Source organism: Cedecea sp. FDAARGOS_727, from assembly GCF_012273235.1.
Classification (GTDB): Bacteria; Pseudomonadota; Gammaproteobacteria; order Enterobacterales; family Enterobacteriaceae; genus Cedecea; species Cedecea davisae.
This window is the reverse complement of sequence record NZ_CP050966.1, coordinates 2414219-2644904: the sequence shown is the minus strand read 5'-3', so window position 1 is coordinate 2644904 and position 230686 is coordinate 2414219. Positions and strand designations below refer to the sequence as shown.

At 54.4% G+C, this 230686-nt stretch carries 219 protein-coding genes, 2 tRNA genes, 1 other RNA gene, 3 pseudogenes and 1 riboswitch (2 of these 226 cut by a window edge); of the genes and pseudogenes, 89 read left to right on the top strand and 136 right to left on the bottom strand.

Annotated features, from left to right (window positions below):
• The 9 genes from recC to rppH form a co-directional block, all read right to left on the bottom strand.
• A protein-coding gene (gene recC / locus FOC35_RS12650) for an exodeoxyribonuclease V subunit gamma (protein ID WP_172569068.1) crosses the window boundary here: on the bottom strand, positions 1-249 show its beginning. 3123 nt of this gene lie to the left of the window's left edge; 249 of the gene's 3372 nt are visible here — the first part of the coding sequence; its start codon is at positions 247-249; its stop codon lies beyond the left edge, outside the window.
• A gap of 7 nt (positions 250-256) precedes the next feature.
• A complete protein-coding gene (locus FOC35_RS12645) occupies positions 257-598 on the bottom strand; it encodes a prepilin-type N-terminal cleavage/methylation domain-containing protein (RefSeq protein WP_172569067.1) in 342 nt (113 codons plus the stop codon).
• Positions 580-1014 carry a DUF2509 family protein gene (locus FOC35_RS12640; RefSeq protein WP_172569066.1) on the bottom strand — a complete coding sequence of 145 codons (435 nt, stop codon included), beginning with the start codon at positions 1012-1014 and terminating at the stop codon, positions 580-582. The genes FOC35_RS12645 and FOC35_RS12640 overlap by 19 nt, the downstream gene beginning before the upstream one ends.
• On the bottom strand, positions 1011-1571 hold the full coding sequence (locus tag FOC35_RS12635) for a prepilin peptidase-dependent protein (RefSeq protein ID WP_016538046.1): 561 nt from the start codon (positions 1569-1571) through the stop codon (positions 1011-1013). Before FOC35_RS12635 ends, FOC35_RS12640 begins: the two co-directional genes overlap by 4 nt.
• Entirely contained in the window at positions 1565-2035 is a 471-nt protein-coding gene (locus FOC35_RS12630; RefSeq protein WP_172569065.1) for a prepilin peptidase-dependent protein, read from the bottom strand. The genes FOC35_RS12635 and FOC35_RS12630 overlap by 7 nt, the downstream gene beginning before the upstream one ends.
• Before the next feature lie 185 nt (positions 2036-2220).
• Positions 2221-3015, bottom strand: coding sequence for a thymidylate synthase (thyA, locus tag FOC35_RS12625; protein WP_016538048.1), 795 nt, complete (start codon positions 3013-3015; stop codon positions 2221-2223).
• Between the two features lie 6 nt (positions 3016-3021).
• Positions 3022-3894 carry a prolipoprotein diacylglyceryl transferase gene (lgt, locus tag FOC35_RS12620; RefSeq protein ID WP_016538049.1) on the bottom strand — a complete coding sequence of 291 codons (873 nt, stop codon included), beginning with the start codon at positions 3892-3894 and terminating at the stop codon, positions 3022-3024.
• A 173-nt stretch (positions 3895-4067) separates the two neighbouring features.
• Positions 4068-6314 (bottom strand): phosphoenolpyruvate--protein phosphotransferase, encoded by a 2247-nt coding sequence (gene ptsP, locus FOC35_RS12615; protein ID WP_172569064.1) that lies wholly within the window; start codon positions 6312-6314, stop codon positions 4068-4070.
• A gap of 12 nt (positions 6315-6326) precedes the next feature.
• On the bottom strand, positions 6327-6857 hold the full coding sequence (gene rppH, locus FOC35_RS12610; RefSeq protein ID WP_016538051.1) for an RNA pyrophosphohydrolase: 531 nt from the start codon (positions 6855-6857) through the stop codon (positions 6327-6329).
• A 686-nt stretch (positions 6858-7543) separates the two neighbouring features.
• Between rppH and mutH the strand changes: the two genes are divergently transcribed.
• The 3 genes from mutH (at position 7544) to FOC35_RS12590 (ending at position 9790) form a co-directional block, all read left to right on the top strand.
• Positions 7544-8230, top strand: coding sequence for a DNA mismatch repair endonuclease MutH (mutH, locus tag FOC35_RS12600; protein WP_172569063.1), 687 nt, complete (start codon positions 7544-7546; stop codon positions 8228-8230).
• A 154-nt stretch (positions 8231-8384) separates the two neighbouring features.
• Complete coding sequence (locus tag FOC35_RS12595) at positions 8385-8603, top strand: YgdI/YgdR family lipoprotein (protein WP_008458470.1); 219 nt, start codon at positions 8385-8387, stop codon at positions 8601-8603.
• Positions 8604-8746: 143 nt separating this feature from the next.
• Positions 8747-9790, top strand: a complete 1044-nt coding sequence (locus FOC35_RS12590) for an NADP(H)-dependent aldo-keto reductase (RefSeq protein ID WP_172569062.1) — start codon at positions 8747-8749, stop codon at positions 9788-9790.
• Positions 9791-9830: 40 nt separating this feature from the next.
• On the opposite strand, the gene lplT is transcribed toward FOC35_RS12590, so the two are convergent.
• A complete protein-coding gene (gene lplT / locus FOC35_RS12585; protein ID WP_172569061.1) occupies positions 9831-11030 on the bottom strand; it encodes a lysophospholipid transporter LplT in 1200 nt (399 codons plus the stop codon).
• Positions 11023-13182: a bifunctional acyl-ACP--phospholipid O-acyltransferase/long-chain-fatty-acid--ACP ligase gene (gene aas, locus FOC35_RS12580; RefSeq protein WP_172569060.1), complete on the bottom strand. Its 2160-nt coding sequence runs from the start codon at positions 13180-13182 to the stop codon at positions 11023-11025. Before aas ends, lplT begins: the two co-directional genes overlap by 8 nt.
• A gap of 660 nt (positions 13183-13842) precedes the next feature.
• On the opposite strand from aas, the gene galR reads away from it, so the two are divergent.
• On the top strand, positions 13843-14850 hold the full coding sequence (gene galR / locus FOC35_RS12575; protein ID WP_016538057.1) for an HTH-type transcriptional regulator GalR: 1008 nt from the start codon (positions 13843-13845) through the stop codon (positions 14848-14850).
• On the opposite strand, the gene FOC35_RS12570 is transcribed toward galR, so the two are convergent.
• A complete protein-coding gene (locus tag FOC35_RS12570) occupies positions 14833-15300 on the bottom strand; it encodes a GNAT family N-acetyltransferase (protein WP_172569059.1) in 468 nt (155 codons plus the stop codon). The genes galR and FOC35_RS12570 overlap by 18 nt on opposite strands.
• A 150-nt stretch (positions 15301-15450) precedes the next feature.
• Between FOC35_RS12570 and FOC35_RS12565 the strand changes: the two genes are divergently transcribed.
• On the top strand, positions 15451-16482 hold the full coding sequence (locus tag FOC35_RS12565) for a LacI family DNA-binding transcriptional regulator (RefSeq protein ID WP_016538059.1): 1032 nt from the start codon (positions 15451-15453) through the stop codon (positions 16480-16482).
• Here FOC35_RS12565 and lysA read toward each other — a convergent pair.
• Complete coding sequence (gene lysA / locus FOC35_RS12560; RefSeq protein ID WP_016538060.1) at positions 16474-17736, bottom strand: diaminopimelate decarboxylase; 1263 nt, start codon at positions 17734-17736, stop codon at positions 16474-16476. The genes FOC35_RS12565 and lysA overlap by 9 nt on opposite strands.
• Before the next feature lie 132 nt (positions 17737-17868).
• Between lysA and FOC35_RS12555 the strand changes: the two genes are divergently transcribed.
• Positions 17869-18792 carry a LysR family transcriptional regulator gene (locus FOC35_RS12555; protein WP_016538061.1) on the top strand — a complete coding sequence of 308 codons (924 nt, stop codon included), beginning with the start codon at positions 17869-17871 and terminating at the stop codon, positions 18790-18792.
• Positions 18793-18796: 4 nt separating this feature from the next.
• On the opposite strand, the gene FOC35_RS12550 is transcribed toward FOC35_RS12555, so the two are convergent.
• From FOC35_RS12550 to FOC35_RS12535, 4 genes are all read right to left on the bottom strand, one after another.
• On the bottom strand, positions 18797-19960 hold the full coding sequence (locus FOC35_RS12550) for an MFS transporter (protein WP_172569058.1): 1164 nt from the start codon (positions 19958-19960) through the stop codon (positions 18797-18799).
• Positions 19961-20169: 209 nt separating this feature from the next.
• Positions 20170-20862: an aspartate/glutamate racemase gene (locus FOC35_RS12545; protein ID WP_172569057.1), complete on the bottom strand. Its 693-nt coding sequence runs from the start codon at positions 20860-20862 to the stop codon at positions 20170-20172.
• Between the two features lie 85 nt (positions 20863-20947).
• Positions 20948-21175 carry a hypothetical protein gene (locus FOC35_RS12540; RefSeq protein ID WP_216845763.1) on the bottom strand — a complete coding sequence of 76 codons (228 nt, stop codon included), beginning with the start codon at positions 21173-21175 and terminating at the stop codon, positions 20948-20950.
• A 24-nt stretch (positions 21176-21199) separates the two neighbouring features.
• Complete coding sequence (locus FOC35_RS12535; protein ID WP_172570362.1) at positions 21200-22309, bottom strand: multidrug effflux MFS transporter; 1110 nt, start codon at positions 22307-22309, stop codon at positions 21200-21202.
• 111 nt (positions 22310-22420) lie between these two features.
• On the opposite strand from FOC35_RS12535, the gene FOC35_RS12530 reads away from it, so the two are divergent.
• On the top strand, positions 22421-23179 hold the full coding sequence (locus FOC35_RS12530) for a helix-turn-helix domain-containing protein (RefSeq protein WP_016538068.1): 759 nt from the start codon (positions 22421-22423) through the stop codon (positions 23177-23179).
• A gap of 21 nt (positions 23180-23200) precedes the next feature.
• On the opposite strand, the gene FOC35_RS12525 is transcribed toward FOC35_RS12530, so the two are convergent.
• Positions 23201-23824: a TetR/AcrR family transcriptional regulator gene (locus tag FOC35_RS12525; protein WP_172569056.1), complete on the bottom strand. Its 624-nt coding sequence runs from the start codon at positions 23822-23824 to the stop codon at positions 23201-23203.
• A 66-nt stretch (positions 23825-23890) separates the two neighbouring features.
• On the opposite strand from FOC35_RS12525, the gene FOC35_RS12520 reads away from it, so the two are divergent.
• Complete coding sequence (locus FOC35_RS12520; RefSeq protein WP_172569055.1) at positions 23891-25087, top strand: TCR/Tet family MFS transporter; 1197 nt, start codon at positions 23891-23893, stop codon at positions 25085-25087.
• On the opposite strand, the gene FOC35_RS12515 is transcribed toward FOC35_RS12520, so the two are convergent.
• From FOC35_RS12515 to FOC35_RS12500, 4 genes are all read right to left on the bottom strand, one after another.
• A complete protein-coding gene (locus tag FOC35_RS12515) occupies positions 25088-25771 on the bottom strand; it encodes an NAD-dependent epimerase/dehydratase family protein (RefSeq protein WP_172569054.1) in 684 nt (227 codons plus the stop codon).
• A gap of 25 nt (positions 25772-25796) precedes the next feature.
• The gene (locus tag FOC35_RS12510; protein WP_016538072.1) at positions 25797-26366 is read right to left on the bottom strand and encodes a TetR/AcrR family transcriptional regulator; all 570 of its coding nucleotides are present in this window, start codon (positions 26364-26366) and stop codon (positions 25797-25799) included.
• A 104-nt stretch (positions 26367-26470) separates the two neighbouring features.
• Positions 26471-27322: an SDR family NAD(P)-dependent oxidoreductase gene (locus tag FOC35_RS12505; RefSeq protein WP_254065285.1), complete on the bottom strand. Its 852-nt coding sequence runs from the start codon at positions 27320-27322 to the stop codon at positions 26471-26473.
• Positions 27323-27687: 365 nt separating this feature from the next.
• On the bottom strand, positions 27688-28854 hold the full coding sequence (locus FOC35_RS12500) for a methyl-accepting chemotaxis protein (protein ID WP_016538074.1): 1167 nt from the start codon (positions 28852-28854) through the stop codon (positions 27688-27690).
• A 277-nt stretch (positions 28855-29131) separates the two neighbouring features.
• Between FOC35_RS12500 and FOC35_RS12495 the strand changes: the two genes are divergently transcribed.
• Genes FOC35_RS12495 through FOC35_RS12485 form a run of 3 tightly spaced genes read left to right on the top strand, consistent with a single transcriptional unit; the run spans position 29132 to position 32275 of the window.
• Entirely contained in the window at positions 29132-29689 is a 558-nt protein-coding gene (locus FOC35_RS12495; RefSeq protein WP_172569053.1) for a helix-turn-helix domain-containing protein, read from the top strand.
• On the top strand, positions 29673-30716 hold the full coding sequence (locus FOC35_RS12490; RefSeq protein WP_172569052.1) for an HlyD family secretion protein: 1044 nt from the start codon (positions 29673-29675) through the stop codon (positions 30714-30716). The genes FOC35_RS12495 and FOC35_RS12490 overlap by 17 nt, the downstream gene beginning before the upstream one ends.
• The gene (locus FOC35_RS12485) at positions 30713-32275 is read left to right on the top strand and encodes a DHA2 family efflux MFS transporter permease subunit (protein WP_172569051.1); all 1563 of its coding nucleotides are present in this window, start codon (positions 30713-30715) and stop codon (positions 32273-32275) included. The genes FOC35_RS12490 and FOC35_RS12485 overlap by 4 nt, the downstream gene beginning before the upstream one ends.
• Positions 32276-32312: 37 nt before the next feature.
• Here FOC35_RS12485 and FOC35_RS12480 read toward each other — a convergent pair whose 3' ends face one another.
• A complete protein-coding gene (locus tag FOC35_RS12480) occupies positions 32313-33206 on the bottom strand; it encodes a LysR substrate-binding domain-containing protein (RefSeq protein ID WP_172569050.1) in 894 nt (297 codons plus the stop codon).
• A 130-nt stretch (positions 33207-33336) separates the two neighbouring features.
• Here FOC35_RS12480 and FOC35_RS12475 point away from each other — a divergent pair, with 130 nt between their 5' ends.
• Positions 33337-34698, top strand: a complete 1362-nt coding sequence (locus FOC35_RS12475) for an MFS transporter (protein WP_172569049.1) — start codon at positions 33337-33339, stop codon at positions 34696-34698.
• A gap of 98 nt (positions 34699-34796) precedes the next feature.
• Positions 34797-36065 (top strand): chloride channel protein, encoded by a 1269-nt coding sequence (locus FOC35_RS12470; protein WP_172569048.1) that lies wholly within the window; start codon positions 34797-34799, stop codon positions 36063-36065.
• A 138-nt stretch (positions 36066-36203) separates the two neighbouring features.
• Here FOC35_RS12470 and FOC35_RS12465 read toward each other — a convergent pair whose 3' ends face one another.
• Positions 36204-37730, bottom strand: coding sequence for a peptide MFS transporter (locus tag FOC35_RS12465; RefSeq protein ID WP_172569047.1), 1527 nt, complete (start codon positions 37728-37730; stop codon positions 36204-36206).
• A gap of 636 nt (positions 37731-38366) precedes the next feature.
• Between FOC35_RS12465 and FOC35_RS12460 the strand changes: the two genes are divergently transcribed.
• The 6 genes from FOC35_RS12460 to FOC35_RS22945 are packed head-to-tail and all read left to right on the top strand — an operon-like array spanning position 38367 to position 44457.
• A complete protein-coding gene (locus tag FOC35_RS12460) occupies positions 38367-39299 on the top strand; it encodes a WYL domain-containing protein (protein ID WP_172569046.1) in 933 nt (310 codons plus the stop codon).
• Positions 39300-39310: 11 nt separating this feature from the next.
• The gene (locus FOC35_RS12455; RefSeq protein WP_172569045.1) at positions 39311-40144 is read left to right on the top strand and encodes a GTPase; all 834 of its coding nucleotides are present in this window, start codon (positions 39311-39313) and stop codon (positions 40142-40144) included.
• A gap of 11 nt (positions 40145-40155) precedes the next feature.
• On the top strand, positions 40156-40692 hold the full coding sequence (locus FOC35_RS12450) for a hypothetical protein (RefSeq protein WP_172569044.1): 537 nt from the start codon (positions 40156-40158) through the stop codon (positions 40690-40692).
• Between the two features lie 18 nt (positions 40693-40710).
• Positions 40711-42543 carry a dynamin family protein gene (locus FOC35_RS12445; RefSeq protein ID WP_172569043.1) on the top strand — a complete coding sequence of 611 codons (1833 nt, stop codon included), beginning with the start codon at positions 40711-40713 and terminating at the stop codon, positions 42541-42543.
• Between the two features lies 1 nt (position 42544).
• A complete protein-coding gene (locus FOC35_RS12440; RefSeq protein ID WP_172569042.1) occupies positions 42545-44197 on the top strand; it encodes a dynamin family protein in 1653 nt (550 codons plus the stop codon).
• A complete protein-coding gene (locus tag FOC35_RS22945; RefSeq protein ID WP_371810690.1) occupies positions 44194-44457 on the top strand; it encodes a YkgJ family cysteine cluster protein in 264 nt (87 codons plus the stop codon). Before FOC35_RS12440 ends, FOC35_RS22945 begins: the two co-directional genes overlap by 4 nt.
• Before the next feature lie 80 nt (positions 44458-44537).
• Here FOC35_RS22945 and FOC35_RS12435 read toward each other — a convergent pair.
• From FOC35_RS12435 to xerD, 7 genes are all read right to left on the bottom strand, one after another.
• A tRNA-Gly gene (locus FOC35_RS12435) sits at positions 44538-44611 on the bottom strand.
• 87 nt (positions 44612-44698) lie between these two features.
• Complete coding sequence (gene actS / locus FOC35_RS12430) at positions 44699-45451, bottom strand: amidase activator ActS (protein WP_256380157.1); 753 nt, start codon at positions 45449-45451, stop codon at positions 44699-44701.
• Positions 45452-45518: 67 nt separating this feature from the next.
• Positions 45519-47036: a lysine--tRNA ligase gene (gene lysS / locus FOC35_RS12425; protein ID WP_172569041.1), complete on the bottom strand. Its 1518-nt coding sequence runs from the start codon at positions 47034-47036 to the stop codon at positions 45519-45521.
• Between the two features lie 9 nt (positions 47037-47045).
• Positions 47046-48144, bottom strand: a protein-coding gene (prfB, locus tag FOC35_RS12420; RefSeq protein WP_115586332.1) for a peptide chain release factor 2 whose coding sequence is annotated in 2 segments (ribosomal slippage) — positions 47046-48068 and positions 48070-48144 — 1098 coding nt in all. Because the reading frame shifts where the segments join, the coding sequence is not laid out codon by codon here.
• 139 nt (positions 48145-48283) lie between these two features.
• The gene (recJ, locus tag FOC35_RS12415; RefSeq protein WP_172569040.1) at positions 48284-50017 is read right to left on the bottom strand and encodes a single-stranded-DNA-specific exonuclease RecJ; all 1734 of its coding nucleotides are present in this window, start codon (positions 50015-50017) and stop codon (positions 48284-48286) included.
• A gap of 6 nt (positions 50018-50023) precedes the next feature.
• A complete protein-coding gene (gene dsbC, locus FOC35_RS12410) occupies positions 50024-50740 on the bottom strand; it encodes a bifunctional protein-disulfide isomerase/oxidoreductase DsbC (RefSeq protein ID WP_016538093.1) in 717 nt (238 codons plus the stop codon).
• 28 nt (positions 50741-50768) lie between these two features.
• Positions 50769-51665, bottom strand: a complete 897-nt coding sequence (gene xerD, locus FOC35_RS12405; protein WP_039898799.1) for a site-specific tyrosine recombinase XerD — start codon at positions 51663-51665, stop codon at positions 50769-50771.
• 102 nt (positions 51666-51767) lie between these two features.
• Here xerD and fldB point away from each other — a divergent pair, with 102 nt between their 5' ends.
• A complete protein-coding gene (gene fldB, locus FOC35_RS12400) occupies positions 51768-52289 on the top strand; it encodes a flavodoxin FldB (protein ID WP_016538095.1) in 522 nt (173 codons plus the stop codon).
• Between the two features lie 12 nt (positions 52290-52301).
• Here fldB and FOC35_RS12395 read toward each other — a convergent pair whose 3' ends face one another.
• Positions 52302-52724, bottom strand: coding sequence for a protein YgfX (locus tag FOC35_RS12395; protein ID WP_172569039.1), 423 nt, complete (start codon positions 52722-52724; stop codon positions 52302-52304).
• Positions 52705-52971, bottom strand: coding sequence for an FAD assembly factor SdhE (sdhE, locus tag FOC35_RS12390; RefSeq protein ID WP_016538097.1), 267 nt, complete (start codon positions 52969-52971; stop codon positions 52705-52707). Before sdhE ends, FOC35_RS12395 begins: the two co-directional genes overlap by 20 nt.
• A gap of 246 nt (positions 52972-53217) precedes the next feature.
• On the opposite strand from sdhE, the gene ygfZ reads away from it, so the two are divergent.
• Complete coding sequence (ygfZ, locus tag FOC35_RS12385) at positions 53218-54204, top strand: tRNA-modifying protein YgfZ (protein ID WP_172569038.1); 987 nt, start codon at positions 53218-53220, stop codon at positions 54202-54204.
• A 37-nt stretch (positions 54205-54241) separates the two neighbouring features.
• Here ygfZ and FOC35_RS12380 read toward each other — a convergent pair whose 3' ends face one another.
• Positions 54242-54895 carry a hemolysin III family protein gene (locus tag FOC35_RS12380; RefSeq protein WP_172569037.1) on the bottom strand — a complete coding sequence of 218 codons (654 nt, stop codon included), beginning with the start codon at positions 54893-54895 and terminating at the stop codon, positions 54242-54244.
• A gap of 179 nt (positions 54896-55074) precedes the next feature.
• Between FOC35_RS12380 and FOC35_RS12375 the strand changes: the two genes are divergently transcribed.
• The 3 genes from FOC35_RS12375 (at position 55075) to FOC35_RS12365 (ending at position 58038) form a co-directional block, all read left to right on the top strand.
• A complete protein-coding gene (locus FOC35_RS12375; RefSeq protein WP_172570359.1) occupies positions 55075-55668 on the top strand; it encodes an HD family hydrolase in 594 nt (197 codons plus the stop codon).
• Between the two features lie 42 nt (positions 55669-55710).
• Positions 55711-56439, top strand: coding sequence for a MurR/RpiR family transcriptional regulator (locus tag FOC35_RS12370; protein WP_172569036.1), 729 nt, complete (start codon positions 55711-55713; stop codon positions 56437-56439).
• A 165-nt stretch (positions 56440-56604) separates the two neighbouring features.
• Positions 56605-58038 (top strand): 6-phospho-beta-glucosidase, encoded by a 1434-nt coding sequence (locus tag FOC35_RS12365; RefSeq protein WP_172569035.1) that lies wholly within the window; start codon positions 56605-56607, stop codon positions 58036-58038.
• 29 nt (positions 58039-58067) lie between these two features.
• Here FOC35_RS12365 and FOC35_RS12360 read toward each other — a convergent pair whose 3' ends face one another.
• Together FOC35_RS12360 and FOC35_RS12355 are read right to left on the bottom strand one after the other, a co-directional pair.
• Positions 58068-59534, bottom strand: a complete 1467-nt coding sequence (locus FOC35_RS12360; RefSeq protein WP_172569034.1) for an ATP-binding protein — start codon at positions 59532-59534, stop codon at positions 58068-58070.
• Positions 59535-59537: 3 nt separating this feature from the next.
• Entirely contained in the window at positions 59538-60251 is a 714-nt protein-coding gene (locus tag FOC35_RS12355) for a response regulator transcription factor (protein ID WP_172569033.1), read from the bottom strand.
• Positions 60252-60396: 145 nt separating this feature from the next.
• Here FOC35_RS12355 and FOC35_RS12350 point away from each other — a divergent pair, with 145 nt between their 5' ends.
• The 3 genes from FOC35_RS12350 to FOC35_RS12340 are packed head-to-tail and all read left to right on the top strand — an operon-like array spanning position 60397 to position 62091.
• The gene (locus FOC35_RS12350) at positions 60397-61008 is read left to right on the top strand and encodes a cytochrome b/b6 domain-containing protein (RefSeq protein WP_172569032.1); all 612 of its coding nucleotides are present in this window, start codon (positions 60397-60399) and stop codon (positions 61006-61008) included.
• 10 nt (positions 61009-61018) lie between these two features.
• The gene (locus FOC35_RS12345; protein WP_172569031.1) at positions 61019-61780 is read left to right on the top strand and encodes a molybdopterin-dependent oxidoreductase; all 762 of its coding nucleotides are present in this window, start codon (positions 61019-61021) and stop codon (positions 61778-61780) included.
• Positions 61781-61818: 38 nt separating this feature from the next.
• Positions 61819-62091 carry a pentapeptide MXKDX repeat protein gene (locus FOC35_RS12340; protein WP_172569030.1) on the top strand — a complete coding sequence of 91 codons (273 nt, stop codon included), beginning with the start codon at positions 61819-61821 and terminating at the stop codon, positions 62089-62091.
• Between the two features lie 42 nt (positions 62092-62133).
• Here FOC35_RS12340 and FOC35_RS12335 read toward each other — a convergent pair whose 3' ends face one another.
• The 8 genes from FOC35_RS12335 to FOC35_RS12300 all read right to left on the bottom strand — a co-directional run bounded on the left by FOC35_RS12335 (position 62134) and on the right by FOC35_RS12300 (position 72124).
• The gene (locus tag FOC35_RS12335; RefSeq protein ID WP_172569029.1) at positions 62134-62877 is read right to left on the bottom strand and encodes an SDR family oxidoreductase; all 744 of its coding nucleotides are present in this window, start codon (positions 62875-62877) and stop codon (positions 62134-62136) included.
• A gap of 58 nt (positions 62878-62935) precedes the next feature.
• The gene (gcvP, locus tag FOC35_RS12330; protein WP_172569028.1) at positions 62936-65809 is read right to left on the bottom strand and encodes an aminomethyl-transferring glycine dehydrogenase; all 2874 of its coding nucleotides are present in this window, start codon (positions 65807-65809) and stop codon (positions 62936-62938) included.
• A gap of 55 nt (positions 65810-65864) precedes the next feature.
• Positions 65865-66254: a glycine cleavage system protein GcvH gene (gene gcvH / locus FOC35_RS12325; protein WP_016538111.1), complete on the bottom strand. Its 390-nt coding sequence runs from the start codon at positions 66252-66254 to the stop codon at positions 65865-65867.
• 29 nt (positions 66255-66283) lie between these two features.
• A complete protein-coding gene (gcvT, locus tag FOC35_RS12320; protein ID WP_172569027.1) occupies positions 66284-67381 on the bottom strand; it encodes a glycine cleavage system aminomethyltransferase GcvT in 1098 nt (365 codons plus the stop codon).
• A gap of 437 nt (positions 67382-67818) precedes the next feature.
• Positions 67819-69018, bottom strand: a complete 1200-nt coding sequence (gene ubiI, locus FOC35_RS12315; protein WP_172569026.1) for an FAD-dependent 2-octaprenylphenol hydroxylase — start codon at positions 69016-69018, stop codon at positions 67819-67821.
• A gap of 12 nt (positions 69019-69030) precedes the next feature.
• Entirely contained in the window at positions 69031-70209 is a 1179-nt protein-coding gene (gene ubiH / locus FOC35_RS12310; RefSeq protein ID WP_172569025.1) for a 2-octaprenyl-6-methoxyphenyl hydroxylase, read from the bottom strand.
• The gene (gene pepP, locus FOC35_RS12305) at positions 70206-71522 is read right to left on the bottom strand and encodes a Xaa-Pro aminopeptidase (RefSeq protein WP_016538115.1); all 1317 of its coding nucleotides are present in this window, start codon (positions 71520-71522) and stop codon (positions 70206-70208) included. Before pepP ends, ubiH begins: the two co-directional genes overlap by 4 nt.
• 23 nt (positions 71523-71545) lie before the next feature.
• Positions 71546-72124 carry a YecA family protein gene (locus tag FOC35_RS12300; RefSeq protein ID WP_172569024.1) on the bottom strand — a complete coding sequence of 193 codons (579 nt, stop codon included), beginning with the start codon at positions 72122-72124 and terminating at the stop codon, positions 71546-71548.
• A gap of 168 nt (positions 72125-72292) precedes the next feature.
• Here FOC35_RS12300 and zapA point away from each other — a divergent pair, with 168 nt between their 5' ends.
• The 3 genes from zapA to FOC35_RS12285 all read left to right on the top strand — a co-directional run bounded on the left by zapA (position 72293) and on the right by FOC35_RS12285 (position 73464).
• Entirely contained in the window at positions 72293-72622 is a 330-nt protein-coding gene (gene zapA, locus FOC35_RS12295) for a cell division protein ZapA (RefSeq protein ID WP_008461599.1), read from the top strand.
• Positions 72623-72663: 41 nt separating this feature from the next.
• Positions 72664-72847, top strand: a non-coding RNA gene (gene ssrS, locus FOC35_RS12290) — 6S RNA.
• A 20-nt stretch (positions 72848-72867) separates the two neighbouring features.
• The gene (locus FOC35_RS12285) at positions 72868-73464 is read left to right on the top strand and encodes a 5-formyltetrahydrofolate cyclo-ligase (protein ID WP_172569023.1); all 597 of its coding nucleotides are present in this window, start codon (positions 72868-72870) and stop codon (positions 73462-73464) included.
• Positions 73465-73503: 39 nt separating this feature from the next.
• On the opposite strand, the gene serA is transcribed toward FOC35_RS12285, so the two are convergent.
• Both serA and rpiA read right to left on the bottom strand, forming a co-directional pair.
• Positions 73504-74742 carry a phosphoglycerate dehydrogenase gene (serA, locus tag FOC35_RS12280; RefSeq protein ID WP_016538119.1) on the bottom strand — a complete coding sequence of 413 codons (1239 nt, stop codon included), beginning with the start codon at positions 74740-74742 and terminating at the stop codon, positions 73504-73506.
• 303 nt (positions 74743-75045) lie between these two features.
• A complete protein-coding gene (gene rpiA / locus FOC35_RS12275; protein ID WP_172569022.1) occupies positions 75046-75705 on the bottom strand; it encodes a ribose-5-phosphate isomerase RpiA in 660 nt (219 codons plus the stop codon).
• A 188-nt stretch (positions 75706-75893) separates the two neighbouring features.
• Here rpiA and argP point away from each other — a divergent pair, with 188 nt between their 5' ends.
• Positions 75894-76793 carry a DNA-binding transcriptional regulator ArgP gene (argP, locus tag FOC35_RS12270; protein WP_016538121.1) on the top strand — a complete coding sequence of 300 codons (900 nt, stop codon included), beginning with the start codon at positions 75894-75896 and terminating at the stop codon, positions 76791-76793.
• A 34-nt stretch (positions 76794-76827) separates the two neighbouring features.
• Here the strand turns inward: argP and FOC35_RS12265 are convergent, their stop codons facing one another.
• The 12 genes from FOC35_RS12265 to tkt form a co-directional block, all read right to left on the bottom strand.
• Complete coding sequence (locus FOC35_RS12265) at positions 76828-77559, bottom strand: oxidative stress defense protein (protein ID WP_039898806.1); 732 nt, start codon at positions 77557-77559, stop codon at positions 76828-76830.
• A gap of 110 nt (positions 77560-77669) precedes the next feature.
• A complete protein-coding gene (argO, locus tag FOC35_RS12260) occupies positions 77670-78305 on the bottom strand; it encodes an arginine exporter ArgO (RefSeq protein WP_039898807.1) in 636 nt (211 codons plus the stop codon).
• A gap of 142 nt (positions 78306-78447) precedes the next feature.
• Positions 78448-79308: a small-conductance mechanosensitive channel MscS gene (gene mscS, locus FOC35_RS12255; RefSeq protein WP_016538124.1), complete on the bottom strand. Its 861-nt coding sequence runs from the start codon at positions 79306-79308 to the stop codon at positions 78448-78450.
• A gap of 170 nt (positions 79309-79478) precedes the next feature.
• Complete coding sequence (gene pflB / locus FOC35_RS12250; protein WP_016538125.1) at positions 79479-81773, bottom strand: formate C-acetyltransferase; 2295 nt, start codon at positions 81771-81773, stop codon at positions 79479-79481.
• Positions 81774-81802: 29 nt separating this feature from the next.
• Entirely contained in the window at positions 81803-83011 is a 1209-nt protein-coding gene (gene tdcD / locus FOC35_RS12245; RefSeq protein ID WP_172569021.1) for a propionate kinase, read from the bottom strand.
• A gap of 36 nt (positions 83012-83047) precedes the next feature.
• Entirely contained in the window at positions 83048-84379 is a 1332-nt protein-coding gene (gene tdcC / locus FOC35_RS12240; RefSeq protein WP_016538127.1) for a threonine/serine transporter TdcC, read from the bottom strand.
• A 15-nt stretch (positions 84380-84394) separates the two neighbouring features.
• On the bottom strand, positions 84395-85393 hold the full coding sequence (gene tdcB / locus FOC35_RS12235; protein ID WP_016538128.1) for a bifunctional threonine ammonia-lyase/L-serine ammonia-lyase TdcB: 999 nt from the start codon (positions 85391-85393) through the stop codon (positions 84395-84397).
• A 109-nt stretch (positions 85394-85502) separates the two neighbouring features.
• Positions 85503-86441, bottom strand: coding sequence for a transcriptional regulator TdcA (gene tdcA / locus FOC35_RS12230; RefSeq protein WP_172569020.1), 939 nt, complete (start codon positions 86439-86441; stop codon positions 85503-85505).
• Positions 86442-86845: 404 nt separating this feature from the next.
• Positions 86846-87925 carry a class II fructose-bisphosphate aldolase gene (gene fbaA, locus FOC35_RS12225; protein WP_172569019.1) on the bottom strand — a complete coding sequence of 360 codons (1080 nt, stop codon included), beginning with the start codon at positions 87923-87925 and terminating at the stop codon, positions 86846-86848.
• Between the two features lie 97 nt (positions 87926-88022).
• Positions 88023-89186, bottom strand: a complete 1164-nt coding sequence (gene pgk / locus FOC35_RS12220) for a phosphoglycerate kinase (protein ID WP_016538131.1) — start codon at positions 89184-89186, stop codon at positions 88023-88025.
• Positions 89187-89207: 21 nt separating this feature from the next.
• A complete protein-coding gene (gene epd, locus FOC35_RS12215) occupies positions 89208-90254 on the bottom strand; it encodes an erythrose-4-phosphate dehydrogenase (protein WP_172569018.1) in 1047 nt (348 codons plus the stop codon).
• Between the two features lie 327 nt (positions 90255-90581).
• Positions 90582-92573 carry a transketolase gene (gene tkt / locus FOC35_RS12210; protein ID WP_016538133.1) on the bottom strand — a complete coding sequence of 664 codons (1992 nt, stop codon included), beginning with the start codon at positions 92571-92573 and terminating at the stop codon, positions 90582-90584.
• A 268-nt stretch (positions 92574-92841) separates the two neighbouring features.
• On the opposite strand from tkt, the gene FOC35_RS12205 reads away from it, so the two are divergent.
• Entirely contained in the window at positions 92842-93600 is a 759-nt protein-coding gene (locus FOC35_RS12205; RefSeq protein WP_172569017.1) for a M48 family metallopeptidase, read from the top strand.
• Between the two features lie 124 nt (positions 93601-93724).
• Here the strand turns inward: FOC35_RS12205 and FOC35_RS12200 are convergent, their stop codons facing one another.
• The 14 genes from FOC35_RS12200 to FOC35_RS12135 form a co-directional block, all read right to left on the bottom strand.
• Positions 93725-95365, bottom strand: coding sequence for a thiamine pyrophosphate-binding protein (locus FOC35_RS12200; RefSeq protein WP_172569016.1), 1641 nt, complete (start codon positions 95363-95365; stop codon positions 93725-93727).
• A gap of 14 nt (positions 95366-95379) precedes the next feature.
• The gene (locus FOC35_RS12195) at positions 95380-96849 is read right to left on the bottom strand and encodes an aldehyde dehydrogenase (RefSeq protein WP_172569015.1); all 1470 of its coding nucleotides are present in this window, start codon (positions 96847-96849) and stop codon (positions 95380-95382) included.
• 9 nt (positions 96850-96858) lie between these two features.
• Positions 96859-97629, bottom strand: coding sequence for an aspartate dehydrogenase (locus FOC35_RS12190; protein WP_172569014.1), 771 nt, complete (start codon positions 97627-97629; stop codon positions 96859-96861).
• 9 nt (positions 97630-97638) lie between these two features.
• Positions 97639-98433, bottom strand: a complete 795-nt coding sequence (locus FOC35_RS12185; RefSeq protein WP_172569013.1) for an SDR family oxidoreductase — start codon at positions 98431-98433, stop codon at positions 97639-97641.
• Positions 98417-99187, bottom strand: a complete 771-nt coding sequence (locus FOC35_RS12180; protein WP_172569012.1) for an alpha/beta fold hydrolase — start codon at positions 99185-99187, stop codon at positions 98417-98419. The genes FOC35_RS12185 and FOC35_RS12180 overlap by 17 nt, the downstream gene beginning before the upstream one ends.
• Before the next feature lie 9 nt (positions 99188-99196).
• Entirely contained in the window at positions 99197-99727 is a 531-nt protein-coding gene (locus FOC35_RS12175) for a cupin domain-containing protein (RefSeq protein ID WP_172569011.1), read from the bottom strand.
• Between the two features lie 10 nt (positions 99728-99737).
• Positions 99738-100994, bottom strand: a complete 1257-nt coding sequence (locus FOC35_RS12170; protein WP_172569010.1) for an MFS transporter — start codon at positions 100992-100994, stop codon at positions 99738-99740.
• Between the two features lie 25 nt (positions 100995-101019).
• Entirely contained in the window at positions 101020-102207 is a 1188-nt protein-coding gene (locus tag FOC35_RS12165; protein ID WP_172569009.1) for an NAD(P)/FAD-dependent oxidoreductase, read from the bottom strand.
• On the bottom strand, positions 102204-103130 hold the full coding sequence (locus tag FOC35_RS12160) for a VOC family protein (protein WP_172569008.1): 927 nt from the start codon (positions 103128-103130) through the stop codon (positions 102204-102206). The genes FOC35_RS12165 and FOC35_RS12160 overlap by 4 nt, the downstream gene beginning before the upstream one ends.
• Positions 103131-103208: 78 nt before the next feature.
• The gene (locus FOC35_RS12155) at positions 103209-103997 is read right to left on the bottom strand and encodes an IclR family transcriptional regulator (RefSeq protein WP_016538144.1); all 789 of its coding nucleotides are present in this window, start codon (positions 103995-103997) and stop codon (positions 103209-103211) included.
• 14 nt (positions 103998-104011) lie between these two features.
• Positions 104012-104761 (bottom strand): SDR family oxidoreductase, encoded by a 750-nt coding sequence (locus FOC35_RS12150; protein WP_172569007.1) that lies wholly within the window; start codon positions 104759-104761, stop codon positions 104012-104014.
• On the bottom strand, positions 104761-105783 hold the full coding sequence (locus FOC35_RS12145; protein WP_172569006.1) for an aromatic ring-hydroxylating dioxygenase subunit alpha: 1023 nt from the start codon (positions 105781-105783) through the stop codon (positions 104761-104763). Before FOC35_RS12145 ends, FOC35_RS12150 begins: the two co-directional genes overlap by 1 nt.
• Positions 105784-105793: 10 nt before the next feature.
• A complete protein-coding gene (locus FOC35_RS12140; RefSeq protein ID WP_016538147.1) occupies positions 105794-106102 on the bottom strand; it encodes a recombinase-like helix-turn-helix domain-containing protein in 309 nt (102 codons plus the stop codon).
• Entirely contained in the window at positions 106099-106422 is a 324-nt protein-coding gene (locus FOC35_RS12135; RefSeq protein ID WP_039898812.1) for a non-heme iron oxygenase ferredoxin subunit, read from the bottom strand. Before FOC35_RS12135 ends, FOC35_RS12140 begins: the two co-directional genes overlap by 4 nt.
• 412 nt (positions 106423-106834) lie before the next feature.
• On the opposite strand from FOC35_RS12135, the gene FOC35_RS12130 reads away from it, so the two are divergent.
• Positions 106835-108046, top strand: a complete 1212-nt coding sequence (locus tag FOC35_RS12130; protein WP_172570358.1) for an MFS transporter — start codon at positions 106835-106837, stop codon at positions 108044-108046.
• Between the two features lie 3 nt (positions 108047-108049).
• Here FOC35_RS12130 and speB read toward each other — a convergent pair whose 3' ends face one another.
• Positions 108050-108970 carry an agmatinase gene (gene speB, locus FOC35_RS12125; RefSeq protein WP_016538151.1) on the bottom strand — a complete coding sequence of 307 codons (921 nt, stop codon included), beginning with the start codon at positions 108968-108970 and terminating at the stop codon, positions 108050-108052.
• A gap of 323 nt (positions 108971-109293) precedes the next feature.
• Between speB and FOC35_RS12120 the strand changes: the two genes are divergently transcribed.
• Complete coding sequence (locus FOC35_RS12120) at positions 109294-109659, top strand: helix-turn-helix transcriptional regulator (protein ID WP_016538152.1); 366 nt, start codon at positions 109294-109296, stop codon at positions 109657-109659.
• 2 nt (positions 109660-109661) lie between these two features.
• The gene (locus FOC35_RS12115) at positions 109662-110963 is read left to right on the top strand and encodes a type II toxin-antitoxin system HipA family toxin (RefSeq protein WP_172569005.1); all 1302 of its coding nucleotides are present in this window, start codon (positions 109662-109664) and stop codon (positions 110961-110963) included.
• 39 nt (positions 110964-111002) lie between these two features.
• Here the strand turns inward: FOC35_RS12115 and speA are convergent, their stop codons facing one another.
• Both speA and yqgB read right to left on the bottom strand, forming a co-directional pair.
• Positions 111003-112979: a biosynthetic arginine decarboxylase gene (gene speA, locus FOC35_RS12110; RefSeq protein WP_172569004.1), complete on the bottom strand. Its 1977-nt coding sequence runs from the start codon at positions 112977-112979 to the stop codon at positions 111003-111005.
• Complete coding sequence (yqgB, locus tag FOC35_RS12105; RefSeq protein WP_371810689.1) at positions 112972-113112, bottom strand: acid stress response protein YqgB; 141 nt, start codon at positions 113110-113112, stop codon at positions 112972-112974. Before yqgB ends, speA begins: the two co-directional genes overlap by 8 nt.
• A 692-nt stretch (positions 113113-113804) precedes the next feature.
• Here yqgB and metK point away from each other — a divergent pair.
• The 8 genes from metK (at position 113805) to ruvX (ending at position 121054) form a co-directional block, all read left to right on the top strand.
• Positions 113805-114959, top strand: coding sequence for a methionine adenosyltransferase (gene metK, locus FOC35_RS12100; RefSeq protein WP_016538156.1), 1155 nt, complete (start codon positions 113805-113807; stop codon positions 114957-114959).
• A 393-nt stretch (positions 114960-115352) separates the two neighbouring features.
• Entirely contained in the window at positions 115353-116747 is a 1395-nt protein-coding gene (locus FOC35_RS12095; protein WP_016538157.1) for a sugar porter family MFS transporter, read from the top strand.
• Positions 116748-116817: 70 nt separating this feature from the next.
• Positions 116818-117333: a SprT family zinc-dependent metalloprotease gene (locus FOC35_RS12090; protein ID WP_071704115.1), complete on the top strand. Its 516-nt coding sequence runs from the start codon at positions 116818-116820 to the stop codon at positions 117331-117333.
• Between the two features lie 92 nt (positions 117334-117425).
• Positions 117426-118133, top strand: a complete 708-nt coding sequence (endA, locus tag FOC35_RS12085; protein WP_016538159.1) for a deoxyribonuclease I — start codon at positions 117426-117428, stop codon at positions 118131-118133.
• A 98-nt stretch (positions 118134-118231) separates the two neighbouring features.
• On the top strand, positions 118232-118963 hold the full coding sequence (rsmE, locus tag FOC35_RS12080; RefSeq protein ID WP_172569003.1) for a 16S rRNA (uracil(1498)-N(3))-methyltransferase: 732 nt from the start codon (positions 118232-118234) through the stop codon (positions 118961-118963).
• A 12-nt stretch (positions 118964-118975) separates the two neighbouring features.
• Positions 118976-119923 carry a glutathione synthase gene (gene gshB / locus FOC35_RS12075; protein WP_172569002.1) on the top strand — a complete coding sequence of 316 codons (948 nt, stop codon included), beginning with the start codon at positions 118976-118978 and terminating at the stop codon, positions 119921-119923.
• A gap of 148 nt (positions 119924-120071) precedes the next feature.
• Positions 120072-120635 carry a YqgE/AlgH family protein gene (locus FOC35_RS12070; RefSeq protein ID WP_172569001.1) on the top strand — a complete coding sequence of 188 codons (564 nt, stop codon included), beginning with the start codon at positions 120072-120074 and terminating at the stop codon, positions 120633-120635.
• Positions 120635-121054 (top strand): Holliday junction resolvase RuvX, encoded by a 420-nt coding sequence (gene ruvX, locus FOC35_RS12065; protein ID WP_016538164.1) that lies wholly within the window; start codon positions 120635-120637, stop codon positions 121052-121054. The genes FOC35_RS12070 and ruvX overlap by 1 nt, the downstream gene beginning before the upstream one ends.
• Positions 121055-121059: 5 nt before the next feature.
• Here ruvX and FOC35_RS12060 read toward each other — a convergent pair whose 3' ends face one another.
• The 3 genes and pseudogenes from FOC35_RS12060 to FOC35_RS12050 all read right to left on the bottom strand — a co-directional run bounded on the left by FOC35_RS12060 (position 121060) and on the right by FOC35_RS12050 (position 122809).
• Positions 121060-121515 carry a type II toxin-antitoxin system HicB family antitoxin gene (locus FOC35_RS12060; RefSeq protein ID WP_172570357.1) on the bottom strand — a complete coding sequence of 152 codons (456 nt, stop codon included), beginning with the start codon at positions 121513-121515 and terminating at the stop codon, positions 121060-121062.
• 28 nt (positions 121516-121543) lie between these two features.
• A pseudogene (locus tag FOC35_RS12055) lies at positions 121544-121723 on the bottom strand (type II toxin-antitoxin system HicA family toxin); the annotation flags it as partial.
• A 60-nt stretch (positions 121724-121783) separates the two neighbouring features.
• The gene (locus FOC35_RS12050) at positions 121784-122809 is read right to left on the bottom strand and encodes a type IV pilus twitching motility protein PilT (protein WP_172568999.1); all 1026 of its coding nucleotides are present in this window, start codon (positions 122807-122809) and stop codon (positions 121784-121786) included.
• Positions 122810-122826: 17 nt separating this feature from the next.
• Here FOC35_RS12050 and FOC35_RS12045 point away from each other — a divergent pair, with 17 nt between their 5' ends.
• From FOC35_RS12045 to hemW, 5 genes are read left to right on the top strand one after another with little or no spacing between them, the layout of a single operon-like run.
• Complete coding sequence (locus FOC35_RS12045) at positions 122827-123531, top strand: YggS family pyridoxal phosphate-dependent enzyme (protein ID WP_172568998.1); 705 nt, start codon at positions 122827-122829, stop codon at positions 123529-123531.
• Positions 123532-123555: 24 nt separating this feature from the next.
• The gene (locus tag FOC35_RS12040; protein ID WP_016538169.1) at positions 123556-124110 is read left to right on the top strand and encodes a YggT family protein; all 555 of its coding nucleotides are present in this window, start codon (positions 123556-123558) and stop codon (positions 124108-124110) included.
• The gene (yggU, locus tag FOC35_RS12035; RefSeq protein ID WP_039898816.1) at positions 124107-124406 is read left to right on the top strand and encodes a DUF167 family protein YggU; all 300 of its coding nucleotides are present in this window, start codon (positions 124107-124109) and stop codon (positions 124404-124406) included. The genes FOC35_RS12040 and yggU overlap by 4 nt, the downstream gene beginning before the upstream one ends.
• A 14-nt stretch (positions 124407-124420) precedes the next feature.
• The gene (locus FOC35_RS12030; RefSeq protein WP_172568997.1) at positions 124421-125014 is read left to right on the top strand and encodes an XTP/dITP diphosphatase; all 594 of its coding nucleotides are present in this window, start codon (positions 124421-124423) and stop codon (positions 125012-125014) included.
• Positions 125007-126143, top strand: coding sequence for a radical SAM family heme chaperone HemW (gene hemW / locus FOC35_RS12025; RefSeq protein WP_016538172.1), 1137 nt, complete (start codon positions 125007-125009; stop codon positions 126141-126143). Before FOC35_RS12030 ends, hemW begins: the two co-directional genes overlap by 8 nt.
• A 47-nt stretch (positions 126144-126190) precedes the next feature.
• Here the strand turns inward: hemW and ansB are convergent, their stop codons facing one another.
• From ansB to trmB, 4 genes are all read right to left on the bottom strand, one after another.
• A complete protein-coding gene (ansB, locus tag FOC35_RS12020) occupies positions 126191-127237 on the bottom strand; it encodes an L-asparaginase 2 (RefSeq protein ID WP_172568996.1) in 1047 nt (348 codons plus the stop codon).
• Positions 127238-127576: 339 nt separating this feature from the next.
• The gene (locus tag FOC35_RS12015) at positions 127577-128293 is read right to left on the bottom strand and encodes a DUF2884 domain-containing protein (RefSeq protein ID WP_172568995.1); all 717 of its coding nucleotides are present in this window, start codon (positions 128291-128293) and stop codon (positions 127577-127579) included.
• 69 nt (positions 128294-128362) lie between these two features.
• Complete coding sequence (locus tag FOC35_RS12010; protein ID WP_016538175.1) at positions 128363-128689, bottom strand: YggL family protein; 327 nt, start codon at positions 128687-128689, stop codon at positions 128363-128365.
• Entirely contained in the window at positions 128689-129408 is a 720-nt protein-coding gene (gene trmB, locus FOC35_RS12005) for a tRNA (guanosine(46)-N7)-methyltransferase TrmB (RefSeq protein ID WP_172568994.1), read from the bottom strand. The genes FOC35_RS12010 and trmB overlap by 1 nt, the downstream gene beginning before the upstream one ends.
• A 149-nt stretch (positions 129409-129557) precedes the next feature.
• Here trmB and mutY point away from each other — a divergent pair, with 149 nt between their 5' ends.
• From mutY to mltC, 3 genes are read left to right on the top strand one after another with little or no spacing between them, the layout of a single operon-like run.
• Entirely contained in the window at positions 129558-130646 is a 1089-nt protein-coding gene (mutY, locus tag FOC35_RS12000) for an A/G-specific adenine glycosylase (RefSeq protein WP_172568993.1), read from the top strand.
• Positions 130647-130648: 2 nt separating this feature from the next.
• On the top strand, positions 130649-130924 hold the full coding sequence (locus tag FOC35_RS11995) for an oxidative damage protection protein (RefSeq protein WP_016538178.1): 276 nt from the start codon (positions 130649-130651) through the stop codon (positions 130922-130924).
• Positions 130925-130967: 43 nt separating this feature from the next.
• Positions 130968-132047, top strand: coding sequence for a membrane-bound lytic murein transglycosylase MltC (gene mltC, locus FOC35_RS11990; protein ID WP_115586331.1), 1080 nt, complete (start codon positions 130968-130970; stop codon positions 132045-132047).
• A gap of 116 nt (positions 132048-132163) precedes the next feature.
• Here the strand turns inward: mltC and FOC35_RS11985 are convergent, their stop codons facing one another.
• Positions 132164-134299, bottom strand: coding sequence for an ornithine decarboxylase (locus FOC35_RS11985; protein WP_172568992.1), 2136 nt, complete (start codon positions 134297-134299; stop codon positions 132164-132166).
• A gap of 433 nt (positions 134300-134732) precedes the next feature.
• Here FOC35_RS11985 and FOC35_RS11980 point away from each other — a divergent pair.
• Positions 134733-134808, top strand: a tRNA-Phe gene (locus FOC35_RS11980).
• A gap of 347 nt (positions 134809-135155) precedes the next feature.
• Here the strand turns inward: FOC35_RS11980 and FOC35_RS11975 are convergent.
• The gene (locus FOC35_RS11975; protein ID WP_172568991.1) at positions 135156-137582 is read right to left on the bottom strand and encodes a glucose/quinate/shikimate family membrane-bound PQQ-dependent dehydrogenase; all 2427 of its coding nucleotides are present in this window, start codon (positions 137580-137582) and stop codon (positions 135156-135158) included.
• Between the two features lie 225 nt (positions 137583-137807).
• Entirely contained in the window at positions 137808-139673 is a 1866-nt protein-coding gene (gene gss, locus FOC35_RS11970; protein WP_172568990.1) for a bifunctional glutathionylspermidine amidase/synthase, read from the bottom strand.
• Between the two features lie 484 nt (positions 139674-140157).
• On the opposite strand from gss, the gene FOC35_RS11965 reads away from it, so the two are divergent.
• On the top strand, positions 140158-140883 hold the full coding sequence (locus FOC35_RS11965; RefSeq protein ID WP_172570356.1) for a serine protease: 726 nt from the start codon (positions 140158-140160) through the stop codon (positions 140881-140883).
• An 84-nt stretch (positions 140884-140967) separates the two neighbouring features.
• Here FOC35_RS11965 and iolB read toward each other — a convergent pair whose 3' ends face one another.
• The 10 genes and pseudogenes from iolB to FOC35_RS11915 form a co-directional block, all read right to left on the bottom strand.
• Positions 140968-141786, bottom strand: a complete 819-nt coding sequence (iolB, locus tag FOC35_RS11960; protein WP_172568989.1) for a 5-deoxy-glucuronate isomerase — start codon at positions 141784-141786, stop codon at positions 140968-140970.
• A 9-nt stretch (positions 141787-141795) separates the two neighbouring features.
• Positions 141796-142686 (bottom strand): myo-inosose-2 dehydratase, encoded by an 891-nt coding sequence (iolE, locus tag FOC35_RS11955; protein ID WP_172568988.1) that lies wholly within the window; start codon positions 142684-142686, stop codon positions 141796-141798.
• Positions 142687-142696: 10 nt separating this feature from the next.
• Positions 142697-144610 carry a 5-dehydro-2-deoxygluconokinase gene (iolC, locus tag FOC35_RS11950; protein WP_172568987.1) on the bottom strand — a complete coding sequence of 638 codons (1914 nt, stop codon included), beginning with the start codon at positions 144608-144610 and terminating at the stop codon, positions 142697-142699.
• Between the two features lie 9 nt (positions 144611-144619).
• A complete protein-coding gene (locus tag FOC35_RS11945; RefSeq protein ID WP_016538194.1) occupies positions 144620-145753 on the bottom strand; it encodes a Gfo/Idh/MocA family protein in 1134 nt (377 codons plus the stop codon).
• 14 nt (positions 145754-145767) lie between these two features.
• Entirely contained in the window at positions 145768-146796 is a 1029-nt protein-coding gene (locus FOC35_RS11940; RefSeq protein WP_172568986.1) for an ABC transporter permease, read from the bottom strand.
• An 11-nt stretch (positions 146797-146807) separates the two neighbouring features.
• Positions 146808-148355, bottom strand: a pseudogene (locus FOC35_RS11935) (sugar ABC transporter ATP-binding protein).
• 47 nt (positions 148356-148402) lie between these two features.
• Complete coding sequence (locus tag FOC35_RS11930) at positions 148403-149332, bottom strand: sugar ABC transporter substrate-binding protein (protein ID WP_172568985.1); 930 nt, start codon at positions 149330-149332, stop codon at positions 148403-148405.
• A 35-nt stretch (positions 149333-149367) separates the two neighbouring features.
• The gene (gene iolG, locus FOC35_RS11925; protein ID WP_172568984.1) at positions 149368-150354 is read right to left on the bottom strand and encodes an inositol 2-dehydrogenase; all 987 of its coding nucleotides are present in this window, start codon (positions 150352-150354) and stop codon (positions 149368-149370) included.
• 317 nt (positions 150355-150671) lie between these two features.
• Positions 150672-152600, bottom strand: coding sequence for a 3D-(3,5/4)-trihydroxycyclohexane-1,2-dione acylhydrolase (decyclizing) (iolD, locus tag FOC35_RS11920; protein WP_172568983.1), 1929 nt, complete (start codon positions 152598-152600; stop codon positions 150672-150674).
• 11 nt (positions 152601-152611) lie between these two features.
• Positions 152612-154117, bottom strand: a complete 1506-nt coding sequence (locus FOC35_RS11915; RefSeq protein ID WP_172568982.1) for a CoA-acylating methylmalonate-semialdehyde dehydrogenase — start codon at positions 154115-154117, stop codon at positions 152612-152614.
• A gap of 248 nt (positions 154118-154365) precedes the next feature.
• Between FOC35_RS11915 and FOC35_RS11910 the strand changes: the two genes are divergently transcribed.
• Positions 154366-155217: a MurR/RpiR family transcriptional regulator gene (locus FOC35_RS11910; protein WP_039899431.1), complete on the top strand. Its 852-nt coding sequence runs from the start codon at positions 154366-154368 to the stop codon at positions 155215-155217.
• A gap of 127 nt (positions 155218-155344) precedes the next feature.
• Here FOC35_RS11910 and FOC35_RS11905 read toward each other — a convergent pair whose 3' ends face one another.
• The gene (locus tag FOC35_RS11905; protein ID WP_016538203.1) at positions 155345-155842 is read right to left on the bottom strand and encodes a TIGR00645 family protein; all 498 of its coding nucleotides are present in this window, start codon (positions 155840-155842) and stop codon (positions 155345-155347) included.
• Positions 155843-155944: 102 nt separating this feature from the next.
• Entirely contained in the window at positions 155945-156448 is a 504-nt protein-coding gene (locus tag FOC35_RS11900; protein WP_172568981.1) for an ESA_00282 family adhesion-associated protein, read from the bottom strand.
• Between the two features lie 94 nt (positions 156449-156542).
• Between FOC35_RS11900 and FOC35_RS11895 the strand changes: the two genes are divergently transcribed.
• Positions 156543-156944, top strand: coding sequence for a hypothetical protein (locus tag FOC35_RS11895; RefSeq protein ID WP_039898822.1), 402 nt, complete (start codon positions 156543-156545; stop codon positions 156942-156944).
• 4 nt (positions 156945-156948) lie between these two features.
• Complete coding sequence (locus FOC35_RS11890; protein ID WP_016538206.1) at positions 156949-157332, top strand: hypothetical protein; 384 nt, start codon at positions 156949-156951, stop codon at positions 157330-157332.
• A gap of 39 nt (positions 157333-157371) precedes the next feature.
• Here FOC35_RS11890 and exbD read toward each other — a convergent pair whose 3' ends face one another.
• Entirely contained in the window at positions 157372-157797 is a 426-nt protein-coding gene (gene exbD / locus FOC35_RS11885; RefSeq protein ID WP_016538207.1) for a TonB system transport protein ExbD, read from the bottom strand.
• Between the two features lie 6 nt (positions 157798-157803).
• The gene (gene exbB / locus FOC35_RS11880; protein ID WP_039898824.1) at positions 157804-158538 is read right to left on the bottom strand and encodes a tol-pal system-associated acyl-CoA thioesterase; all 735 of its coding nucleotides are present in this window, start codon (positions 158536-158538) and stop codon (positions 157804-157806) included.
• A gap of 256 nt (positions 158539-158794) precedes the next feature.
• Between exbB and metC (FOC35_RS11875) the strand changes: the two genes are divergently transcribed.
• On the top strand, positions 158795-159982 hold the full coding sequence (gene metC, locus FOC35_RS11875; RefSeq protein ID WP_172568980.1) for a cystathionine beta-lyase: 1188 nt from the start codon (positions 158795-158797) through the stop codon (positions 159980-159982).
• Positions 159983-160157: 175 nt separating this feature from the next.
• Complete coding sequence (gene yghB, locus FOC35_RS11870) at positions 160158-160817, top strand: DedA family general envelope maintenance protein YghB (protein ID WP_016538210.1); 660 nt, start codon at positions 160158-160160, stop codon at positions 160815-160817.
• A 51-nt stretch (positions 160818-160868) separates the two neighbouring features.
• On the opposite strand, the gene FOC35_RS11865 is transcribed toward yghB, so the two are convergent.
• On the bottom strand, positions 160869-161756 hold the full coding sequence (locus FOC35_RS11865) for an AraC family transcriptional regulator (protein ID WP_172568979.1): 888 nt from the start codon (positions 161754-161756) through the stop codon (positions 160869-160871).
• A gap of 187 nt (positions 161757-161943) precedes the next feature.
• Here FOC35_RS11865 and yqhD point away from each other — a divergent pair, with 187 nt between their 5' ends.
• From yqhD to phnE (FOC35_RS11835), 6 genes are all read left to right on the top strand, one after another.
• Positions 161944-163107, top strand: coding sequence for an alcohol dehydrogenase (gene yqhD / locus FOC35_RS11860; protein ID WP_172568978.1), 1164 nt, complete (start codon positions 161944-161946; stop codon positions 163105-163107).
• A gap of 103 nt (positions 163108-163210) precedes the next feature.
• Positions 163211-164047 carry a 2,5-didehydrogluconate reductase DkgA gene (gene dkgA, locus FOC35_RS11855; RefSeq protein ID WP_172568977.1) on the top strand — a complete coding sequence of 279 codons (837 nt, stop codon included), beginning with the start codon at positions 163211-163213 and terminating at the stop codon, positions 164045-164047.
• A 231-nt stretch (positions 164048-164278) separates the two neighbouring features.
• Positions 164279-165121 (top strand): phosphonate ABC transporter ATP-binding protein, encoded by an 843-nt coding sequence (gene phnC / locus FOC35_RS11850; RefSeq protein ID WP_172568976.1) that lies wholly within the window; start codon positions 164279-164281, stop codon positions 165119-165121.
• Positions 165122-165156: 35 nt separating this feature from the next.
• On the top strand, positions 165157-166098 hold the full coding sequence (gene phnD / locus FOC35_RS11845; protein ID WP_039898827.1) for a phosphonate ABC transporter substrate-binding protein: 942 nt from the start codon (positions 165157-165159) through the stop codon (positions 166096-166098).
• A gap of 101 nt (positions 166099-166199) precedes the next feature.
• Positions 166200-167069: a phosphonate ABC transporter, permease protein PhnE gene (gene phnE, locus FOC35_RS11840; protein WP_016538216.1), complete on the top strand. Its 870-nt coding sequence runs from the start codon at positions 166200-166202 to the stop codon at positions 167067-167069.
• The gene (gene phnE / locus FOC35_RS11835) at positions 167066-167947 is read left to right on the top strand and encodes a phosphonate ABC transporter, permease protein PhnE (RefSeq protein ID WP_016538217.1); all 882 of its coding nucleotides are present in this window, start codon (positions 167066-167068) and stop codon (positions 167945-167947) included. The genes phnE (FOC35_RS11840) and phnE (FOC35_RS11835) overlap by 4 nt, the downstream gene beginning before the upstream one ends.
• Positions 167948-167987: 40 nt before the next feature.
• Here the strand turns inward: phnE (FOC35_RS11835) and FOC35_RS11830 are convergent, their stop codons facing one another.
• From FOC35_RS11830 to FOC35_RS11805, 6 genes are all read right to left on the bottom strand, one after another.
• Complete coding sequence (locus tag FOC35_RS11830) at positions 167988-168650, bottom strand: HAD family phosphatase (RefSeq protein WP_039898828.1); 663 nt, start codon at positions 168648-168650, stop codon at positions 167988-167990.
• A 117-nt stretch (positions 168651-168767) separates the two neighbouring features.
• The gene (locus FOC35_RS11825) at positions 168768-170936 is read right to left on the bottom strand and encodes a YgiQ family radical SAM protein (protein ID WP_172568975.1); all 2169 of its coding nucleotides are present in this window, start codon (positions 170934-170936) and stop codon (positions 168768-168770) included.
• A 163-nt stretch (positions 170937-171099) separates the two neighbouring features.
• The gene (ftsP, locus tag FOC35_RS11820; RefSeq protein WP_016538220.1) at positions 171100-172512 is read right to left on the bottom strand and encodes a cell division protein FtsP; all 1413 of its coding nucleotides are present in this window, start codon (positions 172510-172512) and stop codon (positions 171100-171102) included.
• 62 nt (positions 172513-172574) lie between these two features.
• The gene (locus FOC35_RS11815) at positions 172575-173330 is read right to left on the bottom strand and encodes a 1-acylglycerol-3-phosphate O-acyltransferase (RefSeq protein WP_016538221.1); all 756 of its coding nucleotides are present in this window, start codon (positions 173328-173330) and stop codon (positions 172575-172577) included.
• A 90-nt stretch (positions 173331-173420) separates the two neighbouring features.
• Complete coding sequence (gene parC / locus FOC35_RS11810) at positions 173421-175691, bottom strand: DNA topoisomerase IV subunit A (RefSeq protein WP_016538222.1); 2271 nt, start codon at positions 175689-175691, stop codon at positions 173421-173423.
• Between the two features lie 147 nt (positions 175692-175838).
• Positions 175839-176243: a YgiW/YdeI family stress tolerance OB fold protein gene (locus FOC35_RS11805; protein ID WP_016538223.1), complete on the bottom strand. Its 405-nt coding sequence runs from the start codon at positions 176241-176243 to the stop codon at positions 175839-175841.
• A 191-nt stretch (positions 176244-176434) separates the two neighbouring features.
• On the opposite strand from FOC35_RS11805, the gene qseB reads away from it, so the two are divergent.
• The 4 genes from qseB (at position 176435) to FOC35_RS11785 (ending at position 179499) form a co-directional block, all read left to right on the top strand.
• Positions 176435-177097, top strand: coding sequence for a quorum sensing response regulator transcription factor QseB (qseB, locus tag FOC35_RS11800; RefSeq protein WP_172568974.1), 663 nt, complete (start codon positions 176435-176437; stop codon positions 177095-177097).
• A complete protein-coding gene (gene qseC / locus FOC35_RS11795) occupies positions 177091-178452 on the top strand; it encodes a quorum sensing histidine kinase QseC (RefSeq protein WP_172568973.1) in 1362 nt (453 codons plus the stop codon). The genes qseB and qseC overlap by 7 nt, the downstream gene beginning before the upstream one ends.
• Positions 178453-178569: 117 nt before the next feature.
• Complete coding sequence (locus FOC35_RS11790) at positions 178570-179151, top strand: NAD(P)H-dependent oxidoreductase (protein WP_016538226.1); 582 nt, start codon at positions 178570-178572, stop codon at positions 179149-179151.
• 30 nt (positions 179152-179181) lie between these two features.
• Positions 179182-179499 (top strand): putative quinol monooxygenase, encoded by a 318-nt coding sequence (locus tag FOC35_RS11785; protein ID WP_016538227.1) that lies wholly within the window; start codon positions 179182-179184, stop codon positions 179497-179499.
• A gap of 66 nt (positions 179500-179565) precedes the next feature.
• On the opposite strand, the gene parE is transcribed toward FOC35_RS11785, so the two are convergent.
• From parE to nudF, 5 genes are all read right to left on the bottom strand, one after another.
• A complete protein-coding gene (gene parE, locus FOC35_RS11780; RefSeq protein ID WP_016538228.1) occupies positions 179566-181458 on the bottom strand; it encodes a DNA topoisomerase IV subunit B in 1893 nt (630 codons plus the stop codon).
• A gap of 45 nt (positions 181459-181503) precedes the next feature.
• Positions 181504-182079 (bottom strand): esterase YqiA, encoded by a 576-nt coding sequence (yqiA, locus tag FOC35_RS11775; RefSeq protein ID WP_016538229.1) that lies wholly within the window; start codon positions 182077-182079, stop codon positions 181504-181506.
• On the bottom strand, positions 182079-182906 hold the full coding sequence (cpdA, locus tag FOC35_RS11770) for a 3',5'-cyclic-AMP phosphodiesterase (RefSeq protein WP_172568972.1): 828 nt from the start codon (positions 182904-182906) through the stop codon (positions 182079-182081). The genes yqiA and cpdA overlap by 1 nt, the downstream gene beginning before the upstream one ends.
• Positions 182907-182990: 84 nt before the next feature.
• Positions 182991-183416, bottom strand: a complete 426-nt coding sequence (locus FOC35_RS11765; RefSeq protein WP_016538231.1) for a DUF1249 family protein — start codon at positions 183414-183416, stop codon at positions 182991-182993.
• 2 nt (positions 183417-183418) lie between these two features.
• Positions 183419-184051 carry an ADP-ribose diphosphatase gene (gene nudF, locus FOC35_RS11760; protein ID WP_016538232.1) on the bottom strand — a complete coding sequence of 211 codons (633 nt, stop codon included), beginning with the start codon at positions 184049-184051 and terminating at the stop codon, positions 183419-183421.
• Between the two features lie 211 nt (positions 184052-184262).
• On the opposite strand from nudF, the gene tolC reads away from it, so the two are divergent.
• The 3 genes from tolC (at position 184263) to FOC35_RS11745 (ending at position 187754) form a co-directional block, all read left to right on the top strand.
• On the top strand, positions 184263-185744 hold the full coding sequence (gene tolC / locus FOC35_RS11755; RefSeq protein ID WP_039898832.1) for an outer membrane channel protein TolC: 1482 nt from the start codon (positions 184263-184265) through the stop codon (positions 185742-185744).
• 169 nt (positions 185745-185913) lie between these two features.
• Positions 185914-186588, top strand: a complete 675-nt coding sequence (locus FOC35_RS11750; RefSeq protein ID WP_016538234.1) for a DUF1190 family protein — start codon at positions 185914-185916, stop codon at positions 186586-186588.
• A 5-nt stretch (positions 186589-186593) separates the two neighbouring features.
• Positions 186594-187754 carry a glutathionylspermidine synthase family protein gene (locus FOC35_RS11745; protein WP_016538235.1) on the top strand — a complete coding sequence of 387 codons (1161 nt, stop codon included), beginning with the start codon at positions 186594-186596 and terminating at the stop codon, positions 187752-187754.
• Positions 187755-187801: 47 nt separating this feature from the next.
• Here the strand turns inward: FOC35_RS11745 and ygiD are convergent, their stop codons facing one another.
• Both ygiD and ribB read right to left on the bottom strand, forming a co-directional pair.
• Positions 187802-188590 (bottom strand): 4,5-DOPA dioxygenase extradiol, encoded by a 789-nt coding sequence (ygiD, locus tag FOC35_RS11740; RefSeq protein WP_172568971.1) that lies wholly within the window; start codon positions 188588-188590, stop codon positions 187802-187804.
• 173 nt (positions 188591-188763) lie between these two features.
• Positions 188764-189417 (bottom strand): 3,4-dihydroxy-2-butanone-4-phosphate synthase, encoded by a 654-nt coding sequence (ribB, locus tag FOC35_RS11735; RefSeq protein WP_016538237.1) that lies wholly within the window; start codon positions 189415-189417, stop codon positions 188764-188766.
• Positions 189418-189511: 94 nt separating this feature from the next.
• A riboswitch (FMN riboswitch) is annotated at positions 189512-189660 on the bottom strand.
• 123 nt (positions 189661-189783) lie between these two features.
• On the opposite strand from ribB, the gene FOC35_RS11730 reads away from it, so the two are divergent.
• Entirely contained in the window at positions 189784-190044 is a 261-nt protein-coding gene (locus FOC35_RS11730) for an accessory factor UbiK family protein (RefSeq protein ID WP_039898836.1), read from the top strand.
• An 84-nt stretch (positions 190045-190128) separates the two neighbouring features.
• Here FOC35_RS11730 and tsr read toward each other — a convergent pair whose 3' ends face one another.
• The gene (gene tsr / locus FOC35_RS11725) at positions 190129-191796 is read right to left on the bottom strand and encodes a methyl-accepting chemotaxis protein (protein ID WP_172568970.1); all 1668 of its coding nucleotides are present in this window, start codon (positions 191794-191796) and stop codon (positions 190129-190131) included.
• Between the two features lie 214 nt (positions 191797-192010).
• On the opposite strand from tsr, the gene fimW reads away from it, so the two are divergent.
• The 4 genes from fimW (at position 192011) to fimZ (ending at position 195518) form a co-directional block, all read left to right on the top strand.
• A complete protein-coding gene (gene fimW, locus FOC35_RS11720; protein WP_016538241.1) occupies positions 192011-192613 on the top strand; it encodes a fimbria biosynthesis transcriptional regulator FimW in 603 nt (200 codons plus the stop codon).
• 253 nt (positions 192614-192866) lie between these two features.
• On the top strand, positions 192867-193574 hold the full coding sequence (locus tag FOC35_RS11715; RefSeq protein ID WP_172568969.1) for an EAL domain-containing protein: 708 nt from the start codon (positions 192867-192869) through the stop codon (positions 193572-193574).
• A gap of 155 nt (positions 193575-193729) precedes the next feature.
• Positions 193730-194311 carry a DNA-binding response regulator gene (locus FOC35_RS11710; RefSeq protein ID WP_254065283.1) on the top strand — a complete coding sequence of 194 codons (582 nt, stop codon included), beginning with the start codon at positions 193730-193732 and terminating at the stop codon, positions 194309-194311.
• A gap of 574 nt (positions 194312-194885) precedes the next feature.
• Positions 194886-195518, top strand: coding sequence for a fimbria biosynthesis transcriptional regulator FimZ (gene fimZ / locus FOC35_RS11705; RefSeq protein ID WP_039899435.1), 633 nt, complete (start codon positions 194886-194888; stop codon positions 195516-195518).
• Between the two features lie 77 nt (positions 195519-195595).
• Here the strand turns inward: fimZ and sfmF are convergent, their stop codons facing one another.
• The 6 genes from sfmF to fimA form a co-directional block, all read right to left on the bottom strand.
• On the bottom strand, positions 195596-196108 hold the full coding sequence (sfmF, locus tag FOC35_RS11700) for a fimbria assembly protein (RefSeq protein WP_371810766.1): 513 nt from the start codon (positions 196106-196108) through the stop codon (positions 195596-195598).
• 19 nt (positions 196109-196127) lie between these two features.
• Positions 196128-197132, bottom strand: coding sequence for a type 1 fimbria D-mannose specific adhesin FimH (gene fimH / locus FOC35_RS11695; RefSeq protein ID WP_172568967.1), 1005 nt, complete (start codon positions 197130-197132; stop codon positions 196128-196130).
• Between the two features lie 27 nt (positions 197133-197159).
• Positions 197160-199757, bottom strand: coding sequence for a fimbrial biogenesis usher protein (locus tag FOC35_RS11690; RefSeq protein WP_172568966.1), 2598 nt, complete (start codon positions 199755-199757; stop codon positions 197160-197162).
• 29 nt (positions 199758-199786) lie between these two features.
• Positions 199787-200482, bottom strand: coding sequence for a type 1 fimbria chaperone FimC (fimC, locus tag FOC35_RS11685; protein ID WP_115586328.1), 696 nt, complete (start codon positions 200480-200482; stop codon positions 199787-199789).
• A 45-nt stretch (positions 200483-200527) separates the two neighbouring features.
• Positions 200528-201073 (bottom strand): type 1 fimbrial protein subunit FimI, encoded by a 546-nt coding sequence (fimI, locus tag FOC35_RS11680; protein WP_039898837.1) that lies wholly within the window; start codon positions 201071-201073, stop codon positions 200528-200530.
• A 78-nt stretch (positions 201074-201151) separates the two neighbouring features.
• A complete protein-coding gene (gene fimA / locus FOC35_RS11675; RefSeq protein ID WP_016538252.1) occupies positions 201152-201706 on the bottom strand; it encodes a type 1 fimbrial major subunit FimA in 555 nt (184 codons plus the stop codon).
• 586 nt (positions 201707-202292) lie between these two features.
• Between fimA and nepI the strand changes: the two genes are divergently transcribed.
• Positions 202293-203474 carry a purine ribonucleoside efflux pump NepI gene (nepI, locus tag FOC35_RS11670; protein WP_016538253.1) on the top strand — a complete coding sequence of 394 codons (1182 nt, stop codon included), beginning with the start codon at positions 202293-202295 and terminating at the stop codon, positions 203472-203474.
• A 48-nt stretch (positions 203475-203522) separates the two neighbouring features.
• On the opposite strand, the gene FOC35_RS11665 is transcribed toward nepI, so the two are convergent.
• From FOC35_RS11665 to FOC35_RS11620, 10 genes are all read right to left on the bottom strand, one after another.
• Positions 203523-203930, bottom strand: coding sequence for a type II toxin-antitoxin system HicB family antitoxin (locus FOC35_RS11665; protein ID WP_172568965.1), 408 nt, complete (start codon positions 203928-203930; stop codon positions 203523-203525).
• A 46-nt stretch (positions 203931-203976) separates the two neighbouring features.
• The gene (locus FOC35_RS11660) at positions 203977-204159 is read right to left on the bottom strand and encodes a type II toxin-antitoxin system HicA family toxin (RefSeq protein WP_172568964.1); all 183 of its coding nucleotides are present in this window, start codon (positions 204157-204159) and stop codon (positions 203977-203979) included.
• Positions 204160-204239: 80 nt separating this feature from the next.
• Positions 204240-205088 carry a taurine dioxygenase gene (tauD, locus tag FOC35_RS11655; RefSeq protein WP_172568963.1) on the bottom strand — a complete coding sequence of 283 codons (849 nt, stop codon included), beginning with the start codon at positions 205086-205088 and terminating at the stop codon, positions 204240-204242.
• Positions 205085-205912: a taurine ABC transporter permease TauC gene (gene tauC / locus FOC35_RS11650; protein ID WP_016538257.1), complete on the bottom strand. Its 828-nt coding sequence runs from the start codon at positions 205910-205912 to the stop codon at positions 205085-205087. Before tauC ends, tauD begins: the two co-directional genes overlap by 4 nt.
• Entirely contained in the window at positions 205909-206676 is a 768-nt protein-coding gene (tauB, locus tag FOC35_RS11645) for a taurine ABC transporter ATP-binding subunit (RefSeq protein ID WP_016538258.1), read from the bottom strand. The genes tauC and tauB overlap by 4 nt, the downstream gene beginning before the upstream one ends.
• Before the next feature lie 19 nt (positions 206677-206695).
• The gene (gene tauA / locus FOC35_RS11640) at positions 206696-207670 is read right to left on the bottom strand and encodes a taurine ABC transporter substrate-binding protein (RefSeq protein ID WP_172568962.1); all 975 of its coding nucleotides are present in this window, start codon (positions 207668-207670) and stop codon (positions 206696-206698) included.
• 283 nt (positions 207671-207953) lie between these two features.
• Complete coding sequence (gene murP / locus FOC35_RS11635) at positions 207954-209405, bottom strand: PTS N-acetylmuramic acid transporter subunit IIBC (protein ID WP_172568961.1); 1452 nt, start codon at positions 209403-209405, stop codon at positions 207954-207956.
• A 2-nt stretch (positions 209406-209407) separates the two neighbouring features.
• Positions 209408-210316 (bottom strand): N-acetylmuramic acid 6-phosphate etherase, encoded by a 909-nt coding sequence (gene murQ, locus FOC35_RS11630; protein ID WP_172568960.1) that lies wholly within the window; start codon positions 210314-210316, stop codon positions 209408-209410.
• Positions 210317-210469: 153 nt separating this feature from the next.
• The gene (gene metC / locus FOC35_RS11625) at positions 210470-211660 is read right to left on the bottom strand and encodes a cystathionine beta-lyase (RefSeq protein ID WP_172568959.1); all 1191 of its coding nucleotides are present in this window, start codon (positions 211658-211660) and stop codon (positions 210470-210472) included.
• A gap of 43 nt (positions 211661-211703) precedes the next feature.
• The gene (locus FOC35_RS11620; RefSeq protein WP_172568958.1) at positions 211704-212948 is read right to left on the bottom strand and encodes a dicarboxylate/amino acid:cation symporter; all 1245 of its coding nucleotides are present in this window, start codon (positions 212946-212948) and stop codon (positions 211704-211706) included.
• 226 nt (positions 212949-213174) lie between these two features.
• On the opposite strand from FOC35_RS11620, the gene FOC35_RS11615 reads away from it, so the two are divergent.
• A complete protein-coding gene (locus FOC35_RS11615; protein WP_016538264.1) occupies positions 213175-214098 on the top strand; it encodes a LysR family transcriptional regulator in 924 nt (307 codons plus the stop codon).
• A 40-nt stretch (positions 214099-214138) separates the two neighbouring features.
• Here the strand turns inward: FOC35_RS11615 and FOC35_RS11610 are convergent.
• The 3 genes and pseudogenes from FOC35_RS11610 to FOC35_RS11600 all read right to left on the bottom strand — a co-directional run.
• Positions 214139-214569, bottom strand: a pseudogene (locus FOC35_RS11610) (cell filamentation protein Fic); the annotation flags it as partial.
• A gap of 79 nt (positions 214570-214648) precedes the next feature.
• Complete coding sequence (locus FOC35_RS11605; RefSeq protein ID WP_172568957.1) at positions 214649-215833, bottom strand: anthrax toxin-like adenylyl cyclase domain-containing protein; 1185 nt, start codon at positions 215831-215833, stop codon at positions 214649-214651.
• Positions 215834-215940: 107 nt separating this feature from the next.
• A complete protein-coding gene (locus FOC35_RS11600; protein ID WP_172568956.1) occupies positions 215941-216273 on the bottom strand; it encodes a YegP family protein in 333 nt (110 codons plus the stop codon).
• Positions 216274-216491: 218 nt separating this feature from the next.
• Between FOC35_RS11600 and FOC35_RS11595 the strand changes: the two genes are divergently transcribed.
• The 7 genes from FOC35_RS11595 (at position 216492) to FOC35_RS11565 (ending at position 222007) form a co-directional block, all read left to right on the top strand.
• The gene (locus FOC35_RS11595; RefSeq protein WP_371810688.1) at positions 216492-217202 is read left to right on the top strand and encodes a Crp/Fnr family transcriptional regulator; all 711 of its coding nucleotides are present in this window, start codon (positions 216492-216494) and stop codon (positions 217200-217202) included.
• A 59-nt stretch (positions 217203-217261) separates the two neighbouring features.
• The gene (locus FOC35_RS11590) at positions 217262-218008 is read left to right on the top strand and encodes a nucleoside phosphorylase (RefSeq protein ID WP_172568955.1); all 747 of its coding nucleotides are present in this window, start codon (positions 217262-217264) and stop codon (positions 218006-218008) included.
• Positions 218009-218010: 2 nt separating this feature from the next.
• Positions 218011-218727, top strand: a complete 717-nt coding sequence (gene pnuC / locus FOC35_RS11585; RefSeq protein WP_172568954.1) for a nicotinamide riboside transporter PnuC — start codon at positions 218011-218013, stop codon at positions 218725-218727.
• A 465-nt stretch (positions 218728-219192) separates the two neighbouring features.
• The gene (gene sodC / locus FOC35_RS11580) at positions 219193-219720 is read left to right on the top strand and encodes a superoxide dismutase family protein (RefSeq protein ID WP_216845762.1); all 528 of its coding nucleotides are present in this window, start codon (positions 219193-219195) and stop codon (positions 219718-219720) included.
• A complete protein-coding gene (locus FOC35_RS11575) occupies positions 219717-220241 on the top strand; it encodes a DUF3455 domain-containing protein (RefSeq protein WP_172568953.1) in 525 nt (174 codons plus the stop codon). Before sodC ends, FOC35_RS11575 begins: the two co-directional genes overlap by 4 nt.
• A 203-nt stretch (positions 220242-220444) precedes the next feature.
• Positions 220445-220702, top strand: coding sequence for a helix-turn-helix domain-containing protein (locus FOC35_RS11570; RefSeq protein ID WP_172568952.1), 258 nt, complete (start codon positions 220445-220447; stop codon positions 220700-220702).
• Between the two features lie 3 nt (positions 220703-220705).
• Positions 220706-222007, top strand: a complete 1302-nt coding sequence (locus tag FOC35_RS11565; protein WP_172568951.1) for a type II toxin-antitoxin system HipA family toxin — start codon at positions 220706-220708, stop codon at positions 222005-222007.
• Between the two features lie 31 nt (positions 222008-222038).
• Here FOC35_RS11565 and FOC35_RS11560 read toward each other — a convergent pair whose 3' ends face one another.
• Positions 222039-222470 carry a hypothetical protein gene (locus FOC35_RS11560; protein WP_172568950.1) on the bottom strand — a complete coding sequence of 144 codons (432 nt, stop codon included), beginning with the start codon at positions 222468-222470 and terminating at the stop codon, positions 222039-222041.
• Between the two features lie 123 nt (positions 222471-222593).
• Between FOC35_RS11560 and FOC35_RS11555 the strand changes: the two genes are divergently transcribed.
• The 4 genes from FOC35_RS11555 to FOC35_RS11540 all read left to right on the top strand — a co-directional run bounded on the left by FOC35_RS11555 (position 222594) and on the right by FOC35_RS11540 (position 228744).
• A protein-coding gene (locus FOC35_RS11555; protein ID WP_172568949.1) for an IS3 family transposase occupies positions 222594-223741 on the top strand; the annotation gives its coding sequence in 2 pieces (ribosomal slippage) (positions 222594-222831 and positions 222831-223741; 1149 coding nt in all).
• Between the two features lie 420 nt (positions 223742-224161).
• Positions 224162-224818, top strand: a complete 657-nt coding sequence (locus FOC35_RS11550; RefSeq protein WP_172568948.1) for an inovirus Gp2 family protein — start codon at positions 224162-224164, stop codon at positions 224816-224818.
• Between the two features lie 570 nt (positions 224819-225388).
• On the top strand, positions 225389-227584 hold the full coding sequence (locus FOC35_RS11545; protein ID WP_106441120.1) for a Piwi domain-containing protein: 2196 nt from the start codon (positions 225389-225391) through the stop codon (positions 227582-227584).
• Positions 227572-228744 carry a hypothetical protein gene (locus FOC35_RS11540; RefSeq protein ID WP_254065282.1) on the top strand — a complete coding sequence of 391 codons (1173 nt, stop codon included), beginning with the start codon at positions 227572-227574 and terminating at the stop codon, positions 228742-228744. The genes FOC35_RS11545 and FOC35_RS11540 overlap by 13 nt, the downstream gene beginning before the upstream one ends.
• A gap of 141 nt (positions 228745-228885) precedes the next feature.
• Here FOC35_RS11540 and FOC35_RS11535 read toward each other — a convergent pair whose 3' ends face one another.
• Together FOC35_RS11535 and FOC35_RS11530 are read right to left on the bottom strand one after the other, a co-directional pair.
• Complete coding sequence (locus FOC35_RS11535) at positions 228886-229788, bottom strand: hypothetical protein (protein WP_172568947.1); 903 nt, start codon at positions 229786-229788, stop codon at positions 228886-228888.
• Between the two features lie 84 nt (positions 229789-229872).
• Positions 229873-230686: the 3' portion of a type I restriction endonuclease subunit R gene (locus tag FOC35_RS11530; RefSeq protein ID WP_172568946.1), read on the bottom strand. 2159 nt of this gene lie beyond the right edge of the window; the window shows 814 of its 2973 coding nt (coding positions 2160-2973); the start codon falls outside the window, past its right edge; it ends in the stop codon at positions 229873-229875.

Below are 230686 nucleotides of genomic sequence, written 5' to 3'. Positions count from 1 at the left end.
TTCTTCAGGGATGCCCGGCAACACGCGCACAAACATATCCCAGATGAAGCTGGCGGGGAGCGGAAACTCAATATTTGCCGCAATGCCAAACTTTTGCGCCAGCGTCATTTGCAGCCACTGCGCCATCCCGGTGCTTTGCACCAGCACAACTTCCGGCTCAAAAGGGTCCGGCAGCGGCTGGCGCTCAACAATAAACTCCATGATAGCTTCCAGCACATCAAGGCGGTTGGAATGGTAGACACGCAACATGAAATCGCTACTCCTGACGTTGTTCTGGCCGCGGGCAATCCAGTCTGGAAAGCTCTGCGGTTCTGCCCTGTGGGCCTGTTACTGTAACGCCGATGCTGACACATCCCAACGAAGATGTCTGCTGCTGCCTCACTTTCCAGGGCATCTGCAGCGGTGGTGCCTCCGGCTCGATTTGCTCGCGGGCCAGCCTCCACATCTGCCTGACCTGCCACTGGCTGATAAACCCCTGCTGCAATACCCGGTGATAGCCCAGCAGCGCCGTCACTACAATGGCAAAAAGCGCCAGCGCGCACAAAACTTCCGGCAGGCTGAACCCCCTTTCACGATGCGCTAGCGCGGCAGGTCGCATAAGTCTTTATCCATCAGCGGGCAAAAATCCAGCCAGCCGTGTGCCGAAGCCACCAGCTTACCTTCTTGCAACATGCCCCACCGCCATAGCGTGAGGGGTAAAGCCTGGCTGCTTCCGGCACCTGCCGCTGCAAGCAGGGCCTCACCCTTTTCCGTTTGATAGAGGCACGCACGCCAGGCATGACTTTGCTCGCTCAGGCACTGCCAGGTGCTCTGCTGCGGCCAGTTTTGCCTTTCTCCCCATGCCAGCGCTGACCTTGCGGCAGTATCATTTTTAATAAACTGAACCTCACCGGCAATCTCAAAACGCTGCGCCCTGAGCTGGCGCGATAAGCCATCAAGCATCAGGGATCCCAAAGCAAACAACATCAGTACCATTAACAGAGAGCTGCTCCCCTGCTCTTGCCGATAATTCATAAATTCTCTCCGCTAACGATATAGTTTATTTCACTGATTCGGCTACGGTTACCCAGGCTGGCGGCCAGCCTGAGGCTTAGCAAAGGCTTCGCCTCTTTACGGTTCTGCCGGGTTACGGAAAAATGCTGCAAACTCATCAGTTCCGGGTCAGACATTTTCTCCCACCCATTTCCCTCGCAGCTCTTCGCCCCCTTCTGGGTTTCCAGGCTCTCGTTACGCAACCGGTACCCGGTTAGTTCGCTCTGGCCTTCCGGGGAAACATCCCATTTCCCATTACCGTTGGCGTCCCATTGCACCAGCACACAGCTCCCGCCGTTGAGTATTCTCAAACCTTCCCCCTGGCAAACTCCCCGGCAATAGCCCGCACGCCGCAGGTTTTTACCAACGCTAAATGCCAGTTGCCACATTGCCTCCTGCTTCGCGACATATTGATACTCACGCATGATTTCCATCTGTAAAACGGGAAACAATCGGGATGCACCAAGTAACACCACGCTACTCAGTGCCATAGCAATCAGCGTTTCCAGCAACGTAAAACCCCGCTGAGCGCTTAACATAGCTTGCTCTCTGCAACCTCACACAGGCGGGTTCGCCCCCAAACCGATAAGGTCACTTTCCATTTTCCCGCCGGGCTCTTCAGCACAATATGGCCCGGCCATGCGGTATTACGCACCCCATAAAAGCCCAGGCCACCGCTGATATCTTCAACAGAGATACCTTTAAATTCAGGCGAAAATTGCAGCCGTGCGTCCCCCTCAGCCCGGCCCGCCAAATGCTGACTGCTCGTCAGGATCCAGTTTTCGCCATTCTGCTCCAGCTTTAAAAGATGAGTTCGGTTATGCCAATTTGCGTCATTACGTAAGTGGGCAAGAAAATGCCGCAGCTGCTGCGCGGTTTGCCACAGGCGCTGGCGCTGTTGCCACTGCTGCCAGCCGTGAAAGCCTCCGGCGCTCAGTACGGCAATGATTGCCATCACCACCATCATTTCAACCAGGCTAAAACCACTTTGAGTTCTGTTCATGGGAGTGAGTTTGGCGGCGGGGGATAAATCTACCAGTGGAAAAACACGAGGCTACGACAGGCCTCGGAAAATATTTGCGCGGTTGCACAAACGTTCACAGCAGCTGGAGTGCTCCTCGAAGAATAGAAACCAGGATAAAAAAAACCGGCGCACAAGGGCACCGGTTCTGTCACGCTTTCAGCCTGTTATATGGCCACTGGGGCTTTAATTGCAGGATGCGGATCGTAGCCTTCGATTTCGAAGTCTTCAAACCGATAGTCAAACAGAGACTCTGGTTTGCGCTTGATAATGAGCTTAGGCAGAGCGCGCGGCTCGCGCGTCAGCTGTAGGCGAGTCTGCTCAAGGTGGTTGCTGTACAGGTGAGTGTCCCCCCCGGTCCAGACAAAATCACCCACTTCCAGATTGCACTGCTGGGCCATCATATGCACCAGCAGCGCATAGCTGGCGATGTTAAACGGCAGCCCAAGGAAGATATCGCAGGAGCGTTGATAAAGCTGGCAGGAGAGCTTGCCGTCGGCAACGTAGAACTGGAAGAAAGCATGGCAAGGCGCAAGAGCCATCTTATCCAGCTCGCCCACGTTCCAGGCCGAAACAATAATACGGCGTGAATCAGGGTCGTTTTTCAGCTGGTTTAGCACCGTAGTCAGCTGATCGATATAGCGGCCATCAGGCGCGGCCCATGAACGCCACTGCTTGCCATACACCGGACCAAGATCGCCGTTTTCATCAGCCCACTCGTCCCAGATGGTGACTTTGTTCTCTTTCAGATAAGCGATATTGGTATCGCCGTTCAGGAACCACAGAAGCTCATGAATGATAGAACGCAGGTGACATTTTTTAGTGGTAACCAGTGGGAAGCCTTCCTGCAGGTTAAAGCGCATTTGATGCCCAAAAATCGACAGCGTGCCGGTTCCGGTACGGTCATCTTTTGGCGTGCCCTCTTCGAGCACTTTTTTCATCAAATCAAGATACTGTTTCATGTCACCTCACGAAAGTTGCTGCTGCGGACGGCGGTAAGCCCAAACCATCATAATAACACCGGCAACAATCATCGGAATCGACAGGATCTGCCCCATGCTGATGTACTGCACCCAGGTACCGGTAAACTGAGCATCCGGCTGGCGGAAGAACTCAACGATGATGCGAAACGCGCCATACCCAATCAGGAACAGGCCAGATACCGACCCCATAGGGCGCGGCTTGCGAATATAGAGGTTCAGAATGATGAACAGCACAATACCTTCCAGCGCCAGCTCATACAGCTGTGACGGATGGCGCGGCAGCACGCCGTAAGTGTTGAACAGAGACTGCCATTCCGGGTGGGTTGCCAGCAGGCCGACATCCTCGCTGCGGGAACCTGGGAACAGCATTGCGAAGCGGAAGTTTGGATCGACACGCCCCCACAGTTCGCCGTTGATAAAGTTACCGAGACGACCGGCACCGAGTCCGAAGGGAATCAGCGGAGCAATAAAGTCTGAGACCTGGAAGAAGGTGCGCTTAGTGCGGCGTGCAAACCAAATCATTACGCAGATAACGCCGATCAGGCCGCCGTGGAAGGACATTCCTCCGTCCCAGACCTTGAAAAGATACAGCGGATCGGCAAGGAACACCGGTAGGTTGTAGAAAAACACATAGCCAAGACGGCCGCCAAGGAACACGCCGAGGAAACCAGCATACAGCAGGTTTTCTACTTCATTTTTAGTCCAGCCGCTGCCAGGACGGCTGGCGCGACGCCCGGCCAGCCACATGGCGAACACGAACCCGACCAGGTACATAAGTCCGTACCAGTGCAGGGAAACCGGCCCGATGGAGAAAAGCACCGGGTCAAATTCAGGGAAATGCAGATAGCCACTATTCATCTGTCACCACAAGCCATTGTTACCCCACCAAAAAAGAGAGGTGGGTTGCAAATACGCACCGCTATCGATGCGCTCCGAAAGCAGCGGATCATAGCACAAACGACCGGACTGATTGATTATGGAAGTTGTAAAAGATGTGTAATGTCCCGGTTGCGGCGGGACATTGATATGACTTAGCGACCACCGCGGATCAAGCCGCCCATTCCGCGTCGCTCCATAAACGCCGCCACCTGGTGGCGCACCTCGGTAGCCATTTGCGCCTCCAGGCTGCGCTGTGCCAGGTGCTGCGCTTCTTCCAGTTGGATGTGGCGTAGCAGATACTTAATGCGGGCAACGGAGCGGCCGTTCATCGACAGGTGGCGATAGCCCATGCCAACCAGAAGCGCGACGCACATCGGGTCTCCGGCCATTTCACCGCACAGACAGAGGTCGATATTGTAGCGTTCCGCCTCGCTGGCAATCAGGCTCAGGGTTCTTAACATGGCCGGGTGCAGGCTGTCGTAAAGGCTCGCCACGCGGGTGTTATTTCGATCCACCGCCAGCAGATACTGAGTAAGATCGTTGGTTCCTACGGAAATAAAATCGATGCGCCCTGCCAGGTGCCCCAGCATAAACACCATCGAAGGTACCTCAACCATTACGCCAAGCCGAAGTTGTGGAAGCGGGTAGCCCAGCTCTTCTTCGACTTCGCGTCCGGCACGATCGATCAATCTACGTGCATCGTCTATTTCATCGATGCTGGTGATCATCGGCAGCAGGATGCTGAGATTGCCGGTAGCGGCGTTAGCGCGCAGCATCGCACGGACCTGGATCAGGAAGATCTCCGGCTGATCGAGCGTAATGCGGATCCCACGCCAGCCGAGGCAGGGGTTTTCTTCACTTATCGGCATATACGGCAGCTGCTTATCGGCGCCAACATCCAGCGTACGCAGGGTGACGGGCTTGTCGTTAAACATTTGCAGCATGCCCTGATACTGCGCAACCTGCTCCTCTTCAGACGGGAAGCCGCTTTGCAGCATAAACGGAATTTCTGTGCGGTAGAGGCCAATGCCGTCGACACGGCTGCCAAGCTGCTCTTCATGCTCCGGGCTGAGGCCCGCGTTAAGCATAACCTGAACGCGCTCTCCGCTTTTCAGCGCAGCGGGCTGGTCAACATCGTCTTCCGCCAGGCGGCTAAGCTCGTTTTCTTCGCTGACCAGGCGCTGGTATTCCTGCAACAGCACCTGCTCGGGGTCAACCAGCAGCTCGCCGCGGTAACCGTCGACCACCAGCATGCGGCGATGCAGCACCGAAGGCTGAATGTCCGCCCCCATAACCGTTGGGATGCCGAGCGCACGAACCATAATAGCGGCGTGGGAGTTTGCCGCACCATCACGAACCACCACGCCCGCAAGGCGGTTCTGCGGCAGTTCCGCAAGCGTGGTAGCGGAAAGCTCATCGGCAACCAGCACGAAGCGCTCGGGCCAGGTATTCGGGCTTTGAATTGTGTCATCGAGGTGGAACAGCAGACGCTGCCCGAGGGCTTTCAGGTCGCCTGCCCGCTCTTTCAGATAGCTATCAGAGAGGCTGGCAAATTGTTCGGCAAATTTTTCGACAACCGTTTTAACCGCCCATTCCGCCACCGAGCCTTTATCAACTTCGGCAAACAGTTCGCGACGCAGTCGGGCATCGGTCAGCAGGTGCGAGTAGAGATCAAAGATTGCCGCCGTCTCTTTCTGAGCACCGGCGGCAAAGCGCTTGCTGTAGCGCCGGAATTCACCGGAGGCTTCTTCCAGCGCGGCGGTAAGACGCTCACGCTCCAGCGCGGTATCCAGCGTTGAAGCCTCAAAGACCTGCTCCATCAGCGGCAGCGTCGTATCCATCCAGCCTTCGGCAATGGCTACGCCCGGCGAAGCAGGCAGCGCGCGAATGCGGGTCTGGCGATATTGGCCGAACAGAGCAGTTAACTGAGATTGAGATAAAATAGCGGCCATTTGCGTGGCCAGCGTAACAAGGAAAGACTCTTCGCTTTCATCATACTGCCGGTGCTCACGCTGCTGCACTACCAGCACGCCAAGCAACTGACGCCGCTGGATGATAGGCACCCCAAGGAAGGCCCGGAAGCGCTCCTCTTTTACCGCAGGAACGTATTTAAAGCTGGGGTGTTTTTGCGCATCGGCAAGGTTAATAGGTTCCGCAAGCCGCCCGACAAGGCCGACGATGCCTTCATCGAAGGCAAGCGTAACCGTGCGGCCGCGTGGTTTTTTTAACCCACGCGTTGCCATTAAATAAAAGCAGCGGCGCTCATGATCGGCGAGATAAACCGAGCAAACCTCGGTATCCATCGCAAGGCAGATGTCGGTAACCAGAATATCCAGCGCCTCATTGAGGCGCGGGGCGCTGGCAACCTTTTCGACTATTTCTCGCAGACGGGTGAGCATTTTTCGCGTGACTTAACCTCTTTTACGTCGCCAGGCCGGCGAGTTATTACGTGGTGGCGTAACTTCCTGCAGCGGCATAACCACGCTGGCAAACTCTTTCATTACGCGGCGATAAACATCACGCTTAAATGAAACAACCTGGCGAACCGGGTACCAGTAGCTTACCCAGCGCCAGCCGTCGAACTCCGGCGTGCTGCTGGTTTGCATATTGATCTCGGTGTCGCTGCCCAGCAACTGCAAAAGAAACCATTTTTGTTTCTGGCCGATACAAACCGGCTTTGTGTCCCAACGCACCAAACGTTTAGGTAATTTGTAACGCAACCAGTTTCGGGTCGAGGCAAGAATGCGAACATCTTTTCTCTGTAAACCGACTTCTTCGAAAAGCTCCCGGTACATTGCCTGTTCAGCTGACTCGCCAGGATTGATGCCCCCCTGAGGAAATTGCCAGGAATGTTGACCGAAACGCCGGGCCCACATTACCTGTCCCTGCCGATTACATATTACGATCCCAACGTTGGGGCGGTAGCCATCATCATCGATCACCGGACTACCTCAAAACAAACTTAGATTACAGCGATTGTTTCATACAAGTGTCAGGCGGTAAACCACTCTATTGGCGGCGTTTGCGTGGAATAACATTTGAATAACTCACAAAAGAGTGCCGGGTTATAAACAGGGACGGTGAAAACCCTCGGCTTTATTCACTTTTTCTGTGGATATAACTGTGAAGAACTACCGAATTACATCGGGACAACTTGGGACAAGTAAAAACAGGAGCAATCTGATAATTTTAAAAACACATTATATATCATAACGATAACAGAGAAAAAATGACATAAAAGCTTCATAATGTGACGATCATCACATACAAGGATCGTCGACTGATGAAAGATCGAGCAATGTCGTTTTTATCCACAGATTATGCAAACAAGTTAGTCACAAATCGCCGATAAATTGTATTTTCCCGCCTCGTCAAGGCTGTAAATGGAACCAGTAGTGACGCTTATTCCCAGTTATCCCATTTTTCTGTGGATAACATGGTGTAAGATCCTGTTCATTGTCAGTGACCAGAATTGGAAAAGCTTTTTTCCCCGCTTCACTGTGCAGCCAAAGTCTAAAAAAAACCATTATAAATCATTAGATTGTTATTCTTATCCTCAGACGGTTAAACTAACCGTTCGCTGTGAGTAAATAGCGTTCATTTTTTAACCACAAAACATCAACGAGTTATGCAACCAATACGACCTTTAACCTCGCCCCCAAAAAGTGAAACAGACCTGCTCCGGCAGGCGAGTCTGGTCGCGGGTTATACTCTGGGTGAACTGGCCGCGCTGGCCGGGCTGAAGGCCCCTGAAAACCTGAAGCGCGATAAAGGCTGGATTGGAATTTTGCTGGAACAATGGCTGGGTGCCAGCGCCGGAAGCAAGCCTGAACAAGACTTTGCAGCACTCGGTATTGAGCTAAAAACCATTCCTGTAGATAGTCAAGGTCGCCCGCTGGAAACCACCTTTGTCTGCGTAGCTCCGCTGACCGGCAATAGCGGTGTCGTGTGGGAAACCAGCCATGTTCGCCACAAGCTGAAACGTGTGCTGTGGATCCCGGTCGAAGGCGATAGACAGATCCCGCTTGCCGAGCGCCACGTTGGCTCACCGCTGCTCTGGAGTCCTTCAGAGGAAGAAGAACGGCAGCTCCAGCTTGACTGGGAAGAGCTGATGGATTTGATAGTGCTGGGGCAGGTTGAGCGCATTACCGCTCGCCACGGAGAGGTACTTCAACTCCGCCCTAAAGCGGCTAACAGCAAGGCTTTGACGGAGGCAATAGGCGCCGACGGTTCGCCGATACTCACCTTACCCCGCGGTTTTTATCTAAAGAAAAACTTCACCGCAGCGCTTCTGGCGCGCCACTTTTCGCTCTAATGCCAGCGGCATAACGAATCCATGTTTCTGTCAGCGCAGGCAGGGGAATGTTACATTAACTTTCCCCCATTAAGAATTTGCCTCTTTTATTCCCCCATTCATCAGGTTATTACTAAGCTTATTAACTGGATCCTTCCTGACGAGGAAAATAATGATGACTAAATGGGCAGTAGCAATTTCCGCCATTGGCCTTGCCTTCGCCGTTTCAGGCTGCAGCAGTGACTACGTAATGGCAACCAAAGATGGACGAATGATTTTGACCGAAGGAAAACCTAAGGTCGATGAAGATACCGGGCTGGTAAGCTATCGCGATCAGCAGGGCAACGAAATGCAGATCAACCGTAACGACGTTTCCCAAATTATCGAACGCTAATTTATCAGGGTCAGCCCGCCGGCTGGCCTGACGACTTTTCTTTTCTCCCCTCTTTCGCTTTCCCTCCGCCTCTGCCATGTTTATAGGCCTTTTTGTCGGGTAGCTAAGCCTGACGTAGTCAAAAGAACACCAGGAATCCAGCTATGCATTATCACCGTATTCCCCACAGTTCACTTGAAATCAGCACGCTGGGCTTGGGAACCATGACCTTTGGTGAGCAAAGCAGCGAAGCCGACGCCCACCAGCAGCTCGACTACGCCGTAAGCCAGGGCGTAAACCTGATTGACGTCGCAGAAATGTATCCGGTACCGCCGCGCCCGGAAACTCAGGGGTTAACAGAAAGCTACGTGGGTAGCTGGCTGAAGGCTCGCGGTAACCGTGAGAAGCTGGTTATTGCCTCTAAGGTAACCGGCCCAACGCGTAATAATGATGCAGGTATCCGTCCAAATCAGATCCTCGACCGTAAAAACATTCGTGAAGCGCTGGATGCCAGCCTGAAGCGCCTGCAAACCGACTACCTCGATCTGTATCAGGTACACTGGCCGCAGCGCCCAACCAATACCTTCGGCAAGCTAGGCTACACCTGGAGCGACACGACTTCGCTGCCGGTAACGCTGCTGGAAACCCTTGAAGCGCTGACGGAATGCCAGCGTGCCGGGAAAATTCGCTATATTGGCGTCTCGAATGAAACGGCCTGGGGGGTAATGCGCTATTTGCAGCTTGCCGAAAAACACGACCTGCCGCGTATCGTTACCATTCAGAATCCGTATAGCCTGCTGAACCGCAGCTTCGAGGTTGGTTTATCTGAAGTGAGCCAGCACGAAGGTGTCGAGCTGCTTGCGTACTCCTGCCTTGCGTTTGGCGTGCTCTCGGGCAAATACCTTAACGGCGCACAACCGGCCGGAGCGCGTAATACTTTATTCAGCCGTTTTACCCGCTACAGCGGCGAACAGTCACAAAAAGCCGTTGCCGCCTACGTCGAAATCGCCAAACGTCATAACCTGGACCCGTCGCAAATGGCACTGGCCTTTGTCCGCCGCCAGCCGTTCGTTGCCAGCACCTTGCTGGGTGCCACAACGATGGAGCAGCTAAAAACCAACCTTGAAAGCCTGAACCTGACCTTAAGCGAAGAGGTTATTGAGGAAATTGAGGCGGTGCACCGCGTTTATACCTACCCGGCACCGTAAAGGAATGGTGGCCCCCGGGATAACCCAGGGGGCCATTTTTTTAACTTTTCTGCTTAATCTGCCACAGCCACAGGGCGCTAATCGCCAGCGCAAACACCACGCCGAAGCCGATACCTACGCCGACGATTGGTGCCCCGGTTTTCACCGCCAGCGAGAACAAGCCAAGCATCAGCAGCATTGCCGTGTTCTCTCCAAGATTCTGAACCGCGATGGCATTTCCCGCGCCGACGGTGTGCTTGCCGCGATCCTGCAGCAGCGCATTAAGAGGCACGACAAAGAACCCGCCAAGAATACCGATCAGCATAAGCAGGGCATAAGACGGCAGCAGAGCGTGCTGGAAGGCAAAAATAGCGACTCCGACGCCAATCAATATCCCGGCAGGCATACAGCGGGCGACCGTTTCAAGAGTAACCAGTTTAGCCGCTGCGCCCGCGCCGATAACAATCCCAACCGCAACCATCGCATTAAGATAAGTTGGCGTGGCGTTATCAGCGATCCCCAGCGCGATGGGAACCCACAGCACCAGCAGGAAGCGTAGCGTAACGCCAGCTCCCCAGAACAGGCTGGTACCAACCAGCGAGAATCGAGTTTCACCGCTGCGCCACAGAACGCGGCAGGCGGCAAAGAAGCTTTGCGTCATCGGCCTGAAACGCCATGACTGTCCGGGCCGTGCCGGAGCCAGTTTGGGAATAAACAGGTTTGCGATAACCGCCGCAGCGTAAACCAGAGCACAGACAATAAGCGCCGCAAGCAGGCTCCAGTCCGCCAGCACGCCGCCGGCAACCGAGCCCAGTAAGATGGCAGCAATAGTCGATGATTCCATCAGCCCATTCGCTTTGACCAGACGGTCACCGGTTGTCAGCTCGCCAAGAATACCGTACTTAGCCGGTGAATATGCCGCGGCACCAACGCCCACCAGCATATAACCAACAAACGGATTAAGCCCAAAAGCAATCACCAACGCGCCAATCAGCTTCAGGCTGTTAGCCATCATCATGACGCGCCCTTTGGCAAAGCTGTCGGCAACCTGGCCCACAAACGGGGCAAAGAGAATATAGGCACCAACGAAGACCATTTGCAGCACCGGCTGGCTCCAGTCGGGATAAAATTGCTGCTTGAGCACCGCGAGGGTGGCAAACAGCAGGGCATTATCACCAAACGCAGATAAAAACTGCGCCGCGGTCACCGCCAGCATGCCGCGTGACCATAGCGAACCGCTGCCGTTAGCCTGTTCAGACATGGGCTTTCTCCGCTTCGTCTATTTGTGCCTTGAGGGTAACAAAATCTGGTTTACCACTGCCGAGCACCGGCAGCTGTTTGAGATAGCGAATATCGCGCGGTACAGCCAGCTCCGGCACGCCGTGCTCGCGCGCATAACGTAACAGTTTTTCGCGGTTCAGTTCGCTGTCGGTGGTGAACAAGACCAGCGCCTCGCCTTTCGCCGCATCATGTTTAATTACCGTGGCATGTAGCTTGTCCGGGGAGATAGAGATGGCCACCTGCTCAACCATTTCCAGCGACACCATTTCTCCGGCAATCTTGGCAAAGCGTTTTGCTCGCCCCTGGATCACGCAGAAACCCTGCTCATCAAAAGTCACTATATCGCCGGTGTCATACCAGCCTTTTTCCATCTCGCCCGCGGCGTTTTCTGCCTCCGGTAGCTCAAGAACGCCGGGATTTTCAACGCGCAGGTAGCCGTTCATGATGTTCGGGCCTTTGAGTTGCAGCCTGCCGCCCTGTTCAATGCCCGGCACCGCCAGCAGACGGGCGTCCATTGCAGGTAAAACCCGCCCGACGGTTCCCGGTTTTGCCGCCATTGGGACGTTTATGGAAACCACAGGAGCGCACTCGGTCACGCCATAACCTTCGAGGATGCGCAGGCCGAATTTGTCCTGCCACAGCTGCCTGGTGCTTTCCTGGAGTTTTTCAGCCCCGGCCACCACGTAGCGCAGGCGGAAGAAATCATAAGGATTGGCAAAGCGGCCATAATTCCCAAGGAAAGTGGAAGTGCCGAATACTACGGTGCAGTTGCGGTCGTAAATAAGTTCCGGCACGACCCGGTAGTGCAGCGGGCTTGGGTAGAGGAAGACTTCCGCGCCGGTCAGCAGCGGCGTCAGCAGGCCAACCGTCAGGCCGAAAGAGTGGAACAGCGGCAGCGCGGACATAAAGCGGTCGTCCGCGGTAAAGTCGGCGATAGTGCGAATTTGCTCGACGTTGGCCAGCAGACTTTTATGGCTGTGAACAACACCCTTCGGGTTACCTTCAGAGCCGGAGGTAAACAGCACCATAGCGGCATCTTCCGGCTGCTGTTTCACTTGGGCGAGCTGCGGAGCAAGTAAGTGGGCAAAAATCCACAGTTTGTCCTTGGCCGTGACCGTAGATTTTAAATCCTCAAGATAGACCCAGCGCACCTGAGTAAGCTGCTCAGGCAGATGCAGCAGTTTGCCCTTCTCCAGGAACTGGCGCGAGGTAAACACGGTTTTGATTTGAGCGGCGGTAATCGCGCTGGTCAGCCCTTTGACGCCAGCCGTGTAGTTCATCATCGCCGGGACTCGCCCGCGGGACGACGCACCAAAAATAACCGCCGCGCTGATGGCTGCGTTCGGCAGCATCAGGCCGATGGCTTCACCCTGCTCGCTGTATTTATCAAGAATACGGCCAACAAACAGCGTTTTGGTCAACAAAGAGCGATAAGTATCAGGCTTGAAATTAATATCTTCGATGCAGTTTTTACGTGAACCGTAGCGATCTTTCGCCGCCAGCAGCGCCTCAAACAGCGTCTCACGCGGGCGCACCGCCATACGCGCCTCCATCATAATCTGATGCAGCATTTCCCCGGCCATTTTACGCCGGTCACGAGCGCGGGGCGCTTCCGGCATCGGAATCGAGGTCGGCGGTAACAGATGCAGGCTAATGCGCGGGAACAGTCGCTGTTTTACCAGGCCCTTCAACCGGCTGAAGAAGGTCAGCTCGGCGCCATCAATGCGCAGAGGCACTATAGTGGCATTGGCCTTCGCCGCCACAAACCCAGCCCCGTCGTAGATTTTCATCAGCGAGCCGGTAACGCTAATGCGCCCTTCCGGGAAGATGACCACCGGCCGCCCCTGCTCTACCAGCCGTACCAGATGTTTAATCGACATCGGCTTGGTCGGGTCCAGCGGAACAAAATCAATCAGCGGTTTGAGCCAGCGCATATACCATTGCTGGCTTATTGACGAATAGACCGCAAATACCGGTCGAACCGGCAAGAATAGTGCCACCAGAATCCCATCGAGAAACGACACATGGTTCGGAACAATAAGCACGCGTTGCAGGGCCAGGGCTTTAGTATCCCCGGACAGGGTGACACGGAACAGAATTCGGAATAGCGCACGGAAAAAAACAAAAAGCATAGCAATTCTCTTTGTCGTGGGTCGGCAAGAGTTAAGTGTAGAGACGCAGAGTACACCAGTTGCGGGAAGTGCGGGAAGTGGCTCAAAAAAAAGCAAAAAAAAACCTGCGCATCTGCGCAGGTTGGTGCAAAAGAATTGTACTCAGCAGAGTACCAGGAATTCTCACCAATCAATACCTCTGGGATCTGAATTGTCTCGCGCCACCGATGAGGAAACCAGCGGCAAAAAGCAAGGGAATGAACCCAAGTGCAACCAGGTGTTTAAATTCTCAGTTCTTGTTACAGGCGGCGGGATTCAGGCAAAAAAAAACCTGCGCATCCGCGCAGGTTGGTGTAATTCATAGGATCAGCATTAGTCGCTGACTTCACCTATCAATACCTCTGGGATGACAAATGTAGCAGCGGCACATTCACTTCCGCCATGTGGAAATCGCAACAGCAGACTGCAAAATGTAAGCAAAGATTTGGTCAGAAACGTTTAAAAATCCGTGACATGCCAGGCCAGGCTACGGAAACAGCAAGGCCGTGTAACGGTTACACCGCTTCGCGTTGATTTTGCTTAACTTTGCGAAGTATGCAGCAGATGCCGCCTTGCAGTGGCAAGGGTTTTCCGCAACACTAAACGCTGTGTAAACGATTACCCCTTACAGGAAGGTTATTGATGGCGACAATTAAGGATGTGGCTCGGCTTGCTGGTGTGTCTGTCGCCACGGTATCCCGCGTGATTAACAACTCCCCTAAAGCCAGCGAGGCATCCAGGCTGGCGGTTAACAGCGCGATGGAATCGTTAAACTACCATCCCAACGCAAACGCCCGGGCGCTTGCCCAGCAAACCACGGAAACCATGGGCCTGGTCGTGGGTGACGTCTCTGACCCGTTCTTCGGCGCGATGGTTAAGGCCGTCGAGCAGGTTGCCTACCGCACCGGGAATTTCCTGCTTATCGGCAACGGCTACCACAGCGAGCAAAAAGAACGCCAGGCGATTGAACAGCTGATTCGCCACCGCTGTGCGGCTCTGGTGGTACATGCAAAAAAACTGCCTGATGACGAACTGGCCGGCTTAATGAAGCAGATCCCGGGCATGGTATTAATCAACCGAACCCTACCGGGTTTCGAACAGCGCTGTGTAGCGCTTGATGACCGCTACGGTGCCTGGCTTGCCACCCGCCATCTGATTCAACAGGGCCATACTAAAATCGGCTATCTCTGTTCAAACCACCAGATTTCTGACGCAGACGACAGGTTACAGGGCTATTACGATGCGCTTCGTGAGCACGATATCCCACTCAACGAGCGTCTGGTGACCTTCGGCGAGCCGGACGAAAGCGGCGGCGAACAGGCGCTGACCGAGCTTCTGGGCCGAGGCAAAAACTTTACCGCCGTGGCCTGCTACAACGACTCAATGGCCGCGGGCGCAATGGGCGTGCTGAGCGACAACGGAATTGACGTTCCCGGCGAAATTTCCCTGATTGGCTTCGATGATATTCTGATTTCGCGCTACGTTCGTCCGCGTTTGACCACCGTTCGCTACCCGATAGTCACCATGGCAACTCAGGCAGCAGAGCTGGCGCTGGCGCTGGCGGATAACCTGGCCGCGCCGGAAATTACCAACATGTTTAGCCCTACCCTGGTACGTCGCCATTCGGTCGTCTCACCGGGAGAGAGATAACGGTAGCTTAAGCTGATAAAGATGAACCGGCCGGGCAGGGTAATCCAGCCCGTCGCCAATATACTGCCAGCCAAAGCGCTCATAATAGGCCTTACAGGCAGAATAGAGATACAAAGACTCAAAACCAAGGCTGCTGGCATACTCTACAACATGGCGCTGGAGCCGCTCACCCAGTCCCCGCCCACGCTGCTCTTCATCTACATATAACGCAGCCAGCCACGGCCAGAGATCCTGACGGCTAATCAGATCGCAACGCCACAGGCCAACGGAACCTAAAAGCTTCTCCTCCTCCAGCGCGACAAAGGTCAGAGGCATTTCACCTTCACGCTGGCTGCTGGCGACAATAGAAGAAAAAAAGTCGTGGCTGTCTTCGCTACCGAACGGCTGCCACAGCCAGTCGGTAACCTGTTCAGCGTGCTGAGGGGCCTGGTATAACGGAACGATTTTCACAACGACATCCTCTTAAAAATTCTCATCAAATTTAGAAAGCGTGATCTGGTACGACAATTTGCACGGCGAAACGGCAACGCCGATTGCGCATCAGGCACCTGTGATAAACTGCTGCCCAATCGCGACAGCGTCCAGATCGGGAAGGAAACAATGGTAACAATGTTAGATGTCTCGTTACGCGCAGGGGTTTCCAAAGCGACGGTATCTCGCGTGTTAAACGGCACCGGACAGGTTAAAGCAAGTACCCGCGAACAGGTATTTAAGGCTATGGAAGAGCTGGGCTATAAGCCTAACTTTCTGGCGCGCTCGCTGGCAAACCGCAGCAGTAACAGCATCGGGCTGGTAGTCTCCACTTTTGACGGTTTTTACTTCGGCCGCCTGCTCCAGCAGGCCTCGCGCCGCACCGAATTTTACGGTAAACAGCTAATAGTCACCGACGGCCACGACACGCCTGAGAAAGAGCTGGACGCCGTGCAAATGCTGGCGGACCGGCACTGCGACGCCATCGTGCTGTATACCCGCTTTATGAGCGAGCGGGCGCTTATGTCGCTGATGAACGCCATTCAGGTTCCGCTGGTAGTCATCAACCGGGACGTGACCCTGGCGCGGGAGCGCTGCGTCTTCTTCGAGCAGCAGGATGCCGCGTTTCAGGCGACCGAATACCTCATCCAGCAGGGGCATCGGGAAATAGCCTGCATTACAGTACCTATTTCCACGCCGACAGGCAAAGCACGGCTTATGGGCTACCGTAAAGCGCTGCAAAAACATGGCATTGCGTGGGATGAAGGGCGGGTGAAATACGGCGACTCCAGCATGACTGAGGGGCACCACCTTTGTCAGGAGCTGCTGGCAAGCGGCGTCACCTTTAGCGCTCTGTTTTCCTGCAACGACGATATGGCGCTGGGTGCATCCAAGGCCCTGCACCAGGCGGGGATCCGCATTCCGCAGGATATTTCGCTATTTGGTTTCGACGATGCGCCAAGCGCGCAGTGGCTGGAACCTGCGCTCTCCTCGGTCTATTTGCCTATTGATAACATGATAATTACCGCTATCGATCAGGCCATTAAGCTGGCGAGCGGAGAGCCGCTGGAGCCGATCCCGCCGTTTGTCGGGACCCTGGTATTACGGGATTCCGTGGCTCCCGGCCCCTGGTTTGAGGCCGGAAGAAAGGTGTCAAAGTAGTTCGAGGGCCAGCAGTTCCTGAATAGTCTGGCGGCGGCGAATCAGGCGTGCGCTGCCGTTATCAAACAGCACTTCCGGCAGCAGCGGGCGACTATTGTAGTTTGACGACATAGAAGCCCCGTAAGCGCCGGTGTCGTGCAGCACCAGATAGTCCCCGGTTTTCACCGGCGGCAGCAGGCGAGTTTCAACCTTGCCGCCTTCCTGCTGGGTAAATACATCACCGGACTCGCACAGCGGCCCGGCCACCACGGTCTCCAGCGGCGGCAGCGAAGCCAGCTCGCGGCCATCCCCCGCAATGGCAGAAATATGGTGATAGCTGCCGTACATTGAAGGGCGCATCAGATCGTTAAAACCGGCATCGATCAGCACGAAGTGGCGAGAACCCATATCCTTCACCGCCCTTACCTGAGCGACCAGCACGCCGGCCTCTGCCACCAGGAAACGCCCTGGTTCAATTTCCAGTTTCACCGGGTGACCCAGGTGAGCGGCAATCTTCTCGCGCGCGGCGTTCCACAGCCCGTAATAGTGGTCGGTATTAATAGTCTCTTCCCCCTCACGGTAAGGAATAGACAGGCCGCCACCGGCGGAAATCGCCTCCAGATCCTGACCGAAGTCGATAACCTGCTGTACCATCGCACCGCACACCTGCTCCAGGTGAGCGTAATCCACGCCCGAGCCAATGTGCATATGAATGCCAACCAGATGGATGCCATAGCGCTGCATAGCCTCCAGCGCCTGCGGCATATCACTCAGCCAGATACCGTGCTTGCTGTTCTCGCCGCCGGTATTGGTTTTTTGACTATGCCCGTGACCAAAGCCCGGGTTAATACGCAGCCAGACGCGGTGCCCCGGAGAGACTTCACCCAACTGGTGAAGCATATCCACCGAGCCAATGTTAACCGGAATTTTCTGCTCAGCCACCAGCGCCAGCGTGGCGTTATCAATAACGTCTGCCGTGAATACGATATCGTCCGGATTTTCCAGCGGCTTGTACCCCGCCGCCAGAGCACGCTCAATCTCACCCTGCGACACAGAATCCACCTTCACGCCCTGCTCGCGCATCAGCTTCAGAATATGAATATTCGAGCACGCCTTCTGGGCGAAACGAATCACATCGAACTGGCGCAGCTGGGCAATCTGCTGGCGGATGATGTCGGCATCATAAACCCAAACCGGGCAGCCGAATTCGGCTGGTAAAGTCAGCAGATTTTGCGCGTTTAGCGCGGTGGTGGTGTCGGTAAGCGAGCGTGGCATGGCGAACTCCGGGTAAAAATCATTTTGATTATTACGCCATACTCCAGAAAGGATAAAAAATATCGTTTTCTCTCTAGTCTATTCAAATATGATATGGATGCAGACAAACATTCAACGTAACGGTGAACAGACATGCCAGCCATCAACCTGCGCCAGATAGAGATTTTTCACGCCGTGATGACCACCGGCAACCTCACCGAGGCCGCCGGGTTGCTGCATACCTCGCAGCCAACCGTCAGCCGGGAGCTGGCGCGCTTTGAAAAGTTGATTGGGCTACAGCTGTTTGAACGCAGCCGGGGCCGCCTCTACCCTACGGTTCAGGGGCTGCGGCTATTTGAGGAGGTTCAGCGTTCATGGTACGGGCTGGACAGGATAGTCAGCGCGGCGGAAAGCCTGCGCGAGTTTCGCCAGGGCGAGCTGTCCATCGCCTGCCTGCCGGTCTTCTCGCAGTCCTTCCTGCCGCGACTTTTGCAGCCGTTCCTTGCCCGCTACCCGGATCTTAGCCTGAACATTGTTCCGCAGGAGTCGCCGCTGCTCGAAGAGTGGCTCTCCGCCCAGCGTCACGATCTCGGGCTGACGGAAAACATCTCCACGCCCGCAGGCACCGAACGCCAGACGCTGCTGACGCTAAATGAAGTCTGCGTCCTGCCTGCCGGACACGGGCTCGCGGGAAAGCCAGAGCTTACGCCTCAGGATTTTGCGGGGGAAAATTACATCAGCCTGTCACGCACCGACAGCTACCGGCAGCTGCTGGACTCGCTATTTCAGGAACATGACGTTAAACGAAGAATGGTCGTTGAAACCCACAGCGCGGCTTCCGTATGCGCAATGGTTCAGGCGGGGGCAGGCGTTTCTATCGTCAACCCGCTTACCGCGCTGGATTATCACGGGCGAGGAGTGGTTGTGCGCCGGTTTAGCGTAGCGGTGCCTTTTACCGTCAGCCTGATTCGGCCGCTGCACCGCCCTGCCTCTGCGCTGGTGAGCGCGTTCAGCGAGCATCTGCAGAGCAGTATGCATCTGTACAGTGACCCGCTGAACGCCCTGCTAAACACGTAATAGACTATTCGGTAACCGGCTGCGGATGCCCGGTGCCGCCGCTAAAATTAATCAGGCAGATAACCAGCCCGATAACCGCCAGCGCAGCTGCGGCAACCGGCACCGCCGTCAGGCCGTAACCACGCTCAATTACCGTGCCGCCAACCCATGCCCCCAGCGCATTACCGACGTTAAAGGCCGCGATATTTAGCGTCGAGACAAGGTTTGGCGCCTCTTTCCCGTGCAGCACAACGTTGATTTGCAGCGCGGGAACCAGAGAGAAAGCCGCCATCGCCCACAGGAACAGCGTAATCTCAGCCAGCCAGGCACCGTGGCTGGTCCAGCGGAACAGCAGAGAGAACACGGCAATCAGGCTAAAGCTCAGGATAAGGCTAACCGACACGCGCCAGTCCGCCAGCCTTCCGCCAAGAATGTTGCCCACCGTCAGGCCAGCGCCAATCAGGAACAGCGTCCAGCTAACGCCCTCAGGCGTAATGCCGGTGATTTGCAGCAGCAGAGGCGCAACGTAGCTAAACAGGGCGAACATCGCGGCGGCAAAAAATACCGTCATGGACAGAGAGAGCCACAGCTTGCCGTTGCCCAGCGCTTTGATTTCACTTTTCAAATCGGCCGGAGCTTCGTCTTTCTGCGACGGCAGGCTGACGATAAGCGCGATAAACGCAATCACGCCGATAACCGCCACGCCCCAGAAGGTTGCCCGCCAACCGTAAAGCTGGCCGAACCATGTGCCAATCGGCACGCCCAGCACGTTTGCCAGCGTCAGGCCAGTGAACATCAGTGCAACCGCAGAAGCCTTGCGCCCGGCGGGAACCAGGCCTGCCGCCACAACAGCACCAATACCGAAGAAGGCGCCGTGACACAAAGCGGTAATGACCCGCGCCAGCATCAGGAACTGATAATTAAGCGCGATGGCACACAGCAAATTCCCGATGATAAAAATCACCATCAGCAAAACCAGCGACATCTTGCGCGGCAGGCGAGCGGTAAGCAGCGCCATAATCGGCGCCCCGATGGCGACGCCCAGCGCGTAGCCGCTGATTAGCCATCCGGCAGAAGGAATCGATATATGAAGATCTCCCGCCACTTCGGGCAACAGCCCCATGATCACGAACTCCGTCGTGCCGATGGCGAACGCACTCATCGCCAGCGCCAGCAAGGAAACAGGCATTGTATTACTCCCGGTAGCAAAATGATGGACGGCTGGCCGCGCCCGGCGGCCGCCTGAAAATGAGGATTTCAGAGGTGCAGCTTTTTAAAATAGTGTGCGCTGCATAACAAATTTATAACACAGAAGTCGCCGGGCATGACCCGGCGTGGCGTGAGGGTAAAGTCGTTGCCTTGCTTAATACATTGATAGATAAAATAAAGCCATCAAACTTAGGCGCACATAAAGCGAACTGCATCGGCAGCGTGAATGGCGGCGGTATCAAACACCGGCAGCGGGCAGTCCTGCTGACCGAGCAGCAGCCCAATCTCGGTGCAGCCAAAAATAACGCCCTCTGCCCCCTGCGCCTGAAGCTCGCCAATCACCTGCTGGTAGTAGCTTTTTGACTCCGGGTTGATAACGCCGAGGCACAGTTCGTCAAAGATAATCTGGTTGATGCGCTGGCGCTGAGCCTCATTCGGGATAATCGAACGAATGGCGAACTGCTCTTCCAGGCGACCGCGATAAAAATCCTGCTCCATGGTGTAGCGCGTACCCAGCAGCGCAACCCGGCTCGCGCCCTGAGCGGCAATCGCACGCCCGGTCGCATCGGCTATATGCAGGAAAGGCAGCGAGCAGCGGGCTTCTATTTGCCCGGCGACTTTATGCATCGTGTTGGTACAAAGAACGATGCCCTCGGCTCCCGCTTTTTGCAGTCCCAGCGCGGCATCCGCCAGCATCTCGCCGGCTTTATCCCACTCGCCTGCGGACTGGCAGGCCTCTATTTCATGAAAATCCACGCTGCGCAGCACGATTTTGGCCGAATGCAGGCCGCCGAGCCGCTGTTTGATCCCTTCATTAATTAAGCGGTAATAAGGGATCGTCGATTCCCAGCTCATTCCGCCCAGTAATCCAATGGTTTTCATCGTCGCCCCTTTTTTCGTTTAACCTCCGGTTATACCCCGGTTCCGGGCAATAAAAAAGCCTCCGGATGGAGAGCAGTAAGAGTCGTTAACCAACGGCCACGACGCCTGGTAACGCCTCTATCCCCCGTACAACTTGCCTCTCCTCACCCCAGGAGCGCTCAATCTCGGCCTGTAGCCAGTCGCGAAAATAACCCACCCTCGGCAAGTCTCTTTTGCCCTGCGGGATCTCCAGCCAGTAGCCGTTGCCGCTTTGCAGTTCCAGTTCAGCCAGGGGCACCAGCAGCCCGTCGCGCAGTTCATTGCGGATCATCATTCGATCCAGTACGGAGAGGGTTTGTTATTTCCGCAGATAGCCACGCCCGATAACGCAGATCCCCACAGCGCTGAGCACCAGCGTGACGCCGAGTTGTTGATAGCAGCCCGAAACCAGCAGCCCAATGCCAATCAGCAAATAGTAGGCGAAGCCAAATAGCGCCCCGGCTGTTCCACGGCAGTCTCCGTACTCGCTTAGCGCGGTGCCTAGCACCACCGGAATAGCCATTGAAAACGCCACCATCACCATAAACATCGGCGCAAGAAACCAAATACTGTGCTCCAGGAAATAAACGCCCGCACTTCCCGCAAGACCGCAGATACTGGCCGCCAGCAGCAGCATTCTGGCCGCGATCCCATGCTTTATCAGCCGATGATTTAGCCGCGCTCCAGCAAGAGAACCCAACGCCAGCACTACGCCCGTCAGCCCGAATGTGGCCGGCTTCAGGCCAAACTGCTGGAACAAAAACGGCGCCTGGCTGTAGTAGCTGAACAGCCCAATATTAAAGAACGCCACCAGCCCGGTTGCCCTCCAGATTTTGATATCCCGCAGCATGCGGCCTGAAACCTGCCCCAAAGCCGGACATTGATGCTGTTCAGGCCGGGTTTCGTCCAGCCGCCATGCGCACCAGAGCAGCAAAGCAGCGGCCAGCCCGGCGAGCGAGTAAAACACGGCCTGATATCCGCCAAAAGAGACAATCAGCCCGCCAAGCCACATACCAAGCGCCGGGCTTACCGCCAGCGCGATGCCCATAAACGAGAAGATCCGCGCCAGATCCGGGCCGCTGTAGCGGTCGCGCAGCACGGTTTGGGTCACCACGGAGCCGGTTGCCGCCCCAAAAGCGGCCAGCATTCGGGCCGCAAGTAGCAGTGAAAAATGCGAGGTCAATAATGCGGCCACCGCACCAGCCGCGTAGCAAAGCAGCCCCAGTAGCAGCGCCGGTTTACGTCCGAGTAAATCACTGACTCGCCCCCAGAACAGCACGCCTGCGGCAAAGCCAACAAAATAGAGCGAGAGCGTCCAGGCTGCGTCCTGAGCGGTTACGGAAAAGTGCCGGGCGATATCGGTTAAAGCCGGGCTATAAAGGGTTTCCACAATTTGTGGAAACATCAGCAGCGCGGTCAACAGCGCCATTCCGGGATGTGTTTTCACCCTCAGTCCTCCTGAAAAAGAGGCGCTATTGTAGGCAAACCCGAAATGGAACATTATAAACATCCGGACATTTTATAGCGGAAATCGGACATTATGAGCTGGCTGAACGCCGACGCCGAATTTAACCCTGACGAGCTGAATCAAAGCGTCATTGGCGTACAAGCCGAGCTGGGTAACCATGACTCCGGCCTGCACCGGCACCGTATGGGCCAGTTGCTGTTCACCCGTGAAGGCTGCGTAAAGCTGACGATACATGAAGGCCAGGTGCTGTCTTTGCTGCCGCCCGGTAAAGTTGCCTGGCTTCCCGGCGGCGTGAGCCACCGCGCTGAAATGAAAAATAGCGTGGCCTACCGCTCCATCTGGTTTGACCCGGAGCGCTACCCCACGCTTCCCGCCGCAGCAATCGTGCTCAACGCTACGCCGCTGCTTCACGAACTGCTGGAGAGAATGTCAGCCAGCCCCTGGGAAACAAACTGGGAGCAGGGAGCCGCTCAGCACATGGCAGCACTTTGTGTCGCCGAGCTCGAGGCCGCCCGAGAAGAGCCGATGACCCTTCGCTTCGTGCAGGATAAACGGCTGCGCCATCTCAGCGGCGATGAGCTGCCACCGCAGTTGCACGAACTTGCCGCCGTGACTGGCGCAAGCGAGCGAACCATCGGCCGTATTTTTCGCCGCGAAACCGGCCTGTCTTATCAACAATGGCGCCAGCAGTGGCGGCTGATGAAAGCGGTTGAAATGTTGGCAAGCGGGGAGCGGATATCCGCCGTAGCCGGAGCGCTGGGCTTCTCAAGCGACAGCGCCTTTATCTACTTCTACCGCAGCCTGACCGGGCAAACGCCGGGCATGCTGTGATACAAAGCCACTGCCAACAACTTAGCCATACGCAGTGCCGCTCATTGCCGCCAGCACGCCCGCAGAGCCTCTATCAATCAAGTTCAGAAATACGCTCGCCGCAGCGGCATTATCCTGGTTTTTACTGAAGTGGCGATGAGCCTGGATAAGCGCTGCGCTCCACGTAGCCAGCAGCAGAGAGGCTGCAAGCTGGGTCTCTGGATTCTGGAAATCTCCCCCAGCCAGCTCGCACGCAAGCGCCTGAGTGAATTCATCGCGGATTGCTCTGGCACGCGCCTTCAGCGCTTCGCTATTTTCGATGGTGGAAACAAACCCCTGGCCCGCCACCGAGAAAGCAACCAGCGGGCTGCCCTGCTCCACCAGTTGATGGGCAAAACGGCGCAATGCTTCAACCGGGCCAATGCCCGTATCCCGCAGGCTAAGCGCGCTACGCAGCATCTCCAGCCCCTCTTCTTCGCGGTCAAAAAACATGTCTTCTTTACGCGGAAAATGGTTAAACACCGTCATACGCCCCACGCCGGCCTCGGCGGCAATTTCATCAATCGTCACCTGCTCAAAACCCTTTTCCAGAAACAGCCGGGTGGCAACGTTAGAGATTCTTTGCCGGGTGGCCAGGCGATTAAGCGTTCGACGATCGGATGACATTGACAGAATCCTTGCTGATGGATAATTATATACCGAGTATATATTGGTACTCAGTACAGGTAAACCATGAACAAAGCCCTTGTGGTTATTTTCTCTGCCATCTGCCTTGATGCCGTTGGTATCGGTCTGGTGTTTCCTATCCTTCCCAGGCTGCTGGAACAGGTCACGCAGAGTCAGGACATTGCCCACTGGATAGGCATCATGACCGCGCTTTATGCGCTGATGCAGTTTGTCTTTGCCCCTTTGCTGGGTGCATTAAGCGACAATTATGGTCGCCGCCCGGTGCTGCTGATTTCGCTGGCAGGTGCGGCCATTAACTATCTGATTATGGCCTTTGCCCCTCAGCTGTGGATGCTGCTGCTCGGCCGCGCCATAGCCGGGTTAACCAGCGCCAACGTTTCGGTCGCGATGGCGTATATCACCGATGTTACCCCGGAGGATAAACGCGCTCGCCGTTTCGGGCTGTTTAACGCTATGTTTGGCGCGGGCTTTATTATCGGCCCGGTGCTGGGTGGGCTGCTTGGGGATTACTGGGTACGCCTGCCGTTTATCGCCGCCGCCGTCCTCAACGGCTGCAATCTGCTGATGGCGCTATTTATGCTGCCGGAATCACGCCAGCCGGAACGCCAGCCTTTCAGGCTGGCCACGCTCAACCCGCTGCTGCCGCTGCGTAAAATTTTCGCCATGAAGGGGCTTATCCCGATTGCGCTGGTATTTTTCATTTTAAGCGCCACCGGCGAGGTCTACGGCACCTGCTGGGCGCTATGGGGATTTGATACTTTCGGCTGGAACGGCCTGTGGATTGGGCTTTCGCTGGGGGCTTACGGCATTTGCCAGACGCTGACCCAGGCGCTACTTCCCGGCCCGGTAACCCGGGTGCTGGGCGAGCGGGGTGCGGTGCTGTTCGGGATTGCCAGCTCCTGCGCGGCGCTGGCGATGCTGGCTTTTACTCAGCAAGGCTGGCTGGTGTTTTTGATTATGCCGCTGTTTGCCCTCGGCGGAGTAGGCACCCCGGCGCTACAGGCTTTAGCTACCCGCAAGGTAGATTCCGGCAGCCAGGGGCAACTACAGGGCATTCTCGCGTCGTCGGTTAGCCTGGCGTCGATAATTGCTCCGCTGGGCTTTTCCAGCTTCTACTTTGTGGTGCAAAAGCAGTGGCCCGGCGCTATCTGGTTATCAGTGATTGCGGTGTACGCCGTCGCGGTGCCGCTGGTGCTGCTCGGCACCAGAAGCAGGCAGGGGGAGCAGCCGCAGCGCCTGTAGTCAGGTCGCGCTGTGTTTGTCGGCGCAGGTCACGATATCCGGCTTGCTCATAATGACTTTATCGGTCCCGTAGCGCGTAATGTTCAGCATCGCGTTGCCGATGTCGATAATGGATAAAAAGCGCTTGCCGGTAACCGCGCTGATAAGGCGCATTATCGGTGCGATGACGGTATATAACAGCCGATAAGCCGGAGTGCGGGACTGGACATCCGGCGTCGGCAGAATGAACGCCGGGCGGAAAATGGCGACATTGCCGGGAAACAACGCCTGTAGCTTATTTTCCACTTCGCCGCGCACCCGAGCCCACATCTGTGAACTCTTGCCGCTGGCGTCAGCCCCCGCGCCGGATACATAAATAAACTTCATCTGCGGGCTGCTGGCCTTGAGCTGTTCCGCAACGCGCAGCGTCATATCGTAAGTGACCCGGCGATAAACCTCTTCGCTGACGCCGGATGAGCTGATCCCGGCGCAGAAGAAGCAGCCGTCAACGTCGCTGAACAGCGGGTCTGATGCATCAAAGGTCAGCAGATCTTTATTTACGATATGGCGCACACGCGGGTCAGCAACGCCTTCAGGCTCGTTCCTGACCAGCAAAATAATCTCGCTAACGTCTTTCGCCGCCAGGCTTGCCCGCAGCACGCCCTGCCCGACCATGCCGCCAGAACCAACAATCACAATTTTCATCAGCAGTACCTGTTAAAAAGTAGAGTCAGGCAGAAATAGCACGCCACATCATTCCAAAGCCCAGTTCCAGCAGCGCTTCTTTATCCGCTGGGTGTTTTGCAATTTGCTCGCTGGTAGCATCGGAAATATTCTGGATAACGGCGTAGATAAACGCTTTGCTGTCGGTGACGAACAGCGACTGCTTAATTGCGTTATCAAACATTTTATCCGCCTGGTTTAGCGCCTCCGGCGTGCTGGCGATGGTTTCCGGCGTTAGCAGCTCTGACACCGTCAACAACCTTAATACCCGCTTCCCTTCAGGATTTCTCAGCGACCATTCGGTGTAGCCCCGCCAGATATGCAATATCTGAGTGCGAAATTCGGCATCCTTCGGGTAACCGGCGACCAGCAGGTCGGACATATCCTGCTTCAGCATCAAATACACTTCATTAAGCAGCTGCTCTTTGGTCGGAAAGTAGGTAAACAGCGTTCCTACCGCCACACCGGCACGTTTAGCAATGCTGGCCGTCGTGGCCGATAAACCACTTTCGGCAACCGTCTGCACCGCCGCTTCAAGAAGTGCCGCATGTTTTTGCGGGCTTAGTGGTCTTGCCATTATTACGCCTCCGGGGCCGGTAAATTCAGTGAGCACAGTGTAATAGATTTAGCCGCCTGGATTTTAGCTTTGCTTTCCTCCCGCCGTTTGCGGGAGGAACGGTGTTACTCGGGAATAAACCCGGTTTTGCCTTCAATAGCGACGGAGACGGAAATCTCCTGCTGCGACTCCAGAGATTGCAGGCTTTTTTGGTAGCTGCCTTTAAGGATCTGGAAGGCGTCCGCGCCCAGAACGGTACGCAATTCCGGTTCCGGCTGCTGGCTCAGGGTATAGATGGCGTTCGCCATTTTAACCGGGTCACCTGAATTACTATCCTCACCGTGCTCGGCAATCCAGCGGCGTAGTTGACCCACGGTGCCGTCTTTGTAGGCCGCGGTTTCTTCGGTCCAGCGCACGTTGGCCTGGAAGTTGGTTTTAATCGAGCCAGGTTCGATGATTTGCACCTTGATATTAAATTCAGCAACTTCCTGAGCAACTGTCTCAGCAAAACCTTCAAGACCATATTTAGCCGCGTGATAAAACGCACCGCCGGGGAAAGCAACGCGCCCGCCCATGCTGGAAACGTAAATCAGGCGTCCCTGTTTCTTAGCCCGCAGAGCCGGAAGGAAAGCACGCGTAATGTGTACCGGGGAGAGCAGGTTTAAAGCAAATTGATGCTCGATTTCCTGCTCGCTAAACTCTTCCATTGCGCCAATAATCGCGCCGCCCGCGTTGTTCACAATAATGTCGCTGTCGGCGTGCTTTTTAGCGATTTCCGGCAAGCTGGCAAAATCCGTTACGTCCAGCTTCTCAACAATAAGCTGCGAGGAGAATTGCTGGCTCAGCTCTGCCAGAGCTGCCGGATTACGTACGGCGGCAACTACAGTGTGCCCGGCTTCCAGTACGCGACGGGTCAGCGCCAGGCCAAGGCCGCCGGAAGCACCGGTGATAAACCACTTTTCAGTTTTAGACGTCATCTTTTTCCCCTTAGTTATCAGGCGCTGCACGCTGCCGGTAAGGCTTTTGTGCGGTGTATTAGGGTCAACCAATAATTGACTGACCACTCACTCAATTATAAGATTGACGATTTTATTTGCAATATATGACGGTGAAATTTATTCGCCCGGCAGTCGGAGGGGCGATTTAAAATGAGTTTTATCAGCCCGATGCAGACAGAATTTTTTCTGATGGGCAAGGGAAAAACCAGGGGGGAGCGTTCGATAAAGCAGCATATTGCGCCAGGAAGCGTTTGTAGCGCGATCTGGCCACACTCAAGCAGCAGATAAAACAATAAAGCCCGAAGCGTTGAGACTCAGGGCTTTATTGTATCCGACACGGCATTTTAGAATGTTTGCCAGTGCCCCTCTTCTTCTCTTTTTGGCACCCTGCGCGGCACGGGCCGCGCCGATTGTACAACTTTAGCTTCATCATTATCGCCGAGGCGTAATGTGCTGGTTCTTTTTTCCAGCTCAAATACCTGTTTATTCAGCACTTCGGAAGAACCGGCCAGTTCTTCAACCACCGCAACATTTGTCTGGGTGGCTTTTTCCAGTTCGGACAGCGCGCTGGTAATTTGCTGAATCCCTTTTTCCTGCTCGTTTGTTGAGATAAATATATGCCCCATTAGCGCATCAATATTTTCCGACCCGGAAACAATATCCTTCATATTTTTTTCCGCTTCGGACACCAGACTTGCGCCCTGTAATACGTTTTGGTTAGTAATATCAATCAGTGATTTAATATTCTTGGCGGACTCAGAGCTTTTATGCGCCAGGTTTCTTACTTCGCCCGCTACCACCGCAAAACCTTTTCCGTGCTCGCCGGCACGCGCCGCTTCAACTGCGGCATTCAGCGCCAGGATATTGGTCTGGAAGGCAATGCTGTCGATGATGGTAATGATTTCCGTCATCTTATTGGCACAGTCGGTAATCGAGGTCATATTGCTGGTCAGCTTCTGCATCAGGTCGCTGCCGTGGTTAGCCGAACGGTGTGCTCCGCTGGTGATACCGCTGAGCTGGCGGGTGCTTTCAGCATTATTTTTGGTACCCGCCGAAATCTGCTCCATGCTGGCAGCGGTCTGGATAAGCATCGCCGACTGCTGCTCGGTTTTCACCGACAGCGTTGCGCTTTGGTGCGCCAGATTTTCAGATAATGTATTGGCAGACTGCGAAGATTTACGAATATCCATTACCAGGGTAGTAATTTCGGCGGAAAGCGTATTTATGCCGGGAATTAAGCGCCCGGCGCAATTATTACCAAACTCAGGAATATGCACCGACAAGTTCCCGGAGTTTATCTCATCTATGCTTCTTTTAACGTTATTAATCGGCCGTACAAGATATATCGTCATATACGTCCAGAGAGAGGTCAGCAATATTGCCCAGGCAATATTTAACATTATCAGAACATAAAGATTCGCGGATAAACTGAACGCCAATAAATCGATGACTAAAAACGATATCGCTAAAAAGAAGAAAATAACGCTGCGAACGCTGGCATTCTTAAGCATAAGTAGTCCTGTGACTTGCACGGGGGGGTATATTATTTATTACCTGGATTGATAGAAAAGCCATCGCCCAAAAAAGATTGAAGTTATATGCTTCCGTAAGTCAACTTAAAGAATTTTTAATCCGCACTTTTGGATTAAGAACGCCGCCTTTATCAATATATCCAAAGCCTCTCCACCTGCGCAAGAGCACGTACACAAGCCGACTGATTAGTGACTTGCATTTTGATAGTTACCGTGTCAATTTGAGGGCAAATGACATTCGCCCTCAGGCCAGACCATGAAAAATGAACCGCTGTGCAACGCTCCCTGCCCCATCGCCCGCAGCCTCGGCCGCATCGGTGATAGCTGGAGCATCATGATCCTGCGTGATGCCTTCGCCGGATTTACCCGCTTTGATGAGTTTCAGAAGAGCAGCAACGTCGCGCCAAACATTCTGTCGCGCCGCCTGAAGGAGTTAGTAGACGACGGGCTGCTGGAAAAAGTCTGCTACAGCAGCACGCCGCCTCGCTATGAATACCACCTGACTCAAAGCGGCCGCGACTTCCGCATAGTCCTGCTGGCGCTGGCCGAATGGGGCAGCCGCCACTTCTCACCGGAAGGCCGCCAGATGCAGCTGGTAGAAAATGAAACTCAGCGTCCGGTAGAGCCGGTAATGGTCGATAAGCAAACCGGGGATGCTATCGTTCCGGGCAAGTACACCATGGTTCCCGGCCCTGCCGCTTCGCCGATGATGAAATACCGCCACGAATACCTGCTGCGCAAGCGCGCGGGCGAAGTCGGGCAGAAATTCCAACCTGAACCTTACAGAGACGCCAACAATGAATCCGGCCAGTAAGAAAAAAATGCTCACGCTGGCCGTACTCGGCGCGGCGATTCTGGCGGCGGCAGGTTATGGTGCCCACTGGTGGCACGCCGGGCGCTATATGCAGTCTACCGACGATGCCTACGTTGGCGGCGATATCAGCGCCATATCCACCAAGGTTTCTGGCTACATTCAGCAGCTAGCCGTGCAGGACAATATGGCGGTGAAAAAAGGCGATCTGCTGATTCGTATTGACGATCGTGATTATCAGGCCGCGCTGGCAAAAGCCCGTGGCGAGGTTGCGGCCCAACAGGCAGCGCTGGCGGATATCGCAGCAACAAGGCAGCTACAGCAGGCCACAATTATGGGTTCTTCTGCTTCGCTTGCAGCAGCAACAGCGGCAACGGAGAAATCGGCAAACGATAACCGCCGCTACGGCGCGCTGGAGGCGACGAGCGCTATTTCAGCCCAGACACGCGACAATGCCTCTGCCGATTACCGCCGCGCCAAAGCAGAACAAAGCAAGGCTCTGGCGGATAAATCTGTAGCCGAACGCCAACTGGCGGTGCTCGACGCTCGCGAAAAACAAACCCAGGCCGCGCTGGAGCAGGCACAGGCTAATCTGGCGCTGGCAAAACTTAATCTCAGCTACACCGAGATCCGTGCCCCGTTTGATGGCGTAATCGGAAATCGCCGCGCCTGGTCAGGATCGTTTGTCAGCAGCGGCACGCAATTACTTTCGCTGGTCCCCTCCGGGGGGCTGTGGATTGACGCTAACTTTAAGGAAAACCAGTTGGCGCACATGCGCGCCGGGCAGCCGGTAACCGTGGTTGCGGACGTGCTGCCAGACCACACTTTTAAAGGCCATATCGCAAGCCTTGCACCGGCTACCGGCTCGCGCTTTAGCATTCTTCCGGCTGAAAACGCCACCGGCAACTTCACCAAAATCGTTCAACGCGTGCCGGTTCGTATAGCTCTGGAAGGCGATGGGGCGAAACTTGACGTGCTGCGTCCGGGGCTGTCGGTCATTGTCACCGTCGATCAAAAGAGCACCCGATGAGTACCGCCCAGGCCGTTCCGCTGCCTCAGGGCATATCAATGCCAATGGCGAAAAAGATCTTCGCCTTCGCCAGTATGTGCGTGGGGATGTTTATTGCGCTTATCGACATCCAGATTGTCTCCGCTTCGCTACGGGACATCGGCGGCGGCCTGTCAGCAGGCGACGATGAAACCGTCTGGGTGCAAACCAGCTACCTGATCGCCGAGATCATTATTATTCCGCTTTCGGGCTGGCTGGCGCGGGTGATGTCGACTCGCTGGCTGTTTGCCGCTTCGGCCGCGGGCTTTACCCTGATGAGCCTGCTGTGCGGCTGGGCGTGGAATATCCAAAGCATGATAGCCTTCCGCGCATTACAAGGGCTGGCCGGCGGCTCAATGATCCCGCTGGTTTTTACCACCGCCTTCGCTTTCTTCCAGGGAAAGCAGCGGGTGATCGCCGCCGCAACCATTGGCGGTCTTGCCTCGCTGGCTCCGACGCTGGGGCCGACGGTCGGCGGCTGGATCACTGAAAATTTTAACTGGCACTGGTTGTTCTTTATTAACGTTGTGCCCGGCATTTATATCGCCATCGCCGTGCCGCTACTGGTAAAGGTGGACTCGCCAAATCCCTCCATTCTGCGGGGGGCGGATTATTTCAGCATTCTGCTGCTGGCCGCCTCGCTGGGCTGCCTGGAATATACTCTTGAAGAAGGCCCGCGCTGGGGCTGGTTTGACGATGCAACGCTGACCACCACCGGCTGGATAGCGCTGCTGTGCGGCATCGTCTTTATTGTTCGCACCCTGCGCCACCCGCAGCCGGTTATGGATCTGCGCGCCCTGCAGGACAGAACTTTCAGCCTCGGCTGTTACTTCTCGTTTATGGCCGGGGTCGGCATTTTTGCCACCATTTACTTAACCCCTCTGTATCTCGGCACGGTGCGCGGTTTTAGCGCCCTTGAGATTGGCCTGGCGGTCTTCTCCACCGGTTTGTTCCAGGTGATGTCTATCCCCTTCTACTCGTGGCTGGCTAACCGGATCGATCTACGCTGGCTGCTGATGGCCGGGTTGGTGGGCTTTGCTTTCTCAATGTACAGCTTCGTGCCGATCACCCATGACTGGGGGGCCGATCAGTTGCTGCTGCCGCAGGCTTTTCGCGGCCTGGCCCAGCAGTTTGCCGTCGCGCCAACCGTAACCTTAACGCTCGGTAGCCTGCCTCCGGCCCGCCTGAAGCTGGCATCCGGCCTGTTTAATTTAATGCGTAACCTGGGCGGCGCTATCGGCATCGCCCTGTGCGGAACGGTACTTAACGACAGAACAAACCTGCATTACAGCCGCCTGGCGGATCATTTAAATAACGCCAACTTGGCGATGAGTGATTTTGTTCAGCGTGGTACGGCAAACCTGGTCACCCAGGGGATATCGCCGGATGCCGCCGCCACGGGGGCGCTGAAGAATCTCTCATCGCTGGCGCTACGCGAGGCACGAACCCAGGCATTCTCGGATGCTTTTTATCTGATAATGATAGGTTTTTTAATTGCCGCGCTGCTGGTTCCATTGATGAAAAAGCCGCAGGCACAGTGATATCCCGGAGAGGCGTTAAACGCCGGGTGGGATATCTTTACCCGGCAGTTTCAAACGCCTGCTGTAGCCATGCTTTGAACTCCTGCACATCCCGCCTGCCCGCTTTTTCAGGGCTGGTCACAAAGTAATAATTCGCACCGGGCAGCGCGCCCGGCAGGGCGATATGCAGCAACCCCTGCTCCAGCGCCCGGCGAATCAACAACTCGCTGGCAAGCAATACGCCCTGCCCGGCAATGGCGGCCTGGATGGCGTGCGTTTCATCATCAAAACGGATCCCCGACTGCACGGCTAAATCCGCCGGGCCGAAGACCTCCTTCCAGTGCTGCCAGCTTGGTTCGGGGCTGGGCACATGACGATTCTCAATATGAAACAGCGTAAGCCCGGCCAAATCCTTCGGGCTGTGGAGCTTAAGCTGAGGGCTGGCTACCAGCACAAATTTATCCTGATGCAACAGCGTACTTTCAAGCGCGCTGTCCGCCTGCATGCTGTAGCGGATCGCGCAGTCTGCCATCGTCCCGCGCAGGTCGGCCAGCTCAACACTGCTGTGGAAACGCAGCTCCAGCTCAGGGTGCTCGCGATGCAGAGAAGGCAGGCGCGGCACCAGCCAGTTGGTGAGAAAATTAGAGGTGGTGCTGAGCGTCAGCGCCCCCGGCAGAGCCATGTGATCGATAGCCTCCACCGCCTCGCGCAGCGTAGTAAATATATGCCCGGAAGCGCGAAACAAGATCTCCCCGGCACCGGTTAAAGCCACGCCGCGCGCGGAACGGACAAACAACCGCTGATTAAGCGATTCTTCCAGCGCGCGAATTTGGTGGCTGATGGCGGTTGGCGTTACGCCAATTTCCCCGGCCGCGGCTTTAAAGCTGGCGTGGCGGGCAACGGCGTCAAAAGCCCGAATAGCGGAGAGCGGCGGCAATCGGCGTAATTTCATGAATGAATTTAACTCATCTTTTGCTGAAAAATATGATTTTGATTGCCCTACCAAACCGGGCGTAGCCTGTTGCTGACGGCAATAATCCAATGAGGATTATTCATCCTATACAGATTAACAGGAACCTCCGATGACTCAAATCAATGCGATGACAGCGCCCGCCTCCACGCGCTATATCGCTTTGCTGGCTCCCGGCATTGCTCAGGCGCTGATCGCGCTGGACTACGCGATTGTGTACGTGGCGCTGCCTACCCTCGCCCATGAATTGAATCTTTCGCTCAGCGAGATGCAGTGGGTCGTCTCCCTCTATGGTTTGACGTTTGCTGCACTGCTGTTATTGGGCGGAAGCCTGTGCGACAGGCTCGGGGCGCGCCGTATTTTCAGCATTGGCATGGCGCTTTTTTTGCTTTCATCCGTCCTGGGTGGCCTGGCACAAAGCGGCGGGATGCTGCTGATTGCCCGCTGCGGGCAAGGGATCGCCGCCGCAATATTGCAACCGGCGGTCCTCGCGCTGATGGCGCAGCGTTTCCACGGCGAGGCTCATCGCCGCGCGCTGGCTATCTGGAGTTCGGTTGGCGCGCTGGGCCTGGTGGCAGGCGTGATGCTGGGCGGCATACTGGCCGCGCTGGACTGGAGAACTATCTTCTTTATTAACGTTCCGCCGGGCTTAATTGCGCTGTGGCTGGTGCGCCGGGACTATTTGCCGCAGAGCCAGAACGGAGAAACGCACCGCACCGGGATCGGCGCTCTGGTGGGCTGCGCGGCTGCGGGGGCGCTGGTTTGGGCGATGACGCGTTATGCCGAAACCGGCGCAGTTGACTACTCAGCCAATCGCCTTGCCGTTGCCATGCTGCTGCTTTTTGTTTTGCATGAGCGTTATGCTCCCCGCCCGCTGCTTGCCCGCTCGCTAAGGGCATTACCGGGCCTGCAAAGCGGCCGGCTCAGCAGCGCCTGTTATATGGCAAGCGTCGGCAGTCAGTTTTACGCCATGACGCTACTTTGGCAGCAAACGCTTCACCTGGATCCCGTCACCACCGGGCTGATGTTCACACCTCTGGCGCTGCTGATTGTCGCGGGCAACGCGCTGTATACCCGCCTTAGTGCCAGTTATTCCAACGCGCTTGTGCTGGGTATCGGCTTTGCCTGCTCTGCTCTGGGATTGTGGTTGCTGTCTATCTCGCTGAACGATCCGCTTTCCGTAATCTTTATTGTGGGGATTGCCCTGAGCGGCCTGGGCCACGGTTTAATTTTCCCGGCGATGTTTGCCGTAGGGCTGACGGCGGTTCCGCTCCAGCAGCAGGGACGCGCCAGCGCGCTGATGGTAACCAGCCAGTATATGGCGGGCGCGATGATGCTGGCCGCGATCTCCGTTATTCTTGGCACCGGCCCGACTATGACCGACTGGGCGGCGGTGTTCCGCGTTTTGTGCGGCGCGGCGCTGGTCGGCATGTTGATTGCCTTGTGCACAGGCGAGCGGCAGGCAGCGAAATAAGCTCTGAATGACGCCGGCTGGATGAATGCTACATTTATACTAAATGTTTAATTCTTATCCCTTATCATCCAGCTTTCCCCGCGTTAAGGAATCCGATAATGACTCAGCAAACTGAACAGGCTGGCGGCAAAAACTATCTCGCTCGCCTGGCTGCCGTGCTGCTGACGGGCGTGCTGGCCGGTATCGCGGGGATGTTACTGGCGCTGCTCCTGCATGCTGTTCAGCATCTGGCCTTCGGCTACAGCCTGGATCGGCTCATCAGCAGCGAAACTTTCCTTGAGGGCGTCACAGGCTCGCAGAATCTGCGGCGGCTGGCGGCCATTATTGGCGGTGGGGCGGTTGCCGGTTTTGGCTGGTGGCTGCTGGCGCGATACGGTAAAAAACGCGTTTCGATTACCGCCGCGGTCGCCTCTCCTTCCACGCCCATGCCCACTGGCACAACGACCATTCACGCCTTGCTGCAAATTATTACCGTAGCGCTCGGCTCCCCGCTCGGGCGCGAGGTCGCTCCGCGAGAAATGGGCGCCCTGGCGGCAGGAATTGTGGCACGCAAATTTGGCCTGTATGAAAACGAGGCCAGGACGCTCATTGCCTGCGGTGCCGGGGCCGGGCTGGCGGCGGTTTATAACGTTCCGCTGGCGGGCGCGCTGTTTACGCTGGAAGTTCTGCTGCTTTCATTTAGCTGGGAAAAAGCGCTGGCGGCGGTTATTACCTCCGCGGTGGCGGCATGGGTTGCCACACTCGGTTTAGGCGACGAATCTCAATATCATTTCACTTCGTTTGCGCTCCCTCATTCCTTTATGGGCTGGGCAATTATCGCAGGTCCGCTGCTTGGCGTGGCCGCCTGGCTGTTCCGCAAGGCGACCACGGGCGTGCGGACCCGGGTCAAAACCAACTGGCAGATGCCGGCGTTTTGCCTGCTGGCATTTTCCCTGCTGGCGGCGTTAAGCCTCTGGTTCCCTCAGCTACCGGGGAATGGCAAGGGGCCGATGCAGCTGGCTATCAGCAACGGCCTTGGCTTTTACGCCGCGGCAATTCTGCTGGCCCTGAAACTGGTGGTCATTCTTGCCGTACTCCGCGCGGGTGCAGAAGGCGGGCTGCTGACGCCAGGATTAACGGTTGGCGCCCTGCTGAGTTTGCTGCTGGCTATTTTCTGGCAGATGCTGTTCCCCGGCGGGGACATCGGCAGCTTTGCGCTGGTTGGCGGCGCGGCGTTCCTCGCGGCATCAATGCAGATGCCGATAACCGCCGTAGCGCTGGTCATGGAGTTCACCCATATGGACCACAGTTATTTTGCGCCAGCGCTGCTATGCGCCGCCGGAGCATTTATTACCTGCCGAATTCTTGATAAGAAGTATCTGTACTGAGAGCACGCGAGCGCTGCTGCTTGTAAACAATGCGCTTGTCTTCGTCAAAAAGAAGCATAAACAGATAGCGGCGGATAGTGCGGAGTGAAAGAAGCCCGGTATCCCACAAAGGCTACCGGGCGAGAGGCTTAAAAACCGTTATTTCACTTCATTCGCATCAGCATTTCTCAGCATATTTCTCACCGGAATAATCAACGCGGCCAGCACAACGGCGCAGATAACCAGAGCCATAGAAACATGGGAGAACAGATCCGGCATTGAGCTTAGCTGTTCTTTATTAATGTGCCCACCCATGATACCGGCAGCAAGGTTGCCCAACGCGCTGGCGCAGAACCACAAGCCCATCACCTGACCACGCATTTTCTGCGGTGCCAACAGGGTCATGGTTGCCAGACCAATTGGGCTGAGGCAAAGCTCACCGAGCGTTAGCAACAGGATACTCCCCACCAGCCAGAACGGCGAAACGCCGCTTTGCGTAGCCAGCACCTGGTTTGCAGCCGCCATCATCACGGCAAATCCCGCAGCGGCAAACAAAATGCCGATGACAAACTTCGTCATGCTACTCGGGTTCATATTGCGCTTAGCCAGAGAAGGCCAGAACCAGCTGAACACAGGCGCTAACAGGATGATAAACAGGGCGTTGATAGACTGGAACCAGATAGTAGGGATTTCAAACGCCCCCATCTGGCGGTCGGTATAGTCGCGCGCAAAGATGTTAAAAGAGGTTGGCTTCTGCTCAAACGCCGACCAGAAGAATGCCGCCGCTATCAGCAGAATAAGGCAGGCCAGCAGGCGGGAACGCTCGCTGCTGGTCAAGCCCGCAAAGAAGAACATAAACAGGAAATAGATGCCCACGCAGGTTGAGATGATATAAGCGGAGCTTTTGGCGATAACCGTCGGGTTAAACGGAATAGTACCGTTAGAAATCAATACCACCAGCCCGGCAAGCAGCACCATCGCCAGCGTGACCCATTTACCCACGTTTTTGCGCTGAACGGTCGGGTGATTCCAGGTCGAATCCAGGCCAACCTCTTTGTCATAACGGCGCATCTGTGGAATAGCGTAGAAACGGAAAATGAACAGAGCGACCAGCATGCCCAGGCCACCAAGGCCGAAGCCCATATGCCAGCCATATTTTTCGTGCAGCGGGCCGATAATTAACGGGGCGATAAACGATCCCATATTAATGCCCATATAAAACAGCGAGAAACCGCCGTCGCGGCGGGTATCTTCTTTTTTGTACAGCGTACCGACCATCACCGTGATACAGGTTTTGAATAACCCGGTTCCCAGAACGATCAGCAGCAGGCCAATAAAGAAGAAGGTGTTGGTCAGGAATGCCGACATGGCGATAGACAAGTGACCAAGCGCAATGATCAAAGAGCCATACCAGACCGCACGACGCTGGCCCAGCCAGTTATCGGCTAACCATCCACCCGGCAGAGAAGTTATGTACACGCCCCCGGCGAAGATCCCGACAATGGCGGATGCCTGGTCGATTGGCAGCCCCATCCCCCCCTGTAAGAGCGCGGCGCTCATAAACAGGATCAGCAGCGGGCGAACGCCGTAGAAGGAGAATCGCTCCCACATTTCTGTGAGGAATAGCGAACTTAGCGGGTACGGATGCCCGAAAAAGGTTTTTGTTTTAGTCGCAGAATGGTTCATCTGTGAACTCCCATTGGTTATCTTTTGTGAGGCGGTGTTGATCAAAGCGCCGAAATCAGCACTCAGGTATCGTTTTTATCAAAATGCTAACAATTAGCGGCGAGCGACACTTTAGCGTAGTTCATTAGGAAATCACTCAGTAACGAAGCGGATTCATTGCCAATTACCCACTTTTTAGATGAAAAGTCGATTTAAATCGCATTTTTCACGATAAATGATGACAAAAGAAGGGTTGTATATTGACAATCAAGTAGTTCATTATTTTTAAAATAATCATTAAAAACAATGCATTAATAACAATTATCTTTACTTTACCCTCTGCCACAATAAAACCTATAAATAGTCCGCCTTTAACCTAATGGGCAGCAGCAATGCAGCGTCTACTCCTCGCACGCTTTTTCTCCCTGGCAACTATTGAAATACTCGTCTGGATTGTTCCGCTGACACCACCTGTCAAACCTCTGAAGTAGCATTAGCCCTATGCGGCCTATCAAAATTGATAGTGTTTTAGATTTTAGTTTTCACCGTTTATGCCGTTAATGACTACTCAAAGAGTCACTTAAGACAAATCAGGCAGCAGGAATTTTCTCCCGCTGCGGTGGTTAGCTTTTCAATACCGCGTGCTCCTGGACAAAAATGAAAAACGACACCAGCAAGAAACACGACCTGCTTATTAACCGGCTATGCGAAACCTTCGGCGCGCTTTATCAAGGCAATGCCATCGACAAAAACTGGCTGTGTGCCCAATTTGGCGTAACGGAACGAACGGCTTACCGCGATCTGGCACGGCTTGCACCCGTTTTGGATGAAATATCAAACGGGCGTTACAAACTGAGCGAGCATCTGCTCCCCTCGCTGCACGCCGGGCATCTCGCCGAGTTCGCTAATTTTGCCGGGGTAGCGCACCTGTTCCCGCATAACGACGGGCAGTCTCTGCGTAAGCGTATGAAGAAGGTAGAGAACATAACAATTCAGGGAGCGAGCAGCAGGGAGAATCGCCCATTCAGCGACCTGATAGACAAGCTGGATAAAGCAATTTCTGGCCGCCTGGAGACGCATTATGCCTACCGCGGTAAAAATAGAGCCGTACAGCCCTACCGCCTGATTAATCAATATGGCTTGTGGTATTTGGCCGCCGTAGAAGATGGCCATCTCAAGGCCTTTGAACTCGCACGAATTGAAGGCTTTAGCCTGTCTGATAAGCACTTCGCGTTAGATGAGGAAGTGATTGAGGAGCTAAACGCCACCACCGGTATTCGTTTTGGGAAACGTATTGAGGCCACGCTTTGGGTTTCTGCTCATGCCGCGGCCTATGTCACCCGACGGGCGCTTTTCCCCGCACAGCGCATCTTACAAACCCACAAAGACGGCAGCCTGACGCTAACAACCGCTATCAGCGACAAACACACCCTGTTCCGCTGGCTGCGCTACTGGCTGCCGGACATTCACATTCTGGCACCCGCTGTACTGAAAGAGGATTTTAATAAGGACTTTCAGTCCCGGGTAGCCACAGCGCACATACATAAAGATGCTGAGACATCTCATTTAACAAATCTATTAACTGAATGAGGGACCACTTAATGGCTGATTCAAACGAGCCTCTGCACGAAAAATTATTGCAGCAGGCAGAGACTTTATTGAGGCAGGAGATCGCCGTTGGCAAACCTGTCGTTGCCGCATGGGGATTAATGAATGCCGGAAAAAGCTTTCTGCTGAATATGTTAACCAACCATATTCAAACCGAATGTTTTCGTACCAACGATATTCGTGAAACCGCTGAGCTAAAAGAGTTTGAAACCAACGAGTTTATCTTTCTCGACACGCCCGGTCTCGATGCGAATACCGGTGATGATTTGATAGCTCAGCAGGGTGCGGCAAAAGCGGACATTGTATTATTTGTTCACCAACCACAGGGTGAGCTTGAAAAAATCGAAATCGACTTTTTGCATAAGCTTAAAGAGTCTTTCGGACAGTACGCCGAAGAGAATATTGTTTTAGTGCTCAGTAAATCTGACGTTGAAAGCGAAGAAAAGATTGAGGCCATTAAAAAAAGAATGCTTGAACAGTGCAGGGATGACCTGGGTTTCAACCCCCGCTGCTATGCCATTTCTGGTTCGCGCTTTCATGCTGGTATGACGCTAAAGAAAGATGGCCTGGTGCGCGCCAGCCACCTTAACGATCTGGTAGAAAAACTCAATCAACTAAGGCGCGATTCCGGTGCGGTGAAACGCGAGCGCCATGGGATAGCCATTGATGAGCTTATTGAGGCCTTAAAGCAGGCCGAACTAGCGCTACGCGAGAAGCATCTGCTAACGACAACGGAAGTACGAGAAGGCTTCCGGCCTTTTGATAAAGCAATGAATGATTTCCAGGTATGGATGAAACGTAACCTGAAACAATTTCCAGCCATATAAGGAGAAATAAAATGGCATTACCCTGGTTAATTGGCGCAGCAGTGTTGGGCGTTGGCGCATGGATAGCCTCCTCATCCAGTGACAACAGTAATTCAGGCGGAAACGGTGACGACGAAGAGCGCCGCCGCCGTGAACAGGCAGAGCGCGAACGCCATGAGCGAGAGAAACAAGAAGAGCGTCAGTCGATTAAAGCGGCTTTAAAAGAAGAAGGTAAACGGCGGAGCGTTGATTTCCAGATAACGCTGCAAGGCTGGGTTAACGTGCACTATCGTTCTACTCCGCCGTTCAAGGCCTCTATTTTGCAGACGGGTAAACAGTACAAACGCGTTGTGGCACAAAACTTCTCAGACAGCGGCGGCCTCTCTTTATTAACCGATAGCACCCGCAAAAATCTCAATCAATTTGAAGCGTGCTATGACGTTGAGCTCACTAAGTCAGAAGCACTCAATGACGCCATCAATGAGACTTTGGGCTACCAGAAACAGTTGCAGAGATTACTCGACTCTCGCAAAAAGCTTGAGCAGAAGCGCCAGGAATTAAGTCGCTAAAACGGACGGGAACAAGACATGAACCAGGAAATGTTGCGCGAGGATCTGCTCGCTTCTTTTCAAGAGCTACAACGGCAATTTGATTCCTCTCTGGAGGAAGCCAAAGAGCTGGATAATCAATTCACTCAACGCTACAAGCAGTTTCACTCCAACCTGTCCGGTCTTCTGGCTGACTCGCGAGCACAAGTGCCGAAAAACAGTCCGCTAAATCAAACCCTAACGACTTTCATCTCCGGGCTGGCGGCGCAGGATGCAGATTGGAAAGCTCGACTGGAAAATCAGAACAAGGGGCTGAGTTTCCGCAAGAACTTTGAAGACTCCCTGCTGGTGTATGTCTATGGAAAAGTTAAATCAGGAAAGAGCTCGCTCGGCAACTATATGGCATGGGGCCATACTGACCCGACAAGGGAACAGCATCAGTGCGGCGGAGCAAAACTTCAATATAGATCTTATGAAAATTCCAACGCCGAAAATGGCGACGGCGAGAATGAAGCAGAAAAGCAGGGAAAATTCCGCGTGGATGCCACGGAAGCAACCAGCTCTATACAGAGCTTTCGCCTGCCAGGCCTGACGTGGGTAGACTCTCCGGGACTGCACTCGGTTAGAATGCAAAACGGCGAGCTGGCAAAAGAGCATGCCGACCATGCAGATTTGATTCTGTATACCATGAAATCAGATGCCCCGGGGCGGGCCAGCGATCTTAAAGAAATTGTAGAGTTAAGCGGTAAAGAGAAAAATCTTATGCTGCTACTCACCGGCAGCGACAAAAAAATACTCGACTGGGACGACGAGGCCGATGAGGAAATTGAGCGCGTGGTGATGAAACCACAGCAGGATCGTCAGTTGCAGCGTGACTATGTCAGAAAAGAGCTTCAGGAAGCCAATATTGATGTTAAAAATGTGGCAATCCTGTCCGTCTCAGCGCGTTATGCGGAACTCAATGCAGATAATCCAGCCGCTATAAAGGACAGCGGTATGGGCCAACTGTTTACCACCTTACACCAGATTTCACAGCAGCATGGCGTGCGCATGAAACGTGCGGTGCCAATGACAAATTTCAAAAATTTCCTTTCCTTATGCATTACAGAAGTGGCTCAGTATCACGAACTGACAGGCAAATTCACGAAGGACCTGCACAGCATCCGTCAGAGCCTCAGTAAAAAGACGATACCGGAAATACGCGAAGCCCAATTCACGATGCAGGCAGTCATCCAGACTAAATTCGACGAGCTGTCTGCCAGCCGTGATTACGAAGATAATATTAATGCATCGTTGAAAGCGGCTAAAACGCAGTGGGATAAACAGCTGAATATGCTTATCAGTCAAGCGCTGGAAAATATTCTTGCTGATGTGATGGCTAATTTTAAATCCACCGTAGCCGCCACATGGAATTCGTCCTCGTTATCCCTGCCTCATTTTTCGATAGAAAAAACTATTCAGCAGATCCCTGACGGCTATACCAAAGGGACACGAAACCGTAACAGTGGTCTGGGCGGGCTAATAGGTGCGGGAGTCGGCTTTTTGATCGGCGGCCCCGCAGGTGCAGCGGCAGGTTCAATTATTGGTTCAGGGATCGGGGCAGCCGCTGGCGATGGCTCCCGGCAGAATACCCGTGACATCGAAATTGCAGTAGGGGATAACCTCAACGAGGTGCGCACCAGGACGTTGAGTACTTACAACGAGGCCATAGATAAAATCATTAGTGACGAGGTTCAGACACAATTTGAGAGCCTGTTAATCGATCTGGAAAATGCCTGCGCCACGATAAGAGACGAAATTGGAAATTTTGAAAAGGTATTGGGCGAGCTCAGAAAAAACGCGGAACATAAATTAATCAGCCAGGTGGATTAACATGATGGATATATCAGCAGCAGAACTCTTTAAAACCTATGACCTTGCGGCAGCACTAGTTGGCAAACATCCTGAATTAGCATCCGACTTTAAAGCAGTTCAACGCCAGTTCGATGATAAACGTAACCAGTCTGATGCCAGCATTATGGTTTATGGTGTTTACAACGCCGGGAAAAGTACGTTAATCAACGCACTTATCGGCCAGCAAGTCGCGGCCACCGGAGATATCCCTCTCACCAACAGCATTAATGCCTACAGCTGGAATAACGTTACGATCCTCGATACGCCTGGGGTGGATGCCCCGAAGGCTCATGAGAAAGTGACCCGTGAGCAATTGCTTAAAGCCGATGCAGTTATTTTTGTCGCTAACCCATCAGGCGCGGCAGAAGAAGAGAAAACCCTGCAAGCTCTGGTCGATATTTTACAGGCAAAAAAGAAGCTTTTTCTGGTGCTTAATGAAAAAGACAAAACGGATGTAGATACCTTTACTCGCCTTAAAAATGATATACGTATCCGCCTGCAAGACCTGGCGGAAGCGAAGGGAATGCAGGATGTTCTGGGTGACATTCCCATTATGCTTGTTAACGCAGAAACGGCACTGCGAGCCAAGCAAGAAAATAAAGAAAAGCTCCTGCAATTAAGCGGATTCCCTGCATTAGAGGCGGGGCTGACATCTTTTATTAACAGCATCGATAGCCAGCACATTTATGCTCGCCTGAGCGGAGAACTCAGTAAATTCCTCGACCATGTTCTGCTGACGCTGGAAAGGAATACCACCAGCGAAACCGTTCGCAGCTATGACTCTCTTCTTAAGAAAATCATCGAGCAACAACAAGCATGTCGTAAAAATGTTTTTGATGAGATTAAGCGTCAGGGCAAAGTTATGTATCAGGGATGCAAATCGGCACTTCACCAGGACTCCGGGCACGCACAGCCTAAAATCGAGGCTCTGTTTATTCAAGCAAGCGAGCAAATCGAAGCAGTACAAAAATACGAAATGGGTTACCTAATCCAACGCTTTGAGGATGACGTAGACTCCCTCGAGGCGGCTATCTTACGCCAGTCGAAAACCAGTGCCCCTGGAGCCCTCCCGCAGGCACCGGTTGACCAGAGCAGTGATACAAATACCGATAGCCCGGAAAAAAGCGACCTTAATATCGAAACGATCAATCAGGCCATCGGCTCGCTCAGCTCACTCGCGAAACCAGAGCATGTTGTTTCCACTTTGAAACTTGTGAAAGACTGGCTGCCATCCGTAATGAAAGGTATTGGGCCAAAAACCATGGAAAAATGGGGTGCGGCAGTAGTCGGAAAATGGATCCCTTACGTGGGGCCTGCAATTACCGTTATTAGCTCGTTATGGGATATTTTTGCCGAAGACGGTGAAAGCAAAAAAGCCCGTGAACAAAGCGAGCAGCATCGCCGTGAATGGGAACGCTTCCAGCAAGAAGTCGAGGATTTTGCCTCTACCACCGCGGCGCAATTCGAAGCCAACGCAGGCAAGCTACTTAGTGAAACACTGGACCCCTGGTTTAAAGCGCTTCTGGACAAGGTAAAGGCATCCAGGAACCTGGCGGCTCAGCAGGATGAAGCAATCAGCGAAACCGTATTCGAAGTACAGCAACTCGCCTCGCAACTCCGTTCCTTTTCATGAGTGAAATGGCCTTAACCCCCTTCCCGTGTAACGCCTGCGGCAAATGCTGTCGCAGGGTCAATGCCAGCCCCGAAACCGCGTTCCTCGATCGCGGGGACGGGACTTGCCATAACTTTCTCGAAGAAGCACATCTATGCGCGATATACGAATCTCGCCCGCTAGTTTGTCGGGTGGAGGATTACTACCGCGCGCGGCTTCAGAATGTTATTTCGTGGGAAGAATTCGTCCGCATTAATATCGCCATTTGCGAAAAACTTTAATTTGCTATTGCTAAGGTGATATTGGGTAAAGATAGAAAAGAGGTTCAGGACTGATTTTTTTGGCAAGCAGAAAGAGGAACTGGAGCGGGCGAAGGGAATCGAACCCTCGTATAGAGCTTGGGAAGCTCTCGTTCTACCATTGAACTACGCCCGCTTTAAGGTGCGTTAGGCATTATAGACTTTCAGTCCGCGCTGGCAAGAGCCTTTGCATCCAGGTGATGGTTTTTCAAGCACTTTTTCATTAACAAGAAGGTTTGAGGTAGCGCTGAGGGTCGATTGCGGTAGCGCGATAGCGAATCTGGAAATGCAGGCGAACCGAGTCTGCGCCGCTATTTCCCATAGTGGCAATCTTCTGCCCGGCCTTAACTTTCTCTCCGGTATTTACCAGCATCGTGTCGTTATGGGCGTAGGCGGTAATGTACTCTTCGCTGTGCTTAATCATCACCAGGTTACCGTAACCGCGCAGCTGGTTGCCAACGTAGACCACCGTCCCGGCCGCTGAAGCGTAAATTGGCTGCCCGCGTGAACCCGAGATATCGATGCCTTTATTGCCGCCGTCGCTGTTTGAGAAAGGCTCAACAATGTTGCCTTTTGTCGGCCATAACCAGCAGCGGGAACCCACCGGAGGCGGAGCAACTTTCGCTATAGTGCCGTTGCCCGAGCTACGAGACGTAGAGGTATTTTTTGCGGTAGCGGTATTTCTAGGCCGCGCAGCCGATGCAGAACCTTTGACTCGCACCCGCTGCCCCACCTGTAAAGTGTAAGGCGCAGAAATATTATTAAGCCGTGCCAGCTCACCCACGCTGCTGCCGGTCATCCGGGAGATTCTGGATAACGTGTCGCCGCGTTTTACGGTGTAGACGGAACCGCTGAAGGTGCCTTCGTTGCGGGAGGTTTTGGCTGATTTCTGCGAGGAGCACGCCGTCAGCAGGAAGCTCATCAGTAAAATGAGGGCCGTAGCCTGCCAGCGTTTGAAGAAGCTTTCCTTACTCAAATCAATCCTCGGGAACGTCGGGTTAATCAAAGAAGAGATCCCTCCCCGACGGGGAGGGACAGAGGCGTTACTTAACCGGGCGCAGAGCCGGGAACAGGATAACGTCGCGGATGGTGTGGCTGTTGGTGAACAGCATAACCATACGGTCGATACCAATGCCCAGGCCCGCAGTCGGCGGCAGGCCGTGCTCCAGAGCGGTAACGTAGTCTTCGTCGAAGAACATTGCTTCGTCATCGCCCGCGTCTTTCGCCGCAACCTGGTCAGCAAAGCGCTGAGCCTGGTCTTCCGCATCGTTCAGCTCGGAGAAGCCGTTGCCGATTTCACGGCCGCCGATGAAGAATTCAAAGCGGTCGGTGATTTCAGGATTCTGGTCGTTACGACGTGCCAGCGGAGAGACTTCTGCCGGGTATTCGGTAATGAAGGTCGGCTGAATCAGATGGCTTTCAGCCACTTCTTCGAAGATCTCGGTCACTACGCGGCCCAGGCCCCAGCTCTTCTCGATTTTTATACCGATAGACTGGGCAATGGCCACCGCTTTATCCATATCGTCGAGGTCGGCGATGTTGGTTTCAGGACGGTGTTTTTTGATAGCTTCGCGCATGGTGAGCTTTTCAAACGGCTTGCCGAAGTCGAAGATCTCTTCACCGTATTTCACTTCGGTGGTGCCCAGAACGTCCTGTGCCAGGGTGCGGAACAGGGACTCGGTCAGCTCAATCAGATCTTTATAATCCGCATACGCCATGTAGAGTTCCATCATGGTGAACTCTGGGTTATGGCGCGGAGAGATCCCTTCGTTACGGAAGTTACGGTTGATCTCGAATACGCGATCGAAACCGCCAACCACCAGACGCTTCAGATACAGTTCCGGCGCAATACGCAGGTACATATCGATATCCAGCGCATTGTGGTGGGTGATGAACGGGCGAGCGGACGCGCCGCCAGGGATCACCTGCATCATCGGGGTTTCAACTTCCATAAAGTCACGGCCAACCATGAACTTACGGATACCGGCCATGATTTGAGAACGGACTTTAAAGGTGTTACGGGATTCATCGTTAGAGATGAGATCCAGATAACGCTGGCGGTAGCGGGTTTCCTGATCCGCCAGGCCGTGGAATTTATCCGGCAGCGGGCGCAGAGCTTTAGTCAGCAGGCGCAGTTCGGTACAGTGGATGGACAGCTCGCCGGTTTTGGTTTTGAACAGCTTACCGCGCGCGCCCAGGATATCCCCGAGATCCCACTTCTTAAACTGCTCGTTATAGATACCTTCCGGCAGGTCATCGCGGGAGACGTACAGCTGAATGCGGCCGCCAACGTCCTGCAGGGTCACGAAGGAAGCTTTCCCCATGATACGGCGGGTCATCATACGGCCAGCAACGGTGACCTCAATGCCCAACGCTTCCAGCTCTTCGTTCTCTTTCGCGTCGAAGTCTGCGTGCAGTTGGTCTGAGGTGCTGTCACGACGGAAATCGTTCGGGAAGGCAATGCCCTGCTCGCGCAGAGCAGCCAGCTTCTCGCGGCGCGCTTTCAGTTCATTATTAAGATCGGCTGCCGCGTCTACGCCCTGTGCTTGTTGTTCAGACATGTTGGTTCCTCATAACCCTGCTTTCAAACTTGCTTCGATAAATTTGTCCAGATCGCCGTCCAGTACCGCCTGCGTGTTGCGGGTTTCAACCCCGGTACGCAAATCTTTGATACGAGAGTCGTCGAGGACGTAAGAACGAATCTGGCTGCCCCAGCCGATATCCGATTTGTTGTCTTCCAGCGCCTGCTTCTCAGCATTCTTTTTCTGCATTTCCAGCTCGTACAGCTTCGCCTTCATCTGCTTCATGGCCTGATCTTTGTTCTTATGCTGCGAACGGTCGTTCTGGCACTGGGTCACGGTTCCGGTTGGAATGTGGGTAATACGCACCGCAGATTCCGTACGGTTAACGTGCTGACCACCCGCGCCGGACGCGCGATATACGTCGATGCGTAAGTCCGCCGGGTTGATTTCGATATCAATATCATCGTCCACTTCCGGGTAAACAAACGCGGAGCTGAACGAGGTATGACGGCGGCCACCGGAGTCAAACGGACTCTTACGCACCAGGCGGTGAACGCCGGTTTCGGTACGCAGCCAGCCAAAGGCATAATCGCCCTGAATACGGATAGTTACGGATTTAATCCCCGCAACGTCGCCTTCGGACTCTTCGATAATTTCGGTTTTAAAACCACGCGCTTCTGCCCAGCGCAGGTACATACGCTCCAGCATGCTAGCCCAGTCTTGCGCTTCCGTACCGCCGGAACCCGCCTGAATGTCGATGTAGCAGTCGGCGCTGTCGTACTGGCCAGAGAACATGCGGCGGAACTCAAGCTGAGCCAATTTGGCGTCCAGCTGATCCAGCTCGGCAACGGCCTCGTTAAAGGTCTCTTCGTCGTCGGCTTCTATAGCCAGTTCCAGCAAACCGGAAACATCTTCCAGCCCCTGAGCCATCTGGTCCAGCGTGTCGACAATCGCTTCCAGCGCGGAACGTTCTTTACCCAGCGCCTGTGCGCGTTCAGGTTCGTTCCAGACATCGGGCTGTTCCAGCTCGGCGTTTACTTCTTCGAGGCGCTCTTTCTTGGCATCATAGTCAAAGATACCCCCTAAGAACGTCGCTGCGCTCTGTGAGGTCCTGGATGCGGCTTTTTACCGGGTTAATTTCAAACATGCTTAATTTCTTATGTTGATTTCAGAAGATGAAATGCGGTCGTAAACCGGAAAGTTTACCGGATTTACGCCACATTTTGTAGCCTTGTCCCGGGCATATAGCCAAGTAATTAAAGTTGCAGCGGCGTTCACAACGCAGGCTATATCGGCCAGAGATTTTCGATAAGCAGCTGCACGCTTCGGTTACCGCGAAACTCATTAACATCCAGCTTGTAAGCCAGCTCAACTTCGCGCACGCCGGGGTCCGGCCAGCGGCTGGTATCAATGTTAAAAGCAATGCCGTCCAGCAATGGCCCGCCGCCAAGCGGCTCAACCATAACCTTCAAGTGGCGCTCGCCCACCAGCCTCTGCTGGAGGATGCGGAATTTACCGTCAAACAGCGGCTCCGGGAACATTTGCCCCCACGGACCGGCATCTCTCAGCATCTCAGCAACTTCCAGCGTCATCTCCTGAGCGGAAAGCGGGCCATCAGACCAGATTTCGCCTTGTAACAGCGCCGGGTCCAGCCACTCACCAACCAGAGCGCCAAAGCGCTGACGGAACTCGTCAAAACGCGCCTCTTCCAGCGACAACCCTGCCGCCATTGCGTGACCGCCGAACTTCAGCATCATGCCCGGGTAGAGCGTGTCAAGGCGTTCCAGCGCGTCTCGCATATGCAGGCCCTGTACCGAACGCCCCGAACCTTTCAGGGTGCCATCTCCGGCGGGAGCAAACGCAATTACCGGGCGATGAAAACGCTCTTTGATGCGGGAGGCCAGAATGCCGACCACGCCCTGATGCCACTCGGGATGGTACATCGCCAGGCCGTAAGGCAGCTCTTCGCTGCTGCGCTCCAGCTGTTCGCACAGGGTCAGGGCTTCGACCTGCATACCCTGCTCAATCTCTTTACGGGTCTGGTTCAGAGCATCGAGTTCGTTAGCCAGCATGCGCGCTTCACCGAGATTATCGCTCAGCAGCAGCGCCACGCCGACGGACATATCGTCCAGCCGCCCAGCGGCATTAAGACGCGGGCCAAGCGCAAATCCGAGGTCGCTGGCAGCGATTTTATGCGGTTCACGGTTAGCCACTTCAAGCAGCGCCCGAATACCGGGGCGGCATTTACCGGCGCGAATGCGGCTCAGCCCCTGCCAGGTAAGAATACGGTTATTGGCATCCAACGGGACGACGTCCGCTACGGTGCCGAGCGCAACCAAATCCAGCAGTTCCGCCAGGTTTGGAATGGCAAGCCCACGCTGTTCAAACCAGCCGTTGTCCCGCAGGTGGGTGCGCAGCGCAAGCATCAGATAAAACGCTACGCCAACGCCAGCCAGAGACTTAGACGGGAACTCACAGTCGTCCAGGTTCGGGTTGATAATGGCTTCAGCCGCAGGCAGGGTTTCTCCCGGCAGGTGGTGATCGGTCACCAGCACGGGAATACCCAACTGGTGCGCCCGCTCTACGCCAGAGTGGGAAGAGATGCCGTTATCTACGGTCAGAATCATCTGCGCGCCGCGAGCGTGGGCCTGATCGACAACCTCCGGGCTAAGCCCATAGCCGTCTTCAAAACGGTTCGGCACAAGGTAGGCAATGTTCTCGCCCCCCATGCTGCGCAGCGCCAGCACGCTAAGCGCTGTGCTGGTCGCCCCATCGGCATCGAAATCACCAACAACCATGATACGCAGGCCTTCACGCAGTGCGCCGTAGAGTAAGGCAACCGCCTGCTCCATCCCGCTAAGCTGCTGCCACGGCAGCATGCCTTTTACGCCGCGCTCCAGATCCTGTTCACCGCGGATGCCGCGGCTGGCATACAGCCGCTGTAACAAAGGCGGCAGAGAAGCCGGAAGCGCCACCGAGCTATCCACGGCCCGGCGGCGAAGTTGCGTTTGCTGTTTCACCCGCGATTAACCACCCGTCTTCATCAGCTGTTTGTGGGCATCCAGCATCTGCTTCATCTCTTTCGGTCCCTGGTAACCAGGGATCATGGTGCCGTTGCTCAGCACAATGGCTGGCGTACCCTGAACGCCGAACTGCACGCCGAGGTTGTAGTGATTGGCAAGGTTGATGTCGCAGCTTGCCGGAGCGACGTTCCCACCTTTCATGGCCGCATCAAATGCTTTATTACGGTCTTTAGCGCACCAGATAGACTTCATATCGCTTTCAGCCTGGCTTTGCAGCCCCTGGCGCGGGAAGGCCAGATAGCGCACGGTTATTCCCAGCGCGTTGTAGTCGCTAATCTCTTCATGCAGCTTGTGGCAATAACCGCAGGTGATGTCGGTAAACACCGTAATGACGTGCTGCTCCTTCGGCGCCTTATAGATAATCATCTCTTTTTCCAGCGCGTTCAGTTTGCCCGTTAGCAGCTGGTTAGTAACGTTGATCGGCTGTGCGCCGCTGACATCATAAAGTGGCCCCTGGATGACATGTTTGCCGTCTTCGGTGACGTAAAGCACGCCGCTGTCGGTCAGTACGGTCTTCATTCCTGCAACCGGAGCAGACTGAATGTCAGCCCCCTGAACGCCCAGCTTCGCCAGCGATTGTTTAATTGCGGCGTCATCCGCGTGGGCAAAACCGGAAATGGAAGCGGCCAGCAGCGGAAGCAGCCAAAAACCTTTTTTCATGATGATTCCTTTATCTATCTTGTGGCACTCACGCCCGAGGGTGGTGCTGTTGATGCAGCTGGCGTAAACGCGCCGTCGCTACATGAGTATAAATCTGTGTGGTGGACAAATCGCTATGGCCCAACAGCATCTGTACGACACGGAGATCCGCGCCATGGTTCAGCAGATGCGTGGCAAAAGCATGACGCAAAACGTGCGGCGAAAGCTTTTCGCTGTCGATACCAGCCAGTACCGCATAGTGTTTAATGCGGTGCCAGAAAGTCTGGCGCGTCATCTGTTGGGCCCGGTTACTGGGAAACAGCACGTCCAGCGACTGGCCGTTTAGCAACTCCGGGCGGCCATACTTCAGATATTGCTCAATCCAGTAAACCGCCTCTTCGCCAAGAGGAACCAGCCGCTCTTTATTGCCTTTGCCGATAACCCGCACTACGCCCTGACGCAGGCTGATATCGCTCATCGTCAGCCCAACAAGTTCAGACACGCGCAACCCGGTTGCGTATAGCACTTCAAGCATCGCTTTATCGCGCATTTCAATCGGCTGGTCGGTACAAGGGGCCTGTAAGAGGCGTTCGACCTGCGCTTCGCTTAAATCCTTTGGCAAACGCTGCGGCAACTTGGGCGATGAGAGCAACGCGCTGGGGTCATCGTCACGCATCTTTTCGCGGTACAGATATTGGAACATCCGCCGCATCGCGCTCAGCAGCCGCGCGGAGCTGGTGGCTTTATAACCGCCCTCGAGGCGCTCGGCAAGCAGCGCCTGCAGGTCCGCAGCCTGAGCGGTTAAAAAACTCAGTTGCTGATGTTGAAGCCATTCGGCCACCATGGTGAGGTCGCGGCGATAAGAACTGAGCGTATTTTCAGCCAGATTTCTCTCCAGCCATAACGCGTCCAGAAATTGTTCAATACGGGCCAGGTCCTGCTCCACTCTCGGCTCCCACTTTGGCGAATTGTGTCCATTATGCATGATGGCGAACGGGATCTGGTACACTTGGCCATCTGCACGTTATTAAAATGAGTTGTTATTGCTATGAACATTGGTCTTTTTTACGGCTCCAGCACCTGCTACACCGAGATGGCTGCCGAAAAAATTCGCGACATCATTGGCCCGGAGCTGGTCACGCTGCATAACCTGAAAGACGATGCCCCCGCAAAAATGGAACAGTACGACGTGCTGATCCTTGGCATCCCGACCTGGGATTTCGGCGAACTGCAGGAAGACTGGGAAGCCGTTTGGCCGCAGCTGGATGACCTGAATCTGGAAGGCAAACTCGTCGCGCTGTACGGTATGGGCGACCAGCTTGGCTACGGTGAATGGTTCCTGGATGCGCTCGGCATGCTGCACGATAAGCTAGCTCCGCGCGGCGCTCAGTTTATTGGCTACTGGCCGACCGAAGGCTACGAGTTCACCAGCCCTAAGCCGGTCATCGCCGACGGCCAGCTGTTTGTAGGCCTGGCGCTGGATGAAACCAATCAGTACGACTTGAGCGACGAACGCATTCAAAACTGGTGCGAGCAGATCCTCGGTGAAATGGCGGAACGCTTTGCCTGAATCGGCCAGGCCTCAGGCCTGACCGTTCCCGCTCGCCTGTTGTTGCAACAGCAGGCGGCGTAAATCGCGCCATTCCCCAACATCCATACTGTCTGACGCCAGCCACAAATGCTGGCAGCGATGCTTCGCCGGGCGACGCAGCCTCAGCATAATACCGCTCGCGGTAACCCACGGGTTGCCGACAATTTCCCAATCATACCCCTGCCAGCGTAGACGGAAATCCGTCAGCAGTTTGACCTCTCCCTGCCGGGCGTGAATGCGGCGCTGGCTGCGTACGCTGTCAAAAACCACCAGCGACAGCAGCAGCATCCAGACAAGCGTGTAGCTCATCGGCCACGGCATCAGCAGCACAAACAGCGCCACCAGGCCGTGAGCCAGTAATGAGAGCCACTGCGCTCGCCAGGAGACACGGAGATCAGATTGCCACAGGACCACGTTCTTTATTCCGAGTCTGGATCAGGGCTACCATACGCTGAAGTTCCGCATCATCCGGCTTACCATGGTTCATCAACCAGTTAAACAAGTCCGGATCGTCACTTTCCAGCAGACGCACAAACAGCTGCTTGTCGCTGTCGCTCAACGTTTCATATTCGTGTTCAAAGAACGGCATAATCGAAATATCCAGCTCGCGCATTCCGCGGCGGCATGCCCAGTGAATTCGGGCTTTATTATTGATATCCATGTGCACTTTCCTGCTTAGCCATCAAGTTGGGTACCGGATTAGTGTAACGTGTTTTCGTCAGCGGGATTACCGGAATGTTTTGTTGTGCGCACTTTCCCGGCACAAATTGATGCAATAAGCCGGTTTGCACGGCAGCCTTCGGGGAAGCTCGCAAACGCACAAATGGCGTCATTAAACTGCTTGCATTGCCCTGTGTCTCTTTTACCATTGAGAGATTAAACCGTTGGATAACCCGGGATCTCTGTTATGGCTTTTAATCCGTTTCCTCCGCGCCAGCCCAGCGCCGCAGCTCGCCTTCCGCTGACGCTGATGACGCTTGATGACTGGGCTGTCGCCACCGCCGTTGGCGCAGACGCTGAAAAATACCTTCAGGGCCAGGTCACCGCCGATGTCGCAAAACTGGACGCCAGCCAGCATGTGCTGTGCGCCCATTGTGATGCAAAAGGGAAAATGTGGAGCAACCTGCGCCTGTTCCATCGCGGCGAGGGCTTTGCTTTTATTGAACGCCGCAGCCTGCGTGATGCCCAACTGGCCGAGCTAAAAAAATATGCCGTGTTTTCAAAGGTCACCATCAGCGCTGATGATGCCAGCGTGCTGCTTGGCCTGGCCGGTTTCCAGGCGCGCGCGGCGCTGGCAACCGTGTTCGACACGCTGCCTGATGAAGAAACCCCGGTTGTGCAGCAGGGAGCGAGCACTTTGCTGTGGCTAAACCTGCCAGCGGAGCGCTTCCTGATTGTGACCGATGAAGAAGGTGCCGCGAACCTGACCGGGAAACTACGCGGCCAGGCGGAGCTAAACGACAGCCAGCAGTGGCTGGCGCTGGATATTGAAGGCGGCCTGCCGGTTATTGATAGCGCCAACAGCGCTCAGTTCATTCCCCAGGCCACCAATATCCAGGCGCTGGGCGGCATCAGCTTTAAAAAAGGCTGTTACACCGGGCAGGAAATGGTCGCCCGTGCAAAATTCCGCGGGGCAAACAAACGTGCGCTCTGGTATCTGGCGGGTCACGCAGGCCGCGTGCCGGAAGCCGGAGAAGACCTTGAGCTGCAAATGGGCGAAAACTGGCGTCGCACCGGCAGCGTGCTGGCAGCCAGCCCGCTGGACGACGGCCGTATTCTGGTGCAGGCGGTGATGAATAACGATCTGGAACCGGATAGCGTGCTGCGCGTGCGCGACGATGCAAGCGGCAAGCTCGCACTCGAGCCGCTGCCCTATTCTCTGGAAGAGAATTAATTCAAAACGAAGCGCCCCTTTAGCGGGGCGCCGTTATTTAGCGAATGTAGAGATAGATTGCGAGGAAGTGGCAGACGCTGCCGCCGAGCACAAAGCCGTGCCAGATAGCATGGTTGTACGGAATACGTTTGCAGACGTAGAAAATCACCCCGAGAGAATAGACTATCCCGCCAATTGCCAGCAGGGTCACGCTACCCGGTGCCAGCTTGATAACCATCTGGTAGATAACTACCAGCGACAGCCAGCCCATTAATAAATAGGTCACCAGCGACAGCACTTTAAAACGATGCGCTATGGTGAGCTTAAACAGAATACCGGCCAGCGCCAGGCTCCAGATAACAATCATCAGCCCTTTTGATAGCGGCGAATTCAGCCCTACCAGCAAAAATGGCGTATAGGTTCCTGCTATCAACAGATAGATAGCGCAGTGGTCGAATTTTTTAAGCCAGCGCTTGGCCCGCTCGTGCGGGATGGCGTGGTACAGCGTGGAGGCCAGAAACAGCAGGATCATGCTGCCGCCGTAGAGGCTGTAGCTGGTGATTGCCGTTGCGCTGGCGTTGGCGTCCACCGCCTGAACCAGCAGCAGTACCAGACCAACAATGCCGAACACCAGCCCGATACCGTGACTGATGCTGTTGGCTACTTCCTCAGCCAGAGAATATCCATGTGCGATAACTGGTTTGTGAGCCATCTGGCTCCTCCCGGATATTAAGAATAATAACGCAGCATCACTAGCCTAACTGAGAATGATTCCAGTGAACACCTGTAAGCTAAAATAAATATGTGAGCACCGGCTACCGCCGTGATTCGTCAGCCGGAGTGATTTCTTTTACACTTCAGCGACGGTTAAAAACACAGGGAAAAAACATGATGCAGCAGGCATTTGGCGAAATGAGCGCGGTTATCCACTTCCTGGTGGAGATAGACAAACTCAAGCAGGTCCAGCGCCGTACGCGGATTATTGGTCATGAACGGCACGAAAACTCCGCCGAGCACAGCTGGCACTTTGCGGTTGCCGCCATGAGCCTGGCACCTTACGCAGCGGCAGAAGTTAATATCCAGCGCGTGATTCAGATGGCGCTGCTGCACGACATCGTCGAGATAGACGTGGGCGACGTGCTGGTCTATGACCTGGCCGCCCGCGAAGCCATAGCGGAGAAAGAAGCCGCCGCCGCACGCCGCCTGTTTGGTTTATTGCCCGCCCCTCAGGGGCCACAATTTCTTGCACTTTGGGAAGAGTACGAAGCGGGCACAAGCCCGGATGCACGCTTTGCCAGCGCGCTGGATCGTATTTTGCCTATCCTGCTGAATCTGCATAACGAAGGCCAAAGCTGGCGCGAGAACAATATTTCGCTGCAACAGGTATTAACCCGAAACACACAGGTGGGAGAAAGCTGGCCGGAATTATGGCAACATATCGAGCGCCATTTATATCAGGCGCAGGAAAAAGGCTGGCTGCTTTAGCCCGGGCCGTTGGCAAGAAACACATTTGCAGGAAGAGAGAGTATGTTTACCCACGCGGCAATTGCCAGGCTGAACGGCCTGGAAATGTTAGTGTATAACTTTGTCATTAAAAACAAAGACAAAGTGATGTACATGACTATCCGTGAGCTGGCGGACGCCGCGGGCGTTTCCACCACCACCGTGCTGCGTTTTTGCCGCAAGCTTAATTGTGAAGGATATTCTGAATTCCGCGTCCGTTTTAAATTATTCCTGGAGCAAAGCGAATCGCAACCTGCTAATTTAGGCAGCAGCGAAATTATTAGCTTTTTCAAAAGCACCAACAATGAAGAGTTTGATAATCTTATCGACCATGCGGTAGATATAATTTGTGCTTCAGAGCGTATTATATTTGTCGGCGCCGGTACTTCTGGCGCATTAGCTAAATATGGCGCACGCTTTTTCTCTAACGTCGGTAAATTCAGTAACCACATCGACGATCCTTATTTCCCGGTAACTAATGATATGGCACGCAACGCGCTGGCGATTGTACTCTCGGTTTCCGGCGAAACCGAAGAGATCCTCCGCTTCGCCAGCCAGTTCAGCCTGCATCACTGCAAAGTGATGTCGATAACCAGCCACGAAAACTCCTCGCTGGCGAAACTTGCCGACTTTAATATCTCCTGGCATATTTCGCCGGTGCGCATCGCAGGCGTGTACGATATCACCACACAAATCCCCGTAATTTATATTCTCGAAACAATTGGCCGCCGACTGGCGAAAAGAATGTTGTAAAAAAACATCCTGTTTTTTATTTGTGACAAATCACAATTTCCGCTATTTGTTATATCGTGACAATCATTTTTCATTTGTTAGACTCGACGTCAGAGATTATTAACTCGGCGTCGAAATGTGTGCTGTCGCACATTATTTTCAGCGCTAACGGTGAGATGAAATATTATGAAACAACTGAAGTTACCGAAGGACTTTTTATGGGGCGGCGCGGTTGCCGCGCACCAGGTTGAAGGCGGCTGGAACCAGGGCGGTAAAGGCCCGAGCATCTGTGATGTACTGACCGGCGGCGCGCACGGCGTGGCGCGAGAAATAACCCAACAGGTTGAGCCGGGTAAATATTACCCTAACCATGAAGCCATTGATTTCTATGGCCGCTACAAAGAAGACATCAAGCTGTTCGCCGAGATGGGCTTCAAGTGCTTCCGCACCTCCATCGCCTGGACGCGCATTTTCCCAAACGGTGACGAGCAGCAGCCTAATGAAGAAGGCCTGAAGTTCTACGACGAGATGTTTGATGAACTGCTGAAGTACAACATCGAGCCGGTTATTACCCTTTCCCATTTTGAAATGCCGCACCATCTGGTTACCGAATACGGCGGCTGGACAAACCGTAAAGTCGTTGATTTCTTTGTTCGCTTCGCCGAAGTCGTGTTCGAGCGCTATAAGAGCAAAGTGAAATACTGGATGACCTTCAACGAGATCAACAACCAGCGCAACTGGCGCGCACCGCTGTTTGGTTACTGCTGCTCCGGCGTGGTTTATACCGAACACGACAACCCGGAAGAAGTCATGTACCAGGTGTTGCATCACCAGTTTGTGGCCAGCGCCATGGCGGTAAAAATTGGCCACCGCATTAACCCGGAGATGCAAATCGGCTGCATGCTGGCAATGGTTCCGCTTTACGCATTCTCCTGCAAGCCGGAAGACCAGATGTACGCTCAGGAATCTATGCGCGAGCGCTACGTGTTTACCGACGTTCAGCTGCGCGGCTACTACCCGTCCTATGTGTTGAACGAATGGAAACGCCGCGAGTTCAATATCAAAATGGAAGCCGGTGATGAAGAAATCCTGCGCGAAGGCGTCTGCGATTATCTGGGCTTCAGCTACTACATGACTAACGCCGTACAGGCCGAAGGCGGCAGCGGCGATGCGCTTTCAGGTTTCCAGGGCAGCGTGCCGAACCCGCATGTTAAAGCCTCCGACTGGGGCTGGCAGATTGATCCGGTTGGCCTGCGCTACGCGCTGTGCGAGCTTTATGAGCGCTACCAGAAGCCGCTGTTTATCGTGGAAAACGGCTTTGGTGCCTACGATAAAGTGGAAACCGACGGCTCAATCAATGATGACTACCGCATCGATTACCTGCGCGCTCACGTTGAAGAACTGAAAAAAGCGGTCACTTACGACGGCGTGGATCTGATGGGCTACACCCCGTGGGGCTGCATAGACTGCGTGTCCTTCACCACCGGCCAGTACAGCAAGCGCTACGGCTTTATCTACGTGAATAAACACGACGACGGCACCGGCGATATGTCCCGCTCCCGTAAGAAGAGCTTTAACTGGTACAAAGAAGTGATTGCCAGCAACGGCGAGAAACTTTAAAAGTTGGGGCGCTCAGGCGCCCCATTTTTTTAGACAGGCAGACCAAACCGGAAGCAGGCACCGCGCTGCGGCGTATCTACCAGCGCAATATCGCTGCCGTGCAGCTGTAGCATCTGGCGCACTATCATCAGCCCCAGTCCGCCAACCCTGAGGCGGGATTGATTCACAATCGACGGCCGGACAAACAGCCCTTCTTTTAGCTCCTGCGGAATACCCGGCCCGCTGTCGCTGACCTGGACCATCACTTTATCCAGCTCCTTCCATAACCGCACGGCAATCACGCCTTTATCCGGCGTGTGGCGAATGGCGTTATCCAGCAGATTAGTCAGAACACGTTCAATCATGCTGACATCCGCCTCAATTAGCGGCAATCCTGGCTGGATATCGGCCAATAGTTCCAGCTGACGAGTCTGGGCCGGCAGTTCAAACTTCTGGAAAACATCCTGCAGCAGCTCGCTAAGGGAGAAGCTCTCTTTATGCGGCTTCACCACGCCATATTCCAGCCGCGCCAGCTCAAACAGCGACTGCGCCAGCGCACCGACCTTCTGGCTCTGAGCAAGGGCGATATCCAGATAGCGTTTTTTATCCGCTTCGCTCAGGGTAGCCGACATCACGGACAGGCTTTCGAGATAGCCGTGCAGGGAAGTAAGCGGCGTACGCAGGTCGTGAGAGATATTGGCGATAAACTCACGCCGCAGCTGATCCTGCTGGGTCAGGCTATGCCACTGCTCCGATATACGCCCCGCCATAGCAATCACCCCGTGGCGCAGCTGAGCTAGTTCGTCAGCATCTCCGGCGGTACTTTGCGGCAGCGCGGCCATAGCCTGCATCTCTGCCATGCCGCCCGCCTCCAGCGCTTTAACGTGCCGAGAAAGTTCACGCAAAGGGCGTGTTATCCAGCGGAAGGCTAGCCCGCCAACCACCAGCCCCAGCACGCAGACCAAACCAATCAACAGCAGGCTCAGCTTCAGAACGGCATCAAACTGGGCGCTATTTGCCAGTTGGTTATAGGTTTCCCCGAGCAGGACCACATACAGGTAGCCCTCAAGCTTGCCGTCGCGCAGCATCGGCGCAACGCTGAAGACCTTTTGCCCTTCAAGGCTACGAGGATCGTCGCCGTAGAGCGGGAACTTGCCTCCGTTCAGCGCGGCCTGGAGCGGGGCAAGGTCAACCTGATGCCGCTTAATATGCCCGTCGGGCGCGGCATCACCGATGATATTGCCCTGCTTATCCAGCAGGTAAACTTCCACGCTTGGGTTCACGGCCATCAGATGGTCGAACAGCGTGCGCACCGAGTCTTTATTCAGCCCGTCCTGCCCGAGCAGCGGGTAGCTCTGGTTAATGTGCTGAGCAAGGTCGCCGGAAAGTTGCTGGATAACCGCCTGGCTGTACTGCGTGCTGGTTCGCACCTGCAGCCAGCCGAGGAAGGTGCAGGCGGTTAATAACAGCACGGCAAAAACCAGCGTCAGGCGCCGGGAGAGCGTAAGAATTCGCATAGGTTACTCACGTAGCTGGGCGGTAAATTTGTAGCCTTTTCCCCATACGGTGCGAATAAAATTCGGCTCCGCAGGGTTCTCTTCAATCTTGATACGCAGGCGGTTTATATGGGTGTTGACGGTGTGCTCATAGCCTTCGTGCTGGTAGCCCCAGACCTGGTTTAGCAGGTTCAGGCGCGAGAAAACTTTGTCCGGGTGACGGGCAAAAAAGTAGAGCAGGTCAAACTCGCGCGGCGTCAGCTCTACGGGCTGCTGGTTGAGGCGAACATCCCTCGCCAGAGGGTCAATGGAAAGCGGGCCAAAAGTCAGCGTCCCCGCATCAAGCCGCAGGTTCTGGCTCATCGCTTCCTGGCGGCGAAACAGCGCTTTAACGCGTGCCACCAGCTCCAGCATAGAAAACGGTTTTGCGAGGTAATCGTCGGCTCCCAGTTCAAGGCCCAGCACGCGGTGCGTTTCGCTGGAGCGAGCGCTTATCATGATAATCGGCGTGTAGCGCGTCATGCTGCGGGCAAAACGGCAAATCTCTAGCCCGTCCACGCCGGGCAACATTAAATCCAGGATCAGCGCATCCCAGCCGCCCTGCCGGAGCTTTTCCAGCCCGAGGTTTCCGTCTGCGGCGTGCACAATTTCAAAACCTTCTTCCCGCAGGTGAAGCTGCAAAAGCTCGGCGATATTCTCGTCGTCTTCCACGATTAGTATTTTTTTTGCCTGATTCACTTCTTCTACTCCTGCACGCCTGGCTTAGCCAAAGTTTACACAACTCGCGTCGGTTAAGTTGTCACATTTAATTTAACTTTGCGTGAGGCAACCGGGAACAAATTCGGCCAATACTCGCTTCATCGAATCATGAGGAAGCCGGACGATGGAAAGCTCAACGCTGCAAACCGCCCCAACGGTCGTTCACCCTTTATGGCTAAGGCTCTGCCACTGGCTGAATGCCCTGGCGATGCTGATTATGGTGACCAGCGGCTGGCGAATTTATAACGCTTCCCCGCTATTTGATTTTCAGTTTGCCAACGCGCTAACGCTTGGCGGCTGGCTCGGTGGCGCTTTGCAGTGGCATTTTGCCGGAATGTGGTTATTTGCCGTCAACGGTCTGGTTTATTTGCTTTGCAATATCGCCACCGGGCGCTTCAGGCAAAAATACTGGCCCTTATCGCCCGGTGAATTATTGCGGGATGCCCTGGCGGCGCTGCGCGGGAAATTAGCCCACGCCGACCTCAGCCATTACAACATGGTGCAAAAGGCCGCCTATTTATTTGTTATCGCCGATAGCCTGCTGCTGGTTATTTCCGGCCTCGTCATCTGGAAGTCGGTGCAATTTTCACTGCTGCAGGAGTTGCTCGGGGGTTACGACAATGCGCGTTTCATCCATTTTTACGCCATGTCGGCAATGGTTGGCTTTGTGGTTATTCATCTGGTGATGGTGGCGCTGGTGCCGCGCACGTTATTAGCCATGCTTCGTGGCCGCTGAGGAAAAAAACATGAGCGATAAAAATGAATTTCTGAAAGAAGCGACTCAGCTCATTAATAAAAAACTGACTCAGGAAGGCCGCCGCCGTTTTTTAAAGCAGGGGCTGACCCTCGGCGGTATCGCCATGCTCACCGGCTGCGATATTAGCGACAACGCAGAAGTAGAAAGCTCTCTGAACAAAATTTCACGTTTTAACGACCGTATTCAGGCCTGGTTATTTAACGGCAGCCAACTGGCTCCGGTTTATCCGGAAAGCATGATTGACCCACATTTTCCATTCAATGCCTTCTACGGCGAGGATGAAGCCCCCGATATCAACGGCGATGATTACCGTCTTGAGCTGGCCGGGCTAATCAGCGATAAGCGCCCCTGGACGCTGGCGCAGCTTCACCAGATGGCACAGGTCAGCCAGGTTACCCGCCATATTTGCGTCGAGGGCTGGAGCGCCATCGGCAAATGGGGCGGCGTTCCCTTCGCTCTCTTTCTGAAAGGAATTGGCGCGGACCTGAGAGCTAAATATGTCAGCTTCAAATGCGCAGATGACTACAACACCAGCATTGATATGGCGACCGCCCTGCACCCACAAACGCTTATTGCCCTGACGTGGGACGGCAAGATATTGCCGCGCAAATACGGCTACCCGATGAAGCTGCGTATTCCAACCAAACTCGGCTACAAGAACCCGAAATATATTCAGGTTATTGAAGTCACTAATCGCTACCCCGGCGGCTACTGGGAAGACCAGGGCTATAACTGGTTCGGCGGTAGCTAATAAGCAATGACCCCATCATCATTACAAGGAAATACATCATGAAAAAGATCTACGCTGCCCTGCTGTGCTCATCCATGCTGTTTGGTATTGCCGGTGCAAATGCCGCCGATTCAATGAGCAAAGATAATATGGCGAAGGACTCAATGGGCAAAATGACCCATACCTGTAAAGGCGATATGAATAAAGACGGCATGAAAAAAGACTGCATGTCCAAAGGAAGCATGAAGAAGGACGGCATGAGCAAAGACGCTATGGGTAAAGACAGCATGGCCAAAGACGGTATGGCTAAAGACAGTATGAGCAAGCAATAAAGCACGCGCTACGCCAGTCTCACCCTCTTCTGGCGTAGCGAGTTATCTTCCGCCTGCGGCATCAATGAACGTCCCGGTCACGTAAGAAGCCTTACGGCTAAGCAACCATGCAATAGCCTCGGCGACTTCTTCAGGCTGCCCGCCTCGCTGCATTGGAAGCGCTGTTTTCACCCGCTCCACCCTGCCAGCTTCTCCGCCGGCGGCATGCATTTCAGTATAAATAAACCCCGGCCGCACACAGTTAACGCGGATGCCCTGCGCGGCAACTTCGACCGCCAGCCCGGTCGTCAACGTATCTACAGCGCCTTTTGATGCCGCATAATCAACATATTCTCCAGCCGAGCCTAAACGCGCCGCCGCAGAAGAAACATTAACAATCGAGCCGCCTTCTCCGCCGTGTCGGTAAGCCATGCGCTTCACCGCTTCGCGACAGCAAAGAAAATAGCCCGTAACGTTGGTTGCCATAACGCGGTTAATACGCTCGGCGGTCAAATTCTCAATGGTAGATTGCTGAAACAGGATCCCGGCATTATTCACCAGCGCGGTTAACGGCCCGAAGGCGTTGTCTATTTCCGCAAACATAGCCATCACCTGTAGCTCGTCGGCAATGTCCGCACGCAGCGCCAGCGCCTCACCACCGTTGGCGATAATCGCATTGACCACATCGTCCGCAGCCTGCTTATTACGAAGATAGTTAACCACGACTTTATAGCCGTGCTGCGCCAGTAAAAGCGAGGTGGCTTTGCCGATACCGCGACTGCCGCCGGTCACTAAAGCTACGCCCATTTGACCCCCTGTAGAAAAAAGAAAGGGCACCGGAGTGCCCTTGATTCATCTGTAAAAACTATTCGTATTCGCTCATCGGCACGCAGGAGCAGAACAGATTACGGTCGCCGTAAACGTCATCCAGGCGCTTAACGGTCGGCCAGTATTTGTTGCCGTGGCCTGCCGGGAATACCGCCAGCTCGCGGGTATACGGGTGCGCCCACTCGGCAACGATTTCGTCCTGAGTGTGCGGGGCGTTCACCAGCGGGTTATCTTCCAGCGTCCACTCGCCTGCCACCACGCGATCGATTTCGCTGCGGATAGACAGCATCGCGGCGATAAAGCGGTCCAGCTCGACTTTGCTTTCTGACTCGGTCGGCTCAACCATCAGCGTACCCGCAACCGGGAACGACATGGTTGGCGCGTGGAAGCCGAAGTCGATCAGGCGTTTAGCGATATCCAGCTCGCTAATACCGGTCTCTTCTTTCAGCGGACGAATATCCAGAATGCATTCGTGAGCCACGCGGCCGTTGGCACCGGTATACAGCACCGGATAAGCCGACTTCAGGCGGGTCGCAATGTAGTTAGCGTTCAGGATAGCCACCTGGCTTGCTTTCTTCAGGCCGTCCGCGCCCATCATGCGGATGTACATCCAGCTGATTGGCAGAATCGATGCGCTGCCGAACGGGGCCGCAGAAACCGCGCCCTGCTGGGTCAGCATCTCTTCAATTTGCACCACGCTGTGGCCCGGAACAAACGGAGCCAGATGCGCCTTCACGCCGATAGGACCCATGCCTGGGCCGCCGCCGCCGTGCGGAATACAGAAGGTTTTGTGCAGGTTGAGGTGCGAAACGTCCGCGCCGATGTAGCCCGGAGAGGTGATCCCGACCTGAGCGTTCATGTTCGCGCCGTCGAGGTAAACCTGGCCGCCGAACTGGTGAACAATCTGGCACACTTCGCGGATGGTTTCTTCGTACACGCCGTGGGTAGACGGGTAAGTCACCATGATGCAGGAAAGCGCTTCACCCGCCTGCTCGGCTTTAGCACGCAGATCCTGCAGGTCGATATTTCCCTGCTTGTCGCAGGCCACAACGATCACTTCCATGCCTGCCATCTGGGCGGACGCGGGGTTGGTGCCGTGTGCGGAGCTTGGGATCAGGCAGATATTACGGCTGCCTTCGTTGCGGCTTTCGTGGTAGCGGCGGATAGCCAGCAGGCCAGCGTATTCGCCCTGCGCGCCGGAGTTCGGCTGCATGCACAGCGCGTCGTAGCCGGTCAGTTTAACCAGCCAGTCGGAAAGCTGGGCGATCATCTGATGGTAGCCTTCAGCCTGGTTTGCCGGGCAGAACGGATGCAGCTCGGCGAATTCAGGCCAGGTGATTGGGATCATTTCCGCGGCGGCGTTCAGCTTCATGGTGCAGGAGCCGAGCGGGATCATCGCCTGGTTGAGCGCCAGATCTTTACGCTCCAGAGAGTGCATGTAGCGCATCATCTCCGTTTCGCTGTGGTAGCGGTTGAATACCGGGTGAGTCAGGATCTCGTCATCGCGCAGCATTGGGGCCGGGATCGAGTTGCTGTCGTTGGCAACGTCGCGATCCAGCTTGTCGATATCCAGGCCGTGAGCATCGCCCAGCAGCACGTCGAACAGCGCCGCCACGTCTTCACGGGTGGTTGATTCGTCCAGCGTGATGCCAACGGCGTTATGAATGTCGCTGCGCAGGTTGATTTCACGCGCTTCAGCGCGAGCCAGCACCGCGGCTTTGTCAGCCACTTCTACGCACAGCGTGTCGAACCAGTGTTTATGGCGCAGAACCAGGCCTTTCTGTTGCAGGCCGGCTGCCAGAATATCGGTCAGGCGGTGAATACGACCGGCGATGCGTTTCAGGCCAGCCGGGCCGTGGAATACGGCATACAGGCTGGCAATGTTCGCCAGCAGCACCTGAGAGGTACAGATGTTGGAGTTCGCTTTCTCGCGGCGAATGTGCTGCTCGCGAGTCTGCATTGCCATACGCAGAGCGGTACGGCCAGCGGCATCGCGGGATACGCCGATAATACGGCCCGGCATGGAGCGTTTAAACTCGTCGCGCGCGCCGAAGAATGCCGCGTGCGGGCCGCCGTAGCCCATAGGCACGCCGAAGCGCTGGGCAGAGCCGAACACGATGTCCGCGCCCTGTTTGCCCGGAGCGATCAGCATCACCAGAGTCATAAAGTCTGCCGCCACGCTAACCACAACTTTACGCTGCTTCAGCTCGGCGATCAGGGCGCTGTAGTCGTGAACTTCGCCGGTGGTGCCAACTTGCTGCAACAGCACGCCGAACACGTCCTGGTGATCCAGCACTTTAGCCGCATCATCAACGATGACGTCAAAGCCGAAGGTTTCAGCGCGGGTACGCACCACGTCCAGCGTTTGCGGATGCACGTCGGCAGCCACAAAGAAGCGGTTCGCGTTTTTCAGCTTGCTGACGCGCTTAGCCATCGCCATCGCTTCGGCGGCGGCGGTAGCTTCGTCCAGCAGCGAGGCCGAGGCGATATCCATCCCGGTTAAGTCCAGCGTCACCTGCTGGAAGTTCAGCAATGCTTCAAGACGGCCCTGGGAAACTTCCGGCTGATAAGGCGTGTAGGCGGTGTACCAGCCCGGGTTTTCCAGCATATTACGCAGAATCACCGGCGGCGTCTGAACCGCGGTATAACCCATGCCAATGTAAGTTTTGAAACGTTTATTGCGGCCTGCGATGGCTTTTAATTCAGCCAGCGCGGCGAATTCGGTAGCAGCGCTGCCAATCTGAGGCGGTTCGGCAAGCTGGATATCCTGCGGAACGATGCTGGCGATGAGCTCGTTGAGCGTCTGCGCGCCTACGGTGTCCAGCATCTCTTGCTGCTGCTGTGCGTTCGGGCCAATGTGGCGGTCGATAAACGCTTCGTGATTCTCTAGCTGACGTAAAGACTGGGTCATGAGCGGTGATTCCTGAAGTGTTTTCCCCTCTCCCCGAAGGAAGAGGGGTTAAAAATTACTCGTCTTCTAACAGCGCTTCGTAAGCAGAAGCGTCCAGCAGCGCGGCAACCTGCGCTTCGTCACTGGCTTTGATTTTGAAAATCCAGCCCGCGCCGTAAGGCTCGCTGTTCACCTGCTCCGGGTTGTCGCTCAGTGCGTCGTTAACCGCAACGATTTCGCCGCTGATTGGAGCATAAATGTCGGAGGCGGCTTTAACAGACTCGGCAACCGCGCAGTCGTCTCCTGCGGAAACGGTAGCGCCCACTTCAGGCAGGTCGATGAAGACCATGTCACCCAGCAGGCCCTGCGCGTGTTCGGTGATGCCCACGGTGTAGCTACCGTCGGCTTCTTTACGCAGCCATTCGTGCTCTTTGCTGTATTTCAGTTCGTTCGGCACATTGCTCATTGTTCTCTCCTGATACCTGATTTTAAAATTTAAAGCGCAACCGGCTTACCGGCGCGAACAAAAATAGGTTTAGTGACTTTGACCGGCATTTCGCGGTTACGGATTTGAACCACCGCCGTTTCGCCAATACCTGCCGGGACGCGGGCAAGCGCAATGCTGTAACCAAGCGTCGGCGAGAAGGTTCCGCTGGTGATAAAGCCTTCACGGGCGTTGCCCTGAGCGTCGGTAAAGCGTACCGGCAGATCGTTACGCAATACGCCTTTTTCGGTCATGATTAAACCGACCAGCTGCTCGGTGCCGTTTGCCTTCTGGGCTTCCAGCGCCTCGCGCCCGATAAAATCACGATCTTCCGGCTGCCAGGCAATCGTCCAGCCCATGTTGGCGGCCAGCGGAGAAACGCCTTCATCCATTTCCTGGCCGTAAAGATTCATGCCCGCCTCAAGACGCAGCGTGTCGCGTGCGCCCAGGCCGCAAGGCTTAACACCCGCTTCTACCAGGTGCGCCCAGAACTCGGCTGCTTTTTCATTTGGCAGCGCGATTTCGTAACCCGCTTCGCCGGTGTAGCCGGTGGTGGCGATAAACAAGTCGCCGGACTGCACGCCAAAGAACGGCTTCATGCCTTCCACAGCTTTACGCTGCTCTTCGCTCAACAGCGTAGCGGCTTTTGCCTTAGCATTTGGCCCCTGCACGGCAATCAGCGAGAGGTCGTCGCGCACGGTAACGGACACGCCAAACGGTTCCGCGTGCTGGTTAATCCAGGCGAGATCTTTTTCGCGGGTTGCGGAGTTCACCACCAGGCGGAAATAGTCTTCGGTCAGGAAGTAGATAATCAGGTCATCAATAACGCCGCCGGATGCGTTAAGCATTGCGGTGTAGAGTGCTTTGCCCGGCTGGGTCAGCTTGGCTACGTCGTTGGCGACTAAATAACGCAAGAATTCACGGGTGCGGCTGCCGCGAAGATCGACAATGGTCATGTGGGAAACGTCGAACATACCGGCGTCGGTGCGCACGGCGTGGTGTTCATCAATTTGCGAGCCGTAGTGCAGCGGCATCATCCAACCATGGAAATCAACCATGCGCGCGCCGCACAGCGTATGCTGTTCAAATAAGGGGGTCTGTTGAGTCATCTTTTCCTCTTTAACCATCTGGTTGCAAAGCGGATTTGGCTTTGCCAACCGTCAGACGAAACCCGGCACCGCCACCGTTCCCCGATAGCGACGCAAACGTTACCTTTGCCCTGAACTTACCACCGAACGGAGGCGTAAACCATAAGCGAAAAGCGGTCATTGCATTAGCTTATGACCAAAATGGAAGAGGGAGTGTGCAGAGTTATTCACTGTAAAAATGCGATAAGCTCCACATTAACAGCAGGTATTTGAGGCGGAATTTAGCACTGGCTAACATTTACGACCATTTCAGAAACAAAATCACTACATCTCTAAAATCGTAAGATTAGAAAATGTAATCCGAGATCTGCCCTGAGATTAGAATATTTCAAACGAGGGGAAATGCTCCCTCCCCGGTCATCGGGAAGGGAAATGTGACGAGGTTATCACTTAGAAATTCAACGTAGCCAGGAAGGCAAATCTTGCAGCCCCATCGCTTGACGGATCAGCTGCGGTTTTACACCCGGCAGTGTATCGGCGAGCTTGAGGCCAATATCACGCAGCAGCTTTTTCGCCGGGTTGTTTCCGGCAAACAGATCCCGGAACCCCTGCATGCTGGCGAGCATTACAGCCGCGCTATGCTTGCGGCTGCGCTCATAGCGGCGCAGATACAGGTGCTGCCCAAAGTCTTTCCCTTCTCGGTGCAGGCGGCGAATTTCGGCAATCAGCTCTGCTGCATCCATAAAGCCGAGGTTTACCCCCTGCCCGGCCAGCGGATGAATGGTATGCGCCGCGTCGCCAACCAGCGCGAGGCGATGCCCGGCAAAGCTGCGAGCGTAGCGGCCCGTCAGCGGGAAGACCTGACGCTCGCTTTCGACGCTGCAAAGGCCGAGTCGCATATTGAAGGCGACGGAGAGCGCCTGATTAAACTCGTCATCCGTTGCTTGCTGCATGCGTTGGGCTTCCTGCGGCGACAGCGACCAGACAATTGAGCACAGGTGCGGGTCGGACAGCGGCAAAAATGCCAGGATGCCGTCGCCGTGGAACACCTGCCGCGCCACGGCCTGATGCGGCTCATGGGTGCGAATAGTGGCGACCAGCGCATGGTGGCGATAGTCCCAGAAAGTCAGCGGAATATCGGCCTTATTGCGCAGCCAGGAGTTAGCACCGTCAGCGCCGACGACCAGCCTCGCGGTAAGCATTGCGCCGTCTTTCAGGGTCAGAAACGCTTCGTTTTCGCCCCATGCGACCTGCTGAATGTCTGCCGGAGACATCAGCGTAACGTCTGAACACTGCTCCGCGCGCTGCCAAAGCGCATGGTGAATAACCGAATTCTCGATGATGTGGCCAAGATGGCTGAAGCCAAAGCTTTTATCGTCGAAGGCAATTTGCCCGAAGCTGTCCCGGTCCCAGACTTCCATCCCGTGATAGCAGCTGGCCCGCTCGAGGATCTTCGGCCAGGCGCCCAGATGAGCAAGAAGTTTTTCACTGGCCGCATTAATCGCCGACACCCGCAGCGCAGGAGCGGCATCGGGCGCAGGCGGCTGCGGAAGGTGGCTTTCAATTACCGCGACGCGCAGGCCGCTGCCCTGAAGCCCGCAGGCTACGGCCAGCCCCACCATACCGCCGCCAACAATGGCCACATCAACGCTTTGCAAATTGACTCTCCTTTAACGCGCAACCCAGCCAAGGGTACGCTGAGCCAGCACGTCTCGTGCCGGAGTAAAATGTTCCATCGCCATCAGGCCGAGATTTCGGCCAACAACCAGCGGCGCCCAGCGGTTCGCAAAAAGCTGAACCAGCCCGTCGGTCACGCCGATAGTTGCCGCTTTATCCGCAGCCCTGCGCTGCTGCCAGCCGGTAAGCACCTCAAAACTACCAACGTCCTGAGCGGCTACGTGTGCCGCCGTCAGCTCCTCCGCCAGCGACATAACGTCGCGCAGGCCGAGGTTGAACCCCTGTCCGGCAATCGGGTGCAGCGTTTGTGCGGCGTTGCCGACCAGCGCAAGACGATGAGAGACCGACTGAGAAGCCGTAGTCAGCGCCAGCGGATAGTGATGGCGCGCGCCAGCATGGGTTATACGGCCCAGCCGCCAGCCGAAGGCCCGCTGTAGCTGTTGGCAAAATTCGGCCTCGCTCCAGCTTTCTACTTCGGCTCGCGCTTCAAGCGCATGGCACCAGACCAGCGAGCAACGCCCGTCGGACATCGGCAACATCGCCAGCGGCCCGTGTTCGGTAAAACGCTCAAAAGCACGGCCATTGTGCGGTTCAGAAGTAGTGATGTTGGCTATCACCGCAACCTGCTGATAACTCTGCGGTTGCCAGACGATGCCGCACTGAGCGGCCAGCGCCGAGCGCGTGCCGTCGGCGGCAACCAGCAGTTGCCCGTGCAGCTCACGACCGTTGTCGAGCACCACGTTGACGCCATCCGCCTCGCGGGTAAACGACGTAACGCGCTGCGGGTAATGCAGCGTTACGCCAGCGGCCTTACGCAGCAAAGCAAATAAACGCAGCCCAACATCGTGCAGCTCTACCACCTGCCCGAGAGCGTCTATCTGGTAATCTTCCGCTTCCAGCGTGACAAAGCCCGCATGTCCTTTATCGCTAACGTGCACGGTTTTAATTGCCGTGGCACGGTCTGAGATAGCGGGCCAGATACCGATGCGGTTTAGCTGCTGGCAGGTGCCCTGCGCCAGCGCGATGGCACGGGCGTCAAAACCAGGATGCGCGGCCGAGTCCGGCGCAACCGCTTCAACCAGGTGCACAGGAAGCTTGCCGTTAGTCAGCCGGGAGATAGCCAGGGCGAGCGTCGCGCCCGCCATTCCACCACCCACGATAATTACGCTCATTGTTGGCGTGCCGCCGCCATCAGCGCTTCGATATCATCGGCGGACTTCACCACGCTGGCGGTCAGGTTTTCATTGCCGTCAGCGGTGATGACGATATCGTCTTCAATACGGATGCCGATACCGCGATATTGAGCAGGCACGTCCGCATCCGGCGCGATATACAGGCCAGGCTCAACGGTGATTACCATGCCCGGCTCCAACACGCGGGAGCGGTCCGGACCGTAGAAGCCGACGTCGTGAACGTCCAGCCCCAGCCAGTGACTCAGGCCATGCATAAAGAAGGCGCGATGAGCGTTATCGGCGATAAGCTTTTCAACATCCCCTTTCAGGATGCCCAGCTTCACCAGCCCTTTCACCATAATGCGCACCACTTCCGCGGTGACAGCCTGCATGGTCGTTCCGGGACGATATAGCTTCAGCGAGGTTTCAAGAGATTCGAGAACAATGTCATAAACCGCACGCTGCGCGGGGCTGAATTTACCGTTAACCGGGAAGGTACGGGTGATGTCTCCGGCATAGCTTTGGTATTCACAGCCGGCATCAATCAGCACCAGGTCGCCGTCGCGCATTTGGCTTTCGTTTTCGGTGTAATGCAGGATACAACCATTCTCGCCGCTGCCGACGATGGTGGTGTAAGACGGGTAACGAGCGCCGTGGCGGTTGAATTCGTGATGGATTTCGCCTTCAAGCTGGTATTCAAACATCCCCGGGCGGCAGGTCTGCATGGCACGGGTATGCCCAAGCGCAGAAATTTCCCCGGCGCGGCGCATAACGGCAATCTCCTCTTCTGATTTGAAAAGGCGAAGCTCATGAACCGTTGGCCGCCAGTCGGTCAGGCTGGCAGGAGCAGACAGATTCTGGCGCGAACCGCGACGTAGCTTATCCAGCGCGGCAAAAACGAGATTATCTGCGTAGTCGTACTCACCCTGAGCGTGGTAAACCACATCCAGCCCGTTTAACAGCAGGTGCAGCTGCTCACCAATCTCGGCAAACGCCAGCGCGCGGTCAACGCCCAGCTTCTGCGGCGCATTCTCCTGGCCAAGCCGACGGCCAGACCAGATCTCAGCATTTTTATCCCGCACGCGGTTAAACAGCACGCTATGGTTATGCGAGGCGTCGCTTTTAATCAGCACCAGCGCGGCTTCAGGCTCGTTAAAGCCGGTGAAGTACCAAAAATCACTGTTCTGCCGATACGGATATTCGCTATCGGCATTACGTGTAACCTCGGGAGCCGCGAAAATAATCGCAGCGCTGGCCGGAGCCATTTTAGCCAGTAACGCCTGACGGCGACGGAGAAACTCCTGCTGATTCATCACATCTCCTGACACGGTTAAGATTAGTGGAGCGTTGGCTTGCGAACCTCGGGCGCGGTTGGCACCGGGCGAGTAAAGGTATCGTGGCAGAGCAGCGCGGCAACGCGCACATACTCAATGATTTCTTCCAGCGACATCTCAAGCTCTTCCTGGTCTTCATCTTCGTCATAGCCCAGTTGAGCGATGTTACGCAGATCGTCGATAGCTTCCCCGGTTTCGCCGGTGACTTTATCAAGCTTGGTCTGCGTGACGCCAAGGCCCAGCAGGAAATGGTTCACCCAGCCGGACAGCGCATCCGCGCGGTCAAACACCGTGGCATCATCACCCTCAGGGAGATAGAGCTGGAACAGGAAGCCTTCATCTTCCAGCGCGTCGCCAATTGCGCCATGCATCTGGCGCAGAGTGTCGGCGAGATTCTGGCTGAAGGCCAGACCTTCATTGGTCAGGTCATGCAGCAGCGCTTGCCAGCTGCTGTCTTTATTGCCGCCGCACAGCATGCCGCTGATTAAGCCGTGCATTTCCGCAGGCGTCAGGCCCACACCTTGTTCGTTCAAAAGTTGGCTTACTGCGTCGTAGCCCGGCATCGTGTTCTGTATAGACATGCGCATTCGTCGTCGTTGGCAGGATTAGTGTGTGTTATGCTACCACCAGGACCCCCGCAGATACCAGAAAAGGGCTTGTATCTTAATATCGGGATAGCTATAGTGGCGCCCCTTCCGTTACCGCGACCGGTAGCGTTAAGGCAGGCGAGTAAACAGCAGGAAGGTAGCATGTCTGCACAACCAGTCGATATTCAAATTTTCGGTCGTTCATTGCGCGTGAATTGTCCGCCTGAACAACAGGATGCGCTGAATCAGGCTGCGGAAGAGCTGAATCAGCGGTTGCAAGATTTAAAAGTTCGCACTAGAGTCACAAATACCGAGCAGCTGGTGTTCATTGCGGCGTTAAACATCTGCTATGAGCTGGCTCAGGAAAAGTCGAAAACCCGTGACTACGCCGCCAACATGGAAGAGCGTATTCGGATGCTACAGCAGACCATTGAACAAGCGCTGCTTGAACAGGGTCGCATCGCAGACCGACAGGGTCCAAAGTTTGAATAACACTTCGCAGTTGACTATGGTAGAGTAACTTCGAAGACAAAATTTCTCTGAGATGTTTGCAAGCGGGCCAGTCCCCTGAGCCGATATTTCATACCACAAGAGTGTGGCGCTCCGCGGTCGGTGAGCATGCTCGGTCCGTCCGAGAAGCCTGAAGACCATGACGACACACTCACCTTGAACCAAGGGTTCAAGGGTTACAGCCTGCGGCGGCATCTCGGAGATTCCCTCTTTACTACCCGGCCATCATGACGCATATCCCGTTATTCTCAACGCAACGTCAGGACATTCGCCAAACCATCCGGCAACAACGCCGGGCGCTCACTCCCGCTGAACAAAAAACCTTTGCCTTACAGGCTGCTGAACGCATGCTGGCGTTTGAGCCGGTTGTCCGTGCGCATACCGTGGCGCTGTTTCTTTCCTTTGATGGCGAGCTGGATACCGGGCCGCTGGTTCAGGCTTTATGGCAGGCCGAAAAAGAGGTTTACCTCCCGGTTCTTCACCCTTTCAGCCCGGGAAATCTGCTATTTCTGCGCTATACGCCGCACGGCGAACTGGTGCGGAACCGTCTGAAAATTCTTGAGCCAAAGCTGGATGTTCGCGACGTTCTGCCGCTCAATAAGCTGGACGTACTGATCGCGCCTTTAGTCGCCTTTGATACCAAAGGCCAGCGGCTGGGCATGGGAGGAGGATTCTACGATCGCACGTTGCAAAACTGGCGGCAGCACGGTCTGTATCCGGTTGGCCTGGCGCACGATTGCCAGCAGATTGCCGAATTACCGGCCGAAGAGTGGGATATTCCTTTGCCTGCCGTGGTGACGCCTTCGCGCCTGTGGCAGTGGTGACAGCCTCTCCCCCACGGGAGGAAGAGGCTTAGCGATAAATCAGTACAGCAGGCGAGCGCGGATGGTGCCCGGAATCGCTTTCATTGACTTCAACGCCCCTTCAGCCACTTCTTCCGATGCATCGATATCAATAACGACATAGCCCATCTGCGACGTGGTTTGCAGGAACTGAGCGGCGATGTTAATCCCCTGCTCGGCGAAAATCTGGTTAATTGCGGTCAAAATCCCCGGGCGGTTTTCATGAATGTGCAGCAGACGGCTGGTTGTGCCCCCGTGCAGCGGGAGGGAAACTTCCGGGAAGTTAACCGCAGACAGCGTTGAACCATTATCGGAATATTTCGCCAGCTTGCCCGCCACTTCGAGACCGATGTTTTCCTGCGCTTCCTGAGTAGAACCGCCGATGTGCGGAGTCAGAATAACGTTGTCGAACTCGCACAGCGGAGAGTTAAACGGATCGCTGTTGGTTGCCGGTTCGGTCGGGAATACGTCGATTGCCGCGCCGGAAAGATGTTTGCTGGCGAGCGCGCCGCATAAAGCAGGAATATCCACCACCGTGCCGCGTGAAGCGTTAATCAGCAGCGCGCCCGGTTTCATCAGCGCCAGTTCGTTTGCGCCAATCATATTTTTAGTAGAAGCATTTTCCGGTACGTGCAGGCTGACAACATCGCTCATATTCAGCAGATCTGAGAGATGCTGAACCTGAGTCGCGTTGCCCAGCGGCAGCTTGTTTTCAATATCGTAGAAGAAGACATGCATGCCCAGAGATTCAGCCAAAATCCCCAACTGAATACCGATGTGACCATACCCGATGATCCCCAGCTTTTTGCCACGAGCTTCAAAAGAACCCACGGCCAGCTTGTTCCACACGCCGCGGTGCGCTTTGGCGTTAGCCTCTGGAATACCGCGCAGCAGCAGCAGCAGTTCGCCAATGACTAATTCAGCAACGGAACGGGTGTTAGAGAACGGGGCGTTGAACACCGGCACACCGCGCTTAGCGGCAGCCTCAAGGTCAACCTGGTTAGTCCCGATGCAGAAGCAGCCGACGGCCACCAGCTTTTCAGCCGCTGCAAAGATTTCTTCGGTCAAATGAGTGCGGGAACGCAGGCCAATGAAATGTGCATCACGGATCGACTCTTTCAGCGCTTCGGTATCCAGCGCGCCTTTGTGGAACTCAATATTGGTGTATCCGGCTGCACGCAGGCTATCCACCGCTTTCTGGTGTACGCCTTCAACCAGCAGGAATTTAATTCTGTCTTTTTCCAGTGATACTTTTGCCATTTCCCGACCCTATTTTTAGTGCTGTTGTGTTAATGCTTAGGCGGTGATGCGCCACCGCCTATAAGTTACCCTTCTGTCAAAATATCAAAATCTACGTGCGGGGCAATATGAACGATTGCGTCGCTGTGCTGGCGAGAAGGAATAACGGGGCGGGAGTCAGAATAAAATGCTGGTAGCGAGAGAGAACCAGGAACGAATCACAGCACTGTTACCAGAATGTGATATATGTCACCAAATTTGCCGTTAAAATAATTTGTCATTTTTTATACGGTTTTTTGGGGCGCAGGACGCGCCCCGGTCAGATCATTTTACGATGGTTTTCACGCCATCGGCGGTCCCTATCAGGGCAACATCCGCCCCGCGGTTGGCAAACAGCCCCACGGTCACCACGCCCGGAATACCGTTGATGTTATTTTCCAGCTTAATCGGCTCCATGATGCTCAGGCCGTGTACATCAAGGATAATGTTGCCGTTATCGGTCACTACGCCCTGGCGATATTCAGGGCGGCCGCCCAGTTTAACCAGCTCGCGAGCAACGGCGCTGCGCGCCATGGGAATCACTTCAACCGGCAGCGGGAAGTTGCCGAGAATATCCACCTGCTTGGATGAGTCCGCGATGCAGATAAACTTATCCGCAACCGAGGCAATGATTTTTTCACGCGTCAGGGCTGCGCCACCGCCTTTGATCATCTGCATCTGGGCGTTGATTTCATCCGCGCCGTCAACATAGACCCCCAGAGAATCAACCTCGTTGAGGTCAAAAACGGTGATGCCGAGACTTTTCAGTTTCGCGGTGGAAGCGTCGGAGCTGGAAACGGCGCCATCAATCTGGTGCTTGATAGTGCCCAAAGCATCAATGAAGTGCGCGGCGGTTGAGCCGGTGCCTACGCCAACAATGGTGCCCGGCTGCACGTACTGGAGTGCTGCCCATCCGACTGCTTTTTTCAGTTCATCCTGCGTCATAATTTTATGCCTGTGATGTGGAAACTGACGCGCATTATAGAGCATGCGCCGGGAAAATGTCCCCGGGATTGCGGCAATGCTGACGTCATCACGTTCAGGCAGCACCTGCGTTTGCTGATTTGGTCTGAATCAACGGCAAATTTATGTCATAGTGCTCGCACGACGAAATCAGGAGTAAGTGAACAACAATGAAACGCCCGGACTACAGAACGCTGCAGGCGCTGGATGCGGTAATTCGTGAACGAGGATTTGAGCGCGCGGCGCAGAAGCTGTGCATTACTCAGTCGGCAGTATCACAACGTATTAAGCAACTGGAAACGATGTTCGGCCAGCCATTGTTGGTGCGCACCGTGCCGCCCCGCCCGACGGAGCAAGGGCAGAAACTGCTGGCCCTGCTGCGCCAGGTTGAGCTGCTGGAAGAAGAGTGGCTGGGCGACGAGCAAACCGGCTCCACGCCGCTGCTGCTCTCCCTGGCGGTTAACGCCGACAGCCTGGCAACCTGGCTGCTTCCGGCTCTGGCGCCGGTGCTTGCCGACTCACCTATCCGCCTGAATCTTCAGGTTGAAGATGAAACCCGAACCCAGGAGCGGCTGCGCCGTGGCGAAGTGGTTGGCGCGGTTTCTATTCAGCCTCAGCCGCTGCCGAGCTGCCTGGTCGATCGCCTCGGCGCGCTGGATTATCTGTTTGTCGGCTCAAAAGATTTTGCCGAGCGCTACTTCCCCAACGGCGTGACGCGCTCCGCGCTGCTGAAGGCTCCGGCGGTGGCGTTTGACCACCTCGACGATATGCATCAGGCCTTTTTACAGCAGAACTTTGACCTGTCTCCGGGCAGCGTACCGTGCCACATCGTTAACTCTTCGGAAGCATTCGTGCAGCTGGCACGCCAGGGCACAACCTGCTGCATGATCCCACATTTGCAGATTGAGAGAGAGCTGAATAGCGGAGAATTGATCGACTTAACGCCTGGGCTGTTGCAGCGCCGCATGCTTTACTGGCACCGTTTTGCGCCGGAAAGCCGCATGATGCGTAACGTGACGGATGCCCTGCTGGAGTATGGGCACAAAGTGCTCCGCCAGGATATGGAATAAAAACAACCCTCTCCGTTAAGGAGAGGGTAACGTCTTACTGGGCAGCAGGAGCCTGCGCGCCCTGGAGCTCAAACACTACGTCTACCTGGTCATCAAACTGAATAGTCTGCTGGTCATAGGTATCCTGAGCGGAAACCGGCGCTGCCGCGTCCGCCTTCATCATGCGCACCATCGGCGCTGGCTGGTAGTTAGAAACGTGATAACGCACGCTGTACACCGAACCCAGCTTGCTGTTGAAGCCTTCGGCCAGCAGCTTAGCCTGACGGGTTGCGTCGTTGATGGCTTCTTTACGCGCTTTATCCTTGTACTCTTCAGGATGCGACACGCCAAGAGAAACGGAGCGGATTTCGTTCAAACCAGCCTTTAGCGCGCCATCCAGCAGCTCGTTCATTTTATCCAGCTGACGCAAAGTCACTTCAACCTGGCGTACCGCACGGTAGCCTTTCAGCTGGGTTTTACCGTCTTTCAGGTAATCATATTCTGGCTGAGTGCGCAGGTTAGCCGCGTTGATGTCTTTCTTCTCAACGCCGTTTTTCTGCAGGAAGCCAAGATACTGCGCAACGCGGTCGTCGGCCTGTTTCTTGGCGGAAGCGGCATCTTTAGCGGACACATTCACTTCGATAGCAAGCGTGGCGATATCAGGCACTGCATCAACGCTGGCTGTCCCGGAGGTGACTACGTGAGGGCCGTTAGGCAGCTCGCCCGCCTGAACCGATACAGAACCTAATCCCATCATTGCGGCTAATGCTAAAATTTTAAACTTCACTGTAACTCCTCCGTGCTACGTTCCACTGTGATTACGCCGGAAAATAAACTCCCGGCGTCTGCCAGCAAGCTTAGCCTGAAATAGTAACTTGTCTATCGGATAAAGGCGAATTAGCCCATCAGCGCCGAGATATGCTGCACGCCGTCCCACGCCAGCTGAGAGGCGATAAACCACATCACCAGCCCGACCACACCGTTGATAATCCGCTGCGCTTTCGCGGTGCGAAGGCGTGGAGCCAGCCAGGCGGCGAGAATAGCCAGACCATAGAACCAGATAATCGAGGCGCTAACCGTGCCCAGCGCAAACCAGCGCTTTGGCTCTTCCGAAAGCTGGCCGCCAAGGCTGCCCAGCACCACAAAAGTGTCGAGGTAGACATGCGGATTAAGCCACGTCACCGCCAGCATGGTGACCACAATTTTCCAGCGTCCCTGCTTCATGACCTGCGCCGAAGCAAGCTCAAGGTTGTTGCTCATCGCCGTGCGAAGCGCGCCCCAGCCGTACCACAGCAGAAACGCCACGCCGCCCCAGGTCACCAGCGCCAGTAGCCACGGAGACTGCATCAGAATGGCGCTACCGCCAAAGATCCCGCCGCAAATCAGGATGATATCGCTCAGCGCACACAACGAGGCAATCATCAGGTGATACTGGCGGCGAATGCCCTGATTCATCACAAAAGCATTCTGCGGCCCCAGCGGCAGTATTAGCGCCGCCCCAAGTGCAACCCCCTGAAAATAATAAGATAACACGCTAACTACCCTCAAATTATCAATCACTGACCGGGAGTGTAATGCGCAATTATTATTAGAGGAAATTGTTAATTTTAATCACCAATAAGGGAAGCTAATATTGAAAGGTAAAAGAAAGGCCGACAAATGTCGGCCCTGAGGATTACGCGTTTTCAGTTTCGTTGGTTTTACGAACGTGAACGTCCATTTGCGGGTAAGGAATGCCGATGCCGTTGGCATCCAGCCCCTTCTTAATTTGCTCCAGCACGTCCCAGTAGACGTTTTGCAGGTCGCCGCTCTTGCTCCAGGCGCGCACCACAAAGTTCACCGAAGAAGGCCCCAGTTCGTTAACGCGCACCGTGATATCTCTATCTTTCAGCACGCGCTCGTCACGGCTAACGATGTCGGTAAGGATCTTCTTAACCTGATCGATGTCAGCATCGTAGGAAACGCCAATAATAAATTCATTACGACGTACCGGTTCGCGGGAGAAGTTGATGATGTTGCCGGCAATAATTTTACCGTTCGGCACCACCACGATTTTGCCGTCAACGGTACGCATGGTAGTAGAAAAAATCTGTACGTTGAGTACGGTTCCGGCGATCCCGCCGAGGTCAACATACTCACCGGTCCGGAACGGACGGAAGGTCACCAGCAGTACGCCAGCCGCAAGGTTGGACAGCGACCCCTGCAATGCCAGGCCAACGGCCAAACCCGCAGCACCCAGCACCGCGATGACCGATGCGGTCTGCACCCCGACCCGGCTCAGGGCCGCGATCAGCGTGAAGGCGATAATGCCATAGCGCACCAGCGCGGAAAGGAAGTCGGCTACGGTGCTGTCGATGCCCCGGGCCAGCATCAGGCGGTTTACCGTGCTGGATATCAGGCGGGCAATAATCATCCCGATAATGAGAATGGCGATGGCGGCGACGATGTTAACCACGTAGCTCAGCAGGAGCTCCTGATTTCGCGCCAGCCATCCTCCGGCATTATGAATACTGTCTACTACGTTGAGATCTTCCATTTACTGTTCCTTGTCTGAAAAGTTTCTACGCCAGGAGACGCAGCACAGACCGTAAAGGGTAAACAAAAACGCATGAATGTGCCAAACAGGTCACAAAATTGATCGCAAATTGAGTGTTAATGCAGCAAAAGAAGGGAAAACCCGGGCCTGAGCCCGGGCTTATGGGTGACTTACAGCGCCCGGGTAAAGGTTCGGGAAATAACATCCTGCTGCTGTTCGCGCGTTAAGGCGTTAAACCGCACCGCGTAGCCGGAAACACGAATGGTTAGCGTCGGGTAATTTTCCGGGTGTTCGATGGCATCCATTAACATCTCACGATTCATCACGTTAACGTTCAGGTGCTGGCCGCCTTCCGTTTTTACATCGTGATGGAAATAACCGTCAAGCAGCCCCACGAGGTTCAGGCGACGAATCGAGTCATCTTTGCCAAGCGCGGCAGGCACGATGGAAAACGTGTACGAAATCCCGTCTTTCGCGTAGCTAAACGGCAGCTTCGCCACGGAGGTCAAAGAAGCGACCGCGCCCTTAGTATCACGCCCGTGCATCGGGTTAGCGCCGGGAGCAAACGGCGTTCCACCTCTGCGGCCATCCGGCGTGTTGCCGGTTTTTTGCCCGTAAACCACATTCGAAGTGATGGTCAGGATAGACTGAGTCGGCACCGCGCCGCGGTAGGTTGGCAACGCCTGAATTTTCTTCATAAAGCGCTCAACCAGATCGCAGGCGATGGCGTCCACCCGGTCGTCATTATTGCCGTACTGCGGATAGTCGCCCTCAATGACAAAATCTACCGCCAGCCCGGTATGGTCGCGCACCGGCTTCACAACCGCGTGTTTGATAGCCGACAGCGAGTCCACCGCCACCGAAAGCCCGGCGATGCCGCAGGCCATGGTGCGGTAAACGTCTCTGTCATGCAGCGCCATCAGCGAAGCTTCATAGCTGTATTTATCGTGCATATAGTGGATAAGATTAAGCGCCGTAACGTACTGCACCGCCAGCCAGTCCATAAAGCTATCGAGGCTGGTCATCACCTTGTCGTAGTCCAGCACATCATCGAGCAGCATCGGGGTTTTAGGCCCAACCTGGATCTTCAGCTTTTCATCCATCCCGCCGTTGATGCAGTACAGCAGGGTTTTCGCGAGGTTGGCACGAGCGCCAAAGAACTGCATTTGCTTGCCAATAATCATCGGGCTTACGCAGCAGGCAATCGCGTAGTCATCGCTGGCAAAGTCGCTGCGCATCAGGTCATCGTTTTCATACTGCAATGACGAGGTTTCGATGGACACCCTGGCGGCGTACACCTTAAACGCCTTCGGCAGCGCTTCGGACCAGAGGATAGTCAGGTTTGGCTCAGGTGCTGGCCCCATGGTGTAAAGCGTATTCAGGTAGCGGAAGGCGCTTTTGGTCACCAGCGTGCGCCCGTCGAGCCCCATTCCGCCCAGCACTTCCGTCGCCCAGATAGGGTCGCCGGAGAACAGGGAATCAAACTCCGGCGTACGCAGGAAACGCACCATGCGGATTTTCATAATGAAGTGGTCGATTAATTCCTGCGCCTGCTGTTCGTTGAGCAGGCCAGCATTAATATCGCGTTCAATATAAATATCGATAAAGCTCGCCGTGCGCCCAAGCGACATTGCCCCGCCGTTCTGAGACTTCACCGCTGCCAGATAGGCAAAGTAGAGCCACTGAATAGCCTCCTGCGCATTGCCTGCCGGGCGTGAAATATCGAAGCCATAACCGGCGGCCATCTCCTGAATTTGCAGCAGCGCGTGGCGGTGTTCCGCCAGCTCTTCACGCAGGCGGATAGTCGCCTCCAGATCCTCACCGCGCTCAAGTTTTTGCTGCAGGTCGGCAAACTGTAGCTCGCGCTCGCGAACCAGATAGCCGATGCCGTATAGCGCAACGCGACGATAATCGCCGATGATGCGCCCGCGCCCGTAGCCGTCCGGTAATCCCGTCAGCACGCCGGACTTGCGGCAGCGCAGAATATCCGGCGAATAGACGTCGAATACGCCCTGGTTATGGGTTTTACGCAGCTCGGTAAACTGATACTCGAAGTGCTGGTCCATTTTGCGGCCGTAGGCTTCAAACGAGCTTTTGATCATATTGATGCCGCCAAAAGGATGTAGCGCGCGCTTTAGCGGCTTATCCGTTTGCAGGCCAACGATCCTCTCACGGTCCTGAATAATATAGCCGGGAGCGTGAGCGGTAATTGAAGTGGCGACATTGCTGTCAAAGTCCACCGGCGCATGGGTGGCGTTTTCAACACGAATGCCTTCCATGACCTTTTCCCACAGTGCCGTAGTGGCCGCCGTAGCGCCCGACAAAAATGCGTCATCACCTTCATACGGCGTATAGTTTTGCTGGATAAAATCCCGAACGTTAATTTCATGCTGCCAGCTCTCTCCGCGGAATTGCTGCCAGGCATGAGCATAATTATCATGGGAAATATCAATATCCACTTTCATTAATTCTATCCTCTGTACCACAAATGAGATTAAGCGAATTCCGCTAAGCGAGATGCTTTGCCCAATTGCCGGGCATCAAGAGCAATCATTTTTTCTTCATTGGTAGGAATTACCGCGCACAGCACCGCAGAGCCTTCGGCTGAAATAACCCGTTCGCCGTCGGAATTAGGCCGCGCGTTTTTTTCTTCGTCCAGTTCAATACCGAATACGCGTAAATGTTTAATCACCAGGCTGCGAATAAGCGCGGAGTTTTCACCGATGCCGCCGGTGAAAATTAAGCCATCAAAATGCGGCAATGAAGTGGCATGCCCGCCAATCGTTCTGGCGATGCGGTGAACAAAAGTATCGATCGCCAGCTGTGCTCTGCCGTCGCCACTTCGCCAGGCCTTCTCCAGCGCCCGGAGATCGGAAGAGATACCCGAAAGTCCCAGCAGCCCTGACTCGGTGTTTGCCACTTGCTCAAGGTCATCCAGCGATTGCCCGGTTTGCCTTGCCAGCCACACCATCGCGCCAAAGTCCACGTCGCCGCAGCGGGTGCCCATGATAAGCCCCTCCAGCGGCGTCATGCCCATCGAGGTATCAACGCTTTCCCCTTCCACAACTGCGCAAACCGATGCGCCGTTCCCAAGATGAGCAATAACCAGCCCCGGTGCGGCTCCTTTCAGCTCAGGCAATTCAGCTGCCTGGATGGAAACGTAGCGGTGGGAGGTGCCGTGGAACCCATAACGCCTGACGCCGTACTCCTCGAAATAGCGGTACGGCAGGCCGTAGAGATAGGCCTCCGGGCTAATCGTCTGGTGGAAGCTGGTATCAAACACCGCGACCTGCGGCACGCCGGGAAATCGCTGCCGGGCCGAGGCCACGCCGCTGAGGTTGGCATAATTGTGCAGCGGCGCGAGAGGCGAGACTTCACGAATTTTTTCAACAACGTCATCCGTGAGCAGTACCGACTCGCCGAAAATCGCCCCGCCGTGCGCAATGCGGTGGCCGATATAGGCCACGCTTTTAATCAGGTCACGCTTTTCAAGTTCCAGGGCAATGGCCGCCAGCGCATCTTCATAATCGGAATGCGCCAGCCTCACTGGCTCTCCGTTATTAACAGTCAGCGAGGCAGACTCGGTATTAATCCCTTCGCAAATTCCCGTTAATAGTGGCTCCATGGATATTTCATCCAGCACGGAAAATTTAACCGAAGATGAGCCACAGTTTATGGTTAATATTACCGGATATTCATTCATCTTAACGTTCACTCATCCTGAGCCAATGACGGTTAATTACAATATTTTGTATACAATATTCAGAATCGTCAGCATGCCGATAACGGTGACAAATATGTTTTCGGTTCTGCCTTTATATTTACTCAGCGCCGGGACTTTGCGAATGGCGTACATCGGCAGCAGGCAGAGCAGAGCGGCAATAATCGGCGCACCCATGGCTTCAATCAGGTCAAGAATGTTCGGGTTGGCGTAGGCCACAACCCAGGTCGAGCCCATGATAAACACCATACTGACCAGGTTGAGCTTGCCCTGGGAAACCTTAGTTTTGTCACCCTTATAACCAAACTTCAGGATAAGGCCGTTAAGCCCTTCCAGCGTGCCGAGGTAATGGCCGAAGAAGGATTTGAAAATCGCTACCAGGGCAATGATTGATGCCCCGTATTCCAGCACGGTCGCGAAGGTGGACTTAGAGCCGGACATAGAAGAGAAGTGGTTCGCAAGGTAGGAAAGCACCGGGATATTCTGCGCTTTTGCTTCGGCCATATTCTCCGGCGACAGCGTGAACAGGCAGCTGAAAGCAAAGAACATCACCACCCCAACCATCAGCATGCTGGCGCGTGAGATGATTTTGGAACATTTATCCTCGGTATATTGCTTACCAAAATCCGCCTCATACTCTTCGCGCTTAGACACCACAAACGAAGAGACGATAGGCGAGAAGTTGAAGGAGAACACCATGATGGAGATACCGAGCCACACCGTTACCAGTATTCCGTCATTGCCGGTTAAAGCGATCTCGCTGAGGTTCACCTGATCGATAACCGCAGAGTTCCAGTAAGGGATAAGCGACAGGGAAATAATCACCAGGCTCGCGATGAACGGAAACACGAGATAGCTCATCACCTTCACCATCAGGTCTTTACCGAAGAAGATGACAAACGCCATCAGCATCAACAACACCAGCGCAACCAGCCCGCGGTTAAGCGGTGCCAGCTGAAGCTGGTTATCCCAGAATGTCATAAAGGTGTTGGTAATGGTGACGCCATAAATCCACAGCAGCGGGCAAATTGCGAAGAAGTACAGGAAGGTGATAACCACCCCGCCGGTTTTACCAAAATGCTCTTCAACCGTTTCGGTGATGTTCCCCGAAGGGTTACTGCCGGAAAGGCACAGGCGAGCCAGCGCGCGGTGGCAGAAGAAGGCTATCGGGTAGGCCAGAACCAGCATGATAAGGATAGGTATCAGGCCACCATAACCCGCACGGATAGGGAAAAACAGTACCCCGGCACCAATGGCGGTGCCGAACAGACCCAGCGTCCAGGTGGTGTCGGATTTACGCCACAGGGAGGTGTCTTTTTGGCCAACAAGGGTTGTTTCTGCATTACTCATAATGAAGATCCTTAGTTAGTTCAGGCAGGCTTCCGCGGTGCCGGTAATTTCAGAGACGCGAGACAAATCGATGTTCCCGCCGGAAATAAGGCTGACCGTTTTCCGACCTTTAATATAATGATCAAGCTTGCCGCTTAATAATGCGGCAGAGGCCAGAGCTCCCGCCCCTTCGGTTACAATTTTATTGCGCTGAATGAGCGCAACCATGCTGTTTCTGATTTCTTCTTCACTGACTAAAATAATATCAGTTACTAATTTTTTAACGATTTCGAAAGTTAAATTACCCGGGCGAGCTACGTCGCAGCCATCAGCCAAAGTGCTGGCGCTTCGATTGGCGGTTATTTCTCCACAGCGGAATGATGAAGCCATACCGTGAACATTTTCTGCCTGCACGCCGATGATATTAATTGTTGGGTTAATGGATTTAATCGCCACCGCAATACCGGCAATCAGGCCGCCGCCGCCGATAGGCACAATCACGTTATCGACGTCATAAAGATCTTCAAGTATTTCCAGGCCAATAGTACCCTGCCCGGCAATGACTTTTACGTCGTCATACGGCGGAATGAAAATGCGCCCTTCCATCTCAACAATTTCACTGACCTTAGCAATAGTTTCGTTAAAGTTATTGCCGTGAATAATGACCTGTGCCGAATAGTCGGTAGTGGCCGCTACTTTCGACTTAGGCGCGCCTTTTGGCATCACCACCTTGCCATTAATCCCGAGCAGCGCGCACGACAGGGAAACACCCTGAGCATGATTGCCGGCCGAGCAGGCTACGACACCGCGGCTTCTTTCTTCCTCACTGAGCGAGCTAAGCTTATTAAATGCGCCCCGCATTTTAAACGAGCCGGTGCGCTGCATATTTTCAAATTTTAAATAGATGTCACCTTTACAGCATTCGCTAAGATAATTAGAACGCGGCATCCCTGTTTTATACACGTAGCCAGAAATTCTTTTTTTAGCTTCCAGAACGTCGTTAATGGTGACAGGAAGTTCGTTGTCGATATGCATGTTGACCTCTGTATAACAAAACAATAAAAAAATATTAGAGATGGCAAATAAAATTAATTTGCCGCCCTGGGTTAATTAATCAATTAAAACGATTCGGGTAGTTTTTTTACTAAGCCACCACCGTTAATTTATTAAATTGAGCCTGACTGCGCACGGAATGCGCTCTGGCTAATTCAACCAAAGTTGAAGCTGATTTTTTTATACGATAATTTTTAGACCAGACTGCTGCATAGCGTGCTGTAGGTAATTCGTCGGTTAGCGGAACCTGTATAAATTGCTGAGAACCAAAAGGCGCTATCATGTCGCGTGGAATAATGGTCAGGAACCCGGCTTTAAGCACCATGTTATAGATAGTAACAACAGAGTCGGTTTTAATTATTTTATCTCGGGTAATATTATTTTTTTGCAGGATGGTCAGGAGTTCGCTGTAGTAGCCCATTTCGGTTTGAGGCAACACCCACTGCTCATGGCTCAATGAGCGTAGCGTCATCGCGCCGCCGCGCGTTCGCGTTCGGCTGGCCACCAAAATAAACTCGGACTCAAACAGCGGCTCAATATGCAGGTCCTGTAGCAGCATCTCGTCGCTGAGGGTGCCAATGGCGAAGTCCAGCCGCCCGTCGCGTATCGCCGGTAAGAAGGAAGAGAGCTGCGCTTCAAACATCGATACTTCTGCATGAGGGTAAAGCTCTTTGAAGGCTTCGACCATGCCCGGCAGGAAGGTAAAGCCGATAAGCGAAGGGTAGCCGAATGAAACATCCACTGAGCCATTACCCACCAGGCAGTTCATTTCATCACACATATTACGCATTTCACGCGTAATCGACTCCGAATACCCGAGCAGTATCTTTCCCGCCCCGGTGAGCTTCACGCCGGTATTCTTGCGGATAATGAGTTCCATCCCGAACAACGCTTCCATGTCGCTGATGATTTTGCTTACCGCAGGCTGAGTCAAACTCAGCTGCTTAGCCGCGGAACCAAATGAACCACTTCTGACCACCTCCTGAAATACAACCAGGTGCTGTGTTTTAGGTAATGTCATATTGTCCATAAAGCGCCATGCCTAATAAGTTATCAATGGCGGCGATCTTACGAATTCCCTCCTGGATGTTATGTGCTGCGACTCGCAAATGCTCAACCGGTTATTGTATAAGAAGCACACGAATGACAACTAACCAATTAAAAACAATGAGTTATGATTTTTAAATTTGCAATTTATATGATTAAGGTCAACCTAAATATCGCAGATAAAATAAATTTATGGAGATAATAAATTCATATAAATGTAAGTAACTTGTTATTGATAATGAGGTTTTATATTTATTGCGGTAAATTTGCACAAGTTAAATGAAATAATGAAAATAAAATTAAAAATAACTGCAATTATTATGATTTTATTTGAACATAAAAAAACCCGCCGTAGCGGGTTTTTACCGAAGCATTTATTGGCTCAAATTACAGAACGTCTACCGCGTTCAGCTCTTTGAATGCCTGCTCCAGGCGAACGATCATAGATGCCTGGGCTGAACGCAGCCACACGCGTGGATCGTAGTATTTTTTGTTCGGCTGGTCGGCGCCTTTCGGGTTGCCCAGCTGACCCTGCAGGTAAGCTTCGTTTTCTTTGTAGTAGCTCAGAATACCTTCCCAGGTTGCCCATTGGGTGTCGGTATCGATGTTCATTTTGATAACGCCGTAGCTTACGGAGTCTTTGATTTCCTGAGCGGAAGAACCGGAACCACCGTGGAATACGAAGTTCAGGCTGTTGTGCGGCAGGTTATGTTTCTTAGAAACATAGTCCTGAGAGTCGCGCAGGATGGTTGGAGTCAGAACCACGTTACCCGGTTTGTACACGCCGTGTACGTTACCGAATGAAGCAGCGATGGTGAAACGCGGGCTGATTTTGCTCAGCTCGGTGTACGCATAGTCAACGTCTTCTGGCTGGGTGTACAGAGCAGAAGCGTCCATGTGGCTGTTGTCCACGCCGTCTTCTTCACCGCCGGTGCAGCCCAGTTCGATTTCCAGGGTCATGCCCAGTTTGGACATGCGTTCCAGGTATTTAGAGCTGATTGCGATGTTTTCTTCCAGAGACTCTTCGGACAGGTCAATCATGTGGGAAGAGAACAGTGGTTTACCGGTAGCAGCGAAGTGTTTTTCGCCGGCGTCCAGCAGGCCGTCGATCCACGGCAGCAGTTTCTTAGCGCAGTGGTCGGTGTGCAGAATGACCGGCACGCCGTAATGTTCAGCCATCTGGTGAACGTGGTGTGCGCCAGAGATAGCACCCAGAATAGCAGCACCCTGTGGAACATCAGTTTTCACGCCTTTACCAGCGATGAAAGCAGCACCGCCGTTAGAGAACTGAACGATAACCGGAGATTTAACTTTCGCAGCGGTTTCCAGTACGGCGTTAATAGAGTCGGTACCGACGCAGTTAACAGCTGGCAGAGCAAAGTTGTTCTCTTTTGCTACCTGGAAGATTTTCTGTACGTCGTCACCGGTTACAACACCTGGTTTTACGAAATCAAAAATTTTAGACATGTGGATGTGTCCTGTAGGCCTTGGAAAAATTGAATCGCCGTCCTGATGCTTGCCGGGCGGCAATAAATCAACGGGCAGGAAACCCTGCCCGTAACAATTACTTCTTAGCGCGCTCTTCGAGCATCGCTACTGCTGGCAGAACTTTGCCTTCCACGAACTCGAGGAATGCGCCGCCGCCGGTAGAGATGTAGGAAATTTTGTCTGCGATACCGAACAGGTCGATAGCCGCCAGAGTGTCGCCGCCGCCTGCGATAGAGAAGGCTTCGCTGTCGGCGATAGCGCGAGCAACGATTTCGGTACCTTTACGGAAGTTCGGGAATTCAAACACGCCAACCGGGCCATTCCACAGAATGGTTTTTGCGTTTTTCAGGATCTCAGCCAGTTTCTCAGCGGAAACATCGCCCATATCCAGGATCTGCTCTTCATCTTTGATGTCAGCAACAGATTTCAGGGTCGCGGTTGCGGTTTCGGAGAACTCGGTCGCTACGCGCACGTCGGTTGGAACCGGAATATCGCAACGGGTCAGCAGTTCTTTGGCAGTATCAACCAGGTCTGCTTCATACAGGGATTTACCCACGTTGTGGCCCTGGGCTGCAACGAAGGTGTTAGCGATACCGCCGCCAACGATCAGCTGGTCAGCAATTTTGGACAGGGAGTCCAGCACGGTCAGTTTGGTAGAAACTTTAGAACCACCAACGATAGCAACCATTGGGCGAGCCGGCTCTTTCAGAGCTTTGCCCAGCGCTTCCAGTTCGTCTGCCAGCAGCGGGCCTGCACAGGCAACGTCAGCAAATTTAGCGATACCGTGGGTAGAAGCCTGCGCGCGGTGTGCGGTGCCAAAGGCATCCATTACGAATACGTCACACAGAGCGGCATATTTTTTGGACAGTGCTTCGTCGTCTTTCTTTTCGCCTTTGTTAAAGCGAACGTTTTCCAGAACAACCAGCTCACCCTCGGCAACTTCAACGCCATCCAGATAGTCTTTGACCAGGCGAACCGGGTTAGACAGTTTGTCTTTCAGGTAGTTAACAACCGGCAGCAGAGAGAATTCTTCGTTGTACTCGCCTTCGGTCGGACGACCCAGGTGAGAAGTTACCATGACTTTTGCGCCCTGCTTCAGAGCCAGTTCAATGGTCGGCAGAGAAGCACGAATACGCGCGTCGCTGGTGACTTTCCCGTCTTTAACCGGCACGTTCAGATCGGCACGGATGAAAACGCGTTTACCAGCCAGATCCAAATCGGTCATCTTAATTACAGACATGGTGAATCCTCTCGTTGATTCTTAAAGTTTTGCAGACGCAACCTGCGCCTTACCTGAAATCCATTGAGCCATAACCAACGTGGTGTCGAGCATCCTGTTGGCGAAGCCCCATTCGTTATCACACCAGACTAGTGTTTTAATCAGATGTTGCCCACTGACCCGCGTTTGCGTGCCGTCTACGATGGCACTGTGCGGATCGTGGTTAAAATCAGTCGAGACCAACGGTAATTCCGTATAGTCAACTATACCATGAAATGCTTCTCGCGCCGATTTTTGCAGCAACTGGTTGACTTCACAGGCATTTACTGAATTTTTCACCGTGACGCTTAAATCAATCGCCGTGACGTTTATCGTCGGTACGCGTACCGCAATGGCCTCAAAACGGTCATTAAACTGTGGGAAAATACGCGTAATACCGGCCGCAAGACGCGTATCCACCGGAATGATCGACTGGCTTGCCGCACGGGTACGCCGTAAGTCGGGATGATAAGCGTCAATAACCTGCTGGTCGTGCATCGCCGAGTGAATGGTGGTTACCGTCCCGGACTCGATGCCAAAGGAATCATCCAGCAGTTTAATAATAGGAATAATGCAGTTTGTGGTGCAGGAGGCATTGGAGACGATGCGATGGTTATCTTCCACCAGCTCATGGTTAACCCCGAAGACCACGGTGGCGTCGAGGTCGTTACCGCCGGGATGCGAGAACAGCACCTTTTTCGCACCTGCGGCCAGGTGAGCTTCGCCGTCGGCACGCGAGCCGAACACGCCGGTGCAATCCAGCACGATATCAACGCCCAGTTCACGCCACGGCAGCGCCTCAATGGTGGGCTCATGCAGCAGGCGAATACTGTCATCGCCGACAAACAGGACGTCACGCTCTTCGCGCACGTCCCACGCAAAGCGGCCATGGCTGGTGTCGTACTTCAACAGATGCGCGATACCCGCAGCATCCGCCAGTTCGTTGATTGCTACCACGGTGATTTCCGCACGGCGACCAGATTCGTACAAAGCACGTACCACGTTGCGCCCAATGCGACCGAAGCCATTAATAGCGATGCGTACGGTCATATCTCTCCTGCCAGAATCCCTGGGATTAAGTGGCTGACAGAGTAATCCAGCAACCGCCCGAGGGGAATCCTCGCACTCATGAAACTGCACTTGTTTGCTTAATTGTCGAACATTTATTCGACTGAAACGCTTCAGCTATGTTAAGCCAAAGCGGGAATAAAAGGAACGATACCCCATTACGGTCGCACCAACTTCTGACGCACGTCACAATTTTAGTGGAATAACTGCAACGGATAAAGGCGGCGGTGGAATAACGAACAACACAATCATGGAATAATTGGCATAAAAAAGGGCCGCCGAAGCGACCCCTTTATCTGACGAGACTGATTACAGAATCGCTTTAGCCTGTTTCACCACGTTCTCAACGGTGAAGCCAAACTCTTCGAACAGCAGTTCTGCTGGAGCAGACTCACCGAAGGTCGTCATCCCAACGATAGCGCCGTTCAGGCCAACGTATTTGAACCAGTAGTCGGCAATGCCGGCTTCGATGGCTACGCGAGCAGAAACGGCTTTCGGCAGCACGGACTCACGGTAAGCGGCATCCTGCTTGTCGAACGCGTCGGTGGACGGCATGGAAACCACGCGGGCCTTGACGCCTTCGGCAGTCAGCTGATCCCATGCGGCAACGGCCAGCTCAACTTCGGAACCGGTCGCGATGAAGATAAGCTCTGGCTGACCAGCGCAATCTTTCAGCACGTAACCGCCGCGGGCGATGTCTTTCAACTGCTGCTCGGTACGATCCTGCTGAGCCAGGTTCTGACGGGAGAGGATAAGCGCAGTCGGGCCATCGTGACGCTCAACGCCGTATTTCCACGCTACCGCAGACTCAACCTGGTCACACGGACGCCAGGTGCTCATGTTAGGCGTTACGCGCAGGGAAGCAACCTGCTCAACCGGCTGGTGAGTCGGGCCATCTTCGCCCAGACCGATGGAGTCGTGGGTGTAAACCATCACCTGGCGCTGCTTCATCAGCGCGGCCATACGCACCGCGTTACGGGCATATTCCACAAACATCAGGAAGGTAGAGGTGTACGGCAGGAAGCCACCGTGCAGGGAGATACCGTTGGCGATAGCGGTCATACCGAATTCACGCACGCCGTAATGGATATAGTTCCCGGCGGTATCTTCGTTGATAGCTTTAGAACCAGACCACAAGGTCAGGTTAGACGGAGCCAGGTCAGCAGAACCGCCCAGGAATTCTGGCAGCAGCGGGCCGAAGGCTTCGATAGCATTCTGGGACGCTTTACGGCTGGCAATCTTGGACGGATTAGCCTGCAGCTTAGCGATGAATTCGTTCGCTTTCGCGTCGAAGTCCGCCGGCATTTCACCCTTCATACGGCGAGTGAATTCAGCGGCTTCCTGCGGGAAGGCTTTAGCATAAGCGGCGAACTTCTCGTTCCAGGCCGCTTCTTTGGCCTGGCCCGCTTCTTTCGCATCCCACTGAGCATAGATGTCAGAAGGAATTTCGAATGGAGCGTGCTTCCAGCCCAGCGCTTCACGGGTCAGCGCAATCTCTGCGTCGCCCAGAGGCGCGCCGTGGGAGTCGTGAGTACCCGCTTTGTTCGGGGAGCCGAAACCGATGATGGTTTTGCACATCAGCAGGGATGGCTTGTCGGTTACCGCGCGAGCTTCTTCTACCGCACGTTTGATAGCGTCGGCATCGTGGCCGTCTACGCCGCGCACAACGTGCCAGCCGTAGGCTTCAAAGCGTTTAGCGGTATCGTCGGTGAACCAGCCTTCAACGTGACCGTCGATGGAGATGCCGTTGTCATCGTAGAACGCGACCAGTTTACCCAGCTTAAGGGTACCGGCCAGGGAGCAAACCTCGTGAGAGATGCCTTCCATCATGCAGCCATCACCCAGGAATGTGTAGGTGAAGTGATCCACGATGTCGTGACCCGGGCGGTTGAACTGCGCTGCCAGCGTTTTTTCAGCGATAGCCATACCGACCGCGTTCGCAACGCCCTGACCCAGTGGACCAGTAGTGGTTTCTACACCGGCGGTATAGCCCACTTCCGGGTGACCCGGGGTTTTGGAGTGCAGCTGACGGAAGTTTTTCAGTTCTTCAATCGGCAGGGCATAACCGGTGAGATGCAGCAGGCTGTAAATCAGCATAGAACCGTGGCCGTTGGACAGCACGAAGCGGTCGCGATCGGCCCAGGACGGGTTCTGCGGGTTATGGTTCAGGAAATCACGCCACAGGACTTCGGCAATGTCGGCCATACCCATAGGGGCACCCGGGTGGCCGGATTTGGCTTTTTGTACTGCGTCCATGCTGAGCGCACGAATAGCATTGGCAAGCTCTTTACGAGAGGACATTTTGACTCCAGATCGGATGGTTGAAGATCGCGCCTTGACTACGATGCGTTATGGGCTACGCCCGAAAATGTGACAACAATGTACACCAGGGGAATGGTCATGTACATGCGGCGCGCCGTTGACAGGGTAAGAAATCTCTGGATAACGCTCGCAAGTTGCGCAACCTGATGCGCAGGCCATTTATTCTTCTTTATACTAAGTCTGGAGCCGCCCCGCCTGCGGTAAATCCGACTCTGTTTTTACCTATTATAAAGAAAGGAAAATGGCCATGAAGATGCGCCCAATATTACTGAGCCTGAGCGTCGCTGCCCTGCTGAGCGGCTGCCAGGGAATGGATTCCAACGGGCTACTGACCTCGGGGGCCGAAGCATTCCAGGCCTACACTTTAAGCGACGCCCAGGTGAAGGCCCTGAGCGACGAAGCCTGCCAGCAGCAGGACAGCAAAGCCACTCTCGCTCCGGCAAACAGCCCTTATACCCAGCGTCTGAACAAGATTGCCTCCGCGCTTGGGGACAACATCAACGGACTGCCGGTGAACTACAAGGTATACGTCACCAAAGACGTGAATGCCTTCGCCATGGCTAACGGCTGCATCCGGGTTTACAGCGGCCTGATGGATATGATGGACGACAACGAAGTCGAGGCAGTGATTGGCCACGAAATGGGGCACGTTGCGCTTGGGCATGTGAAGAAGGGTATGCAGGTCGCGCTCGGCACGAATGCGGCTCGCGTGGCGGCGGCTTCGGCAGGCGGCGTAATCGGCAACCTGTCACAATCTCAGTTGGGGGATTTAGGCGAAAAACTGGTGAACGCTCAGTTCTCTCAGCGCCAGGAATCAGAAGCGGACGACTACTCTTACGATCTGTTGCGCAAGCGCGGTATTAATCCGCTTGGTCTCGCCACCAGTTTTGAGAAGCTGGCTAAGCTGGACGAAGGTCGCCAAAGCTCGATGCTGGACGATCATCCGGCCTCGGCGGCGCGCGCTCAGCACATCCGCGACCGCATGGCGGCGGACGGGCTTAAGTAATTCAGCAGGAGGCATATTTGCCTCCTTTATGATATTGCAACGAGTTCACCCTGCCCCTGAATATCTGCCTGCTTTCTCCCCGAGCGTACGGGGAGAAAGTCAGGTTGGCAGCACGGCGCAGTGCTCAGTAAAGCGTCTTCTGCGGCGGCCCGGCAAACTTCAGCGCGCCAATCTGCCCCATTCGCACTTCCACCACCGAAGGCCCCGGCATCGCCAGAGCCTCAGTCATCACCGCATCAAAATCCTCGGCCCGCTCCACACTCCAGGCTTGTAATCCTATCGCCTGCGCCAGTAGGGTAAAGTCCGGCGTATGCAGTTCGTTATAATACTGCCGCCCGCCGAAATACTTATCCTGAATGCCACGCATCACGCCGTAACCGCCGTCGTTCATCACCAGCAGCGTGACATTGGCTTTCTCCTGCGCCAGCGTCGCCAGTTCCCCCAGGTTCAGGCTCAGCCCGCCATCACCGACCAGCCCCACCACTTTACGTTGTGGATTAGCAATTGCGGTGCCGATGGCCATCGGCAGGCCCATACCGATAGCCCCCGCCAGGGAATGGATGTTCATCAATGGCCCATGAGCACGGAACAGGCGGCTGCCCCACAGACTGCCGGAAACGGTGATATCGCGAACCAGCAGGCCATCCGCCGGTAATGCTTTCTCAATAGCATCGTTGAGCTTCGCATAAGCACCGCACTGTTCCCGCAGCCCCTGCTCCGCTTTTGCAACCGCCTCCTGCACCTGAGCATCCCACCGGGCGCTGCCCCATTCACGCCCCTGTGCTTTATCCGCCAGAGCGGCTAGCAGCGCAGAACAATCAGCCACAAGCGTATTATCCATAAGATAGTTACGGCTCGCCGCCGCTGGATCGATATCAACCTGCACGCGTGGATGCGGCAGTTCAAGCGTCCAGGAGCGGGTTTCATTGCTGCGCAGGCGTGAACCGGCCACCAGCGTAAAGTCGCACTGCGCGATGAGTGCCTCAACCGACGGCGAGTTATGGAACGCACGCAGGCTGGCACGATGGCTGTCCGCCAGCACGCCGCGCGCATGGGTACTGGAGATAACGGTGATCCCTGCATCCGCCAGTTTTTTCACGGCGCCAACACTTCCCAGCGCCCCGCCGCCCAGCCAGAGTAGCGGCTGTCTGGCCTGTTTAAGCTGAGCCCAGAGCGTATCGACAACTTCTGCATCAAAGGTAGAAACCTGAATTGGTTTCACCGGGGCCGTCACCAGGGACAGCGGGATTTTCGCGCTCTGAATATCAATCGGGATTTCGACAGAAACCGGCCCGCACGGCGGCGTCTGCGCCTCCTGAATGGCTTTGTGCAATATTGCCATCGCCTGGTTGGCATTGCTGATGCGATACGCGCGCTTTGAACTGGCCTTCAGGAAGGTCAGCTGGTCGCGGGTTTCGTGGATAAAGCCAGTATCGGCATCAAGCCAGGCCTTCTCCACCTGGCCGGTCAGGTGCAGCAGCGGCGTGCAGGCATTCATCGCCTCAACCAGCGCGCCAACCGCGTTACCTGCGCCAGCACCGGTACTCGTCAGCGCCACGCCCAGGCCGGAAAAACGCCCGTGGGCATCGGCCATAGTCACAGAGCCAGCTTCACCACGCGCCGGAACAAAGCGAATATTACCCCGCTGCCCCACCGCATCCGCTATCGGCAAATTATGAATAGAGATGACGCCATAAATGGCATCAACCTGATACTGCTCCAGCGTTCTGGCGATGGCATCGCCGACGGTTATCATTTCACTCATTGCTCACCCTTTTCTCAGTCGCACCAGTGGTTGACGCCGTTGCCCGTCGCCAGATAAATGCTCTTTTGCTGCATCCAGGCTTTCAGCCCCTGAATGCCCTTTTCGCGGCCCAGACCGCTCTCTTTAAAGCCCCCAAACGGGGTCGAAATTGCAAAGACTTTGTAGGTGTTAATCCACACAGTGCCTGCTTCCAGCTTCTCGCTCAGGCGCAGAGCCCGACCGGTATCCCGCGTCCAGATACCTGCCGCAAGGCCGTAAACCGAGTCATTAGCCTCGCGAATCAACGCCGCTTCATCGCTAAAAGGCATGGCGACCAGCACCGGGCCGAAGATCTCTTCCTGGCAGGCGCGGGCGCTATTCCTCAGCCCTTCAACGATCGTAGGCTGGAAGAAACTGCCGGTTGCCAATTGCGGATCGGCCGGGATCTCCCCGCCGCATAGCACGCGGCCCCCCTCACGCTTCGCCAGTTCAACGTACTCCTGTACGCTCTGACGATGCTTCTCGTTAATCAACGGCCCCATATGCACGCCGTCAGTGAAGGGATGGCCGATGCGCAGCCCGCGAGTGATTTCCAACAGGCGCGCCATCAGTTGCGGATAAACGCTTTCATGAATAAACAGGCGTGAACCGGCGATGCATGCCTGTCCTGCCGAGCTGAAAATGCCGTAGCAGATCCCGCGTGCGGCCTGCTCAATATCAGCATCTTCCAAAACGATGGTCGGGGATTTACCGCCCAGTTCGAGCGAGGCAGGAATAAGCTTTTCTGCCGCTACGTGCGCCAGATGGCGGCCTGTAGTGGTGCCACCGGTAAAAGAGATCTTCCGTACCTTAGGGTGACGTGCCAGCGCATCGCCGATCGTCGAACCCTTGCCCGGCAATACGCTCAGCAGCCCGGCAGGCAGCCCGGCCTGTTCAAAAATACGCGCCAGCTCCAGCGCCATCAGCGGCGTGGCTTCGGCGGGTTTGAGGATCACCGCATTACCGGCTGCAATGGCCGGGGCGACTTTTTGCATTTCGCTGGCAATCGGCGAATTCCACGGCGTAATCGCTGCCACCACGCCAAGCGGCTCATAGCGGCTTAGCGTCAGTAAGTCAGCCTGCCGTGGCGTGGGCAATTCACCCTCCAGCAGCTCGCAGGCAGCAGCAAAATAGCGCGCAGTTCCCGCCGCGCTCATCACCAGCCCGCGCGCTTCCGCCAGAGGTTTACCGTTATCGCGGCTCTGCATGCGCGCCAGGTCATCGAGGCGAGACTCAATCAGATCCGCCACCCTGTGCAGGATCTTCGCGCGGTTGTGAGGCAGACTATTTCGCCATGCAGGATCGCGCCATGCGCGCTCTCCGGCCGCAATAGCATCCTGCAGATCTTCCAGACTTGCTGCGTTCAGCGTGGCGTTAAGCGAACCATCAGCAGGAAAATAACTTTGCAGCAAGTTACCGCCGCCGCGCCGCCACTGCCCGCCAATAAAAATATTCAACTCTTCCATCGTAGCTCCTCAGCGCTTTGCCAGTTCGCGGCAGGCGCGTACCGCGCTGAGTGCCGCCAGAGTGGAGGTTTTCGGATTGCTGGCAAGCGGCAGGCCGCTCAGCTCGAGATGAAACTCACCAAACCCCCCTTCGACGTGCAGCGTGTGGGTATTGCGTTTCGTGGCCGGGTCAACCATCAGCTGTACGCGGGTGTCATCCATCCCAATGCCGCCGAGCGCCACGGTCGCAGCAACGTTGGCGTTAGCCGGAAACAGGCGCGCCGCTTCACGGGCGCTGCCTTCAAAGAAAACCTGCGCTTCAGATACTGCATTAAGATCGATAAGTTGCTCAGCGTAGCTGCCGCGCCAGCTTGCCGGGCTTTTGCGCGACCGATAGGTCACTCGTTCAAGCCCGCCCTCTTTTGCCGCAGCCAGCCCATCTATACCTGCCACGGCGCCGGAGAGCAGCGTCAGATTGCCGCCCGCATTAAGCAGGCGTTGTTCCAGCGCGCTATCTGCCAGCGCGCCGGTAGAGATCACCGCCAGATCCCAGCCTCGACGCAAAATCTCTTCGCCGTACTGCGCCACCGCCTGCTGGCTGGCACACTCCAGCACCAGGTCGGGCGTATCAGCGCACTCCATCGGCGAGGTCAGCGCCTCCACCGCACCACCAAACTGCGATCGGATCGCGGCATGGTGAGATTCACGAGCCACAATCCAGCCGATGGAAACCTGAGCAGGCAGGCGCTCAATCACCGCCTGCGCCATTGCCCCATAGCCAATTAACATGATCTTTTTCATGATGCTTCCTTACAGATGGCGACAAAAACCGCCGGAAACGTCCAGCGCGGCACCCGTGGTAAACGAGGCCAGCGGCGAGGCCAGGAACAGCAGCGCCTGGGCAGGCTCCTGCGGCTTGCCCAGGCGGGCCATAGGAATACCGCGTTTACGGGCAATATCTGCCGTCCACTCCGGCCAGCTCTGGCTTTTATCCGCACGATTTTCAAAGCGACGCTGCCACTGCCCGGACTCCACCATGCCAAGAAGAATCGAGTTCACCCGAATACCTTTACTCACCAATTCTTTTGAGAGCGTAAGGGTCATGTTCAACAGCGCCGCACGGGCCGCAGAGGTGGCGATCATGTGCTCCTCCGGCTGGAGTGCCAGCAGTGAGTTCACGCAGGTAATCGAGGCGATATCCGATTGCTCCAGCTGCGGCTGAAACGCCTGAACGGGGTTGATGACGCCGAACAGCTTGAGCCCGGCTTCGTGCAACCATGCCTCACGCGGAGTCTCATTGAAGTGCGCAACATAGCCCTGCCCGGCGTTGTTGATCAGCATATCTACCGCGCCAAAGCGAGATTTCACCGCATCTGCAAACGCCAGTACCTCATCAGCATTCAGCACATCGCAGCGATAAGAGAAAATCTCCCCGCTGGGGTATTCGTTTTGCAGCGCAGCGTGCGCGCTGGCGAGCCGGTCCTGGTCGCGGCCACAGAAGGCGACTTTTGCCCCTTCACCCAGCAGCAGGCGCAGCGTTTCAAAGCCAATGCCGGAAGAACCGCCGGTGACTACCGCTACGCGCCCGTCAATTTGTGCATTCATCGCGCACCTCTTCGTTAATGCGTAAAAGCTGTTGGTTAAAAAACGCGTCGTTATCGATATAGCTGGCGTGCCCGGCCTGCGGAATGACGATAAACGGCATGCCATAACGCAGCGCCAACCCCTGTACCAGCTCCAGCTGCGTGATGGCATCCTGCTCACCGCACCAGACTTCAAACGCACCGGAGCAACGCTTCAGCCAACCGTGAATATCGTCGTGTACCAGCATCCAGGCAGCGGCCAGATAGCCATCGGGGTTAAGCTTGCGCATCCCCGCCGCTATCGTGGCGATATCTTCCGCACTCGCGCCGGGGCGCAGCAGCTTCGCGGCCCGGGTTTGCGCCAGAATTTCACCGCCGAGCGCCATCTGTTGCTCACGGTTGCGCCACACCTGCTCGCGCTGTTCCGCCGCGGCCTGGCCGTATCCTTGAGCGGCATCCGCCAACACCAGATGCAGTACGCGCTCCGGGTACTTCGCGGCAAACGCGCTGGCGACCAGCGCGCCCAGAGAATGGCCAACCAGCACCGCCCGCCAGATGCCAGCGCGGTCGAGCATCGCGGCCAGCGCCTCGGCATAATCCCCGGCATTCGCAGGCTCAACCGCCAGCATTGGGCTTTCGCCGTAACCGGGCATGTCCCACGCCAGCACGCGAAAACCTTTCAGCGACATCTGCTTATGCCAGGAAGCTGCGCCTGAACTGATGCCATGCAGTAACATCAGCGGAATGCCGCTTCCCTGTTCACGAAACCCCGTCATAGCGCCCCCCTAGTTCCGCTTCACTTTTGATAGCGGATGATCTTCCGGGTAGGTTGGGATATGCGGCTTCTGAGTACCGAGCATCACGCACATCAGCGCCTCTTCTTCACCGTGATTAAACAGCCCGCGATAGATACCCGGCGGCACGGAAATAAGATCGCGCTCGCGCAGCACGGTTTCGGTGTAGTTATCGCCATCCTGAATCATCAGGGTGATTTGCCCTTTGAGCATGAAGAAGACTTCCTCCACATCATCGTGCAGGTGCAGGGGTCCTTCGCACTTCGATGGCAGCACCATGGTAGAGAAGGTAAAGTGCTCCGCCTGAACGGTGTTGGTATCACTCGCCACCCCCGTCGCCCCCGTACCGATGTAACGCATCTGCGCACGGCGGTATTTCGGATCGAAATCGGCCTGAAACTTCAGCGCGTTCCAGTCATATTTACGGCCTTCGAAGCGCGCAATGCGCGACTCGACCCACTCTTCCATCGTCAGGTGTTCAGGTTTAATGCCTGGTTTTGCAGTTATGGTTGAATCAGTCATGACACTCTCCTCAGTAACGTCGCAGCAGCGGCAGTAACAGGACGCAGCCCACCGCCGCCATCACCGCCAGAAAAATCAGCCCGGAATCCATGTTGTGGGTGAAAGCAATTAATGCGCCCATCACCGCTGGCGACAGCGCGCCCGCAAAGTTTCCCAGCCCGTTGAAGATGCCGCCCGCCGTGGCGCTTACCCGTGGGTGAGTAGCCTTCGCCAGCAAGGCGAAAATGTTGGGGGCTCCGGTGCCCCACATAAAAGTGCTAAAGCTCATCGCCGCAATCACGGCCAGCGGAGTATCAAGGTGCATGACCACCACCAGCCCAATAGCCGCCCCTGCCATTGAAATAAAACAGGCGGCGGCGCGTTTATCGACCCGGTCCGAGAGCCATGCGCCAATAATCTCGCCTGCCAGCATGGCGATAAATGGCATCGACGACAGCCAGCCCGCATGCTCAAGATGAATTCCTTTACCTTTAATCAGGTAGCCGGGCAGCCAGCCGTTTATGCCCCACAGGTAGGTGAGAAACGCGATGTTAAAGATGCAGATAATCCAGAAGTGCGGGCTGACAAACAGCTCACGCCGGGCTGCTCGCCGCTCATCCTGCGAAGTCTGTGATGTTGTGGGTTTAGCCTCCAGGCGGATCCCGCGCAGGCCGATACGCACAAAGACAAGCACCGGCAAGGTAAGCAGCGCCATCACGAAGAAGGTGCTCTGCCAGCCGAAGGTGTTAAGCAGCCAGAGGGAAAGCGGAAAACCAATCGCCGCGCCCACCGGCGTACCTAACAGCCACAGCATGGTGGCACGCGCCTGTAAATGCTGCGGGAAGCTATGGCGCACAATGGCGAACGCCAGCGGGAACAGCGGTCCCTCCGCGACGCCCAGCAGGATGCGCAGCACAATCATTAACGTGTAGTTGTGGGTAAAGCCCATCGCCACCATCAGCACGCACCATACCGCCATCATTCCGGTGAGCAGGCGCAGCGGCGCAATTTTGTCCCCCAGCCCGCTTAAAAAGACCGACGAAAAGCCGTAGCTGAGCAGGAAGGCACTCATCAGAATGCCAAGGCGCGTAGTATCAAAATCAATGCCCATCGCCTGCTGGAAATGGCTATCGGAAAATAGCGCCGCAATGCTGATTTTGTCGAAAAACGCCAGCAGTACGCAGGCCAGCAGCGACAGCGGAATAGCCCAGCGTACGGCACCTTCAGGCGTACGGGTGCCCTCACCGCTGGCCTCAACGGGCGCGGTGTTGGTCTCAAATGTGGTCATGTGTCCCCCTACGGGTACGGGTTTGCTATCGCAATGACATCAATGAAAAAGTCGGGTCGGTAAGCGGCACGTCCGATAAGTCCCGCCCCGCCGCCATCCAGCGCTTCGCCAGCTTGACCGTGCGCGCATCATTAAACGCCACCAGTTGCGTCAGTCGCCCATTCTCATCCAGCGAGAAGAACAGCGAATCTTCACGTACTGTCGTTTTGCTGCCCGAGTCCGGAATGCCGAGGATCTGGATATTGTGCTGATATTGATCCGACCACAGCCACGGCGCGTCGTCGTAGCCCGGCGCATCCGGGTTAAGCATCGCTTTGGCCGTCGCCACCGCATGATTCTGGGCAAATGCCCATGATTGAATGCACAGTCCGAAATGATGGTGCTGCGCCACATCGCCCGCAGCAAAGATGAAAGGATCGGATGTGCGGCCCTGCGCATCAACGACAATCCCGCGTTCGGTTTTAAGCCCTGCGTCGCGCGCCAGTTCCAGATTGAGATCGACGCCGATCCCAACCACAACGGCGTCGAAGGTTTCACGTTTACCGCCGCAGTAAATGACCGGCAGACCGTTATTACCCTCAAGCTCCAGCGGGCCGCAGCCGGTACGGATATCCACGCCCTGCTCGCGATGGATTGCGGCTAATCGCTGAGAAACCTCACCGCTTACAGAACGCATGCACAGCGCAGCCTGCTGTTCGAACACCGTGACCACCACGCCGCTTTTGCGCGCGGAGGCAGCAATCTCCAGGCCGATCCAGCCGCCGCCGACAATCGCCAGCGTTTTGCTTTCGGCCAGACGCGCTTTCAGGCGCTGAGCATCCCGCCAGTGGCGCAGAGTGTAGACCTGAGGATGGTTCATCCATGCTTCACCCGGTAGACGCGCCCGCCCTCCGGTGGCGATCAAGAGGATGTTGTACCCAAGAGACTCGCCGTTGCTTAAACGCACCCTTTTAGCATCACGATCGATGGATTCAGCGCGCAAAGGGCGATACCAGGTCAGGTTCAGCGCCCGTTGCGCCTCTTCAGAAAACAGGCGCGGCAGCGCGGCATCGGGTTCCAGTAGCGAAGCTTTGGAGAGCGGCGGGCGCTCGTAGAAATCCCACTCTTCTTCCGCCACTACGCAAATCTCGCCTTGAAAACCTTCATCACGCAGCGTTTTTGCCGCCCAGCCGCCCGCCTGGCCGCCGCCAATAATGACAATGCGCGACGTCATACCGCCTCCAGCTTTTTCTGCTGGCGGCGGGTGTCATGGTCGATTCCGCCTTCCACCGCCCATTCTGTAAAGGAGATCAGAGAGTGCTCAAGCTCGCGCGGCTGCCAGTTTTCGGTCAGGTAATCATCGTTGGTGTAATACTCAAATGCGCCGCCCGCCGGGCTGTTGACGTACCAGAAATAGGCTGAGGAAACCGGATGGCGCCCGGGTCCAATAAAGGTGCTCCAGTTATTTTTGTTCATCGCGATCCCACCGCCGATCACCTCGTGAATATCACGAACGGTAAAGGCCACATGGTTGAGCCCGCGCTTGCGGTTTGGCAGCTGCAACAGGAAGAGATTGTGATGGCCGCCGCGTACGCCGCAGCGCAGGAACACGGCGCGATTGATGTAGCGATCGGAAACCTCAAAGCCCAGTACTTCGCGGTAGAACTTCTCTACCTCAGCAAGCTCTTCGACGAAGAACACAACGTGGCCAACATTGATTGGTTGCGCGCTCCCGTAAACCGGGCTCGGCGTATCAACGCGGCGCACGTCGCCCCACTGATTAATGGGTTCAACAATCAGATTAACCGGCTTCTGCTGGCTCACCTGCACGCGCAGGGTCATGCCATTTGGGTCGAGGCACTCCAGCGCACCGTCAACTTCGCAAAAACCGGGCTGGGATTGCAGCTTCGGACGCAAGGCATCCAGATCTGCCTTCGTGGCGACCGCCCAGGTCATGCGTCGCAGGGTGTTACCTGCTTCAAACGCAGGCGGCAGGTCCGGGTTATCAATTGCATTTAGCTCCACGCGCGCGCCGCTTAAGGTGGTAAAACACCGGCCGTCAGCATCGCCCGCCAGGCCAAAATCATGCATAAATTTGGCGCAGTGCGTCAGGTTATCAACGCCAAATTCCAGCTTTTCAATTCCGGTTATACTCATCGTTCGTTGCCTCATCTGGCCCAAATTGGGCGTAAAACATGCCCGACGCAGTTAAGCGCCTGACGTTAACTCACTGATTTAGCTGGCCTGTGACAAATAACCTAAAAAGCCAGAAATTTTATCGGCCGCCAGACGAACGTCGTTTTGCAGACGTTCACGGTCCGTTTGCGGGATCTCTTCCGACGGCACGAGAATGCTGACTACCGCTGCTACACGCCCGCTGCGGTCATACACCGGATAAACAATGGAGGAGATGCCGTGGCGGAAGAAAGATTCGCCGATCACATAGCCACGGGCTTTGTCCTGTTGCACCATCTGCCACAGGGCTTCGCGGTCGTGAAGCTGCCCGGGCGTGTTGCCAGGCAGGCGCTCGTGCGGGAACAACTGTTCAAAATCAGCGCGAGAAATATCGGTTAACAACATGCGCCCCAGCGACGTGCAGTGCACGGGTAAACGGGTGCCAATACTGACCTGATTGATGCGCGAACCGGCAGCGCTGACGCGAGCGATGTAGATGATGTCCCGCCCGTCCCGAATAGCCAAATGACTGCTGCACTGGCTGATGTCCCGCAGCTGTTCAATCACCGGCTGGCCCACCTGCGCCACATCCAGCGAGGCGATGTACTCAAAGCCCAGCCGCAGCACATTCATGCCCAGCGAGAAGGTATTAGTGCGCGTATTACGCTCCAGAAAACCCATGTACTCCAGCGTCTGCACTACGCGGTAGGCGGTTGCTTTCGGCATATCCACCAGCCGGTGCAGCTCGGCAAAGGTCAGTTCGCGATGCTGCTCGCCGAAGGCCAGCAACAGCTGTAACCCGCGCTCAAGCCCCGGCACCAGATACTTCACTTCCTGATCGTTTGCCATAATCGCTTCACCCGTTAGTTAAAGACAAAACCACCGTTGACCGGAATCAGCTGCCCGGTAATAAACCGCGACAGATCGCTTAACAGCCAGACCACGCTGCCGGTGACGTCCTCCGGCAATTGCGCGCCCGTTAACGCCCGCCCGTTTTCGTACAGCTGATGGCGCTCGGCGGGCACATATTCCGTCGCTTCGACGCGGGTTAACCCGGGCGCAATAGCGTTGATACGAATACGTTTCTCACCCAGCTCACGCGCCATCGAGCGCGTCATGGCAATCACCGCGCCTTTGCTGGCAACATAGGCCATCAGGCGCGGCGCTCCCCACAGTGCGGTGTCAGAAGCAACATTTACAATCCCGCTCCCTTCGCGCATAAGCGGCACCGCAGCGCGCGTCACCAGCCAGGTGCCTTTGACGTTCACGTTCATCACGCGATCCCAGAGATCGGGATCGTAATCGAGCATGTTTACGCCGCCGACGCCCGTTGCCATCGCCGCGTTATTCACCAGGCCGTCAATCTGCCCTTCAGCACCAATCGCGTTGAATACCTGCTCAATAGAGCGCGGATCGGCCAGATCGATAACGTGGGGGACAACCGAATACCCCTGTGCACTGAGCCGGTGCGCACTCTCAGCCAGTTCGCCTTCCAGGATATCGCACATCACCACCGCTGCGCCGTGCTCCGCGCAGGCTTTGGCAAAGTGATAGCCCAGCCCGCGAGCGGCACCGGTCACGACGATACGTTTTCCGCTCAACAGCCCGTTCATCAAGCCGCTCCCTGCGATTCTTCACGAAGAGCCAGCTGCTCTCTGGCCGCTTTTTGCATCATACGGCGCAGGCGGGATAGACCGACGTCGTGCTGGTATAGGTATTCATGTTCGCGGGCATTCGGCGCCATGCTTTCCAGCACCACGCGGTCCTGCTCCAGGACTTCCCAGTGCAGTTTTTCCAGACGGTTGCGGTACATAAAGCGCCACATATCGCGCTGCCAGCCCTGCACGCGGCGAATACGCCAGAAGAAGACGCGGCAGTTGTCGTTATCTTCCGGCACCACCATACCGACGATAAAGAAGTGCCCACCCGGCCCAAAGCGCTTCTTGTAAGGAATCGACAGGCGCATCCATAAAGCGCCGCTGTTGCCCAATTCAACCCAATCGAAGTTAACGCCTGTCTGGCCTTTTTTCTCGAAGATAAAGCCGGTTTTGGTGGGCTGGAGCACCATGTCTGCCTTGCGATCGCCTTCCGCCATTGAGTGTGAAGATGAGTGCAGATAGGTGCCGTGCATCGGGTCCATAACGTTTTCAAGCGCGTACTGGTAATTGCATTGCCATGCGGCAGTACACAGGAAGTTGCTGTAGGTTTCGCCGTCCGCCAGCTCACCCGGGAAGGTCAACTCATCCGGCTGCTGTTCCGCCGTTACGCCAAACCACAGGAAAATGGCGCCGTGCGCTTCCTGCACGTTGTAACTGCGCACGCACTGCTGGCCAACCAGCGGGCATTTGTCCACGGCAGGCACATCTTTCACCTCGCCGTTTCCCGCTACTTCCAGGCCGTGATACCAGCAGGCAATACGGTCGCCGAGGTTCCAGCCCATCGACAAACGTGCGCCACGGTGTGGACAACGGTCTTCCAGGGCCTGAACCTGGCCATCTTTATTCCGCCAGACCACAATCTGCTCGCCCAGGCGGGTAATGCCCACCGGCGCAGACTGCACTTCCCAGCTTGCCAGTACCGGATACCAGAGGCCACGCAGACCTTTATCAAGATAGTGTTGTACGGTAGTCGTCATCGCGTTGCCCTCAATAGCCGTTAACCTGTAAGAATGCCTGGAAGCTGGCTTCGTTCCACGGCTCGCCTTGTAGATCGTGCATCCGCACCGCGTTCAGCCCCTTGACCAATTCCGGTAAGGTTTCCACTCCCTGCTCAAAGAGATCTTCCAGCGTGGCGATAAGGTTCACTTCCCAGTTTTCCGGGACGCGGCTGCGGGTCTGCCAGATAAGATTCTGGTAATCACCCGGCTTATGGATGGCACCGTTACCGCCTTCTGCCGGAGGGGTAAACTGGCGGCTTTCCGGCAGCGCCGGGTTGAAGTTCAGGGTATCGCTCATGCCACGGTCTCCTCGACAAAGGTAATCTGGATCTGGTTTTCAACTATGCGAACCGGGAAGCGGTTCAGATTGCGTCCGCCGGGGCCATGCAGGCACTGGCCGGTTTTTACGTCGAAAACCGCCTCATGCAGCGGGCACTCCACCTTACCGTCCTCAACGAAGCCCTGGCTCAGCAGCGCATAAGCATGGGGGCATACGTCTTCCAGGGCGTAATATTCACCGTCAATCAAATAAACGCCGATCTCTTTGCCTTCGACATTGCCGCTAAAAGGGAAATCTTCCTGTACTTGCTCTGCGTCACATACGCCTATCCAGCTCATCACGATCCTCCAGGCTTTTGTTTCATATATGAAACTCTGTTTCTTATTTAATACGGTCAATATAAAAGCGATGACGTTTTCGTCAAGCTGATTTGTGAATCATTTGTTAATGGAAGGGGGTTTAATTATCTATCTGTGCAAGCGATCACGAAAAAATGCAGAAATATGAAAACTTCATTCTTCAGGCGTGACTGATGAGCCTTATTAGCGCCCTGTACTTTGAATAAAAAATATTGACTTATTTTCCACTTCCTTCTTAAAAATAAATTAACGGAAATGGAGGATGTTTCACCCATGAAACAATTTTTAATTTTATTGTTTATAAACAATGAGTTTCACAGGTGAACCATTTTAGCATCGTGATAATCACACTCATAAAAATATAAATAAATCAGAATATAAGGCGGACATGATGACGGCAAGATGGCAAGGCACAATAGCACTATTGCTGCTTATTATTATTTCCTACATCGACCGGGTAAATATTTCGGTAATGATTTTAAATCCGGAATTTGCCGAACATTTTCAGCTAAATGAAAACAGAATGTTACAGGGGATGCTGATGACCTTCTTTCTCCTGGGTTATGGTTTTTCAGCTTTGTTATTAACTCCGGTTATTGAAAGCAAATTACAATATCGGCAGGGATTATTAAGCAGTATTGCGATTTGGGCTGTGGTTTGCGCAATTTCTCCGCTTCTGGGCTCGCTAATGGGAATGCTCATCGCACGCGGGGTTCTGGGCATTGCCGAAGGGCCACTTTTTTCGCTAAAAACGCGCTTTATCAGCGATAACTTCAAGGCTGAAGAGATCGGAAAACCCAATGCTGTTACCGCCCTGGGCGTCTCTCTCGGGCTGGCCGTGGGCTTTCCGCTGGTCACCTGGTTGATGACACATCTGGGGTGGGCCGGCTCGTTTTATGCCCTGGCGGTAATGAATCTGGTACTGGGTGGAGGGTTAATCTGGCGGTTCCTGCCTGCTCCACGCAGTACGGCGAGGATGAAAAAACCGGGGATCGTGCAGACATTTACGCTTGCCTGGCAAACGCCGCTGCTGGGGTGGACGCTGCTGGTTGAAATTGCCACGTTAAGTTATCTCTGGGGCAGCAGCGCCTGGCTGCCCGCGTGGCTTCGTGATGAGCACCACTTCTCGCTGCATGCGACGGGAATGTTAGCGGCCATTCCTTTTCTGCTGAGTCTGGGCTCGAAATTCCTTGGCGGGGTACTGCTCGACAAGATGCGCCCGGAACAAGCGCCAGTGCTATTTGTGGTGGGCGGCTTGCTGACCGCACTGTCCGTTATCGCGCTGATGCTGAGCCACCAGCCATCATGGCTTGCGCTGTTTATGCTCTCAGCGAATATCTTCTGGGGGCTACAGGGTGCCGCCATTCCAGCGGTAATCCAGCATCATGCCGCGCGGGAAGCGGTCGGTAGTGCATATGGAGTAATCAATGGGCTCGGCAACATCTGCGCGGCATTTATTCCGCTGCTGATGGGGATAGTGATGAAATCGGTAGGGTCGGTCAGTTCAGGTTTTTCGGTGCTGGTTGTATCGCAGGTTATTACCCTGCTGGCGGGAGGAATGTTGCTGCTGCGCATGCATCGCGCAGCAGCAATTAGCGCGTAAGGTTTACTCGCCTTTTTTAGCGGCCTGGATGTACAGCATTTCCAGCGCCAGGGTAGCGGCGGCCAGGGCAGTGATTTCAGACTGGTCGTAGGCCGGGGCCACTTCCACAACATCCATTCCGACGATATTCAAATCTTTCAGGCCGCGTACCAGCTTCAGAGCGCGGTCGGTCGTCAGACCACCGATAACCGGCGTGCCGGTGCCAGGAGCGAATGCCGGGTCCAGACAGTCGATATCGAAGGTCAGGTAAACCGGCATATCACCAACGATTTTCTTAACCTGCGCCAGAATATCGTCCACGCCGCGATCGTTAACCTGGCCCGCGTCCAGCACGGTAAAACCGTTGTCTTTATCAAACTCGGTACGGATCCCGATTTGCACGGAGTGGTTCGGATCGATCAGGCCTTCGTTTGGCGCGGTATAGAACATGGTGCCGTGATCGAACTCGCAGCCGTTAGCGTAGGTATCGGTGTGGGCATCAAAATGCACCAGCGCCATTTTACCGAAGTGCTTAGCATGGGCGCGCAGCAGCGGCAGAGTCACAAAGTGGTCGCCACCGAAGGAGAGCATACGCTTGCCGGAAGCCAGCAGACGCTCGGCGTGAGCCTGGAGATTTTCACTCATCTCGCGGGCATCGCCGAAGGCATATACCAGGTCGCCGCAGTCCACAACGTTCAGGCGCTCGCGCATGTCGAAGTTCCACGGGAAGCGGTTGCCTTCCCATGCCAGGTTAGTGGATACCTGACGAATCGCTGCCGGGCCGTGACGACCACCCGCGCGACCGGAGGTTGCCGCATCAAACGGAACGCCGGTGATAACCCAGTCCGCATCGCTATCGTACGGCTGGAAGTTCAGCGGGAAACGTAAAAAACCAAAGGCATTAGATACCAGGGAGTTATCGTATTTGTGGCCTAAGGTGCTCATTGTCTGACCTCTCGGTTGGGGTTAGTCGATATCAAAAAAAATCCCCTCCGCGTCGTTAAACCCGACGAGGAAGGGATTGGATTCGGTACTGCTTATATTGTGCGGATTATCGCCGCAATCGGGTCAGGGTTCAATAGATGAAGAGAGTATGATTCGAAACACGGTGCAGCACAAAAAAAGGTAATATTTTACCCTCAAGCACCAAAAACAATCATTAAAGGGTAATCTACTACCCCTCAAACAATAAATAAGCACACTTAAAAAAAGAGTAGTAAACTACCTAAAACAAGCATAAAACGCCATTGAAAGGTAGAATTTGACCCATGAAAGAATTTTCGAAAACGCTGACTGATAGTGCTCTGGCCGGGATGCTGTTCACCCGAATAGAAGCTCGCCGCAAAACAATGAAAATAACCCAGCTCATGCTGGCAGAGCGGATAGGAATAACACCAAAGACCTACCGCTCACTAAAAACGGGCTCATGCAACTTACTCATATTTATTGCCGTTCTTCGCGAACTACAGTTGCTGGATAATTTTAATCACCTGATCCCCTCCCCCACTATACGCCCGGCAGAAGTATGGTCTCAGGTTTCCCCGACAGGTAAAAAAGCAGCGTCAACATCAGCGCAAATGATCAAAATCCGCAGCATGATGGAGCGGCGAAAAAAACTCAAAACAGGGGAATAACGATGATTACCCAGGCTTGCAAGGTTCAGTTCTCCGGGGTTGACGTAGGAACCCTGGCCATTACGGAAGATTCACCGTGGGTATCTTTTGAGTATGATGCCGCGTGGGTAGCAGAAGGCTTTTCATTATCACCTTTACACATGCCCTTGACGAAAGCACCACAAAATTTTCCCTCACTGTCTTTTGAAACCTATCGGGGCCTCCCCTCGGTGTTTGCCGACTCATTGCCCGATGACTTCGGTAACGCCTTGATAAACAGCTGGCTGGCGCGGCAAGGACTGGACAAATCACAATTTGGCGCACTGGACAGGTTGCTTTATACCGGCACACGAGGAATGGGCGCGCTGGAGTATCAGAATGCCATCCAACTTCCGGAAAATAACGGTGACACCCTCCAACTGCCTGCGCTCGTCGAACTGGCGCAAAAAGTTCTGAACGATCGTAACCATGTTGATATTACCGCAAACGAACAAAACGCGATGTCCCACCTATTGCAGGTAGGAACATCAGCAGGTGGAGCCAGGCCGAAAGCCGTCATTGCGGTGAACAAAGACAGAACCCAGATTTTATCCGGACAGGTGGATACTCCTGCCGGATTTGAGCATTATTTATTAAAATTTGATGGTGTTACGGAACACAATACCAATACGGAAACATTTGGCGATCCTAAAGGTTTTGGCCTGATGGAATACAGCTACTCGTTAATGGCGACGGGTTGTGGTATCAACATGTCCCCCTGCGAAATTCTGGCCGAAAATGGTCGTAGTCATTTTATGACCCGCCGTTTCGATCGAGAAGAAAACCAGAAATACCATGTCTTAACACTATGCGGTATGGATCACGCTGACTTCAAAAAACCCGGTTATTACAGCTACGAAGAGCTTCTGGCCGTGGCCCGAAAATTAGCGCTGTCAAACAAAGAGCAGGAACAAATATTCAGGCGTATGGTGTTCAATGTTATTGCCCGCAACCATGACGATCACACCAAAAACACGGCATTTTTAGTAGATGATGACTTTCGCTGGGTCCTGGCTCCGGCTTATGACATTGCCTACAGTTATAAACCGGGCTCGCCCTGGGTAGACAAACATCAGATGACCATTGCCGGTAAACGCGACAATTTTACTCGTGAGGATTTGTTGAGCGTAGGCCAATTGATAGGCAGCCTAACCCCGCGTAAATCCAACAAGATAATTGATGGCATTATTAATGAAGTGCGACGCTGGCCGGAAATAGCCGAAGAAAACCACGTTTTCCCGACTCTTCGGGATGAGATTACCCAAAATCTGGTGCTGGATATTTAAAAAACGAGCCCCCGGTAGCGGGAGCTCGTCCGGGCTAACTTACTCGTCTTCCAGATACGTATAACCGTAAAGACCCGCCTCAAACTCTTCGAGGAACTGCTGTTGCAGCGCATCGTCAAGGTCGGTGTTCTTCACCTGATCGCGGAACTGGGTCAGCAGCTTGTTCGGATCCAACTGCACGTATTGCAGCATATCCGCCACGGTATCGCCTTCATCAGACAGCTCAACTTCTACCGAGCCGTCAGGGAACACGAACACGTCCACCGCTTCGGTATCACCGAACAGATTGTGCATGTTGCCCAGAATTTCCTGGTATGCGCCGACCATAAAGAAGCCCAGCATCGGCGGGTTCTCAGGGTCGTATTCCGGCATTGGCATCGTGGTCGCTATCCCGTCGCCGTCCACATAGTGGTCGATTGCGCCGTCGGAATCGCAGGTGATATCCAGCAGCACAGCACGGCGTTCCGGCGCATGGTTCAGCCCTTCCAGCGGCATCACCGGGAACAGCTGGTCAATACCCCACGCATCCGGCATCGACTGGAACAGCGAGAAGTTGACGTACATTTTGTCCGCCATGCGCTCCTGCAATTCGTCGATAATCGGGCGATGTGCACGGTTGCTCGGGTCGAGCTGCTTCTGCACGTCGTGACACATGTTCAGGTAGAGCTGCTCGGCCCAGGCACGCTCTTGCAGGCTGTAAGCGCCGGAGGAGTAACCAACGTGGATATCGTGCAGATCCATCTGGCTGTCGTGCAGCCATTCACGCAGCGAACGGCGTGTGCCAGGCTGGTGCATTTCCAGCCAGGTTTCCCACATGCTTTGCAGCGCGCGCGGTGCGTCATCAGCCGGCGGCGTAGCTTCGGTATATTCGTTACGCTCTACGCCGATGATATTGGAAACCAGCACGGTGTGGTGTGCGGTTACGGCACGACCAGACTCGGTAATCACCGTCGGGTGCGGCAAGCCATTCTCTTCGCAGGCATCGCCAATCGCCCATATGATGTTGTTGGCGTACTCATTCAGACCGTAGTTCACCGAACAGTCGGACTGGGAACGCGTCCCTTCGTAGTCCACGCCCAGGCCGCCGCCCACATCGAAGCACTGAATGTTAACGCCCAGCTTGTGCAGTTCAACGTAGAAACGTGCGGATTCACGAACGCCGGTCGCGATGTCGCGGATGTTCGCCATCTGCGAGCCGAGGTGGAAGTGCAGCAGTTGAATGCTGTCCAGGCGGCCGCGTTCGCGCAGGATTTCCACCAGTTGCAGAACCTGATTGGCCGCGAGGCCAAATTTAGATTTTTCGCCGCCTGAAGACTGCCATTTGCCGGAGCCCTGAGAAGCCAGGCGCGCGCGCACGCCAAGGCGCGGGATCACGTTCAGGCGTTCTGCTTCTTCCAGCACGATGCCAATCTCGGACATCTTCTCGATAACCAGATAGACCTTGTGGCCCATCTTCTCACCGATCAGCGCCAGGCGAATGTATTCGCGGTCTTTATAACCGTTACACACGATAACGGAGCGCGTCATCCCTGCATGCGCCAGGACAGCCATCAGCTCTGCTTTAGAACCCGCTTCCAGGCCCAGCGGCTCGCCGGAATGAATCAGTGACTCAATCACACGGCGGTGCTGATTTACCTTGATCGGGTAAACAAGAAAATAGTCGCCCTTATAGCCGTAAGACTCACGAGCGCGTTTGAAAGCCGCGTTAATTGAACGCAGACGATGCTGAAGGATCTGCGGGAAGCAGAACAGCGCAGGCAGGCGCTGGCCCTGAGCTTCGCGAGCTTTTACCAGCTCGGCAAGATCGACACGAGCGTCCGGAACGTCCGGATCCGGGCATACGCTGATATGGCCCAGCTCGTTGACGTCATAATAGTTATTACCCCACCAGGCAATATTATAAGTACGCAACATCTTACTGGCTTCCTCGGAGCTCATGGCAACCTCCTGAATGGAACGGTGTACATCTTGCTCGCCCACTGACGAACCCGAAACAGAAGTGATTTTGTCAGTCATGGCGAACCTCAAATTTTGTCGAATGTGCAAAACAGTTGACTACTATCGCAGGGGTATCCTGCAATAACAACCCATTAACAGCGCGCATTGCCAGCATAAGACGCTGACAGCATAGCTGTGCGACCGGTTTCATTTTCATATCATTGTAAAACACGTAACCGAACACTGTATGACAGGTCGGCGAAACCACGAGAAAACTCTTGTTAAACAAGAGCGCCCTTGTTCAGCAACCACGGAACGTCAAACACCGGCCCGGGGATCCTGAGAAGCGCCGAGATGGGTACAACATCGGCAAGGTTGAAAACATGAGATGCAGGCTGCGAGGAGCATACGCACGCCAGGACGGCATGCCAGGTTGTTCGAAAGACGGCGGTTCATTAATCCAGTCACCTCCACGCATACGTTGTTGGGTATGCGACAAGCTAAAGCTGTGAGCACTGTAGCGGACAGGCTCTAAATAATTGCTCAACCCGGCTGGAAGTGGGCAACACAAATTTTGTGTGCTTTTGATTAAGCCGCGCGCGCCGCTTTATACCGATATCAGGGGTAAAAAGCAAAGCAAAAATGCGTAAATTGCCAGCAATGTCAGCAATCCTTTCCACTAAAGATTTATCACATATTGCCGTTGTTCTAAAAAAATCTGGCTATCTGCCGATTGAATAATCTAAAATGGCCGTCCAGATGTTAATCCATCTATACTGATTAACTGTTAGACTGCCTGTTTTTCAATCTGCGGCAATAAGTTCCCGGGTTGGTTCATCTCGCCGCCTTAGCGGCGCAGAGCAGCAGCCTGAACTAAATAATTCCTCTTAGGGTGAAGAAAATATGGCTAAGCACCTTTTTACGTCCGAGTCTGTATCTGAAGGGCATCCTGATAAAATCGCTGACCAAATCTCCGACGCGGTACTTGACGCTATCCTCGAGCAGGATCCTAAAGCGCGCGTTGCCTGTGAGACTTATGTAAAAACCGGCATGGTTCTGGTTGGCGGCGAAATCACCACCAGCGCGTGGGTAGACATCGAAGAGATCACCCGCAAAACCGTGCGTGAAATCGGCTATGTGCATTCTGATATGGGCTTTGATGCCAACTCTTGCGCGGTACTGAGCGCGATTGGCAAGCAGTCTCCGGATATTAACCAGGGCGTTGACCGTACCGATCCGCTGGAGCAAGGTGCCGGTGACCAGGGCCTGATGTTTGGCTATGCCACCAACGAAACCGACGTGCTGATGCCTGCGCCAATTACCTATGCTCACCGTCTGGTGCAGCGCCAGGCTGAAGTGCGTAAAAACGGTACCCTGCCGTGGCTGCGTCCTGATGCAAAAAGCCAGATAACCTTCCAGTACGACGACGGCAAAATCGTCGGTATTGACGCGGTTGTTCTGTCTACTCAGCACTCAGAAGACGTTGCGCTGAAAGACCTGCAGGAAGCGGTGATGGAAGAAATCATCAAACCTGTGCTGCCGGGCGAGTGGCTGAATGCTTCTACTAAATATCACATCAACCCAACCGGCCGTTTTGTTATCGGCGGACCGATGGGCGACTGCGGCCTGACCGGGCGTAAAATCATCGTTGATACCTACGGCGGCATGGCTCGTCACGGCGGCGGTGCATTCTCCGGTAAAGATCCGTCTAAAGTAGACCGCTCTGCGGCATATGCTGCTCGCTATGTAGCAAAAAACATCGTCGCTGCTGGCCTTGCGGACCGCTGTGAAATTCAGGTTTCCTACGCTATCGGCGTAGCAGAACCGACCTCCATCATGGTGGAAACCTTCGGTACTGAGAAAATCTCTACCGAGCAGCTGACCCTGCTGGTGCGTGAATTCTTCGACCTGCGCCCATACGGCCTTATCCAGATGCTGGATCTGCTGCACCCGATCTACAAAGAAACCGCCGCTTACGGTCACTTTGGTCGCGAACATTTCCCTTGGGAAAAAACCGACAAAGCCGCCCTGCTGCGTGAAGCTGCTGGCCTGAAATAATCCGCCTGCGCTCCGCACTTTAAAGGCCAGCTAATGCTGGCCTTTTACTTTTCTGCCCTCGCTTAAACCCTCTGTATTTTTCCTGAATCCTTCCTCATTTGACGAAAAGTGAAACCGATTACATTTGCAGATAAAGACTTTTATCGTTCAATTCGTCATGCGCTCAGGGAAGGCACATCATTTGTTACATAACACTTCAGATTAAGCTTATTTTTAACCATAACGTTGGCTTTAGTCGCCATTAACTCTATGTTTTGTCGATTAGCACCCGGTTTTTTAATCATCAACATCAGTGTAACCGATTACATAGCTGTGATTATCATCACACACTTTTGCCCGCCGCTGGCCTACCCTTATTAGCGTCAAATCTGAATAATCCACCTGGAGGGCGTTATGCCTGACTATCAAAAACAAAAGCGTTCCAATAAGAGCATGACCTTTTTTGTCTGCTTCCTGGCGGCGCTCGCCGGGCTGCTGTTTGGCCTTGATATCGGCGTGATTGCCGGTGCCCTGCCGTTTATCGCTAAAGATTTCCAGATAACTTCCCACACTCAGGAATGGGTCGTTAGCTCAATGATGTTCGGCGCAGCCGTCGGCGCGGTCGGCAGCGGCTGGCTCTCCTTCAAACTGGGCCGCAAATACAGCCTGATGATTGGCGCGGTGCTGTTTGTCGTCGGCTCTCTTTGCTCCGCCTTTGCACCCAACACCGAAGTATTAATCGTCTCACGCGTATTGCTTGGCCTGGCGGTAGGCGTTGCGTCCTACACCGCACCGCTGTACTTGTCAGAAATAGCGCCAGAAAAAATACGCGGCAGCATGATTTCGATGTACCAGTTGATGATTACCATCGGTATTCTCGGCGCTTATCTTTCAGATACGGCGTTCAGCTACACCGAGTCCTGGCGCTGGATGCTGGGCGTGATAACCCTTCCTGCCCTGCTGTTGCTGGTTGGCGTATTTTTCCTGCCGGACAGCCCGCGCTGGTTCGCCGCTAAACGCCGCTTCCACGATGCCGAACGCGTGCTGCTGCGCCTGCGAGACACCAGCGCAGAAGCGAAAAAAGAGCTGGAAGAAATTCGCGAAAGCCTGAAGGTAAAACAGAGCGGCTGGGCGCTATTTAAAGACAACTCCAACTTCCGCCGCGCGGTATTCCTCGGCGTGCTGTTGCAGGTAATGCAGCAGTTCACCGGCATGAACGTCATCATGTATTACGCGCCGAAGATCTTCGAAATCGCCGGTTTTGCGAATACCACGCAGCAAATGTGGGGCACCGTCATCGTCGGCCTGATTAACGTCCTGGCGACCTTTATTGCCATTGGTCTGGTTGACCGCTGGGGCCGTAAACCTACGCTGGTTCTGGGCTTCCTGGTCATGGCCGTGGGTATGGGCGTGCTGGGCACGATGATGCACATCGGCATTCACTCCCAGGGTGCGCAATACTTCGCTATTGCCATGCTGCTGATGTTTATCGTTGGTTTTGCTATGAGCGCTGGCCCGCTGATTTGGGTACTGTGTTCCGAAATCCAGCCGCTGAAAGGCCGCGATTTCGGTATCACCTGCTCCACCGCCACCAACTGGATTGCCAACATGATTGTCGGGGCTACTTTCCTGACCATGCTGAATACGCTGGGCAACGCCAACACCTTCTGGGTTTACGGGGCGCTCAACCTGTTCTTTATTGTCCTGACCCTGTGGCTGATTCCGGAAACCAAGCATGTCTCTCTGGAGCACATTGAACGTAACCTGATGAAAGGCCGTAAGTTGCGCGAGATTGGCGCCCACAACTAAGTTTTACCTGCCCCTCTCCTCCACGAGAGGGGCTTGCACCTTGCCTCCACCCACTTTATTCTCTGCCGCTATGAAAGCCCCCCGACTCCCCATTGCCATTCAGCAGGCCGTTATGCGCTGCCTGCGAGAAAAACTCCAGCAGGCGAACTCGCATCTGGGCCGTAGCTACCCCGAACCCAAAGTGGTGTATCAGCAGCGTGGAACCGCGGCAGGTACCGCGTGGCTCGAAAGCTATGAAATCCGCCTCAATCCCGTTTTGCTGATGGAAAACCAGCAGGCTTTTGTTGAGGAAGTGGTGCCTCATGAGCTTGCTCACCTGCTGGTCTGGAAGCATTTTGGCCGCGTCGCGCCGCACGGCAAAGAGTGGAAGTGGATGATGGAAACCGTGCTCGGCGTTCCGGCTCGCCGCACCCACCAGTTTGAAGTCGAGTCGGTACGCAAGAACACCTTCCCCTATCGTTGCCCCTGCCAGCAGCATCAGCTCACCGTACGCCGCCATAACCGCGTGCTGCGTGGCGAAGCCGAATATCGCTGTACGCGCTGTGGTCAATTGTTAAAGCCTGATGTTACAACTCACTGTAATTAATAACTATTCCAGAAAAATTTTCCGCCCTCACTGATTGAAACTGGATAAACGATCAGGTAGGGTGCGGACACGTTTTAGCAAGGATTCTGGAAATGTCTCGCAAATTTTCTTTGGCTGTTGCATTCGTTGCAGCCATCAGCTCTTTCTCCGCATTCAGCACGGGTATCAATAGCTTCTCACAGGCCAAAACGGCCGGCGTTAAGGTTAATGCCGACGCACCGGGCGATTTCTATTGCGGCTGCAAAATTAGCTGGCAGGGTAAAAAAGGCGTCCCCGATCTTGAATCGTGCGGGTATAAGGTGCGGAAAAATGAAAACCGCGCCACGCGTATTGAATGGGAACACGTCATGCCGGCCTGGCAGTTCGGCCACCTGCTTCAATGCTGGCAGGATGGCGGGCGTAAAAACTGCGGTAAAGACCCGGTATACCGCAAGATTGAAAGCGATATGCACAACCTGCAACCCGCAGTCGGCGAGGTGAACGCCGACAGAAATAACTTTATGTACAGCCAGTGGAACGGCGGCGAAGGCCAGTACGGCCAGTGCGCAATGAAGGTTGATTTTAAAGATAAAGTTGCCGAGCCGCCGGAACGCGCACGCGGCGCCATCGCCCGCACCTACTTCTACATGCGTGACCAGTACCAGCTATCACTTTCACGCCAGCAGACCCAACTGTTTCAGGCCTGGGATAAGCGCTATCCGGTCACCGACTGGGAATGCGAACGCGACGAGCGTATTGCCAAAGTTCAGGGTAACCATAACCCATATGTGCTGCGGGCTTGCCAGGCGCGAAACAGCTAACCTACACTAGCGGTCATCTTCTATTACCGTGCAATCTTGCCTCTCTTTGCATAGAGAGGCTGAAATATGTTTGCCTCTGCATTCGGATCTTATAAACCATGCGTATACCCCGCATCCATCACCCTGAGCCCCTTTCCGTCGGCGAGGATATTGCGCTGTGCGAAGACGCCGCTAACCACGTTGGCCGCGTACTGCGAATGGGCGCCGGGCAGGCCGTTCAGCTGTTCGACGGCAGTAACCAGGTATTTGACGCTGAGATAGTTCAGGCGGATAAAAAAACCGTTCGAGTGAAAGTGCTGGCCGCCAGCGAGGACGACCGCGAATCGCCGCTCTGGCTGCATTTGGGCCAGGTGATGTCGCGTGGAGAAAAGATGGAATTTACCATCCAGAAAGCCGTCGAGCTGGGCGTCAACGTGATTACTCCATTGTTTTCCGAACGCTGTGGGGTAAAACTGGATGCCGAAAGGTTGAATAAAAAGCTTCAGCAGTGGCAGAAAATCGCCATCGCCGCCTGCGAGCAGTGTGGCCGCAACCGGGTGCCTGAAGTACGCCCCGCGATGGAGCTGGAAGCCTGGTGCGCCGAGCAAGATGACGCGCTGAAGCTCAACCTGCACCCGCGCGCCAGCGCCAGTATTAATACCCTGCCGCAGCCCGTAGAGCGGGTACGCCTGCTGATTGGCCCGGAGGGCGGCTTAACCGCCGATGAGATTGCCATGACCGCGAACCATCAATTTACTGATATTCTGTTGGGACCGCGCGTTCTGCGTACTGAGACCACCGCGCTCACCGCCATTACCGCCTTGCAGGTGCGCTTTGGCGACCTGGGCTAAAGGAGAACAACAATGATCAAGCTCGGCATCGTGATGGACCCCATCGCACAAATCAACATCAAAAAAGACTCCAGCTTCGCTATGCTGCTGGAAGCGCAGCGTCGCGGCTATGAGCTGCACTATATGGAAATGGCCGACCTGTATCTGAACAACGGCGAAGCGCGCGCCCGCACCCGGCTGCTTAGCGTCGAGCAAAACTACGATAAATGGTACGAGTTCGGCACCGAGCAGGACATCGCCCTGGCCGACCTGAACGTTGTCCTGATGCGCAAAGATCCGCCGTTCGATACCGAATTTATCTATGCCACCTACATCCTTGAGCGCGCTGAAGAAAAAGGCACCCTGATCGTCAACAAGCCGCAGAGCCTGCGCGACTGTAACGAAAAGCTGTTCACCGCCTGGTTTGCTGATCTGACCCCGGAAACGCTGGTCACCCGTAACAAGGCGCAGCTTAAAGCCTTCTGGCAGCAGCACGGCGACATCATCATGAAACCGCTGGACGGCATGGGCGGCGCGTCTATATTCCGCGTGAAGCAGGATGACCCAAATATCGGCGTGATTGCAGAAACGCTGACAGAGCTGGGCAGCCGCTACTGCATGGCGCAGAATTACCTGCCGGCGATTAAAGACGGCGACAAACGCGTACTGGTAGTGGACGGCGAGCCGGTTCCATACTGCCTGGCACGTATTCCGCAGGGTGGCGAAACTCGCGGTAACCTGGCCGCAGGTGGCCGCGGCGAACCTCGCCCGCTGACCGAAAGCGACTGGGAAATCGCCCGCCGCGTTGGACCGACATTGAAAGCGAAGGGCCTGATTTTTGTTGGCCTGGATATCATCGGCGACCGCCTGACCGAAATTAACGTCACCAGCCCGACCTGCATTCGCGAAATTGAAGCGGAGTTCCCGGTTTCTATTACCGGCATGCTGTTTGACGCCATCGAAAAGCGCCTGGCTAAGTAAGCGTGACGGCGGGCGCCTTGCCGCCCGCCGCTTAACTCGCTACGGCTCAACGGCCGGCCGGGTAGCCCGCACTCCTTCATTAGTGATAAACTGAGCACTCTTCGCGCAGCCACTGCCGCTTTTTCAACCGGGATCAGAACCTCTGACAATGAATTTACAGCATCACTTTCTTATTGCCATGCCGGCTCTTCAGGACCCCTTATTTAAGCGCTCCGTAGTCTATATCTGCGAATACAACGATGAAGGCGCGATGGGGATTATCATCAACAAGCCGCTGGAAAACCTTCAGGTTGAAGGCGTTCTCGAAAAGCTGAAAATCGAACCTGAACCGCGCGACAGTAATATTCGCCTCGACAAACCGGTGTTTATCGGCGGCCCGCTGGCGGAAGACCGCGGCTTTATTCTGCACTCTACGCCGGACTCGTTTGGCTCCAGCATTCGTATTTCAGACGACACGGTGATTACCACCTCTCGTGATGTGCTTGAGACGCTCGGCACCGCTAAGCAACCGAAAGAAGTGATGGTGGCACTGGGCTACTCCTCGTGGGAGAAAGGCCAGCTTGAGCAGGAGATTCTGGAGAATTCGTGGCTAACGGCCCCGGCAGCTCCGGAAATCCTGTTCCACACCCCGATAGCCGAACGCTGGCGCGAGGCCGCTCGCCTTATCGGTATAGACATCCACAATATGCCAAACGAAGCGGGGCACGCCTGATGAGCAGCGGAACCCTGATGGCCTTCGATTTTGGCACCAAAAGCATCGGCGTAGCCATTGGCCAGAGAATTACCGGCACCGCCCGCCCGTTAACCGCGCTAAAAGCTCAGGACGGCACGCCGGACTGGAACGCGGTAGAAAAAATTCTGAAAGAGTGGCAGCCGGAAGAAGTCGTGGTTGGCCTGCCGCTGAATATGGACGGCACCGAACAGCCGCTTACGGCGCGCGCACGTAAGTTCGCAAACCGCCTGCACGGCCGCTTTGGCGTTAAGGTTTCATTGCAGGACGAGCGCCTGAGCACGGTAGAGGCTCGCGCCGGGCTGTTTGAGCACGGCGGTTTTCGTGCGCTGAACAAAGGCAGCATCGACTCGGCTTCCGCCGTTATCATTCTCGAAAGCTGGTTTGAATATAACCCTTAACGGGTTTACCTGCCGGGCGCGTCGTTACCTGCGCCCTGCAGTTCATGCCTCGCGGCAATTGCCAGAAAATGGCTGCGGTCCCGGTAGCCTGATGAAGGCTGCTTCACCCGGGAGTCAATACGCCGCAGCAGCGCGTCCGGCAGCATAATGTTTAGCCGCAGTTGCTTCCCTTCCAGCGCAGACAAATCCACATCGACCAGTAACCACTGGGTGCAGTAGGCGTAGTCCGGGTTTGCCGCATAAGCAAAAGGCCCGGCATCGCGGAGTTGAGTAATATCCTTTCCGCTATCCACCATTAAATCGGCAATCGACAGCACCGCATCCTGCACCATCGGCGCAATATCAGCCTGGGTATCTGCCGCCGACACGCAGCCAAAATCATCGTTGCATAACGCGGGTACAACCAGGCCAAACGCTTCGTTTTCAGTTGCGGGTAACTCCACACCAACAGAAAAAAACATCATCAACCTCCGGCAGCGGCAGGCTAAAAATACCCGCCATTTTACGAATGGATTTGACAGCACCGATGGGCAAATCCTTTTTGGGATGAGGGATCGGGAACGTTTTTCCGGTATCAGGCGACCACCAGATCCAGTGGCTGCCTCCCGAACGCCTGACGGGTTCGCACCCTGCAGCCTTCAATTCCTTTATCAGCTCAGCGGAAGTCATAATGATCTCCCGAATGACACTCAAAATACACACGAATACACACAAAAGCAATAAAAGCGTTCAAAATGTATCCTCCCATAGCCCGCAATCTGCCCGGTCATCCTCAGCAATTTTCCCTTCACGTTGCCGCTGCGCCTCGCTTTGGGAAAAACTCTGCATACCGTGCTGCTGCCCGGTTTGCAGCGCGCCCGGTAGCTGATGGGTTTTGCCTTCGCGTATCAAATTAGCCACCGCCGGGGTGTTCACCAGCAGTTCGTACAGCGCCACCCTTCCGCCGCCGCTGGCGGCTACCAGTTTCTGCGCCAGCACCGCTTTCAGGCTGCCGGCAAGCTGGGTGCGAATCAGGCTTTTCTCTTCGGCCGGGAAAACGTCAACCAGCCTCTCAACCGCCTGCGTAGCTCCGCGCGTGTGCAGAGTGGCTAATACCAGATGCCCGGTTTCGGCAGCGGTAAGTGCGAGGCGAATGGTTTCGCTGTCCCGCAGTTCACCCAGCAGGATAACGTCGGGATCTTCCCTCAGAGCGGCCTTAAGCCCGGCCGTAAAGTTCTCACAGTGGCTTCCTGGCTCGCGCTGCTGGATAAGGCATCTGGCGGAGGAGTGAATAAATTCAATCGGGTCTTCGAGCGTTAAAACATGGTAATCAGCGTGGTGATTCAGATGCTGGATCATTGCCGCAAGCGTGGTGGACTTGCCGCTCCCCGTCGCGCCGGTGACCAACACAAGCCCCTCCTGCTCCTGTAAAAGTCGGGCAACAAGCGCCGGAGTGCCAATCTCTTCGAGAGACGGGCAGGATGATGCCAGCAGGCGAAGCGCCAGAGAGTACCCCTCACGCTGGCGAAAAGCGTTAGCACGCAGGCGGAGACCGCTCTCAAGCGTGAGGGCAAAATCAAGCTGCCCTGTTTGTTCTAGCTGCCGCCGCTGCTCTTCGACAAGCCAGATAGTAAGGAGCGACTCAACCTCAGGAGCCGCTTCCGGGCATAGCTCCAGCCTGCCACATCTTCGCCAGCGCGGCGGTTGACTCGCGCACAGGTGTAGATCGGAGACATTATGCTTTACACTAAGGGCCACAATTTCTTCGATATCCATATCACTCTCCAACGATCATGAATGAGATAGCGCACAATCTGGCACAGGTTCACGGGAAGATCTCAGCCGCTGCGGCACGCTGCGGCCGATCCCCCGAAGAAGTTACTCTGCTTGCAGTAAGCAAAACCAAGCCTGCGAGCGCCATCGCAGAAGCGATTGCGGCGGGGCATTCTGCCTTTGGCGAAAACTATGTTCAGGAAGGTGTGGATAAAATTCACCACTTTGCTGAGCAGGGCGTTGAAGGGCTGGAGTGGCACTTTATCGGGCCGTTGCAGTCGAATAAAAGTCGCCTGGTGGCGGAGAATTTTGACTGGTGCCATACCGTTGACCGGCTGCGTATTGCCAGCCGTTTAAGCGAGCAGCGCCCGCCAAACCTGCCGCCTTTAAATGTGCTGATTCAGGTCAATATCAGCGATGAGCAGAGCAAGTCCGGCATCGCGTTAAGCGAGCTGGAACAGCTGGCAGCAGAAGTCGCTGCCCTGCCGGGCCTGACGCTGCGGGGGCTGATGGCCATCCCGGCTCCGGAACCCGATTACGAGCGTCAGTTTGCCGTCTGCCGCCAGATGGTGGAGGCCTGCGAAGCGCTTAAACACCGTTACCCAACGGTAGATACATTATCTCTGGGCATGACCGATGACATGGAAGCCGCGATAGCCGCAGGCAGCACCATGGTGCGCATTGGAACCGCTATTTTCGGCGCGCGGGATTATTCCGCTCGTTAATCACCATCATTTTTGAGGAACACCATGCTAACGTTGACTTTCCTGGTCAAAACCCTGATTGAGCTTTACGTAATGGTGCTGCTTATCCGCATCTGGATGCAGTGGGCGCGCTGTGATTTCTACAATCCGTTTGCCCAATTTATTGTAAAAATTACCCAGCCCGTTATCGGGCCGCTGCGCCGCGTTATTCCGTCAATCGGGCCGATTGATACATCGTCCCTGCTGGTGGCTTTTATTCTCACCACGCTGAAGTACCCGATTCTGCTGCTGATTCAGTCCGGCGGCCTTTCGCTGGATCCGTTTAATTTAGTCATCGGCGTGCTGTCGCTGCTGAAATCCGCCGGTACGCTGGTATTCTGGGTGATCATTATCCGCTCTCTGATGAGCTGGATAAGCCAGGGCCGCAGCCCGGTTGAATATGTGCTGATGCAGTTGACCGAGCCGATGATGGCGCCAATCCGCCGTATTCTGCCTGCCATGGGCGGCATCGACTTCTCGGCAATGGTGGTCATTCTTATCCTCTATGCGCTGAACTACCTCGGTATGGATCTGTTCCCGGGTCTCTGGTACGCGCTTTGAGTCCAGTGACTCAACTGCCCGACGGGCTGGTGCTAAGGCTGTATATTCAGCCGAAGGCCAGCCGCGACAGCCTGGTTGGCGTGCATGGCGACGAATTAAAAGTCGCCATCACCGCTCCGCCGGTTGACGGGCAGGCCAATGCCCACCTGGTGAAGTTCCTCGCAAAGCAGTTCCGGGTCGCTAAAGGCCAGGTGGTGATAGAGAAAGGTGACCTTGGCCGCCATAAACAAGTTAAAATTATTGGCCCGCAGCAAATCCCGACGGAAGTCGCGGCATTGATTGAACCCCTCGAATAAATACAGGATTCGCTATGCAAAAAGTTGTATTAGCTACCGGGAACGCCGGTAAAGTGCGTGAACTCGCCAGCCTGCTGGCGGATTTTGGCCTCGACGTGGTGGCACAAACCGAGCTGAACGTAGAGTCGGTGGAAGAGACCGGACTGACCTTTATTGAGAACGCCATTCTGAAGGCTCGCCACGCGGCTAAAGTTACCGGGCTACCGGCGCTTGCCGACGACTCCGGCCTGGCGGTGGACGCGCTGGGCGGCGCGCCGGGCATTTATTCCGCACGCTATGCGGGCGAAGAGGCAACCGACCAGCAGAATCTCGAGAAGCTGCTGGTTGCCCTGAAAGATGTACCCGACGATAAACGCCAGGCTCAGTTCCACTGCGTGCTGGTGTATATGCGCCACGCCGAAGACCCAACGCCGCTGGTGTTCCACGGCAGCTGGCCGGGCGTTATCGCTCAGACATCGGCAGGCCAGGGCGGCTTTGGCTACGATCCTATTTTCTATGTTCCGTCCGCAGGTAAAACGGCGGCGGAGCTGACCCGCGAAGAAAAAAGCGCAATTTCCCATCGTGGACAAGCGCTGAAACTGTTACTGGAAGCAATGCGTAATGGCTAATTTGCCACCCCTGAGTCTCTACATTCACATCCCCTGGTGCGTACAGAAGTGCCCGTACTGTGACTTCAATTCCCACGCGCTAAAGGGCGACGTGCCGCACGAAGAATACGTTGGCCATCTTCTGCGTGACCTGGACTGCGATGTGCCCCTGGCACAAGGGCGTGAAATAAAGACCATTTTTATCGGTGGCGGTACGCCAAGCCTGCTCTCCAGCGAGGCCATGCAGATGTTGCTGGACGGCGTTCGTTCGCGCTTAAAACTGGCAGATGACGCGGAAATCACCATGGAAGCCAACCCGGGCACGGTAGAAGCCGACCGCTTTGTTGGCTACCAGAAAGCGGGCGTGAACCGAATTTCCATCGGCGTGCAGAGCTTCAGCGAGCCGAAACTAAAACGCCTCGGGCGCATTCACGACTCAGGTGAAGCGAAAAGAGCGGCAAACCTTGCCAGCGGTCTCGGCCTGCGCAGCTTTAACCTGGACCTGATGCACGGCCTGCCGGACCAGTCTCTGGAAGAAGCACTGGACGATTTGCGCCAGGCGATTGAACTGAATCCCCCACACCTTTCCTGGTATCAGCTGACGATTGAACCGAATACGCTGTTTAGTTCACGGCCGCCAAAATTGCCGGATGACGATGCGCTGTGGGATATCTTCGAGCAGGGCGATAAGCTGCTAACCGCTGCGGGCTACCGGCAATATGAAACCTCGGCCTATGCAAAACCGGGCTACCAGTGCCAGCACAACCTGAATTACTGGCGCTTTGGTGACTATCTCGGCATCGGCTGCGGCGCTCACGGCAAAGTGACGTTCCCGGATGGGCGTATTATGCGTACCGCCAAAACTCGCCATCCTCGCGGCTATATGGAAGGGAAATATCTCGACCGCCAGCACGACGTGGCGCTGGAAGATAAGCCGTTTGAGTTCTTTATGAACCGCTTCCGCCTGCTGGAAGCCGCGCCTCGCAGCGAATTCACGCTGTATACCGGGCTGGATGAAGCGACAATTCGCCCGCAGCTGGATGAGGCGATGGCGAAAAACTATATGACTGAAACGGATGAGTACTGGCAGATAACCGAGCACGGGAAGCTGTTTTTAAACTCCCTGCTTGAACTGTTCCTTGCCGAGTAACCTCTTCCTGTGATGCCCTGGCTGGACGGCCAGGGCGGGCGTACGGATCAGTACTGGTTAAACATTTCCTGAATTTGCTTCGGATCTTTGGTTTTAGTCAGCGCCAGCTGCAACAGCACGCGGGCTTTTTGCGGGTTCAGCGAACCAGAGGCGACAAAACCATACTTCCCATCATCCACTTCCGCATCACGGGTGGTGTAACCTGTCGGCACTCGCGATGAGCGAACCACAACGGTCCCCTCGTGCGCGGCGGTCGCAAGAGTATCGAACACGGTCTGATACAGGTTACCGTTGCCTACACCGGCGCTAACGATCCCTTCATAGCCAGCGTCCACCAGCGCTTTCACCGGCAGGTCAGAGGCATTAGCATAGTTATAGATAATACCCACCTTCGGCAGCTCGCTCAGCGTCGATACGTCAAACGGCGTGGACGTTGTGTGCTTACGCGCCGGGGTGCGTTGATAGTCAATTTTGCCATTATGGATATAGCCCAGCGGACCAAAGTTGACGGACTTGAAAGTCGCAACATCCGTAGTACTGGTTTTGGTGACGTCACGCCCATCCAGCACGGTATCATTCATTACGACCATCACCCCACGGTTGGCAGACTGCGGGTCAACGGCCGCGACCACCGCGTTATAGAGGTTAAATGGGCCATCGGCGCTCATCGAGGTCGACGGACGCATCGCGCCTACCAGAACCACCGGCTTATTACATTTCACCGTGAGATCGAGGAAATAGGCGGTTTCCTCCATCGTGTCCGTACCGTGGGTAATAACAAACCCATCGGTTTTATCGCAGTCGGCGTTAATTTTCTTCGCCAGCGTCAGCCAGACCCGATCGTTCATATCCTGCGAACCGATATTAACGACCTGCTCGCCCTTCACCACCGCCAGATCTTTTAGCTGCGGAACCGCGTTAACCAAATTCTCTACGCCGACTTTACCGGCGGTGTAATTAGATTTCGTTGCCGAATCACCGCCTCCGGCAATAGTGCCGCCGGTTGCCAAAATAGTGACATGAGGCAAAGCAAGGGCTGCACCGCTGAACCCCATAACTACTGTGAGAAGCGCTATTTTTCCAAAAAACTTCATTTTAATTCTCCAGTTATGTGAATTTGCCGCATTATCCCAGCATCAAAGATGAATAATGTGACTACAGCCCATTAACCAGATAAACGCTCTCTAATAATCACGATTATTAGATACAGAAACCAATAAAAAGAAAATATTAATAAATCGCAGGAAGCGGGATTCCATTTTTTATCTTTTGCGCTGACGGGAAAAAGTGTTGGTTCTTATATTGTCGATATGTCTGTTACAAAGCCATGCTTAGCGGAGAAGCCAGGATAACTGAAAAGGCGGAGTTCAGTTCTGCGGGTAAACCGAACAGCCGCCATGTTGGAACCGGCCGGGAGAGAGCCGGCCTCTGAATTACTTAAGCCCGCTCACCAGCGCCTTGCGGCTCTGCTCGAGGGTGATCACACGGTCACACACATCTTTACCGAACTTCTGAAAATCCGCTTCCTGATTATTCCACTCTTTCTGAATAGCGGTTTGCAGCCCGCCCAGGCTACCCAGCACGCCCTGCAACGGGTTACCGCCGCCCTTCAGAACCGCCTGCGCGCCCATTTCGTTAATGCTGTCCTGCAAAATCCCGCCCAGCGCCTGGTTCACCAGCTGCTGCCCATCCGCCCGCACCTGATCGATAGCTTTATAGTGGAAGGTCAAACCATCCTGGCGGCGTTCGATAATGCGATTCATCTGCTCTTTGAGCTGAGCATCCAGCTTGGTCAGACGGCCGCGCATGCTGCTGCTTTCGCCCACCTCTTTAGCAATAATGCCGTCCAGCGCGATGCGGCTTTTCTCCACCCGCGAGCGAGCGCCGTTATCGATCCACGGAAGATCCGCGCGCAGAGATTTCTGATAATTCAGCGCCTGTTGGCGTTGGGCGGCGTTCAGCGTTTTCTGCGCGCCGTTGAATTGAACGCTACCGTCAGGGGCAATAACCAGATTACCGTTCTCGCCAACGACCTGAACGGACTGCGGGCTGATAACCACGTCATCACGCGGGTTCACGCTGCACTGATAGTCTGCGTGCGCCGAGGCGGCGGTTACCAGCAGCGCGCCTAAAAGAAGCTTACGGATCATGTTTTCTCCTGAAAATTCAGCTCCTGAAAAAAAGGCCGGTTAATTAACCAGCCTGTTTTTTGCTAATGCTTAATCCCACCAGACGTCGAACAGATCGCTGATGCGAATATCTTCGAGCTTGCGCTCTTCAAGCCATTTACGAATTTGCGCCTGATGCTCTTCGGTGCATTTGCCTATCTCTTCCATGCACACCAGCCCTTCCCAGGCCAGATAACCGCTGCCGTCAAACGCCAGTTTGTTTGGCGCAATGACTTCGGCGATCAGCTCGTCCACGGTTTTATCAATTTGCTCTTCGGAAGTGCCCTCCGGGAAGCGCCAGGCAATAGAGAAACCCAGTTCCTGGAACTCTTCGATATGCATTTTCTTACGCAGACGACGGCTACGATTCTTTGCCATTATTTCACCCTCTCGAACATTAAGTCCCATACGCCGTGGCCAAGACGATGGCCACGTTGTTCAAATTTGGTTACCGGTCGCGTGTCCGGACGCGGTACGTAGTCGTTGCTCTCCGACTGGTTTTTATACCCTTCGATAGAGGACATCACTTCGAGCATATGTTCGGCATAAGGTTCCCAGTCGGTTGCCATATGGAACACGCCGCCCAGCTTCAGCTTGCGTTTCACCAGGTCAGCAAACGGAGCCTGAACGATACGGCGTTTATTATGGCGTGCTTTGTGCCATGGATCAGGGAAAAACAGCTGAACCATGGTCAGAGAATTGTCAGGAATCATGTTTTCCAGCACTTCTACCGCATCGTGGCACATTACGCGCAGGTTCTCTACGCCAGCATCATGCGCGGTGCTCAGGCATGCGCCCACGCCCGGCGAGTGCACTTCAATCCCGAGGTAGTTGTGCATCGGGTTCGCCTGCGCCATCGCCACCAGCGAAGTCCCCATACCAAAGCCTATCTCCAGCGTGACCGGTGCCTCACGGCCAAACAGGGTGCCAAAATCGGCTGGTTCGGCCTGGAACTCAACGCCCATCACCGGCCAGTAGTTATCCAGCGCATGCTGCTGACCCTTCGTCAGACGCCCCTGGCGACGGACAAAGCTGCGGATGCGGCGCAGCACGCGGCCTTCTTCATTAAATTCCGGTGAAATGACGTCATTCTTCATGATTTCGTTAACGCTTCGCTTAGTGTTCGGGAAACGGGCATTATCCAAAGTTAAGCATGAGAAGCAAGCACAGGAAAGTTCCGGTTTACAGCTTTAACGCTCTGTGCTGGAATCGGCAGCCTTATTCACCCTTTGCCGGATGCCCAGTATTGACGATGCAAGCGCCTCAATTTGCCCAACAGGTACTCGACTGGTACCACAAGTATGGGCGCAAAACTCTGCCGTGGCAGCAGGAAAAAACGCCTTATAAAGTCTGGCTCTCGGAAGTGATGCTGCAACAAACGCAGGTCGCGACGGTTATCCCCTACTTTGAACGCTTTATGGCGCGCTTCCCAACCGTTACCGACCTCGCCAACGCTCCGCTGGATGAGGTGCTGCACCTGTGGACCGGCCTGGGCTATTACGCTCGTGCGCGCAATCTGCACAAAGCCGCGCAGCAGGTTGCCGATAAACACGGTGGCGTGTTCCCGGAAACCTATGACGAAGTAGCCGACCTCCCGGGCGTTGGGCGTTCTACAGCCGGAGCGATTCTTTCGCTTTCGCTGGGTAAACACTTCCCTATTCTGGACGGCAACGTTAAGCGCGTTTTGGCTCGCTGCTATACCGTTTCGGGCTGGCCGGGCAAAAAAGATGTTGAAAAACGCCTGTGGGAAATCAGCGAGCAGGTAACGCCAGCCAAAGGCGTTAGCCAGTTTAACCAGGCGATGATGGACCTGGGGGCGATGGTTTGCACTCGCTCAAAACCGAAATGCGAGCTTTGCCCCCTGAGCAACGGCTGCATGGCTTACGCCAACCATAGCTGGGCCAACTATCCCGGCAAAAAACCTAAGGTTACGCTGCCCGAGCGCACTGGCTATATGTTAATGATGCAACAGGGCGACGAGGTCTTCCTCACTCAGCGCCCTGCCGTGGGCCTGTGGGGCGGGCTGTTCTGCTTCCCGCAATTTACGGACGAGCAGGCGCTGCATAACTGGCTGGAACAGCGGGGAATTCCATCGGATAATCTCACCCAGCTAACCGCCTTCCGCCATACTTTCAGCCATTTCCATTTGGATATTGTGCCTATGTGGCTTCCGGTGTCGTCGCCGGGCGGCTGCATGGATGAAGGAGCGGCTCTCTGGTATAACTTAGCCCAGCCGCCATCCGTCGGACTGGCTGCTCCCGTGGAGCGCCTGTTACAACAATTACGCGTCGAACCGGTCGCTATAGCGCCCGTCCGAGCCGCAGAAGAGGATTAATAATGAGCAGAACTATTTTTTGTACTTACCTGCAGCGCGATGCTGAAGGCCAGGATTTCCAGCTCTACCCTGGCGAGCTGGGCAAGCGAATCTATAACGAAATCTCTAAAGAAGCCTGGGCGCTGTGGCAGACTAAACAGACGATGCTTATCAACGAAAGAAAGATGAGCATGATGAACCCGGAACACCGTAAAGAGCTGGAAAACGAGATGGTCAACTTCCTGTTTGAAGGGAAAGACGTCCACATCGAAGGCTTTACCCCGCCGGAAAAACAGTAACCGTCGGCCTCTTTTTGCAAACACAACACGCATACACGGAATGATGAAAAAACTTCTCGCGCTGGCCCTCGTGGCTCCGTTACTCATCTCCTGTTCCAGTAAAAGAGACGGTGATTCTTATAACGAAGCTTATATAAAGGACACCAACGGGTTTGATATTTTGATGGGGCAATTTGCCAACAACATCGAAAATATCTGGGGCATGAAAGAGGTGCTGATCGCCGGTCCTAAAGACTATGTCAAATATACCGATCAGTACCTGACCCGCAGCCACATTAACTTCGACGAAGGTACGATTACCGTTGAAACCATTGCGGGAACTGACCCGGCTGCGCACCTGCGCCAGGCCATCATTACCACCCTGCTGATGGGCGACGATCCGGGTTCTATCGACCTCTATTCCGACGCCAACGACGTGCTTATCTCCAAAGAGCCATTCCTTTACGGACAGGTGGTGGACAATACCGGGCAGCCTATTCGCTGGGAAGGTCGCGCGTCGAAATTTGCCGACTACCTGCTAAAAACTCGTCTTCAGAGCCGCAGTACCGGCCTGAAAATCGTGTATAGCGTTACCATTAACCTGGTGCCAAACCACCTCGATAAACGTGCCCATAAATACATCGGCATGGTGCGCAAAGCCTCGAAGAAATACGGCGTGGATGAGTCGCTGATTTTGGCAATCATGCAGACCGAATCGAGCTTTAACCCTTATGCGGTGAGCCACGCGGACGCACTGGGCCTGATGCAGGTTGTTCAGCACAGCGCCGGGGTAGATGTGTTTAAAGCGCAGGGGAAATGGGGTAAACCGAGCCGCAGCTATCTGTTCGACCCGGAGAGCAACATCGATACCGGCACCGCTTACCTGGCGATTTTGCAGAACAGCTATCTGGGGCAGATTGATAACCCGACCTCACGTCGTTATGCGGTGATTACCGCCTATAACGGCGGCGCGGGCAGCGTGCTTAGAGTGTTCTCAAACGATAAGACTCAGGCGTTTAATCTGATCAACAGCATGGATCCGGGCGACGTTTACCAGACGCTGACCACACGCCATCCTTCTGCTGAGTCTCGCCATTATCTTTATAAGGTGAATACCGCGCAGAAGAGCTACCGTCGGCGATAGTCCAGAACGTTACCCTCACCCTAACCCTCTCCCTAAAAGGGAGAGGGGATCTTCTGGGAGCAAGTTTCCCCCCTCGCCCCTTCGGGGAGAGGGCCGGGGTGAGGGGCAATTTCCTCTTAATTCAACATGTACCCATACAGCCGCTTAATCCCATCGGCATCCGTCTCGCTATACACACCCTGTAGCTCAGGCGAGAAGCCCGGCAACATGTTCACGCCCTCTTCCAGCGCCAGGAAATAGCGCAGCGCCGCACCGCCCCACGCCTCTCCCGGCACCACGCACAGCACGCCAGGCGGGTAAGGTAGAGCGCCTTCGGCAGCAATGCGCCCTTCTGACTCACTCAGGCGCACCAGCTCGACGTTGCCGCGAATAAACTCGATATTCGCATCCTGCGGGTTCATAACCACTTTCGGCAGGCTCTGCTTGCGGAACATAGCCTTTTGCAGCTCTTTCACCTCGAAGCTGACGTACAGGTCGTGCATCTCCTGGCAGAGCTGGCGCAGCGTGTAGCCCTTGTAGCGCACCGGGTATTTCTGATATATGGTTGGCAGCACGTCCGCCAGCGGCGTGTCGTCTTCAATATGCTGCTCAAACTGGGCCAGCATTGCCACCAGCTGGGCCATTTTCTCGGCGCTTTCGGCCGGAGTAAGCAGGAACAGAATAGAATTGAGATCGGCTTTTTCCGGCACGATCCCGTTTTCACGCAGATAATTAGCGAGGATCGCCGCCGGTACGCCAAATTCGGTGTAATCACCCGTTTGCGGATCGATCCCCGGCGTGGTCAGCAGCAACTTGCAGGGATCGACGAAGTATTCATCCTTCGCATAGCCTTCAAATCCGTGCCAGCGCTCGCCCGGCTCGAAGCTAAAGAAACGACGTTCCTGGGCTATCGTTTGCGTTGGATGATCCTGCCACGGGCGCCCCGCGACTTCCGGCGGAATAAACGGTTTGATCATCTTACAGTTAGCGATGATCGCCTTGCGCGCTTCAATCCCCAGAGTCACGCATTCAGCCCAAAGACGGCGCCCGCTTTCGCCCTGGTGAATTTTGGCGTTCACGTCCAGCGCGGCAAACAGCGGGTAAAACGGGCTGGTTGAAGCATGCAGCATAAAGGCGTTATTCAGCCGCTTATGCGGGCAGAAACGAGCCTGGCCGCGTATATGGTTATCTTTTTTATGGATCTGCGAAGTTTGCGAGAAACCAGCCTGCTGCTTGTGAACCGACTGGGTCACAAAAATTCCCGGATCGTTCTCGTTCAGCTCAAGCAGAAGCGGCGAGCAGTCCGCCATCATCGGAATAAACTGCTCATAGCCCACCCACGCTGAATCAAACAGGATGTAGTCACACAGGTGGCCGATGTTATCCACCACCTGCCTCGCGTTGTAGATTGTACCGTCGTAAGTGCCAAGCTGGATAACCGCCAGGCGGAATGGCCGGGCCTCATTTGCACGTTCCGGTGCGACTTCTGCAATCAGCTCACGCAGATGTTTTTCTTCGAAACAGTGGGCATCAATCCCGCCGATAAAACCAAATGGATTGCGGGAGGCTTCCAGGTAAACCGGCGTCGCTCCGGCCTGAATCAATGCACCATGATGGTTTGATTTATGGTTGTTGCGGTCAAACAGCACCAAATCCCCGCGCGTCAACAGCGCATTGGTCACCACTTTATTCGCGCCCGATGTCCCGTTCAGAACAAAGTAGGTTTTGTCGGCATGGAATACTTTTGCGGCAAACTTCTGCGCGTGTTTGGCAGAACCTTCATGGATCAGCAAGTCGCCCAGCTTGACGTCGGCATTACACATGTCGGCGCGAAATACGTTTTCACCGAAGAAATCGAAGAACTGGCGGCCAGCCGGATGTTTTTTAAAGAACTCACCGTGCTGATGGCCGGGGCACGCGAAAGTGCTGTTGTCCATCGCCACATATTTGCTCAGGGTGTTGAAGAACGGCGGCAGCAGGTCTTCTTCATAGTCGCTGGCTGCGGTTTCCAGCTCCAGAAAATCCTGTGCTTTACCGCTAATCACGCCCGTAACTTCGGGCAGCTCTTCCACAATGCTCTCGCTGAAGATAAATACCGGCAGATTAAAGCCGGTTCGCTTCAACAGCGCCAGAATGCCACTGCGGCTATCCGCAATGGAGATGACAACTGCCGCAACATCGGTAAAGTCGGTATCGGCAAGCGTGACCACTTCGCGATGAGTTGAGAGTAATGCCACCACGTCGTGGCTTGCGGCAATTTTCAATGATTTCATAAGCACAAATCCCCGTCTTCAAGGATGAGTGAGTGCCAACCGGCACGGCAAAGGGAAAGTTCCCCGGTGAAGGCGTTCTGAAGGTCTTAGGGTGTGAGTCCACTCCGACCGCCAGACATCAGTAAAACCAGGTCAGCCCTGATTTTACTGTTGTCCTGCAGCGAGCATACGTTGCCCTCACCGCATGGTGAGCAAGGGACTTCGGAAGGAAATAACTGCACGGACGAGCGCTATCCCGAAAGATGCGTGGGAATTGAGAGTGAACATCAAAGCGCCCCGTGGTGGATAAGAAAATTCGCGCAATCATGGCACCTTCTTTCGGCAGGTTCAACCTGAACTCTGTAACAGCCAGCACATAAATCATGCAAACGAACGGCCTTATGCAACAAAGCGATTGACGCGGAATAGGGTTTACGGTTTAATGCGCCCCGTTGCCCGGATAGCTCAGTCGGTAGAGCAGGGGATTGAAAATCCCCGTGTCCTTGGTTCGATTCCGAGTCCGGGCACCACTATTTAGAAAAACCAGCCTACGGGCTGGTTTTTTGCTTTCTGGGGTCTGGACTCTTCATCGAACTAAAGTTCGGTTACTCGTATCATCCTGATACTCGCCCTACGGGCCAGCGCAAGCGCTGTTCAAAAACGTTCCCGACGTTTTTGTACTCATATCATCTGATACCCACCCTACGGGCCAGCGCAAGCGCTGTTCAAAAACGTTCCCGACGTTTTTGTACTCATATCATCTGATACCCACCCTACGGGCCAGCGCAAGCGCTGTTCAAAAACGTTCCCGACGTTTTTGTACTCATATCATCTGACACCCACCTCCATAGGAGGTGGGTAATGATTTTTTTATCACTTAGTCAAGAGCGTAGGCAATCACATAGTCACCGCGATCCGGTGACTGACGTCCCCCTCCCGCTGAGATTAAAATATACTGTTTACCCGTTTTCGGTGAGACGTAGCTAACGGGTCCCCCCTGGCTCCCCACCGGCAAGCGAGCCTTCCAGACTTCCTCGCCTGTTGAGGAATTGAAGGCTCGTAGATAGTAATCCTGCGTACCAGCGATAAACACCAGTCCGCCCTGAGTCACCAAAGTACCTCCGAGAGTTGGCATACCCACCGGCATTTTCATCCGCATTTTTATACCAAATGGCCCCGTATCCTGCACTGTGCCTACAGGTACCTGCCAGACAACTTTTTGGGTTTTCAAGTCAATGGCAGAGAGCGTACCGAACGGCGGTTTTTGGCACGGGATGCCCAGCGGTGACATAAAGCGATTTTTATTCACGGAATACGGCGTTCCTTTCATTGGAACGGCCCCCATTCCCGCATTGACCGCTTCACCACCCGTGTTCGCTACCGCGCTTTGCGGATCCTGCTTAATCAGTTGAACCCACAGCCCCAGCCGCATATCGTTCACGAAGATATAGTGATTGTTCGGATCGGTAGAAAGACCTCCCCAGTTCATACCGCCAAGAGAGCCCGGATAGCTCAGTGATACATCTGTGCCCGGCACGGTGTAGAGACCGTCATAGCGCATAGATTTAAAGCTGATACGGCAGGCTAGCTGGTCAAACGGCGTAGCTCCCCACATGTCCGATTCTTTTAACGTTTCAGCCCCGATTTGTGGCATCCCGGTCGATTTCGGCTGCGTGGCGGAATATTGCTCGTTAGGAATATCTGATTTTTTGACCGGTACTTCACGAACTTCGGTTAACGGTTTACCCGTCAGACGATCCAGGACAAAAATTTGTCCGGCTTTCGTGCCGACCACAACAGCGGGTTTATTACCCTCTTTCGTAGGGAAATCCACCAGACTCGGCTGCATGGGAATATCAAAATCCCAAAGGTCATTGTGGACCGTTTGATAAACCCATTTCTCTTTGCCGGTAGTGGCGTCCAGCGCCAGTATCGACGTGGCGTATTTATGGTCTTCAGGAATACGATCTGCGCCCCATAAATCAACAGACGAGCTTCCCATTGGGATAAATACGGTGTTCATGTCCGCATCCCAGGACATAGGAGCCCAGGAGTTAGCGGAGCTGCGCATGTAGTGCTCACCAGGCTTCAGAACGTGGTTTGGATCAGGATTACGGGCATCAAACGCCCAGCGCAGTTTTCCCGTAATCACGTCGTAGCCACGGATAACACCGCCTGGCATGTCTGTGCTGACGTTGTCAGCCACGCGCCCACCGACCACCACGGTTGTACCGGCAAGTGTCGGTGCTGAAGTCACGACATAGCTCGGATCGTCCGCTTTCCCCATACCCTCTAAAAGACTAACGGTGCCGTTATGGCCAAAATCAGGGCAGTACTGGCCGTTATCAGCATCGAGCGCAATCAGACGATCGTCGATGGTGTTCATCAGAATACGGCGCTGGCAAGCTGCACCCGAGGCGACTTTAGGTTCAATAACAGGGGAAGAACCTGAAATCGTAGGTTTTGCGACCGGTTTGGTAGCATCAAAATAAGCGAGACCACGACACCGCATCCAGATAGCGGATTTCGCATTAATTTCAGCTTTCCAGATCTCTTTCCCGGTATCTGCATCAACTGCAATGACGTTATTGTGCGGCGTGCAAAGGAATACACGATCGCCGACCTGTAATGGCGTTTGCTGATCTTCAGCGCCATTACCATCCGGGCTTAAAGGAATATCACCGGTGTGATAGGTCCAGACAGGCTTAAGCTGTTGAATATTATCGCGGTTAATCTGATCGAGAGCAACAAATCGGCTCCCCCCCGCTGTATTACCGTAATGATCCCAGTTTTGCTGTTGCTGGCCCTTATTTACCGGCACCAAAGGTAACTCTTCCCCTTTAAATGCCACCGTCGGATGAGGCTGAAACATTTGAATAAAGGTCGCGCCTATACCAATGATTAATACTGCACAAACGCCGTACGCCCCTTTGGCGCGGGCCTTTTTCCCTTCAGATTTACGCAGCCCAGGCCACGCGACAGCAGCCAGCAGCAGCAGGCCTGCGGGTACCATCAAACGTGACACCAGCGGCCAGAAATCCATCCCGGCATCGTATAAAGACCAAAGCAGGGTCCCTGCAAATACCAGAGCGAAAACCATAACTGCTGAGGATTTACGACGGAAAAATTGTATTGCGGAAATTAAAGACACAATACCGGCAATCAGAAAATACCAGCTACCCCCTAAGGAGGCTAATTTAATACCCCCAATGATAAAGGCCAGGCTGAACGCCAGTAGGATGATTGACAAAAACAGACAGTAGATACCCAGCCAACCGGTGCGGCGGGAGGAATTTTCATTCATAGTGATTCTCCGAGAAACTTAGGCGAATCTTAACGCCTTTCGAATGAAGGTTTCTACCTTAAACATCCTAAAAACTTTACATATAATTAACCTTCGGTGCGGTTATTAACATAATCGTTCACCTGTCTGGAGGTTCAGGGCGCTAGCCTACCGCACATTTATCTTGATAAACGCCTGCGGTGCAGTCGCCCCTACTGGCTCCATTACCCCTGTTCCGACAACCGGTTACTGCTTATCCTTCACCACAATCAGCGGTTCGATATCGCTCTCTTTCTTAATCACCAGCGAATCATCCCCGCGCAGGCAGGTGCCACCGTAGCTTCCGCCGACGGTAAAGGTGCATACCTGAATATACTTGCCGTCTACGTTTGGCAGACACCACAGCTGCTGGTAAATATTCTTGCGATCCAAAAAGTTGCCGCTGGTTTTATCCAGCAGTTCATCGTGGTGGCTGATAAGGTCGATATTGCTCCCACAGCGCCCGGCTATCGGTTTTACCGCATAGCCTGTTTTTGCCAGCAGCTCATTGACTTCGAAGTCGGTATCCAGCAGGTAATGGTGGTTCGGGAACAGCTGCCACAGCACCGGCAGAATAGCTTTATTTCCCGGAATAACCGTCCACAGCGGCTCAAACACCAGCACCTCCGGGCGCAGCAGCACGTCAATCAGCCTCACCTCGTTCTGAGGATGCCCGGTGCGTATCGGTACCGCCGCATATTCGGTTTCACTTACCTCACGAATTTGCTCGATGGCCGTTTCCCACGCCCAGGTCTTCCATACGCAGTTGACCGGCCGCCCGTCGCTATCAATAAGCTGCCCCGCAGCATCCCAGCTCAGCTCGCCGAGACCATGCAAGATTTTGGTGTCAAACCCGGCCTGCATCAGCGAACGCTGCATAAACAGGGCGTGGTAATCTTCCTCGGAGTCGTTATCCTGCATAATATGAACAAACGGTCTGGCACTGCTGTGCTTCCAGGCACCGGTTAACTCTTCAAGCAACCCTTCCGCCGGGTTGTGTCCGGTTCCGCGATAGCCCGTTTTCACCCACTCTTCGAGGATCAATCCACCTTCGGTATGGCAGGAAGCAGAATCGGCGTTGTACTCATAAACCTTCAACCCGCGCTCATCCATACAGAAATCCATGCGCCCGGTAACCATCTGGTGCCGACGCCACTGCCAGGATAACCGCAGGCGCGGCCAGAGGATTTTCGGAATATCAAAAAGCGCCAGAAGGTTATCGTCTTTCAGCACTTTATCCGTTGCATGGAGGTACATCAGATGCAGCTCGTTGGTCGCCTTAATCAGCTCCTGCTCTGCGGTTTCGGTAATGGTGAAATACTGGCAGGGATCTTTATTAATAAAGTGACCATTCGCCCCGATATAAGCCCGCTGTAAAGCATCTTTTTCATTCAGCCATTTACCGTCGAACTGGCGTTTATTAGCCAGGCGAGCGCCGCCAATTTTTAACGCATCTCCGCCAATATCGGGCTGTGGAAGGCTATGTTCGCTATCCTCAGTCTGGATCATCCAGCCAAGAATCGAGGTATCCTCGAAGGTATCTTGCAGGGTGTAGAGGCCGTCCTGCTCAACCAGGGTCAGCTCGCGCGTCCATTGCTGCCCGGCAGGTAGAGGGGCGTGAATGACATTCTGTTCGGCAATGCGCACTTTATTTCCCACAAGCTGGGTAACAACGGCTACATGCCCGGTTTCATCGAACTCACCGCCTTTCTGCCAGATCAGCAGCGCACCGGCTTCAGGCGCACGTTTAGAGCCGTTAGCAAACGCCTGAAGCGGAAGAATATTGTCGTTGATTACCTGGCGTAAAAAGCGCAGAGAGAAGATTTCCCAAGCCATGCCAACGTCGGTAAACACAAAGCCATAGTTCAGAAACAGGAAACGGCGTGCGAACTCAACGCACTGCCATTTGTGGCCCATGTATTCGTTGCCGATGTAGCTACGGAACTCGGCATCTTCGGGGTAGTTTCGCGGGTCGAGGCTGCCGTAATTAGAAGAGTAAATCGCTACGCCGCCCGGGGCATAGCCTAACAACGTCCCAAAAGGCGCATCACTATCTGGTGTTACTGTATGCATGTATCCAACCTATAACAGGCAGGCGGCAAAGGTAACGATAATTGTCGTCTGCACGTTGAAATTAACCTGACAGAGGAAGCTTTATCATACACCTGCATCCCAGGCTTTGTGCAGTGCCGCTTCGTTTAAACTGAACGGCAGCAAACCCGGCCATAATCTACACGCGAGATATATTTCCCAATATTCAATTCATTCATCAAAGAATATTTCATACAACTTAAAACAACCACTCAGAGTTATTTTCTAAAGCATATATTAAGATAACTAATTATTGATTTTTAGTTGGCCGAGGCCGATCAAAAAAATATCATCAATAAAAACGGCAATAGCATTATATCTTTCTCTAAAGATGACCTCGTCAAAACAAAAGAGTACTGAACTGAAGAGCGATTAAAAAAAGCTACACCTATGGAAGCACCAGAAATTACAGAGCAAGAAATAGAGAAAATGAAAAAGGAAAAAAACTCAGCTAGTTAGCCCTAAAATAATAGCAAAACCTGGCCCATCCAAAAACGGCGCCCGGACACCAGCAAAAACAGGTGTTCCATCAGAAGCTGACGTCGATGAGTATCCTTTTAACACTGCCGGGGTACTCTATTTTACTGAAGGTGATGGCGGTGAGCATCGTTGCTCTGCGCAATTTGTTGCCCCAAATGTTCTATTGACGGCGGCCCACTGCGTCAGGGATAAAGAAACAGGGGAGTATTATACCAACTTTGAATTCCACCAGGGCTACCGCAAAGGCAAAGAAAAAGGCATTATTTATGGTATCTCAGCAGCAACTCGTGACTCCTGGGTCGTAGGTGAAGGAGAAGACACAAACAGAAAAGTCGATTACGGTTTTATTATAACAGAGACCGAAACTCTGACTAGCTGGCTAGGGGCGGAAATAGGTTTTAAACATGACCATTTGTATGCCATAGGTTATCCATCAAACTACTCAGATGGTAAAATTTTGCAGAAAGTTAAGGGTCATAACGCAGGTGTAGAGGATGGGGTTGCGGCAATGTCCGATAACCCTTATGGGTCAGGCGCCAGCGGCGGCGCATGGATAGTAGATAAAGAAGATGGAAGCTATGCCATCGGTAATAACGCATCACATAAACATGACGATCCCAACACCGACTACGGTCCTTATTATGACCACAAATTTGAGTCACTTTATGATGAGGTCGCATCCCAGGCTACAAAACTGGGAATCAAAAAATAGACAGAATGAAAGATAAAAGCATGCCGGTAGCCCGGCATGCTTTTTACTAAACACAGTGCAGACAGACATCACGCCCAACACATTCTACCTTTCCCCATACGCATCGCTGTTCACCCAGGCGTGATCTTTCTCCCAGCTAAACATCCACTTGCGCACCGGACCGGCCATTACGTTGAGGTAATAGCTGTCGTACCCGGCCATCGTAGCAACAGGGTGGTAACCTTTGGGCACCATTACTACATCTTTGTCGTACACGGCCATACATTCGTCGAGCGTGCGGTCGTCAGTGTATACACGCTGCATGCAGAAGCCCTGCGGCGGGTTCAGGCGATGATAATAAGTTTCTTCGAGATACGTTTCATTTGGCGGATTATCGGTATCGTGCTTGTGGCTTGGGTACGAGCTGGTGCAGCCCTCATTGGTGTAAACCTCCACCACAAGCAGGCTGTCTGCCGGTTTATCTTCCGGCAGAATGTTATGCACATAACGCTGATTATGGCCTTTGCCGCGAGCTTCAGCGTCAATGTCCTGCGGGGCGATAAGCCGCGTGGAGTAAGTGCCTTTCCCAGGAGCCGAGCACACCGCCAGCTCAAGATGCGTAAGCGCCTCAACCTTAATCGCCTCGCCGGATGTCACGTAAACCGCCCAGGGCTTACGGCGCTCAAAAGGACTCATGCGGTCACCAATTTCGGGGAAACGAGCCAGCGGCGTATCGATAGTGGCGCGCCCCGCAACCAGCACCAGACAGCGCTCTTCTTCTACCGCAGACAGGTCCAGCCGCTGGCCCTCGCGTAGCTGGTAGACTTCAAAACCGACGTAGCCCCATCCCGCGCTTTCAGGCGTAATCCGCTGAGTTTGCCCTTTAGGGCCCGGCAGTTGCCCGCGAGAAAGTAATCTGGACATTTCCCCTCCTTAAATCAGCCCGGCATGGCGTGCCAGCTGGCTCAAATTATTGTAGCCAAGGCGCGCGTAAGTGAGCGGATGTGCAACAGCAGGATCCTGCTCGGCCTCAACCACCAGCCAGCCCTGATAACCCTGTTTTTTCAGCAGAGCCATAATCGGTGGGTAGTTAACACAGCCGTCGCCAGGTACAGTAAATACGCCGCTCAGCACCGCGTCGAGGAAACTGGTTTTACGGTTTTTCACATCTGCCAGTACGGCCGCACGCACGTCTTTGCAGTGCACGTGGTTAATGCGGGAGAGCCAGCGCTCGGCCACGGCAAGCGGGTCGGCTCCGGCAAAGGTCAAATGGCCGGTATCCAGCAGCAGCCCAACTTCCGGGCCGGTATGAAGCATTAGATTATCCACGTCCTCGGCGCTTTCAATCACCGTTCCCATATGGTGGTGGTAGGCAATCTGCACGCCCTGCTGCTGCGTATAGCGAGCAAATTCGGTGAGCTTCTCGCCATACTCTTCCCAGCGCTCAGCCGGGAAACGCGGGCGCAGATGAACAGGCGTTTGCTGCTCGCCGTGAACACAATGAGAAACTTCAGCAAACACCAGCACCTTCGCGCCCAGCTCACGCAGCAGCGTTAAGTGCGGCTGCACGGCCTCTATTTCCTGTTCAACAGAGCGTTCTAGCAGGCGGCCTGAATACCAGCCAGAGACCAGTTTTAAATCATGCTTGCGGAGAATCGGCCCCAGAATACCGGCCTCGCGTGGGAATTTATTTCCCAGTTCAAAACCTTCAAACCCCGCTTCTTTTCCCTCGCTGAGACAGGTTTCCAGCGGCGTATCGGCCCCCAAAGAAGGAAGATCGTCGTTGGTCCAGGTCAGCGGGTTAATGCCTAAATGCACGGTCATGATGCTCTCCTTAATGTTGATTCAGTCCGCGCTCGCGCCACAGGGCGATCAGCCGCAGGTAATTGTCCCGGATGCGAGCCACCAGTTGCGCATCGTCGATATCTCGTTTTAACCAGGCCTGAGACGCTTCGCCGAACAGCGTGCGCCCAACCGCGAAGCCTTTAACTATTGGGTAGCCAGCGGCGGCATTAAAGCCTTCACGCAGCACCTCCACCGGGGCATCCAGACCGAGGATCACTACGCCACGGCAGTGCGGGTCGCGCTGTTCCACCAGCCTGCTCAGCGCCGCCCAGCCATCGCTGGAAAGCGGCGGGAGTTTCCACCAGTCCGGGTAAATGCCGAGATTGTAAAAACGCGAAATGGCCCGCAGGTACAGCTCGTCGCTGCGCGGCATATCGGCAGGCAGAATCACCTCCAGCAGCAGCTCATGGCCGGACTGACAGCAGGCGCGATAGACCTCGGCAATTTTCTGTTCCTGTTCAAGCCGCAGGACATGGGCGTCTTCCGGGTGGAAAAACACCAGGCACTTGACGATGTGTTCCTGCGGCCAGCTGATGAGCTGAGAGCCGATGTTGCCGTGCTCCATCTCCAGCGGGCGCGAGCCTGGCAGCTCTATAGGCCTGCCAATCCACCAGCCTTCTCCGGTAATCGAGTTAAGCGCGTCCTGGCCAAAGGTACCGTCACACAGCAGCCCGGCTTTCCCTTCCAGCTCTGCAAGCCCGGCGGCCTCGCGGCTGGCCTGCAAAATAAGCTGCTTGAGAACCGGAATGCGCCGCAGGTCGGCCCCGCTTTTGAGCGCCATCTCTTCAAGCTGGCTGCGGTGGTCAAAAGCCATGACGCAGAGTTCAGGCCACTGGCGGCGACGGGTTGTTACGCGGTGAAGGTGGTTCAGGCGAGCATCAAGATCGGGGCGTGGAACCTGGTGCTCACGCGCCAGATAATCATCCAGCTCTATTTTGCTCGGCATTGCGGGCGCGCAGCCATGGCGCGAAACCACCAGCGCCCCGCAGGCATTGGCGTAGCGGCAGGCCTGCTCCCAGCCTTCGTCACTGAGATAGCCGCGCAGCAGCCCGGACATAAATGCATCCCCCGCGCCCAGTACGTTGAGTACTTCCACGCGCACGCCGCTGACGTTGATGCCGCCGTCCAGCGAGGCGGGGATAGCGCCGATAAACACCGAGCAACCTTGCGCCCCGCGCTTGCAAACCAGCGTTGCCTCAGTGGCCCCGCGTACATTTTTCAGAGCGGCCAGCGTGTCGGTTGAGCCGCCGGCGATGTGGAATTCTTCTTCCGTGCCGACGATAACGTCAAACAGATGAAGCACTGACTGTAGCTGCTGCGTGACCTGCTCAGCGGCGACAAAGCGCGTCTCGCCGTCCCCCAGAGAAGTCAGCCCCCAAAGCACCGGGCGGTAATCTATATCCAGCACGGTGCGCACATCGTTTCGCCGCGCATAATTCAATGCAGTCAATACCGCCTCACGGGTGCGCGGGTTGGAAAGGTGCGTGCCGGTGATAGCCAGGCAGCGGGAAGATGCAATGTAGTCCTCACTGAAGTCGTCGGCGGTAATCGCCATATCCGCGCAGTTGTCGCGGTAAAAAATCAGCGGGAAGGTATCCCTGTCTTTAATCCCAAGGAGTACCAGCGCCGTCAATCGTTCGCTGTCGGTAATCAAGTGGCTGGTATCGCAGCCGACCTGGCTAAGTTCCTCGCGTAAAAAACGCCCCATGTGCTCGTCGCCAACGCGCGCCAGCATTGACGATTTAAGCCCCTGCCGTGCCGTGCCGTATGCCACATTTCCCGAGGAGCCACCAAGATAGCGAGCAAAGCTGCTGGCATCCTCCAGCCGCGCGCCTATTTGCTGGCTGTAGAGATCTACCGCGACCCGCCCCATGCAAATCAGATCCAACTGCTTTTGTTTCATGCTTCGTCCTCAAACAATGTCAGATACGTTTACCCAGCGGCCCTGGCGGTGAGACAGGGCGATAGCATCGAGGATGCGCGAGACTTTCCAGCCCTCTTCAAAATCTGGCCACAGCGGCTTACCGGCAGCAATGCCGTCGATCAGGTCACGCACTTCCACGGCTTTTTGATCGTTAAAACCGATGCCGTGCCCCGCCCCCATGCAGAACGATCCGTAATCCGGGTGAGCCGGGCCGGTCAGCAGAGTACGAAAGCCCTGGCGACCTTCAGGATCGCTTTGCAGATAGAGCTTTAGCTCCGCCATGCGCTCCTGGGTAAAGCTAATCGCTCCTTTGGTGCCGGTTATCGTCCACGTCAGCCCCATTTTTCGGCCGCTTGCCACGCGTGAAGTCTCGATAACGCCCTGCGCACCGCCCTCAAACCGCACCAGGGCATGGGCCTGATCTTCGTTTTCGACGGCGATCATTTCGCTACTGCCCGCAGAAGCCGGGCGCTGCGGCACAACAATCTTCAGGTCGCCGCACACCTCACGAATATCGCCGACCAGGTATTGCGCCATATTGACAATATGCGCGGCCAGATCCCCAAGCGCCCCGAGACCCGCGGTCTCTTTAAAACAGTGCCAGTGGATCGGCGAAAGCGGGTCGGCCATATAGTCTTCGTTATGGGTGCCGTAGAAATGGATGACTTCCCCGATTTCCCCACGCTCGATTATCTGTTTTGCCAGCTGCGCGGTCGGGTTCTTCATATAGTTGAAGCCCACCAGCGTTTTTACCCCAGCGAGATCCGCAGCATCCACCATCAGCCTTGCATCACGGGCATTGAGCGCCAGCGGCTTTTCAGAATAGACGTGTTTGCCGTGGCGGATAGCCTCCAGCGCCATCTCTTTATGCAGATGGTTCGGTGAACAGATGTCCACCACGTCGATATTTGGGTCAGCTACCAGCTCGCGCCAGTCGCCGGTAGAGCGGTTAAAACCAAATGCCGCGGCGCGTTTTGCCGCCAGCTCGGGCGTCACTTCAGCCACCATTTCGCGTACCAGCTCTCCCTGTAAATCAAATACCGTCGGCGCCTGGGCATAGGCGATGGCGTGGGCTTTACCGATGTAGCCTGTGCCGATTAACCCAATTCTGACCTGTTTCATATATTGACCCTTCCTCAAAGCGCGCCGCGACGGTTCTTGGCGTAGGTATCAAACGCTACCGCCAGCACGATGATCAGCCCGGTAATAATCTGCTGGTAGTAAGCAGAAACGTTCATCAGCACCAGGCCGTTGATCAGGATGCCCATGATGATCGCGCCGATAATGGTGCCGCTGATCCGCCCGTATCCGCCCATCAATGAGGTTCCGCCGATAACAACCGAGGCGATTACTCGTAGCTCAAAGGAGATCCCGGCCACCGCCTCGGCGCTGCCCAAACGGGCGCTGAGTACAAAGCCCGCCAGCCCGGCAAGGCAGCCAATCAGGACATATACGCTGACCAGCACACGCTTAACGTTGACCCCGGCCAGGCGAGCGGCCTCCGGGTTGCCGCCGATGGCGTACACAAAGCGCCCCCAGCGGGTTTTATGCAGCGCCAGATAACCCAGAACGGCAACAATGGCGAAGATCCAGATTGGGATTGAGATCCCCAGCATTTCGCCGCGTCCCCACCAGCGGTAGCCTGGGTCGAAGCCCGCAATCGGCGCGCCGTCGTTGATGACCAGCGTCAGGCCGCGCCAGATGGTCATGCCGCCGAGGGTGACAATAAAGGGAGGCAGGCGCAGGCGGGTCACGCCCAGGCCGTGAAGGAAGCCGATAACCGTGCCCAGCGCCAGGCAGATCCCAAGCCCCAGCAGCCAGCTAAAGCCGCCCCATGCGTTGGGATCGACGGTGGTAAAGTTGTCACCTTTGATAACATAAGCCGCGGTCATCGCGCAGACGGCCAGGATAGAGCCAACGGACAGGTCGATCCCCGCAGTCAGGATCACAAAAGTCATGCCAACCGCGATGATCCCGTAGATAGAAACTTCGGTAAGGATGTTGAAAATATTACGTTCAGTCAGGAAGTTACTGTTCTGCGACTGGAAGAAGATCAGCAGCAGGAACATAAAGATCAGCACCCCGAAGCGTTCGAAGAAAGCAATCGGATCGAAGCGTGAAGCCTTCTTCGCTGGGGTCTCGGATTTGGAAATTATTTGCGTCATGGGCTCCCCCGTTATGCGGCACTTAAGGCGCTATGGTTGATGGCCATCATGGTCATCAGCCGTTCTTCGTTGGCATCGTCGCCGTGCAGTTCGCCGGTTATACGCCCTTCGCTCAGGGTGATTATCCGATCGGATACCGCCAGAATTTCCGGCAGATCGGAAGAGATAACGATCACCGCCACGCCCTGCTTAGCCATGTCGAAAAGCACCTGATGAACTTCCGATTTAGTTCCTACATCGATGCCGCGCGTGGGTTCATCGACAATAAGCACCCTGGGGTTAAGCGCCATGCAGCGCGCCAGAATGACCTTTTGCTGGTTGCCGCCCGAGAGCTTTCGCACTTCCTGGTCGGCGTTAACCATCTTGATTTGCAGCGCCTGGCGGTAAGCCTCAATCAGCGCATCTTCTTTGCGCGGGCTAACGAAATAGCGCCACGTCAGCAGCGATGACAGGCTGGAAAGCGTCAGGTTGTCGCGGATAGACAGCCCCAGCACCGCGCCCTCCTTTTTTCGATCTTCCGGTACCAGAGCGATGCCCTGGTCTAAGGCATGCATTGGGTTTTACGGCTGGTAGGGCTTGCCGTCCAGCTCAAAGCTGCCGGTGGTAAATTTGTCCGCCCCAAACAGGCAGCGAGCCACTTCCGTTCTTCCCGCCCCCACCAGGCCCGCAATGCCAAGCACTTCCCCGGCGTGAACACGGAAGCTGATATCTTTCAGCGCGATACCGTGCGGGTCGAGCGGCGGCTTCTCCCGGCTTAACCCCTTCACGGACAGGCGAACAGGCTTATCTTCATGGTGGGTAAGGCTGGAATCACGGCGGTTAAACACCACGTCGCGGCCAACCATCAGGCGAATGATCTGCTCGACGTTGGTTCCGGCAACCTCGCCGCTGCCGGTGAAGCGCCCATCCTGAAACACCGTAAAGCGGTCGCACAGCTGGAACACTTCATGCAGGCGGTGGGTCACGTAGATAATACTGACCCCGCGCCCTTTGAGTTCACGAACCACGCGATGCAGGCTTTCAACTTCACTGTCGCTAAGTGCGGCTGAAGGCTCATCCATAATGATGAGTTTGGCGTTAAGCGTCAGCGCCCGGGCAATCTCCACCATCTGCTGCTGCGCCACGCTTAGGCGGGCAACGGCGGTAGTGGGCGCAACGTTGAGCTGTAAATAGTCCAGAATGACCTGCGCTTCCTGGTTTACCGCTTTGCTATCAACAATGAGGTTGCGGCGGCGCGGTTCCCGGCCAAGGAACATGTTTTCCGCCACCGTCATGTTGGGCAGCAGGTTAAACTCCTGGTAAATGGTAATAATGCCCTTGTTCTGGCGCTCTACCGGCGAATCCTCCAGAGCAAGCGCTTCCCCGTTAAACCAGATTTCACCGCGAGTTTGCGGCTGCGCTCCGGCCAGCGCTTTTAGCAGCGTGGATTTTCCCGCGCCGTTCTCCCCAAGCAGGGCATGAATTTCGCCTTGCCCAACGGTGAGCTGGGCGCTGGTCAACGCCCACACGCCGGAGAAACTTTTCGCCAGGTCGGTCACTTTTAATAAGGGTTGCGACATCAGACTGCTCCTCTGTAGCGCCCGCCGGACGGCGGGCGCGGTCAGGCTTATTGACCGGCTTCGCCGATACGCTCTGCTTGATCGAGGTTATCTTTGGTGATCATGGTCGGCGCGTAGTCCGCCCCGGTGATCTCCTTTTTCTCGCGGATATTGCCCACCAGCTGGCTCATCGCCGTTTTCACCGCAAAACCCGGGCGCTGATCGGCCGTTGCCGCCAGCCAGCCATCACGCACTCGCGCCAGCGCTTCCGGTACGGCGTCAAAGCCGGTAACCATGACTTCGCCCGGCTTCATTCCCTGCCCCTTCAGCGCTTCGATAGCCCCCAGCGCCATATCGTCGTTAGCCGAGAGGATCACCTGAGGTTTTTTCGGCAGAGAAGGCAGCACGCTTTCAACAATGCGCATCCCTTCGGAACGCATCCAGTTACCCGTTTGATCGGCAACTATCTTGTATTTATCACCGCCCGCTTTCAGGCCGTCGCGTATCCCTTTAGTACGTTCGATGTTGGAAGAGGAGCCAGGCTGGCCGGTAAGCAGGATAATCTCCGCTCCGTTGGGGAATTTGGATTTCACAAAGTCCGCCACCGCTTGGCCGCCTTTGTAGTTGTTCGCCCCGAAGTGCGGAACTTTTTTATCGCTGACAACCGAGCGGTCTAGCGTGACTACCGGCAGCTTAGCGTCCTGGATTTCCCCTACCGCGCTGGACACCGCATTAACGTCGTTAGGCGAAACAATAAATCCCTGTGCGCCGCGGGTAATGGCGTTTTCCAGGTCAGCCACCTGCTTCGGCGAGCTGCCCTGGCTGTCCAGCACCTGCAATTTCACGCCCATATCCTGGGCGGCTTTGACCGCAGTACGCTGCATATGAACCTCAAACGGCATTGCCAGGTTCGGGGTACTAAAAACAATCTGTTCGTTTTCGGCCAATGCCGAAGTGGTAGTCAGGGCGATGAGGGCGGCGAGGATGAGCTTTTTCATTATTCTCTCTCTTATGTGTGTAGGGTCTTCGGAGCTTACAAAGCAACTTTGCGCTGGCTACGCAGAGACTCCAGCGCCTTATCGGCCAGGTACAGGGCGCGTTCACCGTCATCGCCGCTGCACTCGGGTTTGGCCTCACCGCGCAGTACCGCAACAAAATGCTGCCACTCGGCGGCGTAGGCATCTTTGTAGCGCTGGAGGAAGAAGTGTTCCGGCAGCGCGCTGTTGCAGCCGCTGGCGCTAAAATGCTGCACCTGGTTTTCCAGGATATTCCCCGCCATGATCAGGCCGTTCGCGCCATGCAGCTCAAGACGCTGATCGTAGCCATAGGCCGAGCGGCGACTGTTAACGATGGTGGCCAGCGCGCCGGAAGCGTATTTCAGAACGATAAAGGCGGTGTCGATATCGCCAGCCGCGCCGATAGCAGGGTCCACCAGGTTACTGCCCTGGGCGTAGATAGACACAGGCTCTTCGCCCATGATGAAGCGCGCCATATCAAAGTCGTGGATGGTCATATCCCGGAACATGCCGCCGGAAACACGAACATATTCAGCGGGCGGCGGAGAAGGATCGCGCGAAATAATCAGCAGCGATTCCGGCTTGCCGATGCGCCCCTGAATAACTTCGTTTTTGACCTTGCGGAACTGCGGATCAAAGCGGCGGTTAAAGCCGATGAACAAAGGAACGTTATGCTCCTTCACCACTTTCAGGCAGTCGCGCACGCGGGCGAGATCAAGGTGAACGGGTTTCTCACAGAAAATGGCTTTGCCGTTTTTTGCCGCCAGTTCAATCAGGTCTGCGTGGGTATCGGTGGCTGAAGCAATCAGCACCGCATGAACTTCCGGGTCGGCCATGGCCTCATCCACGCTTTGCCGACGAGCCTGATACTTGCCGGCAATACGTGAGGCGTTCTCTTCATTAGGATCGACAACCGACCAGAGGGTGGAATGCGTGTGGGCAGCAATATTCGCGGCATGGATCTGGCCGATGCGGCCCGCTCCGAGTAAAGCAATGTTAAACATAGCAACTCCCGATATTGGCATAGCTGTTGGGTTATGCGCCGGGTCCCCCGGCTCCGTTTGCAGCTGGATAACGACGCCCCAAATAAAACATTTATTTCATTTCAATGCAGAGTGAAAGTTTCATTTTTGCGCAGAGGTTAACATTTTGGTTATTTATCGGCTGTGTTTTGCTATCAAAATCACAACATTTTGCGAATAAGAACAACGCCAGGGTGGGAGTCTGCGAGTGAGAGCGTATACGGCAGGGAAAGTCCCTGTTAGATGAAGGGGGAATGAAATGAATATTCCGCCAGAATTTCTGGCGGAATAGGGGGAGATTAATACTGCCGGGCGTGTTTCAGCTGCTCCAGGGTTTGGCCTGCCGCCTCAGTTATCGAATCAGAACGCGCTATTTGCGCATCGCCGGTACGCCACCAGGCTTCGTAATCATGAGTCATGGTTTTTGGCAGCACTTTGATGTCCAACAGCGTCGGTCCAGGGTGGTGCCGGGAGGCTTCCAGGGCGGCCAACAGTTCAAACTCATCGTTGACTCGCCAGGCTTTGCAGCCGTAGCTTTCGGCATTTTGGGCAAAGTTCACTCTCACCAGCGGGCCGTCCAGCCTCCCGCTTTTCGCACAGCGATGGCGATTTTCGGTGCCAAAACTACCCATTCCATGCCCCATTTGCAGGTTGTTGATGCAGCCGAAACCGGCGTTATCAAACAGCAGAATGGTAATTTTAATCCCCTCCTGCACCGCCGTTTGCAGCTCGGAATGCAGCATCAGATAAGATCCATCGCCCACCATCGCATAAACCGGCTGCTCCGGCCTGGCAAGCCTTGCGCCAACGGCAGCGGCGACCTCATAACCCATGCAGGAATAACCATATTCCAGATGATAGCTGTCCGGCGTTTTTACCTGCCAGAGCCGCTGAAGGTCACCGGGAAGCGAGCCTGCGGCGCCCACCACGATAGCATCGTCTTCAATATGCTGATTGATTAACCCAAGTACGCGGGTCTGCGTCAGTGAAGTTCCCAGAGCTTCACTGTATTCCTGTAACTCAGCATCGAGATGCCCGGCCACTTCGGGGGCTTCGCCGGGCCGCCAGCTGCGCGACCATAGCCGCTGGCACTCATCGTTCCATTCTGCTTTCGCCTTCTCAACTTCATCCCGCCAGGCCGAGCGGTAGCTCGTTTCACGCAGGCCCGCCGTTAAGCGTTCGAGCCCGACACGAGCATCGGCCAGCAGAGGCGTGGCGTCCAGCTTCAGCGCATCAAACTCGGCGACGTTGAGCAGCAGAAATTCCGCATCCGGGGCAAATAGCGACTTTGAACCGGTGGTGAAATCGGTCAGCCTTGTCCCCACTCCGATGATTAAATCCGCCTCGGGAGCCAGCCGGTTAGCGGCAAGCCCTCCGGTTACGCCAAGTCCGCCAAGATTAAGTAAGTGTTCACTTACAATTGCGCCTTTACCCGCCTGGGTTTCGGCAAAAGGGAATCCTGCGCTTTCAACAAATTCCTGAAACGCCCGATGCGCACCGGAGTAGCGAACCCCCCCGCCGCAAATCACCAGCGGCCTGCGCTTGCTGGCTATTAGCTCCAGCGCGGTATGCAGGCGGTATTCATCCGGCGGGCGTCGCTCAATATGGTGAATACGTCTTTCAAAGAAGCTCTGCGGATAATCCCACGCTTCACCCTGAACATCCTGCGGGAGGCAAATAGTAACCGCGCCGGTATCAGCAGGGTTAGTAAGCACTCGCATAGCGCTTAACATCGCGCTCATCAGCTGCTCCGGGCGGTTAATACGGTCCCAGTAGCGTGAAACGGGCCGGAAGCAGTCGTTAGTGCTGATACTAAGATCATGATACTGCTCAATTTGTTGCAGTACCGGGTCCGGCTGGCGGCTGGCGTAAATATCCCCCGGCAGCAGCAACAGCGGAATGCGGTTCGCGGTTGCCGTTGCCGCCGCGGTGACCATATTTGCCGCCCCGGGCCCTACGGACGAAGTCACGGCATAAATACGCTGGCGCCGGTGCTGTTTGGCAAATCCGGTAGCAATGTGGGCCATGCCCTGCTCATTGCAGCCCTGATGCACCCTGAGGTGGCCGGGCTCTTCCTCAAGCGCCTGGCCAATACCGAGCACGTTGCCGTGCCCGAAAATGGTCAACACGCCTTCGATAAAGGGCTGCTCTTCGCCATCGATTTCAACGTATTGCTGGTTTAAGAACCTGACCAGCGCCTGCGCCATGGTCATGCGTTGTGTTGTCATCTTTCCTCCTGTCAGCCAAGCGTTGGCATCGAGAATGCGGAACCCTGCTGCTGGCTGCTTTCCGGCCAGCGCGCGGTGATGGTTTTCATACGCGTATAGAAGCGCACGCCGTCACTGCCGTGAACGTTCAGAGGCCCGAAGATTGAGCGCTTCCAGCCGCCAAAACTGTGGAACGCCATCGGTACCGGGATCGGCACATTAACGCCCACCATACCGGCCTGAACTTCTTCGCAGAAACGCCTTGCGGTACCGCCATCGCGGGTGAAAATCGCCGTACCGTTGCCGTATTCGTGTTTGTTAATCAGCTCCAGCGCGCTGTGATAATCTTTCGCCCGCACTACGCAAAGCACCGGGCCAAAGATCTCTTCTTTATAGATGGTCATTTCAGGCGTGACGTTATCGAAAAGCGTAGGACCAACGAAGTAACCGCCTTCGTTACCCGCCAGCTTCAGGCCGCGGCCGTCAACGCGCAGCGTTGCCCCCTGCTCCTCACCGCTATCAATGTAGCCGAGAACTTTAGCGCGGTGCGGTGCGGAAATCAGCGGCCCCATTTCGTTTTCAGGCTCCTGCCCCAGGCCCGGTCCGACCCGCAGAGTGGCAATCTGTTGCTCGAGGCGCGAGCAAAGCTCATCTGCGGTTTCATCCCCGACGGCTACCACTACGGAGAGCGCCATACAGCGTTCACCGGCGGCGCCATAGGCCGCCCCCATAATCGCGCTGGTAGCCATATCCATGTCCGCATCCGGCATTAAAATACAGTGATTTTTGGCCCCGCCCAGCGCCTGGCAGCGCTTACCGTGCGCCGAAGCTGTCTGGTAGATATATTCCGCAATGGGCGTTGAGCCCACAAAGCTGACCGCCTGCACTCTCGGGTCGGTTAACAGTACGTCTACCGCTTCTTTATCGCCCTGCACAACGTTAAACACGCCGTCCGGTAGCCCGGCCTCTTTCAGCAACTGCGCCAGCCGCACCGCCAGCGAAGGATCTTTTTCTGAAGGCTTGAGCACGAAGGTGTTTCCGGTTGCCAGCGCAATCGGGAACATCCACATCGGCACCATCGCAGGGAAGTTAAACGGGGTTATCCCGGCGCACACGCCGAGCGGCTGCATCAGGGAGTTGCTGTCAACGCCGGTGCCTACGTTTGCCGAGTGCTCGCCTTTTTGCAGATGGGGAATGCCGCAGGCAAATTCGACCACTTCAAGGCCGCGCGTTAGCTCGCCTACCGCGTCTGAATAAACTTTGCCGTGCTCTTCGCTGATGAGTCGCGCCAGGCTGTCCATATGTTGCTCAAGCAGGCTTTTAAAGCGAAACATGACGCGAGCGCGCTTCAGTGGAGACTGTCTCGCCCAGCCGGGGAACGCCTGCTGGGCAGCGGCAATCGCCTGCTCCGTCTGCCTGGCGGTGCTCATCGCCACCTGACGAATCTGCGCGCCGGTCGCCGGGTTGAAGATCGCCTGAACGCGCTGGCCTTCGCCCGTAACGCTTTCACCGTGAATAAAATTCGCTACCGTCTCCATCTCTACCCTCTCGCTGTTATGTTGATCACCTGAACACTGTATATGAAACAAATATTCCATTTTAAGTTGAAATAAAACAAATATTGATTATTGTGATCAACACTCCGTTTTTATGTTAACTCGCTGCCGATATACACAGACGTGGTGAACGGAAGATTTTCAGGCCCGACAGCCGCCGGTGCATCTGTTTCATTTTGCGCGTGACTGCGCTTAAATACGTTTCAATAAACATTTTTGAGGAAGGCAAATTGACCACGGCGAATACCCTGAGCGAGCTTCAGCAGCAGATCCGCGACCGCTATGAAAGCCTGAGTAAAAGGCTTCAGCAGGTTTCCCGCTACGTGCTGGATAATACCAACAGCGTGGCTTTCGATACCGTGGCGACCATTGCAGAAAGGGCTGAAGTACCGCCTTCTACGCTTATCCGCTTTGCCAATGCCTTTGATTTCAGCGGCTTCAATGAAATGAAACAGCTGTTTCGCATGAACCTGGTGGAAGAGACGGCAAGCTACACCGACCGGGCGCGCCTGTTCCGTGAACTGGGGAGTGAAACGGTGCCGGAGACGCCGCTGGATATTTTGCAGGAATTCGCCCGCTCGAACGCTCAGGCGCTACAGCAGCTGGCCGCCCGAACCGAGCCAGAAATGTTACAGCGTGCGGTTGAACTGCTAGCCGGAGCCGACACCATTTACGTTGTCGGCCTGCGCCGCTCGTTCAGCGTGGCGGCCTACCTGACTTATGCCCTTAGCCACCTTGAATGCCGTGCGGTACTGCTCGATGGACTGGGCGGCATGCTGCGTGAACAGGTCAACCGCGTGAAGGCAAAAGACATTGTAGTGTCGATTAGCTTCTCACCGTATGCCGAAGAGACGCTGATGGTCAGCGAAATTGCCGCCAGGGCTGGCGCGAGCCAGATAGTGATTACCGACAGCCAGATAAGCCCTTTCGCCACCTTTAGCGACCTGTGCTTTGTGGTAAAGGAAGCCCAGGTGGACGCCTTCCGCTCCCAGTCCGCAACCCTTTGCCTGGTGCAGTCGCTGATGGTGGCGCTGGCCTATTACCAGGGCGCTTCACAGGGCTCGCTTTCGCCGGAAGCCTGATTTTCAGTTTGCCGAACGTCGCCACAATCCTGTGGCCAAAGCGGCCTGCTGGATGCTATAGCGCGATGCTGGCGTGGAGCTCTGGAGAGTGGATGGCCCCTGCCAGGTAATCGCAGGGGCATTAAAACTAGTATTTGGCGCTGCGGGAAAGCTTGTCGAGATAGCCCATGACAAATGCCGACAGCACAAACGTCAGGTGGATAATCACGTACCACATCAGCTTATTGTCCGGCACGTTTTTGGCGTCCATAAAAATGCGCAGCAAATGGATGGAAGAGATAGCAACAATCGACGCAGCCACTTTATTCTTCAGCGAGCCGGAGTCCATTTTCCCCAGCCAGTTAAGCTTCTCTTTCCCTTCCGAGATATCCAGCGTGGAGACAAAATTCTCATAGCCCGAGAACATCACCATCACCAGCAGGCCGCCGACCAGCGCCATATCCACCAGCGAGAGCAGCGTCAGAATTAAATCGGCTTCCGCAATCGAGAAGATATTCGGGATAACGTGAATAATCTCCTGGAAAAACTTAATCGTCAGGGCAAGCAGCGCCAGCGACAAACCGAAGTAAACCGGGGCCAACAGCCAGCGCGAGGCGTACATCGCATTCTCAATAAAACGTTCCATAATGTCCTGTCTGGAAATCCAAAAAGAGCGCCAGTATAGCGAATTCAGGTTAACAATAGTGAGGCTAACGTTGTGCCCGCCCCACCTTGCCGTGCCAAAGCCTTAAATGCTCGCGAGGTCTATCTCCGGGCGCTGATACTGCGGCCAAACCAGCGCTACCAGCTCAGGGTAAGCTTCGCGGCTGAACTCATTAAAGCACTGACGCAGGTTAAGCACTTCGATATCCGTCAGCGGCACCTCTTCGCCTTCGGCGCAGCGCTTTTTGATATTGTCATAATATTTGTACACCGCCGAGTTTAAATCGCTGCAGCGGCGTTGAGCACTAAATAAAATTGGCTGTGAAGTCAGTTCTTCGATGCGCATCTTTTTAATAGTGGCATGCGTGAAATCTATATACTCACTATTAATACGCCAGTAATAGCTGGGGGTGATTTTTGACATCAACATGCCAAAATAATCCTCACGCTCTTCGCTACTGGACACTGGCTCTATTTTCCCGGAGCCATTTTTCTTTTTATTATCAGGCGAACTAAATTCCTTGCGCATTACCAGCACCGCGCATAACAAAATCAAAATTGTGACAATAGAATAAAATATGCTGTGCATAAGAAACTCCTGTTTTTTTTATTTTAGATTTGAGGCATCATACCGCGCATCTCTGAACCTGAATATTGAACCCGATATCAAAGGATCGCATGCGATGCTGCCTGAACACTTCTTACCACGGCGCTATCCTGTCGTTGCACCGTCAACGCTCCCTGCAGAATCAGAAAATAGTAACACGCCGCAAGTCGTTCAGGATAAGATTTTAACGCTGGAAAAAACCATCCTTAGCGGCAGCCATTACGCCGGGCAGGCTAAGAACCGCCTGCTTGAAGAAACCGATCGCCATATAAAAGAACGCTTACTCTGTGCGGTAAGGATTGAGGCGCTGCACGCCCTGATGGAAGAACTGGTAGAAAAAGAGCTTATTAGCGCCGCCGATTTACAGATGCTCATTGAAGATAAAACAGCGCTGGTTAACGGTAAGCAACAGGAAATTTGGGTTAATCAAATGACCCAGGAAAAACCCTGGCCGTTATGCTATTCCATTGAGGATTAATGTCATGGCACAACCTGATAAAAATCCGCCGGTATTAATCAACGCCGACGAGAATAAAGACCATGAATTTACGTTAAGTAAAAATATGGCAATACTGGTACGCCTTAAGAATGAAAATATTACCCGTAATACACAAAAGGTAACGGATATTACTTCGGCGCTGGTTGACCTTAAATGGATGAACCGTCGTGAGATTTACCCGTGGCGGGTTAAAGAAGAGGTGTACGGCGCGGTGCTGGAAGAGATTCTTAGCGGCCAACCCAAGCTTAAAGCGCAGATCCTGAAGCGGCTGGAGGGCCATTACCAGCGCCTGAAAGAGCAGGAAACCGAGACGCTTTCTATTACCCGGGGTTTAGCTGAGAAGACGTGGAAAAGCTCGACGCTGTAGATTAAAACCCTCTCCCCGGCAGGGAGAGGGACGCTACTCTTACTTCGCCTTCGTGACTTCCTGGCCTACCAGACCAATCTTCAGATACCCCGCCTGGTGCAGCGTATCCATTACGTCCATCAGCGTTTCGTAGTCCACGGTTTTATCCGCACGGAAGAAAATAGTGGTGTCTTTCTTGCCTTCCGTTGCGGCTATCAGCGCGTTAACCATCGACTCTTTGCTTACCTGATCGTTACCGATAAACATCGAATGGTCTGCCTTAACCGACAGGTAAACCGGTTTTTCCGGGCGCGGCTGCGGCTGGCTGCTTGAAGCCGGAAGGTTAACCTTCACGTCCACCGTTGCCAGCGGCGCTGCCACCATAAAGATGATCAGCAGAACTAACATTACGTCGATAAACGGCGTGACGTTAATTTCGTGCATTTCACCATTGTCGTCGAGATTTTCGTTTAGACGCATTGCCATGGGGCATTAACCTACACGCAGTTGCTGGGCGTTACGCACCGGACGAGGCTGTGCGTTGCCGTCCAGATCGAGGTCACGGCTTTGCAGCAGCAGAACCTGCGCCGCAACGTCGCTTAGCGTAGCTTTGTAGCTGCCTATCATACGGGCGAAGATGTTATAGATAACAACCGCCGGAATAGCTGCTACCAGGCCAACCGCCGTTGCCAGAAGCGCTTCTGCGATCCCCGGCGCAACAACAGCCAGGTTGGTAGTTTGTGACTGGGCAATACCGATAAAGCTGTTCATGATGCCCCAAACGGTGCCGAACAGGCCGACAAACGGGGAAATCGCACCGATGGTCGCCAGGAAGCCGTTCCCGCGCCCCATATGGCGCCCGACGGCCGCAACGCGGCGTTCAAGACGGAAGCCGGTACGATCTTTAATGCCTTCGTTATCTTCAACGCCGGCGGAGAGTTCCAGCTCATTCTGCGCTTCATTGATTAACAGAGTGCTGAGGCTTTTGCTGTCGAAAGCTTCTGCCGTGCTGCTCGCTTCGTTAAGAGAGCGGACGTTAGCCAGCTGCTGTTGTTCGCGCTTGAGGCGACGTTTTTGGGTAATCAGCTCCACGCTTTTGCTAAAGAAGATTGCCCAGGTGACAACGGAGGCCAGAATCAGGCCAATCATCACTATCTTAACTACGATGTCAGCATGGTTATACATGCCCCAAACGGACAGATCCGTCTGCATCAGGTTACTCGTCACGTCTTACGCTCCAGCGAGAAATAAATGTCAAAACTGAGACTAATATATCAAAAAACTATCGAATTGATAGTCGTTCTCATTAGTATTTGCAGAGTGCCCGAATTTGTTGAGTCATTCCTTGAGCTTACGCAGGAAAAGCGGCGGGTTGGCTAAATGATGACTTTTTTAGCCAACCTGAAAAAACGCCATGATGCCCTTTGCCCATTCTGTGTTAATTTACGTCCAGACATCCAGATGGTTAAACGGGGCATAAAAAATGGCGGAAAAGCACATCGAAACGGCGCTGGTGAACGCCGGGCGCAGCAAGAAATTTACCCAGGGTTCGGTTAACAGCGTTATTCAGCGCGCTTCTTCTCTGGTCTTTGAGAGCGTTGAGGCCAAAAAACAGGCCACCGCCAACCGCGCAAAAGGCGAGCTGTTTTATGGCCGCCGGGGTACGTTGACCCATTTTTCTCTACAGGAAGCGATGTGCGAACTTGAGGGAGGTGCCGGATGCGCGCTGTTCCCGTGCGGAGCCGCCGCCGTCGCCAACACCATTCTGGCCTTTGTTGAACAGGGCGATCACATTCTGGTCACCGGCACGGCGTATGAACCCACCCAGGATTTCTGTAGCAAAATCCTCTCTAAGCTCGGCGTCTCAACCACCTGGTTTGATCCGGAAATTGGCCCGGCTATTGCGAGCCTCATTCAGCCCAACACCAAAATCGTGTTTCTTGAGTCCCCCGGCTCTATCACCATGGAAGTCTACGATATCCCGGCGATTGTACAGGCCGTCAGGCGTGTTGCGCCCGAAGCCATTATTATGATCGACAACACCTGGGCCGCAGGCGTGCTGTTCAAAGCCCTCGACTTTGGTATCGATATCTCTATTCAGGCGGGCACGAAATATTTAATCGGCCACTCCGATGCGATGGTCGGCACCGCCGTGTCAAACGCCCGATGTTGGGACCAGCTTCGCGAAAACGCCTATCTGATGGGGCAAATGGTGGATGCAGATACCGCCTATATGACCAGCCGGGGAATACGCACGTTGGGCGTTCGCCTGCGCCAGCACCATGAAGGCAGCCTGAAAGTCGCCGAATGGCTGGCGCAGCATCCTCAGGTAGAAAGAGTGAACCACCCGGCGCTGCCGGGCAGTAAAGGACATGAATACTGGAAACGAGACTTTACGGGCAGCAGCGGCCTGTTTTCGTTTGTGCTGAAAAAACGGCTGAGCGACGCTGAGTATGAACAGTATCTCAACCACTTCGACTATTTCAGCATGGCCTATTCCTGGGGCGGCTATGAATCGCTTATTCTCGCTAATCAGCCCGATGAGCTGGCGGAGATCCGCCCCGCAGGCGGAGTAGACTTCAGCGGCACCCTGGTTCGCCTCCATATTGGGCTGGAAAACGTGGACGACTTGATTGCCGATCTGGCGGCAGGTTTCCAGCGTATAGCCTGATTTTTCCGCCCTGCGGCCAACGTGGAGCATTTTTTTGCCATCATCGGCGTTTTGTTGAGCCTGGGATCAAGGTGTCGCAGGCATTTTAGCGGTACAATGTGTAGAAATTAAGGTGAGCCTAAGTTGCGGGTGCAATACTCAGGCAAGCTCAATAAGCGGTTCCACAGGAATACCCATGGCTGTTATACAAAATATTGTCGAGGCGCTCTGGCATCACGATTTTGCCGCGCTGGCCGACCCCCACGTTATTGGTGTTGTTTATTGCGTTATGTTCGCAACGCTGTTTCTGGAAAATGGACTGCTTCCCGCCTCGTTTTTACCGGGAGATAGCCTGTTGCTGCTCGCGGGTGCGCTGATAGCGAAAGGGGTAATGGGATTTGTTCCGACGCTGGTTATTCTGACCGTTGCCGCAAGCCTGGGCTGCTGGCTGAGCTACTTGCAGGGCCGCTGGCTCGGCAATACCCGAACCGTAAAAGGCTGGCTGCACCAGCTCCCGACGCAATACCACCAGCGCGCGACACAAATGTTTGACCGCCACGGCCTGCTGGCATTGCTGGTTGGCCGCTTCCTGGCATTTGTACGCACCCTGCTTCCAACCATGGCGGGCATTTCCGGCCTCAGCAACCGTCGTTTCCAGTTCTTCAACTGGCTGAGCGGCCTGCTGTGGGTGGGCGTGGTGATTAGCCTGGGCTACGCCCTGAGCATGATCCCGTTCGTGAAGCGCCATGAAGACCAGGTCATGACCTTCCTGATGATCCTGCCGGTCGCCCTGCTGATTTTCGGCCTCGTCGGCACCCTGTTTGTGGTGCTGAAAAAAAAAGTTAGCGCCGCATAACCCGGTTAACCAGAGCGAATAAGGCCCTCTTATTCGCTCCGCCTCTCATTCTTAACTCACCCGCATCCGCGCCATATCCTCTCCCGGCGTGACGCCAAAATAGCGCTTAAATTCCCGACTAAACTGAGAAGCACTTTCGTAGCCCACTCGAATAGCCGCCGCGCTTGCTTTCATGCCGTCATGCAGCATCAGCATCCGGGCCTTATGCAGCCGGTAGCTCTTCAGGTATTGCAGCGGCGAGGTGCTGGTGACGGACTTAAAATTATGGTGAAACGCCGAGACGCTCATGTTCGCCTCCGCGGCAAGCTGGTCCACCGACAGGTTCTCGGTGTACTGGTTTTCAATGCGGCGCAGCACGCGGCTTATCAGGCTAAAGTGCGTCTGGCGGCTTACCAGAGCCAGAAGCGCACCGCCGCTTGGCCCTGTCAAAACATGGTAAAGAATTTCGCGGATAATCTGTTTACCCAGAACTCGCGCATCAAGCGGTCGTTCAAGAACGTCCAGCAGTCGCTCGGCGGCACAGAGAATCTCTTCCGAAAGCACGGCGGAGTTGATCCCGTCCGAACAGGACTGAGGATGAAACAAATCGTCTTCGCCAATATCCATCAGCAAATCCTGGAGCTGCTGGATATCAACCTTTATACGCATTCCCGCCAGCGGCACTTCCGGCGTGGCAAAAGTTTCGCATTCAAAGGGTAAAGGCACCGTCAGCAGCAGATATTCGTTGGCGTCGTAGCGGAAAACGCGGTCATTGAGATAACCCGTTTTATGGCCAGAAAAGAGAAAAACAATGCCCGGGTCGTACATTACCGGAGTGCGCACCATGGGCTTACTGCCATACATCAGGCGTACGCCATCAAAAAAGTTTTCACTCTTTTCTTTTAAAATCAGCTCATTAATTTTTTCTGTCAGTTGTAAGCAGACGGCTTTGCGGTTCATGTTCAGGCTCTCCACGGCGCTTTTCATCCGGGATACAGTGTGCGATGAATTTCGCCGTTTCTCCAGCTATATGGAGAAATAGGCAAGACAAAGGCAGGAATATGCATTGAGAGAGACTCTCCTGAAGACCACAATGGCTGCCATCAGATTTAGCAATGTCACTCATCTAACCAACGGGAAACACCTCATGAATAATTTTAATCTTCATACCCCTACCCGCATCCTGTTTGGCAAAGGCTCCCTCGCAGAGCTGCGCGACCAGATACCTGCCGGGGCGCGCGTACTGATTACTTACGGCGGCGGCAGCGTTAAAAAAACCGGCGTGCTGGACCAGGTTTATGAAGCCCTCAAAGGCCTCGACGTACTGGAGTTCGGCGGCATCGAGCCTAACCCGTCTTATGAAACCCTGATGAAAGCGGTCGAAATCGCCCGTAAAGAAAAAATTACTTTCCTGCTGGCCGTAGGCGGCGGTTCCGTTCTGGACGGCACCAAATTCATCGCGGCGGCGGCTAACTATCCTCAGGATATCGACCCATGGAACATTCTGCTGACCCGCGGTGACGATGTTAAAAGCGCTATCCCGATGGGCTCCGTACTGACCCTACCGGCAACTGGCTCCGAGTCTAACAAAGGTGCAGTGGTCTCCCGCCGCTCAACCGGCGACAAACAGGCGTTTATGTCTGATTTCGTGCAGCCTGTATTCGCGGTACTTGACCCGGTTTACACCTACACTCTGCCGCCTAAGCAGGTTGCTAATGGCGTGGTCGATGCCTTTGTTCACACCATCGAGCAGTATCTAACCTACCCGGTTAACGCCAAGGTTCAGGACCGTTTCGCTGAAGGCATTCTGCTGACGCTTATCGAAGATGGCCCGAAAGCGCTGAAAGATCCGGAAAACTACGACGTACGTGCCAACGTCATGTGGGCGGCAACAATGGCCCTTAACGGCCTGATTGGCGCAGGCGTGCCGCAGGACTGGGCGACCCACATGCTGGGCCACGAACTGACCGCAATGCACGGCCTGGATCACGCTCAAACGCTGGCGGTGGTGCTGCCTTCGCTGATGAACGAGAAGCGCGCTGAGAAGCACGCCAAACTGCTGCAATACGCAGAGCGCGTCTGGAATATCACTTCCGGCAGCGAAGAAGAACGTATTGATGCCGCGATTGAAGCAACCCGCAATTTCTTCGAGAAAATGGGCACCGCTACCCGCCTGTCCGCTTACGGTCTGGACGGCAGCTCCATCCCTGCTCTGCTGGTAAAACTTGAAGAAAAAGGCATGACCAAACTCGGCGAACGCCAGGACATCACTCTCGACGTTAGCCGCCGTATTTACGAAGCGGCACGCTAAGAGAATCGAGGTTCCGTCTTTCGTTGCCAGAGTTTCTACTAGACTTAATGCAAATGTTACACCGGGCTTGCCCGGTGTTTTTCGCACCATTAAGGAGGTACATATGACTCATCCAACCCTGATTAAGCTCCAGGATGGGAACGTGATGCCGCAGCTTGGGCTGGGCGTCTGGCAGGCGAGTAACGACCAGGTAAAGACCGCTATCGAGGCCGCGCTCGAGGTCGGTTACCGTTCCATTGATACCGCCGCCGCTTATAAAAACGAAGACGGCGTTGGCGCTGCGCTTAAAGGCGCGGGGCTGGCGCGTGAAGAGCTGTTTATCACCACCAAGCTGTGGAATAGCGACCAGCAGCGTCCTCGTCAGGCGCTGGAAGACAGCCTGAAAAAGCTCCAGTTGGACTATGTTGATCTCTACCTGCTGCACTGGCCGGTGCCGAGCAAAGACCATTATCTTGAAGCCTGGAAAAGCCTGATCGAACTGCAAAAAGAGGGGCTGGTGAAAAGTATTGGGGTGTGTAACTTCAATATTAATCACCTGCAGCGGCTGATCGACGAAACCGGCGTCAGCCCGGTTATCAACCAGATTGAGCTGCACCCGCTACTTCAGCAGCGTCAGCTCCACGCCTGGAACGCGACCCACAAGATCCAGACTGAATCCTGGAGCCCGCTGGCGCAGGGTGGCGAAGGGGTATTTGACCAGAAAATTATTCGTGATTTAGCGGATAAATACGGTAAAACGCCTGCTCAGGTGGTTATCCGCTGGCATCTCGATAGCGGCCTTGTGGTTATCCCGAAATCCGTCACGCCTGCACGCATTGCCGAAAACTTCGATGTCTTCGACTTCCGTCTGGACAAAGAAGAGCTTGCTGAAATCGCTAAGCTGGACAGCGGCAAACGCCTGGGGCCGGATCCGGACACCTTCGACGTAACATCCATCTAGTTGATTAGACTATAAATAAGCCACCTTTCGCACAGACTGCGTCAGGTGGCTTTTTCACCTCTCTGCCCTGTCCTCCCTCGCATATCACACTCTCCCCGGCAAGTAGCGCAACAGCATGACTGCTGAGTGAATTTTTACGGCGTTCATTATTTGTTCTTTTAGTCGTAATCAAAAAGTCACACAACACCACGATAAATAGGGCCAGCTTCGCTAACTCATTTTGGAATGGTTATGAACCGATCGCTTGCTGTCGTTACCCACACTGACCTCGATTCTTTGCCGCAGTTTGCGCCTGCACCAGGCCGTAAAGTATTGAGCGTAAAGAGCCTGAGTAAAGCTTATAACGCCCACCAGACCGTGCTGCATGATATTAATTTCGACCTGCATGCCGGTGAACTGGTTGGCGTTGTTGGCCGCTCCGGCGCGGGGAAATCAACCCTGCTACATATTCTCAACGGCACCCATACTGCCACGTCGGGCGAGATCCTCAGCTTTCCAGAAGTCGGGATGCCGCACGATGTGTCTAAGCTGAGCGGCCGCGCGCTGAACCAGTGGCGTACCGAATGTGGGATGATTTTCCAGGACTTCTGCCTGGTACCCCGCCTCGACGTGCTGACAAACGTGCTGCTGGGCCGCCTGAGCCAGACCTCTACGCTCAAATCGCTGTTCAAAGTCTTCCCGGAAGCCGACCGCGCCCGTGCGATTTCCCTGCTCGAGTGGATGAACATGCTGCCGCACGCACTTCAGCGTGCGGAAAATCTTTCCGGCGGCCAGATGCAGCGCGTAGCCATTTGCCGCGCCTTGATGCAAAACCCAAGTATCTTACTGGCCGATGAGCCAGTTGCGTCTCTCGACCCGAAAAATACCCAGCGCATCATGAAAGTGCTGCGCGAAGTGTGTGAGCAAGGCATCAGCGTGATGGTGAACCTGCATTCCATCGAGCTGGTGAAGGAGTACTGCACCCGCGTTATCGGGGTTGCAAAAGGAAATATCGTGTTTGACGGTCATCCTTCGATGCTGACGGACGACGTGCTGCATCTTTTGTACGGCGATGAAATCAATCAAGTGCATTAATTCTCTCTCCAATTGATACAACACAGGCAATGATAATGAAAAAGCAACTGACTGGCGCATTACGTTTATCTGCAGTGATTACTGGCCTTGTGATTGCGGGCCACGCTATGGCTGCCGACCAGCCGCGCGAACTGAACCTCGGGATCCTCGGCGGACAGAATGCGACCCAGCAAATTGGTGATAACCAGTGTGTGAAGCAGTTCATGGATAAGGAACTGAATGTCGACACTAAATTGCGTAACTCTTCTGACTACTCTGGCGTTATTCAGGGCCTGATCGGCGGCAAAGTCGACCTGGTGCTGAGCATGTCTCCTTCTTCTTACGCATCGGTCTATATGAACGACCCGAAAGCGGTGGATATTGTTGGCATCGCGGTTGACGATAAAGATCAGTCTCGCGGCTACCATTCGGTCGTTATCGTGAAGGCCGATAGCCCCTACAAAACCATCGAAGATCTGAAAGGCAAATCTTTCGGCTTTGCCGATCCGGACTCGACTTCCGGCTACCTTATCCCTAACCACGAATTCAAGCAGAAGCTTGGCGGCACCCCGGACAACAAATACAACAACTTCTTCTCCAGCGTCACCTTCTCAGGCGGCCACGAGCAGGACATACTGGGCGTGCTGAACGGCCAGTTCGCAGGCGCGGTAACCTGGGCTTCAATGGTGGGTGACTACAACGACGGCTACACCACCGGCGCGTTTAACCGCCTGATCCGCATGGATCACCCGGACCTGATGAAGCAGATCCGCATTATCTGGACTTCACCTCTGATTCCGAACGGCCCGATCCTGGTGAGCAACAAGCTGCCGGCTGACTTCAAGGCCAAAGTGGTTGATGCGGTGAAGAAACTGGATAAAGAAGATCACGCCTGCTTCGTGAAGGCGATGGGCGGCACCCAGCACATCGGCCCGGCTTCCGTAGCGGACTTCCAGAAGATTATCGATATGAAGCGCGAGCTGGTTAGCGCCCGTTAATCACAGCAAGCCGCATAAAAATCGCACCCAGGCGACCTGCCGGGGTGCTTTTTTATCAGGGCGGGGCAACCCGTCGCCGGAAACAAACCGGATAATAAGTGATGATGTTGAATACGGAATTTGAGCGTTACTATCGCCAGGTCAGAATGCGCCAGAAACGCGACACGCTGATTTGGTCTCTACTGCTGGTAGGGCTTTATCTTACCGCCGGTCATTACGCTGAGTTTAGCCTGACCACCATTTGGCAGTCTCTGCCGAACTTCCTCGATTACATGTTCGAAACTCTGCCGACGCTGCACCTTTCGGTTCTGCTGGCCGACGTGCACACCAAAGGCTCGCTGGCTTACTGGGGCTACCGTTTGCCTATCCAGCTGCCTCTTATCTGGGAAACGCTCCAGCTGGCGCTGGCTTCGACGCTGATATCAACTTGTATTGCCGCCGTGCTGGCCTTTCTCGCCGCGGGCAACACCTGGACGCCACCGGCGGTACGCTTCGGCGTTCGTGCGGCGGTTGCGTTCCTGCGCACCATGCCGGAACTCGCCTGGGCGGTGATGTTCGTGATGGCCTTCGGCATCGGCGCCATACCCGGTTTTCTGGCGCTGGCCCTGCATACCATCGGCAGCCTGACCAAGTTGTTCTACGAGGCCATTGAAAGCGCCTCCGACAAGCCGGTCCGCGGCCTGGTCGCCAGCGGCGCAACGCCGATTCAGCGCATACGCTTCGCCCTGTGGCCGCAGGTCAAACCTATCTTCCTCTCCTACAGCTTTATGCGCTTTGAAATTAACTTTCGCTCCTCCACCATCCTCGGGCTGGTCGGCGCGGGCGGCATTGGCCAGGAGCTGATGACCAATATCAAACTCGACCGCTACGATCAGGTGAGCATTACCCTGCTGCTGATAATCGTGGTGGTTTCAATCCTCGATGTGCTGTCCGGGCGGCTGCGTCGCTGGGTTCTGGAGGGGAAAAAATGAGTGCTTCTCATATCAAACCGGATATTGCAAAAAGCCGCGAGCAGCATCGCGAACTGTACCGCATGCAGGGGCGCTATCTGCGTAATATTGGGCTGCTGGCGCTGGCCGTGCTCGGCTATTACGTGTGGTTCTTTTTCACCTTCGGCATAGATTCCAGCCAGATCCTCAGCGGTATGGTTCAGCTGGGCCGCTATTTCCTGCGCATGTTCGTCTGGCATGATTTTATTAACTGGCCGTTTGCCTATTACTTCTCGCAGATAGCCATTACGCTGGCGATAGTCTTCGCCGGGACCCTCACCGCCACGGTGCTGGCGCTGCTGCTGTCGTTTTTTGCCGCCCGCAATATTATGCAGGGGCCGGTTGCACGGATTGTCGCGCTGCTGGTGAGACGCCTGTTTGACGTGCTGCGCGGCGTGGATATGGCGATTTGGGGGCTAATTTTCGTGCGCGCCGTTGGGCTTGGCCCGCTGGCTGGCGTACTGGCGATTGTCGTGCAGGACACCGGCCTGCTCGGCAGGCTATATGCCGAAGGCCACGAAGCCGTGGAACGCTCTCCCAGCCGGGGATTAACCGCCGTGGGTGCGGCTGGCGTTCAGAAACATCGCTTCGGTATCTTTACTCAGTCGTTCCCGGCGTTTCTTTCCCTCAGCCTGTACCAGATTGAGTCCAACACGCGTTCAGCCGCGGTGCTGGGCTTTGTTGGGGCGGGCGGCGTCGGGCTGGTTTATGCCGAGAATATGCGGCTGTGGAACTGGGATGTGGTGATGTTTATCACCCTGATTCTGGTTTGCGTGGTCATGGCGATGGACACTATTTCCGCCTGGCTGCGCCGCCGCTATATTACCGGCAAGCCCGTGCCGCTGTTTACTCCGCAGTAAAACGTAATGCCGGGGCGCGGCTGGAATGCGCCCCACATTCCTACAGAGACCAGTTCAGGGTCTGCCAGTCGTAGCGAGCGCCCTGCGCCGCCAGCTTCTGGCAAGGGTTAACCATCAGCACACGATCGGCTTCCAGGCACAGCGGTAAATCGTTAATGGAGTCGGTATAGAAGGTCAGCTCGCCGCCGTATTCCGGGTGAGCGTTCTGCCACTCCTTCAGCCTGGTTATTTTGCCCGCCTGATAGCTCGGCACGCCGCTGATCACGCTGGTGTAGGCATTATTTCCCGTTGCCAGATCAACGCCTATCGCATGCTGAATACCGAGCCGCGGCGCAATCGCTTTAACCAGCAGGCTCACGGAGGCAGAGATAATCAGCATCTGCTGGCCCAGGGCGTGCATTTTTTCGATCAGGCGTTTTGCCTCAGGGTAAACCAGCGGCAGGATATCCGTTTCCACGCAGCGCGCCACCAGGCTGTCTACATCGGCAATTGTCATCCCCGCCAGCGGCGAGAGCGTCACACCCACGTATTCATGGATGTTCATTTCGCCACGCTGATAGTCCAGCATTAGCTTGTGCTCTTTAGCCAGGTAATCAGCGTCTTTAATCAGCCCTTCGCGGGAGAGAAAACGGCTCCAGACCGTGCTGCTGTCGCCATGAATGAGGGTGTGGTCGAGGTCAAAGACATAAAGCGGATTGGACATGTTCATTTCTCATTTCAACAAAGAGAGCCGCCAGACATCTTACAGCAAGCCTGGCGGGCAAGGATTCCATTCCCTCTTTGTCGCAGAAAAAAATGACAGCGGCATGAAAGCTTATCGTTACTTCGCTATTGGCTTCCGTTTCCCTGGCCCTGCCGGGCGGCGCTGGTGCGCAACCGGAGTATGTTTTGTGAGTGCAGGCTGAGCCTTGCGGTTATACCTGCGGGCTTCCCGCATTTCATCCAGCGTTGGCGCAGGTACCAGACACTCGCGGCGGCCGCCAATCAGATGCTTTTTGCCCATCGCTTCCAGCGCCTCGCGGATCAGCGGCCAGTTAGCCGGATCGTGATAGCGCAACAGGGCTTTATGCAGGCGGCGCTGGCGGTCACCTCGCGGCACTACAATGTCCTCACTTTTGTAGCTCACCTTGCTCAACGGGTTTTTGCCTGTGTAATACATGGTGGTGGAGTTAGCCAGCGGTGAAGGATAGAAGTTCTGCACCTGATCGAGGCGGAAACGGTGCTGCTTAAGCCATATCGCCAGATTCACCATATCTTCATCACGCGTGCCCGGGTGAGCAGAGATAAAGTATGGGATCAGATATTGTTCTTTGCCAGCCTGTTTCGAATAGGTATCAAACAGCTCTTTGAAGCGGTGATAGCTCCCCATTCCGGGCTTCATCATCTTCGACAGCGGCCCTTCTTCGGTATGCTCGGGCGCAATTTTCAGGTAGCCGCCAACGTGGTGAGTAGCCAGCTCCTTGATGTAGCGCGGGTCGGCAACGGCTAAGTCGTAGCGCACGCCCGAAGCAATCAGGATCTTCTTCACGCCCTTCAGGTCACGGGCGCGGCGATAGAGGTCAATCGTCGGCTGATGGTTGGTTTCCATATGTTGGCAAATTTCCGGATACACGCACGAAAGGCGGCGGCAGGTTTGCTCGGCGCGCGGCGACTTGCAGCGCAGCATGTACATATTGGCGGTGGGGCCGCCAAGGTCGGAAACCACGCCGGTAAAGCCCGGCACGCTGTCGCGCATCGCTTCGATCTCGCTGATTATCGAGTCCTCGGAACGGCTCTGAATAATGCGGCCTTCATGCTCGGTAATCGAACAGAATGAACAACCGCCAAAGCAGCCGCGCATAATGTTCACTGAGAAACGGATCATCTCGTAGGCCGGAATGCGCGCCTTGCCATATGAAGGATGCGGCACGCGCTGATAAGGCAGCGCAAATACGCTATCCATTTCGTCGGTGGAAAGCGGGATCGCCGGCGGGTTGATCCAGATATAGCGATCGCCGTGCTTCTGCATCAGCGCCCTGGCGCAACCCGGGTTGGTTTCGTGATGCAAAATACGCGAGGCGTGGGCATACAGCACCTTGTCGGCTTTGACCTTTTCAAAAGACGGCAGCAGGACGTAAGTCTTTTCCCACGGCTTGGGGCGCGGGGGCTGTACGGTAACGGGCTTAGCCTCATCGGCCTTTTTTTCCTGCGGGTTGTTGCCCTCCGCGCAGGGGAGATCTTCGCCATAAGGATGCGGGATCGGATCGATTTTGCCCGGCGTATCGAGCCGCGTGGAGTCAACGCCGGACCAGCCGGGCATCGCCTCTTTACGCACGATCGCAGTATTGCGCACGTCGCAAATCGCCTCGATCCCTTCGCCGTTGGCAAGACGGTGGGCCACTTCCACCAGCGGGCGTTCCCCGTTCCCAAAGATAAGCATATCGGCTTTAGCATCGACCAGGATCGAACGCCGCACGGTATCGGACCAGTAATCGTAATGCGCGGTGCGGCGCAGGCTGGCCTCAATACCGCCGAGGATCACCGGCACATCGCGCCAGGCCTCTTTACAGCGCTGGGTGTAGACCAGAGATGCACGATCCGGGCGTTTACCCGCTACGTTATCCGGCGTGTAGGCATCGTCATGGCGCAGTTTACGATCCGCCGTGTAGCGGTTAATCATTGAGTCCATATTCCCGGCGGTTACGCCAAAGAACAGGTTCGGCTTACCCAGGCGCGTAAAGTCGTGCTTAGAGGTCCAGTCCGGCTGGGCGATGATTCCAACCCGGAACCCCTGCGCCTCCAGCATGCGGCCGCAGATAGCCATTCCGAAGCTGGGATGATCAACGTAGGCATCGCCGGTAACCAGAATGATGTCGCAGCTGTCCCAGCCGAGTTCGTCCATCTCCTCGCGGGACATGGGTAAAAACGGCGCCGGACCGAAACAGGCGGCCCAGTATTGTGGCCACGAAAAGAGTTCGCGATCCGGCTGGATCAGGCTTTGGGCGCTCATAGGTTTTCCGAAAAAATGATGTAGAAATAAACAGAGGGCGGCGATTATACGCCTTATAGCAGTAGTTTTTGAAGGGATATTCGGTATTTTATCTGCCCCTCACCCCGGCCCTATCCCCAAAAGGGCGAGGGGGAAAAGGCCTGGTGTAGGGCGAGGGTAAAAACTACGGTGCGGGCTGAACCAGCAACTGGCCGATAGAGCCTCTGTCCGCAAGTTCCAGCGTCTGGCTTGAGTAGAGGAACGGGAAATGCTCCCAGGATGGCTGGCCGAAATAAACCAGCAGCTCAACCTGGCCGTCCACCCAAACTGTGTCCTTCCAGCCGCGATCTTCACCGAACGGCGAAGCGCCGTTGACGTTGCGGATCAGGAAGCTTACACCTTCGATATGGAAAGACTGCGGCGTGTCGGCTCTTACCGTCCATCGCTCCCAGCTGCCCTGCTGGGTTTGAATATCAATACGCTTCATATCCCACAGCTGACCGTTAATGCCAGGATCGTCACCGAGGGTGATTTCACGGCTGCGCGCCGGGTTACCGCCGAGGATCTCTTCAGGCAGCAGGCGCATTGGCAGAGTATCGGTAACCAGCGGCAGCAGGCCGGTAGGCCGCAGCGTCAGAACCAGGGTGGAAATCAGGATACTCGAAGGCTCGAAGAAGCCGCGAATGCGATCCATAATGCCCGCCGCTTCCCCGCAGGTTATCGAAACCTCTTTGCCTTCCGTCATGTCTATCAGGATTTCACGGCGTTCACCCGGCGCAAGCGACAGTTGCTTTACGGAAACCGGCGCGGGTAAAAAGCCCTGATCGCTTGAGATAACCGCCATCGAACGGCCGTCGCTCATCTGTAGCTGATAGCGGCGCGAGTTGGATGCGTTAAGCAAACGCAGGCGCACCCAGCCGCGAGAAACCTCAACGTACGGGCTTTGCGCCCCGTTCACCAGTAGCGTATCGCCAACAAAACCACCGCTGCCCGGCTCCTGGTATTCCGGCGCACCAAAGTTATCGAGGCGTTTGTCCTGAATAATAATCGGGAAGTCGTCCACGCCGTAATGGTTAGGAATAGGCAGCGATTTGCTGACTTCATCCTCAATCAACCACATTCCCGCCAGGCCGTTATATACCTGCTTCGCGGTGCGGTTTGGCGTATTGGCGTGATACCACAATGTGGCGGCTCGCTGGCGAATCGGCAGAACAGGTGCCCAGTCAACGTTAGGCGACATCATGCGGGCTGCGCCGCCGATAAGCGGGCCGGGGACCTGTAAACCAGCAATGGTCATGGCAACGTTTTCCTGTAGACGATTGCTGTAAATCATCTTCACGTCGTCACCATTCCAGACGCGGATGGTCGGGCCCATATAGCGCCCGTTAAGCCCCCAGACAGGAGCTTTTGCGCCACCGGTAAATGACCAGTGCGCGCGCTGTAACGTCAGAAAAAGCGGCTGACCGCGACGGGATTCAAGAAGAGGAGGAACCGGTAACGGTTGCTGCTGCCCTGCCGCGTTTGCCCTCAGCGGCACCGAACCCGCACAAAGCGCGACCCCGGATGCCTGAATAAACTGACGCCGACTGAGTGACATAATTGCTCCATGTAAAACTGAATAACATAAGGCGGTACAAACCGTACCGCCAAAAGCGGCGTTTAGTGCGCCTGTTTCTTTGCAATCTTGCCGTCGGCTTCACGCGCGGCGACTTCTTTATTTAATTCGTCGATTTTAGCCATCATCAGCTCGCGGCAGTCGGTAGCGAGCTTGCGCACCTGATCCTTGCCGTAGGTGCTGGTGTCGATAGGCGGCAGCATTTCGACAATCACCAAACCGTTGTTCCAGCGGTTCAGCTTAATTTTATTACTGGTATTGGAAACGCACACCGGAATAATCGGTACCCCGGCGGCTATCGCCGCGTGAAATGCCCCGGTTTTGAACGGCAGCAGGCCGCGGCCGCGGCTGCGGGTTCCTTCCGGGAACATCCAGATGGAGACTTTACGTTTTCGCATCTGCTCAACAACCTGAGCGATAGTCCCGTGGGCTTTCGCACGGTTATCCCTGTCAATCAGCAGGTTGCCGGTTATCCAGTAAAGCAGACCAAAGAACGGGACCCAAAGTAGGCTTTTTTTACCCACCGTCACCGTCGGCGGCTGAACAATGTTTGCCGCCGTCACCATATCGTAGTTGTTCTGATGGTTGCCGATGTAAATCGCCGTTGGATGGTTTTCTGCACCTGCCGGTAAGCGGGTTTCAACCTTCAGGCCGAACACCGGCGCCAGACGCCCAAAGAGGTGACCGAAAGTTGCCACATGGCGCGGATTACGCGGGCTGAACAGACAGTAAATACAACCAAAGATGCATACCAGGATGCAGTAAATAACGACAATGATAAAACGAACAATCGCTAACATAACTACCTCATGAGCCGAAGCCGCTGATAAGTATACCGGCTTTAGCGTAAAACACACCGGACGGCGGCAGAGATACCGCCGCGCCCCGGATTATTCTTCGCTGTCTCCAGCCCCCGCACGCGCCGGGGAATCCACTTCTACCCGGTCGATTCGCTGCAAACCACGCATCAACGTACCGCGTCTGCCGCGTTCGCCGGTGATTTTTTGCAATTCTTCAGGGCGCAGCTTAATTTTGCGTTTGCCTACGTGAAGCGTCAGCGTGCTTTGCGGCGGCAGGATAAACAGATGGGCCAGCTTATCTTCGCCTTTAGCCGCTTCGGCTGACGGGATAGAGATAATCTTGTTGCCCTTGCCTTTCGACAGTTCCGGCAGGTCGCTTACCGGGAACATCAGCATACGCCCGGCGGCGGTGATAGCCAGCAGCATGTCGTCCGCGCTATGAATTTCCAGCGGCGGCAGCACGCGTGCGTTATCCGGCAGCGATATCAGCGCCTTGCCTGCACGGTTGCGTGAAACAACATCGTTGAAGGTACAAACGAAGCCGTACCCTGCGTCAGAAGCCATCAGCAGTTTCTGCTCATCGGCGGCCATCAGCACATAGTCAACGGTCGCACCCGGCGGCGGCGTCAGCTTGCCGGTTAACGGCTCGCCCTGGCCACGCGCAGACGGCAGCGTGATGGGATCTAATGCGTAGCTTCTGCCCGTGGAGTCGATAAACGCCACCGGCTGGTTGCTCTTACCTTTTGCCGAGCCGAGATAGCTGTCGCCCGCTTTATAGCTCAGGCCCGGAGCATCGATATCATGCCCTTTGGCGCTGCGAACCCAGCCCATCTGCGACAGTACAATTGTTACCGGTTCGGACGGCACCATATCGTGCTCGCTCATGGCTTTGGCTTCGCCACGTTCACGCAGCGGAGAACGACGGTCGTCCCCAAAGGCATCGGCATCAGCCTGCAATTCTTTCTTCAGCAGGGTATCCATTTTACGCTCGGAAGCGAGAATGCCCTGTAGCCGATCGCGCTCTTTTTCCAGCTCGCTTTGCTCGCCGCGGATCTTCATTTCTTCGAGTTTGGCGAGATGGCGTAACTTCAGCTCAAGAATAGCTTCGGCCTGGGTTTCGCTGAGTTCAAAGCGGGACATCAGCTCCTGCTTTGGCTCATCCTCAGTGCGGATGATGTGAATTACGTCGTCGATATTGAGGAACGCCACCAGCAAACCTTCGAGGATATGCAGGCGCTTAAGGACTTTTTCCAGACGATAGCTCAGACGGCGGCGCACCGTATCGCGGCGGTAAACCAGCCATTCGCTGAGGATCTCCAGCAGGTTTTTCACCGCCGGGCGGCCGTCCAGGCCAATCATATTCAGGTTGATGCGGTAGCTTTTTTCAAGATCGGTTGTCGCAAACAGGTGGTTCATCACCTGTTCCATATCGATGCGGTTAGAGCGCGGCACAATCACCAGACGAGTCGGATTTTCATGGTTCGACTCATCGCGCAGGTCTTCCACCATCGGCAGCTTTTTAGCGCGCATCTGGTTGGCAATCTGCTCCAGCACGCGAGCGCCAGAGACCTGGTGTGGCAGCGCGGTGATGACAACATCGCCATCTTCTTTTTTCCACACAGCGCGCATGCGCACCGAACCACGGCCATTTTGGTAGATTTTGCGAATGTCTTCGCGCGGGGTAATGATTTCCGCTTCGGTCGGGTAATCCGGGCCGTGAACGATATCCAGCACGTCCTCGAGAGTCGTGTTCGGCCGATCGATAAGCGCGATAGCAGCCTGAGCGACTTCACGCAGGTTGTGCGGAGGAATATCTGTCGCCATACCGACAGCGATGCCGGTGGTGCCGTTCAGCAGGATATTGGGCAGGCGCGCAGGCAGCATCTTCGGCTCCTGCAGCGTTCCGTCAAAGTTCGGGATGTAGTCCACCGTGCCCTGGCCAAGCTCGCCGAGCAGCAGTTCTGCATATTTTGACAGGCGCGACTCGGTATAACGCATCGCCGCAAAGGACTTAGGATCGTCCGGCGCACCCCAGTTGCCCTGCCCGTCTACCAGCGGGTAGCGGTAGGAAAACGGCTGCGCCATCAGCACCATGGCTTCATAGCAGGCGCTATCGCCGTGCGGGTGATATTTACCCAGTACGTCACCAACTGTACGCGCGGACTTCTTAAACTTCGCGCTGGCGCTTAGCCCCAACTCCGACATCGCATAGACGATGCGCCGCTGAACGGGCTTAAGCCCGTCGCCGATAAACGGCAGCGCACGGTCCATGATGACGTACATGGAATAGTTGAGATACGCATTTTCCGTGAATTCGTGCAGCGCAAGACGCTCAGCACCATCATGAGTCAAATCACTCATTGCTCATTCATCCTCAAACTGACGAGCCGATTGTGGCCACAATCGGCGTAATTGCCGCCGATAGTACCTTATCTGGCCTGTCGAGTCATAGAGATGAATAGCTTTATGCGCGGCGGCAGAGCGTCAGCAAAGGCCGCGCGCCGGGCCTTATTTCACTTTACTAATTTGCTTTACGTCTATTTCTACAGAGTTCCAGTCTTTGTCGACTTCGCCCTGAATTTCAACGGTGTCCTGCGGCGTAACCGTCAGGCCGTTCCAGCGCTTGTGGTCAATGTCCACATTTACGCTATCGGTCGCATCGCGGAAAATATAGTGCTCGCCGCCGATGCGCTGTTCAATTTTACCGGTCAGAGTAACCCAGGTGTCGTCAGAGAAGCTTTTTGCCTGCTTCACGGTGGTTTTATTCCCGGTCGGGCCAACAAAACCACCCTGCTGCCCAGGCTGCGTTTGCACCTGCGCATTCGGGTCCACAAAACCACCGCCGGTTTGCGCCGCAAATACCGGGGCAGAGGTTAAGGCAACGATCGCGAACATAGCTGCTGTCTTTTTCATTATTGTATTCTCCTTAGGTTGTGTAGCCCCATTAAACCAGGCAAATCTTAACCAGATCTTAATCCCACATATCAAACATGCTTTTTCTTGCGGATTTGCGGCATGCCCCGAAGGCATTGGCTTTAGAGCTGTACAGCCCGCGGCTTCCGGTATTTACTTCACCGCATAAAGGCAGCAACAAGGAGTTCGCCATGCGCATATTATTAATTGAAGACGATCCGCTGATTGGAGATGGCATCAAAGCGGGTCTGGTCAAAATGGGCTTTGCCGTCGACTGGTTTAGCGACGGCCAGCAGGGAAAACTGGCGCTTGCTCAGGCACCTTATGATGCGGTAGTGCTTGATCTCAGCCTTCCGGGGATGGACGGCTTAGATATCCTGCGAGCATGGCGTAAAGACGGGCGCAATGAGCCGGTACTGGTTCTTACAGCGAGGGATTCGCTGGACGAACGCGTAGAAGGGCTTCAGCTCGGCGCGGATGACTATCTGTGTAAACCTTTTGCCCTGGCAGAAGTGGTGGCGCGGCTACAGGTGCTTGTGCGTCGCGCTCACGGCCATGCCCAGCCTGAACTTACCCACGGCGGCGTTGTTCTTTCCCCTATCAATCTTACCGTCTCATTAAACGGCGAACCGTTGCAGCTGAAACCCAAAGAGTTTGCTTTGCTTGAGCTGCTGATGCGCAATGCGGGCCGGGTGCTCCCGCGTACCTTAATTGAGGAAAAACTTTATAACTGGGACGACGATGTGTCGCGAAATGCGCTGGAGGTTCATATCCATCACCTGCGCAAGAAACTGGGCAGCCAGTTTATTCGCACCGTCCACGGCATCGGTTATACGCTGGGTGACGCATGCTGAGAACCCTGACGAAAAGCTTACGCACCCGCCTTACCGCTGGCTTTATTGCGCTCACCCTTGTTGCCGCGGCGCTGGCAAGTACCGCCGCCTGGTATGAAGCCCGGCACTCCCTGAACAAGCTTTTTGATACTCAACAACTGCTGTTTGCCAAAAGATTAAGCGTGCTGGATTTTGACACAACGCCAGGCGCAGAACCCCAGTTGCCACGCAGCAAAAGCATGATAAAAAAACATCGCGGAAAACTGGACGATGACACTCTTGCCTTCGCTATTTTTAGCGCCGACGGCAGGCTGGTACTCAACGACGGTGACAGCGGCAAAGGGCTAACTTACAGCTGGCACAGGGATGGATTTGTCGATGGGCAATTGGCGAATGATGACGATCTCTGGCGGCTGGTTTGGCTAACCACGCAGGATGGCCGCTACCGCATAGTCGTGGGCCAGGAGTGGGACTACCGGGATGAGATGGCGCTGGACATTGTCTCTTCCCAACTGGCTCCCTGGCTTATTGCCCTGCCGTTAATGCTGATTCTGCTGATTTGGTTAGTCAGCTCAGAGCTTGCGCCTTTAAGCAGGCTGGCACAGAAGCTTCAGCGCCGTTCACCGGGAGACACCACTCGCCTGGAAACAACGGATTTACCGCTGGAAGTAAAACCGCTGGCCGAAGCGCTAAACCAACTCTTTGAGCGAACAAATGAACTGATGCAGCGCGAACGTCGCTTTACGTCGGATGCCGCACACGAGCTTCGCAGCCCGCTGGCTGCCCTTAAGGTACAGGCAGAAGTGGCGCAGCTTGCTGAACAGGATGCTCCGGTAAGAGAGCAAGCGCTGATTCATCTCCATCAGGGCATAGACAGAGCGTCCCGCCTGGTAGAACAGCTGCTGACGCTTTCACGCCTGGACTCGCTCGACGAACTGAACGACGTGCAGTCGATATCACTCCAGGCGCTACTTCAGGAGGCTGTGATGGAAGCCTGGCATAATGCCCAGCGTGAAGGCGTTGATATCAGGCTGAAGATGCAGAATGAGCCGGTTATTCACCGCGGGCAGCCGCTGCTGCTGGGCTTAATGTTGCGCAATATTCTGGATAATGCGGTGCGCTACAGCCCTCCCGGCAGCATTGTGCAGGTTATTTTACGGGGCAATTCGCTGGAGATTATCGATAACGGACCGGGCGTTAGCCCGGAACACCTTGCGTCGCTCGGTCAGCGCTTCTTCCGCCCGCCGGGCCAGTTAAAAAACGGCAGCGGCCTTGGATTGTCCATCGTTAAGCGTATCGCCGCCCTGCACGGCATGAATGCCGCCTTTGGCAATGCGCAGGATGGTGGATTCCGGGTACTGCTGAGCTGGTCTTAAGGCTTTCCGGTGTCGATTTTTGCGCAAATAGCAAAAGTCTTTGCACATTTTAGCCATTTTTTCGTGACGCCACTCTCATTATAATGATTGGCAAACGTAATTATTCAAGGGCTAACGATGAGCAACATACTGATTATCAACGGCGGTAAAAAATTCGGCCACTCAAACGGCCAGCTTAACGACACCATGACTGAAGTCGCGGAAACCTATTTGCGCGACCTCGGACATGATGTTCAGGTGACCCGCGCCGACGGCGAATACGACGTTAAAGCAGAAGTTGAGAAATTCTTGTGGGCCGACACCGTGATTTGGCAAATGCCGGGCTGGTGGATGGGTGCTCCATGGACCGTGAAAAAATATATCGATGATGTATTTACCGAAGGCCACGGTTCTCTGTACGCCAGCGACGGCCGTACTCGTTCAGACGCCTCCAAAAAATATGGTTCCGGCGGCCTGATCCAGGGGAAAACCTACATGCTGTCCCTGACGTGGAACGCACCTATGGAAGCTTTCACCGACAAAGATCAGTTCTTCCACGGCGTTGGCGTAGACGGCGTTTACCTGCCGTTCCACAAAGCTAACCAGTTCCTGGGAATGGAAGGTCTACCGACCTTTATCGCTAACGACGTTATCAAACAGCCAGACGTGCCACATTATGTCGCAGAATATCGCAAGCATCTGGCAGAGATTTTTGCTTAACTGTTGGCCGGATAACATAAGGAGTTAGTCATGCTGACAGTGATTGCTGAAATTCGCACTCGTCCTGGTTCACATCATCGCCAGGCGACCATCGCGGCATTTGAGAAGATAATTCCGACCGTGCTGCAGGAAGAAGGTTGCCACGGCTATGCGCCGCTGGTGGACCATAATGCTCAGGTAGCGTTCCAGACCACCGCACCGGATTCCATCTTCATGCTGGAGAAATGGGAAACCATCGCGCATCTGGAAGCCCACCTCCAGACCACGCACATGAAGGAGCACAGCGCCCGCGTGAAAGACGACGTGCTGGAAGTTCATATCCGCATTCTTGAAGAAGCCGTTAAGTAACACGGCTGGATGGAATGCAAAAAGGGATGGCTATGCCATCCCTTTTACGTTTTGGAGAAAGGTTCTTTAACCCTCGATATCCGCCATATCGCCCTTCTCCTGTAGCCAGTTACGGCGGTCTTCGGAGCGCTTTTTGGCCAGCAGCATATCCATGGTTGCCAGCGTGCGCTGGTCGTCTTCATCGCTGATGGTTAGCTGCACCAGGCGGCGAGTGTTCGGATCCAGCGTGGTTTCACGCAGTTGAAGCGGGTTCATCTCGCCCAGCCCTTTAAAGCGCTGTACGTTCGGCTTGCCCTTCTTACGCTTAAGCTGCTCCAGCACGCCCGCCTTCTCTTCTTCGTCCAGGGCGTAATAAACCTCCTTGCCGAGGTCGATACGGTAGAGCGGCGGCATCGCAACATAAACGTGCCCGCCCTTAACCAGGGAGCGGAAGTGGCGTACAAACAGCGCGCACAGCAGCGTGGCAATATGCAGACCATCCGAGTCCGCATCCGCAAGAATGCAAACCTTGCCATAACGCAGCTGGCTAAGATCTTCGCTGTCAGGATCGATCCCGATAGCCACCGAGATGTCGTGAACTTCCTGCGAGGCAAGCACTTCATCGGAAGAGACTTCCCAGGTATTCAGGATCTTACCTTTCAGCGGCATGATTGCCTGATATTCGCGATCGCGAGCCTGCTTGGCCGAGCCGCCCGCCGAGTCCCCTTCTACCAGGAACAGCTCGGTGCGGCTCAGATCCTGCGCGCTACAGTCGGCCAGTTTCCCCGGTAAAGCCGGGCCGCTGGTTAACTTTTTGCGAACCACTTTCTTAGCGGCGCGCATACGGCGCTGGGCGCTCGAAATAGCCAGTTCGGCAAGCTGTTCGGCCGCCTGCACGTTTTGGTTCAGCCAGAGGCTAAAGGCATCTTTTACCACGCCGGAAACAAATGCGGCGCACTGACGAGAAGAGAGACGTTCTTTGGTTTGCCCGGCAAACTGAGGATCCTGCATTTTTACCGACAGCACATAAGCGCAGCGTTCCCAGATATCTTCGGCGGAGAGCTTCACGCCGCGCGGCAGAATATTGCGGTACTCGCAGAATTCACGCATTGCATCCAGCAGGCCCTGGCGCAGGCCGTTAACGTGCGTCCCGCCCTGCATAGTTGGGATCAGGTTTACGTAGCTTTCGGTCAGCAGCTCGCCGCCTTCGGGCAGCCACAGCAGCGCCCAGTCTACCGCTTCGGTATCGCCGGAAAAGTTGCCGATAAACGGGGCTTCCGGCAGCGTAATCAGGCCGTCAACCGCTTCGCACAGGTAATCCTTCAGGCCATCTTCATAGCACCAGCGCTGTTCGGTATTGTTGACTTTGTCGGTGAAGGTTATCTCCACGCCCGGGCACAGCACGGCTTTAGCCTTCAGCAGGTGGCTGAGGCGAGAAACGGAGAAACGCGGGCTGTCGAAGAAGCTTTCGTCCGGCCAGAAGTGAACGCTGGTGCCGGTATTACGTTTGCCGCAGGTGCCGATCACTTCCAGATCCTGCACCTTGTCGCCATTTTCAAAAGCGATGCTGTAAACCTGTGCGTCGCGGCGCACGGTCACTTCAACGCGTTTGGAAAGGGCGTTAACCACCGAAATCCCCACGCCGTGAAGGCCGCCGGAGAACTGGTAGTTTTTATTCGAGAACTTACCGCCAGCGTGCAGGCGGCAAAGGATCAGCTCAATTGCCGGGACTTTTTCTTCGGAATGGATATCAACAGGCATTCCTCGCCCGTCATCGATAACTTCCAGAGACTGGTCGGCGTGCAGGATGACATCCACGCGCTTGGCGTGGCCAGCCAGCGCCTCATCGACGCTGTTATCAATGACTTCCTGACCCAAATGGTTAGGACGAGTGGTGTCGGTGTACATTCCCGGGCGGCGGCGAACTGGCTCAAGCCCGGTGAGCACCTCTATATCATCGGCATTATAGGATTGCGTCATGGTTTATTCATTCAGATAGCGAAACAGGAAATCGGCCGGCTGGCCTCAGCTCAAGCCGAGGAAGTCGACAATCTGTGTGAAATAATCTTCGAAGCCCGTAAAGGCGTGATTGCCGCCGGGTTCCACCGTCTGGCGGCAGAGCGCGTAGTAAGCTACGGCCTGGCGGTAATCAAGCACCTCGTCGCCCGTCTGTTGCAGCAGCCAGATAAGATCCGGCGCTTCCAGCGGGTCAATCTGCATGACTTTTAGATCGTAAATATGGCGTGACTCTAGCACATATTGCTGCCCGGTGTAGGGGTTCTCGTTTTTGCCAAGATAATCAACCAGCAGCTCGAACGGGCGAACGGCAGGATTTACCACCACCGCCGGCAGGGTGAAACACTGCGACAGCCAGGTGGCGTAGTAGCCGCCAAGCGAGGAGCCGACAATACCAAGCTGCTCGCCACCGCGCTCCAGCACCAGCGACTCAAGAAGCTCGGTGGCATCCGCAGGATAGGGCGGCAATTGCGGAATGATCATCTCAATTTCCGGGTGATGCTGTGCAAGCCATGCCTGCATCCGGGTCGCCTTTGCAGATGCCGGAGAGCTATTAAACCCGTGTAAATACAGTAGAGCTGACATCAATAACCCTCGGAAGCCGTATCCGGGTTAAATTTGCAGCCCTGCAGGCGGCACACTTCGGTCGTCAGGCTCCCGTCCGGATAGAGATCCAGCCAGCGCCAGCCCGGTTCGATGGTATCGAGGGTGAAGTTAGCGCAGTGCGGCTTGAACTGGACGCAGGTAGAAGGCGTGGCCAGCATTCTGCGGCCGTTCCAGTCGAGATCCAGCTCCTGGTGAATATGCCCGCAGAGCAGGGTTTTAACCTGCGGCCAGGCCTTAAGTGCGGCATCCAGCTCGGCGGCGTTACGCAGGCTGTGCTGATCGAGCCAGCTGCAGCCAGCCGGAAGCGGATGATGGTGAAGCAGAAGCAGCGTGTGGCGTTCCGGGGCAGCGGCAAGCTGGCGCTCCAGCCATTCCAGCTGATAATCACTCAGCTCTCCGTGCGGGACGCCAAAGACCTGACTGTCCAGCAGCAGAATTTGCCAGTGCTCGCCAATATGCACGCGTTTGGCAGGAGAAATACCCGCTTCCAGAAGCGCGCTGAACATGGCAGGTTGGAAATCGTGATTTCCTGGAAGCCAAACGCAGGGCGCAGAAAATCTGGAGATGCCCTCAGCAAAGTGCTGGTAGGCCTCCGCGCTATGATCCTGCGCTAAATCACCGGTTGCAACCACCAGGTCACAGGCATGCTGTTCGGCAAGAATGGCGGCAATCACCGCCTGGTAGCTTTTCCAGGTATTAATACCCAGCAGCGTTTCGTCTTTTCCGGCGAACAGATGAGTATCGGTTATTTGCAATATCCTGATCCGGCCCCCATCGGCCACAGGAAGGGTTAACAGGCTTTCCAAATGGTGTCCTTAGGTTTCACGCACACTTACATACCATCCATTATTCAGGGCGTTGTGCCGTTAGCCGTCTTACTCCCCAAAAAACTAGGTATAAACCGGAACCGCCATTGCTCCATGCGCTAAACAGTAGCGCAGCCAATCAGCAAGAAACTGGTTAATTTGATGCTTTTCGTCGCGTTGATGCAACTTTTTATTCGGATAATCATAGCGTGCTTTGAAGCGAAAGATCTGCTGGCTTGAACACACTTCCGCCACCATCGCATCATGATACAACCTGACCGACATAGACGGCAGGCTCCAGTAGCTAACGCTTGGGTGCGTTTGCTCAATTTCCACAAGCGTAGTGTAACGAGTTGATTCTGATATAGTTAAGCGATATCTGGCGCTATTAACCTGATACGTTACCGTCTCGCCCGCTGCGTCATTTTGCGGCAGTAAGCGGCGCAGTTGTGCGAAGTTGGTTTCGCACAAACGCATCATTTCAGGGAAGTCAGGGGTATAGCGCTTCATAATCAGTGATTCCACTCTTTTCTTAATTGCTCATAATGCAGTTGCAGCCATTGCAAAGCGATGACCGACGCTGCGTTGTCGATGCTCCCCTCTTCTACACACTGGTAGGCCTGCTCCCGGCTTACCACATGAACACGAATATCTTCGTTTTCTTCCGCCAGGCCGTGAATGCCTTCGGCCAGGCTGGCGTCCACTTCACCAACTAAAATAGACAGTCTTTCACTGGTGCCGCCGGGGCTTGCTAAATAACTCAGCACCGGCTTTGTGCGGCCAACAACCAGGCCAGCCTCTTCTACTGCCTCGCGGCGCGCGACATCTTCAACGCTTTCGCCTTCTTCAATCATTCCGGCTATCATTTCCAGCAGCCACGGGCTTTCACTGGAGTCATAAGCGGCAATGCGAATCTGCTCAACCAGCACCACTTCATCACGCACAGGGTCATAGGGTAGCAGCACCGCCGCGTGCCCGCGCTCAAAAATTTCTCGCTTAACTTCCCCGCTCATTTCGCCGTTAAACAGGCGATGACGAAAACGATAAAGATCGAGCGAAAAAAAACCGCGATAAAGCGTTTCCCGTGCAATAATTTCTACATCCTTTTTGGCGAAAGTCACCGTCGGCTTTACTGACTTATTCATAGATGATGTCCTGATGGCAAATGGGCGCTGGCCGGGCGATTTCAACCCCGCACGACTGCCCTTTCAATTTTGATGTGGTAGATTGGTGAAAATTAAGGTAGATGGCACTTTACGCCAACCTGCCCGGCTGGCGGAATCTGTAGAATCGGCAATCATTTTCGACTCCTGTCGGCGTTAACAAAATAATTCTGCTTCACAACAAGGAATGCAAATGAAGAAACTGCTCCCCATTCTTATCGGTCTGAGCCTAACGGGTTTCAGCGCCATGAGCCAGGCAGAAAACCTGTTGCAGGTTTACCAACAGGCCCGCACCAGCAACCCGGACCTGCGTAAATCCGCCGCTGACCGTGACGCCGCATTCGAAAAAATCAATGAAACACGCGGTCCATTATTACCACAGCTTGGTCTGGGTGCAGACTATGGCTACGGCAGCGGTTACCGCGATTCAAACGGCGTTAACTCCAATGCTACCAGCGCGACTCTGCAACTGACGCAAACCATTTTCGATATGTCGAAATGGCGTGCGCTGACTTTGCAGGAAAAAAGCGCTGGCATTCAGGACGTCAGCTTCCAGACCGATCAGCAGGCGCTTATCCTGAGTACCGCCACCGCCTACTTTAATGTTCTGAGCGCTATCGATGCGCTGTCTTATACCGAAGCTCAGAAACAGGCGATTTACCGCCAGCTTGATCAAACCACCCAGCGCTTTAACGTTGGCCTGGTTGCCATTACCGACGTGCAGAACGCCCGTGCGCAGTACGATAACGTGCTCGCCAACGAAGTGACGGCGCGTAACAACCTGGACAACGCCGTTGAATCTCTGCGTCAGGTTACCGGCAACGACTACCTGAGCCTTGCCTCTCTGAACGTAGACGGTTTCAAAACCAGCAAGCCGGATGCGGTAAATAACCTGCTGAAAGAAGCAGAGAAGCGCAACCTCAGCCTGCTGCAGGCTCGCCTGAGCCAGGATCTGGCACGCGAGCAGATTCGCCTGGCGGAAGACGGTCACCTGCCGACGCTGAACCTGACCGCATCTACCGGCGTGTCTAATACCAGCTATAACGGCTCTAAAACCAGCGACCAGACCCGTTACGGCAACAGCTATGACGGTCAGAACAAAGTAGGCCTGAGCTTCTCCCTGCCGCTGTATCAGGGCGGCCAGGTTAACTCTAAGGTGAAACAGGCGCAGTACAACTTTGTTGGCGCCAGCGAGCAGCTTGAAAGTGCGCACCGCAGCGTGGTGCAGACCGTTCGCTCTTCCTTCAATAACGTGAACGCGTCCATCAGCACCATTAACGCCTACAAACAGGCCGTGGTTTCTGCCCAAAGCTCTCTGGACGCGATGGAAGCGGGTTACTCGGTGGGTACACGTACTATCGTGGACGTGCTGGATGCAACCACCACGCTGTACAACGCGAAGCAGCAGCTTTCCAGCGCACGTTACAACTACCTGATTAACCAGTTGAACATTAAATCCGCTCTCGGCACGCTGAACGAGCAGGATCTGGTGGCTCTGAACGGCGCACTCGGCAAACCAGTTTCAACTACCGCCGAAAGCGTTGCTCCACAAACCCCGGATCAGGATGCTCGCGCTGACGGTTACTCTGCGACAACCGCAGCGTCAAGCAAAGCTCCGCGCGCAACACCGGCGGCGGCAACCAGCGGTAAAAAAGCGAACCCATTCGCTAATTAATCGTCGGAATGTCGACAAAAGGGGCATCTAATCACGCCCCTTTTTTTCTGCCTTCGCTCTGAACGTAAGGCAACGTAAAGATTCCCTGCCAACAGGCCTTGATCGCTTCAATTTCGACCATTCATCCCCTATCCTTAGCACCAAACCTACTGGGCTCAGGACTAAGTCAATGAAACGGACAAAAAATATAAATCATTCATCGTTCCGCAAAAGCTGGAACGCACGCCATTTAACGCCGGTAGCCCTGGCCGTTACCGCCGTCTTTATGCTGGCGGGTTGTGAGCAGAGCGACGAAACCGTCTCTATGTATCAAAACGCCGACGACTGCTCTCAGGCAAACCCGGGCAAGAGCGCGGAATGCACCACCGCCTATACCAACGCCCTGAAGGAAGCCGAGCGCACCGCGCCGAAGTATGCTTCCCGCCAGGAATGTATCGCCGAGTTTGGTGAAGGACAGTGCCAGCCAGCTCCGGCTCAGGCAAGCCTTGCCGGTGAAAACCAGGCTCAGGCCCAGCCTCAGCAAAGCGGCAGCTTCTGGATGCCGCTGATGGCAGGCTACATGATGGGACGCCTGATGGGCGGCGGCGCAGGCTTTGCTCAACAGCCGCTGTTCACCTCGAAAAACCCGGCCAGCCCGGCCTACGGCAAATATGCCGATGCCAGCGGTAAGAGCTACGGCGCAGCAACGCCGGGGCGCACCGCCAGCGTACCAAAAACCGCAATGGCCCCTAAGCCAGCGACAACCTCCACCGTAACGCGCGGCGGCTTTGGTGAGTCGGTTGCTAAGCAGTCCACCATGCAGCGCAGCAGCGCTTCCGGCACCAGCCGCTCGATGGGCGGCTGATAGACATGGAAAGAGTCTCTATTGTCGAGCGCCCGGACTGGCGCGAAAAAGCGAACGAATATGGCTTTAATTTTCACACCATGTACGGCGAGCCTTACTGGTGTGAAGACGCTTATTACAAGCTCACGCTCGCTCAGGTTGAGCGTCTGGAAGAGGTGACCGCCGAGCTGCATCAAATGTGCCTCAAGGTGGTGGATAAAGTTGTCGCCAGCGACGAGTTAATGGCCCGCTTCCGTATTCCAAAACACACCTGGGAGTTCGTCCGCCAGTCGTGGCGTACTCAGCAACCTTCGCTCTACTCACGTCTTGACCTGGCCTGGGACGGCGTTGGTGAGCCTAAGCTGCTGGAAAATAACGCCGACACGCCTACCTCGCTGTACGAAGCGGCCTTCTTCCAGTGGATCTGGCTGGAAGATCAGGTTGCGGCCGGTAAGCTTCCTGAAGGGGCAGACCAGTTCAACAGCCTGCAGGAACAGCTGATCGAGCGCTTTGCCGAGCTCAAGCAGCAGCACGGTTTTAATCTTCTGCATTTTGCCTGCTGCCAGGACACGGTAGAAGATCGCAGCACCGTCCAGTATTTACAGGATTGCGCGGCCGAGGCGGAAGTTGCCAGCGAATTCCTTTATATGGAAGAGATCGGCCTTGGCGAAAAAGGCCAGTTCACCGATCTTCAGGATCAGGTTATTAGCAACCTGTTCAAGCTCTACCCGTGGGAATTCATGCTGCGCGAAATGTTCTCCACCAAGTTGGAAGACGCTGGCGTACGCTGGCTGGAGCCCGCGTGGAAAAGCATTATCTCCAATAAAGCACTGCTGCCGATGCTGTGGGAAATGTTCCCGAACCATCCGAATCTGCTGGCGGCTTATTTTGCCGAAGATAATCACCCGGAGATGGAAAAATACGTGGTGAAACCTATCTTCTCGCGCGAAGGTGCCAACGTGAAGATAATCGAGAACGGCCAGGAGATAGCGCGCGTTGACGGGCCGTACGGCGAAGAAGGCATGATAGTGCAGGAGTTCTATCAGCTACCAAAATTTGGCGACAGCTACACGCTTATCGGCAGCTGGCTAATCAACGGTAGTCCAGCCGGGATTGGCATCCGCGAAGATCGCGAGTTAATCACCCAGGATCTTTCTCGCTTTTACCCGCATATTTTCGTCGAATAACCGGCGATAAACGTTAAAAAGGCGCGAATTACGCGCTTTTTTATTACTTAGCCGACCTGCACCGACAGCATGCTTAACGATCCCATTTCAATACCATCCACCGGAATACTCACCGGTTCTTTGCCGTCCCACGCGCCGAGAACATAAAGCAGCGGCAGGAAGTGCTCCGCCGTAGGGTTCGACAGCGAGCCACCTTCATGCTCAAGATAATTGACCAGCGGATGTTGCCCGGCAGGCCCCTGCCAGGTCAGATTATCCTTCACATATTGATTAAACGACTCCGCCCACGGGTAAGGAGTGTTTTCCCCATGCCAGCGCGCGGTCCGCAGGTTGTGCACCACATTGCCGCTCGCCACCAGCATAATGCCCTGGTCACGCAGCGCGGCCAGTTTGCGGCCTGTTTCAAAGTGCCATGCCGCAGGTTTTGTGCTGTCGATACTCAGTTGCACCATTGGAATATCCGCCTCCGGGTACATTTTTATCAGCACGCCCCAGGAGCCGTGGTCAAATCCCCAGGCTTCTTTGTCCAGCGCAACCGGCGTTGGTGTCAGCAGCTCACGAAGCCGCTCTGCCAGCTCCGGCGAGCCGGGTGCCGGATAATGTGTGTCATACAGCGCCTGCGGGAAACCGCCGAAATCATGGATAGTCTTCGGCGTTTCCATCGCCGTGACGCCCGTTCCGCGGGTAAACCAGTGAGCCGACACCACCACAATCGCTTTCGGCCGCGGCAGCGTTGCGCCTAAGTGCGCCCAGGCTCTGGTATAGCGGTTATCTTCCAGCACGTTCATCGGGCTACCGTGACCAAGGAACAGCGCGGGCATACGTTGGGTTGTCATGATGGTGTCCTTAAAAGAGATTTAATGAACACAGATTACGCCCAATTTTTAGCGGAAGAACTCAGATAAGCATGATGAAGATCATCAGAAATTTTGAACAGGGGAAAAGCGCGATAACGGGGGGAAACGAAGCAGGAAAGCAGAAGCCCGACCGTGCCGATCGGGCCTGATTTTTAGCTGGCTTTGCGCGCCTGAGCCTGGCGATATTCCACCAGATCTTCAATGGTCACAACGGCCATATTGTGTTTACGGGCGAACTCGATGCACTCCGGCGCACGCGCCATGGTGCCGTCGTCGTTGGTCAGTTCACACAGCACGCCGGCTGGTTTGAAACCGGCCAGAGAAACCAGATCGATGGTTGCTTCGGTGTGGCCGCCGCGGGTCAACACGCCACCCGGCTGCGCGCGCAGCGGGAATACGTGCCCAGGACGGTGTAGATCGCTCGGCTTCGCGCCGTCGGCAATTGCCGCGCGCACGGTAGTCAGACGGTCGGCAGCGGAAACGCCGGTGGTTACGCCATGCGCGGCTTCAATGGTCACGGTAAAACCGGTGCCAAAGGCGCTGGTGTTGTTTTCGACCATCATTGGCAGGTCGAGCTGTTTACGGCGTTCGTCGGTCAGGCACAGGCAAACGATCCCGCTGCCGTGGCGAATGGTCAGCGCCATTTGCTCAACGGTCATGGTTTCGGCAGGGAAGATCATGTCGCCTTCGTTCTCGCGATTTTCGTCGTCGAGAACCATTGCCCCACGGCCTTCACGAAGCGCATTAAGAGCATGCTCTACGCGCTCTGTCGGGGTGCCAAATGCAGAAAGTAGCGTCTGATTCATGGTAATAAAAACCTCATTAAAATTATGGTTACCAGAATCAGGGCAGTCTTAGGAGCTAAAAAAATAACGCGGGCAGGCCTCAGCCTGACTTGATCGTTACTCTCTCCCATCCGGACTTTAACCGTCGGCCCCGGAATTACACCGGATCTGCTGACCTTCAGGCAAAGCCTGAAGCGCTCGCGGGCTTTCAGCGTAAGCTGATTTACCGCCGGTGGGGAGTTTCGCCCCGCCCTGAGAATAAGCAGGTTCACTATAGCGCTAATCATTTTTGTCGGCAACGATTACGCAGGCAACATTTCCGGTTTATCACCTGTCAATCAGGCATTACAATTAGGCTAATTACTCCCCCAGATAATGGAAGCCACTATGATTGACCCGAAAAAAATTGAACAAATTGCCCGCCAGGTTCATGAGTCTATGCCGAAAGGGATCCGTGAGTTCGGGGACGACGTGGAGAAGAAGGTTCGCCAGGTATTACAGTCTCAGCTTACCCGCCTGGACCTGGTCAGCCGTGAAGAGTTTGACGTGCAGACTCAGGTACTGCTGCGCACCCGCGAAAAACTGGCTCTGCTGGAGCAGCGTCTGAGCGAACTTGAAAACCGCGAAGCGCCAAAAGCCGCAGAATAATTATCGAGCGCTGAGTTTCCCGTAAGAAACAAAAGAAAAAGCCGCAGCGATTTGCACCGCCGCGGCTTTTTTAGCTTAAGGGAATTAGAACGTTTCCCAGTTATCGTCAGACGCAGCGGCAACCGCTTTACGCGGTGCGGCCGTCGCACCGGCCAGCTTCGGCGCAGAAGATTCCTGTGCTTTAGCTTTACGCTCCTGGGAGATGCGGAACACGGAGACGGACTGCGTCAGGCGGCTGGCCTGCTCTTCCAGCGCAGCGGCAGCGGCGGCGGACTCTTCCACCAGCGCGGCGTTTTGCTGAGTCACGCGATCCATCTCGGCAACGGCAAGCCCAACCTGGTCGATACCGCGGCTTTGCTCATCGGATGCGGAAGCAATTTCACCCATGATATCGGTCACGCGGGTGACCGCATTAACGATTTCACCCATCGTTTCCCCGGCGCTCTCAACCAGGGTTGAACCGGTATCCACTTTGCTGACCGAGTCTTCAATCAGAGTCTTAATCTCTTTAGCGGCCTGGGCGCTGCGCTGCGCCAGATTACGAACCTCACCGGCGACAACCGCAAAACCACGCCCCTGCTCACCGGCACGGGCCGCTTCAACGGCGGCGTTCAGCGCCAGAATATTGGTCTGGAAAGCAATGCCGTCAATCACGCTGATAATGTCGGCGATTTTCTGAGAACTCCCGGCAATTTCGCTCATGGTGTGAACCACGTTATCAACGACCTTGCCGCCGCGCTGTGCGGTTTCAGAAGCGCTAAGCGCCAGCTGGCTTGCCTGACGAGCATTTTCAGCATTCTGCTTAACCGTTGCGGTCAGCTGTTCCATGCTGGCAGCGGTTTCTTCCAGAGAAGCCGCCTGCTGCTCGGTACGAGAAGAAAGATCGTTGTTACCAATAGAGATCTCGCTGGCACCGCTATATATAGCGTTTGCCCCGTTACGCACTTCACCGACGGTTATCACCAGCTCGTTCTGCATGTGGCGCAGGTTGTCGGCCAGCTGGCCCATTTCATTGGTGCCTTCGACGTCGATTTTGCTAACCAGATCGCCGCCGGCAATATGGCGAATGCTCGCAATCAGGCTATTCAGCGGAGAAATAAGCGTAGTGCGGATCCCCTGCCAGACGACAATAATCACCAGCAGTACCACAATCAGCACACCAATCAATATCCAGATAGCCATGCTGTAAGAACTGTTGCTGCTGTCCACTGCTTCTTGATAGAGGTGGTCATTTTGCTGGAGATAATTTACGTACTGCTTCTCAAAACCGTCCTGATAGCTTTGGGTCGGCTGATCGAAGAATTGGTTAATTTTCCCGGCCCCGAGCAGTTGAATCAGCTCCGCCAGCGCGCCGTGATAAATATCGTAATTACGTTTAATTTCCTGAGCGGCAGCATCGTTCTGACGCGGATCGCGCGGCAACGCTTCATAAGCGGCCCACTCGACTTCAGCCTGCTTGAGCGAAGTGCTGGCGATACCCATCAGCTCTTCTACGGTAGCGCCGCTGCCAATTTTGCTGGCATCCATCATATAGCGGATCCCAGCGCGGTTCAGGGTATTACGGGTTTGCAGCAGGGCAACCCAGCTGCCGTTCAGCGTTGACTGCTGCTGCCGGATAGTTTGTAAAACGGTGAAATTTTCTTTGTCCTGCTTCAGCGCGTTAAAGAACAACCCGCCGGAAGCTATTTGTAGAATGCCAAACAGCCCCAGGACTACCAGTAAGCTTGTGACGATCTTGATTCGATTTAACATTGCTTCTCATTCCCTGTAAGACAAGTCTTAATCATCGGCGCAACAGCAGAAAACTTTACCTAAAGCGTTTCTTTGCCGTTTTTTCTGCTACCCCCAGGAAATGACCTGGCAATAATTCATCCTCCACGGCTGCGGGGTTAAGTCGTAACACATTCATAACCTGAGTTTTTTTCACTATGATTTTTAGACGACCCACCCCGTCCGGAGGAAAGACATGCTTACCGTTGCCATCAGTGAACGAAACAGCCATTTTGCGCATGGCATCAAAATTATTATTGAGCAACTCTGTCGCCAGTTTAGCGAAACTTATCATTTCTTACCGTTAGCGGATCAGGACGTTGCCGACCTGGTCTTTGTCGCACTCGATGATAATTGGCAGACGGCAAACTGCTACAAAATCCCGCAAACCACGCGCCAGCAGCGGGTTATTCTTATTTGCCGCAAGCGGGATCAGGAAAAACTGATGTTTCGTCCCTGCCTGTACATGCTGCCGTCTATTTACCGCGAGGATGAAGTCGATGACGTCCGGCTTAAGCTTGCGCCATGGGTCGATCCCGAGCGGCGTAAGAAAAATGCATTACCGGTACCAGCGGCGATTTGCCACTACTGCGCCACCCGTCATTTCAACATGCAGGAACGTGAATTACTGAAGTTAATGGCCTGCGGATACACCCTCAAAGATGCAGCATTTATTATGCATATTGATGAAAACACCGCTCGGGATAAACGACTATCAATTATGAAAAAACTTAATATCAAGAATCAATTTAAGCTAATGAATTATATAAAACTTAATTTACCGTTTCTGCTCGACTGAATAATTTATCCAGGCGTTTTCTTATTTGATCAGGGAAATATTCTTAATTAATAAAATCATTACCCCTTCACACAGCAGGGTTGCGAACTTTCGCGGCCTGGAATAAGCCATCTCTGGTATTCACTCATTAACAGCGCTGAGAGAATACCTTTCAAAATCATCTTTAATTTAGCTAAATGACTGCCTTGCCTTCCTTTTCGCTCGTCGCTCCTTTAGCAATACTGTAATCACTGTCACAATTAGCGACAAAATAATGATAAATACTCCTGGTGATAACATTTTATTATCTGCCCCAGAACATATATACGGAGTGCGCCTTGAACCGATCGTTGATTTATTTTCCAGGCAAATTATTAGCTACGAAGTCCTGAGCCGCCTGGCCCCGCAGCAAGATCCCGAAGCGTTTTTTGCGCAATTACCGACATCCGATAAAGTGACGCTCTTTTGCCATCAGGTAGGGCAACTAAAGTCCCTGTATAAACCAGGTAAATACTTCCTTAATCTGCCGCTGGAGGCGCTGATCGAAAGTCGGCACTTCGAGCGACTGCTTGATGTATGCGCGCCATGGGTAACAATTGAAATACAAGATGCCTCATTTTTTGACTCACTCTCATTGCGGCATAAGCTGTGCCTGCGAGAACGGATCGGGCAATTACGCCAGCAAAGGATCGCAGTCTGGCTCGACGATCTTTGCGAACATTCCGTTTTGCCATTTTACCACTACGGCATTGAAGCCGACGGTGTGAAAATTGATAAGCAGGCGTTCTGGAGACTCAGCAACCATTCGCCCGCACTGTGCCAGCTTGTTAACCAGTGTAAGGGCATCTCTGCGCAAATTATCATTGAAGGAATTGAAGACGCTGTTCATCTCGAGGTGGCTCGCGAGTCCGGTGCAAGATTTGGTCAAGGCTACTTATGGCCATATGAACGCTGGCTGTACGCCGATTTGTCGTCGTTGTGAAAGCTTCTATGTGCGCAGCTATGAGGAGAAATAAACACCGACGGGGTCAAACAGACTATTTTCTAAACCCCTCCTGCTACACTGCGCCACTTTTTTTTGACCGACTGGAATACCTTGAGCAGCAGACAGGAGCGCACAAGCCAAAGAAGCCCGATGTGATTCTGGTTTCGACCGACTGCTTTCTCAGCGACGCCATCACCAGCACACTCTTCAATCATCAACACACTCTGGTCTCTCCCTCAATAGAGGAAGTGGTCACGCACCAGACGCTATCTTCCGCCCCGCGAATCATTATCGACCTCGACAGCCTTGAGACTCCCGTGCTCGCGGTGCTGGAAACCATTCGCCAGCAGCACATCTCCACGCCGCAGCACCAGATAACTCTCCTGAGCGCCCTGCGTAAACCCGAAATTACCCGGTTTATGCGCTACGCGGTTGACTGCCAGATTGTCGAGCGCCGTCTGCCGCCCAATCGGCTAAAGCAGGCTCTGGGCGGCACTCTTCTCGATCTGGCCGCCCTTTATGGCACGCCGCGCTTTTCCCTCAGAGAATGGGGACTTTTGCTGGCTCTGAGCCGCGGGGAATCATTGAAATCCATCGCCCTTTTACTGGAGAAGCCCTATCATCACGTCGTTTATCGATTCAATGTCTTACTGGGGCGCCTGGCGCTGGGTAACCGCAGCAAATTACTGCACCTACTGCATGAAATTTCTGTTGCCAATAAGCTACAAAGCTGATGGCACTAACCTACTGAGTCGTAAGATATTTTAAGAATTTACTTAATTTTCATGTATCAAATGAGTTAAAAATAAACAAATTAGTAACAATTATAACTATTCCTGGAAGCAACTTTTCCCCTCTAGCGCCGTTTTGCGATTTTTGATCCAGAACAAACCAACAACATTTGGAATTTAATGTCATTTTTACCGCAATAAAAAGTCTTTTCATCCAACTTAACTTAAAACCAAAGTTCGTTAATTCAATTTATAAATGACGTGATTAATTACACAGCATTTCATATGGGCAATGATTACATCCAGGAACATCAGACTTTTCCCACATGAACTGCGCTGTATAATCACCTCATCACATTTATATATTTGCCAGGGCATTTATATTATTTAAATGTGACGTTATTTGGAGCACGACACCTTCGGCTCTGAATAAAGGCATTCAAAAAGGAGATGTTGAATATTAACATGGAGGTTCCCGCATAAAGACCGGCAACCGCCAACTCACTGTTTATCACTTTCGCTGCCAATGACGCTGCGTCAACGCGATGTTTTTTACCAAACAATCGAGGCAAAAAAAATGAAACCGGCATCCGTAATCATTATGGACGAGCACCCTATTGTCAGAATGTCGATAGAGGTTCTGCTCCAAAGAAATAAAGATATCAATGTTGTTTTGAAAACAGATGATGGTCGGGAAGTTATCGACTATATGCGAGCAAACCCGGTGGATCTGGTTATTCTTGATATTGAATCAGCCAATACCGACGGCTTTACATTACTCAAAAGAATCAAGGGAATACAAGAAAACACCAAAATTCTCTTTCTTTCTTCAAAGTCAGAATCCTTTTACGCCGGGCGCGCTATTCAGGCCGGTGCCAATGGATTCGTGAGTAAACGTAAAGAACAAGATGATATATTTAATGCGGTGGAAATGTTGCTTTCGGGCTACTCCTTTTTCCCTTCGGAAACCCTGCATTTTATCAGCAGCCATAAATCCCGCAGAGGAACGATGGATGATATGCCATTATCCAACCGTGAAGTAACGGTGCTGCGCTATCTGGCAAATGGTTTATCCAATAAAGAGATTGCGGAGCAATTATTGCTTAGCAACAAAACAATCAGCGCCCATAAGGCAAATATATTCTCTAAACTTGGACTCACTTCAATCGTCGAACTTATTGATTATGCCAAGGTGCATGAACTGCTATAAGGGACGACGACGCACTGGAAGCGAAAAGACCGGGAAAACATCTCCCGGTTATTTTTTGGAAACATTGAGATAAAGCTCTAATTATAGGTAATCATAAAAGTCGCATCGGCATCGGCCCGTCCGGCATCGGCGTTATCGGCCGTAGCAATATAGTTGGCCCAAAAGTTAAGCGTCACGTCCCCGTTCCCGTCCACCTGTTTCTCTTTGCTGGCCTTATCCAGCAGCAGACGCGTTTTATCCTCATCAAGCAGCTCAACGGCGACATGGGTTGCCGTACTGGCGCTGTTCAGGGCCAGCAAGCCGCTGCCGGTATCTTTCCCTGCAAAGGTTATCGACGCGGTTCCGCCGGGCGGGCAGCCGGTGAGCTTAAGGTTAAACGGCATTGGCTGAGTGGTACTTCCGGCGGTGCGTAGCTGTTTGGTCGGCCAGGAGCCAAGCTGGATAGTTTTATTATCGCTGCCGGTTTCCACCACGCAGGTAAAATCGACAATATTCCCCCGCAGCTCAACGTTGATTTCACCCAACGGCGAATCGGCATTAGCTCCCGCGCTAATAAACAACGCACCCAGCATCAGCCCGGCCAGAGTCATTTTGTTCATCGCCCGCTCCTTAGTCAAAATCAACACGCAGATAGCCGCGAGCGGTAAACGGCCCTTCCGTTGGCTTTTTACCCGTTACGCTGACCGGCCAGGCACGAATGCCGACTCTTGCGGCCGCAGAGTCATCCAGCTGGAAGTTAATCTTGCTGCCAAGATTGTTTGGCGTCAGCGGAGTGCCGCTGGAATTTGAGATGACAAACCCCAGGTCACTGTTGTCCGACACCATCATGTTGCCGCTGCTCTTCTCGGCTTCGAGACGCAAGGTGAGGTACGCCTGCGCATCAATATTGGTACATTTAATGCCCATGGTTTTGGTTTGAGGCGTGACGCTTTGCGGGCGGTTACCCGCGCCTGCCTGGCTAAACAACGAAGCACCAATACTGCCGAAATCAAACTCAACCACCTGCCCGGCGTTGATTTCACAGGTTTGTGGCACCTCAACTTTGCCGCTGTAGCTGATGGTGTAAACCACCGTGCTTAACGGGTCGGCATTGGTCGTCGTCACATACACACGGAACATCGTCTGGCGAGGAATGGGCACCATATTGATAAAACGGCGGGTGACTTTTAGACGAAATACCAGCTTCGAGTCCGTGACGCCAAAAGGCTTATTCTTCGACACGTTAGGGTGCGAACCCATCTGCATGTACTCTACCGGCGGATAAAAATCACCGGCGTAGCTGTCGTGGATCTTCATTCCGCCATTAAGATAGTCATTTATCTTCAGATATTTATAACCACCAACCACTTCCTGAATGGGCAAATCGGTCACATAGCTACGCTTGGTGGTATTCCCCGAGGTCCCTTTCGGGCAAACCGCGTTCACGCCAATAAGGCCTGATTTCTCTGCCAGGGTGACAATCTGCCCGACGTTGTTATTGCTGCTATTAAATTTATCCGACAAATCATACGAGATATCGGTCGCCGTACCGTTGGCGTTAGAGCAAACCGTAGCCGAGGCCGGTGCCGCGCAGGCAAACAGCAATGCAGCGGTTAAATAACTGTTCAGTTTCATCTTTACCTTCCTGAATCTCGCCGTGCGCTATGAGCAGGTGGCGGTCGCCATGACGACGGCCTGTTTCAGGCTATCCTCCGGCAAAGTGTAATTAGCGCGGCACTGAGAACCTTTGCCGTCACCCCACTGGATAAGCAACTTGCCGCTCAGCGGCAGCCCGCTAAGATAGATTTGCCCTTCGTCGCCAACCATACTGGTGACGCCGCTCCCCTCTTCCCGTACTACGGAACCAAACGGCACCGGGCGATCTCCACGTTTCACGGTGATAATGGCGCGCACGCCAATACGGGCATCAAAGGTAGCCCGCACCAGAGCACCCTCCGTCGGCACCACGCTGCTGACGTTATTCTCAATATCGGTGTGGTTATCCATTGAGTTGGTATCCAGCGCGACGCGGTTGTAGCGATAAACCGTGGCGTAAGGCATGACCGCGTAGCCTCGCCAGTCGGTTTTGACGCCGGTCTGGTTTTCCACGCTCACGCCGGAAGCGCCGGGGGCTTTAATCAGCACGTTGGTGTCCCCAAGCGGCTGGCTGAAGGTCACGCCGTCAGCATGGCCCACCACGCCGCCGGAAGCCTGCCAGTTCACGTCGTGCTGGTTGCGGTCGTAGTTGTAACCCAGCCCAACCGTGCCATAAGTTCCCTGCCAGTTGGCGTTGGCGCTGCCGGAATAACCGTTGTTGCTGGCGTGTCCCTGGGTGACGTTGTAGTTCAGGTTACGCCCTTCCAGCAGCGTGCCGCCGATACCGCTCTGCCAGGTATTTTTACCGTCAGAGCTGCGGCTGGTTGCCAGCGTGGCGTAGGCACGATCCAGCGCCGTATCCCGTGAATAGCCGTGACCAAGCAGCGTGCTAAACGGAACCGAGAGGTTAAACGCGACGATACGGTTGGTGTCGGAAAGCCCAAGCGACTTGCTCCACGACCATGACAGCGAATAGCTGATGCCGCGCCAGCCGCTGGAGTAGCCCAGCTGATACCAGGTGTTGTTCTGATCCGTTCCCCAGTAGGTTTGCTGGCTGCCGGAAACATACAGCGAGCCATAATCACCAAGCGACTGGGAAATGTTGACCTGAAATCGCCCTTTTTTGTTGTAGCGCAGGTTGTGGTAGCTGGTCGCCACCAGCTCTTTTCTGTGGCTGCCGTCGTCCTGAAGCTCATATTCGTAGCCTTCCATATTGCGGTAAGCCACGTCATCGAGGGTATAGAAGCCCCGGGTTGAATAGCGGTAGCCCAGCAGCTGGAAGTTGGTGCCGTAGCCGCTAAGGGATTTTGCATACAGGAAGCGCATAGACTGGCCCTGATGCTCGCTGTCATCCGCCAGTTTGCTGCGGGCGTGGGTCACGTCCAGCGAGATAGCGCCCCAGTCTCCGAGATTCTTACCCGCCCCCAGCGCAACAGAGGTGTAGCGCTGGGCAAGCTGGGTCCCGCCGTAGGCCGTGTAGCCATCGGGCAGACCGGCAATCAAAGTTCCCTGGGTGAAGAAAGGCTTATCCTGCTGGCTATTACCGCTGCGGAAATCCCCCATTACCAGGTCGTATTTCAGGCGCCCTTCACGCTGTAACAGCGGCACGGTGGAGTAAGGCACCGTATATCTCTGCTGAGTACCATCTTTCTCTTCTACGGTGACTTCGAGGTCACCGCTCGAGGAGGTCGGGTTAAGGTCGCTGATGGCAAAAGCCCCCGGCGACACATAGCTCTGATAGATGACATAGCCATTCTGGCGAATCACGATTTTGGCGTTGGTGCGGGCAATCCCGCGCACGGTTGGCGCGTAGCCCTGCAGGCTGTCCGGGTACATGCTGTCGGAAGAGTAGACGCGCGCCCCACGGAAGCCGAGGCTGTCGAACACGTCGCTGCCGGTGTTGCTGTCGCCCATGACCAGCTCGCCTTTCAGCGGAATAAGAGTGCGCTGAACCGTGGTATTGATGTTCTTCCAGCTGTTGCTGTGGTGGCCGTCGCCGCTGGTGTAGCTCCACGCTCCGTTATTGCGCAGACGCCATGGTCCATAATTCAGGCCGCTTTGCAGGTTCAGATAATAGCTGTCGTCGTAGGTGCCGCGGTTGCCGGTAAAGGTGTAGTTGAGCAGCGCGGCAGGGATGCCCTCATCCCACTGATCCGGCGGAATATAGCCTCGGGCGCTGTTGATCAGAGAAGCCTGAGGCAGGCTGATGTTGAGCCGCAGGCGCGCGAAGTCATAGCCGATTTCTGCGCCGGGCACCGCTTCGGTCACCGGCACGCACTCTCCGGCCTTAAACTTAGCCAGATCAGGGTATGCCAGCATATTCAGCCCAAGGCGCCGCAGCCACTCAATATCCAGGCAAGGGGTCAGGCCACCGGATTTCACCGCTTCTGCCGTGGAGTCTTTATGCTCTGCGGCAGTAAAACGCACATCTTCGGTGGCAATGAATTCGTCATTGCGCCAGATGTCCACGCGATAAACGCCCGCAGGCTGCTGGCTGCCTTTTTCAAAGCGGGAGAGATCCGCCACCGTCGCGGTATCCTCGGACAAAAATGCCGGGTTGAAGTAGCTCTCAGCGGCGCTAAGCCCCGGCCAGAGCGATGCCACGATGGTTGCCGCCAGCGGCGTGAGCGTAAAAATTTTACGCGTGACTGATGTCTTGATCATTTCCCTGCTTCCCTTTGCCAGCCTGGCTTTTACTGCATTACGCCCGGTTGTGCTTTGGTCACTGCGCCATAATCATTTACGGTCTGGAAGCTAACCGCCCCCTGCACGCCCGAAGGCACGACAACCTGAGTGCTGTTTTTCGGCGCAACCATGGTGTTAGGAAGCTTTTCATTACCCAGCTTCAGGTTGACCAGCGAAACGTAATAAGGCGAAGGATTGCTGATTTTCAGGTACTGCCCGCTGCGGGCGAAGCGGATTTGCTTCACCGCATCTTCAGGCTGCATTTGAAGATTCTTAGGGCGAACAAACAGCTTGATGCGCGAGAGGATCGCCAGTTGCAGTACGTTCTTGCCTTCAACGCTGTTTTTATCCACCGACGGGATAGCCTTCACGTTCATCCAGAAGATGGATTCACGATCGCCCGGCAGCTGCGGCCCTACGTAGATAATACGCAGCGTGTTTTCACTCTTTGCCTCGCTAACAAACAGCGGCGGGGTAACAACAAAGCTTTTATCTTTCTGGCCGAGATCGTTTTCAACCCAGGAGTTCACCAGGAAGCGTTCTTTAGGATCGCTATTGGTAATAGCCAAAGAAGTTTGCTTTGCGTCGGCGGGATAAATAACTCGCGTCGCACCAAGGGCAATACCACCGGCCGCCTGGGCATAAGAAGAAATCATCATTAAAGAAAGCGTTAATGCCGAAGCGGCCTTACATAATATGTTCATCACGACAGATACCATTAAAATAACCAGGAACGGAAAAACGCTGATTCAGGGATAAACCAGCGTGAACCAAACGTCAGAACGAATATTTCCCGGCGTCATATGTTTAGAGACCGAGCGATAGCGAGCGGTGAAATGAACACTCATTTCCTGAGTGGTAATCGGCAAATAAGTTGCCGGCTCGCTGTTGGGAATAATCAGCTGCTGCTGTTGGTCAAATAACGCAAGGCCAATACCGCTGCTGGCGTCATTGCCGGTCACGCTGGACGTTGCCAGAAAGACCTGAGGATCTTCGGCGGGCGTTGAGCCCTGAAACGCAATGCCAACGTGGTCATAAACCTCCGGGCGACAGTCGGTCAGCCGGAGCGTAAAAGGAATGCTGGGCGGCGCGTAGCTGCCAACATCTTTGAAAGCGTTGCTTGGGTACTGGCCCATTTGCACGGTCATTTCCTGGCTTTCCGGCGCGACGGCGCAGGCGCCGTTAACCAGCTCGCCCTGCATATGCACATCGCCACCGTTGATAACTACCACCCGCTTTGCCTGAGCCGGGTTCGCCGCTGCCAGAATGACCAGAAGCAGGATTTTCCTTATCATTATCGTCCTCTCCGGGCTTGCGTCGGGCAGGCCTCTTCCTTGAGGCTGAATCATCCCTGAGATTTCAACCGTCGCCGATTATTCGTATTTCATTACGAAGGTAGCGTCGGCATTTGCCAGACCAGCGGTCGCGGTTGCTGCGGTCGCTTTATAACGCGCGGTGAACGGAATGGTGTTCTCGCCGTCGTTCAGGGTCTGAGCGGTAGAGAAGGTAGAGCCGTTCGGTGCCAGAGTCTTGGAAGTACGATCCAGAATCTCGATACCCACGCCTTTTGCGGTAGTCGCGTTGCCGCCGGAGTTAACCGCCAGCAGAGTTGGGTCGGTCGCATCAGTCTGGCCGGAGAAGGCAACGGAAGCGGTGGCCGCAACGGTGCTATCGCAGTCGGTCAGCACGATGTTGAATGGGATCTGGGAAGAGGTATCGCCCACTTTGGTGAAAGCAGCGGTACGGTACTGGCCCAGTTTTACAACCTGACCGTCAGACTGAGTGCTTACCGCACAGGCGGCATTAACCAGTTCGCCCTGGAAGTGCACGGTGCCACCGTTGACGGTTACCGGATCGGCAGCGTTAGCAGCAGCGCTAACCAGGGCAAGAGTGGCAACCAGTGAAGCGGCGATTTTGCTTAATTTCATGAGTATTCCTTCATTTATAAAATGCACATCCGGTTAATGCATCCTTCATTATTCCGTTTGAATCATTATCGGCCAGACAAGGCCGAATAACCCACTTCCCACATCCTGTAGGAATGTCCTTTAATAGCTCATAAATTTCATCAAATTAAAGGCAAGCAATTCCATGACTTCTAATTAAGCCCGGCAGAACAACTTGTCCTTAATAAATAAAATGAAATTTTTAAGTATTCGTGGTGTTTTACGAAGTGAGGGTAAATTAATCCAAATTTTGATTAAGTCATAGATGCTGATTCTTTATGTTATATAAGCCCGGTCTTAATAAGACCTAAGAATGCACCGTGCCGATAATTCGGAATAACAGGGGAAAAAGACCTAAAGCCTCGCTTATTTAGGGGGTTACACTCAACATAAGCATTGGGATTTTTGTGTGTTTTTTGTTAATTTTGTATGTTTTTTGTTTCATTTTGGAGAGCGTGGGTTTCAATCTTCGGATTCGCCCAGGGGGAAAGTTGCCAAATCGTTAAAGGCGTTGCGCAAGCGATGATACACTGAGCGGCTTGCTATCAAAACTTACCAGGATTTCAGGATGAATGAGACCGCCCCCCACGCCATCCCGGCTAATTCGATAACCCGCCCCAACTGGTCGGCGGTATTCTCCATCGCATTTTGCGTCGCCTGTCTGATTACCGTTGAATTTCTGCCGGTCAGCCTGCTGACGCCGATGGCGCAGGATTTGTCGATTTCGGAAGGTGTTGCCGGGCAGTCGGTTACCGTCACCGCATTTGTGGCGATGTTCGCCAGCCTGTTTGTCACCAATATTATTGGCACCGCCGACCGCCGCCGCGTGGTGCTGATGTTTGCGGTGCTGCTCACCCTCTCCTGCCTGCTGGTTTCATTTGCCGGTAGCTTCTCACTGCTTCTGCTGGGGCGTGCCTGCCTGGGGCTGGCGCTCGGTGGCTTCTGGGCGATGTCCGCCTCGCTCACCATGCGGCTGGTTCCGGCGCGTACCGTGCCAAAAGCGCTATCCGTTATCTTTGGCGCGGTGTCTATAGCGTTGGTGATTGCCGCCCCGCTTGGCAGTTTCCTCGGCGGTATTATCGGCTGGCGTAACGTATTCAACGCCGCCGCGCTGATGGGCGTGGCCTGTATTATTTGGGTGTGGAAAGCGCTTCCGTCCTTACCGGGCGAGTCCACCCAACAGAAGCAAAATATGTTCGGCCTGCTAAAACGCCCAGGCGTGCTGGCGGGCATGCTGGCTATCTTTATGGCCTTTGCCGGGCAGTTCTCGTTCTTTACCTACATCCGCCCGATTTATATGACCCTGAGCGGGTTTGACGTCGACGGCCTCACCCTGGTGTTGCTGAGCTTCGGGATAGCCAGCTTCGTCGGCACTTCGTTTTCCGCCCCGGTATTAAAACGTTCTTTGAAACTGGCGCTGGCCTGCGCCCCGCTTATTCTCGCCATTAGCGCGGCTGTACTGGTGCTGTGGGGAGAAAATAAAGTTGTCGCCTCAACAATCGCCATCGTCTGGGGGCTGGCTTTTGCATTAGTCCCGGTGGGCTGGTCAACGTGGATCACCCGTTCTCTTGCGGACCAGGCGGAAAAAGCGGGATCTATTCAGGTTGCCGTCATTCAGTTGGCAAACACCTGCGGCGCCGCGATTGGCGGCCTGGCGCTGGACAACCTCGGCCTGCTCGCACCGCTGATGCTTTCCGGCAGCCTGATGCTGCTGACGGCTTTACTGGTCGCGGTGAAGGTTCGGGCTTAAATTATCAATGCATAAGGCCCGCATAACGCGGGCCTTATCATGAAAAACTCACAGACGTTTGATTAATTCACGGCGAGCCAGTTCGGCCAGAAAACCACTTCGGCTACTGTACTCAGCGTTACTGCTCACGTAAGTATCAATTCTCGCCAACAAAGACTGCGGTAAAGTGATATTTAGCTTAACCGCTTTCCCTTCGTATCTGGATATATCGATATCAACGAACCCCCAAACTCCGCCCTGACAATCTTCATTATTTCGGTAATCGTTTATTGTTCTGGCAACTGGGACAGTCTGGCCTTTTTCGCTCTGGTATTCCAGGTAAGTGTTAATCGCGCCGTGAGCATCGTCGATAGCGTCATCAATCGTGTCACCGGCGAAGTAGCATCCCTTTATATCCGGCACAAACCCTGACCAGCTACCACTCTCGGCCTGATGTAAATATACGGGATATTTCATACGTTCATCTCTCCTGAAAGTGGCACCTCTTGTGCACACCACTTATTCATTTCTCGCCCAGTTGCTTGAGGATTTTATGCAACGTCCCCGCAGCAAGGTCCTTAGTTGGATGAGGCACCACAATGGGAAAGGACTCACCCACTTTTTCAAAGACATGGTGGCTTCCCCTTGTGCGGACATGTACCCATCCCGTTCTTTTCAACATCCTTATCAATTCTGCGCTGGTCATCCCTTCATCCCTGAAGTGAAATTTAGTGGGTATAATAACCACCAAAAGAACAAAAAACAATCACAAGTTCAAAGACTGAATCAGCCGCGCCAGAAAGGCTTATCGCCCAGGATAGTGGCGCGGTGCATGATGCGGCGAGCCGGAAGATAATCGGCGTTGGCGTAATGCTGCGTTACGCGGTTATCCCAGATGGCGATATCGTTCTGCTGCCAGCGCCAGCGAACCTGGAACTCGGGTTTGGTGATATGGGCGAACAGGAAGCCGAGCAGCGTTTCGCTCTCTTTTTCCGTGAGGTTGACGATGCGGGTGGTGAAGCCTTCATTAACGAACAGCGCCTGCCTGCCGCTGACCGGGTGGGTGCGGATAACCGGGTGGCGCAGCGGCGGGTTCTTCGCTACCGCCTCGCGCCAGCGCTGGTGCTCGACTTCGTTATGGGCGTATTTGTATTCCTGGAAGGATTTACGGAAATCATGCTCCGCTTCCAGCCCGGAAAGCAGCTTTTTAAACGGCTCAGACAGCGCTTCATAGGCCGCAATGCCGCTGGTCCACAGCGTATCGCCTCCGGTTTCCGGCAGCTGCTTCGCGGCAAGAATTGCCCCTGCCGGAGGCGTTTCGATAAAGGTCACATCGGTGTGCCAGTTATCGTTATCCGGCGGATTGTCGTTGTGGGTATCCAGCACGATTATCTCCTCCACGCCTTCGGCATGCGGATAAACCGGGTGGATATGCAGGTCGCCAAAGCGCAGGGCCAGGGCGCGCTGCTGCGAGGGCGTAATTTCCTGCTCGCGGAAAAACAGCACCTGATGGCGAATCAACGCTTGGTAAATCTGCTCGAACTGGTTATCGCTCAGGCCGCGTGTCAAGTCCACGCCGCTAACCTGCGCTCCGATGTATGGCCCCAATGGCTTAATGTTCACTTTTTCACTCATTGTCCTTCTCCATGCCAGGGGGTTAACCGGCGCTGCAATGCGCGTAGCCCCAGTTCTAAACAAAATGCGATAACGGCTATCACGCCGATACCGGCCAGCACCACGTCAGTTGCCAGGAACTCTCCGGCAGACTGCACCATGAATCCCAGCCCGCGCGTGGCGGCGATAAGTTCGGCGGCCACCAGCGTGGACCAGCCCACGCCCAGCCCGATGCGGAACCCGGTCAAAATTTCAGGGAGTGCGCCAGGCAGAATGACGTGCCAGATAACCTGTAAACGGGAAGCGCCCAGCGCCTGCGCCGCACGAATACGAACCTGTTTCGCGCTGCGCACCCCCGCCATGGTGGACATGGCCACCGGAGCGAAAATCGCCAGATAAATCAGCAGGATTTTTGAAGTCTCGCCAATACCAAACCAAATCACCATCAGCGGCAAATAGGCCAGCGGAGGCACCGGGCGGTACAGCTCGATAAGCGGGTCGAGGATGCCGCGCACCGTGGTGCTAAGCCCCATAGCAATCCCCACCGGGATACCAATCAGCACCGCCGCTGCCAGGGCGGTAAGAATACGCCCCAGGCTGGCGGCCAGATGCTGCCAGAGCGTGGCATCCATAAAGCCCTGCGGCCCGGCGATGGTAATCAGCTTCGCCAGAACCTGCCCCGGCGGCGGCAGAAATAGCGGGCTTACCCAGTGCTGGGCGGCTACCCACCACCACAGCAGCACCAGCGTAACCAGCGTGCCCGCGCTGAGAGTAAGCTGGCGGGAGAGCGGCCAGCGCAAAGCAAGGCGGCGGCGAGCCGGTTTATCCTGAATCACAACGCTCATAAGAAGCCCTCCCGCTGTTCGAATACGCGGCTCAGCACATATTCACGTTTAGCGATAAATTCGGGGTCGGATTTAATGCTGCGGCACGGTTCCCCGGCGGCAAAGCGGCGGCCAAAATCAAGCGGCAGCCTTTCCAGCACGCGCCCAGGCCCCGGTGAAAGCAGCACAAGCTCCGTTGCCAGGAACACCGCCTCTTCAATATCATGAGTTATCAGCAACACCTGGCGGCGGCTTTCATGCCAGAGCTTGAGCAGCAGGGTCTGCATCTGCTCGCGGGTGAAAGCATCCAGTGCGCCAAAAGGTTCATCCAGCAGCAACAGCTGCGGCTTCGTTGCCAGCGCTCTCGCAATGCCGACCCGCTGCCGCTGGCCGCCGGAAAGCTGCCAGATGGCTCGCTTAGCTTTATCTTCCAGGCCAACCTTGCGCAGCATGTCGAGCGCTATCTCTTCACGCTGCTCTTTAGCCTGCCCGGCAAGCTGCAAGCCAAAAGCGACGTTATGCAGCACCGAGCGCCACGGCAGCAGCCCTTCGTTTTGAAAAACAACCCCGCGTTCGGCGCCGGGGCCTTCAACCGTTTTACCCTGCAACGTAATGCTGCCGGAGTGATAAGGCGCAAAACCGGCGATCAGGTTAAGCAGCGTCGTCTTGCCGCAGCCGGAAGGGCCGAGCACCACCAGCAGCTCGCCCTCATCCACCGTCAGATTGATATCGTCGAGTACCGCTTTGCCGCCGTACTCGGCGCTGAGATGCGAAACCTGTAACATCGCCGTGCCTCCTGTCCGTTTACTGCGCCAGCGGCTTCACGAAGCGGTCGGTCACAAACTGGCTATAATCAGGCGCAATCGCCGGAACCTTGCCCTGTTCTTTCAGGAACTGCGCGGTATCGACAATCGCTTTATTAACCGGCCCGCTGAGTTGCTCAACCTGCTGCTTCGCGGTGAGGTAGGTATTGCCCTTCACCAGCCCCGGCACATCGCTTTCCGGCACGCCGCTCAGGCGCGACAGTTTGCTCAGGTTATCCGGCTGCTTGAGCCATTGGTCCGGGTTATCGATGTAGCCCTTCTGCGCCGCAATTGCGCCGCGGGCAAAGGCGGTCACCACGTCAGGATGTTTCTCGGCAAAGTCTTTGCGTACAACCCAGACATCAAGCGTTGGCGCGCCCCATTGACCTACCTGGGCGGAGTCCGTCAGTACCGTGCCGTCTTTTTCCAGTTCATTTACCGCAGGCGCCCAGACATAGGCTGCGTCAATGTCGCCGCGCTGCCAGGCAGCAATAATCGCCGGAGGCTGAAGATTAAGGATCTGAACCTGATCCGGCTTAATACCCCAATGTTTGAGGGAAGCCAGCAGGCTGTAATGGGTGGTGGAGATAAACGGCACCGCGATGCGTTTGCCTATCAAATCCTGCGGGGTTTTAATCGCTTTTTTAACCACCAGCGCCTCGGAGTTACCAAGCTGGGAGGCCAGCAGGAACACTTCTATCGGCACGTTCTGGCTGGCGGCCACGGCAAGCGGGCTGGAGCCGATGTTGCCTATCTGCACGTCGCCGGAGGCCAGGGCGCGCACCACGCTTGCGCCGCTATCGAATTTGCGCCATTCCACCTTCGCCCCGCTGTCTTTGGCAAAAGTATCGTCGGCCTGGGCGACTTTGGCAGGCTCTGCGGATGTCTGGTACGCCACGGTAACGTCCACGGCGTGGGCCTGAGTGGCAATAAGGGCCAGTGCTACCAGCCAGAGTGAGTGTCGTTTTGCTGCCATGATCCTGCTCCTGTCTCGGGGGAGAGAGCAGTATTTCCAACAGCAACGATTCCATAAAAGAATAAAAAATTATCGCTAATGCCTTTCCGTCATTAGAAAAAAAGTGGCTATCGATAGTCGCTGGCCAGCAATGGAAAAAATGCCTCCAGGCTGCGGCACGATCCGCGCTTCGTTCTGCACGAAAGCGCAGATGTTCGAAGGTTTTAGCCAATGCCGGCGCTTGCCGGGCGGCAGCTGTTTATGTCTGCTTCTACGCTGCGCCAGGCGTCAAAAACGTAACGGCTTAGCTTAAATCAACGTTCTTGCTGCCGAAGAACCAGGTCATCACGAAACCGGCAGCGTAAGCAATAAAGATCCCGGCGACGTAAACCGCCATTCCGGCGAAGATCCCCTGGCTGGAAGTCATCAGCGGGATAGACACCAGCCCGGACGGGCCAAACACGGTATTCAGCCCCACCGGCAGCCCAAGCCAGGCCACCAGCCCGATAAAGAACCCGCCGATGCCGCCGCCGATACAGGCGGTAATAAACGGCTTAAGACGCGGCAGCGTTACGCCGTAAATCAGCGGTTCACCAATCCCCAGCAGGCCGGGGATAATGGCGCCTTTGATTTGCGTACGCAGCACCGAGCCTTTCTTCGAGCGGGCAAACAGCGCCAGCGCCGCGCCAACCTGCCCCGCACCTGCCATCGCCAGAATGGGGAACAGCGAGTTAAAGCCCTGGGCATCCATCAGCGCGAAATAGACCGGAACAAAGCCCTGATGAATACCGAATACCACGGCGATCAGGAACAGCCCCGCCAGCACCGCCGTGCCAAACGGATTGCCGTTGAGGTGCATAAACAGCCACGACATGCCCTTAAACAGCTCGCCGCCTATCGGCATAATCGCCACAAAGGTTATCGCCCCGGTGATGAGCAGCGTGATTGTTGAGGTAAGGATCATATCCAGATTGTCGGGGATCATCCGCCGCACCTGGCGCTCGATCCACGCCCCGAGAATACAGGCCAGCAGCACGCCGATAATGTTGCCTCGCGGGTCGATAGCCAGGCCAAAGAAGGTGTCCATCCCCGCGTAATAGCCCACCTTGCCTTCCGGCACGTAGCGCAGGATAAACAGCGAAGCGATTATCGCCCCGTTAACGCCGGTGCCGCCAAACGCCTTCTGGGTGTTAAAGCCGATAAGAATGCTCAGGAAGGTAAACAGCCCGATGCTGAACACTTTCATGTAGGCGATCAGCTGCGGCAGCCAGGCCGCCGGCGTAACGCCTTCCACAATCAGGGTCTGTTGCAGCAGGGTCGCTATCCCCAGCAGCAGCCCGGCGGCAATAAAGCCGGGAATAAGCGGGGTAAAAATGGTGGCGAACTTAGTCAGGAAGTTATGCACCGCACTGTTCTGCTTTGCCTTCATCTGCTTTTTGTTCTGGCTGGCTAGCGCCTGTAAATTGGCGCTTTCAGCTTTCTCCGGCTCGCTCACGGCTCCCGACTTCAGCATACCGTTCATCAGCTCGCTGGCGGTTTGTGCTTTGCCGGGGCCAAGAATAATTTGCAGCTGATCGTCGCCGTTGACCACGCCCAGCACGCCGGGGATGATCTTCAACTCGTCATGCTGCACAAGATCGCGATCTTTAAGCGTCAGGCGCAGCCTCGTCATGCAGTTGCCGCACAGTATGATGTTGCCGCTGCCGCCCGTCAGGCGCAGGATCTGTTCAATCATCGAGCCGGTGATTTTCGCCATAGCTATCCGTTTATCCCCTGCAATGCTTTGCGTATAAAGCCCTGGTTTTTCGCCAGCAGCTCGCCTGCCGCTTCGGCTGACAGGCCGCTAAGCAGCATGAAGATCGCCGTTTTGCAGTGACGGTTGCAGGCGTTAAGCGCCTGTCCGGCCTGCTCCGGGGTGCATTCCGTCGCTTCCACGACGATATTGACCTGGCGCTGGAGCAGCTTGGCGTTGGTCGCCTCTACGTCCACCATCAGGTTGCCGTACACCTTGCCGCTGCGGATCATCGAGCCGGTGGTTATCATATTCAGCACCAGCTTTTGCGCGGTGCCCGCCTTCATGCGTGAAGAGCCGGTAACCACCTCCGGGCCGACAACCGGTTCGATGGCGATGTCCGCCGCCAGGCTCATTTCACTGCCCGGATTACAGGAGATAGCCGCTACCGTCGCGCCCACGCTTTTTGCGTAGGCCATCGCGCCCAGCACATAGGGCGTGCGGCCGCTGGCGGCAATACCCACCAGCACATCGCGAGCGTTAAAATCCAGGTTACGCAGATCCTGCTCGCCCATTTCACGGTTATCTTCGGCGTTTTCTACCGCCTGCAAAATGGCCGGATGGCCGCCAGCAATCAGCCCTACAACCTGCTCACGCGGGGTTCCGTAAGTTGGCGGGCACTCACTTGCATCCAGAATCCCCAGGCGCCCGGAAGTTCCTGCCCCGCTGTAGATAAGCCTGCCGCCCTGAGCAAAAGCCTCAACGACCTTATCCACTACCTGAGCGATTTGCGGCAGCGTAGCCTCCACCGCCAGCGGCACCTGCTTATCTTCGTTATTGATAACCGCAAGCATTTCTAAAGTAGGCAGCGTATCGATCGCCGCGCTCGCCGGGTTGCGGCTTTCGGTGACCAGTTTGGTTAAATTAATCTTCATCGGGACATCCATTAGTGTGTTCTGCTGTGCATAGTATGGAATATTTTATTCCATGTGCGTGAGCATAATCACGAATATTTTATTCCAAGCGAAGGGGAATAGCGGAATAACCCGGGAGGAAAAGCCGCCCCTGCGGGCGGCGAAGGCGGGAAATCAGGCAATGCGGGCGAAACCGGCTTCCAGGTCGGCTATCAGTTCTTCAACATTTTCCAGGCCGATGTGCACGCGCACCAACGTGCCGGTGAAGTCTACCTTTCCGGCCGGGCGAATTTCGTTCAGCTCTTCCGGCTGGTTTGCGAGGATGAGCGATTCAAACCCGCCCCAGGAATACGCCATATGGAACAATGTGAAGTTATCGAGATAACCGGCAAGCTGCTCGTCCGACAGGCGATTTTTCAGCACAAAGGAGAACAGGCCGGAGCTGCCTGAAAAATCACGCGCGAAGAACGAGTGCCCCGGGCATTCGGCCAGCGCGGGATGATTCACCCGCTCCACCAGCGGATGAGCCGACAGCCAGCGGGCAATCGCGATACTGCTTTCCTCATGCTGCTTCAGCCTCACGCCCAGCGTACGCAGGCCGCGGGCGGCCATATACGCCGTATCAGCATCAAGCGTCTGGCCCATCAGGTATGAGTTCTCGCGCAGGCGATCCCAACAACGCTCATTGGCCACCGCCGTGCCCAGCATGCCGTCCGAATGGCCGATGGTGTATTTGGTTCCCGCCTGAATCGAAATATCCACGCCGTAATCCAGGGCGCGGAACAACACGCCTGCGGCCCAGGTGTTATCCAGCATGATGACAATTTCCGGGTTAACGGCGCGGATTGCCTTAATCATGCCGGGAACGTCCTGAACTTCCATGGTAATAGAACCGGGAGACTCCAGGAAAACGACCCGGGTATTCGGCTGAATAAGCCCGGCGATCCCGGCTCCGATCATTGGATCATAGTAAGTCGTTGAGACATTGAATTTATTCAGGATCTTATTACAGAAGTCCTGCGTTGGCTCATAGGCCGCGCCGGTCATCAGGATATGGTCTCCGCCGCTGACGAAGGCCAGAATCGCATTGGTGACCGCAGCCGCGCCGCACGGATAAAGCGAGCACCCGGCTCCGCCTTCCAGGTCGGTCATCGCCTTCTGGAAGGAGAAATGCGTCAGCGTGCCTCTGCGCCCGTAAAACAGCTCGCCTTTCGCCCGGTTGGCGGTGGCAAATTTTTTGTCTTTAACGCTGTCAAAAACCAGCGAAGAGGCGCGCTGAATTACCGCGTTTACCGCGCCTTGGGTATAGCGTTTTTCACGCCCTGCGGTGACCAGCTGGGTTTCAAGATGCATTTTCTTTTTCATAAAATTCTCCCGTTATTTCCTTATTTCATTCCATTTAGATGAGTTAGCCAGCGAGGCTGTCTGCCGCCAGCGGGGCGCTTGCTGCGGGTTCACCGCGCTTCTTTCCGGCGAAGCGTTCAACAATTTGTGCCGCATTAAGATCGTGGATAACGTTGATGAGCGTGGCGGGTGCGTCAGTTATGGTGCCGAGCACCACCAGCAGCGGGATGGCCTCCATCGGCAGGCCGAGCGTGGTGACGATAAAGATTTCCCCGAGGAAAGCTCCGCCCGGCACGCCGCCAACGATAATGGCGGACAGCACGGCAATCAGCATTGCGAGGAAGAAGGTTTCGCTGGTAAACGGCAGGCCGAGAACCGAATAGATAAAGACGATTTTCAGCGCGGCAATCATCGCTACGCCGCCTTTATTAAGGTTCACCAGCAGCGGAATAGAGACATCGACAATTTCAGGATTGATGCCCATCGCCTTACCCGCGCGTAGCGTAACCGGTAGCGTACCGAGCGAAGAGCAGGTGCCCAGCGCGGTCGCTGAAGGCTCAATAGCGTGCCGCCAGAAGGCTTTCACCGCCGGCACTCCGCCGCCAATCCACGAGTAGAAAATGGAACCCAGCACGTAGTAGATAAGCGTTGCGGCCATAAACAGCCCGATTGCGCGAGCGAAGGTCATTAGCAGCCCTGCGTCCTGGCTCGCCATAGTGGCAGCGAAATAACAACCCAGACCAATTGGTGCCACCTTCATGATAATTGAGACAATTTTCATGATAACTGTGTTGGCATCTTGCAGCAGAGCGGCGATGCGTTTGCCCGCCTCTGCCGACTGGCCAATCGCCACCCCGGCGATAATGGCGATGACGATCAGCGCCAGAATGTTCGACTTGGAAAACAGGCCGACGAAGTCGCTGGTGGTCACCATGCTGACAAAATCCATCTCTCCCGCGCCGCTTTTAACCGAGTGGGAAAGATCGATAGTCACGCCCTGGGCCGGGTTGTACCAGAGCGCCAGCAGCACAATGCCCGCGGCAGGAATAAGCGCCATGGCGATAGACACAATAAAAATAACCACCATGATGCGGCCAAGCCGCTTGAGGTCGGTCATGCCGGCGATAGAAGACATCACGCTGACGCCAACCAGCGGCACAATAATCATAAACAACAGGTTGAGGAATATTTGCCCGATGGGCTGTAATTTAATGGCGTAAGACGGGGCATAAATACCCAGCAGGCCACCGATAATAAGCGCAAATAAAAGAACGAATGATGATTTGTAGGGTTCGAGGCGTGTCCACATAAAGGATACCTTCTCAATAAAAGTAATAATAACTGGGACGAAAATCACAATTACCAACTGCTGCAATTAAATCCCCGGGGCTTTTGTGATGTAAATCACTAATGATGTATAAAATTCATTTTCTCACTTCTTTATTTACCTCAACTCAATAGTTACACTTTTATAATTGGATTGGTATGGGGAATTAATACCGTTTCCGCAAATCACTTGTGAGTAAAAGGAAATAATGAGCGCGCCAATTTCACTCAAGCATCTTGAGGTTTTCGTCAAAATTATCGACTGCGGGGGGCTGACTGAAGCGGCGGCTCAGCTCAGCGTCTCGCCTTCTGCGGTGAGTAAGAGCCTGGCAGCGCTGGAGGATTTGCTGGGCACTACGTTGATAAAAAGAACCACCCGCAGCATTACGCTTACCGATGCTGGGCAATATTTGTTTAACCGCGCTAATAAGTTAATTAAGGAATTTGACGATACGCTGAATACCACATCCAGTTATTACAACAATCCACAGGGGGAATTACGCATAACCTGCTCTATTGCCTTCGGCTATGCCAGACTGGTCAACCTTGTTGATAAATATCGGGCGCATTTCCCGGATGTAAATCTTTATATCGACCTTAACGATAACTTTATTAATCTTAATGAATCCGACTTTGATATCGCCCTGCGAATATCCACCTCTCCGCCGCAAAATTACGCCATGCGCAAGCTGGCCCCTGTGCGCTGGGCCTACTGCGCCACCGCGGACTATCTCAGCAAGAAAGGAATGCCGGGCAAACGCACCGACCTGGTGACCCACGACTGCCTGGTTTACCCCGGGCTGACGCCGTTAATTAAAACCACCGACGAACACGATCGGCAGCATCAGTTAAAAATGCGCACGCCCATCCAGGCGAACAGCAGCCTGGTGCTGCTCAAATCGGTGCTGGAAAACCAGGGCGTGGCCTACCTGCCCACTTACCTGATTGGCGACCATATTCAAAAAGATGAGCTCACCCCCCTGCTGCTGGACGGCATCATCACCTATGAAACCCACGCGCTGTACGCCCTCTACTTCCCGAGCAAATACAGCAACCCAAAGGTCAGATCGTTTATTGATTTCCTGGTTGAGCAACTTGCGCCGCAGCCAGCCTGGGACAGCTGGATACCTTAACGAGGGAGAAGTGGTTTACAGTCAAACAGAGCAAGGCTGCTTAGCCGGCACGATAAGTCGTGTAAATCTTTTGTACTTCAGGATCATCCAGACTTTCATATGAGACATTTTCTTTGTCCAACCCATCCAGCCCTCTGATACCGCCGATAATCTGCGGCCAGCTATCACGGCTGGCAATACTGACGACAAAGGGTTGCAGATATCTATCCAGATGCCGTTTAGAAGGCTCCCCGATCTCATTGCTGAGCGCCCGCAGATAATCATCTTTATTGGTCTGCGACCCATTGATGGTAAATCCGGCCCGAAAAGCCAGTTCCATAAATACCAGCAGAATAGTGCGACCATTTCCGTCAAGAAAAGATAGAAATCTGAGAAAAGAATTTCGTGGACTTTAAGAATCGATGAGTAGCTTACGACTTCCGTCTCAGCCAAATAAGCGAGTGCATCTTCAATACTTAACTCGAAAACAAGAAGCACATTGGGATAATGATGTCTCCAGGCGGCACTGGCTCGCCCCGGCCAGGCTCAAACACTCTTCAGGTAGTAAAACTCAACGGGGCCTTGCCAGCAAAGCCGCCTCGACTTTGGCTCGCGCATCGTCAAAACGGGGGCTGCGGGCCCTGAGCACTTCTTTCTCCCATAACGGGTTCAGCGGCACATGGTAGCCTGCGTTTTTGGCCTGCATTACCAGCTCCGCAAGCTCATCTTTGTTCTCTATTACGCACAGCGCGTTGAAGCGCCCTATCCTGCCGGGCAAAGCGAAGATTGCCGGATAATTACTTTCCGGGTCGGTAACCGGGTTGGCGCTGTCCGTCGCGTGGTGGACCACCGGCTCGCCTTTGCCCACCAGCGCCTGATTAATCACGCCAACCATATTCCGTACTCTTTGCGACGAGTTGCCCATCTCTTCGTCGCTCTTGCGGTAGAAGCTGGCGGCGTCTTCGTAGTCGCGCCTTAGTTCCGGGTGAAGCGGGAGCTTACTGTAGCTTTCCAGCCGCTGGCGGAAGATCTGATGCGAGACGTCCGGCACCTGCAAATTGTCCTCCCGCCCCAGGTCGCGGACGTGCGGGGCGATAAGCATTAAATCGTAATCTGCGGTGAAGGCTCGTGCCTGCGAATGCGGGGCAAGCACCTCAAGCGGCACGCCTTTGTGCAGGATGCGATAACTCGCTTCTCCGGGGCCCGGCAGCCGCTGCGCTTCAAACTCATAATGCTCTCCGCTTGGCCCACTGGAGCGGACTCTGCAAACGCCTTTTGCATCTTCGGCAGAGAATTGCCCCAGCATGCCGCTCTGAAACAGGCTTTGCAGGCGGCTTTGGGAGACGTCTAGCGGCACTGCCGCCGCATAGCCTTCGCGTATGCAGGACTGCGTTTGCTGGTTGAATTTGGCTATACGCTCGCCTGCGTCGCGCTCCAGTTTGCTGAAACGCTGGTCAACGCAGATAAACCCCGCCTGCGGCCCCCAGGAAGCGCTTTTCCCCTTGATATGGAACCCCTTGGTCGGGTGCCCCGCCGCAATCAGGTCCGTCGCCAGTTTATCTACCGGGCGAATACCGATGATGCAGTTGTATTCAGAGGCAACGCGCTGCAAAGGCAGAAGATGGGTGGGCACCATCCCCGTTTTAGCCGTGATCTGCGCGACCTGCTGCTCGAGCGCGTTGCGGCCAGGCCTGCTGGCAGCCTGCGTGGCATTGGCAGGAAGGCTGAAGGGAACAAGAGGAACGCCAACTTTCATTACGGGCCAGCTCCGGTGGGCATCAGGTATTTATCCAGCCCTGGCCTCGCCGGGGCAGCATCACGCAGAGGCACCATGATGGCGTGTGCTGCCCCTTTGCATCACCGTTAAGTGTTGTCTTTCACCGTTTCAGTTCCACCGTTGGTTTTCACCGAGGCGATACCTTTCTCGCGCGAGGCTTCGCTGGCGTACATCTGGCTGGTGCCAATCACCTGATGGTTCCCGGCTTTGAGGTTGAAATAGAACTTACCGTTGGCGGCAACCTTCCGGTCGTAGCGCTCATCTAAGGGGCTATTGGTGCGCACGGAGGCAATGCCGTTATCCGCCGAGCTGCGCGTTGTATACAGCTCACTGGTGAGAATGACTTCGCCGTTTCCGGCCTTGAGAACGAACTTATATTGCCCGTCGCTGCTTTTGCTTAAGTCGAACCAACCTGACATGTTAACTCCTTGATTAAAATCATAAACAGTTAATGGATTGGGTGAACTACAAAATGAGTATGTACGAAAAACCGGCAACCTGCTTACTGCCTCTTTTACCCTGCCGGGACAAATGTCCTGACCGTTACGCCGATTTAAGATCCCGCTGGCAGTTTTCAGGCTAATCTGTTGGCAACGCAGGACGGGCGTCCTGTCCTTATTTGACGGGAAATTTTATATTGAGCAGCATGAAAAGCGAGAGCAGGCAGAGCGACTGGCTAAGCGTCATAGAAAGAGTGACCGGTGACCCGGTGCTGTACGAACTGTTGAAATATTGCCCGCTGGACATTTTACGCAGCTGGCAGCTGAAGCAGTTTCCCCGCGGGGCGCTGGTTTTTCGCCAGGGTGAAATATGCAGCGAGTTTCACCTGATAATAAAAGGCGAAATTGACGTATTTACCACCGCCGACGATGGCCGTAAATACTCCCAGGCGCGCTATAAAAAAGGCGACATGCTGGGTGAACTGGAGATATTCGAACAGCGCCAGTACATCTGCTCGGTGGAAGCGGTTAGCGATGCGGCGTTATTAGTTTTAGCCCGGGAAGATTTTTGCCGCTGGCTGGCGTTAGATAACTACTTTAATCAAAAAATATTACAGGCCGTTAGCCACCAGTATTACCAGCTATCGAAAAAGGCCGGAGAAGACATTCTTTATTCGTTACATCAGCGTATTTGCCTGGTTTTATGGCAAAAGTTCCTGCAAACCGGGAGCAATACGCCCCAAAGCATTGTGATTAACAAGCAGCAATTAAGCGAGCAATTCGCCGTTGCGCCACGCAGTATTAACCGGATTTTATCCGAGCTGCGGGAAGAAAATATTATCGCGATTAACGGCGAGCAGATTCAGGTTATTGACCCACAACGCCTGCACCAGCACGCCGAACATTAACTAAAACGATAAACCCGGAGCCCTTTTAAATGGCTCGCTCTACGACCAGGTAAAACACCATGACCCAACTCCAGCCCCATATCCGGCTCAGCCGGGAGATGACGCACGCCCGTTATGCGCTGCTGCCGGGCGACCCGAAACGCGTGGAACACGTCGCCAGACATCTGGACAACGTGGAAGACTTTGGCAGTAACCGGGAATACCGCTCCCTGCGCGGCTGGTTCCGGGGCGTGGAAGTCCTGGTGATGTCCACCGGCATGGGCGGGCCTTCAACCGCCATCGCCGTGGAAGAGTTGCGCCAGATTGGCGTCACCAACCTTATCCGCATCGGCAGCTGCGGTGCTATGCAAAACCATATTCGCCTCGGCGACCTGGTGATTGCCACCGCCGCCGTTCGCGACGAAGGCACCAGCAAGATGTACATCGACCCCGGCTACCCGGCCTGCGCGGACATCGGCCTGGTACACCACATGGCGCAGCAGGCTAAGCACCTGGGCTACCCGAGCCACTGCGGCTACGTGCGCAGCCACGACAGCTTCTACACCGAGCGGGAAGACGAGATTAACCAGTACTGGTCCGCCAAAGGCATTCTGGCGGCGGACATGGAAACCGCTCCGCTGATGGTGGTCGGCTCGCTTCGCGGAATGCGTATTGCCTCGGTGCTTAACGTGGTGGTTGAGCACAGCGGCAGCCTGGAAGAAGGCATTAATAACTACCAGCAGCAGGAACATACCTGCCAGCAGGGTGAATCCCGCGAGATCTTACTCGCCCTCGAAGCGCTCTACCTTGACAGCCAGGAGCAGTAATCATGGATTTCTTCAGTATTAAGAATGTGATGGTCACCATCCCGCTCGGCGAAGGCGGCTACGCGCTGTCCTGGATTGAGGCTATCGGCACCGTTTTCGGCCTGCTTTGCATCTGGTTTGCCAGCAAAGAGAAAATAATTAACTACCTGTTTGGCCTGATCAACGTCACGCTGTTTGCCGCGATCTTCTTCCAGATCCAGCTTTACGCCAGCCTGCTGTTACAAGTGTTCTTCTTCGCCGCCAACCTTTACGGCTGGTACGCCTGGAGCCGCCAGAACGAGGCCAACGAAGCCGCGCTGAAAATCCGCTGGCTGCCGCGCAGCAAAGCCATAACCCTGGCACTGGTTTGCGCCGTTGCCATCGCCCTGATGACCTTCTTTATCGACCCGGTATTCGCGGTGCTGACCCGCATTGCGGTGGGCGTGATGCAAAGCCTTGGCGTGGCGGTAGAAATGCCTCAGCTCCAGCCGGACGCCTTCCCGCTCTGGGACTCTGCAATGTTGATCCTCTCCATTGCGGCCATGGTGCTGATGACGCGTAAATACGTCGAAAACTGGCTGCTGTGGATAGTCATCGACGTGATCAGCGTGGTTATCTACGCCATTCAGGGCGTGTACGCCATGTCCCTGGAGTACATCCTGCTGACGGCGATTGCGGTGATGGGTTCCGTGGCGTGGATTAAGAGCGCTAAGCTGATTGGCTCCCGGCCTCTGGAATAATTAGTGTTGTTTATCGGGGCCGCTTAGCGGCCCTTTTCATGTCAGATATATCTGATATATAAAGCCTGATGAAAATAAAAAGCTTTTTATTAATCTCGTTACTTTAAGCGACGGGCCAGGCCTCTCTCAGCTTAATCATCTATGCTTTATTCACGGCTTAGCAACTTCATTATTTTTAACGATCGTTAGACGACTATTTTCACTTCCCTGAACCTCTGTTTATCCGTTTTAAATTTTCATTCAGACACCATCCTCTAATCAACCATGACAGCAGGATAACCTTATGAAAATATTATTCTTTAAAATCTTCAGGCTGATATTTACACCACAATTTTACCTATCAGAGCAATCAAACAAGCGGGAGAACAGTTTGTTATAACCAGCTGGCTACGGCGTATAAGACCGCAGCAGAAAATGTTGCGACATCTGTCTCTGTGCACCATCAGATAAAATACAGGGTTAACTATGTACATGTTGAAAACGCTAAAACAGACGCTTTGTATTGCCGCCCTGGCCTGTACCGGCCTGGCGCAGGCTGCCACCGTAACCATGAACACCGTGGACGCCAGCGGTGCCTCCCCCCCGGCGGGCACCGTTGAATACCACGCCACCCCGTATGGCGTGCTGTTCACCCCGAACCTGAAAGGCCTGCCGCCGGGTATTCACGGGTTCCACGTTCACACTAACCCGAACTGCGGCCCGGCAATGCAGGACGGTAAAATGGTGGCGGGCCTGGCGGCTGGCGGCCACTTCGACCCGGCGCATACCGGGAAGCATGAAGGCCCGTGGGGCAATGGCCACCTCGGCGACCTGCCGGCTCTGTATGTGGACAGCGACGGGACGGCAACCTACCCGGTGCTGGCCCCGCGCCTGCGGCTGGCCGACCTTAAAGGCCACTCGCTGATGGTCCACGCCGGGGGCGACAACCACTCAGACCACCCGGCAATGCTGGGCGGCGGCGGCGCACGTATTGTTTGCGGAGTCACACAATGAGAAGCGGCCTCTTAAGCGCGGTCTGTCTCACGCTGATGGCGAGCGGCTTACCGGCCCTGGCAAACGCGGCTGCCCCCTCCATAGACGCGCCAAAAGACGAGCACCTGCAAACCGAGCTTTATGCCCGTGGCGTGCAGATTTACCGCTGCGCGGCGGCGGACGCAGATGCGAAAACCGGCAACTGGGTGTTCCAGGCCCCGGAAGCGGACCTGTTCAGCGACAAAGGCCTGAAGCACCTGGTTGCGAAACACTTCGACGGCCCGCACTGGCAGGCAACGGACGGCAGCGTGGTAGCCGCAACGGTAAGCGCCACTCGCCCGGCGAAAGATAAAGGCGCGATCCCGTGGCTGCTGCTGACCGGCACCGCTGAACCGCAGCCGGGCCTGTTCACCAGCGTGAGCAGCATCCAGCGCGTGGACACTCACGGCGGCGTAACGGGGCCAACGGCCTGCGACCCGGCAACGTTTGGCGCAACGCTGAAAGTGCCCTACACCGCAACCTACCGTTTTTACAGCAAATAACCGCCAACAAAGTCCTGGCTGCGGAGCCGGGACTTTTGTTTAATGGGTGTGACTTTATTAGTCACAATGGGAAGACATCTCTGCCAGTTCATCAAAAACCTTATCCCCTATAAAGGATAAATTGCATTTAACCCCCACAGAGGATAATCTTATTTTAACCCCTACAGGGGATTTTATTAAAATATCCGCTAAAGGGGATAATAATGAAAGTAACGTCACCGACCTCACTGGCTTACGCAGTCAAAGACCAACGAAAAATCAATAAACTGACTCAAACCAAAACCGCGGAGATGATTGGAATCAAGCAAACAACTGTCTCTGATTTCGAAAACAGACCGGAATCCACCAAGCTGGAGACATTATTTAAAATCCTCTCAGCACTGGATCTTGAACTCCATGTGGTGAAAAAAGACACAAACATGGATGAGAGAACAGCCGGGTACTGGACAAAGGAGTGGTAAGAGATGAGAACACAGACTCTGACAGTTGCCATGAACGGCGATGTGGTGGGCACATTGTACCGGGACGGCAGCGGCGCGATGTCATTTCAGTACGTACCCGAGTGGCTATCTGAACCCGGCGCACGCGCAATTTCGTTGTCACTTCCCCTCCAGCACAGCCGCATAAGAGGAAAAGAAGTTTTCAATTTCTTCAGCAACCTTTTACCCGATTCCGAGGTAATTATTGCCCGAATGCAGGCCCGCTTCCATGTAGAAACTGCACACCCTTTCGATCTGTTAGCAAGTGTCGGGCGTGACTGCGTGGGTGCCATACAGCTTTATCCTCCTGGTAGTGACATTCCCTCCGTCATGGAAACGCTGGCAAAGCCGTTGGATGACTATCAGATAGAAATCCTACTGGATGGTTACCAGACGGCTCCGCTGGGAATGGAAGAAGGTGCTGATTTTCGTATTTCATTGGCCGGAGCCCAGGAAAAAACTGCACTACTCTGGTATCAGGCACGCTGGCAAAGGCCGCAGGGTAGCACCCCGACCAGCCACATTTTCAAACTCCCGATAGGCAGAATAGAGCAGAATAATATTGACCTGAGTGAAAGCTGCGAAAACGAGTGGCTGTGTTTGCGTATTGCCAGGGCATTTGGATTCCCGGTTGCAAATGCAGAACTTGCCGTATTTGGTCAAAAGAAAGTGCTGGTAGTCGAACGTTTTGACCGAAGATGGTCTCGCGATGGTTGGCTGCTGCGGCTGCCCCAGGAGGACTTTTGCCAGGCATTGGGCGTTGCCCCGGCACTGAAATATGAGTCGCACGGGGGACCGGGTATAGCGGACGCAATGAAATTATTGTTGGGCTCTCGTGTTGCAATGCAGGATCGTGAAATGTTCTTTAAAACACAGATCCTCTTTTGGATGCTGGCCGCTATAGACGGCCACGGGAAGAATTTTAGCTTGTTCATCGAGCCAGAATCATCATTTCGTATGACCCCTTTGTACGATGTTATGTCTGCCTTCCCGATCTTTGAAACGGGCGGTATTCCTCTCAAAAAAGCGAAGATGGCAATGGCATTACAAGGGAAGAATCGGCAGTATCATTTCTCGATGGTCCAACCTCGGCATTTCATCAGCACTGCCGATAGCGTCGGATTTTCTCCGAAAGCGGCGTTCGACCTTATGCAGGAAATGGCCGCTCGTACAGAGGAAGTTATCACAACGGTGACAGCAGAACTGCCAGCCGGTTTCCCCAAACAAATTAGCGATGCTATTTTCAATGGATTATCCCGACAGGCGGCTCGGATTATCAGAGGGTAATATTTTAGGCTGGCAGCCTTGCATCAGGCTGCTAACGCACTCCGTTATCCGTAATGCTAATCACTGGCATCACCGAAGTATTGCCATCGTAGAACAAATCAGAGTTGGTGAACGAATAGACCCGGCCAGTTAGCGTAACATTGATATGACTGGCATAGCCTGTGACCTTTGCATCCCCCACATCCGCAACCAGAAACGGAACACGTTTCTTCAGGTGAGGCATTGGGTCACCTGACAGGTTGCCGTCCAGATAATAGCGATAGATCTCCGAAACCGTGGCTCCACCGCCGTTGTAGCGAGTGATATATAAAAACGTGGTCGCTGTGACTTTTTGGCGGGAGAAAAACACATCATCCCGAGAGCCATTGAAGTAATACTGATACGCAGCAAAGCTCACAACAAGCAACAGCAGCACACCGGTTAAGGTGCAGTGCAGCCGCTTAATAACCGTTCTGTTTAGCATAATCTATTCCCTGTTTAATCCAGAACTGGTCGTGTGGGTCATATCAACAGGATCTCACTTTGAATCGCCACGGGTTTAACAGACACTTCGGAGTCATTTAAGATGACTTAAAGAGAGGTGCCCATGAGCGGTAAACGTTATCCCGAAGAGTTTAAAATTGAAGCAGTCAAACAGGTTATTGGTCGCGGTCATTCTGTTTCCAGCGTTGCAACACGTCTCGATATCACCACCCACAGCCTTTACGCCTGGATAAAGAAGTACGGTCCGGACTCATCCACTAATAAAGAACAGTCAGATGCTCAGGCCGAGATCCGCCGACTCCAGAAAGAGCTGAAGCGGGTTACTGATGAACGGGACATATTAAAAAAAGCCGCGGCGTACTTCGCAAAGCTGTCCGACTGAGGTACGCCTTTATTCGTGACAACTCCCGTTGCTGGCCTGTTCGTCTGCTCTGCAGGGTGCTGAATGTTCATCCCAGTGGCTTTTACGCCTGGTTTAAGCAACCGTATTCTCAGCGCCACCAGGTAGATCTGAGACTGACGGGACAGATCAAACAGTTCTGGCTGGAGTCCGGTTGCGTTTATGGTTATCGCAAGATCCATCTGGACTTGCGGGATAGCGGGCAACAGTGCGGAGTGAACAGAGTCTGGCGACTGATGAATCGTGCCGGGATAAAGGCTCAGGTCGGGTACCGGAGCCCGCGGGCACACAAAGGCGAGGCCAGTATCGTATCGCCCAACAGGCTCCAGCGACAGTTCAATCCGGATGCTCCGGATAAGCGTTGGGTAACGGACATAACCTACATCAGGACCCACGAAGGCTGGCTGTATCTTGCTGTGGTTGTTGATCTGTTCTCACGCAAAATTATCGGCTGGTCAATGCAATCCCGGATGACAAAGGACATTGTCCTGAATGCACTGCTGATGGCTTTATGGCGGCGTAATCCCCAAAAACAGGTGCTGGTTCACTCGGACCAGGGCAGTCAGTACACCAGCCATGAGTGGCAGTCGTTCCTGAAATCACACGGCCTGGAGGGGAGCATGAGCCGTCGCGGTAACTGTCACGATAATGCGGTTGCAGAAAGCTTTTTCCAGTTGCTGAAACGCGAACGGATAAAGAAAAAGATCTACGGAACGCGGGAAGAAGCCCGCAGCGATATTTTTGATTACATCGAAATGTTTTATAACAGTAAGCGTCGGCATGGTTCGAGCAATCAGATGTCACCGACAGAATATGAAAACCAGTATTATCAACGGCTCGGAAGTGTCTAGATTATCCGTGGCGATTCAATCCGCTGATTTGAGCCGCTCGAAATGCGACGCATACATAACCATTCCAGGGCAAATACATATTTTATGGAACAGCTAACTTCGGAGTAATTATTGCCATTGAAACAATAAGTTAAGCCTTGCCCCAAAAGGTTACGCTAAGCGGAACTGATGTCGGATAGGTAGTATTTACCTGTGGGGTAAGACCCAGAAACCTCTTAATAGCCATATAATACAAACACTTAAATAACCCCCTGCAGGGCATAAGGCTGTAATAACCAGAGCCGTATGCTAAGTCACAAGCAACGCCTGACCAGTATCCCCGTCAGCGTTAATTCCTGAATCTCTCAATCACCATGCCTGTATGTGTTTCAGGAAGGCAGCTCTATGCCTGCTGTTTCCCGACAGGTGGAGGAATCCATTATGTTTTTGTTCGATGACATCATCCATCCAATGGTAGTGGACCAACGCCATGAACCTTTCAACGAAACCTATCTGCAACGTATCGAAGGTGTACTCTGTAACGCACTGCAGGATCATCCACAAACCACGGTAATCAGGGTGGATTTACACTTACCGGAAGCCGGAGATGTGGGTGACAGTATTGTCAGTGATGCTGACTTAAGCCCGGGACTAATGTCCCGCTTTATCGACTCACTGAAAGCTCAGATAGTCGCTTACCGACAAAGAAAAGCCAGAGAAGGTAAACGCTGCCATCGCTCTTCAGTTCGCTACGTCTGGGTGCTGGAGCAACCAGAACTGGGCGGCAAGAAGCATTATCACATGGCCCTCTTCGTCAATACAGACACGTTCAATGCTCTGGGAAGCTACGACGAACAGGGGAAAGGTCTGGCCTCTCTTGTTCAAAACGCATGGCTAAGTGCAATGAAGAAGCGTGACTGGCCTGAGTATCTGACGCTGGTGCACTTTGTTGATAACCCTCTGGCTTTCCTGGAGCTCAATAAACCGGAGTTTATGGACAAACTAAATGCACTGACTTTCCGTCTGAGCTACATGGCAAAGCATCGAACTAAACGCTATAGCAGTGCTGAACGCTCATTCGGCTGTAGTCAGGGCTGAGATTCCATACACTGTTTTTGCTGATGGCGATTTATTAACGCAACAACTTCATAGTGTGACAACCGCACCGCGATACCCTTCTCAATCCTTTTAATCTATACAACAGCATGGCGTCTGCCTGCCCTGGGATGGCAGACGTCTGCCTGTAAGAGTCCGATTATCAAGGTCAACTCCATTTAACGACCAGCCACGTAGGTCATTTTAATCATGAGATCCCGCAAGTGGAATTTAGTCAGGCTGGCAGCTATTGCATCATATTGGAGCTTTAGTGCCCTATGTGCACCGAATAATAGATCTTCATCACAGTGCGTCAAAGCATAGCCAGCACTCGTCTTAAAATCCCCAGTTTTTGCATTAGTTTAGTATAAAGTGTTAGATAATTGCTTTGTGAGTCTTAAAAACATTTCCGCTACCATGGTGGAGAAATTAATTGCTGAACAGTTACTTCCGGACACGAGTGAACCCACGGCGAGCGCCAGTCAGTTGCCAGTGTGCAAGCGCATCTCCGACTGGGAATAATTATCAAGACGCAGTATGTTGGATTTTTCACTAACACAAAAGGGGTGGGTCTTGCCGATTGTCCTGAATGCGTTTCCACTGAAAGTCCCTGACATGGAGTTGAAATTTGTCCAGATACCCTACGACAAGACAACTCTAGATAGCCTCCGCTCCTCCCATAAAATGACGCATGTCTTCCGGCGTCAGGGTGACAGTATTCAGATCTTTTCGAGTGATGGTACGTTCCCTAAATCCGGTACACCGCAGACACTGCAACTAAAGGATAATTTGGGTATCTTTTTCTCTCTGGTTAAAGATGGTCTGCTCAAGCACTTCGCTGGATTGGGTCGAACTCCTTGCGGCTTCAATCCTATCGAGGTGGTAAGTGCCCAAGCAAAAGACAATCTTTTAGCCTCAATTCTTGGTGAGGCTTATCCCTTAAAAATTTGTGCCAAGTATTCAATCGACACTCGTACTGTCCAGGGTCAACCGTGTCTTATAATTGATTGTTCAACACGTCGTGTAGTAAAAGAGAACTGCCTGTTTTTCCTAAAAACCGGATTCAATGTTATTGGTCGCTACGTCGTCACCGAGCAGGACGACGGATTTAGAAAACTTTTAGGGTTTGTAGAAAGCTGCCACGAAGGGAGAACTCTGAGTGTCATTCGTCCTGACGGCCAAGCAGTTCATGCTGAGGCTAAAGACGTTTATCTCGAAGCTAGTCGAGCAAATTTTGACGACTACATCCTTTATACGCATGGTACGAAGAAAGACTCCATTGTCGAACGCATTCGGCAATCCGTTTCCATTTTCAATGGAGGCAAGAATAAAAAAGACCGCATCGACGCCCTTAAGAAGTATATCCAAGCGACAAACATCTCGCTGCTCGATGGGACGCGTATCGAAATAGAGGATCCATCCGACATTCAAAAAGATTGCGCCCAAATGCAAAAGCCGGTGTTCGTCTTCAACGATAACGGTGAAGCAGATTGGACGGAGAAGGGTCTTACACAAAATGGCCCCTATACAAAACGTACCTTCGATAGGAACGATCCGTCAATCTGCGTGATCTGCGCCCAACATGACAGAGGGCGAGTCGAGCAGTTCGTACGTAAGCTTCTGAAAGGCATGGCTAATAGCAAATATTTTAGAAATGGTCTTGAGGGTAAATTTGCACTTGGAACCAGTCGTGTTGAAGTGTTCGAAACATCCACAAACAGCGTCGATGCATACAAAAGTGCCATCGAAGCTGCAATCCGCAAAAAAGCTGATGACGGAGGACGTTGGGATTTAGCCCTCGTACAGGTGCGACAGTCATTCAAACAACTCAAAGTTACTGATAATCCTTACTATCTTGGTAAAAGCCTATTTTACATGCACCAAGTTCCTGTACAGGATTTCACAATAGAGCTGCTATCGCAGTCTGATTATTCACTCGGCTACTCGCTTAACAACATGTCATTAGCCTGCTACGCGAAGATGGGTGGAGTACCGTGGCTGCTCAAATCATCGCCAACTCTATCCCATGAACTCGTGATCGGCATTGGCAGTGCCAATATCGTCCAAGAGCGTGGTGCCCACAATCAGCGCATCATGGGAATCACCACCGTATTTTCGGGAGACGGAAGTTACATTGTTTCGAGTACGTCCAAAGCCGTTGTGCCGGAAGCTTACTGCGAGGCCCTAACCTCTGTTCTAGGAGAGAATATAGAAAAAATACAAAGGCGAATGAATTGGCAGAAAGGCGATTCGATTCGTTTAATTTTTCATGCACAAGTCAAAAAGTTTAACAAGGAAGAGGTTCAGGCAGTCCGTGCGGTGATCGATAAGTATAGAGATTACCAGATCGAGTATGCCTTCGTTAAAATCTCAGAGAATCACGGACTCCACATGTTCGACTCTTCAACGGCAACAATGCCTAAAGGACGCCTGGCGACGCATCGCGGAAAAACGTTCAAGCTTTCTAAAAACGAAATGCTTGTTTACCTGATCGGCCAACGTGAATTACGACAAGAAACGGACGGTCATCCACGTGGTGTGATCGTCAACGTTCATAAAGACTCGACCTTCAAAGATATTAAGTATTTGAGTGCTCAGCTCTACAGTTTCGCATCACACTCCTGGCGTAGTTACTTCCCCAATCCCATGCCAGTTACCATCACTTATTCCGATCTTATCGCCCATAATTTAGGATGGTTGAATCAGCTTCCGGGCTGGAGTGACTCTGTCATGATTGGAAAAATAGGGCATTCACAATGGTTCCTATAGAGAAAGAAAACGTTTATCAGCTACGCGACTATTTTCACAGTAAGGTGATCGAATCCGCTCACATTGATCCATTTAAGTCCTGCTTTTTTAGTCTCCTGGAAGGAGTTAAAAGCTGCATTACGAATTTTAGCTTTGCGGACCTATCTTTATACCAACGCTGTGCAATTTCAGGTTTAGGTATTCTAGATGAAACTGTCTCGGTCCAAGATGTCTCTCGCCTGCTCGGACAAGCTCCCAAGATTGATTCAACACCGAGACCTTGGGTATCGGATATGTTCGGTGTAATGGCAGTGAAATGGCTAACCGCACAGATGCAAGATGAGAGCATAGATCACGAGTTCGAAAAGTGGATTTCAGGGTTTCTGGCTCAGCAGATTGAAAGCAACCATCTAAGTATCTTCGAGAAAGATATCGCGGCATATGTCAGTAACAGCGAATCAGCCTCCTTTAGTAGTGCCTGCATACCACTCTTCCTTCATTATCGAAAGTTACTGAAGATCAATAGCCATCAGAACCGACTTTCTCTTGTCGAACGTTTCATGAGCGAATTTCAAGCACAAGCTACAGAAAATCCTTCAGTTACTCTCTTGTGCGTAATGCTTTACGTTTTTAATCAAATTAATCAGGAAATTGCCATTGCTCCACCGTCTGGATGGACACTGGATGACCTGCTAGGATTTCTGGAACATATCCCTGCTGGGTTAAAACGGTGGACATGGGAGAACTCAGGTCGAACCAGAGGCGCAGAACCCGTAAAGTGGCAAGTTGAAAACGAATATCATGTTCAGAATCTGCTTTATATCCTACTTGCACCAATATTCAACGATATTGCAGATGAGGTGAATCTTCAGCCTGTCGGGCAAAAAAATCCCCGCATTGACCTTTATTTGCCATCACTGCACACAATTATTGAAGTAAAGTACCGCAAAGATACAAAAAAATCTTTTCCAACATTAATTGGAGAAATCGCCGAAGACGCTTCTCTCTATCGTGTTGACGAAATTTATAAGGATTCTTATATCATCAGCTTCCTGTGGGACTGCACACGTTCAACGCAAGAACATACGAAGTTTAAGGAGGGGGTATTGAAGATAAATGGCATTGATGGTTGCGTCGTAATAAGCGCACCTTCAACGATGAGTTTCAAAAATAAAGAATAGCTCTATTCTTCGCACACACAAAAAGAACAAAAAACTTAGCTATTGCATTAAATAACAAAAAAGCCATGGCATTGCATATGCATTTCATCTAAATAACCAATAAAAATCCCATATAGTAAAAACCACATAACTTGTCTCCGCTCATAAACATTCACCTAATATGTCTTTTGCATGCATCAATAATTTATTACCCACCTCTGTACTCTTCCATGAAGAAAAGTTCACAATATTATTAAAGTAATTAAAATCAAAATCGATTGATTTACGATAAAGCTCTCTAGGTTTTTCGCCATTGACTTCTAGAAGAATAACCATATCCATTGATTCACTTAAGATATGCTCAATCACCGCAGAATGGTGTCGTGTGTAATAGATACCTAGATCAATCCTTTTTTTACAAGTAGGAGCTTTAACAATATATCCTCTTGACGTCATATCTAACTCATCAGGAGCAAGCGACACAAGCTTTTGTAACAGCTTAATATCATTTATTTTTTTGAAAAGAAACTTCTGATTATCAGACATATAAGCAAATATCCATGGGATATTCATTAACGTGGCTTTCGAGTATAACCATCCCTCTTCTTGCTTGTACTGTTTTAACATATTTAAAGCTAATTTCTCATCGATCTTTATACCTGTCACAGTACTTAGCATCCAAATAACTTTATCAAAATGCTCGATAAGTAGCTCAAGTATCTGTCGACTAAGCTCGCTAGGAGTTCGCTTTCCTTTATCAGATGAAGTTGATTTTGTTGTATCAGAGTAAGGACAATCTAAATAAGCTTCATGATCAAAAATACCAACCCCAGGAACTGATGTCCCATAGTGTTTGGCAAATGGAGAATTAACATTTGATGGTAACTTGTAGAACCCAATGATCTGTATGGGATTATTACATGCAGGACAAATAGCAAAATAGCGCGGTTTCCCCTCATCACTCACTTTATACCACGGCGAGCGGCGGGCAGTACGTTGCTCATACTCATCTTTGTTTAAAAACCAGTAACCTTGTGTCCGTACGTTCAACTTGTAAACATTCATTCTTCAGCCTCCAGCTTTAACATCCCAACGAACTAAATATAAGATATCCTATAGCCTTATCCTGGACTCAGATGCCGATGAGCTTTAATAATACTGCCTAATATAGCTATATGCTTTCTCAAAAAGTTCGTCATCTGCATGTAACTTATATTTGAATAGTGCCTTTCGTAACGCCTTCTTAACTTCTCTCTCACCAGCTAGCGTACTTTGCCAACCAGGAAAACGGACCAGACGAACAATTTCATCTATGTCTGCAACCACTCGCTCAACTATAATTGGTGTATCTGCTGTCTTTACTTCATTGAATAATTCGGTCAAAGCAGCTTTGCCATGATCCAATTCCTCTTCTGGAGGCGTTGTTTTCTCTGTTTGTAGTGTTTCTTTAGCTATTTCGAGTAGTTGTTTTAAAAACTCAATACTGTTGATTTGACCTGATTCGAAACGATCTTTGAGCGCATCAAGCCGTTCAGAGAGATGTTTAAATTTGGGATTATTACCATGCCCTCGTAGCCGTCGCTTGAGTTTGATTTCAATCTCTTTGGCCTTCTTAGGCTCAGGATTTGAAAGAACGGCCTCCAGCAGATCGGCATCAAGCACTAGAGTATCAAGATCGTCACGAACTGCATCGACATGGACGTTCTGATGGATTAACTCAATAGTTTTGGCCCCCAACGAGTGCCAGATTAATTTTCCATGGCCGCTAGAAGGCTGGACTGACTGGTAAACCTGAGACAACCACTTGTAATCTTTCTCAAAAAGACCGAGAACAACATCGGGTGATAACGCTTCCCATATACGGGAAAGGACACTGTATTCAGAAGCAAAATTGTCTCGGATTTCGTTGTTAGGCAAGCATTGCTGAGCAGCAATCAAACCTTCATACCCCTTCAACGTTCGA

Coding starts and splice junctions, on each gene's coding strand:
- FOC35_RS12645 (WP_172569067.1), bottom strand. CDS start 598: ATGCGACCTGCCGCGCTAGCGCATCGTGAAAGGGGGTTCAGCCTGCCG.
- FOC35_RS12640 (WP_172569066.1), bottom strand. CDS start 1,014: ATGAATTATCGGCAAGAGCAGGGGAGCAGCTCTCTGTTAATGGTACTG.
- FOC35_RS12635 (WP_016538046.1), bottom strand. CDS start 1,571: ATGTTAAGCGCTCAGCGGGGTTTTACGTTGCTGGAAACGCTGATTGCT.
- FOC35_RS12630 (WP_172569065.1), bottom strand. CDS start 2,035: ATGAACAGAACTCAAAGTGGTTTTAGCCTGGTTGAAATGATGGTGGTG.
- thyA (WP_016538048.1), bottom strand. CDS start 3,015: ATGAAACAGTATCTTGATTTGATGAAAAAAGTGCTCGAAGAGGGCACG.
- lgt (WP_016538049.1), bottom strand. CDS start 3,894: ATGAATAGTGGCTATCTGCATTTCCCTGAATTTGACCCGGTGCTTTTC.
- ptsP (WP_172569064.1), bottom strand. CDS start 6,314: ATGCTCACCCGTCTGCGAGAAATAGTCGAAAAGGTTGCCAGCGCCCCG.
- mutH (WP_172569063.1), top strand. CDS start 7,544: ATGCAACCAATACGACCTTTAACCTCGCCCCCAAAAAGTGAAACAGAC.
- FOC35_RS12595 (WP_008458470.1), top strand. CDS start 8,385: ATGACTAAATGGGCAGTAGCAATTTCCGCCATTGGCCTTGCCTTCGCC.
- FOC35_RS12590 (WP_172569062.1), top strand. CDS start 8,747: ATGCATTATCACCGTATTCCCCACAGTTCACTTGAAATCAGCACGCTG.
- lplT (WP_172569061.1), bottom strand. CDS start 11,030: ATGTCTGAACAGGCTAACGGCAGCGGTTCGCTATGGTCACGCGGCATG.
- aas (WP_172569060.1), bottom strand. CDS start 13,182: ATGCTTTTTGTTTTTTTCCGTGCGCTATTCCGAATTCTGTTCCGTGTC.
- galR (WP_016538057.1), top strand. CDS start 13,843: ATGGCGACAATTAAGGATGTGGCTCGGCTTGCTGGTGTGTCTGTCGCC.
- FOC35_RS12565 (WP_016538059.1), top strand. CDS start 15,451: ATGGTAACAATGTTAGATGTCTCGTTACGCGCAGGGGTTTCCAAAGCG.
- lysA (WP_016538060.1), bottom strand. CDS start 17,736: ATGCCACGCTCGCTTACCGACACCACCACCGCGCTAAACGCGCAAAAT.
- FOC35_RS12555 (WP_016538061.1), top strand. CDS start 17,869: ATGCCAGCCATCAACCTGCGCCAGATAGAGATTTTTCACGCCGTGATG.
- FOC35_RS12550 (WP_172569058.1), bottom strand. CDS start 19,960: ATGCCTGTTTCCTTGCTGGCGCTGGCGATGAGTGCGTTCGCCATCGGC.
- FOC35_RS12545 (WP_172569057.1), bottom strand. CDS start 20,862: ATGAAAACCATTGGATTACTGGGCGGAATGAGCTGGGAATCGACGATC.
- FOC35_RS12540 (WP_216845763.1), bottom strand. CDS start 21,175: ATGATGATCCGCAATGAACTGCGCGACGGGCTGCTGGTGCCCCTGGCT.
- FOC35_RS12535 (WP_172570362.1), bottom strand. CDS start 22,309: ATGGCGCTGTTGACCGCGCTGCTGATGTTTCCACAAATTGTGGAAACC.
- FOC35_RS12530 (WP_016538068.1), top strand. CDS start 22,421: ATGAGCTGGCTGAACGCCGACGCCGAATTTAACCCTGACGAGCTGAAT.
- FOC35_RS12525 (WP_172569056.1), bottom strand. CDS start 23,824: ATGTCATCCGATCGTCGAACGCTTAATCGCCTGGCCACCCGGCAAAGA.
- FOC35_RS12520 (WP_172569055.1), top strand. CDS start 23,891: ATGAACAAAGCCCTTGTGGTTATTTTCTCTGCCATCTGCCTTGATGCC.
- FOC35_RS12515 (WP_172569054.1), bottom strand. CDS start 25,771: ATGAAAATTGTGATTGTTGGTTCTGGCGGCATGGTCGGGCAGGGCGTG.
- FOC35_RS12510 (WP_016538072.1), bottom strand. CDS start 26,366: ATGGCAAGACCACTAAGCCCGCAAAAACATGCGGCACTTCTTGAAGCG.
- FOC35_RS12505 (WP_254065285.1), bottom strand. CDS start 27,322: ATGACGTCTAAAACTGAAAAGTGGTTTATCACCGGTGCTTCCGGCGGC.
- FOC35_RS12500 (WP_016538074.1), bottom strand. CDS start 28,854: ATGCTTAAGAATGCCAGCGTTCGCAGCGTTATTTTCTTCTTTTTAGCG.
- FOC35_RS12495 (WP_172569053.1), top strand. CDS start 29,132: ATGAAAAATGAACCGCTGTGCAACGCTCCCTGCCCCATCGCCCGCAGC.
- FOC35_RS12490 (WP_172569052.1), top strand. CDS start 29,673: ATGAATCCGGCCAGTAAGAAAAAAATGCTCACGCTGGCCGTACTCGGC.
- FOC35_RS12485 (WP_172569051.1), top strand. CDS start 30,713: ATGAGTACCGCCCAGGCCGTTCCGCTGCCTCAGGGCATATCAATGCCA.
- FOC35_RS12480 (WP_172569050.1), bottom strand. CDS start 33,206: ATGAAATTACGCCGATTGCCGCCGCTCTCCGCTATTCGGGCTTTTGAC.
- FOC35_RS12475 (WP_172569049.1), top strand. CDS start 33,337: ATGACTCAAATCAATGCGATGACAGCGCCCGCCTCCACGCGCTATATC.
- FOC35_RS12470 (WP_172569048.1), top strand. CDS start 34,797: ATGACTCAGCAAACTGAACAGGCTGGCGGCAAAAACTATCTCGCTCGC.
- FOC35_RS12465 (WP_172569047.1), bottom strand. CDS start 37,730: ATGAACCATTCTGCGACTAAAACAAAAACCTTTTTCGGGCATCCGTAC.
- FOC35_RS12460 (WP_172569046.1), top strand. CDS start 38,367: ATGAAAAACGACACCAGCAAGAAACACGACCTGCTTATTAACCGGCTA.
- FOC35_RS12455 (WP_172569045.1), top strand. CDS start 39,311: ATGGCTGATTCAAACGAGCCTCTGCACGAAAAATTATTGCAGCAGGCA.
- FOC35_RS12450 (WP_172569044.1), top strand. CDS start 40,156: ATGGCATTACCCTGGTTAATTGGCGCAGCAGTGTTGGGCGTTGGCGCA.
- FOC35_RS12445 (WP_172569043.1), top strand. CDS start 40,711: ATGAACCAGGAAATGTTGCGCGAGGATCTGCTCGCTTCTTTTCAAGAG.
- FOC35_RS12440 (WP_172569042.1), top strand. CDS start 42,545: ATGATGGATATATCAGCAGCAGAACTCTTTAAAACCTATGACCTTGCG.
- FOC35_RS22945 (WP_371810690.1), top strand. CDS start 44,194: ATGAGTGAAATGGCCTTAACCCCCTTCCCGTGTAACGCCTGCGGCAAA.
- lysS (WP_172569041.1), bottom strand. CDS start 47,036: ATGTCTGAACAACAAGCACAGGGCGTAGACGCGGCAGCCGATCTTAAT.
- dsbC (WP_016538093.1), bottom strand. CDS start 50,740: ATGAAAAAAGGTTTTTGGCTGCTTCCGCTGCTGGCCGCTTCCATTTCC.
- fldB (WP_016538095.1), top strand. CDS start 51,768: ATGAACATTGGTCTTTTTTACGGCTCCAGCACCTGCTACACCGAGATG.
- sdhE (WP_016538097.1), bottom strand. CDS start 52,971: ATGGATATCAATAATAAAGCCCGAATTCACTGGGCATGCCGCCGCGGA.
- ygfZ (WP_172569038.1), top strand. CDS start 53,218: ATGGCTTTTAATCCGTTTCCTCCGCGCCAGCCCAGCGCCGCAGCTCGC.
- FOC35_RS12380 (WP_172569037.1), bottom strand. CDS start 54,895: ATGGCTCACAAACCAGTTATCGCACATGGATATTCTCTGGCTGAGGAA.
- FOC35_RS12375 (WP_172570359.1), top strand. CDS start 55,075: ATGCAGCAGGCATTTGGCGAAATGAGCGCGGTTATCCACTTCCTGGTG.
- FOC35_RS12370 (WP_172569036.1), top strand. CDS start 55,711: ATGTTTACCCACGCGGCAATTGCCAGGCTGAACGGCCTGGAAATGTTA.
- FOC35_RS12365 (WP_172569035.1), top strand. CDS start 56,605: ATGAAACAACTGAAGTTACCGAAGGACTTTTTATGGGGCGGCGCGGTT.
- FOC35_RS12360 (WP_172569034.1), bottom strand. CDS start 59,534: ATGCGAATTCTTACGCTCTCCCGGCGCCTGACGCTGGTTTTTGCCGTG.
- FOC35_RS12350 (WP_172569032.1), top strand. CDS start 60,397: ATGGAAAGCTCAACGCTGCAAACCGCCCCAACGGTCGTTCACCCTTTA.
- FOC35_RS12345 (WP_172569031.1), top strand. CDS start 61,019: ATGAGCGATAAAAATGAATTTCTGAAAGAAGCGACTCAGCTCATTAAT.
- FOC35_RS12340 (WP_172569030.1), top strand. CDS start 61,819: ATGAAAAAGATCTACGCTGCCCTGCTGTGCTCATCCATGCTGTTTGGT.
- FOC35_RS12335 (WP_172569029.1), bottom strand. CDS start 62,877: ATGGGCGTAGCTTTAGTGACCGGCGGCAGTCGCGGTATCGGCAAAGCC.
- gcvP (WP_172569028.1), bottom strand. CDS start 65,809: ATGACCCAGTCTTTACGTCAGCTAGAGAATCACGAAGCGTTTATCGAC.
- gcvH (WP_016538111.1), bottom strand. CDS start 66,254: ATGAGCAATGTGCCGAACGAACTGAAATACAGCAAAGAGCACGAATGG.
- gcvT (WP_172569027.1), bottom strand. CDS start 67,381: ATGACTCAACAGACCCCCTTATTTGAACAGCATACGCTGTGCGGCGCG.
- ubiH (WP_172569025.1), bottom strand. CDS start 70,209: ATGAGCGTAATTATCGTGGGTGGTGGAATGGCGGGCGCGACGCTCGCC.
- pepP (WP_016538115.1), bottom strand. CDS start 71,522: ATGAATCAGCAGGAGTTTCTCCGTCGCCGTCAGGCGTTACTGGCTAAA.
- FOC35_RS12300 (WP_172569024.1), bottom strand. CDS start 72,124: ATGTCTATACAGAACACGATGCCGGGCTACGACGCAGTAAGCCAACTT.
- zapA (WP_008461599.1), top strand. CDS start 72,293: ATGTCTGCACAACCAGTCGATATTCAAATTTTCGGTCGTTCATTGCGC.
- FOC35_RS12285 (WP_172569023.1), top strand. CDS start 72,868: ATGACGCATATCCCGTTATTCTCAACGCAACGTCAGGACATTCGCCAA.
- serA (WP_016538119.1), bottom strand. CDS start 74,742: ATGGCAAAAGTATCACTGGAAAAAGACAGAATTAAATTCCTGCTGGTT.
- rpiA (WP_172569022.1), bottom strand. CDS start 75,705: ATGACGCAGGATGAACTGAAAAAAGCAGTCGGATGGGCAGCACTCCAG.
- argP (WP_016538121.1), top strand. CDS start 75,894: ATGAAACGCCCGGACTACAGAACGCTGCAGGCGCTGGATGCGGTAATT.
- mscS (WP_016538124.1), bottom strand. CDS start 79,308: ATGGAAGATCTCAACGTAGTAGACAGTATTCATAATGCCGGAGGATGG.
- pflB (WP_016538125.1), bottom strand. CDS start 81,773: ATGAAAGTGGATATTGATATTTCCCATGATAATTATGCTCATGCCTGG.
- tdcD (WP_172569021.1), bottom strand. CDS start 83,011: ATGAATGAATATCCGGTAATATTAACCATAAACTGTGGCTCATCTTCG.
- tdcC (WP_016538127.1), bottom strand. CDS start 84,379: ATGAGTAATGCAGAAACAACCCTTGTTGGCCAAAAAGACACCTCCCTG.
- tdcB (WP_016538128.1), bottom strand. CDS start 85,393: ATGCATATCGACAACGAACTTCCTGTCACCATTAACGACGTTCTGGAA.
- tdcA (WP_172569020.1), bottom strand. CDS start 86,441: ATGGACAATATGACATTACCTAAAACACAGCACCTGGTTGTATTTCAG.
- fbaA (WP_172569019.1), bottom strand. CDS start 87,925: ATGTCTAAAATTTTTGATTTCGTAAAACCAGGTGTTGTAACCGGTGAC.
- pgk (WP_016538131.1), bottom strand. CDS start 89,186: ATGTCTGTAATTAAGATGACCGATTTGGATCTGGCTGGTAAACGCGTT.
- epd (WP_172569018.1), bottom strand. CDS start 90,254: ATGACCGTACGCATCGCTATTAATGGCTTCGGTCGCATTGGGCGCAAC.
- tkt (WP_016538133.1), bottom strand. CDS start 92,573: ATGTCCTCTCGTAAAGAGCTTGCCAATGCTATTCGTGCGCTCAGCATG.
- FOC35_RS12205 (WP_172569017.1), top strand. CDS start 92,842: ATGAAGATGCGCCCAATATTACTGAGCCTGAGCGTCGCTGCCCTGCTG.
- FOC35_RS12200 (WP_172569016.1), bottom strand. CDS start 95,365: ATGAGTGAAATGATAACCGTCGGCGATGCCATCGCCAGAACGCTGGAG.
- FOC35_RS12195 (WP_172569015.1), bottom strand. CDS start 96,849: ATGGAAGAGTTGAATATTTTTATTGGCGGGCAGTGGCGGCGCGGCGGC.
- FOC35_RS12190 (WP_172569014.1), bottom strand. CDS start 97,629: ATGAAAAAGATCATGTTAATTGGCTATGGGGCAATGGCGCAGGCGGTG.
- FOC35_RS12185 (WP_172569013.1), bottom strand. CDS start 98,433: ATGAATGCACAAATTGACGGGCGCGTAGCGGTAGTCACCGGCGGTTCT.
- FOC35_RS12180 (WP_172569012.1), bottom strand. CDS start 99,187: ATGACGGGGTTTCGTGAACAGGGAAGCGGCATTCCGCTGATGTTACTG.
- FOC35_RS12175 (WP_172569011.1), bottom strand. CDS start 99,727: ATGACTGATTCAACCATAACTGCAAAACCAGGCATTAAACCTGAACAC.
- FOC35_RS12170 (WP_172569010.1), bottom strand. CDS start 100,994: ATGACCACATTTGAGACCAACACCGCGCCCGTTGAGGCCAGCGGTGAG.
- FOC35_RS12165 (WP_172569009.1), bottom strand. CDS start 102,207: ATGACGTCGCGCATTGTCATTATTGGCGGCGGCCAGGCGGGCGGCTGG.
- FOC35_RS12160 (WP_172569008.1), bottom strand. CDS start 103,130: ATGAGTATAACCGGAATTGAAAAGCTGGAATTTGGCGTTGATAACCTG.
- FOC35_RS12155 (WP_016538144.1), bottom strand. CDS start 103,997: ATGGCAAACGATCAGGAAGTGAAGTATCTGGTGCCGGGGCTTGAGCGC.
- FOC35_RS12150 (WP_172569007.1), bottom strand. CDS start 104,761: ATGAACGGGCTGTTGAGCGGAAAACGTATCGTCGTGACCGGTGCCGCT.
- FOC35_RS12145 (WP_172569006.1), bottom strand. CDS start 105,783: ATGACGACTACCGTACAACACTATCTTGATAAAGGTCTGCGTGGCCTC.
- FOC35_RS12140 (WP_016538147.1), bottom strand. CDS start 106,102: ATGAGCGATACCCTGAACTTCAACCCGGCGCTGCCGGAAAGCCGCCAG.
- FOC35_RS12135 (WP_039898812.1), bottom strand. CDS start 106,422: ATGAGCTGGATAGGCGTATGTGACGCAGAGCAAGTACAGGAAGATTTC.
- FOC35_RS12130 (WP_172570358.1), top strand. CDS start 106,835: ATGACGGCAAGATGGCAAGGCACAATAGCACTATTGCTGCTTATTATT.
- speB (WP_016538151.1), bottom strand. CDS start 108,970: ATGAGCACCTTAGGCCACAAATACGATAACTCCCTGGTATCTAATGCC.
- FOC35_RS12120 (WP_016538152.1), top strand. CDS start 109,294: ATGAAAGAATTTTCGAAAACGCTGACTGATAGTGCTCTGGCCGGGATG.
- FOC35_RS12115 (WP_172569005.1), top strand. CDS start 109,662: ATGATTACCCAGGCTTGCAAGGTTCAGTTCTCCGGGGTTGACGTAGGA.
- speA (WP_172569004.1), bottom strand. CDS start 112,979: ATGACTGACAAAATCACTTCTGTTTCGGGTTCGTCAGTGGGCGAGCAA.
- yqgB (WP_371810689.1), bottom strand. CDS start 113,112: ATGAAACCGGTCGCACAGCTATGCTGTCAGCGTCTTATGCTGGCAATG.
- metK (WP_016538156.1), top strand. CDS start 113,805: ATGGCTAAGCACCTTTTTACGTCCGAGTCTGTATCTGAAGGGCATCCT.
- FOC35_RS12095 (WP_016538157.1), top strand. CDS start 115,353: ATGCCTGACTATCAAAAACAAAAGCGTTCCAATAAGAGCATGACCTTT.
- FOC35_RS12090 (WP_071704115.1), top strand. CDS start 116,818: ATGAAAGCCCCCCGACTCCCCATTGCCATTCAGCAGGCCGTTATGCGC.
- endA (WP_016538159.1), top strand. CDS start 117,426: ATGTCTCGCAAATTTTCTTTGGCTGTTGCATTCGTTGCAGCCATCAGC.
- rsmE (WP_172569003.1), top strand. CDS start 118,232: ATGCGTATACCCCGCATCCATCACCCTGAGCCCCTTTCCGTCGGCGAG.
- gshB (WP_172569002.1), top strand. CDS start 118,976: ATGATCAAGCTCGGCATCGTGATGGACCCCATCGCACAAATCAACATC.
- FOC35_RS12070 (WP_172569001.1), top strand. CDS start 120,072: ATGAATTTACAGCATCACTTTCTTATTGCCATGCCGGCTCTTCAGGAC.
- ruvX (WP_016538164.1), top strand. CDS start 120,635: ATGAGCAGCGGAACCCTGATGGCCTTCGATTTTGGCACCAAAAGCATC.
- FOC35_RS12060 (WP_172570357.1), bottom strand. CDS start 121,515: ATGTTTTTTTCTGTTGGTGTGGAGTTACCCGCAACTGAAAACGAAGCG.
- FOC35_RS12050 (WP_172568999.1), bottom strand. CDS start 122,809: ATGGATATCGAAGAAATTGTGGCCCTTAGTGTAAAGCATAATGTCTCC.
- FOC35_RS12045 (WP_172568998.1), top strand. CDS start 122,827: ATGAATGAGATAGCGCACAATCTGGCACAGGTTCACGGGAAGATCTCA.
- FOC35_RS12040 (WP_016538169.1), top strand. CDS start 123,556: ATGCTAACGTTGACTTTCCTGGTCAAAACCCTGATTGAGCTTTACGTA.
- FOC35_RS12030 (WP_172568997.1), top strand. CDS start 124,421: ATGCAAAAAGTTGTATTAGCTACCGGGAACGCCGGTAAAGTGCGTGAA.
- hemW (WP_016538172.1), top strand. CDS start 125,007: ATGGCTAATTTGCCACCCCTGAGTCTCTACATTCACATCCCCTGGTGC.
- ansB (WP_172568996.1), bottom strand. CDS start 127,237: ATGAAGTTTTTTGGAAAAATAGCGCTTCTCACAGTAGTTATGGGGTTC.
- FOC35_RS12015 (WP_172568995.1), bottom strand. CDS start 128,293: ATGATCCGTAAGCTTCTTTTAGGCGCGCTGCTGGTAACCGCCGCCTCG.
- FOC35_RS12010 (WP_016538175.1), bottom strand. CDS start 128,689: ATGGCAAAGAATCGTAGCCGTCGTCTGCGTAAGAAAATGCATATCGAA.
- trmB (WP_172568994.1), bottom strand. CDS start 129,408: ATGAAGAATGACGTCATTTCACCGGAATTTAATGAAGAAGGCCGCGTG.
- FOC35_RS11995 (WP_016538178.1), top strand. CDS start 130,649: ATGAGCAGAACTATTTTTTGTACTTACCTGCAGCGCGATGCTGAAGGC.
- mltC (WP_115586331.1), top strand. CDS start 130,968: ATGAAAAAACTTCTCGCGCTGGCCCTCGTGGCTCCGTTACTCATCTCC.
- FOC35_RS11985 (WP_172568992.1), bottom strand. CDS start 134,299: ATGAAATCATTGAAAATTGCCGCAAGCCACGACGTGGTGGCATTACTC.
- FOC35_RS11975 (WP_172568991.1), bottom strand. CDS start 137,582: ATGAATGAAAATTCCTCCCGCCGCACCGGTTGGCTGGGTATCTACTGT.
- gss (WP_172568990.1), bottom strand. CDS start 139,673: ATGCATACAGTAACACCAGATAGTGATGCGCCTTTTGGGACGTTGTTA.
- iolB (WP_172568989.1), bottom strand. CDS start 141,786: ATGTCCAGATTACTTTCTCGCGGGCAACTGCCGGGCCCTAAAGGGCAA.
- iolE (WP_172568988.1), bottom strand. CDS start 142,686: ATGACCGTGCATTTAGGCATTAACCCGCTGACCTGGACCAACGACGAT.
- iolC (WP_172568987.1), bottom strand. CDS start 144,610: ATGAAACAAAAGCAGTTGGATCTGATTTGCATGGGGCGGGTCGCGGTA.
- FOC35_RS11945 (WP_016538194.1), bottom strand. CDS start 145,753: ATGAAACAGGTCAGAATTGGGTTAATCGGCACAGGCTACATCGGTAAA.
- FOC35_RS11940 (WP_172568986.1), bottom strand. CDS start 146,796: ATGACGCAAATAATTTCCAAATCCGAGACCCCAGCGAAGAAGGCTTCA.
- FOC35_RS11930 (WP_172568985.1), bottom strand. CDS start 149,332: ATGAAAAAGCTCATCCTCGCCGCCCTCATCGCCCTGACTACCACTTCG.
- iolG (WP_172568984.1), bottom strand. CDS start 150,354: ATGTTTAACATTGCTTTACTCGGAGCGGGCCGCATCGGCCAGATCCAT.
- iolD (WP_172568983.1), bottom strand. CDS start 152,600: ATGACAACACAACGCATGACCATGGCGCAGGCGCTGGTCAGGTTCTTA.
- FOC35_RS11915 (WP_172568982.1), bottom strand. CDS start 154,117: ATGGAGACGGTAGCGAATTTTATTCACGGTGAAAGCGTTACGGGCGAA.
- FOC35_RS11905 (WP_016538203.1), bottom strand. CDS start 155,842: ATGGAACGTTTTATTGAGAATGCGATGTACGCCTCGCGCTGGCTGTTG.
- FOC35_RS11900 (WP_172568981.1), bottom strand. CDS start 156,448: ATGCACAGCATATTTTATTCTATTGTCACAATTTTGATTTTGTTATGC.
- FOC35_RS11895 (WP_039898822.1), top strand. CDS start 156,543: ATGCTGCCTGAACACTTCTTACCACGGCGCTATCCTGTCGTTGCACCG.
- FOC35_RS11890 (WP_016538206.1), top strand. CDS start 156,949: ATGGCACAACCTGATAAAAATCCGCCGGTATTAATCAACGCCGACGAG.
- exbD (WP_016538207.1), bottom strand. CDS start 157,797: ATGGCAATGCGTCTAAACGAAAATCTCGACGACAATGGTGAAATGCAC.
- metC (WP_172568980.1), top strand. CDS start 158,795: ATGGCGGAAAAGCACATCGAAACGGCGCTGGTGAACGCCGGGCGCAGC.
- yghB (WP_016538210.1), top strand. CDS start 160,158: ATGGCTGTTATACAAAATATTGTCGAGGCGCTCTGGCATCACGATTTT.
- FOC35_RS11865 (WP_172568979.1), bottom strand. CDS start 161,756: ATGAACCGCAAAGCCGTCTGCTTACAACTGACAGAAAAAATTAATGAG.
- yqhD (WP_172568978.1), top strand. CDS start 161,944: ATGAATAATTTTAATCTTCATACCCCTACCCGCATCCTGTTTGGCAAA.
- dkgA (WP_172568977.1), top strand. CDS start 163,211: ATGACTCATCCAACCCTGATTAAGCTCCAGGATGGGAACGTGATGCCG.
- phnC (WP_172568976.1), top strand. CDS start 164,279: ATGAACCGATCGCTTGCTGTCGTTACCCACACTGACCTCGATTCTTTG.
- phnD (WP_039898827.1), top strand. CDS start 165,157: ATGAAAAAGCAACTGACTGGCGCATTACGTTTATCTGCAGTGATTACT.
- phnE (WP_016538216.1), top strand. CDS start 166,200: ATGATGTTGAATACGGAATTTGAGCGTTACTATCGCCAGGTCAGAATG.
- phnE (WP_016538217.1), top strand. CDS start 167,066: ATGAGTGCTTCTCATATCAAACCGGATATTGCAAAAAGCCGCGAGCAG.
- FOC35_RS11830 (WP_039898828.1), bottom strand. CDS start 168,650: ATGTCCAATCCGCTTTATGTCTTTGACCTCGACCACACCCTCATTCAT.
- FOC35_RS11825 (WP_172568975.1), bottom strand. CDS start 170,936: ATGAGCGCCCAAAGCCTGATCCAGCCGGATCGCGAACTCTTTTCGTGG.
- ftsP (WP_016538220.1), bottom strand. CDS start 172,512: ATGTCACTCAGTCGGCGTCAGTTTATTCAGGCATCCGGGGTCGCGCTT.
- FOC35_RS11815 (WP_016538221.1), bottom strand. CDS start 173,330: ATGTTAGCGATTGTTCGTTTTATCATTGTCGTTATTTACTGCATCCTG.
- parC (WP_016538222.1), bottom strand. CDS start 175,691: ATGAGTGATTTGACTCATGATGGTGCTGAGCGTCTTGCGCTGCACGAA.
- FOC35_RS11805 (WP_016538223.1), bottom strand. CDS start 176,243: ATGAAAAAGACAGCAGCTATGTTCGCGATCGTTGCCTTAACCTCTGCC.
- qseB (WP_172568974.1), top strand. CDS start 176,435: ATGCGCATATTATTAATTGAAGACGATCCGCTGATTGGAGATGGCATC.
- qseC (WP_172568973.1), top strand. CDS start 177,091: ATGCTGAGAACCCTGACGAAAAGCTTACGCACCCGCCTTACCGCTGGC.
- FOC35_RS11790 (WP_016538226.1), top strand. CDS start 178,570: ATGAGCAACATACTGATTATCAACGGCGGTAAAAAATTCGGCCACTCA.
- FOC35_RS11785 (WP_016538227.1), top strand. CDS start 179,182: ATGCTGACAGTGATTGCTGAAATTCGCACTCGTCCTGGTTCACATCAT.
- parE (WP_016538228.1), bottom strand. CDS start 181,458: ATGACGCAATCCTATAATGCCGATGATATAGAGGTGCTCACCGGGCTT.
- yqiA (WP_016538229.1), bottom strand. CDS start 182,079: ATGTCAGCTCTACTGTATTTACACGGGTTTAATAGCTCTCCGGCATCT.
- FOC35_RS11765 (WP_016538231.1), bottom strand. CDS start 183,416: ATGAAGCGCTATACCCCTGACTTCCCTGAAATGATGCGTTTGTGCGAA.
- nudF (WP_016538232.1), bottom strand. CDS start 184,051: ATGAATAAGTCAGTAAAGCCGACGGTGACTTTCGCCAAAAAGGATGTA.
- tolC (WP_039898832.1), top strand. CDS start 184,263: ATGAAGAAACTGCTCCCCATTCTTATCGGTCTGAGCCTAACGGGTTTC.
- FOC35_RS11750 (WP_016538234.1), top strand. CDS start 185,914: ATGAAACGGACAAAAAATATAAATCATTCATCGTTCCGCAAAAGCTGG.
- FOC35_RS11745 (WP_016538235.1), top strand. CDS start 186,594: ATGGAAAGAGTCTCTATTGTCGAGCGCCCGGACTGGCGCGAAAAAGCG.
- ygiD (WP_172568971.1), bottom strand. CDS start 188,590: ATGACAACCCAACGTATGCCCGCGCTGTTCCTTGGTCACGGTAGCCCG.
- ribB (WP_016538237.1), bottom strand. CDS start 189,417: ATGAATCAGACGCTACTTTCTGCATTTGGCACCCCGACAGAGCGCGTA.
- FOC35_RS11730 (WP_039898836.1), top strand. CDS start 189,784: ATGATTGACCCGAAAAAAATTGAACAAATTGCCCGCCAGGTTCATGAG.
- tsr (WP_172568970.1), bottom strand. CDS start 191,796: ATGTTAAATCGAATCAAGATCGTCACAAGCTTACTGGTAGTCCTGGGG.
- fimW (WP_016538241.1), top strand. CDS start 192,011: ATGCTTACCGTTGCCATCAGTGAACGAAACAGCCATTTTGCGCATGGC.
- FOC35_RS11715 (WP_172568969.1), top strand. CDS start 192,867: ATGATAAATACTCCTGGTGATAACATTTTATTATCTGCCCCAGAACAT.
- fimZ (WP_039899435.1), top strand. CDS start 194,886: ATGAAACCGGCATCCGTAATCATTATGGACGAGCACCCTATTGTCAGA.
- sfmF (WP_371810766.1), bottom strand. CDS start 196,108: ATGACTCTGGCCGGGCTGATGCTGGGTGCGTTGTTTATTAGCGCGGGA.
- fimH (WP_172568967.1), bottom strand. CDS start 197,132: ATGAAACTGAACAGTTATTTAACCGCTGCATTGCTGTTTGCCTGCGCG.
- FOC35_RS11690 (WP_172568966.1), bottom strand. CDS start 199,757: ATGATCAAGACATCAGTCACGCGTAAAATTTTTACGCTCACGCCGCTG.
- fimC (WP_115586328.1), bottom strand. CDS start 200,482: ATGAACATATTATGTAAGGCCGCTTCGGCATTAACGCTTTCTTTAATG.
- fimI (WP_039898837.1), bottom strand. CDS start 201,073: ATGATAAGGAAAATCCTGCTTCTGGTCATTCTGGCAGCGGCGAACCCG.
- fimA (WP_016538252.1), bottom strand. CDS start 201,706: ATGAAATTAAGCAAAATCGCCGCTTCACTGGTTGCCACTCTTGCCCTG.
- nepI (WP_016538253.1), top strand. CDS start 202,293: ATGAATGAGACCGCCCCCCACGCCATCCCGGCTAATTCGATAACCCGC.
- FOC35_RS11665 (WP_172568965.1), bottom strand. CDS start 203,930: ATGAAATATCCCGTATATTTACATCAGGCCGAGAGTGGTAGCTGGTCA.
- FOC35_RS11660 (WP_172568964.1), bottom strand. CDS start 204,159: ATGACCAGCGCAGAATTGATAAGGATGTTGAAAAGAACGGGATGGGTA.
- tauD (WP_172568963.1), bottom strand. CDS start 205,088: ATGAGTGAAAAAGTGAACATTAAGCCATTGGGGCCATACATCGGAGCG.
- tauC (WP_016538257.1), bottom strand. CDS start 205,912: ATGAGCGTTGTGATTCAGGATAAACCGGCTCGCCGCCGCCTTGCTTTG.
- tauB (WP_016538258.1), bottom strand. CDS start 206,676: ATGTTACAGGTTTCGCATCTCAGCGCCGAGTACGGCGGCAAAGCGGTA.
- tauA (WP_172568962.1), bottom strand. CDS start 207,670: ATGGCAGCAAAACGACACTCACTCTGGCTGGTAGCACTGGCCCTTATT.
- murP (WP_172568961.1), bottom strand. CDS start 209,405: ATGGCGAAAATCACCGGCTCGATGATTGAACAGATCCTGCGCCTGACG.
- murQ (WP_172568960.1), bottom strand. CDS start 210,316: ATGAAGATTAATTTAACCAAACTGGTCACCGAAAGCCGCAACCCGGCG.
- metC (WP_172568959.1), bottom strand. CDS start 211,660: ATGAAAAAGAAAATGCATCTTGAAACCCAGCTGGTCACCGCAGGGCGT.
- FOC35_RS11620 (WP_172568958.1), bottom strand. CDS start 212,948: ATGTGGACACGCCTCGAACCCTACAAATCATCATTCGTTCTTTTATTT.
- FOC35_RS11615 (WP_016538264.1), top strand. CDS start 213,175: ATGAGCGCGCCAATTTCACTCAAGCATCTTGAGGTTTTCGTCAAAATT.
- FOC35_RS11605 (WP_172568957.1), bottom strand. CDS start 215,833: ATGAAAGTTGGCGTTCCTCTTGTTCCCTTCAGCCTTCCTGCCAATGCC.
- FOC35_RS11600 (WP_172568956.1), bottom strand. CDS start 216,273: ATGTCAGGTTGGTTCGACTTAAGCAAAAGCAGCGACGGGCAATATAAG.
- FOC35_RS11590 (WP_172568955.1), top strand. CDS start 217,262: ATGACCCAACTCCAGCCCCATATCCGGCTCAGCCGGGAGATGACGCAC.
- pnuC (WP_172568954.1), top strand. CDS start 218,011: ATGGATTTCTTCAGTATTAAGAATGTGATGGTCACCATCCCGCTCGGC.
- sodC (WP_216845762.1), top strand. CDS start 219,193: ATGTACATGTTGAAAACGCTAAAACAGACGCTTTGTATTGCCGCCCTG.
- FOC35_RS11575 (WP_172568953.1), top strand. CDS start 219,717: ATGAGAAGCGGCCTCTTAAGCGCGGTCTGTCTCACGCTGATGGCGAGC.
- FOC35_RS11570 (WP_172568952.1), top strand. CDS start 220,445: ATGAAAGTAACGTCACCGACCTCACTGGCTTACGCAGTCAAAGACCAA.
- FOC35_RS11565 (WP_172568951.1), top strand. CDS start 220,706: ATGAGAACACAGACTCTGACAGTTGCCATGAACGGCGATGTGGTGGGC.
- FOC35_RS11560 (WP_172568950.1), bottom strand. CDS start 222,470: ATGCTAAACAGAACGGTTATTAAGCGGCTGCACTGCACCTTAACCGGT.
- FOC35_RS11550 (WP_172568948.1), top strand. CDS start 224,162: ATGTTTTTGTTCGATGACATCATCCATCCAATGGTAGTGGACCAACGC.
- FOC35_RS11540 (WP_254065282.1), top strand. CDS start 227,572: ATGGTTCCTATAGAGAAAGAAAACGTTTATCAGCTACGCGACTATTTT.
- FOC35_RS11535 (WP_172568947.1), bottom strand. CDS start 229,788: ATGAATGTTTACAAGTTGAACGTACGGACACAAGGTTACTGGTTTTTA.